We start from the raw sequence: 230110 nt of genomic DNA on the forward strand, positions 1-230110 counted from the left end.
TCCACTGGCGTCTCCAACCTCACCGAAACCAATGCCGCCGTCGACATTTCCACCGCCGGTACCCTGACCATCAGCGACGTCGACAGCGCCGCAACCTTCGTCGCSCAAACCAACACCGCCGGCAGCTACGGCCARTTCTCCATCGGCACCGACGGAGCCTGGAMCTACGTCGCCAACTCCGCGCACAACGAGTTCGCCGCCGGYACCACCTACACCGAYACCTTCGCGGTGAGCAGTGCCGACGGCACCCTCACTTCGGTCACCGTGCACATCCTCGGTACCAACGATGCGGCCGTGCTGTCCACCGGCRTCGCCAACCTCACCGARACCAATGCCGCCGTCGACATTTCCACCGCCGGCACMCTGACCATCAGCGACGTCGACAGCGCCGCAACCTTCGTCGCGCAAACCAACACCGCCGGTAGCTATGGCCAGTTCTCCATCGGCACCGGTGGTGCCTGGACCTACGTCGCCAACTCCGCGCACAACGAGTTCGCCGCCGGTACCACCTACACCGACACCTTCGCGGTGAGCAGTGCCGACGGCACCCTCACTTCGGTCACTGTCCATATCGCCGGCAGCAACGACGCGCCGACGATCACCTCCAACGGTGCTGGTGCGACGGCTTCGGTCAACGTGGCGGAGAACACAACGGCGATCACGACGGTAACGGCGACCGATGTTGATCTGCCGGCACAAACGCTGAGCTACAGCATTGTCGGTGGAGCGGATGCCGCGAAATTCTCGATCGCTTCAGGCACAGGCGTGCTGAGCTTTATCTCTGCACCCAACTTTGAAGCACCGACTGATTCGGGGACGAACAACGTCTATGACGTGATTGTGCGGGCATCGGACGGCACGCTGTTCGACGACCAGGCGATCGCGGTAACCGTAACGGGCGTCAACGACAACTCCCCGGTGATCACCTCCAACGGTGCTGGTGCGACGGCTTCAGTCAACGTGGCTGAGAACACCACAGCGGTCACGACGGTGGCAGCGACCGATGCAGACCTACCGGCACAAACGCTGACCTACAGCATCGTCGGCGGAGTGGATGCTGCGAAGTTCTCGATCGTTTCAGGCACCGGCGTGCTGAGCTTTATCTCTGCACCCAACTTTGAAGCACCGACTGATTCGGGAACGAACAACGTTTATGACGTGATTGTGCGGGCATCGGACGGCACGCTGTTCGACGACCAGGCGATCGCGGTAACCGTAACGGGCGTCAACGACAACTCCCCGGTGATCACCTCCAACGGTGCTGGTGCGACGGCTTCGGTCAACGTGGCTGAGAACACCACGGCGGTCACGACAGTGGTGGCGACCGATGCTGATCTACCAGCGCAGACGCTGAGCTACTCGATCCTGAATACGGCCGGGACGGACTTCAGCAAGTTCTCGATCAGTTCAAGCGGGGTGCTGACGTTCAATTCGGCGCCCGATTACGAGAATCCCCAGGATGTCGGGGGTACCGATGGCGACAACGCCTACGTTGTGGATGTTCAGGTGGCCGACGGCAATGGCGGAATCGACACACAGACCATTACGGTAAACGTGCAGAACGTCGTTGAGACGCCAGTTGATACTGTGCCGCCGACGGTGGCAGTGACGGGGACGGCCCTAGGGAGTTCGGTCGGTTCAACGTCGACAGTCACATTCCAGTTCAGTGAGACGGTGAGCGGTTTCACCCTGTCTGATGTCGCAGTGACGACAACGAGCGGAGTGCCCCGCGGAACCTTCAGTAACTTTACCCAGGTCGACGGCGATACCTTCACCGCGACGCTGACCAGAACGCAGAGCGGTAGCATAAAAGTCGACGTTGCCGCGAACAGCTACACCGACCTGGCGGGTAATCCTGGTGCGGCCGGCAGCAGTGCCAACCTTCCGGCAGGCGTTGCCGGCGACCCCATCAATCTAGCCCTCAACGTTCCGTTGGCCGATATCAGCGGCCCCGTAACGGTGTCCATCAGCGGGGTTCCCTCGGGGTGGGTGTTCAATGCAGGAACCGACAACGGCGACGGCACATGGACCGTGCACACCAACGATCCCGGCGCATTGACTGTGACAGCCCCAAGCGACTTCGTGGGTGCGTTGGTGCTTGACGTCAACATGAACTGGAGCAACAGCGACGGCAGCACCGCCAGCGCCTACGTGTTCAACAACGTCGAAGTCTACGCCCCGGGCGCGCCAATCTTCGCCTTGTCCGCTGACGACAACCTGACCGGCTCGTCTGGCGCCGACACCTTCGTCTTCGCCCAGCCGATCGGCAACAACCAGATCTACAATTTCAACGCCACGGCAGACAAGATCGACTTGATTGGCTTCACGGGCGTCAACGGCTTTGCAGACTTGAGTATCACTAACGACGCCAACGGCAATGCACTGGTCAGCATAAGCACCGGCCAGACGGTCACTCTCAAAGGTGTCGATGCGGCGGACTTGAGCGAAGCGAACTTCCAGTTCGATGTCGACCCGCTCACCAACAACACCGGTACCCTCACCATTGCCGACGGCGCGATCATGCCGTTCGGTGGCAGCATCAATAACAGCGGCACCATCGAGCTCGGCTCCGCCGGCAGCGTGACCAGCCTTGAGGTTCTGTTCCGTGGCGCGACGTTAACCGGTGGCGGCCAGGTGCTGCTATCCGACAACGCGCAAAACGTGATTTTTGGCGGCAGTGCCGACACCGTGCTGACCAACATCGACAACCGCATTTCCGGCGCCGGCCAGTTGGGCGCCGGGCAGATGGTGCTGATTAATGCGGGGCTGATCATGGCCAGCGGGCTGAACAGCCTGGTGCTCGATACCGGCACCCACACTATCACCAACAGCGGGGTGCTGGAGTCCACAGGCCCAGGCGGCATGACGGTGGCCAGTACGGTCGAAAACACCGGCCACCTGTGGGCCAATGGTGGCGACCTGCGCCTGCTGGCCGACGTGACCGGCGATGGCAGCGCGACCATCGACGGTAACGCGACCCTGACCTTCTCCGGTGCTGCACACGGGTCCGTCGCCTTCCACGGCGAAGGCGCGGGCACGCTGGTGATCGCACAGGCCGAAACAGCGGGCTCGCTGGCCGGCATCCTCGGCCTTGAGAGCGATGACATGCTGACGTTCGGCAATCTCGCTTTCGGCGCCAACACCCAGCTCAGCTACAACGCCAACGCCTCTGGCGCCGGCGGCCTGCTGACAGTGGACGACGGCGTGCATCGGGCCGAGGTGAACCTGCTGGGGCATTACTCGGCGGAAGACTTCCAGGTCACCGACGGCGGCGCGGCCGGCACCCAGGTCAGTTACCACGGAGAATCCAGCGGCACGCTGGTGGGCACCATGCTCGCAGACACGATCAGTGGCGGCGACGGCAACGACATCATCGTAGGCCGTGAAGGCGCAGACACGCTCAGCGGTGGCGCGGGCGCCGACGTGTTTGCCTACTTCAACGTGAATGAAGGCGGCGACCATATCCTCGACTACAACTACGCCGAAGGGGACAAAATCGACCTCTCCGCACTGCTCAAGGCGAACTTTGTCAGCGGCACCAGCCAGGTGTCGGACTTTGTCCAAGTGGTGCAGACCGGCAGCGACATCACCGTGAAGGTAGATACCGATGGTGCAAGCAATGGCAAGAACTTCGTCGACGTGGCGGTGCTTGACCACACGGGTACGCCTGGGCCAGATCTGGTGCGCACCTGGTTCGGGGATTCCGAGCATACGCTGACGGCTTGATATTAGGCTGGAGTTGAGCAGTTGATAATGGTGGAGACCAGGGAAGGTCGAACCATTATCTGGCTACTCACTCCTTCGCTCACACCGCCCCTGACCATTTGATTCACCGGAGAATGCAACGCGTTAGATGAACCTCTGGGTTGCGTAGTTTAATGTGCACTACCCTGGAAAAGGATTTCATCGTGTACATCAAAGGACGCTACATCGTATCTGCCTGCGCACTGCTGTTTTTCCAGCACGCACTGGCGACCGGAATGGACTGCACAAAAGCGGCAAACGCTGTCGAAAATACAATTTGCGCGAACAAAGGACTGTATGAGCTGGATACGCAAATGGGGTCGGTCTATCGAACGCTGATGAACGCCGCTTCGCCGGCGCAGGTTGAACTGAAGAGATCCCAGCGCCAGTGGTTGAAAGTGCGCAATGAATGCGTCGAAGACGTCTCCTGCCTGGACCAACACTATCGCGAACGCTTGCAGGCATTGCACATGCAATGGGTCGACGTCGTTGCCTATCAACCCGACGGTGTCGATAAACAGGTGATGGAGGATTTGCAACAACGCATCCAGGACCTGAGCAAGGACAATCCGGAGTTTGCACTGGAGCGAGCACTCGACTCTATGGCGTTCGACAGCAGCACAACTTCATTCCCTGGTGACTCGGGTGAAGATGAGCAATCCCTCTTTCCCAAGACCATTCCCCAAGATGTTACAAAGGACGAATGGAAGGCGCTGAAAGCTTCCGACATCGACGACGCCGCTGAATCCGGGCACACCTCATACACGCTGATGGATATGGATGGCGACGGACAGCGTGACCTCATCGTTGAAACCTATTCCGGCGGCACCGGGATGTTCAGTTACACGCAAACCTACCGTCGAAGTGAAGGTCGGTTCATCAGCAGGACATCGGGGCCTGCCCATGAATCCGGCCCACTTTTCTATACCAATGAACGCGGCGCCAACCAATCCGTGAACTGGATCAAGGCTCGCGGAAAAATCTACTTAGCCTACCGAAACGGTAGCTACGGCGTTGACCAGGTCTTTCTTCTCAATCCCCTGAAGATCAATAACAAAGTGCCTACACTGACCGTTCGCTACGGCTATCAACTGACAGTGCCCCACACTCAATATCTGGAGGACGGCACCACCGCTTTCGAACTGGAGCCAGCCCTGCATAAGGCACTCGCGAAAGCCCTGATCAAAGTGAATACAGATGAAACCCTGGAGACTGGTCAACAAAAACCCCCGATCTGCCCGATCCCCCCTTCAGTAAAAGACAGTGATGACTATTACAGCTTCGGAGCGAGTTACTACGCGGTCGAACCCGTCGCCGATATGCCGGTGGTCATCGGCAATGAGTGCTACATCGCAAGGCTGATCAATTGGTACGGGAGCTACGGCAACAAGAATGGACTGTTTGCACTACTGACGTTGCGCAAACCGGGATCTGAAGATCAGGAACGCAGTTATTCGGTCAACGGACGTCGACATATCACACGAGTGAGCACATCAATTGGCAAGACCGAAGGTGGGGCTGAAAATTTTTAGTCAGCTCATCCACCGATAGATAGCCACAAAAAAAGCCCCACCAGATCACTCTGTGTGGGGCTTTCAAATATATGGTGTCCCAGGGCAGGTTCGAACTGCCAACCTTCCCCTTAGGAGGGGGATGCTCTATCCAATTGAGCTACTGAGACACAAGTTGCGCGCAAGGAATGCGCGGCGATGGACGGCGTGCATGTTAACGGGCAGGCCCGCTTTTGTCATGTCGTCCGTAGGGCTTTTTAAGTGTAGGCAGACGCCCCACGGTAGCGTGGCTTTGTTTACCGTGCAAATTGCATCACCGCAAAATGCCATCATTGCATAATGCAATGCCGGCATTTTGTTAAAATAGCTTAATTCGTTGTTTTTAAAGGATTTAATAGCCGTTAAACTTTTGGCATGCGGGCTGCTTCGACTGTTCTCCAGGAACGAAGGAGATCAGCCCCATGAACAGCGCTCTTTTAGTCGCAAATGCAGTGGCCCTGGCGGTTCTGTTGGGTTTTCAGTTCTTCCCCGAAAACGACGCCGTGATGGTTGCCCAACGCACGCCCCATGACCTGCAGCTGCAAAAAGCGCCTCAATTGGCAGCCATGAGCGATCAACACAGTTTTGTCGGCCAAGAGGTGAGCCAGGAGAGCACTCAGCTGCGCACGCAGTCTTTTGAACGCTTGGTATTTTGAATCACCCCATCAGGAGCACAGCATGTCCAAATCAGCCGCAGGGTTTTTTATCCTCGCTTTACTGAGTGGCATCCTTCATCTGTCATTAGTCCAGGACACGATCGTCACCCTACCCCTGATTGCCTGCGGCGTGTTCAGTGCGCTGTTCGTGCTGGCCCTGATCGCCGGGCGCAAGATCAAGTTCGATCCGGTTCTGCGCTGACGCTCAGCAACTCCAGAAGACTGGCAACGGTGATCGCAAGGTCTCCGGAGTTATCGAGTCGCCGGATCTGCGCATCACCGATTGAATCGTCAGCCGTGAACAGCGCATTGCGGCGCAGTCTCGCTTCAATTTCTGCCGGGCTTTCACGCCCCCGCCGTAGCAGGCGTTCTCGCAGAACTTCATCCTTGACCGTCAACAGCACTGGCAATATCGTGGGATAGTGCTGCTGCGCTTCTGCCAAGTGGCCGCGCGAACCATTGATCAGCACATCGCGACCGTCCTTGAGCCATTGGTCTATGCGCGCAGGAATACCGTAATCCAGCCCATTGGCCTGCCAATACAGCGCGAAATCCCCTTTGCTTCTGCGTCGCTCAAACTCTTCGCGGGACACCTCGATGGCGTCTTCGCCCACGGATTCAGCCGAACGCGTAATAACCCGCCGCACGACTTCACAATTGCGCTCCCGCAACGGCCCGCGAGCGGCTTCGATGAGGCTGTCCTTGCCGGATCCCGAAGGCCCCATTAAATAAATCAGCCTGCCATCCATCCTGAAATCATCCCATACCGTCCGTCCGCCCTAGTAAATCGGCCATTTGCCACTATCCTGTACAAGGTAAGGAACAAGGATCGAATCCGCATAGCATGCACCTTCAGGCGTCTTCGAGCATCACCTGTTGGGCAAGAGGACGCGGTCAGCGATACGGACTCATGGAATGTTTTCAAACCAGTCCGCATTTCTGATAATAGGTGCTGGCATTAAGCCTTTACCCAGATCAATATTTGTCACAGAATTGACGCCAATGATCTGGCTAATTTGAGGCATGATGTGCGCCTCTATCAATTCAGGTTGAACATTTGGTCGGAGTGCTTGTCCTATCTGACATCCTGCGGCCTATCCCGAGAACCGCTCCCCTGAACTAACCGGTTAAATATATGCGCCCATTGAAACAGGCAATTTATTCCAGCCGTACGGCTGACAAGTTCGTCGTACGTCTGCCAGACGGAATGCGTGAACGCATTGCCGAGGTGGCTCGCAATCATCATCGCAGCATGAATTCCGAAATCATCGCGCGCCTTGAGCAGAGTCTTATTCAGGAAGGCGCGTTGGGCGAAGAATTGAGCATGCGCCTGGACAGCCCCGAGCTGTCATTGCACGAACGCGAACTGCTGCAACGCTTCCGCCAACTCTCCCACCGCCAGCAAAACGCTCTGGTTTCGCTGATCGCACATGACGCCGAAATGGCTGCAGACGCTTCCTGATTCATCCCGAAAGCTCAAGCCAGCGTAATTGCTGGCTTTTTTTTGCCTGAAATTCGGCCAAAAAAAACCCGCCGATTGGGCGGGTTCTTTGAGGTAGAACGTCAGAGCAGAAAAATCGTCGCCAGCCCGAGGAAGATGAAAAAGCCACCACTGTCGGTCATCGCAGTGATCATCACGCTCGCGCCCATTGCCGGGTCGCGCCCAAGCCGCGCCAGGGTCATCGGAATCAACACCCCCATCAATGCCGCAAGCAACAGGTTAAGCGTCATGGCGGCGGTCATCACCACGCCCAGGGACCAACTGCCATAAAGCAGGTAGGACACCACACCAATCACCCCACCCCAGACCACGCCATTGATCAAGGCGACCGCCAACTCCTTGCGCATCAACCTCGACGTATTGCCGGTACTGACCTGGTCCAGCGCCATGGCCCGAACGATCATGGTGATCGTCTGGTTACCCGAGTTGCCGCCGATACCCGCCACGATCGGCATCAATGCCGCGAGCGCGACAAGTTTCTCGATAGAGCCCTCGAACAAACCGATCACCCGGGATGCAACAAACGCGGTGATCAGGTTTATCGCCAGCCAGGCCCAACGGTTGCGCAGGGATTTCCAGACTGACGCAAAAATATCTTCTTCTTCGCGCAGACCCGCCATGTTGAGAACTTCGTTTTCGCTCTCTTCACGAATCAGGTCGACCATTTCATCGATGGTCAGACGACCAATAAGCTTGCCGTTCTTGTCGACCACCGGGGCCGAGATCAAGTCGTAACGCTCGAACGCCTGAGCAGCCTCGTAAGCGTCTTCGTCCGGATGAAAACTCACCGGATCGCTGGCCATCACTTCCGAGACCTGTTTATCCGGGTCGTTGACCAAAAGGCGCTTGATCGGCAACACGCCCTTGAGCACGCCGTCGTAATCGACCACGAACAGTTTGTCGGTATGGCTTGGCAACTCTTTGAGACGACGCAGGTAACGCAACACCACTTCAAGACTGACATCCTCACGGATGGTCACCATCTCGAAGTCCATCAGCGCACCGACCTGCTCCTCGTCATAGGACAACGCGGAGCGGACGCGCTCACGCTGTTGCGCATCGAGGGTTTCCATCAGCTCGTGGACGACGTCTCGCGGCAGCTCGGAGGCCAGGTCAGCGAGTTCGTCGGCATCCATGTCCTTGGCCGCCGCCAGGAGCTCGTGATCATCCATGTCGGCGATCAGGGTTTCACGAACCGAATCGGATACTTCGAGCAGAATGTCGCCGTCGCGGTCGGCCTTGACCAATTGCCAGACGGTCAGACGATCGTCCAGTGGCAAGGCTTCAAGGATGTGGGCAACGTCGGCGGAGTGCAGATCATCGAGCTTGCGTTGCAACTCGACGAGGTTTTGCCGGTGAACCAGGTTCTCGACCCGGTCGTGATGCGGACCTTCCTGGCGATGAGTCAGGTCTTCGACCACCCGCTGGCGCTGCAGCAGCTCAACGACTTGAGCGAGGCGGTCCTGCAAGCTTTCCTGCGTTTTCTTTACTTCAACTTCAGACATAGGCGAACTCCACTCCCAGCAGCGGGGCACGCCGGAAGGATCAATCAGTCAATTCATGATTGTAAAAACGGGGTACTGAGTAACTACTGGGTAAGTCCATGGAGGTATTCCACAAGCCCCGGCGGGGCTGACGGGCGCAATGATAACACCGCCTGACGGTTTTAAACGTTAAAAAATCGCGGCTGAAACAAGCGCTTGCGAGACAAACCTGAGCGCTGTCCTGATCCATGGAACTGCGACGACTCATCCTGAAAAGAAAACACACCGCCGTCGAAAAATGTAACGGCTACCCTTGATAAGGACCGTCAAGGAGGACGTCGAATGCCATGGAATGCTGATTATTTTTTGCTTGCCGCCCTGCTCTGCCTGCCGCCCTGGGCGTTTGCTACGACCGTCCACCGGTGCGAAGCCCCTGATGGTCGCATCACCTTCACGACCTTGAGCTGCACGGCCGGAGAAAGCCTTTCGCTTCAGGACGTGCGCACGTTCTTGCCAGGCAGCACGACAGCCCTGATGCCAGAAGCCGAGGTTCGCGAAACATCGGGTATGAAAAAACCAAGGAGAGAGCCGACGGTCGTTGGTCAGTCCGAGGACAAATGTGGAAATCTGCTCAGCGCGAAGGAACGCCGTATCGCGATCATCAATCAGCGAGTGGTTGCCGGCATGAGTCAGCAGGATGTCGAAAGCGCTCTCGGCAAGCCAGACAAGATCAGCACTCGCAATTCAGCCATGAGCTACCGCTACGACAACAAGCGAGGGCGCAGTGCTCACATCGAGTTCGATGAGAAAGGTTGTACCAAAGGAAAAGCCAAATCGCAGACGGCAAAAAGCCCGCGTTAAACGCGGGCTTTTTGTTGTTTGGTGCACTCGACAGGATTCGAACCTGTGACCGCTCGGTTCGTAGCCGAGTACTCTATCCAGCTGAGCTACGAGTGCATTTGTGTTTTTATACCAGATCACAACTGGTTGGAGCCAAGTTATTCACATTGCTGCAAACAACTCTTAAATGGTGCACTCGACAGGATTCGAACCTGTGACCGCTCGGTTCGTAGCCGAGTACTCTATCCAGCTGAGCTACGAGTGCATTTGTTGCCGCGCATTATAGGCCGTTAAATCTTTTTGTAAAGCACTTTTTCTATTAATTTCAACAACTTACCGAAGAAGCCAGATTACAACGTACTAAACAAATAATGGCGGAGAACGGGGGATTCGAACCCCCGACACCCTTTTGAGGTGTACTCCCTTAGCAGGGGAGCGCCTTCGGCCACTCGGCCAGCTCTCCGCAACACGGGGCGTATATTAACCAGCTTTATCCCCGTTTGCAAACATAAAAAACGATAAAAATTAATGGCTTGGTTCTTCGTCCTTCTCTTTCTTGATACGCAGGTAAATTTCCTCACGGTGCACAGCCACCTCTTTCGGGGCGTTGACACCAATACGCACTTGATTTCCTTTAACGCCGAGCACGGTCACGGTGATTTCGCCATCACCAATAATCAGGCTTTCTGCGCACCGACGAGTCAGAATCAGCATACCTTTCTCCTCACGCATTTCATTTCAGGGACAACAGTCTGCAAAAAAAAGGCATCCGACCTACAACCGAAAAGGTCGCAGCCCTACATGCCTGAGTATTGACTAGCGCGAGCAAAAGAACAGTTTTGGTACGCACCATTCAAAAAACGAAGGGCGCGGTCAGACCGCGCCCTTCGGGGGAAACGCGTTACTCGCCCTGTCGGGCCGGCGCGTCCAGTTCGAAAGCTGTGTGCAGGGCGCGCACAGCCAGTTCCAGGTACTTCTCTTCGATCACCACGGACACCTTGATTTCCGAAGTCGAGATCATCTGGATGTTGATGCTTTCTTTCGCCAGGGATTCGAACATGCGGCTGGCCACGCCTGCGTGGGAGCGCATGCCGACGCCAACGATCGAGACCTTGGCAATCTTGGTGTCGCCAACCACTTCACGGGCACCGATCTCGCGAGCGGTGTTTTCCAGCACGGATTGCGCCGCCTGGTAGTCGTTGCGGTGCACGGTGAAGGTGAAGTCGGTGGTGTTATCGTGCGCAACGTTCTGCACGATCATGTCGACTTCGATGTTCGCGGCACTGATCGGGCCGAGAATCTTGAACGCCACGCCCGGGGTGTCTGGCACGCCACGGATGGTCAGCTTGGCTTCATCGCGGTTGAAGGCGATGCCGGAAATGATCGGCTGTTCCATGGTTTCCTCTTCATCAATAGTAATGAGGGTGCCCGGACCCTCCTTGAAGCTGTGCAGTACGCGCAGCGGAACGTTGTACTTGCCGGCGAACTCGACCGCACGGATCTGCAACACCTTGGAACCGAGGCTGGCCATTTCCAGCATCTCTTCGAAGGTGATCTTGTCCAGACGCTGAGCCACGGACACCACACGCGGGTCGGTGGTGTAGACACCGTCGACGTCGGTGTAGATCTGGCATTCGTCAGCCTTCAGGGCTGCCGCCAGTGCCACGCCAGTGGTGTCGGAACCGCCACGACCGAGCGTGGTGATATTGCCGTGCTCGTCGACGCCCTGGAAACCGGCGACAACCACCACACGACCGGCCTTCAGGTCGCCGCGAATCTTCTGGTCATCAATCTGCAAGATACGCGCTTTATTGTGCGCGCTATCCGTCAGAATCCGTACCTGGTTGCCGGTGTACGACACCGCTGGCACGCCACGCTTGATCAGCGCCATGGCCAACAGTGCAATCGTCACCTGCTCACCGGTGGAAACGATCACATCCAGTTCACGCGGAACCGGTTGGCCGTCGCCACTGATTTGCTTGGCCAGATCGATCAGACGGTTGGTTTCGCCGCTCATTGCAGACAGCACAACCACCAGGTCATCGCCCGCATCGCGGAATTTCTTAACCTTGTCGGCGACCTGCTCGATTCTCTCGACAGTGCCGACTGAGGTGCCTCCAAATTTCTGTACGATCAAAGCCATTTCAAAGCCGCCTCTGCCCATGAAGGGCGCCCAATAATCACTCAAACAGCGTTCTGGCCCGCCACTAGACCGCGGGCCAGGCACACTGCCTTATAAACCCTGCTCTACAAATGGAACAGTCAGGGCCAATGCGGCATCCAGTGCGCCAGCGTCAGTACCACCGCCCTGCGCCATGTCTGGACGACCACCGCCCTTCCCGCCCACTGCCGCAGCAGCCTGTTTCATCAAATCACCGGCTTTGAGTTGGCCAGTCAGGTCTTTGGTCACGCCTGCAACCAGAACGACCTTTTCCTCATGGACACTGCCGAGCAGGATCACTGCGCGGCCGAGTTTGTTTTTCAGTTGATCGACCAGTGCCAGCAGCGCCTTGCCGTCCTGGCCGTCCAGACGCACGGCCAGCACTTTCACGCCTTTGACGTCCAGGGCAGAGGCCGACAGATCGTCGCCCGCCGCGCTGGCAGCCTTGGCCTGCAACTGCTCGAGTTGCTTCTCCAGCAGACGGTTGCGCTCCAGCACAGCCGACAGCTTGTCGATCAGGTTATCGCGACTGCCCTTGACCAGGTTGGCCGCTTCCTTGAGTTGTTCTTCTGCAGCATTCAAGTAGGCCAGTGCCGCGGCACCGGTGACTGCCTCGATACGACGCACACCCGAAGCCACACCGCCTTCGCTGATGATTTTCAGCAGACCGATGTCGCCGGTACGGGTGGCGTGAATGCCGCCGCACAGCTCGACGGAGAAATCGCCCATGCTCAGCACGCGTACGCTGTCGCCGTACTTCTCGCCGAACAGCGCCATGGCGCCTTTCTGCTTGGCGGTTTCGATGTCGGTTTCTTCGGTTTCAACTTCGGAGTTCTTGCGAATCTCGGCGTTGACGATGTCTTCCAGCGCCTTCAACTGCTCAGGCTTGATCGCTTCGAAGTGGCTGAAGTCAAAGCGTAGACGCTGACTGTCGACCAACGAGCCTTTCTGCTGAACGTGTTCGCCCAGCACCTGACGCAATGCAGCGTGCAACAAGTGAGTCGCCGAGTGGTTCAGCGACGTCGCGTGGCGCACTTCGGCATCGACATGAGTCTCCACCGGAGCACCTACGATCAGGCTGCCCGAATCCAGCACACCGTGGTGCAGGAACGCACCGCCGGTCTTGGTGGTGTCGCGCACGTCGAAACGCGCAGCGCCAGCCTGGAGGAAGCCGCAATCACCAATCTGACCACCGGATTCGGCATAGAACGGCGTCTGATCGAGCACGACCACGCCCTCTTCGCCTTCGCTCAGTACGTCAACCGATTGCCCTTCTTTATAGAGAGCAACGATTTTGGCGGAACCGCTGTGAGCGGTGTAACCGGTGAATTCGGTGGCCACATCAACCTTGACCAGGCTGTTGTAGTCCATGCCGAAGGAGCTGGCGGAGCGGGCACGCACGCGCTGGGCTTCCATTTCGCGCTCGAAGCCTGCTTCGTCGATGGTCAGGCTGCGCTCACGGGCGATGTCTCCGGTCAGGTCCATCGGGAAACCGTAGGTGTCGTAGAGTTTGAACACTACGTCGCCCGGTACCACGTCGCCTTTGAGTTCGGCCAGATCCTGCTCGAGGATTTTCAGGCCCTGCTCCAGGGTCTTGGCGAATTGCTCTTCTTCGGCCTTCAGCACGCGCTCGATGTGCGCCTGTTGGGATTTCAGCTCAGGGAACGCTTCGCCCATCTCGGCGACCAGGGCCGCAACGATCTGGTAGAAGAAGCTGCCCTTGGCGCCCAATTTGTTGCCGTGACGGCAAGCGCGACGAATGATCCGGCGCAGTACATAACCGCGACCTTCGTTGGACGGCAGCACGCCGTCGGCAATCAGGAAACCGCAGGAACGGATGTGGTCAGCCACGACTTTCAGGGAAGCCTGATTGTCGTTGGTGCAACCGATGGCCTTGGCCGATGCGCTCAGCAGGCTCTGGAACAGGTCGATTTCATAGTTCGAATGAACGTGCTGCAGCACGGCACTGATCCGCTCAAGACCCATGCCGGTATCCACCGACGGGGCTGGCAACGGGTGCAACACGCCATCGGCGGTGCGGTTGAACTGCATGAACACGTTGTTCCAGATTTCGATGTAACGGTCGCCGTCTTCTTCCGGCGAGCCCGGTGGGCCACCCCAGATGTCGGCGCCGTGATCGTAGAAAATCTCGGTGCAAGGACCGCACGGGCCGGTATCGCCCATGGTCCAGAAGTTGTCGGAAGCGTACGGCGCGCCCTTGTTGTCGCCGATGCGAACCATGCGCTCGGCCGGTACACCGACTTCTTTGGTCCAGATGTCGTAGGCCTCGTCATCGCTGGCGTAGACGGTCACCCAGAGTTTTTCTTTCGGCAGGTTCAGCCATTTGTCGGAGGTCAGGAACGTCCAGGCAAAGGTAATGGCGTCACGCTTGAAATAATCGCCGAAGCTGAAGTTACCCAGCATTTCGAAGAAGGTGTGGTGACGGGCGGTATAACCGACGTTTTCCAGGTCGTTGTGCTTGCCGCCGGCGCGCACGCATTTCTGGCTGCTGACGGCGCGGGTGTACGCGCGTTTTTCCTGGCCCAGGAAGCAGTCCTTGAACTGGTTCATCCCCGCGTTAGTGAACAGCAGGGTTGGGTCGTTGCCCGGAATCAAAGAGCTGGAGGCTACACGGGTGTGGCCTTGTTCTTCGAAGAAGCGAAGGAAGGCTTCACGGATTTCTGCGCTTTTCATTAGGTTCTTCCACGGAGGCTGCGGCCAAAGGCCTGTGCGAAACGTCAACAGACGAAGCGACGGCAAAGGGCCGCATTATATCGGCCCTGCGCGCGGGGTACAGCGTGTTTATACGATAGAAATGGTCAATTGGACCGCTAACGCGATCAGATGCGGGAAAACTCGACGAATGTAGCGACGACCTGCTCGATTTGCGCACGGCTGACGTCCATGTGCGTGACCATTCGCAGACGAGCGGCAGCGCTGAGCTTGACCCCGCGTGTCGCGGCGAAGGCCTTGAGCGCTTCGGCCTTGTCGCCCATTTTTACGTAAACCATGTTGGTTTGCACCGGCTCGACCTCATACCCCGCCGCTCGCAGGCCTTCGGCCAGCCATTGTGCGTTGGCATGGTCGTCGGCCAGGCGCTGAACATTATTATCCAGCGCATACAGCCCCGCCGCCGCGAGAATCCCGGCCTGGCGCATGCCGCCGCCGACCATCTTGCGCAGACGTCGCGCCTTGGCGATCAACTCCGCCGAGCCGCACAGCACCGAACCGATCGGCGCGCCCAGGCCTTTGGACAGGCAAACCGAAACCGAATCGAAATGCTGAGTGATCTCCCGGGCATCGACACCCAGCTTGACCGCCGCGTTGTAGAGACGCGCGCCATCCAGATGCAGCGCCAGGCCATGCTCACGAGTGAAGCGGCGAGCCTGGGCCAGATATTCCAGCGGCAGCACCTTGCCCTGCATGGTGTTTTCCAGCGCCAGCAAACGGGTGCGCGCGAAGTGGAAGTCGTCCGGTTTGATCGCGGCGGCGACTTGCGCCAGGTCCAGCGAACCATCGGCTTGCACTTCCAGCGGCTGCGGCTGGATCGAACCGAGCACCGCCGCGCCACCACCTTCGTACTTATAGGTGTGGGCCTGCTGACCGACAATGTACTCGTCACCGCGCTCGCAGTGAGCCATCAAGCCCAGCAGGTTGCTCATGGTGCCCGTCGGGACAAACATTGCCGCGGCAAAACCCAACTGATTTGCAAGCTCGGCTTCCAGTCGATTGACCGTCGGATCTTCGCCATAAACGTCGTCACCGGTGGCCGCATTGGCCATCGCGTCGAGCATCCCTGCGGTCGGTTGAGTGACGGTGTCGCTACGAAGATCGATAACGCTCATGAATCTGGCCTCGGTAAACAGGGGAAGAATCCGTTTCGGAAAGGAATTACTGCCGTCATGCCGACAATTAATCAAGCCTTGAACGAGGAAAAGGCGCTTTATGCCTTCGGAAAACCCGATAGCAATCATCAGAAAGCAGCCATGCACGCCCCGAAAATATGTGTTAAAAACGCTTCGCCGCCAAACAATCTGGCGGCAAAACGTTCTCAGGGCGGGGTGCAACTCCCCACCGGCGGTAATTGCGCGCAATGCGCATAGCCCGCGAGCGCTTGGCGACAGGCACGGCAATGGCTGTGATGGCGGCAAGGTCAGCAGACCCGGTGTGATCCCGGGGCCGACGGTCATAGTCCGGATGAAGAGAGAACGGGATTGATACCAAAGGGCCGTCCGCAGCTCGTGCGAGCGTGCGTACCCTTAAATCCCATTCGATTCATAACGCCCTGTTTTTCACACAAACAGGAGTCAGAACATGCAACCCACCGCAATCGATAGCAAAAGCAAAAACCATCAGGGCGAGCGCGTCGCGTTCATCCAGGCCTGCTGGCACAAGGAAATCGTCGATCAGAGCCGTAAAGGCTTCGTCGCTGAAATGATTGCCCAGGGTTATCAGGAATCGGACATCGATTTCTTCGAAGTCGGTGGCGCCTTTGAAATTCCGCTGCACGCCAAGTTGCTGGCCAAGTCCGGCCGTTATGCCGGCATCGTCGCCGCGGGCCTGGTGGTCGATGGCGGCATCTATCGCCACGAATTCGTCGCCCAGTCGGTAATCAGCGGCCTGATGCAGGTTCAGCTGGAAACCGAAGTGCCAGTGTTCTCGGTGGTTTTGACCCCGCACCACTTCCATGCCGGTGAAGAACATCAGAAGTTCTTCTTCGAGCATTTCGTGCACAAAGGTCAGGAAGCGGCGAAGACGTGCGCGGATACACTGCACAAGACTCGCGCGTTGCGTCGTAGTGAGCCCCGCGCGGTAGCCGTCTAGTTGGATGATCGTTCCCACGCTCTGCGTGGGAACGATCATTGCGCGAAAGTCAGACCAGGTTTTCGTCGGTGGTCGGTACGATCAGGATGCCGGCGCGCAGGCCGTTCTTGACCCTGGGGTTCGGGAAGATGATCCGGGCGCCCTGCTCTTCGATGATCCAGCGGGTATTGGCGATATCCTCGGCCAGCACATAACCCACTTTCAATTCCGAAAAGTTTTCGATGTCCGCCGGCAGGTTCAGGCGGAAGTTATCGCTGTGCTTGATCACTTCCCGGGCCACGCTGAACAACTGCAGCCCTTCCAGCCCTTCATCGGTCATTGGCGGCTCGGTGCCTTCGATGATCTGCTTCAGGCGGGTTTCCAGCAGGCTGACGTTGACCCCTTCGTTCTGCCCGAACGGCCGGGCCTTGCCCAGCTCCAGGGTGAAGGACTCGGCATCGAGCTTATCGTAGGTGTAGGAGCTGAAGACGATGGAGGGTTTGTTCTGCAACAGCACCGCCTCCATGCCGGCGGCGCGCAAGCGAGCCAGCTCCTGGCGTGAATGCTGACGGCCTTCTTTCCAGGGGTACAGGGCGAACTGCTCGATTTTCGAGCCACGGATCGCCGTGTGCAGGTCGTAGTGCAGACGGTTGCGATCCGGCAGGCTGAAGAACGTCGCCGCCAGCCGCTCCAGCTCACAGGCGCGCAAGGCCTCGGAACCGCTGCTTTGTTCGTGACGGCCGTTGAACAGCCGATTGACGTCCTGCTCGATGAAACGTTCACCGCGACGGATGGCCTCGGGATTGCCGAACAGGAACAGAATACGGGCGCGCGGCTTCAAGTCACCGCGGGCGATGTCATGCAACAGGCGATCGAGCAACTCGATCGGCGCTGTTTCGTTGCCATGGATACCGGCCGACAGCAGCAGGTCCAGGCCATTGTCGCGAGCTTCAGGTGGCCGGACTTCCAGCGCACCTTCGCTCAACCAGCGCATCCGTACGCCTTCGACAGTCAGTTGAGTCTTCTCCGCCGGTTCGCGGCCGGCGAGGGTCAGTTCAAGCAGTTTGCCGAGGGCGAGCATAGAGCGGTTTCCTTAGTGGTCGTGATTGCAATCCGGGCCGTGCACGTGGTCCTCATCATCGCCGAGGTCGGCCGGTTCCATCTCCAGTTGCAGACTTACCAGATTAGTCGCCAATGGGCGCAGCAGCAGGTTGGCGTATTCAGCGTCACCCTCTTCGACGTCCACGCCGATCAGCAGCTGGCCACGGCCGTCCTGCTGGATCCACAGCTCTTTGCCTTGCCACATGACCGCGACGCGGGTGCAGGAAGTTTCCAGTTGCGTGCCGTCGGTGTCTTCAAGGATCAGCTGCAGGGTATCGCTCATGTATTTACGCTCTCATCTGGAGATTAAGCGGCGCGCTTGCCATTCATATAAAAAGCCAAAGCGCGCCGGCTATCAATTGATCTGGAATGGATAAACCGCGCCCAGTTTAAGGATTTGCGTCAGTTCATCCAGTGCCGTCCGGCACTCAAGCAACAATTGCGGGTCCGCCAGATCGTTTTCGGTCATGCGGTCGCGGTAGTGCTTTTCGACCCACTCGGTCAATGTGCCGTACAACGGAGCCGTCATGATAACCCCTTGGTTGACGGCCGCCAGCTCGGTTTCGTTGAGGGCGACTCGCAACCGCAGGCAAGCCGGACCACCGCCGTTCTGCATGCTCTGCTTGAGGTCGAAGACTTTCACTTCGCGGATCAGACCGCCAGCGCTGGTCAGGCCTTGCAGATACTGCCAGACGCGTTCGTTGCCATGGCACTCTTCCGGCACGATCAACAACATGGAGCCGTCAGGACGCGACAGCAGCTGGCTATTGAACAGGTAGGAACGAACGGCGTCTTCCACGGTGACCGCGGAACGCGGTACGCAGATCGACTGAAATTTCCCACCGACTTTTGCCAGTTTGCCTTGCAGCTCAGCGAGCATCTGGTCGGTGTCGAGGAAGGCGTCCTCGTGATAGAACAGCACCTCGCCGTTGCCCACGGCGATCACGTCGTTATGGAATACGCCCTGATCGATCACCGAAGGGTTCTGCTGGGCGTAGACCACGCCGTCATCGCTCAAGCCGTGCAGGCGAGCGACGGCCTGGGAGGCTTCGAGGGTCTGGCGCGCCGGGTACTTCTGCGGGGACGGATAACGGGTGTCGAACGCGCTACGACCGAACACGAAAAACTCGACGCCGGCTTCGCCGTAGTCACGGCAGAAACGGGTGTGGTTGGCTGCGCCTTCGTCACCGAACTGCGCCACGGCCGGCAACGCGGCGTGGTGAGCAAAGTGTTTCTGGTCAGCGAACATCGCGCCCAGCACGCGACTGGTGGTCGGGTGCTCGATGCTGCGGTGGTATTTGCAGTTCAGGTTAGCGGCGGTGAAATGCACGCGGCCGTCGGCGGTGTCGGCACTCGGGCTGACCGTGCAGGCGTTGGCCACCCACATGCTCGACGCCGAGCAACTGGCAACCAGCAGCGGCATCGCGTCTTTGGCGGCTTGCTCGATCACTTGCGCGTCGGTGCCACTGAAACCCAAGCGGCGCAGGGCGGCTACGTCAGGGCGTTCCTGTGGTGCGAGCACGCCTTGCTGAAAGCCCATATCCATCAGCGCTTTCATTTTCGCCAGACCTTGCAGCGCGGCTTCCTTCGGGTTCGAGGATTGCTGGCTGTTGCTCTGGGAGGCGACGTTGCCGTAGGACAGGCCACCGTAGTTATGGGTCGGCCCCACTAGACCGTCAAAGTTGACTTCATAGGATTTCATCAGCGAGGCTCCACAAGAATCTGTTGTTATAGGCTGCTACAAGGGTCTGTCTTACGACATGCGTACGCCGGGCGTAAGGGCCGCTGGCAAGATCAGGCTCGGGGTTTCCAGCGAGGCCACCGGGTACGCGCAGTAATCCGCCGCGTAGTAGGCGCTGGCGCGATGGTTGCCCGAGGCGCCGACGCCGCCGAATGGCGCGCTGCTCGCCGCACCGGTCAGCTGCTTGTTCCAGTTGACGATACCGGCGCGGCTTTCCAGCCAGAACTGCTGATAACGCGCTTCGGAATCCGACAGCAGACCGGCCGCCAGGCCATAAGCGGTGTCGTTGGCTTCAGCGATCGCCGCTTCAAAGTCAGCGTAGCGGATCACTTGCAGCAACGGGCCGAACAGCTCTTCGTCCGGGCGATCGGCAACCGCTGTCACGTCCAGAATGCCCGGGGTCAGCAACGCAGCCTGAGCCTGAGGCTGAGTCATTTCCAGCAGCGCCACGGCGCCGTTGGCCAGCAGATGCTCTTGCGCTTCCATCAGGGCTTTCGCAGCACCGAGGGAAATCACCGAGCCCATGAACGGTGCTGGTTGCTGATCGAACGCTCCGACTGAAAGGGTCGAGCTGACCGCCACCAGACGCGCCAGCAGCGTATCGCCCCAGGCGCCTTGCGGCACCAGCAAACGACGGGCGCACGTGCAGCGTTGACCGGCAGAAATGAACGCCGACTGAATGATGGTGTAAACGGCCGCATCGAGATCAGCGACCTGATCCACCACCAGCGGGTTGTTACCGCCCATTTCCAGCGCGAGGATTTTGTCTGGACGACCGGAAAACTGCTTGTGCAGATGATTGCCGGTACGGCTGGAACCGGTGAAGAACAGACCGTCGATGCCCGGGTTCGCCGCCAGGGCGATACCGGTTTCGCGAGCACCTTGCAGCAGGTTCAGCACGCCGGCCGGCAGACCGGCTTCGATCCAGCACTTGACCGTCAGCTCGGCGACTTTCGGTGTCAGTTCGCTGGGCTTGAACAGCACACTGTTACCGGCCAGCAGCGCCGGCACGATGTGACCGTTCGGCAAGTGACCAGGGAAGTTGTAAGGACCGAACACCGCCACCACACCGTGCGGCTTGTGACGCAATACAGCGGTGGCGTCGCCCAACGGGCTGCTCTTCTCGCCGGTGCGTTCGCGGTAGCTCTGTACCGAGATGGCAATCTTGTTGACCATGCTGGTGACTTCAGTCGCCGCTTCCCACAAGGGTTTGCCGGTTTCTTCACCGATGGTGCGAGCCAGTTCGTCGGCGTGATTCTTCAGCGCGACGGCAAAGGCTTCCAGCACACTGATGCGCTCTTCCAGGGTACGACGGGCCCAGTCCGGGAACGCCTGACGCGCGGCTTGCACGGCCGACTCGACCTGAGCGGCAGTGGCGCCTTCGCCGGCCCACAGCACTTGCTGGGTCACCGGGTTGACCGATTGAAAGCTTTCACCCTGGCCGGCCAGCCATTCACCGGCGATGTATAGCGAATTCATTATTTCGACTCCCGAGCTGCAGACAACGGAACGGCGCGTACTTGATCGCCAGCGTTGAGTTGAAGACGTTTGGCGGTCAGCGGATCAACCACCAACGTGCCAGCGGCGAAGCGTGCTGGCGCGGCAGTGATCCGGCAGTCTTCGCGCTTGCGGTTATGGATCAGGAACGGCGTGGCGTCATCACCCGGGGTGCCGATGGCCAGCACCAGCGCCTGGCTGTCGCGCACTGCGCGGATCTTGGCGGTTTCGCACTCCACCGCAGGGCCTGCGTCGAAAATGTCGACGTAGCCTTGGTAACTGAACCCTTCACTCTTGAGCATCGCCAGGGCCGGCTCAGTGTCCGGGTGAACCTGGCCGATCACGTTGCGCGCGTCTGGCGACAGGAAGCAGGTGTACAGCGGGAATTTCGGCATCAGTTCGGCGATGAACGCCTTGTTGCCCACGCCAGTGAGGTAATCGGCCTGGCTGAATTCCATCTTGAAGAAATGCCGGCCCAGGCTTTCCCAGAACGGTGAACGCCCGGCTTCGTCGGACATGCCGCGCATTTCAGCGATGATCTTGTTGCCGAACAGTTGCGGGAACTCGGCGATGAACAGCAGCCGCGCCTTGGCCAGCATGCGGCCGTTGAGGCCACTGCGGTAATCGGCGTGCAGGAACAGCGAGCACAGTTCAGAGTTGCCGGTCAGGTCGTTGGCCAGGAACAGCGTCGGAATTTCGCGGTAGATATTCAGCTCTTGCGAGGCGCTGACCGTCAGGCCCACCCGGAAGTTGTACCAGGGCTCACGCAGGCCGACGGCGCCGGCAATCGCGGAAATACCCACCACGCGGCCATCGTCGTCTTCGAGTACGAACAGGTAGTCCGCATCGCCCCGCCCGGCTTCGCCGCGGAAGGTTTTTTCGGCCCAGCCAACCCGATGGGCCAGACGCTCTTCGTTGGCCGGCAAGGTAGTCAGGCCGGTGCCGGTGCTGCGGGCCAGGTCGATCAGAGCGGGTAAATCGCTGCTGCGTACGGGACGAACGATCATGCTATCTCCTCAAACGGGTCGCTTGCGCCACCCGCGAAATTTCGCTGCTTTCCAGACATTTCTCTCCAGGAAGCAGGCGTCAAACCGCCACCAGGCGCACGCTGGCACCTTCGCCGACGCCCAAGGCTTCGGCCGCTTCAAGATCCAGGGTCACCGGTTTGCCCGGCGCGTAATCAAGCTCGAGCAATACAGCGCGGTAATCCTGCAACTGGGCGTTGGCCACCAGATACTGACGACCGGCGCCTTTGACCGGCTCACCGATTTTCACCGGGACCACACGGCTCTGGGCGATCGAACGGATCCCCGAGACGCGGGCATGCAGAGTCGGGCCACCATCGAAAATATCGATGTAGTGATCGGTCTCGAAGCCTTCGCGCATCAGGATGTCGAAGGTGATTTGCGCCCGCGGGTGCACCTGGCCCATCGCCTCTTGAGCGGAGTCCGGCAGCAACGGCACGTAGATCGGGTAATGCGGCATCAGCTCGGCGAGGAACGTGCGGCTCTTCAAACCACACAGACGCTCGGCTTCGGCGTAGTTGAGGTCGAAGAAGTTGCGACCGATGGCATCCCAGAACGGCGAATCGCCATTTTCGTCGCTGTAACCGACGATCTCGGTCACCACGGAATCGGCAAAGCGCTCCGGATGGCTGGCCACGAACAACAGACGGCCACGGGAGTTGAGCTCCGCCCAAGGCGTGCCCACCAACTCCCTCTGCACGTAGAAACTGGTCAGCAAACTGTTGCCGGTCAGGTCGTGGCACTGGGAGAGCACGTGGATCTTGTTGTGAATCTTCAGCTCGCGGGAGGCGTGCACGAACGTTTCGTTTCGAAAGCTGTAGAACGGCTCGGAATAACCGGCCGAGGCAACAATGGCCGAACAACCGACCAACTTGCCGGTGGCAGTGTCTTCGAGGACGAAGAAATAGCTCTCTTCACCGTTGAAGCTCACTTCAGCGGCGAACGAGGCTTCGCTTGCGGCGATTTTGTCGCTCAGGCGTTCAACGTCATCCGGCAAGGAAGTGACACCAATCGGGCTGTCCGCAGCCAGACGCTGTACCTCGCCCAGATCAGCCATTTGCGCGGGGCGCATCACCAGCATGGTGTCACTCCTTTCTTAACATCAGGTTGGCGAATTGCGCCAACTCAGGGAAAAAAATGCCGGGCAGGCCCGGCACAGGAAATAATCTCAACGCCTATCTATTACGATAGGCGCTGAGGAGCACTGTATGAATCAGGCTTGCGTCAGCTTGGCCACGGCGCGTTCGAAGCGGTCCAGACCGGCATCGATATCGGCGTCTTCAACCACCAGGCTTGGCGCGAAACGAATCACGTCCGGGCCGGCTTGCAGAATCATCAGGCCTTCACGCTCGGCGGCGTTGAAGATGTCCTTGGCCTTGCCTTTCCAGGCATCGGCCAGCACGCAACCGAGCAGCAGGCCCAGGCCACGAACCTGAGTGAAAAGGCCGTATTTCTCGCCGATCTGCTCAAGACGGGTCTTGAACTTGTCGTGCTTGGCTTTGACACCATTCAGCACTTCGGGCGTGTTGATTACGTCGATCACTGCTTCAGCGACCGCGCACGCCAGCGGGTTGCCGCCGTAGGTGGTGCCGTGGGTGCCGACGACCAGGTGTTTGGCCAGGTCTTCGGTGGTCAGCATCGCTGCGATCGGGAAACCGCCGCCCAGGCTCTTGGCGCTGGTCAGGATGTCCGGGGTCACACCGTAATGCATGTAGGCGAACAGCTCACCGCTGCGGCCCATGCCGGTCTGCACTTCGTCGAAGACCAGCAGCGCGTTGTGTGCGTCGCACAGTTCACGGGCGCCTTGCAGGTAAGACAGTTCGGCCGGCAGTACGCCGCCTTCGCCCTGGATTGGCTCCAGCACCACCGCGCAGGTCTTGTCGGAAACAGCGGCTTTCAGCGCGGCCAGATCGTTGTAAGGCACGTGGGTGATGCCAGTGATCTTCGGACCGAAGCCGTCGGAGTACTTCGATTGGCCACCGACGTTCACGGTGAACAGGGTACGGCCGTGGAAGCTGTTGAGCGCGGCAACGATTTCGTACTTCTCGGTACCGAAACGGTCATGGGCTACGCGACGGGCCAGCTTGAAGGCGGCCTCGTTGGCTTCGGCGCCGGAGTTGCAGAAGAACACACGATCGGCAAACGTGGCGTCGACCAGCTTATGGGCCAGGCGCAAGGCCGGCTCATTGGTGAACACGTTGGACACGTGCCACAGCTTGTTCGCCTGCTCGGTCAAGGCAGCGACCAGCGCCGGGTGCGCATGGCCCAATACGTTAACGGCAATCCCGCCGGCGAAGTCGATCAGCTCGCGGCCAGACTGGTCCCAGACACGGGAACCGGCGCCACGCACAGGAATGAAAGCGGCAGGCGCATAGTTGGGAACCATTACCTGGTCAAAATCGGCGCGTTCTACCGCAGCGTGCTCAACGGACATCGGAGTCTCCTGATGAGGAACACTCGCCTGAAACTGGCGAGCGATGAGGGGATTGTAAGGACAGTTTTCAGCCCGGCCTTGCCGCCAAGCGACAACTTCTTATAGCGCAAACACCGGTTTTGCCCGGGTTTACGGCAATGCGACATATAGGGTCGCAAAGGCGCAGTTTAAACCGCCGGCACAGGTTATAGGCAGGCTTGTCGACCGATGCGGTAAATATGTACCGCACGCAGTGCTTCATCGTCTGTTTTGCTGGCGACTCATCCAAACGCTAAGGGAATAGCGCATGAGCCAACTCGAAAACGATCACCCTAGGGCCGCTGGCGACGATCACTTCGTCACGCAGCCGGATGATCATTACCATCACCTGTTCAACAATCTGCCCGCTTGGGCATTAGAGGCATCGCCTGAAACCCGCAGCGCTCTGAAGAACACCACGCTTGCGACTCCCCAATGGCATGGCACCGCGACACCTTCACAGCATGCCTCGCTGAAAAAGCTCAGCCAGGAACACTGGCACCATCGAAATCGCCTGGATTCAAAGCTGTCGACGCTGAAAAACCCACGGGCATTTGCCGAACCCCTTCTCATCGCGGCCCTGAAAACCCGGTTTGGCCTGGAACTGGACGTCAAGACCACCTTCCTGCGCCTGTACATCCCACAAACCGTGACCCTGTTCAAAATCAACACCGGGGCCGCCCGCACCTGGACGGTATCGCTGCTCGATGCCGCGCTGCATAACTTCCAGGAATCGGAAACAGCCGCAGATGCCTTCGAATCCGCTTCGACCTTCATTACCGAGCCGTCGTCCACAGGGCAGTTCGAAACGTTGCCGGCGATCAAGCATAAAATCACGGTCCAGGCCTTCGCCCGGCTATGCCGTGAACTCGATATCGGTGGCCAGTACACCGCGTATCTCAAGGAATTTGTGGGGCTGACCAACCCGGTGGCCGGTGCCGCGTTGAAATCCAGCACGATCAGCTTGAACAAGGCCGCACTCAGGTCGGCGCTGCAAATGGCACACATCCGCAAGGATATTCCAGATGATGCGCACCTCGCGCTCCTGCGCATGGTTGAAGGAGGTTCGAGGTCGCGACTCAATGGCCAGCCGCTCTATGGCCACGACCTGACCCTGATGTCATCCTCGCTGACCGGCATTGTCATTTTCGCGCCGAGCCTTGAGCGGGCACGCAAGAGTACGCGGCTCATTGCCTACATTCCCGATGACCCAGAACACCCGCTCAAGCAATATCCCGACACGCTGGCGTTCATGACCGATCTGACCCGCAAGCTGCGCACACCCGCTTATCAAGCGTTCTTCAGCCGGTTCGTCGAGCACAAGGAACGCGGGCACTTTTTCGCCGATCTCAACCGCCGCCTCCAGACCGTGACCTGGCATCAGCACCAGCCCGGCGATCCATTGCCGAGCTGGCGCGAAACGCCAGTCGAGCGTCCCAATCTGCGTTTCTCCATGCTCCCGATCAAAGCGGACCTGTGGAACCATGGCTATCTGCGGCAGCTGAACAAAATCCTCAACGACGCCAGCACTGTCGCCGTCTCCACCGCCAGCGCCGATCGAGACGCCCGCTGGGCATTGTGGGATGCCTTCAGCAAAGTGGCGTCCAAGATCCTTGAAATTGCGTCGTTCGTGGCGGTGCCCTTCGTGCCGTTCCTTGGTGAATTGATGCTGGGATACATGGCCTACCAGTTACTGGACGAGACCTTCGAAGGCATCGTGGACATGGCTGAAGGGCTGAAAACAGAGGCGTTCGGACACCTGATGACGTTCGTCGAAACCGTCGTTCAAGTCGGGACATTCGCGGTGGGCGGTGCAATCGCCGCCGGCGCCTTCGGCCGGCTACTGTCCCGTGAAGCCGTCGCGCTCATCGACCCGCTCAAACCTGTCGCCACATCCGAAGGAAAAACCCGTTACTGGATGCCCGATCTCACACCTTACGAACAAACACTCAGTTTGCCCGAAGGGGTAAAGCCCAATCATCTGGGCTTGTACCAACACGCGGGCAAAACGATGCTGCGCCTTGAGGGAAAACTGTATTCAGTGAAACCCGAACCCGGGTCGGACAGGTTCCAGATTGAGCATCCGCGCCGCAACGATGCTTATCAGCCATATCTGCAGCATAACCACCACGGTGCCTGGCAAACCGAACTGGAACAACCGCTGTACTGGGAGCGGGAAAAGGTCATGCGTCGCCTTGGCCATAGTGTCGAGTCGTTCACCAGTGTCGAGCGCGAACAGATCCTGCGGATCAGCGGCTACCACGACAACGTATTGCGCCAGGCGCATGTCGAACACTATCGCCCGCCGTCGCTGCTGACTGACACGATCAAGCGTTGGCGGATCAACCGTGACATCGAAACGTTTATCGAACAGATCGGCAGCGATCAACCCGAACACTATCAAAAAGCCGATACCGCCCTGCAGCATGCACTGCTGACACGCCATGACTCATGGCCGGTCGATACACCACTGCCGACACCGGAAACTCAAACGCCAGCCTTCAGACAGCAAACGGCAACACTGGCCCGCCAATATCGCAAGTCGCTGTTCGAGCGTCTCTACAGCATTCAGGAACACACCGATGATGTGCAGGTCCAGCAACTGCTCGCCGATGTGCAGGGCCTGCCGACCGATGTGGCGCAAGAGCTGGTGAGCAATGCCACCGGCACCGAGTTACGCCAGTTGCACGGTGGGCGCGTGCCTCAGCGGCTCAAGGACGCGGCGAACAAAGCCATGGAGGCAGTCCGAGCAACCCGCGCCTATGAAGGCCTTTATGCCGACGCGCTGGAAAACGTCGACACCCACAAAGTGGCCCTGCACAGCCTGAACGCACTGCCCGGCTGGCCGGACGGACTACGCATCGAAGTGCGGGATTACTCCAGCGAGGGCACCGTGCGCGACAGCATTGGCCCGACCGATGCGGCCATCGTGAAAACACTGGTGGCCAACGAGGATGGCTCCTATCACGTTGATCAGGAGCCACCCGGTGATTTCTATCAGGCACTCTTTCAAACGCTGCCCCAGGCCCATCGCGATGCGTTCAGCCCCGCCATCGCTGACGCCCAGGCCCTCAGAAAGCGCATTGCCGAAAACGCGCTGGACCAGCCGACGCTACGCACTCTGTTTGCCAGGCATCCCCATCGAAAACCCTACTACGACCCGACCACCATGCGCCTTCCCGGCGGTGCGGAGGGCTACGATCAGGGCAATCGTATGACACCCACCCTCAACGACAGGGTTCGAGAGGTTTATCCCGATCTGTCCCAGGATCAATTGCAGTCCGTGGTACAGGCGTTGCAAAGCCACCCCGATGGCGCTCGGGTAGAACTCTCACGCGTGCGCAACGAGCTGAACCGATTGCATCTGGATCTGGGTCGATGGATAAACGAAGCCCCGACGGTGCACCCCGACACCGGGGTTGCGTTGAGCGCCCTGGAGCGCCAGGCCGAACAACAGATTCGCAGGTTGCTGGCGCAGGAAATCCAGCGCGCCTGGCGGCGCCAAACCGATCGGGATTTTGACACCGAGGACGACATGGAACGGTACGTGCTCAGGTTCGACGAACCGATGCTGGGTGATCTGCCGTCGTTGACTGCAGATTTCAGTCATGTGTCGCTGCTGTCCCTGGAAGGCAGCCACGCAGCGCAAGGTGTTGCTGGTTTTCTGCAGGGCTTCAGCGGACTGCGCCGACTGGAACTGCGCCGCTTCTCCCTGACCACCCTCCCCGACGCCATCACCCGGATGCCGCAGCTCGAAGCGCTGGTGTTAAGCGATTGCGGTATCAGGGTAGACGCAGCCACCTGGTTGAAGCTGACGTCATTAAACAAACTCACCATGTTGGATCTTTACCGCAGCCCGTTTGAAACGGTGCCCCGCATCGACTCGATGACTGAACTGACCCATCTGGACCTGAGCAGCACCAACCTGACCGAAATCCCGCCCGGCACTCTGCAACACCCGCGCCTGGACACCCTTCTGCTGATGAACAATGGAATCAGCGAACTGCCGGCGGCCTTGTTCGACAGTCCGCTGTATGAAAAGCGTGGCATACACCTCACGCACAATCCGGTTTCCGAGAGCTCGCGACAACTCATCAAACAGCATCACTTCAACAGCGCTTTCGACATGGGCGTTTTCGCGCACGAGGCAGACATTGATCGTGTCAGGGCACTCTACCCTGGCATGGAAGTCGAGCAAGCCAGCGAGTTCGTCTACGAATTGCCCGGCACGCTGGAGGAAGGTCGGGGCGCGTTGACGCGCCTGGAGGAAGAGCTGAGCCAATTGAGGAACGATCTGTCTGCCTGGACCGCCGCTCTTCCGGACCTGCATCCACTGACGGACGAACCTTTCAGCGCAGCTCAACTGCTTGTCGAGCACGCCAACCGCGACGAGTTCAAGCAAACCCTTGAGAACTGTTGGCAACGAGATGCGGAGCTGGATAACTTCAGCGATACGCTTGAACCCACCTACGATCTGACACTTTCCACGGTCATCAACGGAGAACTGCCTGCCCTGAGCGCTGATTTCAGCCATGTGTCGTCACTGGAGTTTCGCAGTGCGGAGGGGGTGACGCGCATCGGACGTTTCCTGGAGTCCTTTCCCAACCTGAAAAGCCTCAGGCTGCGCAGCTGTGACCTTGGCGACATACCGGAGGCGGTGTTCAAAATGGGTCAACTCAGGGCTCTGTCACTTCCCGAGTGTCGCGTCAGCCTGTCATCAGAATCGGTCGCCGCCCTGGCGGGGATGGAACAGCTCGACTATCTCGACCTGGGCTCGAACCCGCTAGGAGAGACGCCTGATGTGAGTCAGATGCCGGCGCTGGCGACCGTGCTGCTGAACGACACCGGCATCAACCGGATACCGGAAGGACTGTTACAGCTGGCCGAGCTGGACTGGGCAGACTTGAGCGGCAACGCCATTACCGAGGTGCCCAGTGACTTGTCGGAACTGCCGGTGGACGTCGCAGATAATATTTCGTTGAGGGGAAATCCATTTTCCGAGGAAAGCCTGTTATGGCTGATCGCTTACTTCGAACGCACGGGCGCGGATTTTGGTGTGGAAGCCGTGATCAATCGGGGTGAAATAGAAATCTCCGACTCTGAAGGTTCCGAGATCGACGAGTAGTACAGCGCTCGATCATGGCGCGGTTGATCGATCAACCGCGCTCCGACGGCACCGACGACAACTCGAACGGACTGCTGCTGCGCCGCTGGTTGCGATCTTCCCGCGGCGTGGCACCGAAGAAGTTGCGGTAGGCGCTGGAGAAATGCGGCCCCGAAGAGAAGCCACACGACAGGCCGATCTGGATGATCGACTTGCTGGTTTGCATCAACATCTGCCGGGCCTTGTTCAGGCGCAGTTCCAGGTAGTACTGGCTCGGCACACGGTTGAGGTATTGCTTGAAGATCCGCTCCAGCTGCCGACGCGATACGCACACGTGCTGGGCGATTTCGTCGGTGGTCAGCGGCTCTTCGATGTTGGCTTCCATCAGCAACACCGCCTGGGTGAGCTTCGGATGGCTTGAACCCAGGCGGTTCTGCAGCGGAATGCGCTGGCGCTCGCCGCCCTCGCGAATGCGCTCGACCACCAACTCTTCCGACACCGCACCGGCCAATTCGGCGCCGTGATCACGGGCCAGCACGGCCAGCAGCAAGTCGAGAACCGACAGGCCACCGCACGCGGTCAGGCGATCACGATCCCAGTCGAACAGGTGACTGGTGGCAATCACCTTCGGGAAACGCTCGGCGAAATCGTCCTGCCAGCGCCAATGCACGGCAGCGCGATAACCGTCGAGCAAACCCAATTGCGCCAATGGGTAAACACCGGCGGACAATCCGCCGATCACGCAACCGGCTCGCACCAGTTGTTTCAACGCACTGCTGAGCGACGGCGCGAGAGAAGTCGGTGGTTCGTCAGCAAGCAGGAACAGTTTCTGAAAGTTTTCGAGCTTGCCGGCCCACGGCTCACCGGGCAGTTGCCAGGCGCTTTCGGTCGACGGTTCGGCCTGCAAAAACGACAATTCGTAAACAACGTCCGGGTGCACACGCTGGGCAACACGCAAGGCCTCCTCAGCCAGCGCAAGCGTCAGAGCTTTAGTGCTGGGCCAAATCAGGAAACCAATTCGATGGGCAGTCATGGCGGGCAATCCGAAACGAAAACAGTGTTAAAGCCAAAGGCGGCTGCAACCAAATTAGACCATCTGGCGCGCGGTGCGCAGCATGACCTAATTTGGTGCGTAACGGGAGCGATTACTTGAGGCTGCCCGAGAGGAATTGTTGCAAGCGTTCCGACTGCGGATTGACCAGCACTTCGCGCGGGTTGCCGCTTTCTTCGACGACGCCTTTGTGCAGGAACACCAGCTGGTTCGACACTTCACGGGCAAAGCCCATTTCGTGCGTCACCACCACCATGGTCCGGCCTTCCTGTGCCAGGGCCTGCATGACTTTCAGCACGTCACCCACCAACTCCGGGTCGAGGGCCGAGGTCGGTTCGTCGAACAGCATCACTTCGGGCTCCATCGCCAGCGCACGGGCAATCGCCACACGTTGCTGTTCGCCACCGGACATGTGACCCGGGTAGGCGTCCTTGCGATGGGCCACGCCAACCTTGTTCAGGTAGTGCTCGGCTTTCTCGCGGGCTTCAGCCTTGGACACGCCGAGCACATGCACCGGCGCTTCCATGATGTTTTCCAGTGCGGTCATGTGCGACCACAGGTTGAAATGCTGGAACACCATCGACAGGCGCGAACGCATGCGTTGCAGCTGTTTCGGGTCGGCGGCTTTCAGCGCGCCGTCCTTGTTGGCGACCAGTTTCAACTCTTCGTTGTTGAGCAGGATCTTGCCCGCGTGCGGCTGCTCGAGCAGGTTGATGCAACGCAGGAAAGTACTTTTGCCGGAGCCACTGGAGCCGATGATGCTGATCACATCGCCAGCCGCCGCTTTCAGGGACACGCCCTTGAGCACTTCGTGACTGCCATAGCGTTTATGCAGGTCTTGGACTTCAAGTTTGTACATGCGGTCGGTTCTCACAAAAACAGTCAGTCAGTCGTTGAGCAAGCGCCCGTGACGCAGCGCTTCGCGCCCCGCCACCTTGGCCAGCCAGAAACCGGGTTGGGCGTAACGCAGCCGTTCAATGGCGAACAGCACCCCGGACGTACCAGCACACACCGTGCTGACCCGATCCGATAACGGATCGATCACTTCAAAAATCTCGTCGCCTGCTTCAACCCATTCACCGGGTTTACGCAGAAAACTCAGCACGCCAGGATGCGGCGCGAACAGCAATTCGGTGCCTTCGAACGGCATGCCTTCGCACGCGTCTTGCGCAGGCTTGGGCCATTCACCGCCGATCAAGCCTTGCTCGGCGAGGAACGCCAGAATGCCTTCGGCGTGAGCTTCTGCCTCAGCGCGACCGGTATCGGCCTGACCACCCAGTTCGATGGTCGTCGCCAGGCAGGCCAGTGGAATCTGCGCATCCGGGAACAGACGCGACAAACGCAGCCACGGCAGCGAGCACGCTTCGTCAAAGGAACTGCCGCCGGAATCTTCCGCCAGCAGACCGACCTTGACGTTCAAGTGCGCAGCCAGTGAGCGCCAGTGCGACCAGTGTTGCGGCAAGGCGTACATGTGCAGCGCCGCTTCGCAATCGCAATGCAGATCCAGCACCACATCGGCGGTGCAGGCATGGCTGAGCAAGATGCGCTGCATGCCTTGCAACTGGCTGCTCGCCTCTGGCAGTGCCGCCAGGTGATCGCTCATGGCCTGACGGATGAGTCGAACATTGGCATGCGGATCATCACCCAGATGCCCATCGAGTTCGGCGGCCACCGGCGCGCTGAGTTCGACAAAATCCCGGTTGAAGTTCTTGCCGCTGCCCGCTTCGAAACGCCCCTGATGATTGCCTTGCAGCAATTGACCCAGGCCCAATGGATTGGCCACCGGCACCAGTTCGATCACACCGTTGAGCAAGCCCTGAGCTTCGAGTTCGGTCAGGCGTTTTTTCAGCTCCCAGGCGGTGCGCATCCCAGGCAGTTCATCGGCGTGCAGGCTGGCCTGGATATAGGCCTTGCGCTCGCCAGCACCGAAGCGGAACACCGAGATCCGGCGTTCACTGCCCAGGTGGCTCCACGGCAAAGCATGATCGATACGTTCCATATCAATGCTTCCGCGGGGCCAGATAGCCCAGCCAGCGGTGCTCGGCCATTTTGAACAGGCGCACCAGAATGAACGTCAGGCACAGGTAGAACGCGCCAGCGGTGATGTAGGCTTCGAACGGCAAGTAGAACTGAGCGTTGACCGTGCGCGCGGCACCGGTGATGTCGATCAGGGTCACGATGGACGCCAGACTGGTGGTCTGCAGCATCATGATCACTTCGTTGCTGTACTGCGGCAGGGCCCGGCGCAGGGCCGATGGCAGCAGGATCCGCTTGTACATCTTGATGCGTGACATGCCCATGGCCTTGGCCGCTTCGATCTCGCCGTTCGGCGTGGCGCGCAGGCTGCCGGCGATGATTTCGGCGGTGTAGGCACTGGTGTTGATCGCGAAGGCCAGGCACGCACAGAACGAGGCACTGGACAGCCATGGCCAGAGGAAGCTTTCACGTACTGTTTCGAATTGCGCCAGACCGTAGTAGATCAAGAACAGTTGCACCAGCATCGGCGTGCCGCGGATCACGTAGGTGAACAGCCAGGCACTCATGTTGACCAGCGGCTGCTTGGAGACACGCATCAACCCCAGCGGCAATGCCGCCAGCAAACCGAAGAACAGCGACAGCGCGAGCAGTTTGAGGGTGGTCACCAGCCCGCCGAAGTACAGCGGCAAGGCATCCCAAATGACGTTGTAGTCGAAGATCATAGCTCAGCCGCCCTTACGCCTACCGAGTAGCGCTTCTCAAGATGACGCAATGCCAGCAACGAGACGCTGGTGATCACCAGGTACATCGCCGCCACCGCGAGGAAGAAGGTGAAAGGCTCGCGGGTAGCGTCTGCCGCCTGCTTGGCCTTGAACATCATGTCTTGCAGACCCACCACCGAAATCAGCGCGGTGGCCTTGGTCAGTACCAGCCAGTTGTTGGTGAAACCCGGAATCGCCAGGCGAATCATCTGCGGCACCAACACCCGGAAGAACACCTGAAAACTGCTCATGCCGTACGCCATGCCGGCTTCTGCCTGCCCCTTGGGGATCGCCATGAACGCACCACGGAAGGTTTCCGACAGGTACGCACCGAAGATGAAGCCCAGGGTGCCGATACCGGCGGCCAACGGGTTCAGGTCGATGTAGTCGTCATAGCCGAGCATCGGCGCAACGCGGTTGAGCAGGTCCTGGCCGCCGTAGAAAATCAGCAGGATCAGCACCAGATCGGGAATACCGCGGATCACCGTGGAATACAGATCGCCCAGCCAGGCCAGCCAGCGCACCGGCGACAGACGCAGCGCCACGCCGATCAGCCCCAGGACAATGGCCAGGGCCATGGACGACAAGGCGAGCTGAAGCGTCAGCCATGCGCCATCGAGGATGACAGCCCCGTAGCCTTTCAACATGATTCAGGTCCTCGAAAGTTGGGATGAAAAAATGGCGCAAACCTCAGAGATCCTGTTGCTTGCGCCATTTCGGACTTGTTGCGGGGACGATTACTTGCCGTAGATATCGAAGGCGAAGTATTTGTCCTGGATTTGCTTGTACTTGCCGTTCTCGCGAATGGCCGCGATCGCGGTGTTGATCTTGTCTTTCAGCGCGTCGCCCTTGCGAACCGCGATCCCTACGCCGTCGCCGAAGTATTTGACGTCGGTGAAGGCCGGACCAACGAAGGCGAAGCCCTTGCCGGCGTCGGTTTTCAGGAAGCCGTCATCCAGCAGGGTAGCGTCCGCCACGGTGCCGTCGAGGCGGCCAGCGGCCACGTCGAGGTAGATTTCGTTCTGCGAACCGTAAGGCTTGATCTCGGCACCCAGTGGGGCCAGGACTTCGCGGGCGAAACGCTCGTGGATCGAACCACGTTGCACGCCGATGTTCTTGCTCTTCAGCTCAGCCAGGTTTTCGCTGACTTGAGTGCCGGCCTTCATGACCAGGCGAGCCGGGGTGTTGTAGTACTTGTTGGTGAAGTCCACGGACTTCTTGCGGTCTTCAGTGATCGACATGGACGACAGGATCGCGTCGATCTTGCGCACCTTGAGAGCCGGGATCAGGCCGTCGAACTCTTGCTCGACCCACTGGCACTTGACCTTCATCTCTTCGCACAGGGCGTTGCCGATGTCGTAGTCGAAACCCACGATGCTGCCGTCCGGTGCTTTGGAGGCGAACGGAGGGTAAGCCGCTTCGATACCGATTTTCAGAGGTTTTTCATCGGCGAATGTCGGCAGGGACAGCACGGACAGTGCCAGGGCGCCAAGCAGCACGAGTTTCTTCATCTTGGGACTCCATCGGTAAAGGGCAAAAAACGGCAGAGTGAGCGACAGCCCAATATGCGAATGGTTAAACCAAAAAGCGGTGCTGCGTCCTAGGAACCGTGCGCTGATCTCAACGCAGGCAACGACGAGCGAGTGATTGGCATTCTAACGACAGGCCGGAAGCCGATATTTCTTCAATGCGACAACAAATTACAGAAGCACCGAGAATGCCGCTTGGGCACGTTGACAGCTCTGCAATTTCATGCAAGAGCAAAAGACAGTGAACCGATCTATGCTGCAAATTGCGGGCCTATTATTGGCAAACCCTTCTAATCCGGCAAGCGCAGCGTTGTGTCTTATTTTTCATGGCCATTGAGAAGCCCTGAAACGGGGCTTTGCGTTTCCCAATGCCTCGTTATCGGGCAGGCGGTTACACATTCAGTTACTCGAAAGGTGATGGGTAACAGTGGGAAATGGCCTACGGGGGAAGCCGATAATTATTGGTTGAAGATCAACATCAAAGGATCGCAGCCTTCGGCAGCTCCTACAGCTGGAATGCGATCTCTGTAGGAGCTGCCGAAGGCTGCGATCTTTTGATCTTCAACAACAAAAAGCCCCACCAGGCTCAACACCTGGCAGGGCTTCGATGACTCCGAATGCTACTTACGCAACATTCATCGTCTTGTGCGTATCAATCAAATGCTGCACCACACCCGGATCGGCCAGGGTCGAAATATCGCCCAACCCGTCGTATTCCGCCGTGGCGATCTTGCGCAGAATCCGGCGCATGATTTTGCCCGAGCGGGTTTTCGGCAGGCCCGGCGCCCATTGAATGACATCCGGCGAGGCAATCGGGCCGATCTCTTTACGCACCCAGTTCTTCAGCTCCAGGCGCAGTTGCTCGCTCGTCTCTTCACCAGCGTTCAATGTGACGTAGACATAAATGCCCTGCCCCTTGATGTCGTGCGGCACACCCACCACCGCCGCTTCGGCGACTTTCGGGTGGGCGACCATCGCGCTTTCGATCTCGGCGGTGCCCATGCGGTGCCCGGAAACGTTGAGCACGTCATCCACACGACCGGTGATCCAGTAGTAACCGTCCGCATCACGACGCGCACCGTCACCGGTGAAGTACATGCCACGGAAGGTCTTGAAGTAGGTGTCGACGAAACGGTCATGGTCGCCATACAGCGTACGCGCCTGGCCTGGCCACGAGTCGAGGATCACCAGGTTGCCCTCGGCAACGCCTTCGATGATGTTGCCCAGGTTGTCCACCAACGCCGGCACCACGCCGAAGAACGGCCGTGCTGCAGAGCCAGGCTTCAGACCGTGAGCGCCCGGCAGCGGGCTCATCATGTTGCCGCCTGTTTCGGTCTGCCACCAGGTATCGACGATCGGGCAACGGGATTGGCCGACATTCTTGTAGTACCAATCCCATGCTTCCGGGTTAATCGGCTCACCGACCGAACCCAACAGACGCAGGCTGCTGCCATCAGCGCCTTCGACAGCGGCGGTGCCCGACGCCATCATCGCGCGGATCGCGGTCGGCGCGGTGTAGAGGATGTTGACCTTGTGCTTGTCGACAACCTTCGCCACCCGGGTGATGTCCGGATAGTTCGGCACGCCTTCGAACAACACCGTGGTCGCGCCATTGGCCAGCGGGCCGTAGACGATATAAGTGTGGCCGGTGACCCAACCAACGTCGGCGGTGCACCAGTAAATTTCGCCCGGGCGGTAGTCGAACACGCGCTCGTGGGTCATCGCCGCATACAGCAGGTAACCGCCGGTGGTGTGCTGCACGCCCTTCGGCTTGCCGGTGGAGCCAGAGGTATAAAGGATGAACAGCGCTTCTTCGGCACCCATCTCTTTCGGCGCGCAGACACTGCCCGCCACTTTCATCAGGTCTTCGTACCAGATGTCGCGATGCTGGTTCCACTTGATGTTGCCACCGGTGCGCTTGCACACAATGACTTTCTGGATGCTGCTGGTTTCCGGGTTGGTCAGCGCGTCGTCGACGTTAGCCTTGAGCGGGATCTTCTTGCCGGCACGAACGCCTTCGTCGGCAGTGATCACCACTTTCGAGCGGCAGTCGATGATGCGACCGGCCAGGGCTTCCGGCGAGAAACCACCGAACACCACCGAGTGAATCGCGCCGATCCGGGTGCAGGCCAACATGGCGACCACGGCTTCGGGGATCATCGGCATATAGATCGTCACCACATCGCCACGGTGCACATCCTGGCCGCGCAAGGCGTTGGCGAACTTGCAGACTTGTTCGTGCAGCTCGCGGTAGGTGATGTTGCGGCTTTCGGCAGGGTCATCCCCTTCCCAAATAATCGCGACTTGATCGCCACGCTCGGCCAGATGACGGTCGAGGCAGTTGTAGGAAACGTTCAGCGTGCCGTCGGCGAACCATTTGATATCAACATGGTGATCGTCGAAGGACGTCTGCTTCACCGTGGTGAAAGGCTTGATCCAGTCAAGGCGCTTGGCTTGTTCGCGCCAGAAGCCGTCCGGGTTGACGACCGATTGCTGGTACATGGCCTTGTAAGTGGCCTCGTCAGTCAGCGTATTGGCTGCTACCTCGGGACGAACGGGATACAAAGAAGCCGCACTCATCTTTCTTACCTCGGTGGAATAGTTGTTTTTGTATGACCCCAGTTGTAGCCGGGGCGGGCCTATAGAACCATTCGACGATGGTAGTAACAAGCCCCTACAAAATGTGGCTATACCGCGACGAAGCGCTCAAACCCGGCTATTGCGGGGCTTCGCAGGAGCTGGCGAAGCCTGCGATCTTTTGATCTTGCGGGGGATTGTTACCAAATCTGCCAAAAGTGTTTATCAAAAGCACAGCTATATGCCCGCCATCCCCAAGCCTAAAATCGGTCTCGCCAACACGGCAATGTGATTAACCCAGTTGCAGCCCCCACGAAGGCAGTTAATCCAAGACTCTTTACTAAAGCTCCACACGCAATCCTAAAAAGATTGCGTGACCCCATTCGACCTCAGAAAGGTAAATTCGAAATGAAAGCTTTATTGGTTCTGGTCCTCAGCAGTCTGTGCGCAACCGCCATGGCAGATGAGGCTCCGACTGATGCCGCAAAACAACAACCCGTCGTCGAGGAATACACCTACTCCACCCATCTGGACATCGCCAAAGTTGTCTCGATGAGCGAAATCCCGAATGTGTGCGAAGTGGTCCCGGCCAAAATGGTCTACGACGACTCCAAAGGCCAGCGGCACATTCTGCGTTACAGCGTCATGGGTAACGGCTGCTCCAACGGCTGATCCGCCCCACTTTTATCTCCCGAGGCTCGACCMATCCTTTTTTAGAGACCAGATGAAGCGCCGAGCCTTGCATCGATAAATACGATTGTTTTAAGCATTTATTTGCACTTTTTAATCAAATTGTCTGGCGTAGTATGAATTCCACACCAAGGCAAAACGCCAACGAACCTGGAGCCACTACCATGAAAACCAAACTGATCCTCGCCCTGACCCTTTCCGTCCTGGCCGCCAACACCTTCGCCGCCGATGGCTACGACCGCACTGGCTCGGCTGCTTTCAACGATGCGGCTGTCGCTTCTGACGGTTACGACCACACCGGTTCTGCCTCTTTCGCGGCTGACGGTTTTGATCGTACGGGCGCTGCCAAAGTCGCTGCCGATGGCGCCGATCACATCGGTGCAGCCAAAGTTGCTGCTGATGGCTCCGACCGCGTGGGTGCCGCTCGTTTCAGCTGAAACCCGGCGCGACATCACAGCCCGACTTCGGTCGGGCTTAGTTGTGTCTGGAGTGGTTGAAAATCGACCAAAACCACAACATGTAGTGAAAAACAGAGGTTTTTGGTTGTTTTTTGAGCAACGTTTTTCAAGACCCTTTGCGGCTCAGAATTGCACACAATCTCGTCCACAAAACCCCGTCTATTGCTCTGTAAGCCCCGTCCCATCTGGCTTGCGCTGCCACAGCTGCCCGTAACGACGCAAACACCCTGGCCTTGCCGTCAAAAACCAGCCGAAACAGGCGAAAAAAAAACTTCCTCCGCCAAAGCCCTGTAAACCCTCGCTCCAACCTGAAAACGCCCCTCGCCGAGCCCTCCAGGTGCCATTTCGCCGCACCACGGGGCCGAAAATTTCCTTATAATGCGGACTTAAACGGGCCTGCAATATTCCCTTACAGGGGTGAAAAGCCAGTCTGAAGCCCACGCAGAGCGGTTCACGTTCTCTGCGCCCATCAGCGGCTTCGGAACACCCGTACAAAATTCTGTTTATTGCCTGCGTTGTACTGCTGCAACAAACGATTTCCTTTAGATCCAACGCGGCCAGAACCGGCCGTGTGAAAAACCAACCTATCAGTTTTCACACGGGCAACTGGCCCTCACGCAGGAGACGACACGTCATGCTGAGCTGGGACGAATTCGACAAAGAAGATGACGGCGAAGTCGCTGTAAAAGGCGCCAATGCCGGCCACGCTTCTGAAGCCAACATGGACCGCCTCGACAGCGCCGGTGGTGCCGCCGCTCAAGAGGCCCGCGCCGTGACCGCGACGGACTCCGCCGCGATCGCCCGCGCCAAGGCTGCCCTGGATTCCCTCGACGTCGCCGAAGGCCTCGCCGAACTGGAAGGCGCCTCTGCCCGTGTAGCTGTCGATGAAAAGCGCATGATCAACTGCCGCGCCGACCTCAACCAGCTCGTGCCATTCAAATACGACTGGGCATGGCAGAAGTACCTGGACGGCTGCGCAAACCACTGGATGCCGCAAGAAGTCAACATGACCGCCGACATCGCCCTCTGGAAAAACCCGGAAGGCCTGACCGACGACGAGCGCCGCATCGTGATGCGCAACCTCGGCTTCTTCTCCACCGCCGACTCCCTGGTTGCCAACAACCTGGTCCTGGCCGTGTACCGCCTGATCACCAACCCGGAATGCCGCCAGTACATCCTGCGCCAGGCTTTCGAAGAGGCGATCCACACCCACGCCTACCAATACTGCATCGAATCGTTGGCCATGGATGAAGGCGAAATCTTCAACATGTACCACGAGATCCCATCGGTCGCGAAAAAAGCCACCTGGGGCCTGAAATACACCCGTTCGATCTCCGATCCGAAGTTCGAAACCGGCACTGTCGAAACCGACAAAGAGCTGCTGCGCAACCTGATCGCCTACTACTGCGTTCTGGAAGGCATCTTCTTCTACTGCGGCTTCACCCAAATCCTCTCCATGGGCCGCCGCAACAAAATGACCGGCGTCGCCGAGCAGTTCCAGTACATCCTGCGCGACGAATCCATGCACCTGAACTTCGGCATCGACGTGATCAACCAGATCAAAATCGAAAACCCGCATTTGTGGGATGCCGAGATGAAGGAAGAAGCTTCGCAGATGATTCTGCAGGGGACTCAGCTGGAGATCGAATACGCGCGKGACACCATGCCACGCGGSGTACTCGGCATGAATGCGGCGATGATGGAGGACTACCTSAAGTTCATCGCTAACCGTCGYTTGWSSCAGATTGGKTTGAAGGAAGAGTACCCAGGGACGACTAACCCGTTCCCTTGGATGAGCGAGATTATGGACTTGAAGAAAGAGAAGAATTTCTTTGAGACTCGGGTTATTGAGTATCAGACTGGTGGGGCGCTTAGCTGGGATTGATAAAACGGAAATTAAAAGGGTCGCCATAGGGTGACCCTTTTTTTGCAAGTAGATTAACCCTCCACAACCTCAGGTCGAACGAAATCCAACCCAACTCGAGACAAATGACTACCAAGCCTATGAAGTAGGTGAAGCGCATATTCATAGCGAACATGCGCTACTACTTTCCCTTCATACTCGGAAAACTCCAGGCTTCCTTTATTATCCGCACTCCTTGCAACCGTAAAGATATTCGAGTGATCGAAGAACTTCCCTTGATTTTTAGCATAAAACTGCTGCCACCTTAACGTTGGCGCAACGGATTGTTCCGAACCGGGATCTGTCGAAAATGTAAATGCTATCGGATCGTTATTATCGATACTGAGAAACAGGTGATTTCCACGAGTGGCATTTTCAAGCGCCTTGTCATAGTTCGGCATTGGAATTAATTGGGCAGCTTTAAAAGGCTTCCAATCCCCCAAATGCCCTTTAGCAGAAGATTCTTCTCGTGGCTCCAAATCGCACGCCGGAGTCAAACAGATCCAGTATTCGCCCCCTACAATAAACACATGCCCGGTAAAAAGGTGATGACCATCGACTGGTTTACTGCAAACAAAATTATTGACATGCAGTGCGATTCTCTCAACATCTGAAGAGATAGCAGGATTACTGTATCTAGAAGGGTTTATATCATTATCTGCAAAATAGCGCCCGAGCTGCTCTGCAAACTTCAGCACTCCTGGCTCGACGTTCCCCCCCAGACTCTCCCAATGTCTTGCAATATTCCGCCTTACACTTGTTCGAAGCTCAAAATGTTTACGGTCAAATATATCTTTCAGCCATGCGGCCTGGAGATAAGGGTTCTTCAAAACCTCCTTCTCAACAATGATACCACGCCGACTTATCTCACCTCTCATACGGGACAAAATCAATCTATGCGGAGAAGGATCCCAGGCCTCAATCGCTGTAATTAAACAATCGGCAAACTCATTCGGCGAAACCTCAGACTTTTTGATAACTGTGACAAACAAGCTGTCTACTCGAATCCAATTGACCTGCCTATTCGTTCCCGCTATCTCTCCAGCTTCAACCAGTCCGTAGTCCGACTCAGACATTTCACCTTTAAGCGACTTTACCTTTTCACCTAGTACATACTTGAGCATATCTATACGATTAAACTTAGCGACGCTTTTATCTAGAAGGCTACAAAAAAGCCCAAAATCCTCATCACCTTCAAAATTTTTTAGATGCTCCTCCCCTAAAGCGAACGCCTTAATCAAAGTCAGACTATCAATACTATCGATCAACAGTCTCATAATTTTTGACTCAGTTGCTTCCCAATCTAAAATAACACTACTTAAATGTTTATTATTCAGAACTGGAAAACGCTGTTCGCACATCGAAAAAGAGGAAAGCGCCAAACCAATCTCTCTTACTGTATCTGCAATATCATTATTGGTATATACAATCACCAAATTAAAATGCTCATTACCTGAAAGTTTACGAAGCAAGCTAATTGCTCGCTCCCCGCCCTCATTATCGCCATTCAAATGGTAGTCCAACACCAACAAATCAGTATGATCAAAATGCGTAGCGCTTCGAACCTCACCATCGATAGTGATATTTTTCCCATCATGCACATCTACCATCCAAGGGTACGGCTTACGACTCCTACAAAAACCAATAATGTCTTTGGCTCTTTCTGCGTGAGGCTTTTTAGAAGCAGCCTCACTATCAGAAAGAAACTCATCAAGAGTCGGAAATTCGTCATCAACAACAACCGCATTTCTAATCGGGACGATAAATGCCTCATTGATTAAATCACGATAACTGAAAGCCGCTGCATTCACGGCATCATCCATTGCTTGTGAAACCATAACAGCGCCCTCAGTCATACTTAGCACCCCGAAACTTAATTACAAAATTTGCACCAGACAGTAACGACTCTGACTTAGAAGCGTAGTTTATTACGTGCCCACTTGCAGCCAAATTTGCGCGACATAAATAGAGCCCAACTCCACGACCGCCCCGAATCTTTCTAGTGAAAAAAATCTGAAACAAGTATTTCACATCATCCAAATCAACGCCCGGCCCATTATCCGAAACAAACACACCACTATCATTAACATCAAGCAGTATTTGCTTATCAAAGTTAGTCGAGCGAGAAACCCAGTAAGCGGAATTATTAATTAAATTTATAAATACAGGATAAATTCGCGCGGGCTGATCAACAATAGAAAACTTTAAAAATTCCGGTGTAGCATTCAGTGAAATATTCTTCGAAGCAAGCCCATCACCAAAAAAATCTTGCACATATTCAAGTATCATCAAACCCGTTATACGCACACGAGTTTTTGGCCCGGACAATTTTAAAGGGGAAAGAAATCTAAGCCGCTCCACCAGCGCTTCATATCCATCCCGCACTCCACAATACAAGGAAGTATTTTTCACTTCATCGGGAAATTTACGAAGATTGCTTGAAACAGCCTGTTCAAGCCCCTCAATCTCGTGACCAATAATTTCAACAGTAATTCCCAACTGTGCAAGTCCGTGCAACCTATCAACCTCCTCCCTAAGCTCTTCTGCTAGCGCCTCACTATTTTGCGCCAATGCCGCGAGATCAATACTTTCTTTCAAACTACTCAATGCCGACACGTACGATTCAAACAACCCTGAATTTTCCAGATCTTGAATGTCACGCTCTTCATCTAATTGGCGAGTAGCCTCACGCAAACTCAACGAACCGGACTCCACCTCTTCGAGTAAAGGAAGCATCTTTAAATGGTAAGCTTTATTTCTTTCTTCCTGAAGTAGTAACAATCGATCTTGCTCGGAACTCAGGAGGCTTTTTCCTTCTTGCGACCACCCTCGAATTCTTCTATGTAGAAAAGCAGCATTTGCACTAAGCTCAGAATACACAATATCTCTTGCTGACCGAGGCTTTATCACTTCAAGCGCAATACCTAACCTATCTTCCATCAAGTCAAGCATCTCCCTAATACGCCTTGACTTTCCCCGATAGGAATTGTAACGATCCTCCAAACTGCCCAAGTTCCTGGGCACATCAGAGATAGCCATTTCTTTTAATTTACGCTTTGCGTCATGCAATTGATTACGAAAGCTAACGACAACTTCCTCTTCATCCAAAACGGTATTATTGACACTTTCAGATAACTCATCGACTTCAGCGAAAAAATCCAGCAGAATCGGTTCAATTTTCTCAAGCTTTGAGTTGAAAGCTCTTCTACTTTTTAGTTTTTGTTTGTTTCTCGCAGCTTCTTCTTTTTGTTTTTTATAGGCTTCGATACGATCAGGGATAATACTGTCTCGCAAATCAGAACCAGTACCAAAATGCTGTCGTGCGGTAGTTTTCAACACATGAACAACTAGATCCCTGAAGACTTTCGCTGCTTTGTTGTCAATTAATCCTTCCCGCCCCGCTTTATCCCTCAGGTTAGGATTTTTTTCTTTTTTTAGAGCGACACGTCCGAAGAGCCTTCTCAACGACCAGAATTCACGACCGGCGTGCGAGGACCTACGTTTCTCTATCTGAAAAAAATCACTACCCTCGCGACCATAAGGCATCACTCGCAAGCCATTACGGTAGACCATGAAACCAGCATAATTTTCAGATTTAGATTCGAAACTTCTGTAGGCTTCCTCACTATGAGAAGTCGAGTCCAACCTCTGCTCATAAGTACCGATTCTAAGGTAGAACTCACCGACCAAAGTATCTCGCCTACTTGGAACATCAACTGCTGGAGGAATTACAACATCCTCTTCTATCCAATTACCAAACGCCTTAACTTTCCCTTTAAACACCCCGTCCTCGTCGAACTTTCCATCCAGGACATGTTCGAGCTCATATAACCAGTCAAGATCGAACGGGGGCGCATCATCTATAATAACTCTTAACTGCTTACCATCCCGCGCTGTTGCTTTGCAAGAAAACCCTTCAACCCCATAACCGCATTCTCGTTCAAAGTCGGTTAGAAACGGATCAGATAAGTTTGATAAGGTCTGAAAAAGCTGAGCTCTAGCTTGTCGTGCAGTAGCGTCTAACTCAGCCTCCGACTCAGGGCGTGGGAGCTGTGCCAATAAATCAAATTGAAGGTCAGATATGGCCAAGATCGTACCTTGATCTTTATCGCCTCTCCATAAAGGCCATTCAGCAAAATGCCGCTCTTCGTAAGTAGTACCAATCACCGTTTCTTGAATAAGAGACTGAGTTGTAACCTGCTTACCCTCAGATAACTCTAGAGAGCTGAAATCGCTCCAGGCCTTAGAAATTCGACGCCCACGCTCTGTATCGTCGGAAACAAACCCAACATTGGACAATAATCTTTGATACAAATCTGGAAGCAGGGCGAACAACTCTGTCTTTTCGAAAAACTCAACAACCGGGATCTCAATATCCATTAAAAAAAGATAAGGATTCTCAAATAAACGCCAATCAATCAAAGATGCTACAAATTGGTGCTTCTCCCTCTTAGAAACTATAAGAAGTAGAGACCCTAGATTCGCAGATGATAAACGGCCTATTCCTTTCTGCCCTTGCTTTACTCTCAACCGCAGTCCACCCCGATCATCAATAGGAGTTATTGATTCTCCCATCTTAGATTCGGTACCCACTACTAGCCAACGACTCGTAAACTCATCTCTACTCATTCCGTGGCCATCATCTACGATTACAGCTATCGCAGGGTCACCATCGTATATATGGAGACCAACATTTCGAGCATAAGCGTCGTATGAGTTTTTCCATAGCTCCGAAATTGCGGTCGGGCAATCTGCGATCTGCTCACGACCTAAATGGTCTATTGTTCTAGCGCGAGTTTGAAATGCAATCGATTCAATCATCTTGTCTTATATTCCTTCACAATGTACAAGAGACTCAGAAATGGCCCTCAACAATGCCTCACCAAGAAGAACTGGTACCGCATTACCTATTTGGACACCTGCAGCGATAAGCCCTCCTTTAAAAACAAAATCTTCCGGAAATGTTTGGAATCTCGCTGCGTGCCTAAGCGTGATGCCATGGTTCTCAGTTGGGTGAACAAATCTGCCTTTAGATGGATTAATACAGGCGGTTGTCATAGTAGGACCCGGTTCGGCAGGATCTATTCGACCGTAGACGTCTGTATGACCATCATGTTTACCATGACAAGGCAATACACGCCCGGAGTCCTTTCGGCTTCCGCCATTTAAAGGAGTTCTGTTAAACACATCAATCAACTCCTGCGAGTGATTCATATGACGATTATTTTCATCTAACAATGATAACGGCTTAGAGAATACTTCCGAAGCCGGGCACCAAGGAAGTAAATTTGAATCTTTTGCTAATGCTTTAGCATCTCCGTGAGTCGGCTTTGGTGGCCAAGCGATATCGAGTTTTACGTCTTTTCTGACACCAAGAACAAACACGCGTTTGCGTCGCTGTGGCACACCATAGTCCCTGGCATCAATAACGATAGGTTTATGGAGTTGGTACCCGGCCTTTTTTCCCTGCTTATAAAGCTCATCAAGAAATGGTTTGTGTCTAGGCCATAACAATCCTGGCACGTTTTCCATAAGGAAAACTTTCGCCTGAAGATGTTTTACGTACTCAAAATAGCGCAATAACAATTTATTTCGAGGATCATCTACACCAGCATCTTTTATTCTATGAACTGAAAACCCTTGGCACGGAGGCCCACCCAACAAAATATCGCACTGCTCACCATTAGAAAAATGATTAGTTCTGAGCGTACTAGGCTCTAGCGAAAGCAAGTTATCTTCGTATAGCGTGGACCTCCCCAACCTAGCAACATTATGAGCATAGGTTTCGCATGCTTTTGAATTCAACTCGACTGCAGCAACAATATCGATACCAACGTTACTCGCCGCTAACGAGAAACCGCCCGCACCTGCAAAAAGATCAACTCCGACTAGCTTTCTATTTCGCAAACTATTTTTCTGAACCGAACTATCCGAACGACTACTAGCTGCAGGAAAATTTTCGAGAGGCCCAGACTTCAACATATTATGACTCATAGTTCCAAACTACTACTTAATAATGCATTTTAAGAAAGCACCAACCAACTTTCTGACCGTCTTTTTAATGATCATTTAGCCTGCCTCGCCAGAACCACATATAGCAAAAATTTTCTAAGTCTCTCATGGTACAAGGGCCGTTTCTACTGGAATACCCGCCAACGGCTTTTTTTTCCACGCATCCCGAGAAAACCTCGCAATGACTCGAATCTGCTGAGCCGTGTAAAAATTTGGCGACAAAGCCATGATCTCGCGGCTTGACCCATTTTCAGCATGGCAATACCCTAGGTCTCCCGGCGCCTAAGAAACGCCTCAAGTAGCGGCCTGACCGCTCCCGAAAGATGCGGCTTTTTTGTGCCTATGGATTTCTCGTGGGTGTGAAAAAACCTTTGCTATGTCGGGAGTGGACTAATAGAAGACCCGTAAGGGGAATATGTCCGGCCTTCTACTTGGGGTTTCTTAACTCCCGGCGCCTTAGCCCTAAGAAAGCTATCAAGTAGAGGTAATGGATATGCCTAAGCGTTTTCCCTTCCCACTGAAGGAAATCACCTACAGCTTTACTGCTGAAATTATGCTTCCGCATTCGGAGGCAAATCATGTCTGAGCCCAACGCCCCCACTGTTTTCAACCGTCACAACCTCTCTCTCCACGCCCTTCTCCTTGAAAACCAGCCATGGTTCTGCGCCCGCGACATTGGCCGCTTGATGGGCGTGCATCTGAGTGAGCGCATGGTCAACAAGCTCGATAAGGATCAGCGCCGCGTTTTGTGGATTAAATATTTCCGGCAGCCAGAAAAACAGCTGATGCTCAGTGAGTCCGGCGTGTATGCGCTGTTGGTGTATCACTACGTCCCCGGGAATCGCTTGCTGCGTGAGTGGTTGACGCACCAGGTGGTGCCGGCCTTACGTGATGCGGGGCAGTCGGACAATTCGGATCGGCCGATGTTGAGTTTGTTGGATTGGCCAGAGATGTCGTTGAGTCTGTTGCATTGGCAGAATGAGGGTTGGATTCGGCTGCGGGACATGCCTTATTTGTTGCACGATCAGCCGCAGCGACGGGCTAAGGTGGCGAAACCTTGGTGGCGGAAGGCGGCAGAGCTGTTTGAGTCATCGAAGGACTCGATGGGACAGGTGAAGCGCCTGTAGGACCATCTTCGAGATACGTCGCTATTTTTTGTAGGAATTTTCGTAGACAGCCGTGATGGCCACTCAGTATCGTCCGAGGGTTTCCAACCCTCGGCGATTTTATGAGCGACAAGAAAAAAGATACCGACTGGAGTGTTCCTGAGATTGAGGCAGCGGTTGACGCCTATTTGAAGATGCTTGAGTTAGAGCGAATCGGCCAAAAATTTAACAAGGCACATGAGAATCGAGAGTTGCGTGCGTCAGCCTTGTCGACCCGCACCAAAGGCTCCGTTGAATTTCGAATGCAGAACATCTCTAGGGTTCTGATGACGATGGATCGGAATCCCATCAAGGGCTACAAACCCGCCAAAAACGTTGGTTCGAATGTTGAGCAGTTAATTCGAGCGGCGCTCACCGAGCGGGGCGTTCAGCCTGGCAACCCTGGCATTCCTACAGCCGATGAAGAAACATTAGAGCGTCGCGCTGCCGCGATTCAGAAACAAAAGATAAAAGAGCAGCCTAAGGGTATTAAGAAGCCGAAGCGAGCGGCAAGCTCTCGCACGGTTTATGTGCGCGACCCCGAGGTCAGAGCCTGGGTTCGTAACGAAGCCGAAGGGCATTGCGAAGGCTGTGGCAAACCGGCACCGTTTCAAAAGTTTGATTTGCCTTATCTGGAAGTCCACCACGTTAGGCCGCTCGCCGAAAAGGGCTCGGATCAAGTCAGCAACGCTGTAGCGTTATGTCCGAATTGTCATCAACGCTGCCACCACTCGAATGATCGGACTGAGTACACAGAATCTCTTTACTCAAAAATAGAACGACTCGTTCGCGAATAAGCGTCTGAACCTATCCAAGCTCCTCCTTGACCTGACGACTGCAACGTTTGCATTCTCTCTCTTCAGATGTGAAGTAGTCGGAGGGCTATCTGAATGTGTGCAGACACGGTCACACCAGAGCAACGCTCCAGAATCATGGCGCAGATAAAAGGCAAGAACACGAAGCCTGAGATGATCGTTAGATCGTTGTGCCATGTGATGGGGCTACGCTTCCGATTACATCGGCGAGACCTGCCCGGTACACCCGATTTAGTGTTTCCCAAACATCGCTTGTRCCTATTTGTTCACGGTTGCTTTTGGCATCGGCACGGATGCAAATACGCATCCACCCCAAAAACTCGTCCCGACTATTGGTCACAGAAACTCGACACGAACGCCAGTCGGGACGAGCGATGCATCAACAGGTTAAAACTGATGGATTGGAGGGTCGATGTGATATGGGAATGCGAGCTAAAAGACCTTGACCGCATAAAACAGCGCATCCGGTTACTCACCGCCTACACCTACTGAATACCGTCACCTAAAGGATCTAGAACCCACCATGAAATTCGACCTCGCCTACTGCCTCAGCCTAGACGACAAGCTGTCGATCTATGACGTGCGCGATTTGAATTTCGACGAAACCATGGAGTTCGATTCCGCCAAGGAGCATTTCCAGTGCCCCAACGATGCCTGCCGTTCGGCGTTTGATACGACCAACGTGCTGGGAACATTCAACGCCAAGAATGTGAATTACGTGCGCACGCCGCACTTCAAGAACATGCCCAGCACGCGGCATGTGGCGGATTGTCCTTATGTCAGTCTGAAGACGCCGGCGTCGGGCCTGGAGGCGGACGGGGCGGAATCGGATGACAGTCGGGAGGAGCATTTTCCGTCGGAGTTGTTGCTGACTCGGCGTGAGTATGTGCGTAAGCCTGCGAGCCCGGCGGTGGCGGCGGATGTTATGCGGGATGACCCGACACCCAGCTCAGCGGCCAATAACGTCGAGCAGCCTAGCCGGGAGTCGGCGCCGGACAAGACCAGTGTCTTCGCCCACCCGGTGGAGTGTTTTGTGTCGAATTTTGCGGACAAGGAGCTGCTCAAGCGCATGCCGCTGAAGATTGGCGAGCACACGGCGCCTTATGGGTCGTTCTTCAAGAAGATCGAGTACCTGCAAGACAACAAGGGGCTGATTTACTGGGGCAAGATCAAGGAGATCAAGGATTACACCCAGAGCTTTCGCATCGATTTCGAACAGAAGGTCTGGTTCAAGCAAGCGGACGAGGCGAAGAAGAAGCCTTATTCTGTGAACGTTTATCTGAGCAAGAAGCTGATCGACAACTACCGCAAGCGCAAAGCGTTTCTGGAAGAGATCAAGCATGCCATCGACAGTGATGCCGAGTTGTATTGCTTCTTTTATGGCGTGACGCCGGAGTTGAAGCAGGTGCCGAGCAAGAAAAACCCCGAACAGACGTTCGGGGTGTTCAGTGCCAACATCGAGAACCTGGATCACTTCATTATTCGTGAAGCGCCGGGGTTGGCAGCAGGCTAAGGATCAGTTGTGAGGCAGCTCGAGTTTGACCGCGCCGGGATGTTGCTTGACCACGGCGTATGGCAGCACTGACCAGCCCGGGTCATCGCAATTACGTTGTACGCGGGCGAAGTACGGTCCCAGGTATAGGCCTTTGGCGGTGAAGTGCCAGTTGGAATAACCCCAAACGCTTTCGTCGGTGTAGTCGCAGCTGTCCTCGTCCGCCGGCTTCTGCATTTCCTCGGGGTACAGCGCGGCGAATTGCTTGATCAGCCATGGTACGAACACTTCGCGCTGATAGGTGAATCGTGCCTTGCTCTCTTCCTCGGTCAAGGATGTATCGCTCGCGCCGTCGCGGTCGGCGTGCAGCAGCGGCTTGCCGTTGCCCACCCACAGCACGTCTTCCAACGACAGGCTATGGCCGGTGTGAACGTCGAGGTTGATCGGCGAATTGCCAAAGTCCGGGTGAGCGCCGCCGCAGCTGTAGCTGGTGGAGATGTTCAGGCTGACCACATCGGGCGATAGGAATTGGGGGGCGACGCCTTGGTCGAACTCGGCAAATTCCCCACCTCCCAGCAAGCAGCCGTGGTAGTTGATGACTTCGCTCCAGAGCCGCTCCAACAATTGCTGATTGATCCGCTGCTGGTCAGCTTTCGGGTAGCCGGACTCGATGCTGAACATGGAGAGACCGGACGCGGGCTCCGTCCACCATTGCAGGTCGTAGCCCATGAAGGACTCTTTCTTGCCCGGTTTGAGTTTCAAGCCTTGCAGGCGCAGATATTCGTAAGGGTCGCTTTTCGGCAGCGCGGCGATGAAGGGCAAGGCGCCTGCTGCCGGTGCCGGGAGCTTGGCCTCGGTCAATTGCATTTGCAGGATTTTGCCCTTGGGGCCTTTCCATTCGCCTTGCCAGCCGTTGGCCGTTTCTTGCAGCTTCAGGGTTGGCTGGGGTTTGTCTTCACCGTAGCGGTTGTTGCCTTCGGTTAGCGTCAGGGTCTCTTCTTGCAGCGAGCCGCTCAGCTCCAGGTCGCGATGGTATTTCTCATAGAAGTAGCGGCCGGTGACTTCGTCCGGCTGGTTGGTGTTGAGTTCCAGCACGATCGGCATCTTGCCCAGGGTGCCGGTGAACACTCGTCTCCCGTCCTCGGCATGAGCAGTGGAACACAGCATGAGTAACAGCGTGGCGACTGGCGCCAGGCGTAACAATCCTTTGAACATTGATCGATCCCTGAATGAGTCGGAAGCCGCGCCGGGCAGATTGCATGCGGCGCAGGTTGAACGGGGGACGGATTATGGCGAGGTTGCAGGGGAGAATCGAGCCTCATTGCACGCCCCACTTCGTCGCCATGCTGAACATCACCACTACCAGCAAACCAATATAAACCCGCGCATGCACCCGATCCGGTATCCGCCCGATCCACGGCGTGGCCAGCCGAATCCCCACCAGCGACCCAACCGTCAGCACCGCAAACGCCAGCACATCCACATAACCGACAAACCACGCCCCCAGATCAAACTCGGTAAACCCGGCCATCGCCATATAGGTCAGCGTCCCAGCCACCGCAACGGGCAGACTCAACGGATTAGCCATGGACGTCGCCTGGGACATGCTCAGCCCACAACGCCGCAACAACGGCACGGTCATGACGCTGCCACCCACCCCAAGAAACGTGGCGATAGCGCCAATTCCCACACCGCCGCCAGACACTTCTGCCCCGCCCAATCGCCGTGGGATTTCGGTGTAGGACTGCGTAAGAAAACCACGCCTGAACAAGCAATCCAGAATGGTCACGCCCAGGTAAACGATGAAGGCCAACCGGATCAACTCACCACTCGCCCACATCGCGGCAATAGCTCCGACAATCGCGCCCAAGCCGATGAACCCGCCCAACGGCCACAAGTAATGGCGGATGAGATTGCCCGCGTGGTGATGTTTTCTGGTGGCGATTAGCACATTGACGATCATCACGCAGGTCGAAGTCGCCACGGCAATGTGCATCGCCGATTGGCCGATGGGGTCGTCGATGCCGTGACTGGCCGTGAGCATGCGGTACAGCAAGGGCACGACGACGAAGCCGCCGCCGAAGCCGAACAGCACGGCGGTAACGCCGGTCATGCAGCCGAAAAGTGCCAGCAAGAGGTAGAAGAACATCGCGCATCGTCCGTGGGTTGAGAGTGGCCGACGATAGAGCGACGGGGCTTGGCCTGCTTCAGCAAGTCAGCCAATAATGTTTGCGTTTACGCCAACCGCTGGGTGCCGCTCGATGCGCAATGTTTCGATTGATCTGCTGGACGACACGCCACGGCCGGTGGTGGCCATCGGCACGGATTACCCCGATGGTCATCGGTTGCCGCGCCATACCCATCGGCGGGCGCAGTTGTTGTATGGCGCCACCGGGGTGATGCAGGTGAGCACGCTCGACGGCAATTGGGTGGTGCCGCCGCAGCGGGCGGTGTGGATTCCGCCGGGGGTGGCGCATGAGGTGTTGATGCTGGGGGTGAGCACTCGCAGTGTGTATATCGAACCGGGGGCGGTGGATCTGGGCAAGCGTTGCCAGGTGATCAGTGTTTCGCCATTGATGCGGCATTTGTTGATGGAAGCGGTGGAGGTTGCGCTGGAGTATGACGAGGCCGGGCGCGATGGGGCGCTGATCGACTTGTTGCTGCATGAACTGGCGCGCAGTGCTCACCTGCCATTGCACATTCCGCTGCCTGTGGATTCGCGGTTGCTGGGGTTGTGTCAGGTGTTTCTTCGGCAACCGAACGCTCACCAATCGCCGCAGCAATGGGCCGATCGGTTGCATATCAGCCTGCGTACGTTCAATCGTCTGTTCCGCCAACAAACCGGGCTGAGTTTCAGCCAATGGCGGCAGCGAGCTTGTGTGGTGCAGGCCTTGGCGCGGCTGGCGGTGGACACGCCGGTGACGCGCATTGCCCTGGATTTTGGCTATGAAAGCCCGGCGGCATTTTCGACCATGTTTCGTCGTGTACTGGGGCAGGCGCCGTCCATTTGGTTGGAGGGGGCGAAATGACCCCGTAGGAGCGAGGCTTGCCCGCGAAGAATGCAACGCGGTATTTCAGGGATTACGCATCATCGTTCTTCGTGGGCAAGTCGGATCGCCGCACCGCTCGCGTCTACAGGTTCTTCACTAGGCGGATGATTGTCTTGACTGGCTTGTTCTGACAGCAACTCAAAGCTCTGCTCCTTCACATCCTGGGAATCCAGGCCGATTTGCACCCGGAACTCACCCGGCTCGGCGACGTATTCCAGTTGGGCGTTGAAGAATTTCAAGTCGTTTTCATCAATGCTGAAGTGGATGGCTTTCTCCTCTCCGGCCTTGAGCATGATTTTTTGAAAGTTCTTCAGTTCCTTGACCGGACGGGCGACGGAGGCAACGACATCACGGATATACAGTTGAACCACCGTTTCGCCGTCACGCTGGCCGGTATTTTTCACCATGATGCTGGCGACGAGGTTCTCGTTCTTGTTCAGTGTGGTCGAAGACAGGGCCATGTCGGTCAGGCTGAAATCGGTATAACTCAGCCCATAGCCGAAGGGGTAAAGCGGCCCATAGGATTGATCGAAATATTGCGACGTGTAGTTGCGAAGCGCACCCGGCAGGTACGGACGTCCGGTGTTCAGGTGGCTGTAATAATTGGGGATCTGCCCCACGGAACGTGGAAAGGTGATGGGTAATTTACCGGACGGGTTGTAGTCACCGAACAATACATCGGCAACGGCGTTGCCTCCCTCGGTGCCGCTGTACCAGGTTTCCAGAATCGCATCGGCCTGTTTCTGCTCCTTGCCGATCGACAACGGCCGACCGTTCATCAATACCAGTACCAGCGGCTTGCCGGTGGCTTTCAGGGCGGTGATCAATTCACTCTGGCGCCCCGGCAGATCGAGGCTGGTTCGACTGGCCGCTTCATGGGACATGCTGCGGGGCTCGCCCACCACGGCGATGACAACATCGGCTTGCTGTGCAACCTTGACTGCTTCGTCAATCATTTCTTCTGCCGGGCGAGGGTCGTTGGCGATTTCAGACACGCCCTGGTATTCCAGGTATTTAACAACCTCCTGATCCTCCTCGAGATTGGCGCCTCGCGCATAGATCAGCGAACCCTGGTTCATCGCGCTTTTCAGCCCGTCGTAGATCGTCACCGATTGCGCGGGCACACCACTTGCAGACCAACTGCCCATGATGTCGACGGTACTTTTTGCCAACGGGCCGATGAGCGCGATCGTGCCCTCTTTTTTCAGCGGCAAGAGCCCGTTTTCATTCTTCAACAGCACCAGTGTCTTGCGTGCCACTTCACGGGCCTGCGCTCTGTGCAGATGGTTTTCGGCGTTGTTATCAGCAGCGCTTTCATTGGCAGCGCCGAGGCGCCGGTAAGGGTCTTCGAATAGCCCCATGTCGTACTTGGCACCCAGTACTTCCCGCACCGCGTTATCAATATCGCTCTGGGAAATGGCGCCAGACTCAAGCAGCCCTGGCAACTCCGGGCCATAGGAGGAGTCGTTCATGCTCATATCAATGCCGGCCCTGATGGCGAGCCTGGCCGCGTCTCGAGGATTCCTCGCAACACCGTGCTGAACCAGATCGGTGACCCCGTTATGGTCGCTGATGACCAGTCCCTTGAAGCCCCACGCTTTGCGAAGCAGGTCCTGCATCAACCATTTATTGGCCGCCGCCGGCACGCCATTTACCGAGTTAAGCGCCGCCATGACGGCTCCCGCGCCACCCTCGATCGCCGAACGATAAGGTGGCAGGTAGTCCTGGTACATTCGGGTCAGGCCCATGTCGACGCTGTTGTAGTCGCGCCCCCCTTCGACAGCCCCATACAACGCAAAGTGCTTGGCGCTGGACATGATGCTGTCGGGCGCGTTCAAGCTCTGGCCCTGGTAGGCCTGGACCATCACTCTGGCAATGCGTGAAACCAGATAGGTGTCTTCACCGAAGCCTTCGGATGTGCGCCCCCAGCGAGGATCACGGGCGACATCGATCATCGGGGCGAAGGTCATATCGATACMGTCCTCACTGGCTTCTTTCGCCGCCGTTCGACCGCTCAACTCGATGGCGTCCATATCCCAACTGGAGGCCAAGGCCAGGCCGATGGGAAAAATGGTTCGATGACCGTGTATCACGTCCCAACCGAAAAACATCGGTATCTTCAGGCGGCTTTGTTGAGCCGCGTCCTGCATGGGGCGGTTTACGTAACGGCTTACAGAGTTATATGTTCCCCCGATGCGCCCGGCAGTGATCTCCTGGCAGATTTTTTCGGGCGTCATCTTTTCATCGATAGCGATCAGCCGCAGTTGGCCGACTTTCTCGTCGAGGGTCATCTGATTGATGAGATTGGTGACAAAGGCATCTTTGTTTGGCGATACCGTATCGGCCAGGACCGGCAGAGTTGTAAAGCTGATCAGGGCACATAGCAGACGTAGTCTTTTCATGATTCCCTTCCCCGCATAACGCTGTGGCGCACCGCCTTTGAAACGCCACCTTTCCGGCATTGAAGATCAGAAAGCTGGCGTTCAATCATTTGGAGCTTTCAGGAAACCGCCTAGAGACAGCGTAGTCGGTCCAACGCCCCTGCCTGAGCGAAAAAAGAGAATCGATCAAAAAATGAGTTTGATCCGGGCGCAAAACAACTGTACAAAAACACAGTACATTTTCGAATCGCCACGCTCGATCCCCGGAGAAAACCATGGCCTCTCTTGCAATGAAAATCACCCTGGAACGTATCGCCCTCTTCCAGTTCACCCCCGCCCACTGCGCCCAGGCCCGAGCGATGCTGGGTTGGAGTGTGGAAGAGTTGTCCGAGGAATCCGGGGTTTCCGTTGACGCCATCCAGCGATTCGAAGCGCAGCGTAATGTGCTGGATGTCACGCGGCTGGCGTTGGCGTATCGGTTTGAATCGCAAGGCCTGGTGTTCTTCCCGGGGTTTGCACCGGGCCGAGGGATGAATGTGAAAGGGTCCACACCGAATCCGGTGGGGCGGGCGGATTATGCGATGGTTGAGTGAGGTTGCAGCAGATGCGGGCCAAAGCCGAACACGTTATGAAAATAGGCATGCTCCTCGAAACCGGTCGGCTGAGTCAGGCTGAGGCTGCCCATAGGCTTGGATTGTCTGAGGAGGAACTGAACGAAATACTCCGTGGAGAATTTTGCGAACTGACCGTGGCAAAAATCTCGGAATATATAAACCTGTTACTGGACGAACGCAGATAAAAAAACCGGGGTGCTTGCACGACAAGCGCCCCGGCAGCACAACATCAAGCGTTCTGTACTGTTGCCTGATCGCTTACACCTTCCACCCCCAACCACCACGCAGCACCACTCTGCGGGTACATCACGTTGAACGCCTCGCCCATTTGCGGCGTGGTGATCGATACGTTCCGTTCCCAGGCCAACGCCAGAATACGGTCGAAAGGTTCGTACCAGGCGTGCATCGACAGGTCGAAGGTGCCGTTGTGGATCGGTAGCAACCAGCGCCCTTTAAGGTCGATGTGCGCTTGCAGGGTTTGCTCGGGCTGCATGTGCACGTGAGGCCACTCGACGTTGTAGGCGCCGGTTTCCATAAGGGTCAGGTCGAATGGGCCGTACTGCTCGCCGATGCGTTTGAAGCCGTCGAAGTAGCCGCTGTCGCCACTGAAGAAAATCCGCGTGTCGCCGTCGATCATCACCCACGATGCCCAAAGGGTGCTGTTACCGTCGAACAGCCCGCGACCGGAAAAGTGCTGCGAAGGTGTGGCTACGAATTGAAGGCCATCGACCTCGGTGCCCTGCCACCAATCCAGTTGGCGCACTTTGCTGGCGTCGATGCCCCACTTGATCAGGGTGTCACCCACGCCCAGGGGCGTGAGGAAGTAGCGGGTCTTGTCCGCCAGTTTGAGCACGGCCTGATAATCGAGGTGGTCGTAGTGATCGTGGGACAGGATCACCGCTTCAATCGGCGGCAGGTCTTCGAGGCTGATCGGCGGCTGGTGGAAACGCTTGGGGCCGGCCCACTGCACGGGCGAGGCGCGTTCGGCGAAGACCGGGTCGGTGATCCAGAACTTGTCCCGCAGCTTGAGCAGAAGCGTGGAATGGCCCAGGCGATAGACGCTGTGGTTGGGCGCGGCAATCAACGCCGCCTGGGTCAGGGTTTGCACCGGAACGGGGGCCGACGGCCGGGTGTCGTGCGGTTTGTTGAAGATGAAGTTCCACAGGATGCGCAAGGTTTTGCGAAAGCCTTCGCGCTGCACCGGCACATGGTTTCGGTACTGCCCTTGAGCCTGTCGGGACGCTTCAGGCGTTGAAGCGTTGTTCGCTGGGGAAGTTGAAGTGTCCATGACTGAATGACTCCAGAAAAACCGCACAATCGACGATTTTCCGCTTGGGACGATAAATGGCCAAGGCACGCACGCATCAGCCGAGGATTCTATTTCTCACGGTGCAGGATTAACACAACATTACACTGCACAGTGTAGTTTCTAGGTTGCATCAAAGCCGATCACAAGTAAACTACTAAGTGTAGTTCTCCACTTCTCCCTGCCGAAGCGTACTTATGACAGCTCCACAGCGCCTCACCGACCGAAAACGCGAAGCCATCATTCAGGCGGCGATTGCCGAATTCCGTGCCAACGGTTTCGACATTACCAGCATGGACAAGATTGCCGCCACCGCCGGTGTGTCGAAGCGCACGGTGTACAACCACTTCCCGAGCAAGGAAGAGTTGTTCGCCGAAATCCTCAATCAGTTATGGACCCGGGTAACGGCCGAACAGGAAACGGCCTACCGCCATGACCTGCCCCTGCGCGATCAGCTGCGCCTGATGTTGCAGGCGAAATTGCAGATGCTGGCCGATGACAATTTTCTCGACCTGGCGCGAGTAGCGATCGCCGCTACCATCCACTCTCCCGAGCGTGCGCAGAACATGGTTGCCCGAATGGGTGAGCGCGAAGAAAGTTTGACCGTGTGGATTCGCGCCGCCCAGGCCGATGGCCGCTTGAAACAGGTCGCGCCCGAGTTCGCCGCGCAACAGATCCATGGGTTGCTCAAGTCCTTTGCGTTCTGGCCGCAGATCTCCATGGGCCAATCGGGCCTGTCGCCCGACATGCAGCACACCGTGGTGGAGTCGGCGCTGGACATGTTCCTGGCGTGTTATGCGTGCTGAATCAAGCTGCAAAAAATGACAATGTCCGCCGTTTTATCGCTGATCGGTCGCTCTGAATAAGAACCCGGTGATGTGTTTCTGAATGAGACTGACGCTGGAGCTATAGTGAGCCTCAGTCCCCGCCCCCTTCAGAGAGCATCATGAGCACTCCGACCCACGAAACCGAAACCGAAATCACCGGCCCCGTCGATCACCTGCGCTTCCATCGCCCTCACGCTCACCTGGCACCTACTTTCGGTACCGACCGTTTTGCCCTGCGCGCCGAGGCCTTTGCGCGGTTCTTCGGCACGCCGACCTTCCTTGGCGCCCAGACCTTGGTGGTGGTGATCTGGATTTGCCTGAACCTGTCCGGCGTAACCCAATTCGATGTGTACCCCTTCATCCTGCTCAACCTGGCGTTCAGCCTGCAAGCGGCCTACGCCGCACCGCTGATTCTGCTGGCCCAGACGCGTCAGGCGGCGCGGGACAAAGCCCAGTCAGATGCCGATGCGCGACATCGTGAAGCCTTGGCCATCGCCAACAGTGAACGTCAGGCCCAGGCCGCGCGGAACACTGCGCAACTGAAGGAGTTGCTGGAGCAAAATACCCGGCTCACCGAAATCACCAAGACCCTGACCGAACGCATCGAAAGCCTGACCTCGCAAATGCATCAACACTTCATCGGCAAGGAGCCACCGAAGGTTTGATCCGGAGCGCCCGCCCCAACTCGTCGAACAATGTGACCACCGAGCGCAACGCGCGGCAGTCCGGGCGGGTCAGCAGCCATAGCGCGGAGTCGTAACCGTGCAAGGGCTCGGTCAACGATTGCAGTCCGTCACCGATCAAAAAGTCCGGCAACGCCGCGACGCCCAGTCCGGCCCGCACCAACTCGGTCACCGACAACATGCTGTTGCAGCGATAACCGGGTGTTACGCCGGGCAACTGCTGACGCCGCCACGCAACGGTGGGGTGATCGGGCAGGAAATCGTCCGGGGCGATCCAGGTCAATGAGGCCAGGTCGTGGGATTCGACCGATTGCAGATAGGCCGCGCTGGCACAGACCCGGTAGGAAATGTCTGCCAGACGCCGGCCAACCAGATGCTCGGGCGGGGTGCGGGTCAGCCGCAAGGCGATGTCGGCGTCGCGGCGGCTGAGGTTGGCGAAGTCGTTGGAGGTGCAGAGTTCAATAGTCAGCGCCGGATAAGACGGCATGAACCGCGCCAGTGCCGGTAACAGCAGACTTTGCAGGACCGAATCGGTGCAGGTCAGGCGCACGGTGCCGCTAATGATTTCACCGCCCTGCTCCACGCCAATACGCGCCGCCTCCAGTGCTTGTTCGGCGCGTTCAGCCTGCTCGGCCAGGGTCTGCGCCAAGGTGGTAGGCAGGTAACCGGCGCGGCTCTTTTCGAACAGTTGCTGGCCCAGTGCGGCTTCGAGTCGACGGACCGCGCGAAACACCGTCGAAACGTCGACTTTCAACAACGCCGAAGCCCGGGCCAGAGAGCCGCCGCGCACTAAAGCGAGGATCAGCGACAGGTCGGGATAGTCCAGCCGATAGTGCATCGATGCATTGATCACTTGGGATAACGCCAATATTGATTGCGTGAACGCCAATCTATAGTCGGTGCCAGAAATCAACAAGCGTCGAGATCACTCATGGAAACCAACGCCATCCGCATCGCCCTGATCGGTGACTACGATCCACAGGTCACCGCCCACCAAGCCATCCCCGTCGCCCTCGGCATGGCCGCCGAACACACTGGCCAGAACGTTCAGTTTCAATGGCTGGCCACCGACCGCATCACCGCCGATACGCCGCTGGATGACTTCGATGGTTTCTGGTGCGTGCCCGCCAGCCCTTATCGCGACATGGAGGGCGCGCTACGGGCGATCCGCTTTGCCCGGGAACAACAACGACCGTTCCTCGGCACGTGCGGCGGTTTTCAGCACGCGGTGCTGGAATTCGCCCGCAACGTATTGGGTTGGGAAGATGCCGAACACGGCGAGACATCGCCCGACGCGAGACGGGCGTTACTCACGCCGCTGACCTGTTCGCTGGTGGAAGCCGTCGACAGCATTCAGTTGGTTGAAGGCTCGTTGATCGCCGAGGCGTACGAAAACGCTGAGATTCGTGAAGGCTATCACTGCCGTTACGGTGTGAATCCCGAGTTTGAACGGCAGCTACTGACACAACAGTTGCAGGCGGTTGGCCACGATTCTGCGGGGGGTCTGCGGGCGGTAGAGCTGAAGGATCATCCATTCTTTGTCGCAACGCTGTTCCAACCGGAACGCGCCGCACTCAAAGGCCTGCTGCCGCCGTTGGTCAAGGCATTGGTCGAGGCCTGTGTGAGGCAAAAATCATGATCGCCCCGACACCTGCAGCACCTTACTACGCAGTGATTTTCACCTCGCTGCGCACCGAAGGCGATCACGGTTACGAACAGGCCGCCGAACGCATGGTGGAACTGGCCCGTGAGCAACCCGGCTTCCTGGGCGTGGAATCGGCCCGGGGCGCGGATGGACTCGGGATTACGGTGTCCTACTGGGCCAGCGAAGCGGCGATCCTGGCCTGGAAGCATCACCCCGAGCACAGCGCGATTCGTGAACGCGGGCGATCAACCTGGTATTCGGCGTGTCATACGCGGGTGTGCAAGGTTGAGCGGGCCTATGCGTTCAATCAGTGAATGACCCGGTGATTCCGGAGGGCGTCTTCGCGGGCTTGCCCGCGAAGACGCCAGAACAGCCACCGCAAAACCCTCACCCCCGCACCAAACTCCTCACCGCCGTAATCTGCGGCACGTCCTGTCGATTCATGTACACCCGCAACGGCTCGGTGATGTTGATCCGGTCGTCGATGTTCTGGTCCAGCAGCAACTGAATCAGTTCGCGCTTGAGCGTCATGGTCTGCTCGGGGCCGGGTGCCCAGACGAATTCGCTGGCGGGGATGATGCCGTCGTCAGCCACGTCCATGCCGAAGGCGTCTTCGCTGAAGCGCACGATGTACTGGCCGGTTTTGCGATTGAGGCCGACGAAGCCTTTGAGCTGGTCGGCGGCCTGGCAAATGAGCTGGGAAGTGATGCGCATGGTAAACCTCACAAAAGATCGCTTAGGACCGGTGATCGATGGTTTACACACAGGGCAAGTGAACGGGTTTCCCTCTGCCGGGGAAACTGCCAGTGTGAAGATTACTGCAAAGAGCCGCACAAAAGCGTCGAAGAAATCTTCTTTAAACACGTTTATGTCGGTCTGGCGATAGCACAAGCGCCGCTCAGTTGTTAAAAGATACGTCTTTGAAAACTCATCGCAAAAGGACTTCGACCATGCCTGCCACCTTCACCAAGAGCGCGCTGCTGCTGAGCCTGATGCTCGGCCTCGGCCAGGCACAGGCCACCAGCGAGCCAAGCCCCAGCGCACTGGCAACCCGCCTGGGCATTCCGCACCCGGCGGTGATCGCCCACCGTGGCGCCTCTTTCGATGCACCGGAATCCACCGCCGCGGCCTATAAACTGGCTCGCGACCTGGGCGCCGATTACCTGGAAATGGACCTGCAACGTAGTAAGGATGGTGTGCTGTTCGCCCTGCACGACAACAACCTGCAACGCACCACCGACGTCGCTACCAAATTCCCTGAGCGCAAGGACAGGCCGGCCAACGAATTCACCATCGCCGAACTGAAAACCCTGGATGCCGGCAGCTGGTTCAACACGGCGTACCCGGATCGCGCGCGTCCGGGCTACGCGGGCCTGAAGATCCTGACCCTGGACGAAATCATCGACATCGCCCAAGGCAATCCGCTGCATAAGCCTGGCCTGTACATCGAAACCAAGGAGCCGAAGCAGTTTCCCGGCATCGAGCGCGATCTCAAGGATAAATTGCAGGACCGTGGCTGGCTGAGTCCGACAGGTTCCAAACTGGCAAAAAGTAATCTGGCGGTCGGCCAGGGGAAAGGCAAAGTCGTGCTGCAAACCTTCGAGAAGAGCAGCCTCGAACTGCTCGAGAAAGAGATGCCGCAAGTGCCGAAAATCCTGCTGTTGTGGGTCGGCGAAGGCAGCATCGAGCCAAAATCCAAAGTGACGTTCGCCGAGTCCGGAGACAAGGACAAAGCGACTTACTACGCCAAACAGGAACCGAAGGACAAAGCCGAATTCCAGCAATGGGTCGAGTACGCCAAGGCCCAGGGCGCTATCGGCACCGGGCCTTCTGCCGCGCTGACCAAGGGTGGCGATCAGAGCTATTCGGACCTGGTGAAACCGTGGATGAACCAGTTCACCCACGATCAGGGCCTGCTGGTGCACGTCTACACCATCGACGATGCCGTGGATTATCAGAAAGTGACGGATGCCGGTGTCGACGGCATCTTCACCAACCGCGCCAGCGAACTGCTGAAGTTCTATAAGCGCCCGGCGGCAGCGAGTGTTGCGCAGTTGTTGCAGAACAACGGCTACTGATTCAAGGCCGTGGCGCCTGTTTCGCGGGCGCCACAGGTAATTAAGGGTGAATTAAGTTGCGCTGTTTAACCTGATCCCACTTAAACAGCTCCTCCAAGGAAAGAACTTGATGAAAACCTTAACTGCCCTGTTCACCGCTGCTGCCCTGACCCTCACCGCCGGCCTGGCCCAAGCTGATGTTCGCGTCGACCAGATCCCCGAGTTGGTCAAAAGCGGCAAGATCAAACCCTTGGAAGAAATGAACCAGGCCGCGCTGAAGTTGCATCCGGGCGCCACGATTACCGATACCGACCTTGATAACCACTTCAACGGTTACGAATATGAAGTTGAACTGCGTCTGGCTGACAATACCGAATGGGACGTGGACTTCGATGCCGCCACTGGCAAGGTCCTGAGCAATAAGCAAGACAAGTGATTCAACTGCAAAAAGCCGCACGATCTTCGGGTCGTGCGGCTTTTTTGCATGTGGCGAAAGGCAAGTCGCTGAAGTGATGAACGAAGTCGCGCCCTTTTGCGCAAGCCCGCTAGAATCCTCAGAGCCATTCGGCATGTTGAAGCAGAGAACCAGGGATATGGGGCAAACAGCGACAGCAGATATCGCCACGATCAGCCGGATCAGTGCGGTGCCGGCGATTCTTCAGGTGATCAGTGAGTTGACTGGCCTGCGGTTCGCGGCTGTGGCCCGCGTTACCGGAAACACCTGGACCGCCTGCGCGGTACTCGATCGACTGGATTACGGTTTGCAGGTGGGCGATGAACTGCAGTTGGTCTCCACGCTGAGCGACGAAATTCGTCAGGGCCAGCAGTCGGTGGTGATCGACAAGGCCAGTGAAGACCCGCTCTGCCGCGATCACCAAACACCTCGCACCTGTCCATTCGAAAGCTACATTGCCGTGCCGATATTTCGCACCGACGGACGTTTTTTCGGCACCCTCTGCGCCCTCGATCCTGATCCTGCGCCGCTCAGGTCCAGCACGATCCAGAGCACCATGGAATCGTTCGCCCGGATGCTGGCGCTGCAGATCGGCGCCGAAGAAAACCTGCAACGGACCGAAGCGGCGCAGGTCCAGGAACGTAAAACCACCGAACTGCGCGAACAGTTCATCGCCGTGCTCGGCCATGACCTGCGCAACCCCTTGTTTGCCATCAGCGCCGGTGCCGAAATGCTCCTGCGCAAACTCAAAGACCCGCCAAATGAGCAACGGGTGCGGCATATCCTCGCCAGCGCCCGGCGTGCGACCAAACTGGTCGACGATGTGCTGGACTTCGCGCGCGGGTCATTGTGTCGCGGCATCCCGGTGAATATCGAGCCGTGCCCTGATTTGGGGGATGTGCTACGGCATGTGATCGCCGAGATCCAGAGCATTCACCCCAAGCGCATTATTCAGTCGTCGATTGGCGACCTGAGCGACATTCACTGCGATCGCGAACGGGTCGCGCAGTTGCTGTCCAACCTGCTGGCGAATGCCGTTGTCCACGGAGATCCCGACGGCCCGGTCGAGGTCAGTACGCAGGTCAAGGACGGGCACTTCTTATTGAGCGTGAAAAACCACGGGCTGATTGCCGAGGATGCGCTGCCGCATCTGTTCCAGCCCTACTCGCGACCGACCGGCGGAACACCACAGGCCGGCCTCGGGTTGGGGTTGTACATTGCCAACCAGATTGCGCAGGCCCATGGCGGCAAACTGGAGGTGGAATCGACCGAGCCGCAGGGCACGACGTTTACCTTCAGCTTGCCCCCCAGGACTTAAGCGGTGGTGCTGACCACCGAACCCGACGTACTGCCACCCTCATCCTGCAACGCCTGCAACAACGCCGCCGTCACCGTTTGCACGGAAGCCGACGTGGCCGCAATTTGCGACTGAGCCGCCGCGACCTCCGCCGCCTTGGCTTCGGTACTTTCCTGCCTGGCCTGGGCCGCTTGCAGTTGCTGCTGTTGTTCCTGCAATTGCTTTTGCAGTTCGGCGAGCTGTTTGCGCAGTTCCTTCACCGTATCGGACTCACTGCTGCTGGAGCTGCTTTCGCTCGACGCGGCTGCGCCGCCAGCGGCAACCTTGGTGGTGTCGCTGGATGTTTCGGTAGTGGCCGCGACAGTGCTGTCTTCGGTGCTGTCGCTGATCGAGACCTTGCTTGAAGAGGTCGACAGGGTCTGGTTGATTGAAACGGAGCTGATGCTGACCATGGGCGTTATCCAATATGCAGTTTGGGTAACTTGCGTCATCGTCAGGCGCGACACGAACTTGAGAGCGACTGTGTACCGACTCGGTAAGCGAATCGGTACACAGCCCTTTTCACTAGGCGCTCAATCGCGCCGTCACTTCGTTCAATTGCCCCGACAACCCATGCAGGTTGTGGCTGGCCGCTTCGGTGCGCTGCACGTTGTCCAGGTTGGTACTGGCGATGCTGGTGATTTCGGTGAGGTTGCGCGAGATGTCTTCGGCCACCGAAGTCTGTTCTTCAGCGGCGGTGGCGATCTGGCGGTTCATGTCGCGAATGGCTTCCACGGCATGGGTGATCCGCTCGAGCATGGCGCCGGCCTGGGTGACTTGCTCGACGCTTTGCTCACTGCGCGACTGGCCGCTTTCGATGGCTTGGGCCGCATCCACCGCACCGGTTTGCACGGTTTGAATGATCTGGTTGATCTCGATGATCGACGCCGCCGTGCGCTGGGCCAGGCTGCGCACTTCATCGGCAACCACCGCAAAACCACGCCCGGCTTCACCGGCACGGGCCGCTTCGATCGCTGCGTTGAGCGCCAGCAGGTTGGTTTGTTCGGCGATGCCGCGAATCACTTCCAGCACTTTGCCGATGCGCCCGCTGTCTTCTTCCAGACGACGGATGACCGTAGCGGTGTTGGCGATTTCGCCACGCATTTGGGTGATGGTATGAATGGTGCCCTGCATGACCTTCTCGCCCTGCTGGGCGGACTGATCGGCCTCGTCGGCCGCACGTGCGGCATCGGCGGCGTGACGCGCGACTTCTTGCGCGGTGGCGGACATTTCGTTCATCGCCGTGGCCACCTGATCGGTGCGATTGAACTGCTCGTTGGTGCCGCTGGCCATAAGGCCGGCAATCGAGTTCAGCTCACCGCTGGCACTGTCCAGGTCCGACGCGCTGCGCTGCAAACGACTGAAGGTTTCGGCGAGGAAATCGCGCAAGGTGTTGGCGGCCCTGGCCAGATTGCCCAACTCGTCCTGACGGGTGCTGGCCACGCGTTCGGCGAACCGGCCCTGGCTGAGTTGCGCCACGTAGTCGATCAGTTTGCGGATCGGCTCCACCAGGTTGCGATTGACCAGCCACAGACTCAACAGGCCAATCAGTAGACCCGACAGCAGCATCACCACGATCCCCAGCAACACGGTGCGATCGGCGCTGGCGCTGATCAGCTTCGATTGCTCGCTGCCCTGCTTGCGCAGTTCGCTGACCAGCTCATTCATCTGTTCGCTGGCGGCACGGTCCATGCCCTTGACCGCGTTGTCGCCGGCCGCGGGGTCGGCACCCGCCGCCACGTAGGCATCACGACCCTTCAGATAGGCCGCCCCCAGGAGACGATGCTCTTCACGCAAACGTTCGATGCGAGTCTTGAGTTGCGGCTCGATGCCCTTCTGCCCGGCCAGCTCGCCCAGGATGCCCTGCACGTTGCGCTGGCCGTCCTCGAATTGCTTCCAGTATTTGTCCAGGTCCGCTGGCTGCTTGCCGCGCAGCAGGACGTTTTTCCACTCCTGAACCTGCACCTTGAATTGCAGGTTGGCTTCATCGATCAATTGCGAGGTGCGCAACGGGCCTTCAATCAGATTCGCGTAGCTCTGAACACCGTTGGACAGAAAGTGAAAGCTGGCCAAGGCGATCAACAACATCGCCAACAGGCTGCCGCTCAACAGGGCGAGAATTTGTGCTCGAAGGGACTTTTGTAGAGACATCGGGAAGTACTCAAAACAGGAATGAGGCACGCGGATGAAGGCGTGAAAAGTATCCGGACATCCCTGTCAGCCACGTTGGCCCTTGGCCGAAGGCGCGCAAACTTAACCCAAGCGTGATCGGCCTGCCAGAGCGGTTCTTGAGGAGAATCCGACCATCGGTATCGCAATCGTTTGCGTACACCTCGCCGTCACAAAACCGTCATGAGCGCTTGCAATGATGGGGCTCAAGTGAACCTGTGAAACCCGCGACAGGCGCCTCCTCGCAGCGAGACTTCATGAACCACAGCATTGACCAACGCCATCGCGATTCCGACCTGTTCGGCCTGCTTTACGGTTTCAGTTTTCGCCCTGGCGAGCGCGGTCGAGAGATCGATTCGGCCAAGGCACTGCACTGCCTGCAACAACCGGACGACAGTGATGAGTTTCTCTGGCTGCACCTGAACCTGGCCCATGCGGCGTGCGAACGCTGGATGAAAAGCCATCTGGAATTGCCCGACGAGTTTTTCGAAGCCTTGCATGAAGGCTCCCGCTCGACGCGTATCGAGCACGTCGATTCAGCGTTGCTGGCGGTGGTCAACGACGTGGTGTTCAACCTCAGCAGCATGGTTTCTTCGGATGTCTCGACGCTGTGGGTCTGCGCCCGCAGTCGGCTGATCATCAGCGCGCGCCTGCAACCGCTGCACTCGGTGGACAAGCTGCGCTCTTCGGTGAAGGCCGGTGAATGCTTTCGCTCGCCGCTGGAACTGCTGGTGCATTTGCTGCGCGATCAGGGCGAAGTGCTGACGCAGATCGTGCGCAAGACCAGCCTCAGTGTCGATCAGATCGAAGATGAATTGCTGTCGTCGCGCCTGTCCACCAACCGCGCCGAACTGGGCGCCAACCGCCGGGTGCTGGTGCGCCTGCAACGGCTGCTGGCGCTGGAGCCGGGTTCGTTACTGCGCCTGCTCAATCGCCCGCCGCAATGGTTGCAGAAGGAGGACGTCAAGGAGCTGCGCAAGTCCACCGAGGAGTTTGCGCTGATCATCAACGACCTCACCGCGCTCGGTGAACGGATCAAGCTGTTGCAGGAAGAAATCGCCGCCAACCTCAACGAACAGAGCAACCGCACGCTGTTCACCCTGACCGTGGTCACGGTGCTGGCGCTGCCGATCAACATCATTGCCGGTTTCTTCGGCATGAACGTCGGCGGGGTGCCGCTTGCCGGTGACCCGGAGGGGTTCTGGATTCTGGTGGCACTGGTGGCGACGTTTACCCTGATTGCCGGGCGCTGGGCGTTTCGCAAGCGGCGCGATTATTAAGATCAAAAGATCGCAGCCTTCGGCAGCTCCTACATTGACTGTATTCGCCGCAATTTTTGCGGATGAACATGCACCTGTTGGAGCTGCCGAAGGCTGCGATCTTTTGCTTCTGCGCTTTCAACACACCGCAAAAAAACCAAACACTGACCCAGCGCAGTCTCACTGTAATATTTAGCAACGATCATGACCGATACTCCTTCTCTGCTCAGGATTATCCGGCATGGCTACGCCTTCCTTCACCGCCGCTGCACAGGCTCCCGCCAGCGGCGCCAGGCCGCAGTTCGATAAAAAAACCGGCCTGCTCACCTTCGTGATGTTCTTTGCCGTGCTGGGCTGCGGGCTGCTGTTTACCGCCTACAGCCTGATGCACGACATGAGCGAACTCGGCACGGTGGTCACCACCTGGACGCCGTTTCTGCTGTTGGGCGTCGCCCTGTTGATTGCCTTGGGCTTTGAGTTCGTCAACGGTTTTCACGACACCGCCAACGCCGTGGCGACGGTGATCTACACCCATTCCTTGCCGCCGAATTTCGCAGTGGCCTGGTCGGGGTTCTTCAACTTTCTGGGGGTGTTGCTGTCAAGCGGCGCGGTGGCGTTCGGCATCATCGCCCTGCTGCCGGTGGAGCTGATTCTGCAAGTCGGCTCCTCTGCCGGTTTCGCGATGATCTTCGCCCTGTTGATCGCCGCCATCCTGTGGAACCTCGGCACCTGGTGGCTGGGCTTGCCAGCCTCTTCGTCGCACACCCTGATCGGTTCGATCATCGGTGTCGGCGTGGCCAATGCCTTGATGCACGGCCGCGACGGCACCAGTGGCGTGGACTGGGCCCAGGCGACCAAGGTCGGTTACGCGTTGCTGCTATCGCCGCTGATCGGCTTCGCGTTTGCCGCGCTGTTGCTGCTGGCGTTGCGCGTCTTCGTCAAAAATCGCGCACTGTACAAGGCGCCCAAGGGTGATACCCCGCCACCGTGGTGGATTCGCGGCATGTTGATTCTGACCTGCACCGGCGTGTCGTTCGCCCACGGCTCCAACGACGGCCAGAAAGGCATGGGCCTGATCATGCTGATTCTGGTGGGCACGCTGCCGATGGCGTATGCATTGAACCGCACCATGCCGGCGGATCAGGCCTTGCAATTCGCCGCGGTGGCCGAAGTCACCCAGCAAGCCCTGATGAGAAACACACCACTGCCGATGCCCACCGATCCACGCCCGGTGCTGACCGACTACATGCGCAACAAGGAAGCCACCCCGCAACTGATCCCCGCCCTCGCCGCGCTGGCGGGCCAAATCGGTAACGAAGTGAAGGGTTACGGCTCGCTGTCGAAAGTCCCGGCCGAAGCGATGGGCAACGTGCGCAACGACATGTACCTGACCAGCGAAACCATTCGCCTGATGGACAAGAACAAGGTCGGAAACTTCGACGCCGACACCACCGGCAAGCTGCAGCTGTTCAAGCAACAGATCGACAACGCCACGCGGTTCATTCCGCTATGGGTGAAGATCGCGGTGGCCATCGCCCTGGGGCTGGGCACCATGGTCGGCTGGAAACGCATCGTGGTGACGGTCGGCGAGAAAATCGGCAAGACGCACCTGACCTACGCCCAAGGCGCCTCGGCGGAAACCGTGGCGATGCTGACCATCGGCGCCGCCGACATGTTCGGCCTRCCGGTATCGACCACCCACGTGTTGTCTTCAGGCGTGGCCGGGACCATGGTCGCCAACGGTGGCGGCTTGCAGATGAAGACCATCCGCAACCTGCTGATGGCCTGGGTGCTGACCTTGCCGGCGGCGATTGTGCTGTCGGGCAGCTTGTACTGGTTGTTCACCAAGCTGTTCTGAAGTATCGCGTCCACAGGTCATGCGTTGGACTGGATGATTTGCCCCAGCCAGTCCATGAACGCCCTGACCCGCAACGGTAAATGCCGTTGCCGGGCATAGAGCAGCGAGACTTCCATGGACGGTGCATTGAACTGCGGTAGTACCGCGACCAACTCGCCGCTGCGCAGGTACGACTGCAGCCCCGTCACTGGCGCCTGGATCAAGCCGAAGCCACCCAGGCATGCCGACTCATAAGCGTCGGTGCTGTTCACCGTGATGCTGCCCGCCATTGGCACTCGATGCAGCGTGCCCCCCTCCTCGTACAGAAAACCGTCCGACCGCGCGCCCAATACACCGACGTAATGGACCAGCCGATGCTGTGCCAGATCTTCAATTTGTTCAGGCACGCCATAGCGCTGCAAATACGTGGGGCTGGCGCAGTTGACCATGGCGAAATCGCATAAATGACGCGCGACCACCGATTGATCCGGTTGCGCGCCAATCCGCACCACGCAGTCAAACCCTTCGCTGAGCAAATCGACCCGGCGGTCGGTGCTGCTGATTTCGAGTTCCAGATGAGGGTGCCGCGCCATGAATTCCGGCAAGCGCGGCATCACCACGCGCCGGGCCAGAATGTTCGGCATGTCGATGCGAATCCTCCCGACGAGTGAAGCCTCGTCCTGGCGAAACAACCCCTCGATTTCATCCATGTGCGACAGCAAGTCCTTGCTGCGTTCGTACAACACCAGACCGTCCTGCGTCGCCTGAACCTTGCGCGTGGTGCGTTGCAGCAGACGCGTGCCCAGCAGTGTTTCCAGGGCCTGGATGTGCTCGGACACCGTAGACCTGGGCAAGCCCAGGCTTTCACCCGCCAGGGTAAAACTCGACATTTCGCTGACGCGGACGAAGGTGCGCAGCAGTTCCAGTTTGTTCATGGGCCGACCTTCTATTGTTCGGATTAACCGACCAGTGATTCCGATTCCAACCTGTTTATCACCCTGAGGCGGATAAATAAACTTTCTCCACATCATCACTCACTGCTCTGAGGACATCCCATGAACCGTAAAATCGCATTGATCACCGGCGCCAGTCGCGGTCTTGGCAAAAGCACCGCCCTGCATCTGGCAGCGCAAGGCATCGACATCATCGGCACCTACAACAGCCAGGCTGGCGATGCGCAGGCACTGGTCGCGGAGATTGAAAAACTCGGTGGCCGCGCCGCCATGCTGCAACTCGACGTCGGCCAGAGTGAACACTTCGCCGATTTCAGCACCCGGGTTGGAGAGGTGTTGCGCGAACACTTCGACCGCCAGCATTTCCACTTCCTGATCAACAATGCTGGCGTCGGCATTCACGCGAACTTCGTCGACACCACGCTGGCGCAGTTCGACTTGCTGATGAACGTCCATTTGAAGGGGCCGTTTTTCCTCACTCAGAGCCTGCTGCCGTTGATGGCTGACGGCGGGCGCATCATCAATATCTCCAGCGGCCTGACCCGTTTCAGCCTGCCGGGTTATGGCGCCTATGCGGCGATGAAGGGCGCGATGGAAGTGCTGACGCGCTACCAGGCCAAGGAACTCGGTGCGCGCAATATTGCGGTGAATACGCTGGCACCGGGCGCCATCGAAACCGATTTCGGCGGTGGGACAGTGCGCGATAACAACGACGTGAACAGCTACGTCGCCGGCAATACAGCGTTGGGTCGTGTAGGTAAACCTGACGATATCGGGGGCGCGATAGCGTTGCTGCTGGCGCCGGGTGGCCAGTGGATCAACGGGCAGCGCGTCGAGGCTTCGGGGGGGATGTTTCTGTAAGCAAAGAGCAAAAGATCGCAGCCCAGGCTGCGATCTTTGCTTTACCCTTCCAACGCCCTGCGCACCATCAACCGCTCTCGCACCACGTCGTAACCCCAGTGGTACACGTAGGTGTACGGCAGGAAAAACAGCAGCACGCCGATGTCCAGCAGGAACGCCTGCCACAGGCTGATCTTCAGCCACCAGGCAATCAACGGCACGCCGAACGCCACCAGACCGCCTTCGAAAAGCAATGCATGGACCACGCGGACCCAGGCGTTACGCACAATGGCGAAGCGCTTGAGCAAGCGGTCGAACAGGCCGTTGAAGACCACGTTCCAGGCCAGCGCAAGGGCGGCAATCGCCAGGGTGGCCACGCCCATTTCCAGCATGGGCTTGTCCATAACCCAGGCCAATAGCGGAGTACAGATCAATATCGCCAGCAGTTCGAAACCGATGGCCTGGAGAATTCGTTCAGTGATGGATTTGTTGGCGTTCATGGCCAGGCTCCCTGAGTGACTGTGGTTGCCATGATCCGCCCTCACACCGATACTTCATAACCAATAACCATCGATCAAGGCGATAGTTCATGGCTTCCCACGAAGTGTTGCTGGCGTTTGTAGAGGCCGCGACCCAAGGCTCGTTTTCCGCCGCGGCGCGCAAGCTCGGGCGCAGTCAGTCGACCATCAGCGCCGCCGTGGCGAGCCTGGAAATCGACCTGAACCTTGTCCTCTTCGACCGCAGCAGCCGCAAGCCGAGCCTGACCCCGGCCGGGCACGTCATGCTGCAACGAGCCGAGGAGATTCTGGCCGCCACCAGCCGTCTGGAAATGACCGCCAGCCAACTGTCCCAAGGCATCGAGCCAAAGTTGACCGTGGCGATTTCCGACACTTATCAGTCCGACCGTTTCGAAGCGGCGCTCAGTGCTTTCGAGCAGCGTTACCCGGACCTGGAACTTGAATGCCTGATCGCCGAATGCGATGACCTGGTAGCACTGGTACAACGCGGCCGCGCACACGTTGCCTTCGCCGAAATGCAGGACAGCTACCCGCCGGACCTGGTCAGTTCGACGGTGGACGAGCGCACGGAAATCGCCCTGTTCGTGTCCCACACGCACCCGTTGGCGACGCTGAACGACATCGATCAGGACGTGCTGCAACAGCACCGCGAACTGCGTCTGGCGACGATCGTCAATCCGTATGAAAGCCGCGCGAAGGGACGTGTCTGGTCGGCGCCGAGTTACCTGATGCTGCTGGAAATGGCCCAGGGCGGGTTCGGCTGGGCACCGTTGCCACGGTGGTTGGTGGGACGGTTCGGGGCGGGTTCGTTGGTGGAATTGAAAGTGCGTGGCTGGCCAAAACCGGTGTACGTCGATGCGCTGTGGTCGCGTTTGCACCCGCCGGGGCCGGCGGGGAGTTGGTTATTGGGCAAGATGCTGGAATGAAGGTCCGCAAGACCACATCATCCCAACTCCCGCAATCGCCCCTCGATAAACCGCCGCTCCGGCACCTGCTGCGTCAATTCCAGCGCCCGCTGATACGCCGCTCGCGCTTCCTCCACCCTTCCCAACTGCCGGCAAAACTCTGCCCGTGCCGAATGTGCCAGGTGGTAATCCAGCAACTCGCCCCGGGCCAGAATCCCTTCGATCAACGTCAGCCCGGCCTGCGGGCCATCGCGCCTGGACAGCGCCGCCGCGCGGTTCAGTTCGATCACCGGCGACGGCACCGCCCGCAGCAGCACGTCGTACAGACCGACAATCTGCGCCCAGTCCGTCTCTGCCGCCGAGGGCGCTTCGGCATGCACCGCGGCAATCGCCGCTTGCAGGCAATAAGGCCCGAAGCGCCGCGTGGTCAGCGCACGCTCAATCAAGGCGCAGCCTTCGGCAATCAGCTCGGCATTCCACAACGAGCGATCCTGTTCATCCAGCACAATCAGCTCACCGCTCGCGGAGGTCCTGGCCGGGCGCCGGGACTCATGCAACAGCATCAGCGCCAGCAGCCCCATTACCTCCGGTTCAGGCAACAACTCCATCAACAACCGACCGAGACGAATCGCTTCGCGCGTCAGGTCTTCACGGGTCAGCTCGCTGCCGACAGACGCCGAGTACCCTTCGTTGAACACCAGGTAAATCACCCGCAACACGCTGTCGAGTCGCTCGGGCAATTCCGTCAGGGTGGGTACTTGATAAGGGATTTTCGCGTCACGGATCTTGGCCTTGGCGCGCACGATGCGCTGGGCGATGGTGGCCGGCGCCGAGAGGAAAGCCCGGGCGATTTCTTCCGTGGTCAGGTCGCAGACTTCGCGCAGGGTCAGCGGCACTTGAGCGTCCGCCGCCAGTGCCGGGTGACAACAGGTGAAGATCAGGCGCAGGCGATCGTCTTCCACGTCTTCGTCACTCCAGTCGGCCTGCTCCAGCGCCTCCAGTTGAGCGATCAACACCGGCCGGGATGCGTTAAAACGTGCGCGCCGGCGCAACACATCAATGGCCTTGAAACGGCCAGTAGACACCAGCCAGGTGCGCGGATTGTCCGGCACGCCGTCGCGCTGCCAGCGCTCGACCGCGACGAAGAACGCCTCGTGCAGCGCTTCTTCGGCGAGGTCGAAATCGCCGAGCAGGCGGATCAGGGTCGCCAGGATTCGCCGCGACTCGTCACGGTAAACCTGCTCGACTTGCGCCCGTACCGATTCGCCCGGCATCAGTCCGGCATGCCTGGGGGCATTTTTCGCTGGACGGGTTGCACACTCATAAAAGAACTCCTGTTGTGATAGCTATTCAGACATTCAACTGGCGAACGGGCCGCACCTCGACACAGCCAACCCGGGCCGCCGGAATGTTACCGGCGACCTGGAGGGCTTCATTGAGGTCCTTGGCATCGATCAGGTAGAAGCCGGCCAACTGCTCCTTGGTTTCAGCGAACGGGCCATCGGTGATCGACATTTTGCCGTTGCGCATGCGCACGGTGGTCGCGGTCTGCACCGACTCCAGCGCTTCGGCGGCGATCATCCGGCCGCTGCCCTGGATCGACTCGGCATAGGCCATGCACTCGGCGTCGTTGGGGCTTTCGGGCAGCGAGTGCAATTCGTGCTCGTTGCTGTAGACCAGGCATAAGTACTTCATGAGGCTCTCCATTTCAGACGGCTTTGCCGTGACCGAACTGATCAACTATGGCTGTCGATTGGCGCTTTGGCGCTGCTTTCCGATAAACAGCCCGACCATCAGGGTTCCAGGTTGAACAGCGCCGCGCCGCTGGTCATGTCGAACGGAGCCGACCAGTGTTCGTGGACGATCTGCCAGAGCCCCGCTTCCTGCCGATAGCACGCGGTGACGCGCATCCAGCAAGCCTGGGTTTTACCCTTTTCATTGGTGCCGCCGCAATGCGCCAGCCAGTGAGCGAAAGCGATCTCCTGCGACGGCACGACGTTGATTTCATGGAACTCGAAAATGTGCGGGCCGGGGCACATCTCCAGGCATTCCTGCCAATGCGCACGGTAGGCCGCCTTGCCCTTGAATTGCAGGGCTTTGACGGCATCGAAGGAGACGATGTCGTCGGCGTACAGGGCCATGACCTTTTCCACATCCTTGGCGATGACCGCCTGGCGGTAGTTCTCGATCAAGTTATGGATGTGTGTCTGAGCGTTCATGAGGGTTCTCCACGTTTTTTGTTGAAGACACCTTTAGTCGTCTGGCGAAAAGCCAAATCGACAACCGAAATAAAAATAATCCATGGAGGCAAACTCGCTAGAATCCGAGGCTCATTTCCGTTGGAAAAAGGACACTCCAGTGACAGCCCGACTCGTGCCTTACGAAAGCCTGAACGCCTTGCAGCGCCAACAGGTCGAGGCCATCGAAATCCACGCCGAACAAATCAGATTCTCCGGCGACATCCACGGTGCATTGCACACCTTGCTGTCCAAACCGGGCCCTGGCGTCAAAGGCTTTGCCCTGCTGGCCGAAGAGGTTCCGGTGGCCTTCCTGCTGCTCAAGCGCCCGCCGGTGCTGCCGGCCTGGGCCGACGAACACAGCGCCACCCTGCACGCCCTGCAAGTCGATCACCGCGCCCAGGGCAAAGGTTATGGCAAAGCCTGCCTGCAAGCCCTGCCCGAGGTTGCACGCCAGGCCTGGCCAGAGATCAAAGGGCTGGAGTTGTCGGTGGATGCCGACAATGAATCGGCCATCGCGCTGTATGCCAAATACGGTTTTGTCGACAGCGGCGAAGCGTACAAGGGCCGGATCGGTTATGAACGGCGGATGGGGCTGGTTTTCTGATTCGTGGAGGGATAAACGGATGTTGAACTCAATCGAAGCGCTGGAAGCGATCTACGGCCTGCCCCATGACCGCGCGGTACGCAAACAGATCCCCTTTCTGAACGAGGACTATCAGGCGATGGTCCGCGCCTCGTCGCTGGTGATCATCAGCTCGGTCGGCCCCGACGGCATGGACGGCTCACCGCGCGGCGATACGCCGGGTTTTGTGCGGATCATCGATGAGCGCACGCTGGCGATCCCGGATCGCCCCGGCAACAACCGCATCGACACGCTGCGCAATGTCGTGCTCGATTCGCGGGTATCGCTGCTGTTCATCATTCCGGGAATTGGCGAGACGTTGCGGGTCAACGGCACAGCGCAGATCAGCGCCGAGCCGGCATTGCTGGAGAGTTTTGCCGTCAATGGCAAACCGGCGCGCACGGTAATGCTGGTGACGGTGGAAGCGGCGTATTTCCATTGTTCGAAAGCGATTGTGCGTTCGGATTTGTGGAACCCCGAGCGCTACCTCGACCGCTCTGCCCTGCGGACCGCCGGCGCGTTTCACAAACGGCTGAACGATGGGCAGTTCGATGCCGAGAGGTATGACCGGGAAGCGCCGGYGAGAGTGCGTGACACCCTCTACTGACAAACACCGCCCCCTGTAGGAGCTGCCGCAGGCTGCGATCTTTTGACTTTGCTTTTTAAAAACAAGATCAAAAGATCGCAGCCTGCGGCAGCTACAGGGATCGTGTTTACAGGTCCAGAATCATCTCATGCCACGCCATCCCGCCATGGTCGGACGCTGAAGGCTGGATGTAGGCAAAACCAAATCCGGCATAGAGCGCAATGTGCTGCTCTTTGCCGACTGCTGGCGCATTTCACAAACGGCTAAACGATGGACAGTTCGATGCCGAAACGTATGACCGGGAAACACCGGCGAGAGTGCGCGATAGTCTCTACTGACACAACGCCCCAACTTTACTCCTACAGGCCCTCAGCCGATGACCTGTAGGAATAATCTCTCAAAGAAAAAAGAAGTTTCTCTCATAGATTGAATACCTGGACTTCAATGCATGTAAGGCACTTCTGATTTTTTGTATAAATATTGACGACCTGCCCATGTAGACACTAGGGTTTTAGCACATGAGTGCTATTACCTCTGAGCTGTGAGGTGGACCCAAGTAAAACACTTGCCCCTTATTTCTTTGGAGTGCGGCCTCTCAGATTTATAAAAATGTCCCGAGTTATATTCTCGCCATTGCGCAGGGAGTAACAGGTAATGACCACACTCGTAAAAATCTCGCAGTCAAAAATCTCCGATAATGAGATTTCCATACTAGATGGAAGAATTTCAATTCCGAAAGACTATCTACGCGAAAGAGCTTTTTTAGAAAGCACAAGCGTCCTAGTTGTTTCAGGTTCTTTAATCGAGGGAATTGGAACCATTCACTCCGATATCGATTGCATTATTCTGTGCGATCAACGACCCAAAGCAAACAACATTAAAAATAGCGAACACGCATTAGTTACGGATATAAATTATCACTACATTACCCAAGACGAGGAAGTTCATAACACAACAGATTTTTACGGTGACACCAGCATCCACATTGATGCTGACTACATAACATTCTCCGAACTGGAAGACATTATTACCAAGATTGAGAAAGCATTTGAGGAAATTACTTATGACCAGCGTTTCCTCTATGGCCCAGTGCTATCAAACACAGAGAACAATGTCATCCATAGATCATTAATTGGGCACGCATTGGAGAACGAGGAAAAATTCAATCGACTGAAATCCGAGATACCTCTGGAGAAGCATATTTATGTAGCTCACCGTGAAAAGCTTCCCGTATTTTACGCGTTTCAGGATGTTCAAGGTTGCTGGCAGTCGGGAAACCTTTGGATGGGTTGTGAGATTGCTCGGGATATGATGTTAAAGACGACGATGAGCTTTACCTACTTAACTGGCACAACAAACAAGCACTACAAGTGGGTTTATTCAAACATGTTCAGAGTTAATGGATTTGATGAAATAAAAAATAGATTCTTTGCCTTGGCCAGACAGGGTGCGGTCACAGAGGCTGAATGTCGTTCATACATTCAAGAAACGCTGAAATATATGGACCTGGTATTTTTGTCAATTGAAGGACTGCTAAAAAAATCAAAAATTTACCCATCTACGCAAAAGTCTCTTGCAGCACTGGATAAAGAGTTTAACAAACGCAAACAAACCAAACACAAAATATCGATGTGTGAATACTACTTCAGGAAAAAATATTTTGCTGCGGAAGGAACTCCATCTTTAATCAGCCTACTCAAAGAATGGGATTGAGAAGAGCGGCTTACAAGCACGGCCAATACTTCAATATCTCTCAGGCCTTCTTTTTAGAAAAGCACGGGTGACCAAATATGGAAATTACCCGAATAGCCATTCCGTTGATATTTTCCAGACTAGGGGAGATGACTGCATCACTACTTTATTTTTCATTTATTGGACACTTTATAGTTGATTCACTTAGTCATGCCTCACTCGCATGGGCATTAATTTCTTTTCTAACAGTAGTAGGTATTGGCTTTTTTTCAACATCACTGGTGAAAGTAGCTGGATCTACCAATCTAAATTCAAACGGTATTGAACTCGATTTAATTATTTCATTTAGGCTTGCATTTTCCCTTGGGGCAATTATTGTTTTCGCAATAATTATACTTAGTGCTAGCCTATCAAGATCGCTTACAAACGACGGTGATCTAGAAGGACTTAAAGCACTACTAGCCCTCTCACTCTCTATTCCCGCCTTGTACTTACAGATAGTTATCTTCAATTTTTTCAACGCCATTAAAAAAGCTAGATACGAGCTGATATATACATAGCTATTCAATACTGCCCTTGTTTTAGTCTGTACATTTTTTGCTTCAACGAAATCGAACGCAAATATAACCTATTTCATACTCGCATATTCTGGCTTAAGGTATTTTTTTGCTGGCCTTGCATTCGCCTTTTTTAACTTACAAATTCATCAATACATCTCCCAATTCCGGCACTCACGAAACATCCCGACCATAGCATATGTTAATTACTTTATTGGCGGTCTCCCAATGGCACTATGTTTTGGCGGTGAAAGCCTGCTATTTTTTATGCTCTCTCTTATCTCAAAAAGCTTAGACGATACAAGCTTATCGGCATATCAGGCATCGCTCCATTTTTTAAGCATCGTATACATGGTTTCAATCGGAGCGGGAAATGCTACAGGGATAGTAGTCGCACGACACTACGGCCTAAAGGATTTCCACTCATTGAGTACAACCTACAACCAAGGGATAAAGCTCGGACTATTTATATTAACCCCATTTTTATTAATTTGTCTTTTCTTAAATAAAGATATATCAGCACTCTATACATCCGATGCACTGACAAGAAGATTGATTGAGGACAATATTCTGATCTCAATCCCATTTTTAATATTTGAATACATTTATGTTGTGACTCGAATGACATTAAGAAGCATGGGAGATTTCTGGGTCCCCACGTTATTTACCATATCGTTACTCAACATTCTCGGCTTAACTCTCTCTATCGGATTGATATCATTTTATAACTATAGCGTTAACTCCATATTTGTAGCCCTGGTGGCTTGTTCGCTTCTTCTAATGTTGCTTCTACTTTGGCGCCTAAGAAGCATCTTAAAAAAACACAATCCACAAACAACTAGCAGAGCATTAAATTAGACAAAACATAGTATAAAACCAAATGCTTTAGTGCACTATCGTGAGGACTCAACTATGAATCACGCAAACCCCTTATCGTATTCGCAAAATCAGCGCACCAAATCTATAACTATTATTAGCGAATATCATGGCTGGCGAACATTGAGTGGAGTACAAACAAGCGACTATTACACCTATCGCAATGCCATACTCAATGGCTGCCATCTTCAAAGAGCTTCTTTCGATCTTCGACACCCTGAAGAAATGATTTGTGATCTGAGCAACCTCGATCCAATTTATAACGGCATGTCCGGTGAGGACATTGTGCACATATAGAATTACTTAAACTTAAGCACAAGTAAAATCAAGTTCGACGAGATACGCAGAATTAAAGGAGATGGGCTATCGCCAGAAATAGCTATTTCTGGCCCGTCAAAATCACACCTTGGCAACTTGAAAAGCTCACTTATTAGCCAGGCATTTGCTCACCTACGTCGTGACGCATTTCCAATTCCTATGAAAGGAGCAATTCGAGGCATTACTAATAGCAGATTACTTATAAGCACAAGTAACGAAACCATGGAATTCCATAATAGGTTCTGCGCTTTCTATAGCAAATATATATCCCATGAACATTGGGATAGCAGCTCCACTCTCAACACGAGATATGTTTACGAGGACCATGCAATTTGGCCCCAAATAGAGAAAATAGCAAAAAACAAACTATTTTTATTGTCGGCTGGTTTACCGCTTGCCCTTGGCTATTTGGCGGCAACCGGAGATCATAATATTTTCTTTTCAGAAGTTCATCGGCAAAACGATTCTAGCCTGCTGAGTAGAGATAACGCTTTTCAAGATATTTTCCCTACCCCCACTGCATCGAACGAACCATGGTTGGTTATAGATAAAGCCTATACCGGAGGTAGTCTCAGGCAGGCGGCAAACATGATTAGAAAAAAGTTTGGTTATAATGTCGAAGTCAAAACTGTAGCGCTATTCCCAAAATCACTCAGTGCCTTTATGAGCGCGGATTACGCTGTTTATGCTGGAAAGCTATTTGAAGTCAAGTCTTACGCCTCCCGATTAGACAGGGATCGCTGGCATATACAATTAATAATGGAATAATAAATATGAGACCATTATTTAGGCGCGAACACGTTCCCGAGTTAGAAAAGTGCCTCTACGAGGCTAGAAAACAATTACGGCGTTATTGGGCGGGAACTCTGGTTTGTTTACCAGACTCCAACACAGAAAACAAATGCTGGAACAACTCGCAAACCCAGCATGACTTAGACTGCCAGAGAATATTATATGACTGCCTTTCTAATATCACCATGCGAATCACGATATATTCTGAAGAAAACACTTCAACAGTCACATATGGTGATATTGGAGATTTCTACCTGCTTATAGACCCTCTAGATGGAACACACAACGCAGTTTTAGGTTTTCCTACTTACACATCTAGCGTGGCACTTTACCATGAAGGCGTCTATGTATTTGGCTGGATTTATGATATCTCAAGAGATTTAGTATATACCGCCGCACTAGGTGAGGGAGCCTACCTTCAGTCGTCGATCATTGTAAAAAGACTTCAGCCTCGTAAAGTTAACCGCATAGAAGACATGCATATTTCTTTCCTTCGCCCCAAAGAGCACAGAGAAAAAACTATAATTGAGAGGCTCATATGGACAGCAAGTAAAGTCCGCGTCTACTCATGTTCCTCATTGGAAATTTGCCTTATTGCTGCCGGAGTTCTTGATGCCTTTATTGATATAGATATACCAGGACACGAACGTAGTTGCGACATTGCCGCTGCAGAGTTGATTTTAAGAGAAGCAGGAGGTGCACTATTTGATAGGACAGGCCACCCTAGACTCTCCCTATCTCCGTCGTCGGCTTCTCTTTCAGACAACGGCACTTTGATTGCTTTGTCCTCCGCGGAGTTGATACGACTTATCTTGTAGTGCTGGGTTAACTTAACTGGAGATAAAGCATGCTAGTCGAAACTGTAAGCTTGAAACTTGAATTACTGTGCAACGGGGTTAGCTTTACTAGAGAGTTTCTAGAATATTATCAGGCTCGAACAGATCATATTGAAAAAAGGCGAGCTTATGGAACAGGTGACAGCATTGTTCTTAACTCTAGCACTCGCACTCCGCAAGAAATTATTCTTGATGGGCAGATTATTGCTGCCGCAAATTACAATCCAGACTCAGACTACCGCATAGCCTTAGAGCAAGAAATTCCTGTGATCAAACATGGAAATAGAACTGTGAGAATTACATTTCCAAGCAGGCCTAGATCTTATGGAAAGTATCTGAGCAATGGCTCGCTACTTGAGCAGCACATAACCGCATATGGAAATTCGACACTCGGAATATTTTCCCCAGGCCATTGTTACTACTTCAATGATGGTAATGAATGCAAATTCTGCTCTTTGGGATCAGCAAGAGAAACCCTATCTGATCATAAAATGCGAATAAAGGGCGATGTGGCGGGCGAAGCAGTAGCTATAGCCATCAAGGAAGAAGACGGTCGGTACAAGAGGGTGCTATTGAACGGCGGTACGATTCCAAACTATGACAAAGGATACTCAATACATATGGACCTACTGGAACGGGTAAAAAAACACAAACTTGAAAAGTAGTTTGGAGTATCACTTAATTTCTATGCCCCCTAAGGATTTTCGTCTTTTTGATCGATTCAAGAAAATTGGCAACAATATGTCAATGAGCCTTGAGGTATTCAACCCAGATCTATTTTCAGAAGTTTGCCCAGGGAAAGCTCGTGATTATACCCGCGAACGTTTTCTTGCAGCTTTCGAAGCCGCCGTGGATGTTTTAGGTCGTGGCAATGTATATGCAGGATTTGTCGCCGGAATGGAACCATTAGAGTCAATTATTGAAGGCATCGAGTATTTTGGAGATATGGGGGTGGTACCTGCTGTTGCTGCATTTCACCCTGACGCTGGCTCTCAATACTCTAACAGGCAGCGCCCCTCAGTAGACTTCCTGATGAAACTTGGAATAAAAATGTCGGAAATATATCGCAGAGAAGGGTTTCAGCCATTAATTGAGGGAAGCGGTAGAAACTCGTTAGATACCGAAGCCTATTTGGAGGGATTCGCATGAGCAATCCATCTAAGCAAGCTATATTTATCGCATTTGAAGGCACTGACGGTGCAGGAAAATCTACAATTGCAAGGGCAACATATGACAAGGTTTATGAGTCCTATTCCGAATTAAATTATATAGATAAAAATCGGCCGCCTGTATCATCAGGGTATACGGAGTTTCATATGTCGCGCATACGTGAAATCCTTTGGGATTACCCGGACAATGCCCCTCTTGACCAATTAGGCGACAGTCATTGGATAAGTTTAATCGCCGCTTGGTTTCAAGCCACAGATTATGCCGCCATCAGGCCATTAATAAACTCTGGAGTTAGCTGCATCGCAGATGGTTGGTATTACAAATACCTAGCACGTTTTTTACTCAAAGATAAAAATTTGGCTGAAGAAGCATTAGGAATATTTTCAACAATTAGAAAACCTGATGCCGTCATTTTTTTAGATATCGACCCAGTTCTTGCAGCCAAAAGAAAAGGATCTTTTCGCCTTAGCGAGAGCGGGGCCTATGATGGTGGCAATGAAGATCGACTTAAAAGTTTTATCGCGTATCAAAATCGAGTTCGATCCAGCTACGAGCTATGTGGTTTGGCAAATTGGGTGAGGATCGATACGACTGACCTTAGTGAAGAAGCTGTACTTGATAGGGCGGTGAGCGCGGTACAAAACATACTCAGCAAAATATAGAGCACAGCAGACTTTGTGATGATGGAAGCAGCGTATTTCCATTGTTCGAAAGCGATTGTGCGTTCGGATTTGTGGAATCCTGAGAACTTCCTCGACCGCTCTGCCCTGCCGACGGCGGGGGCGTTTCACAAACGGCTGAACGATGGGCAGTTCGATGCCGAGGCGTATGACCGGGAAGCACCGACGAGAGTGCGCGATAGCCTCTATTAGAAGATCGATCGTTCCCACGCTCTGCGTGGGAATGCAGCCAGGGACGCTCTGCGTCCCAAGAGCGGACGCGGAGCGTCCATTGAGGCGTTCCCACGCAGAGCGTGGGAACGATCAATCAAGGCTTACAGGTCCAAGATCATCTCATGCCACGCCATCCCGCCATGGTCGGACGCCGAAGGCTTGATGTAGACAAACCCAAACCCGGCATACAGCGCAATGTGCCGCTCTTTGCACATCAAGTGGATGCTGGCCTTGTTCAATGCGCGCATGCGCTGGATGAATTCACCCATCAAGCGTTTCGCCAGGCCTTGCCCCTGATAATCCGGATGCACCACCACCGACATAATCACCACGTGCGGGCCGGCGGGGTCGTGGCCGATCAGTTCCTTGAACGCCTCATCCGACATTTCCACCTCGAACGCCGCACCGGAATTGACGAAACCGGCTACAACGCCATCCACTTCGGCAACGATGAAGCCCTCGGGCCAGGTGGCGATGCGGGTGGCGATTTTCTCGCGGGTGGCGGCTTCGTCGCCTTCGTAGGCAACGGTTTCGATGGCGTAGCAGCGGTCCAGGTCAGCGGGAATGACGTGGCGGATGACGGTGTTCATGGCAGCTCGGAATCGGCGGGGGAAAGGCTGGGATCATAAATTAATAAGGCGTTGATATCGATCAGAGAGGCGGATCGCCGATCCGCCGCTCGACCCGTTCATTACGCTTTGATCGGCAGCCAGATTTCCAGCACGCCGGTGTTGAGCTTCGGGTTGAAGTCTTCGCTGTAGCGTTCGAACTCCGGAGCGTCCGCAGCTTCATGACCGGATTTTGGCAACCAGGTTTTCCAGATGTACTGAAAGGTCTGGGGCAAGGTATCCAACGAGCCCTTGTGTTCGAAGACTGCATACTTCTGAGGCTGAACTTCGATCCAGCGGTACTTCTCGGGCAGGTCGTCGAGCTTGCTGATCTCGACGCCGGCGATGTATTCGAAACCGCCCTTACCATCCGGATTGCAGCAGATGCCGTAGGTTATTTCGCTTTTCTGACCGGGAATTTTGCCGATCTCGGGAATGAATTTCTCCCATAGGTCGGGGATCGCTTTGGTCGTGTCCGCAGTAAATCGTCCGCCAAGCCCCGCTATGAGCATGAAGTGCCCGTTTTCAAAGCGTGGTTCAGCCATTTCGACTTGTTTTTGTCCATCCATGACTCGACTCCTGAAGTAGGTTCGGCTGGGAGTATAGAAGCCAAACCCGATTCGCCCAGTCAGAGCCCCGGAAGCTGCCCGGCGGTGGGCGCCCCAACAAACTCGTTGTAACCCGATAGAATCACGTAGACCGCGAAATAGCAGAAGATCGCGGCCGATGCCATGTAGGAATAACGCAACAGTTTGTCACCGAGCAACTTGCCGCCATGGCTCGCCGCGAAGCACAGCGTGACGCACCAGAGAATTCCCGCGCAGAGAAATCCACCGAGAAACAACGCCGAACTGAGGGTGCCGCCGCCACCGGAACGGGCAATCAGGGTGCCCCCCACCGCGGCGAACCAGAGAATCGCACTGGGCGACGACATGGCGAGGAAAATCCCCCGCAAGAACTCTTTGCGATGGGAGTTGTGGCCAACGTCGGCGGTCTCGGCCAATACGGCACTGTGGTAGATCGCCGAATGAATCATCTTCGCCGCGAAGTACAGCAGCAACGCCGACCCACCGATCCACAACACCCAACGTACGGTTTCGTATTGCAGCAATACGGTCATGCCGGCCAGGGCCAGCACCGCGTAAATCAGGTCGCCGACACAGGTCCCCAGCCCCAGGGCAAAGCCCTGGAAATAGCCGCGCTGCATCGCCAGGGTGATCATCGCGATATTGGCCACGCCGATGTCCAGACACAGTGAAAGGCTGAGCAGGAAGCCACTGGTAAATTCCATCAACCCGTTTCCTTCGGCAAAAATTGTTTACGTAGAGGCTGGACAGTTTGCCATACCTGCCCTTACATTCCGCCACAGGCCACCGCAGTGGCCAGCGTCGCTCGGACGGTTCCGGGCGCTTACGTTATTCGAGGCAACAATGGCCGAACAAGGTTCGCCGCGCCGCTTTGCGCGCATAGATCGACTCCCCCCTTACGTTTTCAACATCACTGCCGAACTGAAGATGGCCGCCCGTCGTCGTGGCGAAGACATCATCGACTTGAGCATGGGCAACCCCGACGGCGCCACGCCGCCGCACATCGTCGAAAAACTGGTCACCGTCGCCCAGCGCGAAGACACCCACGGCTACTCCACGTCCAAAGGGATTCCGCGCCTGCGTCGGGCGATTTCCAATTGGTACAAGGATCGCTACCAGGTTGATATCGACCCGGAAAACGAAGCCATCGTCACCATCGGTTCCAAGGAAGGCCTGGCGCATTTGATGCTGGCCACCCTCGACCAGGGCGACACCGTGCTGGTGCCAAACCCGAGCTACCCGATTCACATCTACGGTGCGGTGATTGCCGGTGCCCAGGTGCGGTCGGTGCCGCTGATCCCTGGCGTGGATTTCTTCGCCGAGCTGGAACGGGCGATTCGCGGTTCGATCCCGAAACCGAAGATGATGATCCTGGGCTTTCCGTCCAACCCCACCGCCCAGTGCGTGGAGCTGGATTTCTTCGAACGGGTGATCGCCCTCGCCAAACAGTACGACGTTCTGGTGGTGCACGACCTGGCCTACGCCGACATCGTCTACGACGGCTGGAAAGCCCCGTCGATCATGCAAGTGCCCGGCGCCAAGGACATCGCGGTGGAGTTTTTCACCCTGTCCAAGAGTTACAACATGGCGGGCTGGCGCATCGGCTTCATGGTCGGCAACCCGGAACTGGTCAACGCTCTGGCGCGGATCAAGAGCTACCACGACTACGGCACCTTCACCCCGCTGCAGGTCGCGGCCATTGCGGCGCTGGAAGGCGATCAGCAATGCGTCAAAGACATCGCCGAGCAGTATCGGCAACGTCGTAACGTATTGGTCAAAGGCCTGCATGAATTGGGCTGGATGGTCGAGAACCCGAAGGCGTCGATGTACGTCTGGGCCAAGATTCCCGAGGCGTATGCACACCTGGGCTCGCTGGAATTCGCCAAGAAACTGCTGGCCGAGGCCAAGGTCTGCGTCTCGCCGGGTGTCGGGTTTGGTGAGTACGGGGACGATCATGTGCGCTTCGCGCTGATCGAAAACCAGGACCGGATTCGTCAGGCCGTACGCGGAATTCGCGGGATGTTCCGGGCGGATGGGTTAGTCACCAAATAATCCCTCTGTTGATCGTTCCCACGCAGAGCGGGGAGCGATCATCACAGTAGCCCCACAAAAAAACCGCATCGCTGCGGTTTTTTTGTGCCTGCCAAATGTGTTTAGACGAACAACGACAACAGCAGAATAAAGCCCAGGCCCACTACGGACAGGATGGTTTCCATCGCGGTCCAGGTCTTGAAGGTTTCCGCCACGGTCATGTTGAAGTACTGCTTAACCAGCCAGAAACCGGCGTCGTTGACGTGGGACAGGATCAACGAACCGGCACCGGTGGCCAGCACCAGCAGCTCACGGTTCACACCCGGAATCATCCCCACTACCGGCACCACGATGCCAGCGCCAGTGATGGTCGCCACGGTTGCCGAACCGGTCGCGATACGAATCACCGCGGCCACCAGCCAGGCCAGCAGGATCGGCGAGATCTGTGCAGCCACCGCCATGTGACCGATCACGTCACCCACACCGCTGGTCACCAGCATCTGCTTGAAGCCACCACCGGCACCGATGATCAGGATGATCGCGGCGGTCGGCGCAAGGCTCGAGTCCAGCCATTTGAGCATCTGTTGCGAACCGATGCCCTGCTTGTAGCCGAAGGTGTACAGCGACAGCAGCAATGCCAGCAGCAGCGCCGAGATCGGGTGACCGATCAGGTCCATGAAGGTGCGGAAAAAGTTGCCATCCGGCAGCACCACATCGGCAAAGGTCTTGAGCAGCATCAGGAACACGGGCGACAGCACGGTGATCAAGGTAATGCCGAAGCTTGGCAGATCGCCTGCATCCTCATCGCGCACCAGTTGATCCACCAGTTCCTGATTCGGATGACCGGGAATGTACTTGGCAATGAACGTACCGTAGATCGGACCGGCGATGATGGCCGTTGGCAGCGCAACGATCAGGCCGTAGAGAATGGTTTTACCGATGTCGGCACCGAACACGCCGATCGCCAGCAACGGCCCCGGGTGCGGAGGAACCAGACCGTGCACGGCGGACAGACCGGCCAGCAGCGGGATACCGATCTTGATGATCGACACGCCGGTACGACGGGCGACGATGAACACCAGCGGGATCAGCAGCACGAAGCCGATTTCGAAGAACAGCGGGATGCCGACCAGGAAGGCCGCGAACATCATGGCCCACTGCACCTTGTCCTTGCCGAAGGCCCGAATCAGCGTCTGGGCGATCTGATCCGCCCCGCCGGACTCGGCCATCATTTTGCCGAGCATGGTGCCCAGCGCCAGAATGATCCCGACGAAACCGAGAACGCCACCGAAACCGTCCTGGAACGCCTTGATGATGGTGCCGATCGGCATGCCGGAGGTCAGCCCGAGGAACGCGGCGGCGATGATCAATGCAATGAACGGGTGAAACTTGAATTTGGTGATCAGGAAAATCAAGCCGATCACCGTGACCACTGCATCGAGCAGCAGAAACGTCTCGTGGGACATGCCAAACATGGGGGGTGTCTCCTGTTTGTTGTTGTTATTAAAGCGATTAATCAGAAGCCGTCAGGACAGCGCTATCTCTTGGAGCAAAACTCAACTGGCGAGTTTCAGGCCGTGATCGAGCCACCAGCGGTGGGCCTGAGCGGCCAATTCGTCGACGCTGTGGCTCGAAGCGTCCAGAGCCAGGGTCAGGGGCTCACCGACGGGCGATTCAAGGGTGGCGAACTGGCTGTCGATCAAGGTCGACGGCATAAAGTGGCCCGGCCGATGGGAGACACGATCGGCGGCGACTTCAGGGGTCAGCTCAAGGAACACAAAGCCCAGGCCCGGCAAGGCACTGCGCAAGCGTTCACGGTAACTGTGTTTGAGGGCCGAACAGGTCAGCACCGGGCGCTCGCCACGGGCGTCGACGCGGCGCAGTTCATCGCACAGGCTGTCGAGCCAGCCGGCACGGTCTTCGTCGTTCAGGGGGATACCCGCGCTCATCTTTTCGATATTGGCGGCAGGGTGGAAAGTGTCGCCTTCAATGGCGGTTGCGCCGCTGAGCTGGCACAGGGCCTGGCTGACGCACGTCTTGCCGCAACCGGCAACGCCCATGATGACCAGGGCGGTGATGGGATGATTCATGTAACACCTCAGCGCGCAGACAGCGCTACCTTTGCCAGGTAAAACTCTAGTGCAAAAGCAGATGTTGCCGACGCCTTCTTGTCATTTTTGTGGGTTGCAGCATGTTCGTTCTCGATGCCGAAAAGCGAGGATCAGGCAAACCCCGCTCACGCATTTGCAGCTGCATCGAGACAGCGCTACCTTAGTGCCTTGAATTTTGTTTGGCAAGCCGTCCGATGAATACCCCTAAAAACGATAAAAATACACGCACCACTGGCCGTCCTACCCTCAACGAAGTCGCACGCCTGGCCGGTGTCAGCCCGATTACCGCCTCCCGCGCCCTGCGTGGCGTCAGCACGGTGGCCACCGAACTGGTGGAAAAAGTCCAGAAGGCCGCCCTTGAACTGAACTACGTGGTCAACCCCGCCGCACGCGCCCTGGCCTCGGCCCAGAGCCATTCCGTCGTGGTGTTGGTGCCGTCGCTGTCCAACTTGCTGTTCATCGACACGCTGGAAGCCATTCATCAGGTTTTGCGACCAAAGGGCTTCGAAGTGCTGATCGGTAACTTCCATTACTCGCGCGAAGAAGAAGAAAACCTGCTGCGCAACTACATGGCTTATCAGCCTCGCGGCTTGCTGCTGACCGGCTTCGACCGCACCGAAAGTTCGCGGCGGATGATCGAGGCCAGCAACATTCCCTGCGTCTACATGATGGAACTGGACAGCGCGGCCGGGCTCAATTGCGTCGGTTTTTCGCAACTGGCCGCCGGCGAAACGGCGGCCGAGCATTTGCTTTCCCGTGGTCGTAAACGCCTGGCCTACATCGGTGCGCAACTGGACCAGCGCACGCTGCTGCGCGGCGAAGGTTTCCGCCGGGCGCTGCAAAAAGCCGGGCGCTATGACCCGGATCTGGAAGTGTTGACGCCACGGGCCTCATCGGTCGGCCTCGGTGGCGAACTGTTCCTGCAACTGCTGGCCGCGCATCCGGACCTCGATGCGATCTTCTTCGGTAACGACGACCTGGCCCAGGGCGCATTGCTCGAAGCCCTGCGCTGCGGCATCAAGATCCCCGAACAAGTGGCGATTCTCGGCTTCAACGACTTGCCCATGTCCGAACACATGGTCCCGCGCCTGAGCAGCATCAACACGCCGCGCGAAGCCATTGGCCGTCGTTCGGCGGAGTTGATGCTGACCTTGATGGCCGGCAACTCGGTAGCCAAACCGGTGCAGGACATGGGGTTTGAATTGAAGGTGCGCGAGAGTACTTGATACGCAATCGTCCCTTTGCTCGTGCTAGATTCCCGGCACCTGCAACAGCAAACGGAGAAGCTCAATGGGACATGCGCTGAAGATTTTGGGTCGGGCCTCGTCAATCAACGTCAGAAAGGTCCTGTGGACCTGCGACGAACTGGGCGTTTCCTACGAACGGGAAGACTGGGGCAGCGGTTTTGCCCCGACCCAGAGTCCGGAGTTTCTCCAGCTCAACCCTAACGCACAGGTGCCGGTGCTCATCGACGAAGCCGGCGTGCTGTGGGAGTCCAACACCATCTGCCGCTATCTGGCCGGCAAATACCAAAACACCGATCTGTTGCCCATCGAGCCGGCGGCGCGGGCTCGCGTGGAACAGTGGATGGACTGGCAAGCCACCGAACTCAATCCGTCCTGGGGCTACGCCTTTTTTGCGCTGGTGCGGCAATTGCCGAACTTCCAGGATCCGCAGCGGATCGCCGATGGCGTTCGCGGCTGGAACGCGAAAATGGGCATCCTCGAACAGCAACTCGCGTCGACCGGAGCGTATGTCGCCGGACCTCGGTTCACCCTGGCCGATATCCTTATCGGCTTATCGGTCAACCGCTGGCGGATGACCCCGATGGAACGCCCGGACTATCCCGCCGTCGACGCCTATTGCCAACGACTGGCGCTGCGACCGGGGTTCATGGCACACGCCTGTAATGGCGTGCCTTGATTTCAGGGCGCCCCCCGGCTATCCGTAGCAGCTGGCGAAGCCTGCGTTCGGCAGCTGCTACAAAGAGGGCATCGTGGCTTGACTCGCCGAATCGTCAGGCGATAACGGACGGTCGGCAAGCATTCCCAACAGCGCCTGCACTGCTGCCGAAGGTTCTTTATCAGGCGCAACCACCAAGGCAAACTCCCGATCGATGCGCGGCGTCACCGGCACTATCCGCAAGCCTTGGCGATTAGTCGGCAGGGTCATTTCCGGTACCAGGGTCACACCGATGTTCTCCCGCACCAGGGTGAACGCACTGCTCCACTCACGCACCTCGGCCCGCACATCCAGCAGTTGCAACCCGGCATCGGCCGCCAGGCTGCGGGCATTGGTCGAACACCCGCCCGTGGCCAGCACAAAGGGTTGCTCCGCCAGTTCCGCCAGTGAGACGCCCTCTTCATTCGAGCGGCGCGCCAAAGGATGGCCACCGGGCAGCACCGCCACCCAGGCATCACGTCCCAAACGCCCGGCATTGCGCGCGGGCGCCGGGTTCAACGCCACGCCGACATCCACCAGCCCGGCACTGAGCAACGTTTCCACTTCATCGTCGCTGACCTCCAGCGCCACCACTTGAATGCCGGGATACAGCCGATTGAACTGGCGCAGCAGTGGCGGCAGAAAGGTCGCCAGCACCAAAGGAAAACTGGCCAGACGAATCGTCCCGCGCTGGATGCCTTTAGCGGCGTCGACGGTGCTGCGAATATTTTCCAGGGCACCGAGCATGGTTCGCGCCTGTTCGATCACCGACAAGCCAATGGCGGTTGGCAATGTCTGGCGGTTTTCCCGGCTGAACAGCTGAACGTCCAGGGTTTCTTCGATCAAGGCCAGTGCCTGGCTGGCACCCGATTGAGTCATACCGACCCGCTCAGCGGCGCGGGTAATGTTGCCGGTATCGGCCACCGCCACCACCATTCGCCAATGCATCAGGTTCATCATGACAGTAGCTTTCCTAATGGCAGTTTTCTGAAAGATTAATTTTACCGAGGGTGTCGCGCACTATGACACTGGCGCAAATCCGCAACCAGAGCCCTGTCCATGAAGTTGTATTACGCCCCGCAAGCCTGCTCATTGGCGCCGCACATTGTGCTGCGCGAACTGGAGCTGCCGTTCGAGTTGGTCCGCGTCGACAACAGCAGCAAGAAAACCCTCACCAGCGATGACTTCCTCGCCATCAACCCCAAAGGCTACGTCGCGGCATTGCAGCTGGATAACGGTGATGTGCTGACCGAAGGCCCGGCGATCCTGCAGTACCTGGCGGATCTGCACCCGCAGGCAAACCTGGCACCGGCGAGCGGAACGTTCGAGCGGGTGCGGTTACAGGAATGGCTGAACTTCGTTTCGACCGAGATTCATGGCGGGCTGGGTTGGCTGTTCAATCCGCAGTTTCCGGACGAGGTGAAGGCGCTCATCAAAGAGAAGCTGTTCAAGCGCTTTGCCGTGTTGAGCCGGACGCTGGAGCGGCAGGATTACTTGATGGCCGGCGAGTTCAACATTGCCGATGCGTATCTGTTTACGGTCTTGCGTTGGGCTCGGCTGTTTGCGATTGATCTGGATGATTGGCCGGCGTTGGCCCGGTTTCAGGCGCGGGTTGATCAGCGGCCAAGCGTGAAAGCGGCGTTAGCTGCGGAGTTGGTGTAAGGCTATGGATTGCTTCGCGGGCAAGCCCGCGATAGCTATTTATCAAACACCGCTGAACTACAAACTCGCACTCACTTTGCTCGCCACCTCACCCGGCACCCAGCCCTTCCACACTTGCGGCTGATCGCGCAAAAACGCTTCGGCGACCTGACGCGGTGGCTGGCGTTTTTCGCTCATCTGCCCCAGGGTCTGGTTCAGCAGATCGATTGGCAAATCGACCTTTTCGAAGAACGCCACCAAGTCCGGGTACTGCGCCTTGAACGGTGCCGACACACCGATGGCCAGGCTGGCCGGCATCGAACGCGTGCCCTTGGGGTTCGGATTGTTGGCATCGGCCAGGGTTTTCCAGGCTTGCGCGTCGAACGGTGGCTCTTCGAGTTTCACCAGTTTGAAGCGCCCCAACAGTGGCGTCGGCGACCAGTAGTAGAACAGCACCGGTTTACCCCGGCGGATCGATGAAGCGACCTCAGCATCCAGCGCCGCGCCGGAACCGGTACGGAAGTTGACGTAGCTGGCGGTCAGGTCATAGGCCTTGAGTTTCTGGCTGTTGACGATCTCCGACGTCCAGCCGGTCGGGCTGTTGAGGAAGCGTCCGCGGCTTGGGTCTTCCGGATCGCGGAACACGTCCTTGTAGCGCGCCAGGTCGGCGACGGATTTCAGTTCCGGCGCCAAGGGCTTAATGCCGCGCTCCGGGTCGCCCTTGATCACGTATTCCGGCACCCACCAGCCTTCGGTGGCGCCTTTGACGGTATCGCCCAAACCAAACACTTTGCCCTCCGATGCCGCCTTGACCCAGGCCGGACTGCGCCCGGCCCACTCTTCGCCGATCACCTGGATGTCGTTCTTGGCCAAAGCGGCTTCGAGGCTGACGGTGCTGCCGGGCAAGGTGTCGGTTGGATAGCCATAACCTTTCTCGACGATCAGCCGCAGGATCTCGGTGATCAGGCTGCCGCTTTCCCAGGTGATGTCGCCGAAATGGATGGGTGTGGTTTTTTCTGCGGCGGGAACGTGGCCAGCCACAAGGCTCAGGGCCAGCAGCGAACTGCCGAGCAGGTTTTTGATCGATCTCATGCGGACCTCCGGGTCTGGGGTGTTCGGTTCAAGGGTTCGTTGGCGCTGTGCAGCGCGCACAGTGCCTGGGAACGGGTTATGTAAACGCTGACCGAACGCTGGGAGATGCCCAGTTCGGCGGCGATTTGTGGGTAGGTCAGGCCGTCGATTCGTGACAACAGAAACGTTGCCCTGACCTTGCCCGGCAGGCGATCGAGGGTTCGATCCAGGTGCTTCAGGGTCTGGGAGAACTGCGCCAGGTCTTCAGGCGATGACCCGCCGACCGAGTCGACCGGCTGTAATTGATCGAGGTGTTGGCGTTCCAGATCCCGGCGACGCCACAGCTGATAAATCAACCGGTGGGCGATGGTGGTGAGCAAGGCGCGGGGTTCGCGAATCGGCGTCAGGCCTGGCGACTCGAGCAATTGCACGAAGGTTTCGGCGGCAATGTCTTCGACACTGGGACTGGTTCCCAGATATCGGCGCAGACGTGCGCACAGCCAGGTGTAGTGGGCGCGGAACAATCCGCCCACGTCGTTGCGATGGGAAACGTCGGCGCCGGACATAGGGGCTCCTTGGGTTAGGGGTCGCTGAATGTCCGGTGATCCGGTGGCGCGATCCTAGCAAGGAGCCTTATTCATTAAAAATACTTAAAATGAATTTTTATATTCCATAAATGAATTATCTATTTCGACCTTTCGGCGCTCATCAGATCGCCAGGATCGCAGCCTTCGACAGCTCCTACAGGGTGTACGCCATCCAAATGTAGGAGCTGCCGAAGGCTGCGATCTTTGTCCCGAAGCTAACGCAACCTCCCATAGCCCAACGCCTCGGCCTCTTGCTGGTAGTCGAGCACGATCTGATAGTCGCTCTCGCTGGCGGGCAACACGTCTTGCAGGCCCAACGTCTCGGCGACGTCGGGCAGTTCCTTCAACGTCTGATTCATCACCTGTCGAAGCTGTTCAGCCTGCTCATCAGTGGTGCCAGCGGCCGCAATGTACGGCAACGTCGGACTGAACGCGGTGCGCGCCAATACTCTCAAGCCAGCGACTTCTGCCTGGGCGTGCTGCGCCAGGTAGGCGAAGGTCACGCTGTCAATGGCGGCCAGGTCCGCCAGGTCGTCACGCAGCCAACGCAGGCTTTCGCGGTGGCTGCCGCTGATGGCGACACTGGCAAAAAACTGTCCGTCGCGGTGCAACGGCGCCAGTCGGTGACGCAACAGGTTCATGCCACTGTTGGAGTCTTCTCCGTTGATCACACCGCGACAGCCGCGCAAGGCCGACAAGGTCCTGCGAGGATCGTCGGCGCGAGTCAGCAACAGGCTGCAATGGCTGCCACCGTTGCTGTCCGGGAGTTCATAACGAGGACGACCGATGACCCGGACGCGACCCCGCAGGGCTGTCATCAAGGGGTAGCCGCAGGTTTGGGTCAGCAGTAAATGCGGGGACAGCCAAAGGTCTATCAGCGTCAACCCTTCGGCATCGAGGCGGGAGCTGCCGAGCTGCTCGACGATCTGCGACAGCCAACGCTCGTTGGCCTGGTGGATCGGCTCGGGAGCGACGTACATCAGTAATTCAGCGAGGTGTTGTGTCATCGAAATCTTCCCATACAACGCAAACCCTCTGTGGGCCTTATTGGCAATCAGTGAAACGGATGCCGCGGGCTGTCAATCGCCCTCACCCCGTGCCGACGCACCCACTGGCCATAACCGTGCACCAGATACCCGCCACTGCGCGTCAGCCATTGCTCGCGACGCGCGCGGTACACCCGTGGCAAGTCGTACCAGGGCAGCCCCGGCAAGTCGTGGTGCACCAGGTGCAGATTGAGATTCAGGAACAGCCAGCGCCACGGCCACCCCGCTTCATTGATGACGGTGCGTTGCTCCGGTTGCGCTTGCGGACGGTGTTCATAGTAGGAGCGAATCATTGCAATCGACAGCGCCGGCACGCTGATCAGCAACAGGTAATGCCAGACCGGCAGCACGCTGTAGCGCGCGATGAACGCCAGCATCAGCAGCGTCAGCGCACCGTGGCTCAGCCACATCAACCAGGCTTGGCGCTCACCCGTTTTCAACCGTTGCAGCTCCTCCCGCACCAGCGCCAGCAAGGCCAGTGGCGCACCGAGGACCAAGCGCCCCAGCACGGTTTTGTTCAGCCAGTGCAGGCCCTGTTCGAACAGCGAACTGCGCTGCCACTGTTCAGCGCTCAGGTAACGGCTTTCCGGGTCGCTACCTGGGATGGTCAGGTCTTCGTCGCGGTGATGCAGCAAATGGCTGTCGCGGTACAAGGTGTAGGGATACCAGACCGCAAACGGTGCATAACCGAGGACTTTATTCAGCATTGGCCAACGGGTGGGATGGCCATGCAGCAATTCGTGCTGCACCGACAACCACAACACCAGCAGTGGAATCAGCAACAACGTGCTCCACCAGAGCCCCAACCGGGCACTGCCCAGCACAATACTGAACCAGCCGACGTAAACGCCGATCAGCAACAGCCAGGTCGGCCACTCGGTGCGAGCGGTGAAACGTTGGCGCAGGGTTTCGATTTCTTCACGATGGGCAGCGTCAAAGTAATGGGGCATGGCTTTGCTCAGAACGGGAACCAATCCCCCTCTGTGCAACGGCGCCGGAATTTCTTGCAGATTGTTTGGTTATTTCGATAGACGCAAAAAACAGGAGCCCGAGGACTCGGGCTCCATGGACGCGGGATCAGTGGCCGAACACATTCACCTTCTTGGCTTTCTTGTCCGCGCGTTTTTCAATTGCGGTTTTCGCCGGTTTTTTCTTCGCGGCTTTCTTTGATTCCATACCTTTGGACATGATGCGTACTCCACTAACAGGGGATGTGAGATCAGGTATACACCTATCCCGGCGCGCGTGTTCTTTTATAATCTGTGCCCTGCCCACCGACTGTCCGAGCCCATGCCCAACACCCAGTACACCTTGCTCGACGAGCCATTATGGCCGTTGATGAACAAGTTTTACCGCGCCCACCAATCGTCGATGAAAGCGGTGCGAGACGCTCAATTGTGGGTCGCAAGACGTGAAGAGATCATCGCGGCGCTGTGTTTGCGGCCGGTAGCCGGCGGGCATTGGCTGACCGGGCTGTTTGTCGACCCAAGCTGTCGCGAACAAGGGATCGCCGCGACGTTGATCGCCCACGCCGTCAAGCACCTTGAAGAGCCGGTCTGGCTGTTCTGCCATCCGGATTTACGTGGCTTTTATGAGCGTCGCGGCTTTACCTTCGACCCGCCCCTGCCCTACGCCTTGGCCGAACGGTTGAGCCGTTATGCGCGCAGCAAACCGATGATTGCCATGGGTTTGCAACCAGGTTCGGCATAAACAGCGATCCTTTAGCGATTCAATCGTCCGCCGCAGGATCAAGGTCCGGGAACATCACTTCGGTAAACCCGAACTTGCTGAAGTCTGTGATGCGCGAGGGGTATAACCGGCCGATCAGGTGATCGCATTCATGCTGCACAACCCGCGCATGGAAGCCCTCGGCAACGCGCACGATCGGATTGCCCTTGGGATCGAAACCTTCGTACCGAATCTGCTGATAGCGATCCACCGCCCCGCGCAGGCCCGGCACCGACAGGCAGCCTTCGAAACCCTCTTCGAGGGTCGGGCTCAAGGGCGTTATCAGCGGATTGATCAGAATTGTCTGCGGCACCGCTTCGGCGTCCGGATAGCGCTCGCTGTGCTCGAAACCGAAGATCACCAGTTGCAGGTCGACACCGATCTGCGGCGCGGCCAGGCCGACCCCACCGACGCTTTCCATGGTCTGGAACATGTCGTCGATCAGTTGCCACAATTCGGGGCTGTCGAACATTTCTGCCGGCACCGGCGGGGCGATGCGCAGCAGGCGTTCGTCGCCCATTTTCAGGATTTCACGGATCATTTGATGACTTCGTCAGTGGTCGGCTTGATTGAGTGATCTCGTCCCAGCCCGGAAACATGCTGTTTGGGTTCTTCGTGCACCTTTTCGCCAGGTTTCTTGCCTTCGGACGACATATGCTCGATCACCGCGTTCATTTCCGCACCGAGCAGCAGCACCGCGGCGGAAATATAGAAGTACAGCAACAACACGATGATCGCGCCGATACTGCCATACATGGCGTTGTAGTTGGCGAAGGTTTTGACGTACAGACCGAAGCCCAGCGAAGCGATGATCCAGACCACCACAGACAACACCGCCCCCGGGGTGATGAAGCGAAACTCCTGTTTGACGTCGGGCATGACGTAGTAAATAAGCGCCACCGCCATCATCAACAGAATCACGATCACCGGCCAGCGGACGATGGTCCAGACGGTCACGATGAAATCTTCAAGGCCCACTTGCGAAGCAATCCAGGCCATCACCTGCGGCCCGAGCACCATCAGCGCAGCGGCGGCCAGCAGCATGCCGGCAATGCCGATGGTGTAGAAAATCGACAGCGGAAAACGCTTCCAGACCGGACGCCCTTCAACTACGTCGTACGCGGCGTTCATCGCGCTCATCATCAGCCGTACACCGGCGGATGCGGTCCACAGGGCGATCACAATACCCACCGAGAGCAAACCACCCTTGGATTGCTGCAGCTGATCAATCACCGGGTTCACTTGCTCCAGCGCCTGGGGCGGCAGCACCAGTTCAGATTGCAGGCGCAGCCAGGAGAAGAAGTCCGGCAAGTGCAGAAAGCCGATCAGGGCAATCAGGAACAGGATGAAAGGGAACAGCGAGAACAGCATCTGATAGGCCAGCGCCGAGGCATAAGTCGACATCTCGTCGTCGACGAACTCGGTGACCGTGCGCATCATCACGCGATGCAGGGGCAGACCTTTCATGGTCGGGAAAAACATTAGCGTCTCGCCGCAAAAAAGTTGAAGTCATGGCGACTCAGGGGCCGTTTTCTACAACAAAGTAGCCTACTTGGCGACTTTGAAACAATTTCCTTGCTCAAGTTCAAGCTGACACAAAAACGGCCATCCGCGGATGGCCGTTTCTATTACTCGTCAAAGCCCGGGTTACGCCTTGTCGATGCCTTTTTTGAGAGCATCCTTGGCTTTGCCGACCGCTTGCTGGGCTTCGCCTTTCTTTTCCTGCACCACGCCTTCGGCGCGCATTTTGTCGTTACCGGTGGCCTTGCCGACGCCTTGCTTGACGTTGCCGGCCGCTTCGTTTGCCATGCCTTTAACTTTATCGCCAGTGCTGCTCATGATATGTCTCCTGTGAACATTTCAACGGGAAAAGTCGTTACATAAGGATGGACCGGGGGCCTGTGCGCGGAGTTTCATTTATTTCCCAACAGAACATTTCATCGCGCAAGGCAGGTTAGGCTTTATGTTTGCAGGCTTTGCCCCGAGAATGCGCAACGTATTCAGGCCATGGCGCTGAAGATCCAATCCCGTAGGAACGTTATGAAACTCGATAAAAAGCAGGCCATTGCCCGCAGAAACCAGGAACTTGGCGGTGCCGTGCTTGGCGTCAACAACTGCCACTTCACCGAATTGAACCGCAACCGCAACATTTTCTGGTTCGATATCCCGGTCGCGCGCCTGGCCATTGGTCAGTACGAATGGATTCACTTGCTGATGCACACCCCGGATACCGACGAACTGCTGCACCTGAAAGTGCCGACGGTGTTCCTGCGCGAGAAGCTGGAAGGCCTGGTGGTGCGTAACCAGGGCAAACGCAAGGCCGCCCTGAGCCTGGAGCTGAGCGCCGACAAGGACTCGTACCTGCAAGACATGCGCCCGGCGGGCACCAACGTCAATTTCGCGCAGTTCCGCCAGTAGGAGCTGCCGAAGGCTGCGATCTTTTGATCTTGCTTTCAAACCAAAAGCCCCGCATCTGCGGGGCTTTTGTGTACTAGGCGCTGACTTTCTTCACGCCCAGCTTTTTCAGCTCTTCGTCGCGCAACTCGCGGCGCAGGATCTTGCCGACGTTGGTGGTCGGCAGCGCGTCGCGGAACTCCACGGCTTTGGGCACCTTGTAGCCGGTGACGTTGGCGCGCATGTGCTCCATCACCTGTTCCTTGGTCAGGGTCACGCCCGGTTTGGCGACGATGAAGATCTTGATCGCCTCCCCCGACTTCTCGTCCGGCACGCCGATGGCCGCGCATTGCAGCACGCCCGGCAGGGTCGCCAGCACGTCTTCCAGTTCGTTGGGGTACACGTTGAAACCGGAGACCAGGATCATGTCTTTCTTGCGATCGACAATGCGCATGTAGCCATCGGTCTGGATCAGCGCGATGTCACCGGTCTTCAACCAGCCTTCGCTGTCGAGCATTTCATCGGTGGCTTCCTGACGCTGCCAGTAGCCCTTCATGACTTGCGGACCTTTCACACACAGTTCACCGATGCCGCCCAACGGCTGTTCAACGCCGGTATCGTCGATGACTTTGCACAAGGTCGACGGCACGGGAATGCCGATGGTGCCGATCTGGATGTTCTGGATCGGGTTCACCGTGGCCACAGGGCTGGTTTCGGTCATGCCGTAACCTTCGCAGATCGGGCAGCCGGTGACCGCTTTCCAACGTTCAGCCGCGGCCAGTTGCAAGGCCATGCCGCCGGACAAGGTGATTTTCAGGTTCGAGAAATCCAGTTTGCGGAACGCTTCGTTGTTGCACAGCGCAACAAACAGCGTGTTCAAGCCGACGAAACCGCTGAACTTCCACTTCGACAGTTCCTTGACCATCGCCGGCAGGTCGCGCGGGTTGCTGATCAGGATGTTGTGGTTGCCGATCAGCATCATCGCCATGCAATGAAAGGTGAAGGCATAGATGTGGTACAGCGGCAGCGGCGTGATCAGGATCTCGCAGCCTTCGTTGAGGTTGGAGCCCATCAGCGCCTTGCACTGCAGCATGTTCGCCACCAGATTGCGGTGGGTCAGCATCGCGCCCTTGGCCACGCCGGTGGTGCCGCCGGTGTATTGCAGCACCGCCACGTCGCTGCTGGCCGGGTTGGCTTCAGCCACTGGCTGGCCATGGCCTTTGCTCAACACGTCGTTGAATTTGATGGCCTTGGGCAAGTGATAAGCCGGGACCATCTTCTTCACGTATTTGATGACGCTGTTGATCAGCAATCGCTTGAGCGGCGGCAGCAGGTCGGCCACTTCAGTGACGATCACGTGCTTGACGCCGGTTTTCGGCACGACGGTCTGGGCCAGGTGCGCCATGTTGGCCAGGCAGACCAGGGCTTTGGCACCGGAGTCGTTGAATTGGTGTTCCATTTCCCGCGCGGTGTACAGCGGGTTGGTGTTGACCACGATCAGCCCGGCGCGGATGGCACCGAAGACGGCGACCGGGTACTGCAACACGTTGGGCAATTGCACGGCGATTCGATCGCCCGGCTGCAAATCGGTATGCTGTTGCAGGTAAGCGGCAAAGGCACCGGACAATTCGTACAGCTCACCGTAGGTGATTGTCTTGCCCAGGTTGCTGAATGCCGGTTTGTCAGCGAAGCGTTGGCAGGATTGCTTCAACACTGCCTGAATATTCGGGTACTCGTCTGGATTGATCTCGGCAGCAATTCCAGCTGGGTACTTATCCTTCCAAAAGTCTTCGATCATGGAAGCCCACTCCTCAGCAACGCGAATTCAACACCGCATTTGATGCGATTATTATTGGTGTTTGTCTATTGGTGAATCTGGCTTTACATAGGCCGAGAAGTCACAAAGCGCGCCGAGAGTAGCAGCTTTGCCAAGGGCCGACTAGAGCCTGAATAGGCCTCTACAGTCACTTTGGTGACTCAAGACCATCAAGCAGTCATTTTAGAGCAAAAATCCTATACCGCCCTGAAGGCCGCTGAATTCGCGGCTTTCAAAGCAAAAGATCGCAGCCTTCGGCAGCGCCTACAGAGGAATGCGATCCCCGTAGGAGCTGCCGAAGGCTGCGATCTTTTGGCATCACCTCGGTCTACGACCGTTTATGCGATATCACGCAACTCCCGCCGCAAAATCTTGCCCACCGGCGTCATCGGCAACGACTCACGCAACACGATGTGCTTGGGTACTTTGTACGCCGTGAAGTTTTCCTTGCAGTAAGCCTTCAGCTCTTCAAGGCTGACCCCCGACTCACGGGCCACCACAAACAGTTTCACTGCCTCCCCCGAACGCTCGTCCGGCACGCCGATCACCGCACAGTTGGCGACTTTCGGGTGGGCCATCACCACGTCTTCGATTTCGTTCGGGTACACGTTGAAGCCCGAGACGATGATCATGTCTTTCTTGCGATCGACAATGCGCACGAAACCGTCCGGGTCGATCACCCCGATGTCGCCTGACTTGAACCAGCCGTCGGCATCCAGCACTTCGGCGGTGGCTTCGGGTTTGAGCCAGTAGCCCTTCATGATCTGCGGGCCCTTGATGCACAGTTCGCCGCGCTCGCCCAACGGCTGCTCGACGCCTTCATCGTTGATCACTTTCAGGGTCGTGCCCGGCACCGGCAGGCCGACCGTGCCGATGCGCGACTTGTCGCCGTAAGGGTTGGTGCAGGCCACCGGCGAGGTTTCGGTCAGGCCGTAACCTTCGGTGATCCGGCAACCGGTGAGCTGTTCCCAGCGCTCGGCGGTGGCCTTGACCAGCGCCGTGCCACCGGAGTTGGTGAGTTTGAGGCTGGAGAAATCCAGGGTCTTGAAATCGGGATGGTCCATCAGTGCGACGAACAGCGTGTTGAGCCCCAGAAGCAACGAGAACCGCCAGTTCTTCAGCTCCTTGATGAAGCCCTTGATGTCCCGTGGATTGGTGATCAGCACGTTGTGGTTGCCGGTCACCATCATGCACATGCAGTTCGCCGTGAAGGCATAGATGTGGTACAGCGGCAGCGGCGCGATCATCACTTCCTGGCCTTCGCGCAGTAGCGGTTGACCATCGGCACCCAGCTGACTGAGGCATGCCCGCGCCTGCTGCATGTTCGCCACCAGGTTGCCGTGGGTCAGCATCGCGCCCTTGGCCAGCCCGGTGGTGCCGCCGGTGTATTGCAACACGGCGATGTCGCCGAGACCGACGTTCAGCGGTTTGATGCCCAGGCCCCGGCCCAGACGTAGCGCACTCTTGAAGGAGAGGGCCTGGGGCAGTGAATAATCCGGGACCATTTTCTTGACCTTGGCGACCACGGTATTGATCAGCCAGCCCTTGGCGCTGGGCATCAGGTCGCCCATCTTCGCTTCGATCAGGTATTGGATGTCGGTGTCAGGCAGCACTTCCTGGACCTTCTGTCCGAACACGTTCAGGTACACCAGCGCCCGGGCACCGGAGTCCTTGAACTGATGACGCATCTCCCGCGCGGTGTACAGCGGGTTGGTGTTGACCACGATCAGCCCGGCGCGCAAGGCGCCAAACACGGCAATCGGGTAATGCAGAACGTTGGGCATCTGCACCGCGATGCGATCCCCCGGCACCAGGTCGGTGTGGGCTTGCAGGTAACCGGCGAACGCAGCGCTGTAACGTTCCAGTTCAGCGTAGGTCAGGGTCACGCCCATGTTGCTGAATGCCGGGCGGTCAGCAAATTTCTTGCAGGAACGCTCGAACACCTCGATCACCGACTTATAGGCCCCAAGGTCGATATCCAGGGGCACGCCGGCCGGGCGTTTGTCATTCCAGAAATCAGGTTGCATTGTTCTTGTCCTCATTACCTGAATCTATCCGGGGCCGCTTTTTCTATCACTTCTGAAAAGCGGTGCTTCCCGGACACTAGCAGCTATGGTGAATCAGGCAAATATGCGCACGGTCCTCATTGATCCCGTGAATCTTGCTGCCCCGGCGCGGCCTGATCAGACGGCGCGCGCGGGATGCGCTATACAATGCAACGACGCCCATGCCGCATGCAGTCCCATGCAAAGGAATCGCCATGATCCATGACACTTTCTGGCTGACCGCGAGCGACCGCAGCCGCCTCTTCGTCAACCAGTGGCTGCCGGCTGCGCCCCTCAAAGCCGTGATCCTGCTGGCCCACGGCATGGCGGAACACAGCGGTCGCTACGCTCGCCTGGCAGAAAAGCTCTGTGAACAGGGCTACGGTGTTTACGCACCGGACCTGCGTGGACATGGCAAAACCGCTGAAAACGGCACCCTGGGCCACTTCGCCGACAACGATGGCTGGGGCAAAGTGGTCGGTGACCTCGCCAGCCTCAACCAACATATCGGCCAACAGCATCCCGGCACGCCGATCGTGCTGTTGGGCCACAGCATGGGCAGCTACATCGCCCAGGCTTACTTGCTGCACCACAGCGCCAGCCTGCACGGGGCGATTCTCAGCGGCTCGAACTTCCAGCCCGTGGCGCTCTATCGCGTAGCGCGGCAGATTGCTCGTCTCGAACGCCTGCGCCAGGGCCCCAAGGGCCGCAGTGCATTGATCGAATGGCTGTCGTTCGGCTCGTTCAACAAGAAGTTCAAGCCAGCTCGCACCTCGTTTGACTGGCTGAGCCGCGACCCGGCCGAGGTCGACAAATACGCCAACGACCCGCTCTGCGGCTTTCGCTGCACCAATCAGCTATGGATCGATTTGCTCGGTGGCTTGCAGCAAATCAGCAAAGCGTCCAATCTCGCCCAGATCGATCCGGGCCTGCCGCTGCTGGTGATTGGCGGCGAATGTGATCCGGTGAGCGAAGGCAAGCGTCTGAAAGATCTGGCCCACGCCCTGCGCGACGCTGGCTGCCAGAGCCTGCACTTGAATATTTACCCGCAGGCCCGGCACGAACTGTTCAATGAGAGCAATCGCGATGAAGTGACTGCCGACGTGCTGAACTGGATCGCCCAGGCCTTGAGCAACCGTCGGCCACCCAGAGCCGAATAGTTTTTTTGTGGATTCATTTAATTCGTCACAGGAATCGAGACAGATGACCCAGGTTACCAACACCCCTTACGAAGCCCTCGAAATCGGCCAGACCGCCAGCTACAGCAAAACCGTCGAAGAGCGTGACATTCAGTTGTTCGCCGCGATGTCCGGCGACCACAACCCGGTGCACCTGGACGCCGAATTCGCCGCTGCCTCCATGTTCAAGGAACGCATCGCCCACGGCATGTTCAGCGGCGCGTTGATCAGCGCGGCGGTGGCTTGCGAGCTGCCTGGGCCGGGGACTATTTATATCGGTCAGACAATGAGCTTTCAGAAGCCGGTGAAGATTGGCGACACGCTGACTGTGCGCCTGGAAATTCTCGAGAAAATGCCGAAGTTTCGTGTGCGGATCGCCACTCGAGTGTTCAACCAGCGTGATGAACTGGTCGTGGATGGCGAGGCGGAGATTCTGGCGCCGCGTAAACAGCAGACCGTGACATTGCCGACGTTGCCTGCGATCAGCATCGGTTAATCGCAGGCGCCCACAGGTGCGTAGGAGCTGCCGACCACAAAAAAACGCCAGACTCGCTGGCGTTTTTGATGGGTAACGAACGCTTACGAGCGTGCGCGAGCCTGGTTGCGCAGGGCTTTCACCTGATCGTGGTTGCGTTGCACGCCGTGGTACTGGCGTTCAACGATGTCACGAATGCCCACCAGGTTGTACTTGTTGATTTTATCCAATGCGTCCCTGTAAGCCTTCTTCGCATGGTCTTCACCGCGTTCGGCTTCGTTCAGCACCGCCTCTTCATCCTTGCCGGTGAACATCGCCTTCACATCCACCCAACGACGGTGCAGATCGCCGCTGACACTGGTGGAGGTTTCCGGATCACCGCCTAGAGAACGCACAGTGGCCTGCAGTTCGGCAGCGGCAGTGGCGCAATCGGCGGAGCGTTGAACGAACAGGTTTTTCAGTTCTGGATTCTTGATGTCTTCAGCGCAAGTCTTGAACCCTTCCTGACCGTCTTTACTGGTTTCAATCAGGTCGTTGAGTACAGAGATCGCTTCTTTGTTGATGTCGGTCATTTTTCAATTCCTTGCGGTTGATGAAAGATGCAATCAATCGTTGCACCCTGCATGCCAGCTTTGAATTGAATTTTTTTACTTATATTTCAACAAGTTAATCTTTAGGCGAAATCTGTATCCGCTTCTTTTGCATGATCTGTCAATTGGCCTGCATGCAGAATGCCTGTATTTTCCAGACTGCTTTGAATCAAGACGACTGATGATGAATCCCGAAAAGCTCGAACTGCTGATTACCCGCGAAATGCCCTTCGGCAAGTACAAAGGCCGGATCATCGCCGACCTGCCCGGCCAGTACCTGAACTGGTTCGCTCGCGAAGGTTTCCCTCACGGTGAGTTGGGCGGTTTGCTGGCGTTGATGCAGGAAATCGACCACAACGGTCTGTCGGAACTGCTCGAACCGCTGCGCGCCAAGCACGGCAAACCTGCCCCTCGTCACTGACCTGCCCTTCTGACCGAGTATCCCCATGCCCGATAACGCCCGCCGTGCCCGTGATGAAGCCTTTTGGCAGACCTTTGCCGACCGCTACGCTGTCGAACCCGGCCCCCTGAACCTGGAGAACGGTTACTTCGGGCGCATGTCACGCACCGTGGTCGAGGAGTATCAGCGCAACATCGAGCTCATCAACGGCGGCAACTCGGTGCATGTGCGCCAGCGCTTCGAACAGGGCGAAAGCGTCAAGATTCGCGCGCAGCTGGCCAAACTGATCAACGCCCCGGCCCAAGCCGTTGCCTTCACCCGCAATGCCTCGGACGGCCTGCAATCGCTGATCCGCAACTACAATCGCCTGGAACCGGGCGACCAGGTCCTGCTGTGCGATCTGGAGTACGACACGGTCAAGAGCGCGATTCGTTGGCTGGCCCGCTATCGAGGCGTGGAAGTGATCGAGATCGAGCACAGTCACCCCGCCAGTTTCGACAGCTTACTGGCCACGTACCGCGAAGCGTTCGTGCATTATCCACGACTGAAACTGATGGCCCTGACCCACGTCACCCATCGCACCGGCCTGGTGATGCCGGTGCAGGCGATTGCCGCTGCCGCCAGGGAGCATGGCATCGATGTGATCCTTGACGGCGCCCATGCCCTGGGCCAGATCGAGTTCAATCTTGATGAACTGGGCATAGCCTTTGCCGGCTACAACCTGCACAAATGGATCGGTGCGCCGCTGACTCTCGGCTTCATTTACATCGCGCCCGAGCGCTTGGCCGACATCGACCCGGATATGGGCGAAATGCATTTCCCGGTCACCGACATTCGTGCCCGCACGCCGTACAGCACCCCGAACATTCCAGCCCTGCTGACCCTGCCGCTGGTGTTCGAAGAACATTGCGCCATGGGCGGTTCTGTCGCCAAGGGCGCACGACTCAACTACCTGCGCAACCGCTGGGTCGATGCCGTTTGGGCGTTACCGGGGATCGAAGTCATGACCCCGGATGACCCACGCCTGTATTGCGGCATCACCTCGATGCGCTTTACCCGGCATGCCGACCAACAAGTGATGGTCGAGCGCCTGCTCAACGACTACAACCTGTTTACCGTGGTGCGCAGCGGCGCGGCATGTGGCCCATGCATCCGCATTACGCCGGGGCTCACCACCACCGCAGCCGACATGGATGGGCTGGCCCGGGCGCTGAGTGAATTACGCTGACGTCACACGGTGTACTTGTCGAAGTCCTCGGGCTTGATTTGCGATGACACCGCAAACGTATCGACGCCGATGGTCATGTGCCCGAAAAAGCCGTCTTCATTCGAGTCTCGACCGATGGTATGAATGTTCAGGGTCGAGGCCTCGCCTCCCATGCGCTGATGAAACATATCCTGCGCATTGGTCAGCGGTGAGACGGCTCGACCGCTGTACTCACGGGCGTTGAGCACTGACCTTGATGCGACCTCGGGAAAGTAAAGCTGGCCGACCCAGGCGACGTGCCGCTCTTCCAGATAGTTATTACCGGCCGTGATGCGTACCGCGACGTGAATGTGCAAAGCGCGGCCGGCATAGAACCCCGGATAAATCGTGGTAAACCGCACGATGCCCATTTTGTCGGTGAATTGCCCACCACGCAGGTAGGTATCGTCGTCGGTGCGCGGGATCGACCCGATATCATCCACATCGACTTCCTTATCCGGGTTGACCTTGCTCCAGCCCGAATACGCCCCGCGCGCATTGCAATGCCAGATATCGACCAATGCCCCGGTAACCGGTTGACCGGTCATGGCATCGATGATCGTGAGCCGCAGCACCAAGGGGACGCCGTCCATGCCTTCGCTGATGTTTCGTCTGATCAGTTTCGGGTTTCGAAAATACGGACCGGCGACCTGCTCAGGTGACAGTTGATGAACCGGTAGTGGGGATGCAGCCGAGGTGTTGTCGTCCATGACGCTCTCTCTTCCATAAGATGAACGCAGATTAACGCTGGACGTGCGGCGAGATGCGGTAACTATGTATCGCGTGATGTCGGTCCCACAAAGAGCATTTCGACAGTCACAGGGATTTTCACCAGGCAAAAAAAAAACGGTGCACCGACCAAGCGCACCGTAAAGCCGTAGAACACACAACGAAGTGTTTGGTAAATCCGGTAAATCAGATCAGTCCAGCAGCGCCAATGCCTCGGCGGTGCACTCCTGGATGCGGGCCCAGTCGCCGTTCTTGATCCACTCGGGGTCAAGCATCCAGCTACCGCCCACGCACATCACGTTTTTCAACGCCATGTAGCTCTTGATGTTGGCCGGGCTGACACCGCCGGTCGGGCAGAATTTAACTTCGCCGAAGGGGCCGCCCAGGGCCTTGATGGCCGCCACGCCGCCGCTGACTTCCGCCGGGAACAGCTTGAAGCGGCGATAACCCAGGCAATAGCCTTCCATGATGCCGGAGGCGTTGCTGATGCCCGGCAACAGCGGAATCGGGCTGGCGACACTGGCTTCGAGCAGGTCACGGGTGATGCCTGGCGTCACGATGAATTGCGAACCGGCGGCTTCGGCAGCGGCCAGCATGCTGCGATCGAGCACCGTACCGGCACCGGTCACCAGCTCCGGACGTTTCTCGCGCAGGATCTGGATCGCCTTGAGGCCGAACTGCGAACGCAGGGTCACTTCCAGCGCCGTGAGGCCACCGGCGGCCAGGGCGTCGGCCAACGGCAGCACGTCCTGTTCGCGAGCGATGGTGATCACCGGCAGGATCCGCGCCTTGGCGCAGAGGCTGTCGATCAGGGCAACTTTGTCCGCCATGGAAACGGTCGGGGATGTGTTTGTCATAGCGGCTGATCCTTGGTTCATGGGCACCAGTAAATCTCTAACGTAGGTTGCAGAAACGCCCGAATCGGCATGGCGGCGACATCGTCACCGGCCAGTGCGGCGCTCAGGGTGGTCAGCTTGGACTGACCGGAAATCGATAGAACGGTGTGCCTGGCCGAAGCCAGCAGCGCGCGACTCATGGTCAGGCGCTGATGCGGCACGGTCGGCGCCAGCATCGGCCAGCAGCGACGGCTGCCGTCGATTTTCAAGGCGTCGGCCAGGTTCGGGCTGTTGGGAAACAGCGATGCGGTGTGACCGTCGTCGCCCATGCCCAGCACCAGCACATCGATCGCCGGCAATTCGGCGAGCAAGCGATCAGCCTGCTCGGCGGCCTGTTCCAGGTTGGCGGTGGCACTGTAGAGGCTCAGGAACTGGGCCTTGGCCGCCGGCCCTTGCAACAGGTAACGCTTGAGCAGACCGGCATTGCTGTCGGCATGCTCCACCGGCACCCAGCGCTCGTCAGCCAGGCTGACCACCACCTTCGACCAGTCCAGCGCCTGCTTGGCCAGGTGCTGGAAAAATGCCACCGGGCTGCGCCCACCGGACACCACCAGCGTCGCGGCGCCTTGTGCGGCAATTGCTTCGCTCAGTTGTCTGGCTACCGTCAACGCCAGGCCTTCGGCCAGCAGCACCGGGCTTTTGAACTCATGGGCGCTGACGCCCTGAGGCAGTTTCAATTTAGATATCGCCATACCAAGACCTCCCGTCCCGCGTGATCAGTGCAATAGAGCTCATCGGCCCCCAGGACCCGGCCGCGTACGGCTTGGGCGCATCACCGGACTTTTTCCACCCGGCGATCAACTGGTCACACCACTTCCACGCAGCTTCGATTTCATCTTTACGGACAAACAGGTTCTGATTGCCACGCATCACTTCCAGCAACAACCGCTCGTAGGCATCGGGAATCCGTGCGCTGCGCCAGGTGTCGGAAAAATTCAGCTGCAACGGACCGCTGCGCAGCTGCATGCCCTTGTCCAGGCCTTGTTCTTTGGTCATCACACGCAAGGAAATGCCTTCGTCCGGTTGCAGGCGGATGATCAGTTTGTTGCTGATCTGCAAGCGCTGCTCGGGAGCGAAGATGTAGTGCGACGGTTCCTTGAAGTGGATGACGATCTGCGACAGCTTCTGCGGCATGCGCTTGCCGGTGCGCAGGTAAAACGGCACCCCGGCCCAACGCCAGTTGCGAATGTCGGCACGCAGGGCAACGAAGGTTTCGGTGTCGCTCTGGGTGTTGGAGTTAGGCTCCTCCAGATACCCCGGCACCGACTTGCCTTCGCTGTGACCGGCGATGTACTGGCCGCGCACCACTTGAGTGGTCAGGCCTTCCGGGCTGATCGGCGCCAGTGCCTTGAGGACTTTGACTTTCTCGTCGCGGATGCTGTCGGCGGACAAGTCGGCCGGCGGGTCCATGGCAATCAGGCACAGCAACTGCAGCAGGTGATTCTGGATCATGTCCCGCAGCTGGCCGGCCTTGTCGAAGTAACCCCAACGGCCTTCGATCCCGACCTGCTCGGCCACGGTGATTTCCACGTGGGAGATGTAATTCTGGTTCCACTGGGTTTCGAACAGGCTGTTGGCGAAACGCAGGGCGATCAGGTTTTGTACGGTCTCTTTGCCCAGGTAGTGGTCGATGCGGTAGGTGCGGTTCTCCGGGAAGAACTGCGCCACGGCATCGTTGACCTTACGCGAGGACTCCAGGTCCGAACCGATGGGTTTTTCCAGCACCACGCGGGTGTTTTCGGTCAGGCCGACCTTCGACAGGTTCTCGCAAATAGCACCGTAAACCGCCGCCGGCGTGGCGAAGTAGGCAATCACCCGCTGGGCGCTGCCGGCCTGCTCGGCCAGGGCGACGTAATCGTCAGCCTTGAGGAAGTCGACATGCAGGTAACTCAAACGGGCCAGGAAGCGCTCGAGCACGGCTTCATCCAGCTCTTTGGCGCCCACGTAGCGACGCAACTCGGTGGCGATGAACGCCAGGTGCTGTTGCTCGGTGCCAGGTTCACGGGCCAGCGCGATAATGCGCGTATCCTCATGAAGCAGGCCGGCGCCATCGAGTTGATAAAGGGCAGGAAACAGCTTGCGCAAGGCTAGATCGCCGAGAGCGCCGAACAAGGCAAAGGTGCACGGTTCAACCGTAATCGAAGGCATGATGTTTGTTCTTTTATCAAGTTAAGCTACAAATACCTTTTTTCAAGGCATCACTCAAGGGAAAATGTAGTAATAACCACAACATTTTCGCAAAATATAGATTCCGAGTGGTGGTCGGTCGGAGCCATCAGTAGGATAGGCCACCGTTATGGGCCGTATCAAAGGCCCAATTTGCATAGCCGAGCGCTTGTTTGCGCAGGTGAATTTAGGAACCCCATATGGACCGCGTGCGAAATTTACTGGAACAGATCCAGAGTCGCCTCGAAGACCTGAACAAGGCAGAACGCAAAGTCGCCGAAGTGATCCTGCTCAACCCACAGCAGGCGACCCGGTTCAGCATCGCCGCCCTCGCCCAGGCCGCGTCGGTCAGTGAGCCGACGGTCAACCGTTTCTGCCGCTCATTCGGTGTCAGCGGCTACCCTGAACTGAAACTGCAGCTGGCCCAGAGCCTGGCCAGCGGCGCGGCGTATGTCAGCCGTGCGGTGGAAGCCGACGACAACCCCGAGGCTTACACCCAGAAGATCTTCGGCAGCGCCATCGCGTCCCTGGACAGCGCCTGCCAGGCACTGGACCCGAACCTGATCAGCCGTGCCGTCGACCTGTTGATCCAGGCCCGGCAGATCCACTTCTTCGGCCTTGGCGCCTCGGCCCCGGTGGCGCTGGATGCGCAGCACAAGTTCTTCCGCTTCAACCTGGCAGTGACCGCCCATGCCGATGTGCTGATGCAGCGCATGATTGCCTCGGTGGCCCACACCGGTGAGTTGTTCGTGATCATCTCCTACACCGGCCGTACCCGCGAACTGGTGGAAGTGGCACGCATCGCCCGGGAAAACGGCGCTTCGGTGCTGGGATTGACCGCCGAGGGCTCGCCGCTGGCCAAGGCCAGTACCTTGAGCCTGAACATTCCGTTGCCCGAAGACACCGACATTTACATGCCGATGACCTCGCGGATCATTCAGCTGACCGTGCTCGATGTGCTCGCCACCGGCATGACCTTGCGTCGTGGCGTGGATTTCCAGCCGCATTTGCGCAAGATCAAGGAAAGCCTCAATGCCAGTCGGTATCCGATTGGCGATGAGTTTAATTAACCCACCATGATCGTTCCCACGCTCCCGCGTGGGAACGCAGCCCGTGGCGCTCCGCGTCACTGGACGCGGAGCGTCTCTTGAGGCATTCCCACGCAGAGCGTGGGAACGATCACCCGCGCCTGCAAACTCAAATGCGCCCGCTCCCCCGGTGCCAGGCACAGGCTGTCGGTACCGCCGCTGGCCGCTTCCACACAGACAAACTCGGAAATCTCATTCCAGCTCACGCCCAGCAATGGCCGCGAGCCGGGATGCCAGACCACCGTGTCCGCATGATCACCAGTGTCGATGCACAGTTCGCGCTGCCAGGCGTGGTCCTTGAGCTGCAATTCGCCGTCATGCTGGAACACGCGCTGACAACCACCCTCGACCCGCAACTCACCTTTCTGCTGGCAAACCTGACGATTCAACTGGTCATAACCTTGCGCCCCGTCGAGCCCAGACAGCGCTATCTCACCGACGTCGCCAATACGCCAATAGGCGTGCAACGCCTGGCTCAGCTGGCACGGCATGTCGTCCTGATGCTCGGTGCTCAGGTGCAAATCCATGCGTTCGCCCAGGTGCGCATGCAAGTCCACCTGCCAGTCGCACAGCTGTAACTGCCAGTGCAGGCGCACGCCATCGTCGTCACTGCTGCTGTCCAGCAGTTTCCAGTCGAGCAGGCGCGCCCAACCATGGGAAGGCCAGGCGTTTTCGCTTGGGTGGCGGCCATACCACGGCCAGCACACCGGCACGCCGCCGCGAATCGCACCGACATGCGGCCATTTCGCCGCGCACCACAACCAGGGTTTCTGACCCTTTGGCTGGAAGTGCAACAACTGCGCGCCCTGACGACTGAACACCGCCTGACACAACGGATGGTCGATTACCAGCACGTCGCGCATCTGATAGCGCTCCCACGCAAACACCGGACGTTCGCGCAAGGATTTGAAGAAGCGTTGTAGCGGATGCTCAAGCATGTACCACGGTCCTGAAAATCATCTGTCACCCGAGGGTGCGCCGTCCCCCCAAAAAAAAGCGGACAGCCTTGGCCGTCCGCAAATATGCGCACATAGAGAGGAGCTTATCGCAACAGCGTTAGAACACCGACTGAATTTTCAGGCCGGCGACCAGCGCGTTATCAACTTCATCCACACCACCCGGGTGAGTGATGTATTGCAGGTTAGGACGCACCGTCAGCCAGTTGGTAACGTGGAAACCGTAATTGATCTCGTAGTTGTATTCGGTGCTGCGCAGCGGCGCGAACAGTGGATCGTTGTAGTCGGTGACACCATTGGCGGCGTTGACCAACTCGGAGTTTTTCTTCACGTCATCGTTGACATGGATACGGGAGAAACCGATCCCGACGTCGTCTTTTGGACGCGCATCGAACGGCCCCTTGTAAACAAACATCAGCGACTGGTAGTTGTCGACGAAGTTGGTGTCCTTGTCGTGGAAGGTGGCGTTGGCCGCGATGTTCAGACCGCGCGAAGCATCACCGTTATGGGTGGTCAGTTGTTGCTGCGCCACGAACCAGTAGCCGTGCTTGCTGTCATGGCTGCGATAGGCATTGCCGGTGGTCGCTGCATCATTGCCGTTGTCGTCTTTACGGACGTCATTGGCGTCGGCCGTGCTCTTGTAGTAACCGACACGGTATTCGCCCGGCAGGTTGTTGACCTTCGGCGACCAGACCAATTCAACCGGCAAGACGGTGCCCTTGGTGCCACTGCCGCTGAGCTTGAAACCGTTACCGTGCTCAAGTTGCGATGGGTTCTGGTTGTACGCACCGATCTGCGCATAGAACTCAGGCGTGATGTTGTACTTCACGCGAATCGCCGCCTGCATGACCGGCCAGTTGTACCAGATCCCGGTCGCCCAGTTACCCGCCTGGGAACCGCAGAATGCCAGGTTCTGGAACTCGCAGGGGAAGGTGTTGAAGTCTTCGCCTTCGCCGAAGTAACCAGCCTTGACGTCCAGTTTCCCGTCGAGGAACTGGTGCTTGATCCACAGCTGGGTCAGACGGACCATGTGGCCACGGCCGTAGACTTCCTGGGAGGAGCTCAAGGTGCCGGCACGCGGGTCGCCGACACGGTCATTGGAGATGTTCTGACCGTTACGGTTGGTGAGCTGGATCTTGGCCTGGGTGTTATCCCAGCCCCACAGTTTTTGCAGGTCCAGCGCCACGCCCAGACCAAACTGGTCGGCGTAACGCGCCGTTTTGTCGTCGTTGTAGCCGCCGTGCAGGTTGGCGCCCACTTCACCGACATAGTCGGCCTTGATGTCGATACCTTGCTCGATCAGCCTGGTCCGCTCGCCACCCCAGTCCCCCGTCATCCACTGGGAATCGGCACTGAACGCGTCAGCCGCGTGCGCACTACCGGCCAGCATCATCGCCGCAACCGCTGACAATTGGCAGATCAGCTGAGCGTTGTTCTTCTTCTTCATCCCTACATCCTCGTTTTATTGTTATTAACTGTTTTTATCTAACGCGGTTTACATCGATTGCGACGGATGTCTCCATCCGCCACTAATCCCCCCTGTGGGAGCGGGCTTGCTCGCTCCCACATTTGATCTTCAGCGGCCTTTGAACTGGGCCACGTTGGCGCTGTGAGCTTCGGCTTTTGGCAGGCCGGCAACGCCTAGACGCTCACCGGTCTTGGCATCGAACAGCAGCACTTTCGATGGATCGAATTGCAGCGTCAGGGTCTCGCCCGGAGCCGGTGCGACGTCCGGTGCCAGACGGCAGCAGACCTTGGTGTCGTTGAGATTGACGAATACCAGGGTGTCGGGACCGGTCGGTTCGGTGACCTGCACTTCAGCGCGGATGGTCGGCAGGCCATTGGCTTCGCCGTTCGCCAGCACGATCTGCTCCGGGCGCATGCCAAGAATCACTTCGCGGTCTTCGAGCCCGGCATCCTGCATGCCCAGTGGCAATTCGCAGCGCGCCTGACCACTGTCGAGCAACGCCAACAGACGGCCGTCCTTGCGCTGCAAACGCAGGGGAATGAAGTTCATCGGCGGCGAACCGATGAAGCTCGCCACGAACAGGTTGGCCGGATTGTTGTAGATGTCTTTCGGCGTACCGAACTGCTGGATGATCCCGTCCTTCATCACCGCCACTTTGTCGCCCAGGGTCATCGCTTCGATCTGGTCGTGGGTCACGTAGACCGTGGTGGTTTTCAGGCGCTGGTGCATCAGTTTCATTTCGGTGCGCATCTCGACCCGCAGCTTGGCGTCGAGGTTGGACAGCGGTTCGTCGAACAGGTAGATCTTCGGTCGACGCGCCAGGGCACGGCCCATAGCCACGCGCTGTTGCTGACCACCGGAGAGTTGACCCGGCTTGCGGTTGAGCAAGTGTTCGATTTGCAGCAGCTTGGCCACGCGAGCGACTTCCGCGTCGATATCGGCGGCGGGCATTTTGCGGATCTTCAAACCGAACGCGATGTTTTCGCGCACGCTCATGGTCGGGTACAGCGCGTAGGACTGAAACACCATGGCGATGTCGCGGTCTTTGGGGCTCATGCCGCTGACGTCCTGGTCACCGATCATGATCGCGCCGCCGGTGATGGTCTCAAGGCCGGCGATGCAATTCATCAGGGTCGATTTGCCGCAACCCGAAGGGCCCACAAGAATCAGGAATTCACCGTCCTTGATCGACAGCTCGATGTTCTTGAGGGTGTCCGGCAGACCGGGGCCATAGGTTTTGTTTACATTGCGAAGTTCGAGCGTAGCCATGATTACCCCTTGACTGCGCCGGCCGTCAGCCCGCGCACGAAATACTTACCTGCGACCACATAGACCAGCAGGGTCGGCAGCCCGGCGATCATTGCCGCCGCCATATCAACGTTGTATTCCTTGGCCCCGGTACTGGTGTTGACCAAGTTGTTCAACGCCACCGTAATGGGTTGCGAGTCACCGCTTGAGAACACCACGCCGAACAGGAAGTCGTTCCAGATCTGGGTGAACTGCCAGATCAGGCAGACCATGATGATCGGGGTGGACATCGGCAAAATGATCAAGCGGAAGATGGTGAAGAACCCCGCGCCATCGAGCCGCGCCGCCTTCACCAGTGCATCGGGAACGCTGACGTAGTAGTTACGGAAAAACAGCGTGGTGAACGCCAGGCCGTAGACCACGTGCACGAACACCAGGCCTGTCGTTGTGCTGGCCAGGCCCATCTTGCCGAGGGTGAACGAGGCCGGCAGCAAGACCGTCTGGAATGGCAGGAAGCAACCGAACAGCAGCAGGCCGAAGAACAACTGCGACCCGCGGAAGCGCCACATCGACAGCACATAGCCGTTCAACGCACCGATGGCCGTGGAGATCATTACCGCCGGAACGGTGATCTTGATCGAGTTCCAGAAGTACCCGTCAACCGTGCCCCAGGCCTTGATCCAGCCAATACCGCTGACCACGGTCGGCCAGCTCAGCAGGTTGCCGGAGTTGATGTCTTCCGGCGTCTTGAAACTGGTCAACAGCATGACCACCAGCGGTATCAGGTACAGCAATACCGCAAGGAGCAGCACGCCATAGATCGCGATGCGACTCAGGCTGATGGCAGGTTTGGCAGCGAAACTAGTCATGACGTTTGGCCCTCAGCTCGGAGTACAGGTAAGGCACGATGATCGCGAGAATCGCACCGAGCATCAGAATCGCACTGGCCGAGCCCATGCCCATCTGGCCGCGACTGAAGGTGAAGGAATACATGAACATCGCAGGCAGATCGGAGGAATAACCCGGGCCACCGGCGGTCATTGCCGCCACCAGGTCGAAACTCTTGATAGCGATGTGGGCCAGGATCATCACTGCGCTGAAGAACACCGGGCGCAGGCTCGGCAACACCACTTTCAGGTAAATGCGCGGCATGCTCGCGCCATCGATCTGGGCGGCACGGATGATCGATTGATCAACGCCACGCAGACCGGCGAGGAACATCGCCATGATAAAACCCGAGGCTTGCCATACCGCCGCGATCACCAGGCAGTACACAACGCGATCCGGATCGATCAACCAGTCCAGGCGAAAGCCTTCCCATCCCCAGTCACGCAGCAATTTGTCCAGGCCCATGCCCGGATTGAGCAGCCACTTCCAGGCGGTACCGGTGACGATCATCGAAAGCGCCATCGGGTACAGATAAATGGTGCGAATAAAACCTTCGCGACGAATGCGCTGGTCAAGAAACACCGCCAGCAACACACCGATCACCAGGGTGATGCCGATGAACATGCCGCCGAAAAGCGCCAGGTTCTTGCTCGCTACCCACCAGCGATCGTTGTCGAACAGCCGCTGGTACTGCGCCAGACCCGCCCATTTGTAAGTCGGCAGGAAGGTCGAAGTGGTGAACGACAGGACGAAGGTCCACAGGATATAGCCATAGAACCCCACCAGAACAATGAACATGCTCGGCGCCAGCACCAGCTTGGGGAGCCAGCGCTGCAGTGCATCGAACGGCGAGGCCTTGCTGAACACAGCAACAGAACTCATGGGAAGATCCAGTACGAAGAGAAAGGATTACAAGCGCTTTCCCTTGTGGGAGCGGGCTTCTGTGGGAGCTGGCTTGCCTGCGATGGCATCACCTCGGTGCAACTGATAAACCGAGGTGTCTGCGTCGCGGGCAAGCCCGGCTCCCACAAAATCCCTCCCACAGGGAGGATGCGCGGCTAACGGTTACTTGGCCGCTTTAATGGCAGTGCCGAGTTGCTTGGCGGCAGTGGCAGGATCGGCTTTCGGATCGTTGATGAAGTTGGTCACGACATCAAAGAAAGCACCCTGTACCGCCAGCGTGGTCGCCATGTTGTGCGCCATGCTCGGCTGCAGGCCACCGGTCTTGGCGTCCGCCAGGAAGTCTTTGGCAGCCGTCTGGGCGCAGGAGTCGAAACCGTACTTGCCCATATCGCTCAGCATGTCGTTTCGAACCGGGATCGAGCCCTTGTTGATGCTGAAGACTTTCTGGAAGCTCTCACCCAGCACGACCTTGGCAATGTCCTGCTGAGCTGCAGCAGTGCCCTTGTCTTTCTGCTTGAACACGGCCAGCGAGTCGATGTTGTAGGTGAAGGCCTTGTCGGTGCCCGGGAAGGCTACGCACTCGTAATCCTTGCCGGCGACTTTCTTGGCCGCTGTCCACTCGCTCTTGGCCCAGTCACCCATGATCTGCATGCCGGCCTTGCCGTTGATGACCTTGGCCGCCTCCAGGTTCCAGTCCTGGCCTTTGCCGTCGGCGTCCATGTAGGTCGCGACTTTCTTCAGCTCGGTCAGCGCCTTGACCATGTCAGGACCGGTCAGCGCCGCGTTATCCAGATCGACCAGGGCTTTCTTGTAGCCATCGACGCCCATGACCGACAGGACCACCGCTTCGAACACGGTGCTGTCCTGCCAAGGTTGGCCACCGTGGGCAAGCGCAATGAAGCCCGCAGCCTTGAGCTTGTCACCGGCCGCGTAGAATTCCTGAAGGGTGGTTGGCGCTTTTTCGATGCCGGCTTTCTTGAAGACTTCCGGATTGATCCACAACCAGTTGACGCGGTGAATGTTCACCGGCACGGCCACATAGTTACCGTCGTACTTCACGGTATCGGAGACTTTCTTGTCGAGCAGGCTGTCCCACTTCTCAGCTTTGGCAGCGTCTTTCAAGACGTCGGTATCGAGCAGACCGGTAGACGCCCATTCCTGAATGTCCGGACCTTTGATCTGCGCTACGCCCGGTGGGTTACCGGCCACGGCGCGGCTTTTGAGTACGGTCATGGCAGTGGCACCGCCACCGCCGGCGACTGCGCCGTCTTTCCAGGTGAAGCCGTCTTTTTCGACTTGAGCCTTGAGCACATCGACAGCTGCTTTTTCACCACCAGACGTCCACCAGTGAACGACTTCCACCGAACCTTTGGAATCGGCGGCAAGGGCACTGAGCGGGAATGCAGCAACGGGAAGCAGTGAAGCGAGAGAAATGACAGTAGCGAGGCGAGAAATCGCATTCATCTAGTAGTACCTTTCTTGTTGTTATGCATGCAAGTCTGGTGCTTGCGCTGCATAGGATTTTAAACAGGGGATCGCCCTTCGCAGGTAACGAAGGGACGCGCGAATGTCACCACATGGTTACACATGAGCGCTCTGGGACAATTGCCCCAGCGCACTGGCCATGCTCGGCGCCAACGGCAGGCGCGGGATCAATACGGCTTGCCAGGCGTGATACAGGTCAGGTTTACCGGCCCAGATATCGGCGCTCGGGCGGTTCAGCGGATCGAGCTCGTGATGCCAGCTGCCATCGCAGCGGTCGATGAAATGACTGTCACAGAATTCCCAGAACAGTCGGTACCAACGCTCGTATTGCTCATCACCGGTGCGTTTTAGCAGCGCACTGGCGGCGGCGCTGGCTTCGCAATGAGTCCAGTGCAAACGATGACGAACCACCGCGCGATTGTCCCAGTCGAGGGTGTAGACGATGCCCGGCGCACCGTCGACGTCCCAGCCGTGACGGCAATTGTGTTCGAAGAGTTTTTGCGCATCGGTGGCCAGCCAGCCCGGTGTGAGCATCCCGGCTTGCACCCGCGCAGCTTCAAGGTGCAGTAACAACCGCGCCCATTCGAAACCATGACCCGGTGTGGTGCCATAAGGACGGAAACCGTCGGCCGGGTTGTCGTGGTTGTAGTCGCGCAGCGGCTGCCAGTCGCGGTCGAAATGCTCGATCACCAGGTAATCGTTGGCGGCGGCGTGTTCGTGAATGACTCGCTCGACAATACGCTGGGCGCGAATCAGCCAGCGGTGGTCCTCAGTGACATCGGCCAGGGCGAGGAAGGCTTCGGTGGCGTGCATGTTGCTGTTGGCGCCGCGATAGGCTTCCTCGCCACTGAAGTCGCGGTTGAAGGACTCGCGCATGGCGCCCTCCTCCTCGCTCCAGAAATGGCTGTCGATGATGTGGATCGCATCATCGAGCAAGGCTTGCGCACCGGGACGCTGGGCAACCACCGCAGAACTCGCGGCCAACGCCACGAAGGCATGCAGGTAAGCGGCTTTGCCGGTATTGCCGTCGCGGTGTTCGGGCATGGCGAACCAGCCACCGTGTTCGGCGTCACGCAGCGGCCCGCTGAGGGCTTTGATGCCGTGATCCACCAGTTCGGCGAACCCCGGCAAGCCCTGGATGTGGGCCATGGCGAAACTGTGGGTCATGCGCGCGGTGTTCATGGTTTCAGCTTGGGCGCTGGCTGGGAGGCGCCCCTTTTCATCAAGGTTGCCGAAACCTTCGGCAAGCTTTGAAGCCCTGGCAAACGCCAGCAGGCGCAGGCCTTCGGCGGCGAGCCATTGCTGATGGGCAGGCGCGTTCAGCCAACTGCTGAAGGCGGGTTGGAAGGTGTCCATGCGGTACCTTTTTTGTTGTTATGACTGGGACCAGTCTAAACAACGGTCGGTGGCGGGCAGGTAACGAAGGGGGCGGCTTTTGTCACTGACTTGTGACAAAAGGAAAGCAAGATCAAAAGATCGCAGCCTCCGGCAGCTCCTACAGAATTTGTGTCCGCCCGATATTCACGTGTTTACGCGATTCCTCAGTAGGAGCTGCCGAAGGCTGCGATCTTTTGATCTTCTCAATCGACAGATCGCGGCAACTGCAACGTCACGCGCAACCCGCCTTCACGCAGGTTTTGCAGGCTGACTTCGCCGCCATGGCTATGGGCGATGTTGCGCGCAATCCCCAGCCCCAGGCCATAACCCTGCTGCTGCCCGGCCAGGCGGAAGTGCGGCTCGAACACTTGCTCCAGCCGCTGCTCCGGCACGCCTGGGCCTTCGTCGTCGACATGCAGGACGAACGCGCTCTCGTCATCATCGATGTGCAGATGCGCGTTCTGCCCGTACTTCAAGGCGTTGTCGATCAGGTTGCCGATGCAGCGCTTGAGTGCCAGTGGCTTGCCGGGATACGGCAGCAGCGCCCGCCCTTGTTGAGTCACACGGCCATTGCCGTTAGGCGCCAGATACGGCTCCACCAGGCAGTCGAGCACATGATTGAGGTCCACCGGCTCGATGTTTTCGTGGATGTCGGTGTCTTTCACGCATTGCAGCGCACCTTTGACCAGCAACTCCAGCTCATCCAGATCACGTCCGAACTTGGCTTGCAGCTTTTCGTCTTCAAGCAATTCGACCCGCAGTCGCAACCGAGTGATCGGTGTGCGCAAGTCATGGGAAATCGCGCTGAACAACTGGCTGCGCTCGGTCAGGTAACGGCTGATGCGTTCACGCATCGCATTGAACGCGCGACCGACTTCCACCACTTCACTGCCACCACCCTGAGCGACCGGTTCGACGTCGGCCCCCAGGGACATGTCCCGCGCCGCCCGCGCCAATCGCTTGAGCGGCCGGCTCTGCCAGTGCACCAGCAGGCCGATGAACAGGAGCAAGAAGCCGCTGGTGAGTACGATGAACCAGACTTGCTGTGCCGGCAGGCCTTGCTCTTCGAGACTGGTGTAGGGCTCGGGCAACAACGAAGCGATGTACAACCATTCCCCCGGCGCCATCTGGATTTGCGTGACCAGCACCGGCGGGTTCACTGGCTCCAGGGTCAACGCGTAGTGCGCCCAGGAGCGTGGCAATTCATCGAGTTTCAGCCCGCTATTGAAGATCCGCAGGTCTTCGGGGCTGACGAACGTCACCGAAATATCGGCGTCCTGGCCCAGCGACTGGCGCAGCACCTCGTCCACCGCTTTGAGCACCGCTTCTTTGCGCGGGGTAATCGGCAGCACCTCCATCCCCAAGGGTTTGTCGTTGAGGGTCACCACGAACCGGGTGCCGCCCATGCTGCGCAACTGGTCGAGCACCAGCGGCCTGAACGCCACCGGCAACGAGCGGAAATAACTGACGCTGGCCGTCATCGAATGGGCCAGGCTGCGGGCGCTGGTGACCAGGCCTTCGAGCTGGGTAGCACGCAGTTGCGAAACCCAGATCACGCTCGACAGCGTCTGGGCAAACAGCACCGCCAACAGGGTCAGCAGCAACATGCGCCCGAGCAGCGAGCGCGGCACCGGCACGCGCCCGGCGAGCTTGCGCAGGAACTCAGTGGCCATTGCTGGCAACCACGTTGGCTGCCAGTTGGTAGCCGCTGCCACGCACGGTACGGATCAGTCGCGGCGGTTTTTCGGTGTCGCGCAGGCGCTGGCGCAAACGGCTGACCGCCATGTCGACGATGCGATCGAGCGGCATCAGGTCACGGCCACGGGTGGCGTTGCCGATGGTGTCGCGGTCGAGGATTTCCTGGGGGTGATCGAGGAACAGTTTCAGCAGCGCGAAATCGGCGCCGGAGAGAATCACTTCCTCGCCGTCGGTGTGAAACAACCGATGGCTGACCATGTCCAGCCGCCAGTCGTCGAAGGCCAGCACTTCACCGCCGGAACGCTCCTGACCGAACTGCGCGCGGCGCAACAGAGCTTTGATGCGCGCCTGCAATTCACGCGGGCTGAAGGGTTTGCCGAGGTAGTCGTCGGCGCCCAGCTCCAGGCCGATTACACGGTCGGCCTCGTCGGAGCTGGCGGTGAGCATGATGATCGGCACGTGGGCCTGGCGCGGGTGCTGGCGGATCCAGCGGCAGAGGCTGAAACCATCTTCGTCGGGCAGCATCACGTCGAGGATCACCAGATCGCTCGGCGCCTCGTTCAGCGCCTGACGAAAGCCTGCGCCATCGGGCGTGGTGCGGACCTGGAAACCGGCACGGGTCAGGTAGGTGTCCAGCAACTCGCGTATCTCTTGATCGTCATCGACCAACAAAATCGACTTGTTGACTGAGCTCACGGGGCGGCGTCCTTGTTGTTTGAATTAGGTGGATTATGCCTGATGAACCTTGGAAATTTGTTGCCTGTCGATCGTTCCCACGCTCTGCGTGGGAACGATCATTACTGCGCCTGATCGAGCGCTACGCCCGCACCAACCAGGCCGGAATACGGCGCTGTCACCAGCCACACCGGAATGCCTTTGAAGTAATCGCTCATGCAACCCTTGTCGGCAAAACACCGGGCGAAACCGCTTTTAACGAAAAAGTCGGCGAACCGTGGAATCACCCCGCCAACGATGTACACACCACCCCGAGCACCGGTGGTCAGCACATTGTTGCCGGCCACGCGACCGAGCCAGCAGCAGAACTGCTCAAGCACTTCCAAGGCAATCGGATCACCCGCCAACCCGGCCGCGGTGATCGCCTCAGGCGTGTCGAGCGCAGGCGTATGGCCGTCCACCGCGCAGATCGCCCGGTAGACTCGCGGTAAACCACTGCCGCTCAACGCCGTTTCAGCGCTGACATGGCCGATCTCGTTGTAGATGTGCTGCCACAGTTGGGTTTCCCGCGGGCTGCTCAGCGGCAGATCGACGTGACCGCCCTCCCCTGGCAACGCGGCAAAACGGCCCTCGCCCAGATCGAGCAACGTACCTACGCCCAAGCCTGTACCCGGACCGATCACCACCGCCGGCCGCAACGGTTCCGGCGTGCCTTCGCAGACCACCCGGAACTCGCCCGGCTGCAAACGGGTCATGCCCAGGGCCATGGCCGAGAAATCGTTGACCAGCAGCAGTTGATCCACCTGCAAGGTCTTGCAGAAATCCCTGCGACTGAGCCGCCAGTGATTGTTGGTGAACTTGAATTCATCACCGCTCACAGGGCCCGCCACCGACAGGCACACCGAACCGATCGAACCCGGCGCCAGGTCGAGCCCGCTCAGGTAAAGCGCAATCGCTTCCTCCGGGCTGGCGTGGTCTGCCGTCGCCAGCACCTGGACTGATTCCAGTTGCTGGTTTTTCCACAACGCGAAACGTGCGTTGGTCCCACCGATGTCACCGACCAAAGCCAGTTTCAATTAAGCGTCTCCAGGGCAGAAGTAAAGGCGCTGGCGCCTTGCTCTGCGGAGCTGAAGGCCATGCGCATGAAACCAAACAGTTCGCGACCGGTGCCGATGTTGTTGCCCAACAGGCCTTTGGCCGGCTCGCGCGCTGCGAATTCTTCGGCGTCCACCTTAAGCTCCAGGGTGCCTTTGACGCCATCGACGCGGATGATATCGCCCTCACGCACCCGCGCCAAAGCGCCGCCCACATAAGCTTCGGGGCTGACGTGGATTGCTGCCGGGATTTTCCCCGAAGCGCCGGACATGCGCCCGTCAGTCACCAACGCGACTTTGAAGCCACGGTCCTGCAACACGCCGAGAAACGGCGTCATCTTGTGCAGTTCCGGCATGCCGTTGGAACGCGGGCCCTGGAAGCGCATCACCGCGACAAAATCCTTCTCCAGCAGCCCGGCCTTGAACGCATCGGCCAGGTCCTGTTGGTCCTGGAACACCATGGCCGGGGCTTCGACGACCTGGTTTTCCAGGGCGACCGCCGAGACTTTCATCACGCCACGGCCGAGGTTGCCTTCCATCACCCGCAAACCGCCCTCTGCCGAGAATGCGCGAGCCACCGGGCGCAGGATGTTTTCGTCGAGGCTTTCGATCGGGCCTTCGCGCCAAACCAGCTCGCCGTTATCGAGGAACGGTTCCTGGGTGTAGCGGCTCAGGCCGTGGCCGAGCACGGTGTTGACGTTTTCATGCAGCAGGCCGGCTTCCAGCAGTTCGCGGATCAGGAACGACATGCCGCCCGCCGCCTGGAAGTGATTGATGTCGGCTTTGCCGTTCGGGTACACGTGGCTCAGGGTCGGCACCACCTCGGAGAGGTCGGCCATGTCCTGCCAGGTCAACTGGATGCCTGCGGCCATGGCGATGGCCGGCATGTGCAAGGTGTGGTTGGTCGAGCCGCCGGTGGCGTGCAGGGCCACGATCGAGTTGACCAGCGAACGCTCGTCGACGATTTCGCCGATCGGCAAGAAGTTGCCATTCTGCTTGGTCAAGCGCGTGACCTGATGCGCCGCTTCGCGGGTCAGGGCATCGCGCAACGGCGTGTTCGGGTTGACGAACGAGGCGCCCGGCAAGTGCAGGCCCATGACTTCCATCAGCAACTGGTTGGTGTTGGCGGTGCCGTAGAAAGTGCAGGTGCCAGGGCTGTGGTAGGACTTCATCTCCGATTCCAGCAGCTCTTCGCGGGTCGCCTTGCCTTCGGCGTAACGCTGGCGCACATCGGCTTTCTGCTTGTTGGAGATGCCCGACACCATCGGCCCGCCCGGCACGAAAATCATCGGCAGATGACCGAAGCGCAACGCGCCCATCATCAAGCCCGGCACGATCTTGTCGCAGATGCCGAGCATCAGCGCGCCGTCGAACATGTTGTGGGACAGCGCCACGGCGGTGGACAGCGCGATCACTTCGCGGCTCGGCAGGCTCAGTTCCATGCCCGGTTCGCCCTGGGTCACACCATCGCACATGGCCGGGGTGCCACCGGCGAACTGGCCGACGGAGCCGATTTCGCGCAGGGCTTTTTTGATCTGTTCAGGAAAGACTTCGTACGGCTGGTGCGCCGAGAGCATGTCGTTATATGACGAAACAATTGCGATGTTGGCGGAGTTCATCATCCGCAAGCTGTGCTTGTCGTCGCTGCCACATCCGGCCACGCCGTGGGCGAAGTTGGCGCATTGCAGCTTGCCACGCATCGGGCCGTCACTGGCGGCGCCACGGATCAATGCAAGGTAAGCCTCACGCGTGGCGCGGCTGCGGGCGATAAGCCGTTCGGTGACCTCAAGGACGCGGGGATGCATGTGTAGAACTCCAGGCTAACGGATGTGGCGACCTGATTGTCTATGCTGATCAAACGCCGTTGTGATCGGGATGACAGACGGCTTTCTTGATCATTCGGACCAGTTGATTCAGGCCACTCGTTGTAGATAAAACAAAATATTGCCACTAAAAAGGCTTGTTTTCTATTTTTTTGCGAATAATCTTGTAATTCCAACAACAAAACTACGGCGGCGCTGTAAATGACTCTTCGAATCGCAATCAATGGTTTTGGCCGTATCGGCCGTAATGTCCTGCGCGCACTGTATACCCAAGGCTATCGTCAGGATCTGCAGATCGTGGCAATCAATGACTTGGGCGACAGCTCGATGAATGCTCACCTGCTCAAGTACGACACCGTTCACGGCACATTCGATGCCGATGTCCAGCACGATCAGGAAAGCCTGACCGTCAACGGCGACCGTATTTCGGTCAGCGCCATTCGCAACCCGGCCGAACTGCCCTGGGCCGCGGAGAAGGTCGACGTCGTGTTCGAATGCACCGGTCTGTTCACCGACCGTGCCAAAGCCGCCGCCCATATTACGGCCGGCGCGCGCAAAGTGATCATCTCGGCCCCGGCCAAAGGCGCCGACGCCACTGTGGTTTATGGGGTTAACCACGACATTCTGCGCCAGTCGCACCAGATCATCTCCAACGCCTCGTGCACCACCAACTGCCTGGCCCCGGTGGCCCAGGTGCTGCACCGCGAGCTGGGCATCGAAAGCGGTCTGATGACCACTATTCACGCCTACACCAACGACCAGAACCTGACCGACGTCTACCACACCGACCCGTACCGCGCCCGTTCCGCCACCCAGAACATGATCCCGAGCAAGACCGGCGCCGCTGAAGCGGTAGGCCTGGTGCTGCCGGAACTGGCGGGCAAACTGACCGGCATGGCAGTGCGTGTTCCGGTGATCAACGTGTCGCTGGTGGACCTGACCGTGCAGCTCAAGCGCGAAGCGTCGGCCGATGAAGTGAATGCGCTGCTCAAACAAGCCAGCCAGCACTCGAAGATTCTCGGCTACAACGCCCTGCCGCTGGTATCCAGCGACTTCAACCACAACCCGCTGTCGTCGATCTTCGACGCCAACCACACCAAGTCCAGCGGCAAGCTGCTCAAAGTGCTGGCCTGGTACGACAACGAGTGGGGCTTCTCCAACCGCATGCTCGATAACTGCCTGGCGCTCTGCAACGCAGAGTAAACCGTGGAGCAGCAACCGATGATCGGTATCAGCTTTACGCATAAGACCATGGCGGCGCGCAAGCGTATCGCCCTGGTCGCCCATGACCACTGCAAAGTGTTTTTGCTGGACTGGGCCGAGCGACAGAAAGACAAACTCGCGCAGCATGAACTGGTCGCCACCGGCACCACGGGGTTGTTGTTGCAACAACGCCTCGGCCTGCCGGTAGAAAGTATGATCAGCGGTCCACTGGGCGGCGACCAGCAGCTCGGCGCGCAAATCGCCGAGCAGCGGGTCGACATGCTGGTGTTCTTCTGGGACCCGTTCGAACCGCAACCCCACGACCCGGACATCAAGGCATTACTGCGGGTCGCGGCGGTGTGGAACATCCCCGTGGCCTGCAACGAATGCAGCGCCGACTACCTGCTCAGCAGCCCGTTGATGGATCAGGCTCACGAACACCGCATCCCGGATTACGCGACCTATCTGCAGGGGCGCGGGTAAAGCGCTGGCATAAATCCTCTGTGACAACAGGCTCGCTCCCACAGGGCAATACACATCCCTGTGGGAGCGGGCTTGCCCGCGAAGGCGTCAAGTCAGCCAACTCAAATTCTGAACTCAGCCAACAGCCCCCCCCCGGCCACTGGGAATTACTCAGTCGGCACCACCTTATCCAGCACCTGATTCACAGCCAGTTCAGCCAACATCACCACCTGCGCGATACCCAGCAGGGTTTTGCGGTGGGTGCCTTCAAGCAAAGCCGCGAAGTCGTTGAGCATGACGGTGGCCGAGCCCAGGGTTTCGCTGGCGTTGACCAGCATCGGCTCGGTGGCGGCCGCCGGGTTGGCCAGGTACAGCTTGTTGGGTTGGTAGGGTGTGGCCATGACCGTGGCCGCCGGGTTGAGGTAATGGTCGAGGGCGCGCTCGGCGGCTTCGTTGAGTTTTCTGGAATCGGGGGATTCGTAGGGGGAGACCGGGTCTGTGACCGGTGGATTAGGCGTTACTTTGAACATGGGGTATCTCCAGTAAGGCCGCAACCATCTCGCTGCTAAACGAAAGGGTGGCAGCTGTGCGCAAGTTAGCAGACCGGTAACCCCAAACCCGGCGCACCCGAAGGTGCCATGCGCACAGCCACCATCGAGCGCAGGCGAATGCCTGACTGGATAAGACTTGTACAACCGGGATGAAGAGCCGGGCTGCTAAACCCGATCACTGGGAATCAGTGATGCGAATCAAGTTACCGACCGGCCCCAAGGCGCACAAGCCGGCGGATTCTGGCGCAGGCGTAGGCAACGGCGCAAGGTTTCGTGGGCTTTAGGACGTAACACAGGGTGTCGTTAAACATTCATTCTGGATCGTGTGTATTGGCGCTCGGAAATCGATGAATACCCTGACAGATTGGTCTTGCTCCCACAGGATTTCATCTGGCCGAGCCGTCTTTTTGAACTATGCTCGGGCTCTCGTTCCGGAGGGCCTTCGATGACTGATTTACTCACGTCCATTCAAGCCGCACTCGGCTTGCCTCACACCCCAATCCCGTTCACCTCGAGCGGCGCCCTGCCCTCGGCATTTGCCGTGACCGATCTGGCCTGCGCCAGCATTGCCGCCGCCGGCCAGGCCGCCAGCGAACTGCTGCATCAACAAACCGGTCGCTTGCCCAGCCTTGAAGTCGACCGCCGCCTGGCGTCGTTCTGGTTCGCCACCTCGATCCGCCCCGTGGGCTGGAGCGTCCCGCCGCTGTGGGACCCGGTTGCCGGCGACTACGCGACCAAGGATGGCTGGATCCGCCTGCACACCAACGCGCCCCATCACCGCGAAGCTGCGGAATCAGTGCTCGGCGCCTGCACCGACCGCACAGCGATGGCGAGCAAAGTGGCTCAGTGGGCGAAAAGCGATCTGGAACAGGCGGTGGTCGAGGCCGGTGGTTGCGCCGCCGAGATGCGCAGCTGGAAGCAATGGCAAGCTCACCCCCAAGGTCGGGCCGTGAACGCCGAGCCGTTGATTCAGTTCAGCGTCGGTGGCAACCAAACCGCCAAACCGTGGCAAGGCTCGGTGGCGCAACCGTTGGCCGGGATCAAGGTGCTGGACCTCACGCGAGTGCTCGCCGGCCCGATCGCCAGCCGCTTTCTCGCAGGCCTCGGCGCCGACGTACTGCGCATCGATCCACCGACCTGGAACGAACCGGGGGTGGTGCCGGAAGTGACCTTGGGCAAGCGCTGTGCGCGCCTGGATCTGCACGACAAGGCTGATCGCGCGGTGTTCGAAAGCCTGCTCAAAGACGCCGACATCCTGCTCCACGGCTACCGCGCCGATGCCTTGGAACGCCTGGGTTACGGCACCGCCCAACGCCAGGCACTGGCCCCCGGCCTGATCGATGTTTGCCTCAACGCTTATGGCTGGAGCGGCCCTTGGCAGAACCGTCGCGGCTTCGACAGCCTGGTGCAGATGAGCAGCGGGATTGCCGACGCGGGCATGCACTGGAAGAAGGCGGATAAACCGACACCGCTGCCGGTCCAGGCCCTTGATCACGCCACCGGGTATTTGATGGCGGCCAGTGCGATCAAGCTATTGGGGCACGGTGGCTCTGCGCGCTTGTCGCTGGCACGAACGGCGAAGTTGGTGATCGAGCATGGCGCCGGGACCCATGAGCCGTTGCCGGCGGAGGATGCCAACGATCAAGGGGTGTTACTCGAGCAAACACCGTGGGGGCCGGCCCATCGGTTGCAGGTGCCGTTGAAGATCACCGGGACGCCACTGCAGTGGGCGCTGCCAGCCGGGGAATTGGGCGCCCATCGCGCGCAGTGGTGGTGATCATCAGATAACTATCGCGGGCAAGCCCGCTCCCACAGGTACAGCGTGATCCTATCCTGTGGGAGCGTGGCTTGCCCGCGATGAGGCCAGAACAGTCACTGCAAATACCTCAACGCTGCAAAGCAGTGACTTTTAACTAAATAGATAAAGCGAAATAACCTTAATCAATTAGTCTCGATCAGCGTCTTTTATTTATCGCTGAATAATCTATAGCTTCGGCGCCTGCTTTTTCACATCAACATCTGTATGCCCGACAAAGATACATAAGTCTTTCAATAACAATGGAATGTGCCCATGCACTGATCTATGTCRGTTGATTGAACAGCCAACAGAACTACGCTGTTGCCTCTCTTCTCCTGCACTGGAGTCATGCTATGTCTGAATCCCCCGGAAAACTGAAACTCGGTGCGCTCGTTGCTTTAGTGGTCGGTTCAATGATTGGTGGCGGAATCTTCTCTTTGCCCCAGAACATGGCCGCCAGTGCTGATGTCGGTGCTGTTCTTATTGGTTGGGCAATTACCGCAGTGGGCATGTTGACCCTCGCTTTCGTCTTCCAGACCCTGGCCAATCGCAAGCCTGAGCTGGATGGCGGTGTTTATGCCTACGCCAAGGCCGGTTTCGGCGACTACATGGGTTTCTCGTCCGCCTGGGGATACTGGATCAGTGCCTGGCTGGGCAATGTGGGTTACTTCGTTCTGTTGTTCAGCACCCTCGGTTACTTCTTCCCGCTATTTGGAGAGGGGAATACTCCTGCCGCCGTCATCGGCGCCTCGCTGCTGCTCTGGGCGGTGCACTTTCTGGTTTTACGGGGAATCAAGGAAGCGGCGTTCATCAACCTGGTGACCACCGTCGCCAAGGTCGTACCGCTGCTGCTGTTTGTGTTGATCGCCTTGTTCGCCTTCAAACTGGAGATCTTCACCGCCGACATCTGGGGCATCAAGAACCCTGACCTGGGCAATGTGATGAACCAGGTGCGCAACATGATGCTGGTCACTGTGTGGGTGTTCATCGGCATCGAAGGCGCGAGCATTTTCTCGGCCCGTGCCGAAGTACGCAGCGATGTGGGTAAAGCCACCGTCATCGGGTTCATCACCGTGCTGCTGTTCCTGATGCTGGTGAACGTGTTGTCCCTGGGGATCATGACCCAACCCGCGCTGGCGAAACTGCAGAACCCGTCGATGGCCGCGGTGCTGGAACATGTGGTCGGTCATTGGGGCGCGGTGCTGATCAGTGTCGGCCTGATCATTTCCTTGCTCGGCGCGCTGCTGTCATGGGTGCTGCTGTGCGCGGAGATCATGTTCGCCGCCGCCAAGGACCACACCATGCCAGCGTTTTTGCGCCGGGAAAACGCCAACCAGGTACCGGCCAACGCGCTGTGGCTGACCAACGCGATGGTGCAGCTGTTCCTGATCATCACACTGTTTTCGGCCAGCACTTACCTGTCGCTGATCTACCTCGCCACCTCAATGATTCTGGTGCCGTACCTGTGGTCGGCGGCTTATGCCGTGCTGCTGGCGGTACGCGGCGAGAGCTATGAAAACGCCCTGGCCGAACGCAGAAAAGATTTGATCGTCGGTGGCATCGCGTTGATCTACGCGATCTGGCTGCTGTACGCCGGCGGCGTCAAATACCTGCTGCTCTCCGCCCTGCTGTATGCCCCCGGCGCGATCCTGTTCGCCAAGGCCAAGCTTGAAGTCGACAAACCGGTTTTCACCAACGTCGAGAAGCTGATTTTCGCTGCTGTCGTCGCGGGCGCCCTGGTGGCGGCCTATGGGCTGTATGACGGCTTTCTGACCCTTTAGCACTGTTGTGAAAAGCAGCACCTGATTGTTTTCATCTGGAGGAACACGGTAATGACGGGAAAAAGTTAAGTACGGCGTCCACTCCGAAGCCGGCAAACTGCGCAAAGTCATGGTTTGCTCCCCCGGCCTGGCCCACCAGCGGCTGACCCCGAACAACTGTGATGAACTGCTTTTCGATGATGTGCTGTGGGTCGCCCAGGCCAAGCGCGACCACTTCGACTTCGTCACCAAAATGCGCGAGCGCAATGTCGACGTGCTGGAAATGCACAACCTGCTGACCGACATCGTCGCGATGCCTGAAGCGCTGGACTGGATTCTGGAACGCAAGGTCACCGCCAATTCGGTCGGCCTCGGCCTGATCCATGAAGTGGGTTCCTGGCTGCGCAGCCTGGAGCCACGCAAAATCGCCGAATTCCTCATCGGCGGGGTTTCCGCCGATGACCTGCCGGACAGTTTCGGCGGCAAGACCATCCAGATGTTCCGCGACTTCCTCGGTCATTCCAGCTTCATTCTGCCGCCGCTGCCCAACACCCAGTTCACCCGCGACACCACCTGCTGGATCTATGGCGGCGTGACCCTGAACCCGATGTACTGGCCGGCGCGCCGTCAGGAAACCCTGCTGGCCACCGCCATCTATAAATTCCACCCGCAGTTCACCAACGCCGACTTCCAGATCTGGTACGGCGACCCGGACCAGGACCACGGCAGCGCCACTCTGGAGGGCGGCGACGTGATGCCGATCGGCAACGGTGTGGTGTTGATCGGCATGGGGGAGCGCTCGTCCCGCCAGGCCATCGGCCAATTGGCGGTCAACCTGTTCAAGAACAAAGCGGTGGAACGGATCATCGTCGCCGGCCTGCCGAAATCCCGCGCGGCGATGCACCTGGACACCGTGTTCAGTTTCTGCGACCGCGACCTGGTGACGATTTTCCCGGAAGTGGTGAAGCAGATCGTCGCCTTCAGCCTGCGTCCTGACGACAGCAAACCGGGCGGCATCGACGTGCGCCGTGAAGAAACCAGCTTCCTCGACACCGTGGCCAAGGCCCTCAACCTCAAGGCGCTGCGTGTCGTCGAAACCGGCGGTAACGCTTTTGCCGCCGAACGCGAGCAATGGGACGACGGCAACAACGTGGTGGCGCTGGAGCCAGGCGTGGTCATCGGCTACGACCGCAATACCTACACCAACACCTTGCTGCGCAAGGCCGGCGTCGAGGTCATCACCATCAGCGCCAGTGAACTCGGGCGCGGGCGCGGCGGTGGCCACTGCATGACCTGCCCGATCATTCGCGACCCTATCGATTATTAACTTTCGAGCCTTGGCCGATGCTTATCCAGCACGGCCGAGGGGATAACCGACACCCAAGGAGATCCAATCATGGCTTTCAACATGCGCAACCGCAGCCTGCTCTCGCTGATGCACCACACCACTCGCGAGCTGCACTACCTGCTGGACCTGTCCCGCGACCTCAAGCGCGCCAAATACACCGGCACCGAGCGTCCGCACCTGCAAGGCAAGAACATCGCGCTGATCTTCGAAAAAACCTCGACCCGCACCCGGTGCGCCTTCGAAGTCGCGGCCCATGACCAGGGCGCCCACGTCACCTACATCGACCCGGTGTCGTCGCAGATCGGCCACAAGGAAAGCATGAAGGACACCGCCCGCGTGCTGGGGCGGATGTTCGACGCCATCGAGTACCGTGGCTTCGAACAGGAAATCGTCGAAGAGCTGGCGAAGTTCGCCGGCGTACCGGTGTTCAACGGCCTGACCGCTGAATTCCACCCGACGCAAATGATCGCCGACACCCTGACCATGCGCGAGCACAGCGACAAACCGCTGCACGACATCAGCTACGCCTACCTCGGCGATGCGCGCTACAACATGGGTAATTCGTTGCTGATGATCGGCGCCAAACTCGGCATGGACGTACGCATCGCTGCACCGAAAGCGCTGTGGCCACATCAGGACTTCATCGATCAGTGCAAAGCCTTCGCCGAAGAGAGCGGCGCGCGCATCACCATCACCGAAGACCCGAAAGCGGCGGTCAAGGGCGTGGACTTCATCCATACCGACATCTGGGTATCGATGGGCGAGCCGGTGGAAGCGTGGGACGAGCGCATCGAGCAACTGCTGCCGTACCAGGTCAACGCCGACATGATGAAGGCCTCGGGCAACCCGCGCGTGAAGTTCATGCACTGCCTGCCGGCGTTCCACAACAGCGAAACCAAGGTCGGCAAGGACATCGCCGCGCGTTATCCGAACCTGGCCAACGGGGTTGAAGTGACTGAAGAAGTCTTCGAATCGCCGGCCAACATCGCCTTCGAGCAAGCGGAAAACCGTATGCACACCATCAAGGCTATTCTGGTGTCGGCGCTGGCGGATATCTGACGGCTGAACACTTGTTCATGAACTGACCCCGTAGGAGCTGCCGCAGGCTGCGATCTTTTGATCTTGATGTTGATCTTCAATGGCCAGGCAAAGATCAAGATCAAAAGACCAGGATCAAAAGATCGCAGCCTTCGGCAGCTCCTACGAGGATCATCGATCTCTGAAAGGACTGCACTATGCGTATCGTCATTGCTCTGGGCGGTAACGCCCTGCTCCGCCGGGGTGAGCCCATGACCGCGGACAACCAGCGCGCGAACATCCGGATCGCCACCGAACAGATCGCCAAGATTCATCCCGGCAACCAACTGGTGATCGCCCACGGCAATGGTCCGCAGATCGGCCTGTTGTCGCTGCAAGCGGCGGCCTACAGCCAGGTTTCGCCTTACCCGCTGGACGTACTCGGCGCCGAAACCGACGGCATGATCGGCTACATCATCGAACAGGAACTGGGCAACCTGCTGGACTTCGAAGTGCCGTTCGCCACCCTGCTGACCCAGGTCGAAGTCGACCCCAACGACCCGGCGTTCCAGGCCCCCAGCAAACCGATCGGCCCGGTCTATTCCAAGGCCGACGCCGAGAAACTCGCCGCCGAGAAAGGCTGGGCCATCGCCCCGGACGGCGACAAGTTCCGGCGCGTGGTCGCCAGCCCGAAACCCAAACGCATCTTCGAAATCCGCCCGATCAAGTGGCTGCTGGAAAAAGGCAGCATCGTGATCTGCGCCGGCGGTGGGGGCATCCCGACAATCTACGATGCCAACGGCAAGCTGCAGGGCGTGGAAGCGGTGATCGACAAAGACCTGTGCTCGGCGTTGCTGGCCGAACAGTTGGAAAGCGATCTATTGGTGATCGCCACCGACGTCAGCGCGGCGTTCATCGATTTCGGCAAGCCCACCCAGAAAGCCATCGCCCAGGCTCACCCCGATGAAATGGACAAACTCGGCTTCGCCGCCGGCTCCATGGGACCAAAGGTCCAGGCGGCTTGCGAGTTCGCCCGCCATACTGGGAAAGTCGCGGTAATCGGTTCACTCTCGGACATCGAAGCGATCATCCAGGGCAAGGCCGGCACCCGTATCAGCACAGCGACGCCTGGCATCAGTTATCAATAGAAAGAAACGCAGGGGGGCAGGCGTGAGGTCTGCCCTGATTCAATGCCTTTGAAGGAGAGACGCCAATGGCTACGTTCGAACCCGGACACCTGCACATCGAGCGCCATGCGCTGAACAAGGACGATTACAGCTACAACCTGCACATTGAATACAAAATTGCTCAGGATCCCAAGGAAGGCCAAGGCATGCTCTTCAAGCTGCGTGGTTCGGTCGAGGGCAAGGAGCTGAATGAAGAGTTTTATCTGCCCAAGGACCAGGCCTTCGACTTTGCCCGCCACGCCACGCGCATTGCGCAAAAGTACGGCATGCCCAAGACCGCCAATATCGGCGCCATGCACAAGTACTACGACGAAATGTTTGAAGACGTGCGGGCCCAACTCGACGTCAAATCCGGCGACCCGGTCAAACCTGAACACCTGGGATAAGTGGGGCGAGCTTGCTCGCGATAGCGAACTTCATTCGCTACGCCACACAACCTTGCCACACGACCTGTAGAAGCGAGGCTTGCCCGCGAAGCTTTTAGCGTTTCAGATGGCCCCTTCGCGGACAAGCCTCGCTCCTGCAATTAGAACGCGCATTTCACCTGAGCCCCGCCCCAAGGCATACTTGCCACCCTCCGCACTCCAGAACCAAACCGCCCCATGCGCATCCACGTCAGTTTCATCGACCGCGTCGGTATCACCCAGGAAGTCCTGGCCCTGCTCGGTGGGCGCAATCTCAATCTGGATGCGGTGGAAATGGTGCCGCCCAACGTCTACATCGACGCCCCGACCTTGAGCCCGGCGGTGCTCGAAGAACTGCGCGATGCGCTGTTCAACGTGCGTGGCGTGCAAGCAGTGACGGTGGTCGACATCCTTCCCGGTCAACGCCGTCACTTGCAGCTCGATGCGCTGCTCGCCGCCATGACCGACCCGGTGCTGGCCCTGGACAGCGCCGGCAAGGTGCTGCTGGCCAACCCGGCACTGATTGCCCTGTACGGTCGCGAACCGGCGGGTGAAAGCATCAGCGAGCTGTTTGCCGACCCGGCGCTGCTCGACACCTTGCTGGAAAATGGCTTCCGTCTGCCGCTGCGCGAGATCACCGTCAACGGTCAAACCCTGCTGCTGGACGCCACACCGATCACCGACGCCGGCGCCCTGCTGACCCTGTATCAACCGAACCGCATCGGTGAACGCCTCTCGGCGCTGCACCACGATCACGCTGAAGGTTTCGATGCCCTGCTCGGCGAATCCCCTGCCATTCGTACGCTCAAGGCCCGCGCCCAGCGAGTCGCAGCCCTTGATGCACCGTTGCTGATCCAGGGTGAAACCGGCACCGGCAAAGAATTGGTAGCCCGTGCCTGTCACGCCATCAGCGCCCGCCACAGTTCGCCGTTCCTGGCCTTGAACTGCGCGGCACTGCCGGAAAACCTCGCCGAAAGCGAACTGTTCGGCTACGCCCCCGGCGCCTTCACCGGGGCGCAACGGGGCGGCAAGCCGGGGCTGATGGAGCTGGCCAACCAGGGCACGGTATTTCTCGACGAGATCGGTGAAATGTCACCGTATTTGCAGGCGAAACTGCTGCGTTTTCTCAACGACGGCAGCTTCCGTCGGGTTGGCGGCGATCGCGAAGTGAAGGTCAACGTGCGGATCCTCAGCGCGACCCATCGCGACCTGGAAAAAATGGTCAGCGAAGGCACTTTCCGCGAAGACCTGTTCTATCGCCTCAACGTGCTGAATGTCGAAGTCCCGCCCCTGCGCGAGCGCGGCCAGGACATTCTGCTGCTGGCGCGCTACTTCATGCAGCAGGCCTGCGCGCAGATCCAGCGTCCGGTCTGTCGCCTGGCCCCCGGCACTTACCCGGCGCTGCTGGGCAATCGCTGGCCAGGCAACGTACGGCAATTGCAGAACGTGATCTTCCGCGCCGCGGCGATTTGCGAAAGCAGCCTGGTGGACATCGGCGACCTCGACATCGCCGGCACCTCTGTGGCGCGCCAGAGCGACATCGAGGTCGACAGCCTCGAACAGGCCATGGAAGCGTTCGAGAAGGACCTGCTGGAAAAGCTCTACGTCAGCTACCCCTCGACCCGCCAACTGGCCAGCCGCCTGCAAACCTCCCACACCGCGATTGCCCATCGGTTGCGCAAGTACGGGATTCCCAATAAGCCGTGAGGCTTACTCGGTGATCGTTCCCACGCTCTGCGTGGGAATGCAGCCCGGGACGCTCCGCGTTCCAAGAGCGGACGCAGAGCGTCCATTGAGGCATTCCTTTGCTGCGCGTGGGAACGATCATGTCGCCTTCAAAACCATGCCAAAAAGCGACCTCCATCTGTACTGAAAGCGCTACAGTGGAACGATATCGATACACCCTCTCCCGATCAGCGCTGTGCAAGGCTTTGATCCACCTAGGCTTTTTTCTTTGCTTCAGGCTGTAGCGAATTCGCTACAGCCGCAGAAACACAACGGTTTACGAAAACATATAAGTTATTGTTTTTAAACATAAAAATAACATTGGCCGCCTTTTTGCTTAGTAACCTCCTATAAAGCAGGGTTTTTGCTCCTGCATTCCATCGCGTCCACCAGACGAGTCTGGCCCCCTTAGGAGTTTCCATGAGCGAGTTGCGTTTTACTGAAGATCACGAATGGCTGCGCACCGAAGCTGACGGCACCGTCACGGTCGGCATCACCGCTTTCGCACAGAACGCACTGGGCGACGTGGTTTTCGTACAACTGCCTGAGCTGCAGTCCTACGACAAAGGCGCAGAAGCCGCCACCGTGGAATCGGTAAAAGCGGCCAGCGGCGTGTACATGCCCCTGGACGGAGAAGTGGTCGAGACCAATCCGGCCCTCGATAGCAGCCCTGAACTGGTCAACGAAGATCCGCTGGGCGAAGGCTGGTTCTTCCGCTTCAAGCCCACCGACGCCTCGGCTGTCGGCCAACTGCTGGATCAAGACGCTTACGACCGCCTGATCAAAGCCGAAGCCTGAGGAGCGCCGACATGACTCAAGTCAATCTGACGACCGCCAACGAATTCATCACCCGCCACATCGGCCCGCGTGCAGGCGACGAGCAAGCCATGCTCAACAGCCTCGGTTTCGACTCCCTGGAAGCCCTGAGCGCCAGTGTCATTCCCGACAGCATCAAAGGCACCAGCATCCTCGGCCTTGAAGACGGCCTGAGCGAAGCCGATGCCCTGGCGTTGATCAAATCCATCGCCGGCAAAAACCAGCTGTTCAAGACCTACATCGGTCAGGGCTACTACGGCACTCACACGCCGTCACCGATCCTGCGCAACCTGCTGGAAAATCCGGCCTGGTACACCGCCTACACCCCATACCAGCCAGAAATTTCCCAGGGCCGTCTCGAAGCGCTGTTGAACTTCCAGACCCTGATCAGCGACCTGACCGGCCTGCCGATCGCCAACGCCTCGCTGCTGGACGAAGCCACCGCTGCTGCCGAAGCCATGACCTTCTGCAAACGCCTGAGCAAGAACAAAGGCAGCCACGCCTTCTTCGCCTCCGTTCATTGCCACCCACAAACCCTCGACGTTTTGCGCACCCGTGCCGAGCCTTTGGGCATCGACGTTGTGGTGGGCGACGAGCGTGAACTGACCGACGTGACGCCGTTCTTCGGCGCCTTGTTGCAATACCCAGCCAGCAACGGTGACGTGTTCGACTACCGTGAACTGACCGAGCGCTTCCACGCGGCGAATGCGCTGGTCGCGGTCGCAGCTGACCTGCTGGCCCTGACCGTGTTGACCCCGCCGGGCGAATTCGGCGCCGACGTAGCCATCGGCAGCGCGCAACGCTTCGGTGTGCCGCTGGGCTTCGGTGGCCCGCACGCGGCGTACTTCTCCACCAAGGATGCGTTCAAGCGCGACATGCCGGGCCGTCTGGTCGGCGTTTCCGTGGACCGTTTCGGCAAGCCGGCCCTGCGCCTGGCCATGCAGACCCGCGAGCAACATATCCGTCGCGAGAAAGCCACCAGCAACATCTGCACCGCCCAGGTGCTGTTGGCCAACATCGCCAGCATGTACGCCGTGTACCACGGCCCGAAAGGCCTGACGCAGATCGCCAATCGCATTCATCACCTGACCGCGATCCTCGCCAAAGGCTTGAGTGCACTGGGCCTGAGCGTCGAGCAAGCCAGCTTCTTCGACACCTTGACGATCAAAACCGGCGCACAAACGGCGGCCCTGCACGACAAGGCTCATGCGCAGAAGATCAACCTGCGCGTGGTCGATGCTGAGCGTCTGGGTCTGTCCCTCGACGAAACCAGCAGCCAGGCTGACGTCGAAACCCTGTGGAGCCTGCTGGCCGACGGCAAGGCCCTGCCGGACTTCGCTGCATTGGCCGCCTCGGTCCAAAGCACCCTCCCGGCCGCACTGGTTCGCCAATCGCCAATCCTCAGCCACCCGGTGTTCAACCGTTATCACTCCGAAACCGAGCTGATGCGCTACCTGCGCAAACTGGCGGACAAGGACCTGGCCCTGGATCGCACCATGATCCCGCTGGGTTCCTGCACCATGAAACTCAACGCCGCCAGCGAAATGATCCCGGTGACCTGGGCTGAATTCGGTGCCCTGCACCCGTTCGCTCCGGCCGAGCAAAGCGCCGGCTATCAGCAACTGACCGATGAACTGGAAGCGATGCTCTGCGCCGCCACCGGTTACGACTCGATCTCCCTGCAACCGAACGCCGGTTCCCAAGGTGAATACGCCGGTCTGTTGGCGATCCGTGCCTACCACCAGAGCCGTGGCGAAGACCGTCGCGACATCTGCCTGATCCCGTCGTCCGCCCACGGCACCAACCCGGCCACCGCGAACATGGCCGGCATGCGTGTGGTTGTGACCGCGTGCGATGCCCGCGGCAACGTCGACATCGAAGACCTGCGCGCCAAGGCCATCGAGCACCGCGAACACCTCGCCGCGCTGATGATCACCTACCCGTCGACCCACGGTGTGTTCGAAGAAGGCATCCGCGAAATCTGCGGCATCATTCACGACAACGGCGGCCAGGTGTATATCGATGGCGCGAACATGAACGCCATGGTCGGCCTCTGCGCACCGGGCAAGTTCGGCGGCGACGTATCGCACCTGAACCTGCACAAAACCTTCTGCATCCCACACGGCGGTGGCGGCCCGGGCGTCGGCCCGATTGGCGTCAAGTCGCACCTGACGCCGTTCCTGCCGGGCCACGCCCAGATGGAACGCAAGGAAGGCGCGGTCTGCGCGGCACCGTTCGGCAGCGCGAGCATTCTGCCGATCACCTGGATGTACATTCGTATGATGGGTGGCGCCGGCCTCAAGCGCGCTTCGCAATTGGCGATCCTGAATGCCAACTACATTTCCCGTCGCCTCGAAGAGCACTATCCAGTGCTGTACACCGGCAGCAACGGTCTGGTGGCGCACGAATGCATCCTCGACCTGCGTCCGCTGAAAGACAGCAGCGGCATCAGCGTCGATGACGTGGCCAAGCGCCTGATCGATTTCGGCTTCCACGCCCCGACCATGTCGTTCCCGGTGGCCGGCACGTTGATGATCGAGCCGACCGAAAGCGAATCCAAGGAAGAACTGGACCGCTTCTGCGACGCCATGATCCGCATCCGCGAAGAAATCCGCGCGGTGGAAAACGGCACGCTGGACAAGGATGACAACCCGCTGAAAAACGCCCCGCACACCGCTGCGGAAATCGTCGGCGAGTGGACTCACCCGTACAGCCGCGAGCAAGCCGTTTACCCGGTAGCGTCGCTGATCGAAGCCAAGTACTGGCCACCGGTCGGTCGCGTCGACAACGTGTTTGGCGATCGCAACCTGGTCTGCGCCTGCCCGTCGATCGAAAGCTACGCTTAAACCTGTACAACAATGATCGTTCCCACGCTCTGCGTGGGAACGCCTCTCGGGACGCTCCGCGTCCGCTTTGTGACGCAGAGCTTCACGGGCTGCATTCCCACGCGGGAGCATGGGAACGATCGATCTGTGTCGATCCTCATAACAAGAAACCGGAGAACAACCATGTCGTTAAGCGTGTTCGACCTGTTCAAAATTGGTATCGGCCCCTCCAGCTCCCACACCGTCGGCCCGATGCGTGCCGCTGCGCGCTTCGCCGAAGGTCTGCGCCGTGAAGGGCTGCTATCGGCAACTACCTGCGTCAAAGTCGAGCTCTACGGCTCGCTCGGCGCCACCGGCAAAGGCCACGGCAGCGACAAGGCCGTATTGCTGGGCCTGGAAGGCGAACACCCGGACACCGTGGACACCGAAACCGTCACCGCCCGCCTGCAAGAGATTCGCAGCAGCGGTCGCTTGAACCTGCTCGGTGAACACAGCATCGCGTTCAACGAGAAAGAACACCTGGCAATGATTCGCAAACCGTTGGCCTATCACCCCAACGGCATGATCTTTCGCGCGTTCGACGCGGCCGGCCTGCAAGTGCGCAGCCGCGAGTATTACTCGGTCGGTGGCGGGTTCGTGGTCGATGAAGACGCAGCGGGCGCCGACCGCATCGTCGAAGACGCCACGCCGCTGACCTTTCCGTTCAAAAGCGCCAAGGACCTGCTCGGTCACTGCAGCACCTACGGTTTATCGATCAGTCAGGTAATGCTGACCAACGAAAGCGCCTGGCGCCCGGAAGCGGAAACCCGCGCGGGGCTGCTGAAGATCTGGCAAGTGATGCAGGACTGCGTCGCCGCCGGTTGCCGCAACGAAGGCATCCTGCCCGGTGGGCTGAAGGTCAAACGGCGGGCGGCAGCGCTGCATCGGCAACTGTGCAAAAACCCGGAATCGTCGCTGCGCGATCCACTGTCGGTGCTGGACTGGGTCAACCTGTACGCCCTGGCGGTCAATGAAGAAAACGCCAACGGCGGACGCGTGGTCACTGCGCCCACCAATGGTGCAGCCGGCATTGTCCCGGCGGTGCTGCATTACTACATGCGCTTCATCCCCGGTGCCAACGAAGACGGCGTGGTGCGTTTTCTACTGACGGCCGCTGCAATCGGCATTCTGTACAAGGAAAACGCCTCGATCTCCGGCGCCGAAGTCGGCTGTCAGGGTGAAGTCGGCGTTGCCTGTTCCATGGCGGCCGGCGCTTTGTGCGAAGTGCTCGGCGGTACGGTGCAGCAGGTGGAAAACGCAGCCGAAATCGGCATGGAACACAACCTCGGCCTGACCTGCGACCCGATTGGCGGACTGGTGCAAGTGCCTTGCATCGAGCGCAACGCCATGGGTTCGGTCAAGGCCATCAATGCGGTGCGCATGGCCCTGCGCGGCGACGGTCAGCACTTCGTCTCCCTCGACAAGGTCATCCGCACCATGCGCCAGACCGGCGCCGACATGAAAAGCAAATACAAGGAAACCGCCCGTGGCGGTTTGGCGGTCAACATTATCGAGTGCTGATGCGCGCATCTGCACTATTTTCAGGAGCTGGATATGTCCACCGAACAACTATTGAAGACCCCGTTACACGCACTGCACCTCGAACTCGGCGCCCGCATGGTGCCTTTCGCCGGCTATGACATGCCGGTGCAATACCCGTTGGGCGTGATGAAAGAACACCAGCACACCCGTGATCAGGCCGGGCTGTTCGATGTGTCGCACATGGGCCAGATCCGCCTGACCGGCGCCAACGCCGCCAAAGCCCTGGAAACCCTGGTGCCGGTGGACATCATCGACCTGCCGGTGGGCATGCAGCGCTACGCGATGTTCACCGACGAGACCGGCGGCATCCTTGACGATCTGATGGTTGCCAACCTCGGTAACGACGAATTGTTCCTGGTGGTCAACGCCGCCTGCAAGGACCAGGACCTGGCGCATCTGCGCAAGCACATCGGCGATCAGTGCACCATCGAGCCGCTGTTCGAAGAGCGTGCCCTGCTCGCTCTGCAAGGCCCGGCTGCCGTCACTGTGCTCGCACGCCTGGCACCGGAAGTTGCGAAGATGACCTTCATGCAGTTCACCCGCGTGAAACTGTTGGGCGTGGACTGCTTTGTCAGCCGTTCGGGCTACACCGGTGAAGACGGTTACGAAATCTCCGTGCCGGCGGCCAACGCTGAAGCCCTGGCTCGCGCCCTGCTGGCCGAACCGGAAGTCGCGGCCATCGGCCTCGGCGCCCGCGATTCCCTGCGCCTGGAAGCCGGTCTGTGCCTGTACGGCCACGACATGAACACCGAAACCACGCCGATCGAAGCAAGCCTGCTGTGGGCCATCTCCAAGCCTCGACGTGCCGATGGCGCGCGGGCCGGCGGCTTCCCAGGCGCCGAAACAGTATTCGCCCAACAGCAAACCGGTGTCAGCCGCAAGCGCGTTGGCCTGCTGCCGCAGGAACGTACTCCGGTGCGTGAAGGTGCAGAGATCGTCAACGAAGCCGGCGAAATCATCGGCAGCGTTTGCAGCGGCGGCTTCGGTCCGACCCTGGGCGGTCCTTTGGCCATGGGTTACCTCGACAGCGCTTATACCGTTTTGGAAACGCCAGTTTGGGCCATTGTGCGTGGGAAAAAGGTGCCTTTGCTTGTAAGCAAAATGCCATTTGTTCCACAACGCTACTATCGTGGCTGATTGACTGTTTCTATAAGTAACGCGGTTGCGTTAACAGTGCACTAATCTGTAACGCAACCGCCATAAAATAGTGCATACCTTTCGTTTATGAACGTTACTTATAACAATCGAAAAGCAATGAACAACTCGATCGAATAAGCCCGCACTAGTGACCACTCTAATTGCCATCAACCTGAGGAAATCCGGGCCTTCGCGGGGCTTGTTTTTTCTCCCGTAGTTGGCGTAGAGTTTGATCACTGTGTTTGCATGGGTCGCTTGGAAATCGTGACCTGGGCAGTAGCCTACAAGTTAGCTACATCCCGTTCGACGTCTTCTTACTCTCCTGCAACCAGCCCCAGTACTCTTTCACGAGAAGGAGACTGTCATTCATTTTTGCGTCAAAGGAAATAAGAAATGTCCCAACGTCAGAGCGGTACCGTCAAGTGGTTTAACGACGAGAAAGGTTTTGGTTTTATCACTCCAGAAAGCGGTCCGGATCTGTTCGTGCATTTCCGCGCTATTCAGGGCAACGGCTTCAAGAGCCTGAAAGAAGGCCAGAAAGTGACGTTCGTTGCTGTGCAAGGCCAGAAAGGCATGCAGGCTGACGAAGTACAAGCAGAAGGCTAATCTTCTGTTACGAAAAAGCCCCTGATGCTGACATCAGGGGCTTTTTTGTGCGCGCAAATCCGTAAAATGGCTTCTTTTTTCCGTTCAGAGGCAGCCATGTCGAAACACCTGCTCAACCCCCAAGGCGACTTTCCCGCCGCAGGCCTGGGTCGTCGCCTGGCAGCGATGTTCTACGACTTCCTGCTGTGCACCGCGCTGCTGATCGTCACCAGCGGCATTTACAAGATGATCCAGATGGCGATCATCGGCGAAGACCGGATGCGCACCCTGACCGAGGCCGGCGCTCTGGACGGTGACCCACTGCTGTCGACGGTTCTGCTGTTTGTGCTGTTCGGCTTCTTCGCCAAGTTCTGGACCTGGTCGGGCCAGACCCTGGGCATGCAGGTGTGGTGCATCCGCGTACAAAACGCCGACGGCTCATCCATCAGCCTGTGGCAGGCGCTGCTGCGCTTTGTGGTGTCGATCGCGTCCTGGTTATGCCTCGGGCTGGGGTTCTTCTGGTCGCTGTTCGACAAACAGAAGCGCAGCTGGCACGACATCTATTCCAACACCCAGCTGGTGCGGATTCCGAAGAAGACCAAATAATCCTCAGATGCAAAAACGCCCCGATCAAACCGGGGCGCTTTTTTGGCTCACTGCCAACGAATCAGGCGTTACCCGCCAGCTTCATCCGCGCCGCCTGCGTGAAATCGAGCATGCGCTTCAACGGCCGAATCGCCTGCGGAATCAACGCCGGGTCGACGAAGATCTCGTTGGTCCCCTCCTTCAAGCTCTTCAGCGTGCGTTCAAGGGTGTTCATCGCCATCCACGGGCAATGCGCGCAACTGCGGCAAGCAGCGCCGTTACCGGCCGTTGGCGCTTCGATAAAGACCTTGTCCGGGCACAGCTGCTGCATCTTGTAGAAGATGCCGCGGTCGGTGGCAACGATCAGGGTCTTGTTCGGCAGGCTTTGCGCGGCAGCGATCAGCTGACTGGTGGAACCCACCGCATCGGCCAATTCGATCACCGCAGTCGGCGACTCCGGATGCACCAGAATGGCCGCGTCCGGGTACAGCGCTTTCATGTCTTCGAGCTGCTTGGCCTTGAACTCTTCGTGAACGATGCAGGCACCGTCCCACAGCAGCATGTCGGCGCCGGTCTTGCGCTGGATGTAGGTACCCAGGTGCTTGTCCGGGCCCCAGATGATGGTTTCGCCGTTATCCATCAGGCTTTCGACGATTTCCAGCGCGCAACTGGAAGTCACCACCCAATCCGCCCGGGCTTTGACTGCCGCCGAGGTGTTGGCATACACCACCACCGTGCGTTCCGGGTGCTGATCGCAGAACGCCGAGAACTCGTCCACCGGGCAACCCAGGTCCAGCGAGCAGGTCGCTTCCAGGGTCGGCATCAGCACACGTTTTTCAGGGTTGAGGATTTTCGCGGTTTCACCCATGAATTTCACACCGGCGACCACTACGGTCTTGGCCGGGTGAGCATTGCCGAAGCGGGCCATCTCCAGAGAGTCGGAGACGCAGCCACCGGTTTCTTCGGCCAGGGCCTGAATGACTGGATCGCAATAGAAGTGTGCAACCAGCACCGCGTCCTGAGCTTTGAGCTCGGCTGCGATGGCTGTGCGGTAATAAGCCTCTTCCTCGGCCGTCAGCGGCTTGGGCTGCTTGGCGTCGAGGTGGGCTTGAACCAGAAGGCGTTCGGAAATCTGCGTCATGTTCGCAAGACCTGCAGGCGCTTTCGCGCGAAAGTCGAGTATACACCCGGCTCCGGACCCTTCGGGGTACCGCCGGGAGAGTGAGTATTCATCAGGCACGGACAGCGTTGAAGCTGCGCAAGGCTACAGAATATCCGGCGGATGCAAAAGATGATTCTGACCTGCGTCACTCGGTGCGATCCCGGACCAGGACAACCTCAAATCGCGGGCAAAAAAAAACCCGGAAATCCTCACTTACGTGGGCCTTCCAGATTTTTTAAAATGGTGGGTCGTGTGGGATTCGAACCTACGACCAATTGGTTAAAAGCCAACTGCTCTACCAACTGAGCTAACGACCCGCTGTGTGGTGGCGCGTATAATACTGATTTTTAAGGACTATTCAACACCTAATTTGAAATAAATCAAAAATAAGGTGTCGGGTCGCTGATTCCGGCCGCCGCAAAGCCTTCTGCACGCAGACGGCAGCTGTCGCATTTACCGCAAGCACGGCCGTTATCGTCCGCCTGATAGCAGGAAACGGTCAGCCCGTAATCGACGCCAAGCTTCACGCCCGCCTGAACGATCTGCGCCTTGCTCAGGTTCTGCAGGGGCGCCTGGATACGGAAGCCATTCCCTTCTACACCGGCCTTGGTCGCCAGATTAGCCATGCGCTCGAAGGCCTCGATGAACTCGGGACGGCAATCCGGGTAACCGGAATAATCCACCGCGTTTACACCGATAAAGATGTCACGCGCACCCAGCACTTCGGCCCAACCCAACGCCAGGGACAGAAACACCGTGTTGCGCGCCGGCACATAGGTCACCGGAATGCCTTCGCTCGGCGCCTCCGGTACGTCGATGGAACTGTCGGTCAGGGCCGAGCCGCCGATACCGTTCAGGTTCAGGCCGATCACCTTGTGCTCGACCACACCCAAGTCGCGGGCAACACGCTCGGCGGCATGCAGTTCGGCACGGTGGCGCTGACCGTAATCGAAGCTCATGGTGTAGCAGCTATAGCCTTCGGCACGGGCCATGGCCACGACCGTCGCCGAGTCCAGGCCACCGGACAGCAGGATGACCGCACGTTTTTCAGCAGTGTTCAGTTGTTCAGTCATTTCAGCGCCCCGGCTCGTCATTCCAAAGATATTTATGCAGCTGCAATTGCAGACGCACAGGCAGATTGTCCGCCACCACCCAGTCCGCCAGATCACGTGCATTCAGGTCATGGTGGCTCGGCGAGAACAGGACTTCGCCGGCACGCTCGTTCAAACCGTATTGAATCAGCTTGGACACGGCCCAGTCATAGTCTTCCCGCGAGCAGATGACAAACTTCACCTGATCGTTGGGCGTGAGCAGTTCTATGTTCTCGTAGCGGTTGCGGTGGGCTTCTTTCGAACCCGGGGTTTTCAGGTCGACGACGCGACTGACCCGTGGATCGACCGCCGAGATGTCCAGCGCGCCACTGGTTTCCAGCGACACTTCGTAACCGGCGTCACACAACTGCTTGAGCAAGGGAATGGCATTGGGTTGCGCCAAGGGCTCACCGCCCGTGACACAGACGTAACGCGGGCGAAAACCGGCCACTTGCTCGAGGATGTCGTCAAGCGTGCGGAGGGTGCCGCCAGTGAACGCGTAGGCGCTGTCGCAGTATTGGCAACGCAATGGGCAACCGGTCAGGCGCACAAAAACAGTGGGCAGCCCGGCAGTCCGCGTTTCACCCTGCAACGAGTAGAAAACTTCGGTGATTCTCAATGTGTCTTGCATAGTCGCCACGGGCGTAACAGCTAAACAGGCTGTCCGCCTCCGTCAGGCACTTCAAGGAACCCCGCCAACGCGCAGATCCCAAAAAGCGTGTTTCATAAAAAGGGCATGAATTCTAACGAAAAAACCCGCGACAAGCGCGGGTTTCTTCAAAACGGGCTAAACAGGCTTACATGCGCTGCAAGTCCCGTTGCGCCAGCTGAGCGGCGGAAGTGCCCGGATATTGGGACACGACCTGTTGCAGAATGCCTTTGACCCGGTCGGTATGACCGAGACGACGCTCTACATCAGCGAGCTTGTATAGCGAATCAGGCACTTTGGGGTGCTTGGGGTACAACTGCGAAACCTTGGCAAATGCCTGACCTGCACCTTGCAGATCGCCTTTGGCCAGGTTCACTTCACCCAACCAGTACTGGGCATTGCCCGCGTATTGGCTGTTCGGGTATTTGCGCAGGAATGCGGCGAAAGCCTGGCTGGCCTTGTCGAAATCCTTGGCTTTGATCAGGTCGAAGGCTGCATCGTAATACAGTTTTTCCTTCGCCGGGTCAGCCGGTTCGCCACCCGCGGCCGGGGCTTGAGCGGCAGCCGCTCCCGCACCTGCGCCGGCTGCTGCACCGGAGGCATTCAAATTGCCACCAGTGGAAGAATTATCAGGAGTCGCGGCTGGTGCAACGCCGGTTCCTATGCGCCGATCAAGATCCTGATATCGCTCCAGGTTCTCTTGCTTCATGCGCGCTACATCATTTTGCAGAACTTCGATGATGCCTTGTTGGCGGGAGATCTGCTCCTGCATCGATTGCAGTTGGTTGAACAGCTCGCCCTGTGCCGAGACAGGGGCCGAAACCCCTCCCCCGGCATAGGCGCCGTTCGTACCGTAACCCGCAGGCGGATAACTGCTCCCGCTATTGTTATAGCCGGAGTTGTCCTCGACCACAGGAACCGCAGCCCACACCGCAAGCGGTGCGAGACTGAGAGCCAAAACAGTTACAGCACGACGGCACGTTCGCATGACGAATTACTTACGCAGTTCGACGCGACGGTTTTGAGCCCAGGACTGCTCGTCGTTGCCGGTAGCAACTGGACGCTCTTCGCCGTAGGAAACCAGTTCCAGCTGAGCTGGGGAAACACCTTGCAGTACCAGGTAGCGCTGAACGGCTTTCGCACGACGCTCGCCCAGTGCCATGTTGTACTCACGAGTACCACGTTCGTCGGTGTTGCCTTCCAGAACAACGCGAGCGCCGTTTGCTTTCAGGTCTTTGGCGTGAACGTCCAGAGCGCGCATGGCTTCTGGCTTCAGGTCCGAGCTGTCGTATTCGAAGTAGAAGGTGGTGATTGCGCGCAGAGCAGCTTCTTCGCTCAGGGAGCCGTCAACTGCACCAGTGTTAGCGCCGTAACCAGCGTTTGGATCTACAGCGCCTTCACCGGCGTTGTCGCCGCCTTTGGACGAGCAACCTACAGCTACAGCCATGGCCAGAGCCAGCGCAGCAAATTTACCAAACTTCAGCATTTCCATCGTGAAACTCCTAATGAACCCCAGTGTGTTAAGTAAAACGTATAGCGCCGCGTCAGTTCAGGTAAGGGGACCAGGACGGTTCTCTGACTTCGCCTTGTGCGGTAGGAAGCGGGAGCCTCACGCGTCCATTAATGGACACGAGCATCAAGACTCCCCGGCCCTGCTGGCGGGTGGCGTAGATTACCATGGTGCCGTTGGGCGCAACAGTAGGAGACTCGTCCAGAGTGCTATCAGTGAGGATCTTTACACTACCGCGCTGCAAATCCTGAGCCGCCACCTTGAAGTTGGTGAAACCGTCCTGGCGGTGAATCATCACCAGGGTCTTTTCATCGGCCGACAGTTTAGGGTTGGCGTTGTAGTTACCGATGAAGGTCACACGCTCCGCACCACCACCGCCTGCGCTGGTTTTATAGATCTGAGGCTTGCCACCACGGTCAGAGGTGAAGTAGATGGTCGAACCATCCTTACCCCAGAACGGTTCGGTGTTGATGCCAGGACCATTGGTGACACGGGTGATCTGACGCGAACCCAGGTTCATCACGTAGATGTCCGGGTTACCGTCTTTCGACAACACGAATGCCAGGCGATTGCCATCCGGCGACCAGGCTGGCGCGCCATTCAGGCCTTCGAAGTTGGTGATCTGCTCACGGCGACCAGTGTCGATGTTCTGCATGAAAATGCGCGGACGCTTCTGCTCGAACGACACGTAGGCAATGCGCTTGCCATCCGGTGCGAAACGCGGCGACAGGATTGGCTCGCGCGATTGCAGCAGCGTCACGGCACGGGCACCGTCGTAGTCCGAACGTTGCAGTGTGTAGCGAGTGTTCTTCTCGGAGAAACGCTCGGCCGTCACGTACAGCAGACGCGTCGAGAACGCACCTTTGATACCGGTGAGTTTTTCGAACGACTGGTCGGAGATGTAGTGCGCCATGTCGCGCAGTTGATCGACGCCGCCCGACACGCTGCCGGTCAGCACTTGCTGCTCGGTGGCGACGTTGAACAGTGCGTACTGCACCTGCAGGCGACCGCCCGCCGGAACAATGCTGCCAACCATGACGTACTGGGCACCCACCGCCTTGAAGTCACGGTAGATGATTTCGCTGGCCTGGCTTGGCTGGCTGATCATGTTCTGCTTTGGAATCGGCGCGTAGTAACCCGAATTGCGCAGGTCGTTACCGATAATCTCAGCCATGTCGTCCGGCAGCACGCTACCGCCCTGGAAGCCGAAAGGCACAACGGCAATTGGAGTTGCCTGGGAGCTGCCACTGCTGACCAGGATATTTTTTTCATCTGCCGTGGCCAGTCCTGCAAAGCAGAACATGACTACAAGCAGTCCTCGAAGAAGGTTTCTCACAAGGCTAGATCCTCAGGTGTGAATGTCATCTTGAATGAACGATAGGGTGCGAAATCAGCTGGCTTCAGACCCTGCATTTCGGTCAATCGACCAATATTTTTTACAGCCGCGACTGCAGAACTGTCGAACGGCGCGTCACCGCTGGAATGAGCAACCGAAACACCGGAGATCGTTCCGTCAGGGAGCATGTTGATTTGCAGAATCACCTTCATGCCCTTGCGGGCCGACGGTGGCTGCGCCCAACCTTCAGATGCTCGCGAACGAATCAGATCATCAAAGTTGCCCGCGGTTTCATCGCCTTGCTCATCCGCCAAAGCCTGCTGACGCTCGGTCTTATCGGACAGCAAGTCAGCCAGAGCCTGAGCCTTCTTGTCCTCTACCGATTTGCGAGCCGCATCCTGCGCTTTCTTCTTCGCGGCATCGGCAGTCGCTTTCTTCTTCGCGTCTTCGGCGATTTTCTTCTTCGCCTCTTCCGCTTCAGCTTTCTTCTTGGCGTCTTCCGCGGCTTTCTTCTTCGCGTCTTCGACGATCTTTTTCTTCGCTTCTTCAGCGGCCGCTTTCTTGGCCTCTTCTTCAGCCGCTTTTTTGGCTTCTTCTTCGGCTTTCTTCTTGGCTATATCAGCCAATTGTTTCTCTTCGGCCTTTTTGGCTTCGGCGGTCTTCTTCGCTTCGTCGGCTTTCTTGGCTTCATCAGCCTTTTTCGCCTCTTCCGCTTTCTTCGACTCGTCGGCCTTCTTGGCTTCCTCGGCCTTTTGAGCCGCTTCTTCTTTCTTTTGTTCCGCAGCCTTCACCGCTTCCTGCTCGACCTTCTTCTGTTCCATCTGCTCGACTTCGGTCTGACGCGCAGCAGATTTCTGCGCCTCACCCGCGATCTTCTGATTGGTCTGGGTGGTCGCCCGACTTTTCGATTTCAGCTGGTACAGGGTTGCCTGGACAATCGGCTTGGCCGGCGGCAGCTCCGGTGTGAAGGCGAAACTGACGAACAGCATGCCGAACACCAGCACGTGCAAGACAATCGCCCAGACACTAGGCCAGAAGTAGCTTTCCGAGGCGGACGGCTCTCGCAGTTGCTGCATCAGGGCGCCTCGGTAATCAAGCCAACATTACCGACCCCGGCCTTCTGCAACCCGCCCATGGCGCCCATGACGGCGCCATAATCGACGGTTTTGTCGCCACGAATGAACACCTGCGTGCGCTTACCGTTACCGTTGCCAACGCGAATGATCTTGGTCACGGCGTCGGTCATTTGCGGCAAGGTCATGGCCTTGTCCTGCTGCTTTTCGGTGTCGACTTCGCTGCCAAGGTTCCAGTAGTAGGTCTTGTCAGCCTTGATCGAAATGGTCAGGACCTGAGTGTTGTTGTCCTGCGGCAAGGCTTCGCTGGAAACCTTGGGCAGATCAACTTTCACGCCCTGATTGAGCATCGGCGCGGTCACCATGAAGATGACCAGCAGTACCAGCATCACGTCGATGTAAGGCACCACGTTCATCTCGGCAACCGGCTTGCGCTTTTTGCGAGCTCGAGCGATTAAAGCCATTGGAAATTACCTGCTTATTCTTCGCTGGTGTGCACTTTGCGGTGCAGGATCGCCTGGAATTCGTCGGCGAAGGTGTAATAGCGGCCCAGCAGGGTTTCGCTGCGGGCAGCAAAACGGTTGTAGGCGATAACGGCCGGGATGGCGGCGAACAGACCGATCGCAGTAGCAACCAGTGCTTCGGCGATACCTGGAGCCACAGTGGCCAGGGTCGCTTGCTGGGCGGTCGCCAGACCACGGAAGGAGTTCATGATGCCCCAGACTGTACCGAACAGACCGATGTACGGGCTGACGGAACCGACGGTGGCGAGGAACGGCAGGCTCTGCTCGAGCTTCTCTTCCTCACGGGAGATGGCTACGCGCATGGCACGCGCCACGCCTTCCATGACCGCTTCCGGATCAACGCCCGACTGCTGGCGCAGACGGGAGAATTCCTTGAAGCCGGCACGGAAGATCTGCTCGACGCCGGAATCCGGATCAGGGTTGCTGCCGGCCTGACGGTAGAGTTTGGACAGGTCGATACCGGACCAGAAGCGCTCTTCAAAGCTCTCCAGGGCACGTCGACCGGCGCGCAGCAAGTTGCTGCGCTGAAAGATCATGATCCACGAGGTCACCGATGCGGCTACCAGGATCAGCATTACCAGTTGCACCACGACACTGGCATTGCTGACCAGGCTCCACATGGAGGAATGGTCGACGACGTTAGCTTCCACGCTTTATCTCCTGCTTTAAGTGTGTACCCGCGCCGCTCACGTCGGCAAAGGCCGCACGTAGAGCTTCGGGAATGGCCCGGGGTTTCAAACTGTTAGTGCGCACACAGGCCACCAGAAACTGCCCTTCGCAGAGCAGCACGTTATCCGTAGCCCGCCTGACCTGCTGTTTGAAGCGCAGGCTGACCCGGTTCAATTCAATTACTTCGGCGCTTACCAGCAGCTCGTCGTCCAGTCGCGCCGGCGCGTGGTAACGCGCTTCGCTGGAATGCACGACGAACAACAGGTCCTCCCCTGCCAGCGCCGACTGGGCAAAGCCCAGCTCCCGGAGCCGCTCGGTTCGAGCCCGTTCCATAAACTTGAGGTAATTGACGTAATACACGATGCCGCCCGCATCGGTGTCCTCGTAATAAACGCGACAACGATGTGCGAACGGCTCAAGCCCGTTTTGCGCGCGCATACTCTAGTGCTTACTCCTCAGGTTGCCAATCCGGCCAGGCAACTGTTTTTCATTGATTCGCGGCTTTCTGGCGAAAGTACCGTCCTGGGACAGCACAAACCCCGAATAAATCAGCGCGCAAAGGTGATTAATCGTCCACGGCATCGAGGAACTCGTCTACCACGGGCATCTCGCCCAATCGTGACGGAATGTTTAAGCCGAAGTGCAAATACGCATGCCGGGTCACTACCCGCCCCCGCGGCGTGCGCATGATATAGCCCTGCTGGATCAGGTACGGCTCCAGCACGTCTTCAATAGTGTGGCGTTCTTCGCTGATCGCAGCGGCCAGACTGTCCACCCCCACCGGCCCACCGTCGAACTTCTCGATCATGGTCAACAGCAGGCGTCGGTCCTGATGGTCGAAGCCACGCTCATCGACATCCAGCAGGTTCAAGGCCAGGTCGGCGATCGGTTTGGTGATGTGGCCCTTGGCACGAACCTCGGCGAAATCCCGGACCCGGCGCAACAAGCGGTTGGCGATTCGCGGTGTGCCACGGGCACGCCGGGCGATTTCAAAGGCGCCTTCCGGATCCAGCGGCAAACCGAGAATGTTCGCCGAACGGCTGACAATCGTTGCCAGGTCGGCGGTGCTGTAGAACTCCAGGCGCTGGACGATCCCGAAACGGTCGCGCAACGGGTTGGTCAACATACCGGCACGGGTGGTGGCGCCAACCAGGGTAAACGGTGGCAGATCGAGCTTGATCGAACGCGCGGCCGGCCCTTCGCCGATCATGATGTCGAGCTGGAAATCTTCCATCGCCGGGTACAGCACTTCTTCGACGATCGGCGACAACCGATGGATCTCGTCGATGAACAGCACGTCATGGGGCTCAAGGTTGGTCAGCAATGCAGCCAGATCACCAGGACGCTCGAGGACCGGCCCCGAGGTACTTTTGATCGACACGCCCATTTCCTGGGCAATGATGTTGGCCAGGGTGGTTTTACCCAGGCCCGGCGGGCCGAAAATCAGGGTGTGATCCAGCGATTCATTGCGCCCGCGCGCGGCCTGGATGAACAACTCCATTTGCTCGCGAACGGTCGGCTGGCCAATGTATTCGGCCAGGCTGACGGGACGAATCGCGCGGTCCTGGACTTCTTCGCGCTCACGGGGGCCACCCGTAGCGGCGATCAGACGATCAGCTTCAATCACTTAGATCATTCCCTTCAGGGCACGACGAATCATGTCTTCACTGCTCAAACCCTTCTCCTTGATCGCGGAAATCGCCTTGCTGGCTTCCTGCGGCTTGTAGCCCAGGGAAATCAGCGCGCTGACCGCGTCATTTTCGGCGGCAGCGACTTGTTGCGCTGGCGCATCCGGCTGGTTCGGCACCAACGCAAACATGCTCGGTACGGTTTCCCAGGCCTTGAAGCGATCCTTGAGTTCCACCAGCAAACGCTCGGCAGTCTTCTTGCCCACCCCCGGCACCTTGGTCAGCGCCGAGGTGTCCTGGGACTGCACGCAACGGATCAACTCGTCGACTTCCAGGCTCGACATCAGGGCCAGCGCCAGTTTCGGCCCTACCCCATTGAGACGGATCAGTTCGCGAAAAAAGTCTCGCTCACGCTTGCCGAAGAAGCCATAGAGTAACTGCGCGTCTTCGCGTACGACCAAATGGGTGTGCAAGGTCAGCGGTTCACCGACCGACGGCAAGCGATAAAGCGTGGTCATGGGCACTTCCAGCTCATACCCCAGACCGTTTACATCCAGAATCAGGTGCGGCGGCTGTTTCTCAGCCAAAGTGCCGCGCAAGCGTCCAATCACGTTTCAGATCCTTGAGCGTTGGCCAGATCAGTGCTGGCGACTGACAGAACAAGGGTTTTGCACCGACAACACAGGCGCAAAACCCTCATCCCACAAAAAATGATTGCTGATGCTATCAGAGACGCAGGCGCCCGCCACGACTGCGTGCCGCGCCCAGGCCATGAGGCAACAGGCTGGAACGGGTGTGAGCGTGGCAAATCGCGATGGCCAGGGCATCCGAGGCATCGATTTGCGGCTTGCTGGTCAGTTTCAGCATGTGCATGACCATCATTTGCACTTGTTCTTTATTGGCGGCGCCGGTGCCGACCACGGCCTGCTTGACCTGGGTTGCGGTGTACTCGGCAATTTCCAGGCTCTCTTCGGCGCCGGCGACAATCGCCGCGCCACGGGCCTGCCCCAGTTTCAGCGCGGAGTCGGCATTGCGCGCCATGAACACCTTCTCGATGCCCATGGTGACCGGGCCATAAGTCTGAATGATTTCACGCACGCCGCGATAGACGATCTGCAGACGCTCATGCAACTCGCCAGCACCGGTGCGGATACAGCCCGATGCCACGTAAACACAACCACGGCCAGTATCGCGAACAATGCCGTAACCGGTGATACGCGAGCCGGGGTCGATACCAAGAATTAAAGTCATAACGCCTGCGAAGCTAGTGCGAATATCTGAGAGTAACCGTAGGAGCTGCCGAAGGCTCGGGCCGCGTTCGGACGATCTTTAAAATAAATAGCTGAAAATCAAAAGATCGCAGGCTTCGCCAGCGCCTGCAGGGCTGATGAAGGCTGCGATCTTTATAAAGGCATCAACCGAGCTGTGCGGCCACCGCCTCTGGAATGTCCGCGTTGGAATACACGTTCTGCACGTCATCCAGGTCTTCGAGCATGTCGATCAGCTTGAGAACCTTCTCGGCGCCTTCCAGATCCAGTTCGGCACTGGTGGTCGGCAACATGACGATTTCCGCATCGCTGCCCTTGAAGCCTGCGGCCTCCAAGGCGTTGCGCACGGAATAGAAACCAGCGAACGAGGTGAACACGTCGATGGAGCCGTCCTCGTTGGTCACCACGTCATCGGCGTCGGCTTCCATGGCTGCTTCCATCAGCGCGTCTTCATCAACCCCCGGCGCGAAGGAAATCTGCCCTTTGCGTTCGAACAGATAAGCCACCGAGCCGTCGGTACCGAGGTTACCGCCGCACTTGCTGAACGCATGGCGAACAGCGGCTGCGGTACGGTTGCGGTTGTCGGTCATGCATTCGACCATCACCGCCACGCCACCCGGGCCATAGCCTTCGTAGGTCAGCTCGACCATGTCATCGGTATCGGCAGCGCCGGCACCACGGGCCACCGCGCGGTCGATGATGTCACGGCTCATGTTCGCACCCAGCGCTTTATCCAGCGCCAGACGCAGACGCGGGTTGGAGCCCGGATCAGCGCCGCCCTGACGGGCAGCGACCGTCAGCTCACGAATCCACTTGGTGAAAATCTTGCCCTTCTTGGCATCCTGACGTTCTTTGCGGTGCTTGATGTTCGCCCACTTGGAATGACCCGCCATAACTCGCTCCGAATTTCTCTTTGAAACATCGCCCGCCACACAGGGAGTGTCGGCCAGCAACAAAAAAATCTCGACCTAAAGAAAAGGCGCATCCCACAGGATGCGCCTTTGCGGTCAGCCTTACTCTGCCTTTGGCGTTTCGCGCAGACGAATGTGCAGTTCACGCAACGCCTTGGCATCTACCACGCCCGGAGCCTGCGTCATCACGTCGGCAGCACTCTGGGTTTTCGGGAAGGCAATCACTTCACGGATCGACTGGGCGCCGGTCATCAGCATCACCAGACGGTCCAGACCGAAGGCCAGACCACCGTGCGGCGGCGCGCCGTATTTCAGGGCGTCGAGCAGGAAGCCGAATTTCTCTTCCTGTTCCGCTTCGTTGATACCCAACAGACGGAACACCGACTGTTGCATTTCCTTGCGGTGGATACGGATCGAACCGCCACCCAGCTCGGTGCCGTTCAGGACCATGTCGTAGGCACGGGACAAAGCGCCAGCCGGGTTGGCTTCCAGCTCTTCAGGAGTGCACTTCGGCGCGGTGAACGGGTGGTGCAAGGCGCTGAAGCTGCCGTCGTCGTTCTCTTCGAACATCGGGAAGTCGACGACCCACATTGGCGCCCACTTGCAGGTCAGCAGCTCGAGGTCATGACCCAGCTTGATCCGCAGCGCGCCCAGGGCTTCGCTGACGATCTTGGCTTTGTCGGCGCCAAAGAACACGATGTCACCATCGACCGCACCCACGCGATCGAGGATCACGTTCAGGTTGGCTTCCGGGATGTTTTTCACGATCGGCGACTGCAGACCTTCAACACCGGCAGCACGCTCGTTAACCTTGATGTACGCCAGGCCCTTGGCACCGTAGATGCCGACGAACTTGGTGTAATCGTCGATCTGCTTGCGCGGCATGCTCGCCCCGCCTGGAACGCGCAAGGCGGCGATACGGCATTTCGGGTCATTGGCCGGGCCACTGAATACCTTGAAATCGACTTCCTTGAGCTGATCGGCAACATCCACCAGTTCCAGCGGGTTACGCAGGTCTGGCTTGTCGGAACCGTAGCGGCGCATGGCCTCTTCGAAGGTCATGTGCGGGAATTCGCCGAATTCCAGACCCAGCACTTCCTTGAACAGGTTGCGGATCATGCCTTCGGTCAGGCCCATGATGTCTTTTTCATCGAGGAAGCTGGTCTCGATGTCGATCTGAGTGAATTCCGGCTGGCGATCAGCCCGCAGGTCTTCGTCGCGGAAGCACTTGGCGATCTGGTAGTAACGGTCGAAGCCGGCCACCATCAACAGCTGCTTGAACAGCTGAGGCGATTGCGGCAAGGCGAAGAACGAACCGGCGTGAGTACGGCTCGGCACCAGATAGTCACGCGCGCCTTCCGGCGTTGCACGGGTCAGGATCGGCGTCTCGACGTCGAGGAAACCGTTCTCGTCCAGATAGCGGCGGATGCTGGTAGTCATGCGCGAACGCAGACGCAGCTTCTCGGCCATTTCAGGGCGACGCAGATCAAGGAAGCGATAACGCAGGCGGGTTTCTTCGCCAACGTCGGAGAACTCGTTCAACGGGAACGGCGGGGTTTCCGATTCGTTCAGCACTTCCAGCTCGTAGCCCAGGACCTCGATCATGCCCGACGCCATGTTGGCGTTGGTTGCACCGGCCGGACGCAGGCGAACCTTGCCGGTGATCTTCACGACGTACTCGCTGCGCACGCGATCGGCGGCGGCGAAGCTCTCTGCACGGTCCGGATCGAACACCACCTGGGCCAGACCGTCACGATCACGGATATCGAGGAAAATCACCCCGCCATGGTCACGGCGACGGTGAACCCATCCGCAAAGGGTAATTTCCTGGCCTTCCAGGCTTTCGTTCAGTTGGCCGCAATAATGGCTGCGCATCATGGTAGTGGTTTCACTTCTCGTAATTCGAAATTCGGGTGGAGGTCTTGCCGCACCACCGCACTTGAATAAGGTGCCAGATGATGCAAGAGCTCGCGCGTGTCGTTCAACCCGGGCGCTAGACCCTAGTCAGCTTTGTCGCCACCGGCCAGATTTTTCTTGGAACCGGTCTTGAAGTCGGTTTCGTACCAGCCGGTGCCACTGAGGCGGAAACCGGGCATGGACAGCATCTTTTTAAGCTCTGGCGCCTGGCAGGCAGGGCAGTCGACCAGCGGTGCTGCGCTGATCTTTTGAATGGCTTCCAACTGATGACCACAGGAAGCACATTGGTAATCGTACATCGGCATGGGGGTTGTCTCGGCGATCAGATTGCTACCGCGCATGCAGGGCTTTGCGGCAAAGAGCGGGATTATATCCATTAAATGCAGCCTGTGCAGCCGTAAGACTGCACAGACCGACACTCGACTCATTCAGCTGCTCTCGCTAAGCCATGACGGGGCAACCGCCCTCCTTCAGGCTGTGCACGACGCAGACAACCCGCACCAGTCCCGTGAAGTTCTTCACCCCGCCATGGCGCAAGTGCACCTCGCGATCCACATGGGACAACAGCGCACTGACCGAGCAGCAATTGACCTTGGCCATGTCGCCCAAAATATCCCAATAGACCTGTTCAAGCCGCAAACAGGTCGCAAAACCATTCAAACGCACCGACCGGGATAAGGGCTGGGCCAGCCCCATATCGAATTCGCCGACAAGTGAATCAATCCTTATATCCTTGAGTGGACCGATCCTCCCCTCGCCTTGTCTATCTTCATGAACCATACCGTTGACACTCCTTTGTCATCCTTGCTGCTTGTAAAGGCCATATTCCGTTTCCTTATAAAAGCGCAGGCGCTACGGTATATCCAGATGACTTTATGACCATCAATGTAGGATAAGCCAACAACGAAGGGGCGATCATGGAGCTCGTCCTAGGCCGGACGATTTCCTACGAAAACTGACGCAACATCACTCAACGAAAAGGCGAAAGATCCGAGAAACACAGCGCACGAATAACACTCGGCAGCGTCATCCGCGCGCCATGCCAATGGAAGCGCCGTCGGACCGCCTGATTTGAGTAGCCGCAGGCTTTGCTGTTAAATAGGCAGTGTGTCGCTACCACCTATTTTCCGGGGGCTGCGCATAGGCTGATATCAGGTACGTGCCCAACGCCTCTTATTGTTCTGAAGCGAACCGTGCTCTATCAGCTCTTCCTTGTGATCCGTCTTAACGTGAGTTAATCAAAATGTTGAAAATCGTCCACCTGCTAATGGGCGCAGCAGCCCTGCTGCTGTCCTTCATCCCTAGCCTGCGATCCGAAGCGGTACCTTACCTGCAACAACCCGATGCGCTTTACCTGGCCTTTTTCGGCCTGCTCAACCTCACCCTTGCGCCTGTTATCCCTTACTGGAACAAAGGCCCGCGTCATCAATTGCAAAACCTGGTCAGCGCCTTGCTGGTTCTGGCTGTCGTACTGCAAACCCTGACGCTGATCGCCCCGATGCCTGTCATCGCCGGTCAACCTGCCGTTCTGTTCAGCCTGGTCGCTGCCCTGATCGCCGTATTCCTGCACCTGGCCATCAGCTTCTACAAATCTTCACCGGCCGCCGCCGCGCCAAGCTATGACATGAGCAACCGCGATACTGGCACCGTCAAATGGTTCAACACCTCCAAAGGCTTCGGCTTTATTTCCCGCGACTCCGGCGATGATATTTTCGTGCATTTCCGGGCGATTCGCGGTGAAGGCCACCGCGTTCTGGTGGAAGGCCAGCGCGTGGAGTTCTCTGTCATGAATCGTGACAAAGGCCTGCAAGCTGAAGACGTGATCGCCGCACTGCCGCGCCGCTGATTCAAGGCTAAAAAAAACCGCGAACAGTTCAGACTGTTCGCGGTTTTTTTATGCCCAGCATTTCAGTAATGCGGCGGTGGCGCCTCTTCTTCGAAGGATTCGAACTGGCCGACCATTTCCTCCTGCCGCTTGAGCATCGCTGTCATTTGCAGCTGCAGACGCTCGACCACCCGCTGCTGCGCCACCAGCACATCATTCAATGCCTGGATGGTGTCATCCTGAAACGCCAGCCGGCTTTCCAGATCGGTAACGCGGTCGTCCAGGCTCATGATTCAGCCCTCCAGAAACTTGAAATCGTCGGTCAATACCAGACGCAGTCGCTCGCGAATCATCGCGATCTGCTCTGAACTGTATGGCTTGGCCTCCTGTTTGCCCCAGATCGGGGCTGGCCAGGCGGCGTCCTCACGCTTGCGCACAATCACATGCATGTGCAACTGATTGACGACGTTACCCAAGGCCGCGACGTTCAACTTGTCCGCGTCGAAAGAGTCCTTGAGGATTTCCGCCAGCTCAGTCGTTTCTCGCCACAGCTGCTGTTGATCTGCGCCATCCAGCTGAAATATTTCACTGATATCCTCGCGGCGTGGCACGAGGATGAACCAGGGGTAATTCGAATCATTGGACAGCAGTAACCGGCAGAGCGGGAAATCGCCGATTGGCAACGTGTCTTGTTGAAGTCGTGGATCTAAAGCAAACACAGCGCACACTCCCCTCTGGTCATCTTTTTTCAGCTTAGCGCCCCCACCGAAAGACGGCGTACCAAGCGACAGGACGGCAGCATACCTGCGAACGCCACACGCTTCACGACGAACTGCCGCCAGCACCGTCCTGCGGGCGCTCCGTGATGCGCCATTTTGATTCGGGACGCACCATGACAGAACCGGCCGCCAGGGAAAAAACACCGAAATACCCCATAAACAACGCACTGTTCGCCCCCACGGCAAAGCCACCATGTGTGAATTCAGTACAGGAATAAAATTTTTTGCACCAAAACCGCACAACACGTCTACGCTCAGTGCGTCAGCATCCGCCAATTACTCACTGGCGGGGTGAACCGGTAACGTTTTTGGTTGTCACCCCCGCAGCTTCGATGTGGTAACCACGATGCAAAGCATGGCGTCAAGCCTAAGAAAACGAGCTTGAACCCCCGGTTTTATGAGGTTTTTACAGCAACAGGCAGGCTTTCTGAAAAAAACAGCAACAGAATTCTGGTTTGTGCACGCTTGTTGCATTAACACCCGTATCGTCTATAAGCGCTCCGCTGGAAGTGGAAGCCTGAAGACCAATAAAAACAGTGGCAGGGTTGCCCGATGGAGATTCAAGTGCAGGACCAGGGACTCTTTTTTACCGATGCTCAAGCCCTGGAAAACAGCGCTGAAGTTGTCAGTCCGATTGTGTCGGGATTGTGAATTTGCGACATTGATCAAGCCATTTGCGACAGGGTCGTAAAGAAGCTGAAAGGTTAGATGCGCAAGTATCGCCAATAGGGTCGGCGTGATATAAGTTTGCGCCGACACAAAAAGAAAGAGCCGCCCAGATAATAAATCAGGTGGGACGGCAGTACTCTTCTAAAAACCAAAGGAGCAAATCACGATGCGCGTGATGAAGTGGAGCATGATCGCACTGGCAGTTGCAGCAGCAGCCAGTACACAGTTGGCAGTAGCCGCACCTTTCGTAAGCGACCAGGCAGAAGCCAAAGGTTTTGTTGAAGACAGCAAGCTCGACTTGCTGGTTCGCAACTACTACTACAACCGTAACAAGAAAGACGGCGCAACCGACGACAAAGACTGGACCCAGGGCATCCAGGGCATGTACAGCTCGGGCTACACCCAAGGTCTGATCGGTGTTGGCGTTGAAGCTTGGGGTCAACTGGCCATTAAGCTGGACGGTTCCGACAAATATGGTGGTACCGGCAACATGCCCGTGGGCAATGATGGCGAGGTCGAAAACAACCAGGGCAAAGCCGGCGCTGCCGCCAAGTTCCGCATCTCCAAGACTGAGCTGAAAATCGGCGACATGCAGCCAAGCACCTCTCCGGTGTTCGCTGTTGGCGGCTCCCGTATCCTTCACCAAACTGCCAGCGGTATCCAACTGCAGAGCAGCGAAGTCAAAGACCTTGACCTCGAAGCCGGTCACTTCTACTCGGCAACCAGCCAGGACAGCAACGCCCGTAACGGCGACCTGTGGGCTACTTACGCTGGCGTGAAAGCCAACTCCATCGACTACTTCGGCGGCAAGTACGGCATTACCCCAGATCTGAGCGTTTCGCTCTACGGTGCCAAGCTCGAAGACGTCTGGAACCAGTACTACGCCAACGCGAACTACACCCTCGCACTGGGTGGCGACAACTCGATCAACTTCGACGGTAACATCTACAACACCAAGGACACCGGTAACGCTAAAGCAGGCGACATCAGCAACACCGCCTACTCGCTGGCCGCTGCTTACTCGTTCCTGAAAGCGCACACCGTCACCCTGGGCTTCCAGAAAGTGAACGGCGATACCCCGTTCGACTACATCGGTGTGGGTAAAAACAACCGTGGTGGCGACTCGATCTTCCTCGCCAACTCCATCCAGTACTCTGACTTCAACGCCCCTGGCGAGAAATCGGTACAAGTCCGTTATGACCTGAAAATGGCCGAATACGGCGTACCTGGCCTGAGCTTCATGACCCGTTACGTGAAAGGTTGGGACATCGATGGTACCGGTCTTGCTGCTAACAGCACATACCGCGACAGTAACGGCAACCCGCTTTACGGTGCAGACGGTAAACACCACGAAACCAACGTGGAAGTTAAATACGTAATTCAGTCCGGCCCAGCTAAAGATCTGTCGTTCCGCATCCGTCAAGCATGGCACACCGCCAACGCAGACGAAGGCGAAGGCGATATCTCTGAGTTCCGCCTGATCACCGACTACCCGCTCAACATTCTGTAATTGCAGAAAGTTAGTTCGCGGTAATCAAAAAAAGGCCCATCTTCGGATGGGCCTTTTTTATTGGCTACAGCATTGTGTTTAAAGGATCGGGGCTTGCAAAATGCTTGACCAAACGGTCAGACATTAGTTGAAAGACAGATCATTAAACCGTTGCCGATTCCTGCACCACGCGAATAACCCGCTGCGGAAATGGAATATCGATGCCGGCAGTCTTCAAGCGATCACGCGATTGTTCGTTAAACATGAACATCACATTCCAATAGTCAGCGGTTTTCACCCACACGCGCAGGGAAACAGTAATCGAACTGTCGCCCAGTGTGGAAATCACCGCTTCCGGTGCTGGCTCAGTCAACACTCGCGGATCCTTGGCCAGTTCCAGCAATACTTCACGGGCCTTCTGCAAGTCGGCCTCGTAATCCACACCCACATCAAAAACCACTTTGCGGGTCGGCTGACGGTTGGTATTGGTGATGATGCCGTTCGACAGATTACCGTTAGGCACGATGATGGTTTTGTTATCGCCAGTGCGCAGTACGGTGTGGAAAATCTGGATGCTGTCGACAGTACCGGCAACACCTTGGGCTTCGATCCAGTCACCGATACGGAACGGGCGGAACAACAGAATCAGCACGCCGCCGGCGAAATTCGCCAGGCTGCCCTGCAGGGCCAGACCAATGGCCAGGCCGGCCGCACCGATAGCCGCGACGAAGGAGGTGGTTTCCACACCGATCATCGACGCCACGCTGACGATCAGCAGAACCTTGAGGATGATGTTCGCCAGGCTGCTGATGAAGCCTTGCAGCGCCAGGTCGGCGTTGCGCAACGCCAGCAGGCCGCCCAGTTTTTGCGTGACTTTGTTGATCAGCCACCAGCCAACGGCCAGGGTGATCACCGCCAGCAACACGCGGCTGCCGTATTCCATGATCATCGGAATCCAGGCTTGAGACGCCTTGACGAGGTTGTCCACTTCAGCATTCAAATCCATCTTCTTTCTCCTGATTTCCGGCTACCCGGCACGCAAAAAATGAGCGGCAGAAAGACCGACCCCATAAGGCTCGGTCGTTTCTGCCGTTGCTTGGGCCTCGGACGTCGAAATCGCCGAGAGGTTCCCGCTTGAAAGGTCAGTCGCGGAAGTTATTGAACTGCAGCGGCATGTCGAAAGTTTTGGCGCGCAGGGCGGCGATGGCTTCCTGCAGATCGTCACGCTTTTTACCGGTGATACGTACCTGCTCACCCTGAATGGCAGCCTGGACCTTGAGCTTGGCATCTTTGACGTGGGCGACGATTTTCTTCGCCAGCTCTTTGTCGATGCCTTCCTTGAGGACCGCTTCCTGCTTCATCAGCTTGCCCGACGCGTAGGCATCCTTGACTTCAAGGCATTGCACGTCGATCTTGCGCTTGACCAGGGCCAGCTTGAGGATCTCGATCATCGCTTCGAGCTGGAAATCGGCTTCAGCGGTCAGGTTGACGGTCAGGTCTTTTTCCTTGAACTCGAAGCTGCCCTTGCCTTTCAGGTCATAACGACGATCGAGTTCCTTGACGGCGTTCTCGACCGCGTTGGTGACTTCGTGTTTGTCCAGTTCGGATACCACGTCGAACGACGGCATGTAATTTCTCCAATAAAAAGGCGCGCTCGATAACGATGGAGCGCGCTTGGCTTGCGGTTAAAATCGGGCTCATTATAACGGGTCTTTTCCAACCGATACTGCGAGCCTCACATGCCAGCGACAAACCGAGTAAAAAGCTGATGTCTACCCCTTGGCATGTTCTGGGCGCCGGCAGCCTCGGCACGTTGTGGGCCAGCCGTCTGGCTCGGGCTTCAGTGCCGGTCAGGCTGATCGTACGGGACGCGGCGCGCCTGCAGGCCTATCAGGCGGCGGGCGGGCTGACGCTGGTCGAACACGGCGAAGCGCAGCTGTACCCGGTGCCCGGCGAAACAGCCGACAGCGACGGGCCGATCAGCCGTCTGCTGGTGGCCTGTAAAGCCTATGACGCCGTAACCGCCGTGGCCCGGCTCGCCCACCGCCTGACATCCGACGCCGAACTGATCCTGTTGCAAAATGGCCTTGGCAGCCAGGACGCCGTCGCCGCGCAAGTCCCGCATGCCCGCTGCATCTTCGCCTCCAGTACCGAAGGCGCGTTTCGCGATGGCGACTGGCGTGTGGTGTTTGCCGGTCATGGTTACACCTGGTTGGGAGATGCCGGCCATCCGGTGGCACCGTTCTGGCTGGAGGACTTGAGCGACGCCGGCATTCCCCATGAGTGGAGCACCGACATTCTCACAAGGCTGTGGCGCAAGCTGGCGCTCAATTGTGCGATCAACCCGTTGACCGTCCTGCACGAATGCCGCAACGGCGGTTTGCAGCAACATCAGTGCGAAGTGGCCACCCTGTGCGCCGAACTCACCGAACTGCTGGAGCGCTGCGGCCAGCCGGCGGCAGCCGAAAACCTGCGGGAGGAAGTCGAAAGGGTGATCAAGGCAACCGCGACCAATTTCTCCTCGATGTACCAGGATGTCGCCAATCAGCGCCGCACCGAAATCAGCTACCTGTTGGGCCATGCCTGCAAAGTTGCGTCGCGGCATCAGTTGAACCTGCCCCACCTCAATCAATTGCAGCAGCGCTTGATCGCTCATCTGCACAGCCTTGGATTGCCCAGCGACTGAGCAGCGGCTACGCTGGCCACTTGTTCCTTTTCAGCGATGAACCTGATGCCATTGCGCCAGCGCCTTGAAAACCTTCCGGTCGGCCAGAAACTGCTGGCCGCCCTGCTGGTGCTGTTGACCACCGTTTTGCTGGTCGCCAACCTGACCTTTATCAGTGCCGCGTATTACATCTCCCAGGAAAGCATGGCCCCTCAGGCCCTGCAGACCATCGGCCGACTGGTGTCCAACCCGAGCCTGGTGTCCGACGCACTGAAGTCGCCGCAAAACGCCGAACGCCTGCTCAACGAACTCAACAGTTATTCACCACTGCGTGCGGCAGCCCTTTACGACGGCACGGGTACGCGTCTGGCGCAGCTGCAACACGGCGACATGCTGAGCCTGCCAGAGCACTACCGGCACCTCGAAGCCTGGCAAGCCACGGAGTTTCGCAGCAATCAAGTGATCACCCTGCCCCGCCCCGGCACCGCTCCCGGGCATTTGCTGCTGGTGGCCAGCAGCGAATTGCCGATGGCGTTCTACACCGGGACCCTGACCGCCAGCCTCGGGATTCTGATCTTCAGCGTGCTGTTGTGGCTGGTGATCGCCCGGCAGATCAAACGCCTGATTACCCGCCCCATCCATCAGCTCGAAGAGCTGTCCCGGCAAGTCACCCGGGAAGAGAACTACGCCCTGCGCGCCTCTCGCGGCAACCACGATGAAATCGGCAGCCTCGCCGAAGCGTTCAACACCATGCTCTCGCGCATCGAGGCCCGGGAGCAGCAGCTCAAGCGTGCCCGCGACGATTCCCAGGCGGCTTACGACCAGGCCCAGGGGCTGGCCGAAGAAACCCGTCACACCAACCGCAAGCTGGAACTGGAAGTTCAGGTGCGGAGCAAGATCGAGAAAAAACTTACTGGTTTCCAGAACTACCTCAACAGCATCATCGACTCCATGCCATCGGCACTGATCGCCCTCGACGAGCAGCTTTACGTGACCCAGTGGAATCAGGAGGCCAGCGCACTGTCCGGCACGCGCCTGGACGAAGCCTTGAACCAGCCGATCTTTCTCGCCTTCAAACCCCTCAAGCCATTCCTGCCGCAGCTCAAGCAAACCGTCGAGCAGCATACGGTGGCCAAGATCGAACGCGTTACCTGGCCCAAGGACGACGAACCCCGGCATTACGCCCTGACGTTCTACCCGTTGATGGGCGGTGCCGGACGTGGCGTGGTCATCCGGATCGACGATATCACCCAGCGTCTGTCCCTGGAAGAAATGATGGTGCAGTCGGAAAAAATGCTCTCGGTCGGCGGCCTCGCCGCCGGTATGGCCCATGAGATCAACAACCCGCTGGGCGCGATCCTGCACAACGTGCAGAACATTCGTCGACGTCTTTCCCCCGACCTGCCGAAGAACCTCGAACAGGCCGAGCAAATGGGCATCGAACTGGAAACGGTCAATAAGTACCTGAAAGCGCGTGAAGTACCGCAGCTACTCGACGGCATTCAGCAGGCTGGTGCCCGGGCGGCGAAGATCGTGACCCACATGCTCAGCTTCAGCCGCCGCAGCACTCGGCAAATGGCGCCATGCGACCTGCCGGCACTGATCGATCAAGCGGTGGAAATCGCCGGCAACGACTTCGACCTGGCTATTGGCTTCGACTTCAAGGGCCAGGCGATCATTCGCCAGTTCGATCCGGCGCTGGGTCCGGTACCCGGCACCGCCAACGAACTGGAGCAGGTGCTGCTCAACCTGCTGAAAAACGCCGCGCAAGCCATTCACCAGCGGACAGACGACCGCGAACCGGGGCGGATCATTCTGCGCACAAAACTGAATCCGCCGTGGGCGGAAATCCAGGTCGAGGACAACGGCATCGGCATGAGCGAAAGCGTGCGCAAACGCACGTTCGAGCCGTTCTTCACCACCAAGGAAATCGGTCAGGGCACCGGCCTTGGGCTCTCGGTTTCGTATTTCATCATCACCAACAACCACAAGGGCCAGATGGAAGTGCAATCGACGCCGGGCCAAGGCACTTGCTTCACCTTGCGCCTGCCTTTGTCGGGCACTGCGGTGAACTCTCAAGAACTCAATCAGCTGTCGAGGTAACCATGGGCTTTCGTTTGTCGAAGATTTACACCCGCACCGGCGACAAAGGCGAAACCGGACTTGGCGACGGTCGCCGGGTGCCTAAGGACCATCCACGAATCGAGGCCATTGGCGAAGTCGATACACTGAACAGCCAGGTGGGCGTACTGTTGGCCGGGTTGGCGGCGCAAAGTGGCGAGTTTCCCGGGCTTGGCGAAGTGATCGAGGTATTGGCGCCCTGCCAGCATCGGTTGTTCGACCTCGGTGGCGAACTGGCGATGCCGGTGTATCAGGCACTGAACACGGCAGAAATCGAACGGCTGGAAGCGGCCATTGATGTGTGGAATGAAGAGCTGGGGCCGCTGGAGAATTTCATTCTGCCCGGCGGTTCGGCGCTGATTGCCCAGGCCCACGTGTGCCGCTGCCTTGCGCGCAGTGCCGAACGCCGCTGTCAGCAGTTGAATGCGATCGAACCGTTGGCCGGGGTGGGCCTGGCGTATATCAATCGCTTGTCGGATTTGTTGTTTGTCGCGGCACGGTTGATTGCCAAACGCCAGGGGATTGCCGAGATCTTGTGGCAGCCTGCGGCGAAACCTTCAAACTGATCGTTCCCACGCGAGCGTGGGAACGATCAGGTGCTAGGCCTCAGGCCAGAATGCCCGAATCCCCGCCACACCCTGCGCGCCCGCTTCCCAGGCTTTCTGCCGCTCTACCGGGCCAACCCCACCCAACAAGAACACCGGTTTGCTGAAGCCTTCGATCAAAGTCGACGCCAGCTCCCAACCCAGCGGCTGAGCATCCGGGTGCGTCTGGGTCGGCTGCACCGGCGACAGGGTCACAAAGTCCACGCCCATCTGCTCGGCCAACGCCAGTTCTTCAGCGTTGTGGCAGGACGCCGCCAACCAGCGCGACGCCGGTAGCGGTCGGCCGGCCGCCGCGTATTTGCGCAACTGCGCTGCCGTGATGTGCCAACCGGCGGACGGGAAGTCCCCCAGCCATTCAAACGGCCCCTTGATCATCAACTGCGCCTTGCCGGCACACAGCCCTGCTGCGTCCACCGCCAGATCGCGGTATTGCGGGTCATAGCCGTTGGGCGCACGCAACTGAATCAGCTTGATGCCGCCAGCGATGGCTTTCTGGATACCGCGCAGCAAGGCCGGGGTTTCCAGACCGTCCGGGGTGATCAGGTATTCGCCGGGCAAGCGTGCTGCCGCGACGATCGGCTGGTTGGCGGCCGGAAACTCGTAGTCCAGCAGTTCCCGCGCAGTCACCCAAGCCAAAGGCTGACCTTCGGCACCATGGGGTTCGCCGGTAAACGCCGAGACTTCCCAGACATCCAGCAACACCTGCTTGTCCGGGTAGTCGTGGCGAACCTTGATCAACGGTCGCGCGGTATTGACCACGATGCCCAACTCTTCGTGAAGCTCGCGGGCCAGGGCGGTTTCGACGGATTCGTCATCCTCGACCTTGCCACCGGGGAACTCCCACAAGCCGCCCTGATGCTGGGTGTCGGCACGCCGGGCGATGAGGATCTTGCCGTTGCTATCGCGGATAACCGCCGCGGCCACGTGTACTCGTTTCACTGCCCCACCTCCTCCAGACCCGCCTTCTGCCAGGCCTTGAAAGCTGGCCATTGGTAGAGGGTTTCGACATAGGCTGCGTCGACCTCGGGCAGCTTCACTTGATAGGTGCGCAGGCGGACGGCGATCGGTGCGAAAAACGCATCGGCCAGGGTCGCGCCACCGAACAGGAACGGGCCGGCTTCAGTCGCGGCCGCACGACATTCAGCCCACAACGCCAGCATGCGCTCAATCTCGGCCTGAACGTCAGGCGGAGTCGGCAACAACGGCGCATTGTGGCTCAGGTCGAACGGCATGTTGCCGCGCATGGCGAAGAAACCGCTGTGCATCTGCGCGCAGGCCGAACGCGCCTGGGCACGGGCGGCGGTGTCTTTGGGCCAGAGGCCGGCATCGGGGAATTGCTCGGCCAGGTACTCGGCAATCGCCAGCGAATCGGCGATGGTGCCATGTTCGCTTTTCAGCAGCGGGACTTTCCCGGTCGGCGAATGCTTGAGCACGCGCGCGCGGGTGTCCGGCTGGTTCAGCTTGATCAGTTCTTCTGTGTAGGACGCGCCGGTCAGGTCGAGGGCCAGCGCGGCGCGCAGGGACCAGGAAGAATACAGTTTGTCGCCGATGATCAGGTGGAGGCTCATGTTCGGGCGCCTTTTGGTAAGAGTACAAGCCAGAATCTTTAGCGTCTGGTGGTCCGTCTTCGCGGGCAAGTCGCAGCGGTGCGGCGATCCGACTTGCCCGCGAAAGCGATCTGTCTTACGTACGGTACTCGGCGTTGATCTTCACGTATTCGTGGGACAGGTCGGTGGTCCAGATGGTTTCGCTGCAATCGCCGCGACCCAGCTCGATGCGGATGGTGATTTCTTCCTGCTGCATCACCGCCGCGCCCTGGGCTTCGGTGTAGGTGGCAGAACGCGCGCCACGGCTGGCGATGCACACCTCGCCAAGGAATACGTCGATCTTGCTCACATCCAGGTTCGGTACACCGGCACGGCCCACGGCGGCCAGGATGCGGCCCCAGTTCGGATCGGAGGCGAACAGCGCAGTCTTGATCAGCGGCGAGTGGGCCACGGTGTAACCGACATCCAGGCATTCCTGGTGATTGCCGCCGCCGTTGACTTCAACGGTGACGAACTTGGTCGCGCCTTCGCCGTCGCGCACGATGGCCTGGGCCACGTCCATGCACACTTCGAATACCGCTTGTTTCAACTTGGCGAACAGCTCGCCTTCGGCACGGGTGATTTCCGGCAGTGCGGCCTTGCCGGTGGCAATCAGCATGCAGCAGTCGTTGGTCGAGGTGTCGCCGTCGATGGTGATGCGGTTGAACGACTTGTTGGCACCGTCCAGCAGCAGGTTTTGCAGCACTTCGCGGGAGACTTTGGCGTCGGTAGCGATATAGCCGAGCATAGTCGCCATGTTCGGGCGAATCATGCCCGCGCCTTTGCTGATGCCGGTGACGGTGATGGTCACGCCGTCATGCTGGAACTGACGGCTGGCGCCCTTGGGCAGGGTGTCGGTGGTCATGATGCCGGTGGCGGCAGCTTCCCAGTTATTTTCCGACAAGTCATCGAGGGCGGCTTGCAACGCGCCTTCGATTTTCTCGACCGGCAGCGGTTCGCCGATCACGCCGGTGGAATACGGCAGCACCAGGCTCGCATCAACGCCGGTCAGCTCGGCCAGCTTGGCGCAGGTGCGCTCGGCGGCGGCCAGGCCTGGTTCGCCAGTGCCGGCGTTGGCATTGCCGGTGTTGGTCAGCAGGTAACGTACCGGGCCTTGCACGCGTTGCTTGGCCAGGATCACCGGAGCGGCGCAAAAGGCGTTCAGGGTGAACACGCCCGCCACTGTGGAACCTTCGGCACAGCGCATGACCACGACATCCTTGCGCCCCGGGCGCTTGATACCGGCCGAGGCGATACCGAGTTCAAAACCGGCAACCGGGTGCAACGTTGGCAAAGGACCAAGACCAACAGCCATGAATGCGCTCCTTAAAAAATGTTGTCTGCACCGTCATTGCGATAGACGGTGGTTTGAATGGCAAAACGCCGCGACGGCATAAGCCGGTCGCGGCGCGGGTATTTCAGCGTTTGAAACGGGGTTTACTGGATCTGCCCGTGGCAATGCTTGAACTTCTTGCCCGAACCGCAGTAGCACAGCTCGTTGCGGCCCAGTTTCTGCTCGTTGCGTACCGGTGCGGTGGCGAGAGCTACATCGATCTCTTCACCCAACACTTCCGGTTGCTCCAGGCCAGGCGCTTCGTCGTGCTGGAACTGCATGCGTGCAGCCAGTGCTTCGGCTTCCTGACGCAGGCGTTGCTCTTCTTCGGCCGGATCTTCGCGGCGAACCTGAACGTGCGACAGCACACGGATCGAGTCGCGCTTGATCGAATCCAGCAACTCGGAGAACAAGGTGAAGGACTCGCGCTTGTACTCTTGCTTCGGGTTCTTCTGTGCATAACCACGCAAGTGGATGCCGTGACGCAGGTGATCCATGGTCGACAGGTGGTCTTTCCACAGGTCGTCGAGCACGCGCAGTACGATTTGCTTCTCGAAGGAGCGCAGTGCTTCGGCACCGGCCTGGTCTTCTTTCTCGTTGTACGCGGCGATCAGTTCGTTCAGCAGCTTCTCGCGCAGGGTTTCTTCATACAGGTGGTCGTCTTCGTCGAGCCATTGCTGGATCGGCAGCGCCACACCGAAGTCGCTCTGCAACGCCGCTTCCAGACCGGACACGTCCCACTGCTCAGGCAGCGATTGTGGCGGAATGTGTGCGCTGACGGTTGCGTTGAGCACGTCCTGACGAAAATCGGCAATGGTTTCGCCGATGTTGTCGGCGGCCAACAAACTGTTACGCATGTGATAGATCACTTTACGTTGTTCGTTGTTGACGTCGTCGAACTCGAGCAGTTGCTTACGGATGTCGAAGTTGCGACCTTCAACCTTGCGCTGAGCCTTCTCGATGGCGTTGGTCACCATGCGGTGCTCGATCGCTTCACCGGACTGCATGCCCAGCGCCTTCATGAAGTTCTTCACCCGGTCAGAGGCGAAGATGCGCATCAGGCTGTCTTCCAGCGACAGGTAGAAACGGCTGGAACCGGCGTCGCCCTGACGACCGGCACGACCACGCAACTGGTTGTCGATACGGCGCGATTCGTGACGCTCGGAAGCGATCACCTGCAAGCCGCCCGACTCCAGCACTTGCTGGTGACGTTTCTGCCAGTCGGCCTTGATCTGGGCAATCTGCTCAGGGGTCGGGTCTTCCAGCGAAGCCACTTCCACTTCCCAGTTGCCGCCCAACAGGATGTCGGTACCACGACCGGCCATGTTGGTTGCGATGGTCAGTGCGCCCGGACGACCGGCCTGAGCGATGATTTCGGCTTCTTTTTCATGGAACTTGGCGTTCAGAACCTTGTGTTCGATGCCTTCCTTCTGAAGCAGGCCGGACATGTGCTCGGACGTTTCGATGGTGGCGGTACCCACCAGCACCGGACGGCCCTGAGCCATGCACTCCTTGATGTCGCCGATGATCGCCGCGTATTTCTCTTCGGCGGTCAGGAACACCAGGTCGTTGTAGTCTTTACGCGCCAACGGCTTGTTCGGCGGGATGACCATGACCTGCAGGCCATAGATCTGATGGAATTCGAACGCTTCGGTGTCCGCGGTACCGGTCATGCCGGACAGCTTGCTGTACAGACGGAAGTAGTTCTGGAACGTGGTCGACGCCAGGGTCTGGCTCTCGGCCTGGATGTTCAGGTTTTCCTTGGCCTCGATGGCCTGGTGCAGACCTTCGGACAAACGGCGACCCGGCATGGTACGGCCGGTGTGTTCGTCGACCAGCACCACTTGACCGTCCTGCACGATGTACTCGACGTTGCGATGGAACAGCTTGTGCGCACGCAGGCCGGCATAAACGTGAGTCAGCAGGCCCAGGTTATGCGCCGAATACAGGCTCTCGCCTTCAGCCAGCAGGCCGACGCGGGTGAGCATTTCTTCGATGAACTGGTGACCGGCTTCGTTGAGTTCGACCTGACGGGTCTTCTCGTCGATGGTGTAATGGCCGGCCTTGGTGACTTCGCCTTCGACTTCCTCGATGTGCAATTCAAGCTGCGGGATCAGTTTGTTGATCTCGATGTACAGCTTGGAGCTGTCCTCGGCCTGACCGGAGATGATCAGCGGGGTACGGGCTTCGTCGATGAGGATGGAGTCGACTTCGTCGATCACGGCAAAATTGAGTTCGCGCTGGAATTTTTCTTCCATGCTGAACGCCATGTTGTCGCGCAGGTAATCGAAACCGAATTCGTTGTTGGTGCCGTAGGTGATGTCGGCGGCGTAAGCGGCGCGCTTCTCTTCCGGCGGCTGGAATGGCGTGACCACACCGACCGTCATGCCGAGGAATTCGTAGAGCGGACGCATCCAGTTGGCGTCACGACGGGCCAGGTAGTCGTTCACCGTCACAACGTGCACGCCCTTGCCGGACAGCGCGTTGAGGTAAACGCCCAGTGTTGCCACCAGGGTCTTGCCTTCACCGGTACGCATTTCCGCGATCATGCCTTCATGCAAGGTCATGCCGCCGATCAGCTGGACATCGAAGTGGCGCATACCCATGACGCGCTTACCGGCTTCGCGGGCGACCGCAAAGGCTTCTGGCAGCAGCTTGTCGAGGGTTTCCCCTTTGGCGAGGCGGGCCTTGAACTCGTTGGTCTTGGCACGCAATTGATCGTCCGAAAGGGCCACCATTTGCTCTTCGAAGGCATTGACGAGCTGCACCGTCTTGAGCATGCGTTTGACTTCACGCTCGTTCTTGCTTCCAAAAAGTTTCTTTAACAAAGGCGCAAACATATCGGCAGGATCTTCCACACTAAAGGGATGGAGGGCGGCCCCGTGAGTCGCCCGTGCAGCCCTCATGGCCGCATGCGAACGAGCATTCTACCCGGAAACGATGGTGAGGAAAGTGGCGTTATTCCACGATGCATGCACTGCGCTGTGACGGGGCTCACTTAAAATAAGGGCTTTTTGCTGAACTTCAACCCATTGAGGGTACAAGTTACTCGTTGATTTAATGGGTAAAGCGCTCGTAAAGCAATGGGTCAGGACCAGCGGGTGCTTTCTGTTACCATGGCCATTCTGTTACTTCAGGTGTTCGATCATGGCATTTCGCCCTCTCACGGCCAGAGCACCCGCCGTTCTGCTTCGCGAAGCCAAACCGCTGAAAGCCATCTTTGGCCACGCTCAACGCCTGGGTCATTTGCAACGTCTGGTGGAAAGCCAGCTGCAACCGGCCGCCCGCGAGCATTGCCATGTGGCGTCGTGGCGCGAAGGCAGTTTATTGCTGATTGTCACCGACGGTCACTGGGCCACCCGCCTGCGTTATCAACAAAAGCGTCTGCAACGCCAGTTACAGCTGTTCGACGAGTTCGCCAGCCTGACGCGGATCCTGTTCAAGGTGCAGCCACCGACCGTTCAGCAAGGAGCGGCTGGGCATACCATGGATTTGTCGACGGATGCGGCGGCGACCATTCAGGCGACGGCTGACGGGATTACCGACCCGAATCTAAGGGCGGCGCTGGAGCGCCTTGCGGCGCACGCTAAACCCAAGGTTTAAAAGCAAAGATTAAAGGATCGCAGCCTTCGGCAGCTCCTACGCGCCTGTGGGGCGCTGCCGAAGGCTGCGATCTTTTGATTTTCAGCGGCGTTTGCTACCACCGAGCAATGACCCCATCAACCCGCGTACCAGTTGTCGGCCCAATTGATTGGCCGCCTGTCGCATCGCCGATTTGAGCGCCTGGCCTGCCGCCGTACCGAGGAATTCCCCGGCCTGTTCGGTGAAACTCGGCTCTTCGGGTGCAGGTTTGCCCGGCGCGGTTTCAGGCTCCGGCGCCAACCCCTTGCGCCCCATCAGCACTTCATAGGCCGATTCGCGATCGACCGGTTTGTCATATCGCCCTTTAAACGGCGAACCGGCAATCAGCACCGTGCGTTCAGTCTCGGTCAGCGGCCCGATCCGCGATTGCGGCGGTGCGACCAGTACACGCTGGACCATCTCCGGCGTGCCCTTGTCCTGCAAGGTGCCGACCAACGCCTCGCCGATGCCCAGCTCAGTCAACACCGACAAGGCGTCGAACGCCGGGTTCGGCCGGAAACCCTCGGCCACTGCACGCAGGGATTTCTGCTCTTTGGCGGTGAACGCGCGCAAGCCATGCTGGACACGCAGGCCCAACTGAGCCAGCACATCATCCGGCAAGTCCCCCGGCGATTGGGTGACGAAATACACGCCCACGCCTTTCGAACGGATCAGCCGCACCACTTGTTCCAGACGATCCTGCAACGCCTTGGGCGTACCGGCGAACAACAAGTGCGCCTCGTCGAAAAACAGCGCCAGCAGCGGTTTATCGGCATCGCCGCGTTCCGGCAGTTGCTCGAACAATTCAGCCAGCAACCACAACAGGAACGTCGCGTAGACCTTCGGCGCTTCGTGCACCAGACGGCTGGCGTCGAGCAAATGGATGCGCCCGCGACCGTCCATCGCCGGCTGCAAAATATCTTCCAGTTGCAGTGCCGGTTCACCGAACAACGCCTCGGCGCCCTGCTGCTCCAGCGTTGCCAAACGGCGCAACAGTGCCTGACTGGAACCGGTGGTCATCAGTGCCGCGTCATCGCCCAGTAATACGGGGTTATCACGCAGGTGATTGAGCAGCGCCTTCAAATCTTTCAAATCCAGCAGCAACAGCCCTTCGCGGTCGGCCACCTTGAAGGCGGCATAAAGTGCCGATTGCTGACTGTCGGTCAGCTCCAGCAGGCTGCCGAGCAGCAACGGCCCCATTTCGCTCAAGGTGGTGCGCAATGGATGACCGGACTGACCGTGAATATCCCATAGGGTTACCGGATACGCCTGAGGCTTATGGTTCAGCCAGGGCATGCCGGCGATCCGCTCCGCGACCTTGCCTTGAGGGTTACCCGCGGCGCCCAACCCGCACAAGTCGCCTTTGATGTCCGCCGCGAACACCGCCACGCCGGCATCGCTGAACGCTTCGGCCAGGCGCTGCAACGTAACGGTTTTACCGGTCCCGGTAGCGCCCGCTACCAAACCGTGACGGTTCGCCAGGCGCATGGCCTGGGCGATTGGCTGGCCCGCGAGGTCAGCGCCGATAACGAGTTGCGATGAGTCAGGCATTTTGTCACCCATGGTTAATCTTTGATCCTTCATGGCCGATAACAACCGAGAGACCAGACTGAAAATAGCGTCGGTAATTCCCTAAGGAGAGACGGAAATATCAGCTTACTTTCAACACTGCCCATTTTGCGCGCCTTTATAAAAGCACGCCCTGGACATTAAGACTTTAGCGGACCCCCAAGCCATGAATAAAAATCTGCGCTTCAGCCATAAGATACTGCTTGCCGCCGCCCTGATCGTTATCGCCGCCTTCGCCTCCTTCACGCTGTACAACGACTATTTGCAGCGCAATGCGATTCGTGAAGATCTGGATAACTATCTCACCGAGATGGGAGACGTCACCGCCAACAACATCCAGAGTTGGCTGGCCGGTCGTATCCTGCTGGTAGAGAACCTCGCTCAAAACATTGCCATCAACCCCGAACAATCCAACGTCGTCAGTCTGCTTGAACAAAATGCTTTGGCATCGACCTTCATGGCCAGGTACCTGGGTGATGCCAGCGGCAACTTCATCAACCGCCCGGACTCCAAGATGCCGGACGGCTACGATCCCAGAGTTCGCCCTTGGTACAAAGGCGCGGAAAACAGCAACGGCTCGACGCTGACCGAACCTTATATAGATGCGGCGACCGGTCAAACCATCATCTCCATTGCCACCGCTTCGAAAAAATCGGGGAAAAGCGTGGGGGTGGTAGGCGGTGACTTGAGCCTGCAAACCCTGATCGACACCTTGATCGCGCGTGATTTCGGCGGCATGGGCTATGCCTTTCTGGTCAGCGCCGACGGCAAGATCCTGGTTCATCCGGACAAAGCCATGGTGATGAAGTCCCTGAGCGAGGCGTACCCGAAAAATACCCCACGCATTAGCAGCAACTTCACTGAAGTGGACGTCGACGGCAAAACCCGCATCGTCTCTTTCACCCCGATCAAAGGCTTGCCGTCGGTCAATTGGTACATCGGCCTGTCGGTGGACAAGGACAAAGCCTTCTCCATGCTCAGCGAATTCCGCACCTCGGCGATCATCGCGACCCTGATTGCCGTGGCCATCATCATCGGCTTGCTGGGCATGCTGATCCGCCTGCTGATCCAGCCGCTGCACGTGATGACCCGCGCCATGGAAGACATCGCCGACGGCGAAGGCGACCTGACCAAACGCCTGACCATCCAGAGTCAGGACGAATTCGGCATCCTCGGCACGGCATTCAACCGTTTCGTTGAACGGATCCATACATCGATCCGCGAAGTGTCCTCGGCCACCGGCCAAGTCAACGAAGTGGCCTTGCGGGTAGTGGCAGCCTCGAACTCGTCGATGTTCAACTCCGACCAACAAGCCTCGCGCACCAGCAGCGTGGCCGCGGCCATCAACCAGCTCGGCGCCGCTGCTCAGGAAATCGCCCGTAACGCCGCCCAGGCATCGAATCAGGCCAGCGATGCCCGCAGCCTGGCCGAAGACGGCCAGCAAGTGGTGGATCGCAGCATTGCCGCGATGAATCAGCTGTCGAGCATGCTCAGCGCTTCGAGCACCAACATCGAATCGCTGAACAGCAAAACCGTGAACATCGGGCAGATTCTCGAAGTGATCACCAGCATTTCCCAGCAAACCAACCTGCTGGCGCTCAACGCCGCCATCGAAGCGGCGCGGGCCGGTGAAGCCGGGCGCGGTTTTGCCGTGGTGGCCGACGAGGTGCGCAACCTGGCGCACCGCACGCAGGAATCGGCGCAACAGGTGCAGACCATGATCGAGGAGCTGCAAGTCGGCGCCCGCGAATCCGTCAGCACCATGAGCGACAGCCAGCGCCACAGCCAGGACAGCGTGGAAATCGCCAACCTGGCGGGCGAGCGCCTGAACAGCGTGACGTTGCGCATCGGCGAAATCGACGGCATGAACCAGTCGGTGGCCACGGCGACCGAGGAACAGACGGCGGTGGTGGAGTCGATCAACGTGGACATCACCGAGATCAACACGCTGAATCAGGAAGGCGTGGAAAACCTGCAATCGACCCTGCGGGCGTGCTCGGACCTTGAGCAACAGGCCTCGCGCTTGAAGCAATTGGTAGGCAGTTTCCGTATCTAGCGTCTGAACTGGCCTCTTCACGGGCAAGCCTCGCTCCTACACAGGTACATGTGAACCTGTAGAAGCGAGGCTTGTCCGCAAAGGCGTCCATCCAGCCCCCACAAATCCCGCTGCATCCCCCCACCGCAAAACCCAACCGAACATCTATCCTTCATATAGGTCAACCAAAGGGAGCACATCGAACCCGGAGGGATGTTCATCGTGCATATCGCTGACATAACCATGTTCTACGCCCCTGCCAGCGGTGGCGTGCGCACTTATCTGGATGCCAAACACCGTCGTTTGGGCATCAGACCCGGCATTTGCCACAGCCTGCTGATCCCAGGGGCGCATTTGAGTGAACAGGATGGTGTCTATACGGTTCCGGCCCCCGCCCTGCCCTTCGGCAAGGGTTATCGATTCCCCCTCCGTCTCGGGCCGTGGCGCAATGTTCTGCGAGATTTACAGCCCGATCTGATTGAAGTCGGCGACCCTTACCTGACTGCCTGGGCCGCTTTGGACGCCAAGCGGCAACTCGATGTGCCGGTGATCGGCTTTTATCACTCCGACCTGCCGATGCTGGTCAGTAATCGCATGGGCAACTGGGTTACACCCAATGTCGAAGCTTATGTCAGCAAACTCTATGGCAACTTCGACCGGGTTCTGGCACCGAGCCAGGTCATGGCCGACAAACTGATCGGGTTGGGGGTGAAGAACGTTTTCGTACAGCCCTTGGGCGTCGACCTGCAAACGTTCAACCCCAGCGTTCGGGACCCAGGCCTGCGGGCCGAATTGGGCATCGATGAAAACACTCACCTGCTGATCTTCGCCGGCCGTGGCTCCAAGGAAAAAAACCTGCCGGTGCTGCTCAGTTGCATGAAACGCCTGGGTCGTCGCTACCACTTGCTGCTGGTGGGCTCGTCGATGCCGACCCTGGTGCCACGTAATGTCACCGTCCTCAATGAATTCTGCCCGGCAGCGCAAGTCGCGCGCCTGATGGCCAGCGCCGACGCGCTGGTGCATGCCGGCGATCAGGAAACCTTTGGCCTGGTGGTTCTCGAAGCCATGGCCAGTGGCATTCCCGTGGTGGCCGTGGCGGCCGGGGCTTTCCAGGAGATTGTCACCGATCAATGTGGCTTGCTCTGCGCACCGAACAATCCAGTGGCGATGGCCAACACCGTTCGCGAGCTGTTCAGCCAAGGCAGCGCCGCGTTGGGCAAACAAGCCCGCCGACATGTCGAGCAACATTACGCCTGGGACACCGTGGTCCACAGCCTGCTGGGGCATTATCACGCCGTACTCGGCACGCAATGGCCGCAGATCGTCAATGGCTGAGCCCATGAACGCGCCCAGTGTGTTGTTGGTGCTGCACGACGTTGCGCCGCAGACCTGGCCCGATTACCAGGCCTTCGTCGAAGCCGTCGACGCACTGGGCACAGTGCCGATGACCTGGCTGGTGGTGCCGAATTTCCACAAACATAACGAACTTGACGCACATCCGGAGTTTCGACGTTTGCTGAGCCGTCGCGTCGCTCGCGGCGACGAACTGGTACTGCACGGTTACTACCATTGCGATGAAGGGTCGATTCCCACCACTCCCCGAGACTGGTTCATGCGCCGGATCTATACCCATGAAGGCGAGTTCTATGACCTGCCGCCGGACGCCGCCCTCGCCCGCCTGCGCGCGGGAATCGAGGTATTCCATCGCTACAACTGGCCGCTCGAAGGCTTCGTCGCCCCTGCCTGGCTGATGAGCGAAGGCACCCGCCAGGCATTGCGTCAGTTGCCGCTGCGTTACACCAGCGATTCGCAGCACCTGTATCGTTTGCCGGATTTCACCGCGATTGATGCCCCCGGCCTGGTCTGGAGCGCGCGCAGCGCATGGCGCCGCGGCCTGTCGAAAATCGTCAGCGATCAGCGCGAACAGCACTGGCGCCAGGCGCCGGTGATTCGTCTCGGCCTGCACCCGGTGGACATGCGCCATGAGTTCTCGCGTCAGTATTGGCTGCAAGCTCTCAAGCGCTTGCTCGACGAGGGCCGTGTGCCGATGACCAAGGCCGGTTGGTTGAAACTGCAACGCGACCCCGTCGGTCGCGCAGCATGAGCCGGGGAATTCTGCTGGTCATCGCGCTGCTCGCTGCAGTGCTCATCCCGTCGTTGCTGGGCGGCGGCGAGACATGGTCGCGCCTGCAAAGTTTTCCGTTGGAATGGCTGCTGATCATGTTCGGCATGATCCTGCTGTGCTGGGTGATCAACACCTTGCGCTTGCGCCTGTTGCTGGGCGATCAGAGTGACAAGGTGAGCCGCCTGAAAAGCCTCGGGGTGGTGATGTCCGCCGAGTTCGCCTATTGCGCCACTCCCGGTGGCAGCGGCGGCCCGCTGACCATCATGGCCCTGTTGGCGCGTCACGGCGTGCGGCCGGCCAGGGGCAGCGCCGTGTTCGCCATGGACCAATTGAGCGATCTGCTGTTTTTCCTCTGCGCGCTCAGCGCAATTCTGATTTATGCACTGTTCCAGCACCTCAGTCAGCGCCTGGAATGGATGCTGACGGTCAGCGCCATCTCGTTGTTCGGCGGGCTGTTCAGCTGTGTATTGATGGCTCGCTGCCACCGTTCGCTGATTCGCCTGAGTGGTCGGTTGCTCGCCCGTTTCAATGTCAAGGAAGCGACCCGGCTTCGTTGGGCGCGAAAGCTCCTGCACTTCCTGGCGGCGTTCACCGACACACTGAAGTTACCCTTTCAGACGTTGATCACGGTGTTTGCCCTGACCTGCCTGCATTGGGTCTTGCGGTATAGCGTGCTGTATCTGGCGTTGCGCGGGCTGGGCGTGGACTTGCAATGGGCCTGGTGCTTTCTGATCCAGATGCTGTCATTGAGTGCGGGGCAGTTCAGTCTGTTGCCGGGCGGTGCCGGGGCGGCGGAACTGACATCGGCGGCGCTGCTGGCGCCCATGGTGGGGAAATCCACCGCGGCGGCGGCGATTCTGATCTGGCGGACAGTGACTTATTACTTCTATCTGGTGGTCGGTGGCCCGGTGTTTCTGCTGATGCTCGGGCGGCCATTGCTGAAGAAGTTGATGAAGTTCAAGCAAGCCTAAAAAATCGCAGCCTTCGGCAGCTCCTACATTTGGATGGTGTACACCCTGTAGGAGCTGCCGAAGGCTGCGATCTTTTCAGGCGTCCCCGGCTGTATCTTCAGAATCGTCCTGCAACTGCTCCCACAACTCGGCGGCGCCGGGAAACTCCGTGCCGTCTTCGGGGCTCAGGTCGTCCGGATCGTAGCGGCTCAAACAGCCCTCGCCCAATGTGGCGGGCGCCTTGGAAACAGCTTTATCCAGCGGATCGGCCATGGTCATGTCCTCGGAGCAGAAACGGCGAAGGGCCTGAAGCGATTGAACGCCCAGGCCCTTCGGATTTCAACCGTATGGTTGTCAGAACACCACGGTTTTGTTGCCGTGCACCAACACCCGGTCTTCCAGGTGATAACGCAGACCACGGGCCAGCACCATTTTCTCGACGTCACGACCGAAGCGCACCATGTCTTCAATACTGTCGCTGTGGCTGACACGCACCACGTCTTGTTCGATGATCGGACCGGCGTCCAGCTCTTCGGTGACATAGTGGCAAGTGGCACCGATCAACTTCACACCGCGCATCGAAGCCTGATGATACGGCTTGGCGCCAACGAACGACGGCAGGAAGCTGTGGTGAATGTTGATGACTTTGTGGGCATATTCGCTGCATAAGTCGGGTGGCAGAATCTGCATGTAACGGGCAAGTACCACCACTTCGGCGTCGTGCTGTTTGACCAGGCGCGAGACTTCGGCGAAGGCGGGTTCCTTGTCCTGCGGGTTGACCGGTACATGGTAGTAAGGAATACCGTGCCACTCGACCATGCTGCGCAAATCGTCATGGTTGGAAATCACACAGGCGATTTCGCAGTCCAGTTCGTCGCTGTGCCAGCGGTGCAACAAGTCAGCCAGGCAATGGGACTCACGGCTGGCCATCAACACCACGCGCTTCTTCTGCTCGGTGTCGGTGATGCGCCAGTCCATCGAGAACTCTTGGGCAATCGGTGCAAACGCTTCGCGAAAGGCTTCGATACCGAAAGGCAGCGAATCGGCACGAATTTCGTGACGCATGAAGAACCAGCCACTGAGATTGTCCGAGTGATGGCTCGCTTCAGTGATCCAGCCGTTATGTGACGCCAGAAAGTTACTGACTTTAGCAACGATGCCGACGCGGTCCGGGCAAGCAATCACCAGCCGAAAAGTGCGCATGAGGGGGAAACTCCAGAACTTCGCAAAGGCCGCCATTCTAGCGATTGCGCAGCAAAACTGCAGTATTGATGACGCGCGGCCGCCGATTGCGGTCATCGGCACAGGTTCCGGCGGTGCCATACGCCAGTGCAGGGTGCTCTAGTGGCCAGTCTTCAAGAGGTTAACTGTGAATATTTGTGACGCTATTTAACTGCCTCTCCAATGAGTGTCCTATTCACCGCAACTAATTTAAGTAAAACTTCGGTTAAATGTTTACTTGATGAAACACCCTGACTATTATTGTCGCACTGTCACCCTGTCATCCAGCGCCAACATAAGGTAGTCCTCATGTCCTTGATCAACGAATATCGCGCCACCGAAGAAGCTATCAAAGAGCTGCAAGCCCGTTTGAAGAACCTGTCCCAAGACGACAAACTGCAAACCGAGCTGGAATTCGAAGGCAAATTGCGCACCCTGATGGGCGAATACTCCAAATCCCTGCGTGACATCATTGCCCTATTGGATCCAGAGTCCAAAACCAAGGCTCCACGTGGCGGCGCGGTAAAAACTACTGGCACCAAGCGTGCTCGTAAAGTTAAACAATACAAAAACCCGCACAACGGCGAAGTCATCGAAACCAAAGGCGGCAACCACAAGACTCTGAAAGAGTGGAAAGCCAAGTGGGGCGGTGACGTGGTTGAAAGCTGGGCTACCCTGCTGGGCTAAGCCGCAAGCGCGTCGCAGACTGATTTGCGACCAAAAGAACGCCAGCAAATGCTGGCGTTTTTTTATGCCCGGAATTCAATCGCAAGTCATTTTCGTTTTCAAATATTCAAACGTTTGCGTAATGCCTGGACATGATTCTGCCATTCATCCAGAACCTCTTGCTGAAACGATGTAGGACTAATCGTCAATTGGGCGGCAGCTGTCAGAAAACTTTCCAGCGTATTGGGAGCGCCCCACTCCGGTGCGGACAAACGTTGCTGACAGAATATTCGCCAGCGTTCTTGCTCTTCCAGGCTCAACGTATCGGGAAAGTTGCGTGCGCGATAACGAAACAATAATTCTGGCAAACGTTCATCATCGAAAGGCCACTGCTCTTGTGCTAATTGCGCAGGGTCGGCGGCTCTGACTTGCTCACATAGACGCCGATCCCGATCGCCGATAAAACCGTCGTATAACTGTTGCTCGGGGTCCAGGCTCGCGGCGAAATCCTCGCGGGCATAAATTCCCGATACTTTATCTTGCCAAAGTTGTTGTGCGGCACTTAGCCGCAGCGCCCGTTCCTGATAGAGCGCCATGTCCAGCCCCAAACGTTGCTGATCTTCGGGACGAAGTACCGATAACGGCGCCACGACCGGGCACTTGTTGATGTGGATGAGCTTGAGCGGCACCGGCAGTTCGCCTTCGGCCAGATCGTCACGACGGGTATAAAGCCGCTGACGCAAGGTTTCGGTATCCAGATCGAGCAGCCCCTGAGGGTCCAGGTGCAGGTCACAGACAATCAACGCGTTGCGATTGCGTGGATGCCAGGCCAGTGGCAGTACCACGCCGACATAATGGCGGGCCGCCGAAAAGCGCCCGGAAATGTGCACCATCGGCTGCAACAGCCGAATCTGGTCCATCACCTTTTGTTTGCTGCGCAACTGAAACAGCCAGTCATACAACTTCGGCTGTTTTTCACGAATCAGACGCGCCAGGGCGATGGTCGCGCGAACATCCGACAGTGCCTCGTGGGCATTCCCGTGATCGATGCCGTTGGCGGCGGTCAGGCGTTCGAGCTTGAGCGTCACCCGCCCTTCGTCATCCGTGGGCCAGACGAAGCCATCGGGACGCAACGCATAAGCCGCGCGCACGATGTCGATCAGGTCCCAGCGGCTGTTGCCGCCCTGCCACTCCCGTGCGTAGGGGTCGAAAAAGTTTCGATACAGGCTGTAACGGGTCATCTCGTCGTCGAAACGCAGCGTGTTGTACCCCGCCCCACAAGTGCCGGGCATAGCCAGCTGGGCATGAACCCGTGTCATGAAATCGGCTTCGCTCAAACCTTGCTCGGCCAGAAGGCCAGGCGTGATACCGGTGATCGCGCAGGCTGCCGGATGCGGCAGGATGTCGTCACTGGGCTGGCAGTAGAGATTGACCGGCTCGTCTATTTCATTGAGATCGAAGTCGGTGCGAATCCCCGCCACTTGCAACGGACGGTCGCAACGGGGGTTGATGCCAGTGGTTTCGTAGTCGTACCAGAAGATCGAGGTCACGGGTTGTTCCTGAACAGAAGACCGGCGAAGTCTAGGCGCACACAGGCTGCCTCGACCAGAAATGTTGTCATTCAATCACCTCCGGCCGCATACCGTGCAATACATAGTTATGTCGTTTGCCCCCAAGAGGCTGCTAGCATCGGACGGACATCGAATCGCAAACCGGCCACATCAAGGTTGCCCATGCTCGAGACCACGGCACTGCCACGGAAAGCAACGCTGGCCCCGCCACTGGACACGCGGTATCAGGTCGAAACGCCCGAAGGCATCGACTTGCCACTGCGCCCGGCCGGGTTGATGGTCCGTGCGCTGGCGTTCACCATCGACCTGGGCCTGCGCGGGTTGATCCTGGGCCTGCTGTTCATGGTGCTGGCGTTCCTCGGCAAACTTGGCGCGGGGCTTGGCTCGATTTTGCTGTTCGTGGTGAGCTGGTGGTACATGGTGCTGTTCGAGGTGCTCAATCAGGGGCGCTCGCCGGGCAAGCAATGGATGGGACTGCGCGTGGTGCACGACGATGGCACGCCGATCGGCTGGTCCGCGTCCTTGCTGCGTAACCTGCTGCGATTTGTCGACATGTTGCCGTTCGGCTATTTCCTCGGGGCGATCAGTTGCCTGCAACATCCCACCTTCAAACGCCTCGGCGACCTGGCCGCCGGCACGCTGGTGATCTACCGCGAACAACCGCTCACCCGACCGCGGTTGCCCGATGCCCCGCCGCGCCGTGCCGCTTTCGCGCTGACGCTGACCGAGCAACGCGCCATCCTCGGGTTTGCCGAGCGCCAGGGTGAACTCTCCGAGGCGCGGGCAGGCGAACTCGCCTCGATACTCGCGCAACCGCTGCACGTTTCAGCGCCGCAGGCCGTGGCCGAACTCAACGGCATCGCCCGCGGCCTGTTGGGCCCGACATGAAGCAAAGCCTGTTCGAAAGCCGCCACAAGACCGAATGGGAGCAGTTTGCCCTCATGCTCGAACGGCTGGAACGCGGCAAGGAAACCTCGCGAGTCGCCAGCTTCCCCAGCGATTATCGACGGCTCTGCCAACACCTGGCCCTGGCTCAGGAGCGTGGTTACAGCAGCTTTTTGGTCGACTCGTTACAGCAACAAGTGCTGCGCGGGCATCAACAGCTTTATCGGCATCGCAGTTGGCTGAGGGCCAACGTACTGAGCTTCATCCTTGCCGATTTCCCGCGACTGGTGCGCGAGCAATGGCGTTTCGTGCTGGCCGCCAGCCTGATATTTTTTGGCAGCCTGATTGGCATCGGGCTGCTGGTGTATCTGTTCCCGGACCTGGTCTACAACCTGATCCCGGCCGAGCAGGTCAGTGAGATGCAAAGCATGTACGACCCCGTCGCCGGTCATCTGGGGCGCTTGGCAGAACGGGCGGCCAGTGAAGACTGGGAGATGTTCGGTTACTACATCATGCACAACATCGGTATCGCGTTTCAGACCTTCGCCAGCGGTTTGCTGTTTGGCCTGGGCAGCGCGTTTTTCCTGTTCTTCAACGGCTTGATGATCGGTGCGGTGGCCGGGCATCTGACGCACATCGGCTACGGGCAAACCTTCTGGTCATTCGTGATCGGCCATGGAGCCTTCGAACTGAGTGCCATTGCCCTGGCCGGTGCCGCCGGCCTGCAACTGGGCTGGGCGTTGATCGCACCGGGTCGTTTACCCCGTGCCGAAGCCCTGCGAGTGGCGGCGAGCAAGAGCGTGCTGCTGATTTGCGGGGTCATGCTGTTTTTGTTGATTGCAGCCTTTATAGAAGCCTACTGGTCGTCGCGGACCGGAGTCACGCCGCTGACCAAATACCTGGTCGGCGCAGCGCTTTGGGTGTTGGTCGCGACTTATCTGCTGTTTGCCGGACGGACCCGCCATGCGCCTGAGTGACGCCAGTGCGGTGATTCGCCCGCGCACAAACTGGGAAGCCATGGACCTGGGGGTGCTGCTGAGTCAGCGCCATCGACGCCTGTTGATGACCAGTTGGGCGATCGTGACCCTACCGATTTTTACCTTGCTCAGCCTGATGCTGTGGGATTCGCCCTCCCTCGCCCTGTTCCTGTTCTGGTGGCTCAAACCGGCGTTCGATCGACTGCCGCTGTACATCCTGTCCAAAGCCATGTTCGGCGAAACACCCTCGCTGAAACAGGCCCTGCGCCAATGGCCGAGCCTGCTCCCGCCGCAACTGCTGGCCAGCCTGACCTGGCGCCGCCTGAGCCTGAGCCGCAGCTTTCTGATGCCGGTGGTGCAACTCGAAGGCCTGGAAGGCGAAGCACGACAACAGCGTTTGCGCGTGCTGTTGCAGCGCAATGCCGGTGCCGCACAATGGCTGACGATCATCGGTGTGCATCTGGAAACCGCGTTGTGGATCGGCCTGATGGTGCTGTTCTACATGCTCCTGCCACTGCAGGTCGAACTCGACTGGGGCTGGCAGACCTTGATTGCCGCCGCCACACAAGACTGGCGCTGGCTGGAACACCTGACCAATGCTTTTTACGCTTTGGTGCTGGTGGTCTGGGAACCGATTTATGTCGCCTGCGGTTTCAGCCTTTACCTGAACCGGCGCACACGGCTGGAAGCCTGGGACATCGAACTGGTGTTCCGCCGCTTGCGCCAACGCCTGAGCAGCACAGTCATCACGCTGCTGCTGGCCGCGTGTGTACTGGTGCCGACGGGGCAAAGCGTCTGGGCCGCCGAACCGGGCATGTCACCGGACAGCCCGCGTCTGCTGGAGCAACCGCTGACCAGTCAGGCATCCCGAGACAGCATCAAGGCCATCCTCGATCAGCCACCGTTCAAGAACAAGGAAACGGTGACCCGCTATCGGTTTGGCCAAGACAAGCCCAACGACGACACTGCGCACGGTGGTCAAACACCCGCCTGGCTGAAAGCGCTGTTCAGTTTGCTCGACAGCCAGCGTTTCGGCGTGTTGGCCAGCCTGATCGAAGTGGTGCTATGGGGCACGGTGATCGCCGCCATCGGCTTGTTGATCTGGCGTTATCGCGACTGGTTGCAGGCGTTCGTCAGCCGCCGGCCGGCGTTGAACCATAAAGTGACGCGACCATTGCCGCAGCAGGCATTCGGCCTGGACCTCAACCGCGAAACCCTGCCCGCCGATATCGCGGCCAGCGCCGAAGGCCTCTGGCAAACCCACCCGCGTGAAGCCCTTGGCTTGCTCTATCGCGCCTTGCTCAGCCACTTGTTGAACGACTTCAACATGACGCTCAAACCCGCCGACACCGAAGGCGAAGTGCTTCAGCGCGTTGAACAATTGAAGCAACCGGCGTTGCTGGCCTTCAGTAAAAACCTGACCGCACACTGGCAGAACATGGCCTACGGGCATCGCCTGCCACCGGCGCATTTGCAACAGGAACTGTGTGACGGCTGGCGCGCATTGTTCGGCCCCGGAGCGGCCCGTTGAACCGCAGGGCATGGCTGGCGGTCGGCGTGTTCATCGCCGTGCTTCTGGGTGCGTTGGGGGTTTACCTGTATTTCAAGGCCACGCCCTATCAGGTACAAATCGAACACGGCCCGTCCCCTGAAGCCCAGGCCAATCCCTACCTGGCCGCCGAGCATTTTCTGCGCAAACAAGGCCTGACCGTCAGCCACGCCAACAGCCTCGACATCCTGCCGACCCTCGAACCGCGTCAGCACAGTCTGTTGTTGCTCGGCGACCGCTCCAACATGTCGCCGCGCCAGGTGGATCAAGTGTTGAACTGGACCCGGGCCGGTGGGCGCCTGTTATTCGTCGCCGAAGCCCTGTGGGATGAAAAGACCGGCCAGAGCAATGACCTGCTGCTCGACCGGGTGCAGTTGCACCAGTTCCTGAGCAAAGACCTCAAGGACTCGCCTCCCGATCTGCGCGATGATCCCTACCCCAAACTGACCAAGCTCTATCTGGAAAATGAAGAGGCGCCGGCCTACTTCAGCTTCGATACCGCGTTCCACCTCGACGACCCGAAAAACCTCGCCCAGGCCTGGGCCAACAGTGGCAAGGCCACGCACATGATGCAGCTGAACCACGGGCTGGGTTCGATCACCGTGGTCACCGACGCCGACCTCTGGAAAACCCCGGCCATCAACCAGTACGACAACGCCTGGCTGCTGTGGTACCTGACGGCCGACACCGATGTGACCCTGCTGTTCAATACCGAGCACGACAGTCTGCTGACCTTGTTGTGGCGTTACTTTCCCCAAGCCCTGGTGGCCCTGATCGCCTTGATCGCTTTGGGTTTCTGGCACGTTGGCGTGCGCAGCGGCCCGTTGCTGGAGCCGGCCCCAAGGGCGCGTCGGCAACTTCAGGAACACCTGCGCGCCAGCGCCGATTTCATGCTGCGCCGCAGCGGTCAGCACAGCCTGTTGCACGCCTTGCAGCAAGACATCCTGCGTCGTGTCCGCCACCGTCACCCCGGTTTTGAACAACTCGGCGTCGCCGAACAATGGCTGGTGCTCGCACGCCTGACCGGCCACCCCACACGCGCCATCAGCCAGGCCATGAGCCCGCGACCGAAACAGCGGCTGTCCAGCGCTGAATTCAGCCGTCAGGTCGCCCACCTGCAAACCTTGAGGAACGCCTTATGAGTGAACAGATCGAGCCCGGCACCCAGACCCACGCCGCCCAGCAGCGCCAGCGCGCCAGTCAGTTGGCCCAGGCGATAAGAACGGAATTGCAAAAAGCGGTGATCGGCCAGAACACCGTGATCGACGATGTGCTCACCGCCCTGATCGCCGGCGGCCATGTGCTGCTCGAAGGCGTGCCGGGGTTGGGCAAGACGTTGCTGGTGCGCGCCCTCGCCCGTTGCTTCGGTGGCGAATACGCCCGCATTCAGTTCACCCCGGACCTGATGCCCAGCGACGTCACCGGGCACGCGGTGTACGACCTGCAAACCGAGCAATTCAAACTGCGCAAAGGCCCGTTGTTCACCAACCTGCTGCTGGCCRATGAAATCAACCGCGCCCCGGCGAAAACCCAGGCCGCGTTGCTCGAAGCCATGCAGGAACGCCAGGTCACCCTCGAAGGCCGCGCTTTGCCCATCGCGCAACCGTTCATGGTGCTGGCCACGCAGAACCCGATCGAACAGGAAGGCACTTACCCGTTACCCGAAGCCGAGCTCGACCGCTTCATGCTCAAGGTGCGCATGGACTACCCCGAGGCCGAACAGGAATTGGACATGGTGCGCCAGGTCAGCCGCTCGACCCGGGCCGACATGCTCGACGTGCAACCGCTGCGCACCGTGTTGCAAGCCAAGGACGTGCTGGCCTTGCAGCGCATTGCCAGCGATCTGCCGCTGGACGATCAGGTGCTCGATTACGCCGTGCGCCTGGCCCGCACCACCCGCACCTGGCCAGGCCTGACCCTCGGCGCCGGGCCTCGCGCCTCCATCGCCCTGGCACGTTGCGCCCGCGCCCGCGCCTTGTTGCGCGGGGGCGAGTTCGTGATTCCCGACGACATCAAAGGCTGCGCCCTGGCGGTACTGCGCCATCGCGTGCGGATTGCCCCGGAGCTGGACATCGAAGGGCTGGACGTCGATCAGGTTCTCCGGCAACTGCTCGATCAAGTGCCGGCGCCGCGCCTGTGAACCCCTTGATCGAGATCCGCGTGGCCCCGAGAAAAGATCGCAGCCTTCGGCAGCTCCTACGCCGAACGCGGTCCCTTGTAGGAGCTGCCGAAGGCTGCGATCTTTTCAACGGATCACACGGTGTCACGCCATGAAACCCTCGCGCCTGCAGCTGATCTGGCTTGCCATCCTGCTCGCCATCGGCATCGTACTGGGCGCCTTACGGGCGCTGGACATCGACGTCCCATCAAGCCTTTTATCGATCAACTGGGGATTACTGCTAGCCCTGCTGGCCCTGGCGATACTCGACGCCATTCGCCTCAAGCGTTTGCCCTCACCGCGCCTCCAGCGGCAAATGCCCGGCAGCCTGGCACTCGGTCGATGGAGCGAAGTGCGACTGGAGGTCGAGCATAATCTTACCCAGCCACTGAACATTCAGATCTTCGACCACGTACCCGACGGCCTGAGCTTCGAAAACCTGCCCCTGTCGGTCGAACTGCAACCCGGCCAACAGAGCCAGATCGGCTACCGCCTGCGCCCGCTCATGCGCGGCCATTTCAGCTTCGAACACTGCGAAATCAACCTGCCGAGTCCCATGGGTTTGTGGTCAGACAAACGCCTGCTCAACATACCCGACAACACCCGCGTCTACCCCGACTTCGCCCGCCTCTACGGCGGCCAACTGCTGGCGGTGGACAACTGGCTCAGCCAACTCGGCGTACGCCAGCGCCAACGTCGCGGCCTGGGCCTGGAATTCCATCAGCTACGAGAATTCCGTGAAGGCGACAGCCTGCGCCAGATCGACTGGAAAGCCACCGCCCGCCAACGCACACCCATCGCCCGTGAGTACCAGGACGAGCGCGACCAGCAAATCATCTTCATGCTCGACTGTAGCCGCCGCATGCGCAGCCAGGACGGCGAACTCGCGCATTTCGATCACGCCCTCAATGCCTGCCTGCTGCTCAGTTACATCGCGTTGCGCCAGGGCGACGCGGTGGGCTTGAGCACCTTCGCCACTGACCACGCGCATTACCTCGCTCCGGTCAAAGGCAGCGGCCAGCTCAACGTGTTGCTCAACACGGTATATGACCTGAAAAGCACCCAACGCAGCGCCGACTACCAGGCCGCGACCACCCAGTTACTCGCCCGACAAAAACGCCGGGCGCTGGTGGTGCTGGTCACCAACCTGCGGGACGAAGACGATGAAGAATTGCTCACTGCGGTCAAACGCCTGAGCAAACTGCATCGTGTGCTGGTAGCTAGCCTGCGCGAAGACTTGCTCGACAGCCTGCGGCAAACGCCGGTGCAAACGTTGCCGGAGGCGCTGGCCTATTGTGGGACGGTGGATTATTTGAATGACCGGGCGCAGCTCCATGAGCGCTTGAGTGCTCATGGAGTGCCGGTGGTGGATGCTCGGCCTGGGGAGTTGGGGGCCGAGTTGGTGACGGCGTATTTGGGGTGGAAAAAAGCTGGGACGATGTAACGTCGAATCGTATATAAAATCGTCATATCACGATGTCTACATGAATATGACGTGCGAGCACGTACGACAGGCCTTCAATCCGGGTACTTACGAAAACCAATCCCCTGAAAGCTCTATCACAAGGAATCAATCATGGACGAGACAAACCTATTTGCTTCAGTGCTAACGCAGATCAATGAGAACCAACTGGCTTTGGGCGCCGCTATAGAAGAACTATCGAATTGGGTGGCGCAACGAGGGGGTACCGAAGTAGCGGATAACATCCGATGTGCAATGCAAACGATAGATCGAAACCAAGAATTCATCTCTTTGGCACTTATTTCTATCTCCACCGATTTTAAAGAATCACAGGTTCCAAAAAAGAATGCCCCTAATGACTAGCTAACCATCAAGAGTCGCAATTCTCCTCAGTTGTTACCCGATGCCTCTCATCGGGTAACAACTGACGCTCATGGTCAGTAATCTGCTTGTTGTCCTCCTCCCGACTTCTCGAATAGCAGCGCTAACGGCTACAGAATGAAGCGCATCTGCCTACAAGTGTCAGCGACCTGGGCTGATTGTGGGTGCTGTCCGTCCCGACATAAGGTTCTCCTTCCCTCGCTGCCGTCCATTCGTCTACCTCCGAATCGGCGGTAGCTCCAACAAGGAGTTAACCGTGTTAATGCCTCGACCCAATCCACGCAATACCATCCCGCGTTCCCCCTACGGAACCCTCGACTCAAGAAAACTCCAAGAAGCTGCCAACAGGGCTCTAGATCACTATCTAAAACAGGAAAACACTGAGCCGTGTTTTGCCAACGAGCGCCCCACCGAGGAACGATCCATGAAAATGTTCACCGTTGTCCCCGATGCCAATCCCGAAGCCTTGACCATCGAGACCTACGAAACCTTTTCGACGGTCAGCATTCTGCTGCTCGACCTGGCTGAAAGCCTGGACGACAAGCCGCGACATCTGGCCATGGCGATTTATCGGATGAGTGAGTTGGGGTTGATGCTGGTGGAGCGATCGCTAGATAACGAGAAGGCGATTAAAACGACGTAGCGACGAATCCCAGTAGCAGCAGGCTGTGCCAGCTGCTACTGGTTGCGGATTTGTCAGGCTGAAGCAGGCAATGGCTGAAAGCTGAAGTACTGCGTCAACGCCTCCATCAGCTGCCCATACTCCGGCGGTGCCGGTTGCAGGCTGAACCCGGCGTCATAATGGTGGGGCGTGGCGTCTTCATGGCACCACAGACAACACGCCTTCAGGTCAATGACCTGCTGGCAGCCGTCGCTGGCGGGGATTTTCAATCGCAGGTCAAAGTCGACGCCCACCATCATCGGCAACTGGCTGATGAGCATCAGCCCGTCGTTGGACAAGTTGCCCAGAAAGCCGATGGGTTTGTCGGTGACGCTGTTGAACACTTTCAGAAAATACGGCAGTTGATGCCGCTCGATCCGGCGGTCGGTAAACATGCGCAAATGGCCCAGCAAGGCCCTTAAGCAGGGCCGCACTAATGCTTCGGAACGTGCCGGCTCCTTGATAAGCCTGGGCGCGCTCTCCCCGATCCTGGTGCGTCAGCCCTTACAACGCTGACGTTTACTGCAGCCGATCACAGGTATCACCTCGGTTTAGAAGCAGGGTTCTAAAACCGATCCATTCGACTATAGCTCACCACCGCCGGGCGGCCAGCCGTTGCATGACAGCGGCCATCAGAACTGCGTCGGGCGCACGGCCGCCGCGCTGCGCGTCGGGTAATGGCCCAGGCTCTGCAAGGTTTCCAGACGGGCACGGGCGCGGTAGGCGTATTCGCTTTGCGGGTACGAGGCGATAATGAATTGATAAGTCTGCGCCGCATCGATGAACAGCTTCTGCCGCTCCAGGCACTGGCCGCGCATCATCGACACTTCCGGCTGTATGTAGCGACGGGAGCGACTGTCACGATCGACCTTGGACAGTTCGAGCATCACCTGCTCGCAGTTGCCGCGTTCGTAGGCGCTGTAGGCATTGTTCAAATGATGGTCCATCGACCAACGGGTGCAGCCCGTGACGCTGAGGACGCTGAGGGCAAGGGCGGCAATGGGCACGAATCGCATGGGGAATCTCCTGTCTTGCGCTCTGTATCGACCCGTTGGCGGAAATCTTCAGAACCGTTTACGCCGATTGTCGCGTTCAATAAAGAAAGCAATAAGTAGTGCAAACGAACAATGACTACACCCAAAGACCATAGTAGCCTCTGCTAGCGCTTGAACTCAGGAGTCTTTGCATGTCCGTCCGTCGTACCAAAATCGTCGCTACCCTTGGCCCGGCCAGTAACTCGCCGGAAGTTCTCGAACAGCTGATTCTGGCTGGCCTGGACGTCGCCCGCCTGAACTTCTCCCACGGCACCCCCGACGAGCACAAGGCTCGCGCGAAGCTGGTGCGTGACCTCGCTGCCAAGCACGGCCGCTTCGTCGCCCTGCTGGGTGACCTGCAAGGCCCGAAAATCCGTATCGCCAAATTCGCCAACAAGCGGATCGAGCTGAAGATCGGTGATCAATTCACCTTCTCCACCAGCCATCCACTGACCGAAGGCAACCAGCAAGTGGTCGGCATCGACTACCCGGACCTGGTGAAAGACTGCGGCGTGGGCGACGAGCTGCTGCTCGACGACGGCCGCGTGGTGATGCGCGTCGATACCGCCACCGCCACCGAACTGAATTGCACCGTGACCATCGGCGGCCCGCTGTCGGACCATAAAGGCATCAACCGTCGCGGTGGTGGCCTGACGGCGCCGGCCCTGACCGAGAAAGACAAGGCCGACATCAAGCTCGCCGCCGAAATGGAAGTCGACTACCTCGCCGTGTCCTTCCCGCGTGACGCCGCCGACATGGAATACGCCCGTCAACTGCGCGACGAAGCCGGCGGCACTGCCTGGCTGGTGGCGAAGATCGAACGCGCCGAAGCCGTGGCCGACGACGAAACCCTCGACGGCCTGATCAAGGCCTCCGACGCGGTGATGGTGGCCCGTGGTGACCTGGGCGTGGAAATCGGCGACGCCGAGCTTGTGGGCATTCAGAAGAAAATCATTCTGCACGCACGCCGCCACAACAAGGCCGTGATCGTCGCGACCCAGATGATGGAGTCGATGATCCAGAACCCGATGCCGACCCGCGCCGAAGTATCCGACGTAGCCAACGCCGTGCTCGACTACACCGACGCCGTGATGTTGTCGGCCGAAAGTGCTGCTGGCCTGTACCCGCTGGAAGCGGTGCAAGCCATGGCGCGCATCTGCATCGGCGCTGAAAAGCACCCGACCAGCAAGACCTCCAGCCACCGCATCGGCAAGGAATTCGAGCGCTGCGACGAGAGCATCGCGCTGGCAACCATGTACACCGCCAACCACTTCCCAGGCGTGAAAGCGATCATCGCGCTGACCGAAAGCGGCTACACCCCGCTGATCATGTCGCGTATCCGCTCGTCGGTGCCGATTTACGCGTTCACCCCGCACCGCGAAGCCCAGGCCCGCGCAGCGATGTTCCGTGGCGTGTACACCGTTCCGTTCGACCCGGCCTCGCTGGCACCAAACGAAGTCAGCCAGAAAGCCATCGACGAGCTGGTCAAGCGCGGCGTCGTACAGAAAGGTGACTGGGTGATCCTGACCAAGGGCGACAGCTACCACACCACCGGCGGTACCAACGGCATGAAGATCCTGCACGTGGGCGACCCGCAGGTCTGAGTGACCGATTGCTGAAAAACAAAAGCCCCGCCATGTGAATGGCGGGGCTTTTTTTCGTCTGTGGTGATCGTTCCCACGCGCAGCAAAGGAATGCAGCCCGGGACGCTCTGCGTCCCAAAAGCCGAACGCGGAGCGTCCGTTGAGGCATTCCCACGCAGAGCGTGGGAACGATCGGTTAGTGTTTGCTGATAAACGCTGACAACGCCGCCATCGCTTCCGGCGAGCGCAACCGCTGGGTGAACAACGCGCCCTCTTCTATGACCTGGCGCAGCTGTTCCCGGTCCGGCGCTTCCTCAGGATCGCTGTCGGCAAGTCGTAACCCCTCCGCCAGTTGGCTGTACATGGCGCGGGTCAGGGCGTTTTTCTTTTCCGGGCGGTTGAGGCGCAGGGTCAGTAAACCGCGCTCACGCTCAAACTGGATGACGTCGGGCATGGCGTGTCCTGATCTGAGAGGATCAACTGTGGCGAGGGAGCATGCTCCCGCTTGACCGGGCTGGCGCTCCAGTGCGCAGCGCTCACAAACTTTTGGGGCCGCTACGCAGCCCAGCGGGAGCAAGCTCCCTCGCCACAAAAATCAGCGCTCAACCATGGGGGACAAAGACATCCGCCAGCAGTTGATTGCGCGGCAAACCCGCCAGGTACAGGCGCCGGGCAAAGGCGTCGACGCTGTCGGGTGCTCCGCAGACTAAGGCCAGGGTTTGCCGGGAAACAAGGCGCAGTTGCGCCAAAGCCGCGGGCAACTCGGCCGCCGTCCACAGCTCGATGCTGAGGTTTTCACGGCCCTCGGCCATGGCTTGCAGGGGTTTGGCCAGATAATGCTCACCGGCATCATGGGCCAGGTGAATAACGCGGATGGCACCTTGGTGATCCTGACGCAACGCTTCGCGCAGAATACCGAACAACGGCCCCAGACCGGTGCCGGCCGCCAGCAACCACAGCGGTCGGGTGTGCCAGCCCGAGTCGTAATGCAGCGCCCCGCCGCGCAACTCGCCGAGGCGGATCGGGTCGCCGATTTTCAAGCGCCGCGCCGCATCACTGAATTCCCCCGGTTGGCGGCAATCGAGGTGGAACTCCAGAAAACGGTCTTCCTCCGGCAGGCTGGCCAGGGAATATGGCCGCGCCACCTGCCCCGCCCACAACACCAGATGCTGCCCCGCCTGATAGCGCAACGGGCGCTCGCTGGTCAGGCGCAAGCGCAACACGCTGGCGCTCAGCCAATCGCTGGCGACCACTTGCGCGGCAAGACCATCGCGCAGCGGGTCAAAAGTTTCGACTTGCAGATCGTCAACCACCTGGCACTGACAGGCCAACCGCCAGCCCTGTTGGCGCTGTTCATTGCTCAAGGCATCGGGACGGCTGTCGCTGGGCAGGCCCTCGACACATTTGACCAGGCACGCGTGGCAACTACCGGCGCGGCAGCTGTAGGGCACCGGCACGCCGTTTTGATTGAGGGCATCGAGCAGGTTACTGCCCGCCTCCACTGCCCATTGGCGTTCGCCGACCCGTAACTCAGGCATCGACATTCTCCCAGGCGGCCGCGCAACGGTTACGGCCGTCACGCTTGGCGCGGTACAGCGCCTGATCGGCGCAGTGCAAGGCACGATCCAGATCGTCACCCAATTCCAATAAGGTCATGCCCGCCGACAGGCTGAGATGGGCGATCTCCAGGCCGACCAATTCGACATCCATGAAGGCTATGCGCAAGCGCTCGCAACAGGCCGTCAGGCGCTCGGCATCGCAATCGGGCAACAGCACCACGAATTCTTCACCGCCATAACGGGCCAGAATATCGCCATCGCGCAGGCAGGCCGTGGCCACTCCGGCGAACGCTTGCAGCACCTGATCGCCGGCGGCGTGGCCGTGAACATCGTTGATGCGTTTGAAGTGGTCGAGGTCGATCAGCGCCAGGCCATGCACCACACCGACTTCCATGGCGTTCAGCTCGCGGGAGGCCAGGCGCAGGAAATGCCGGCGGTTGAACAGCCCGGTGAGTTCGTCGGTCGCCACCAGGCCTTCGAGCTGGCGCATCATCCCGCGCAGGGTGTCCTGATGCGCCTGCAAGGCGAACCGCCGCTGCCGCATACGCTGGCGCGACACCTGGACGTAACGGGCATAGAGCACCAGCCAGCCGAGTACCACAAACAGCACGCACACCTGCAACAGGGCTTGCGTGGGGTCGTGCAGCTTGAAGTGGTAAAGCCCCCATAACGTGATGGCGCTGAAACTGAAGAACACCAGCAACGCGCAACGCACAAAAGCAATACGCGACAGATGAAACAGCCCGAACAACAGGATCAGCAGGTAAAACACCAGAAACGCACCGCGGGCCTCGTCCAGATGGGCGATCAGCCAGGATTGCCAACCCAGCCCCAGCAGTATTTGCACTTCGGTCAGGCTGGGGTCGGAACAGCGCAGGTTCGTGCCGCTGTAAAACACCGCGAACAACACGGCCTGGCTGAACACCGTCAACACGCTGCCGATCACCATGCCGGCAAGGGAGTCGTCGTAATGGCCGGTGAAAAACGCCAGCCACACCAGCAGCAAGGCCAGGGCATAAGTGCCGGCCGCAAGGGCAAAGCGTTTGAGCAAAAGCCGCTGGATGGCGTTATGGGTCAATCGTTGATTCACCGTGCGAAAGGAGGCTGATCGAGTGTCCTACTCTACAGGCCGGATGCCACTTTAGTGGCGAGTCTGATAAATGACCATTCAATTTTTGGGGCGAAATTCTGGCGTCAGAACGATGACTGACTTCCCCCGGTAGGAGCAGCCTTCGGCAGCTCCTACAAATGTATGCGCCATGACCAACTACCGGGCGCGCCAGCCAATACCGACCTATGCGACCAACGTTTGACTGTCAACGGATGTACCCGCCTTTGATGCGCGGTATACTGCCGCGCCTTTTTAGCGTCGCGCCAGCATGCCCGGCGTGCCTTGAAAGGTGTCTGCGACCGACCGATGCACCCAAGCCGCAGGCACCTTATTGAATGTTCCCGTCTTTTAGAGGAGCGCGACTCGATGACCGTGATCAAGCAAGACGACCTGATTCAGAGCGTTGCTGACGCCCTGCAATTCATTTCTTACTACCACCCCGTGGATTTCATCCAGGCGATGCACGAGGCCTACCTGCGTGAAGAATCGCCGGCAGCCCGCGATTCCATCGCGCAAATCCTGATCAACTCGCGCATGTGCGCCACCGGCCACCGCCCGATCTGCCAGGACACCGGCATCGTCACCGTGTTCGTGCGCGTAGGCATGGACGTACGTTGGGATGGCGCCACCATGGGCCTGGACGACATGATCAACGAAGGTGTGCGCCGGGCTTACAACCTGCCGGAAAACGTCCTGCGTGCCTCGATCCTCGCCGACCCGGCGGGCGCTCGTAAAAACACCAAGGACAACACCCCGGCCGTTATCCACTACTCCATCGTTCCGGGTAACACCGTGGAAGTGGACGTGGCGGCCAAGGGCGGCGGTTCCGAGAACAAGTCGAAGATGGCCATGCTCAACCCGTCCGACTCGATCGTCGACTGGGTTTTGAAAACCGTTCCGGAAATGGGCGCCGGCTGGTGCCCACCGGGCATGCTCGGCATTGGCATCGGCGGYACCGCCGAGAAAGCCGCCGTGATGGCCAAGGAAGTGTTGATGGAATCCATCGACATTCACGAACTGAAAGCGCGCGGCCCGCAGAACCGTATCGAAGAGATGCGTCTGGAGTTGTTCGAGAAGGTCAACCAACTGGGCATCGGCGCCCAGGGCCTCGGTGGCCTGACCACCGTGCTCGACGTGAAGATCATGGATTACCCGACCCACGCCGCCTCCCTGCCGGTGTGCATGATCCCGAACTGCGCCGCCACCCGTCACGCGCACTTCGTGCTCGACGGTTCCGGCCCGGCCTCGCTGGAAGCGCCACCTTTGGACGCCTACCCGGAAATCGTCTGGGAAGCCGGCCCGTCGGCCCGTCGCGTCAACCTCGACACCCTGACCCCGGAAGAAGTGCAGAGCTGGAAGCCGGGCGAAACCGTCCTGCTCAACGGCAAGATGCTTACCGGTCGCGACGCGGCGCACAAGCGTATGGTCGAGATGCTGAACAAGGGCGAAACCCTGCCGGTGGACCTGAAAGGTCGCTTCATCTACTACGTCGGGCCGGTTGATCCGGTGCGCGAAGAAGTGGTGGGCCCTGCCGGTCCGACCACCGCGACGCGGATGGACAAGTTCACCCGTCAGATCCTCGAGCAAACCGGCCTGTTGGGCATGATCGGCAAATCCGAGCGCGGCCCTACCGCGATCGAAGCGATCAAGGACCACAAGGCCGTTTACCTGATGGCAGTGGGCGGCGCGGCTTACCTGGTGGCGCAAGCGATCAAGAAATCCCGCGTGGTGGCGTTCGCCGAACTGGGGATGGAAGCGATCTACGAGTTCGACGTGAAAGACATGCCGGTCACTGTGGCGGTTGATAGCAAGGGTGAGTCGGTACACATCACCGGGCCTGCGATCTGGCAGCAGAAGATCAGCGAAAGCCTGGCGGTAGAAGTGCAGTAAGTACTACGTCCTGCCCGTACGGCCGGTTCATCGATACTGATGACCCGGCCGTTTTTTATMCAGCGCTTCAACTATTTTCGTTATAGAAAAACTTTCAGTTCAATCAATTTGATCTTGGAAAACCCTCCTCCCCTGTCAGATCTGACAGGTTACGTCTCGCCTCAGCCTTGATAGCGTTAATCCACCCACGCCCACCGCGTGTGCACCGGATGAAATCATGGCCGATCAAGACCTCAGCATCACCACGCCCTCCATCGCTAAAAGCTCATCGATCGCCATGATCGGCCAGGGCTTGCGCGGCGTGGGCCCGACCGGCGAAGCGTCATTCCAGCTGCCGCTGCCGATTTCTCCCGGACGCGGCGCCGACCCGCAGCTTGCGCTTACTTACAGCAGTCAGTCCGGCAATGGCCCGTTCGGCCTCGGCTGGAATCTGAACAACGGTCAAATCCGTCGTCGAACCAACAAGGGCGTGCCGCTGTATGGCGACGATGACGAAATCATCGGTCACGATTCGCAGATCTGCACGAAAGAACGCAATGTGGACGGCACGATCAAGTCCCGCACCGAAAGCAGCTTCAATGGCAAGGACATCGGTCCTCACACGGTGGTGCGCTTCACGCCGGAGGTCGAAAGCGATTTCAGCATCAGGGAACGCTGGGAGCCTGTCATCGCCCCGCCGGGCGAGCCGAAGGCGATTTTCTGGCTGGTGTCCGGCCCGGACGGTTCGTTGCATATGTACGGAAAAACAGCGGACTCGCGCGTGGCGGATCCGGGCGATCCGCTACGCGTGGGGATCTGGCTGCTCTGTGAAAGCATGACCGCCCACGGCGAACATATCTGTTACGTCTACAAGGCCGACGACCAGGACCCCGACCCTGTTCATGACTACAGTGCCCAGCGCTATCTGCATCAGGTCTTGTATGGCAACTTCACCGCCAGCCAGGATCTGTACAGCTGGACGGTCGATCATCTGACCGATCTGTACTGGCATTTTCATTTGCTGTTCGACTATGGGGAACGCCCCGTTTCCCTGACCGAAAAACCTGAATATGACGTCACCACCCTGCAACCCTGGCTGACCCGCCAGGATGCTTTCTCGGCCTTCGGGCACGGCTTTGAAGTCGGCACGCGCCGGCGCTGCGAGCAGGTGTTGATGTTTCATCAATTTCCCGTCGAACTACGCGCCAAAAAGGTACTGGTCCGGCGGCTGCTGCTCAAGTACAACGAGCACATGGAGAGTTGGAGCTACAGCCAGATCACCTCGGCCCACTATCAGGCCTGGGATGCCAGCGGCTTTGTGGAAAACACCCCACCGGTGCAGTTCGAGCATTCACCTTTGAGCATCAACAAAACACCCGTACGGTTGCTCGAACCCGACAACATGCCGGGCATCGAGGATGGCGGGTTCTACCAGTGCGTCGACCTTTACGGCGAAGGCTTGCCGGGTTTTCTCTGCCGCTATGACCAGTGCTGGTACTACCGGGAACCGTTGCGTACCGCGTCGGGGCCGGATGACATCGGTTACAGCCCATGGAAAGCGCTGGAAAACATTCCGGTGGCGAACCGCAATAAACCGGTGCTTCAGATACTGACCGATCTGACCGGCGATGGCCGTCTCGACTGGATCACGGCCCAACCGGGCTTGAGTGGTTTCCGCACGTTGAATGCAGATCGCACATGGGCCGAATTCAAGACCTTTGCCCAGTTCCCGGTAGAGTTTTTCAGTGCGTACTCACAGCTGGGCGACCTGGCTGGTGAGGGGCTTCTTTCGCTGGCAGTGATCGGGCCGCGCTCCGTGCGCGTTTACCGCAATAATCTTGAAGACGGTTTCCAGCAGGCTGAAGAGGTTCCCCATGAGCCCGGGGATGACCGGCTTCCCTTGTTCAGCAATGCCCCCAGCGAACTGGTGTTTCTGGGCAACCTGCTGGGCAGCGACACGACTGAGTTGTGCCGCATCCGCCACGACGAAATCAAATGCTGGCCAAATCTGGGCCATGGCAAATTCGGCAAGGGGCGGGTGCTCCCCGGTCCCGTGTTCGAGTACCACGAGTTCGATTCCGCACGGGTGCGGATCGCCGACCTCGACGGATCCGGGGCACCGGCATTGATCTATCTGAAGTCCGATGCGTTCGAGATTTATCTGAACCGTGGCGGCAAGGGCCTGGAGAGGGACCCGATCAGCGTGCCATGGCCTGAGGGTGTCCGATACGACCGACTGTGCGAGGTCACGTTCGCCGACCTGCAAGGCCTGGGCTGTGCCAGTCTGATCCTGACGGTGCCGCACATGAAGTCGCGCCACTGGCGCTACGACTTTGTGTCGGCCAAACCCTATCTGATCACCTCCAGCAACAACAACATGGGATGCAGTGCCCGCGTCGTCTACCGCAGTTCGGCGCAGGAATGGCTGGATGAAAAGCAGGAACGGCTTTCTGATAAGCCGCTGGAAGTCCCTGTGTGCTTTTTGCCGCTCACTGTGCAGGTTGTCAGTCGGCAATTGCAGCTGGACGAAATCACCGGCAACTGCCTGAGCCAGGGGTTCAAATACCGCGAAGGTTATTACGACCCGATTGCTCGTGAGTACCGGGGGTTCGGCCATGTGGAACAGACCGACAGCGAAAGCGCCACGGGTGCGGAGGATGCCGGTTTTACTGCGCCAGTGCGGACCTGTAGCTGGTTCGTCATCGGCCAGTTCATGGATCCGTCACGTGATGAGTATTTCGACAGGGATCCTGATGCCGTGCCGCTGGGCAAAACGTTGATCAGCGACTATGACCCTGTCAATGAATTCGACGTACCGTTCACACCGCCCGACGACAGCACCCTCCCGTATGAAATCGCCCGGGGGATGTCCGGGACGCTCATGCGGGTCGAAACCTACAACGGCGAAGACGACCCGCTCACGGCACGGCCTTACGCGGTCGAAGAGTATCGCTACCTGGTTCGCCAGGTGCGGCCTAAAGGTGAACACTATCCCGATGCGATCATCCTGCCTCTACCGGTCGAGAAGATCAGCTACCAGTACGAACAATTTATCGACGACCCCTTGTGCCGGCATGAAATCAATCTGCGCTGGAGCAAGTATGGTCTGCCCACGCACTCAGTGGCCATCAGCTATGCACGCCGCCGAACTGCAGGGGACACCCCGCCCTTTACCGACCCCGATGAACAACAGTGGTGGCGCGACGCCCATGACGACGCCCAGCAGTCTTACTACCTGAGCGAAACCCGCGCCCGGTTCATTGATCTGGATGAAAATCCGCAGCGTCGGCGGCTGGGCCTGCCCTGGCAGCAACGCAGCAATGCGTTGAAATTGCCCAAAGGCAAGCTACCGTCGGGTCTCAACCCGCAAGAAGTGTCCTACAAGGCACTGACAGAGCATCACGACTCGCCCGCCTGGAATACGCTGAGGGAGTTGACCGGGCAATCCGTGCAACGCTACCTGAAGACCGAAGACGGCACTGTATTGCCTGATGATCCTCCTCAAGAGGCGGCCGAATTCGAGGCCCTGGCCGGTCCACTGGAGGTGGCGCAACTGGACAAGACCGCGCTGGACGCCTACGGCATTCTGCCGCCGCCCTTCAACATCCGGGATGAACTGAAAGAAATCGGTTACACGCCGATGGATCCTCTGTTCGAGGAGCCGCCCGAGGAAGGCACCGAAAAAAATTTGTGGTCGTCGCACCACGGATTGGCCAAGTACGACAATCTGGCCGGGTTCTTCAAAGTGCTCGAGTACCACGAGACGCCCAGTCATGGCGTGACGAAAGCCGAGTACGACGACTATCGACTGGCGATCAAAAGCGTCGAACTGCCCGATGGTTGCACGACCCGGATCGAATACGACTATCACGCGCTGCAACCCGTGCGCATCATCGATGCCAACGAAAATACTCAGGAAGCCATTTACGAACCATCCGGACAGCCCCTGGCCATCAGTTTTTACGGCACCGAAAACGGCAGCGCCGCTGGCTTCAAGCCTTTGAGCGACTTCGAGCGCCCGATGGATCATCGCCCGGGTCCGGCTATCGAGAACCCGGTGGATGCCATCCAACAAGCCGCCAGTACGTTGCGCAAGGATCTGTTCAGCTGGATGGGGCAGCTACCGCCAGCTGTCAGCCCCGAACTGCTTGCTGAATGGATCGCCAACGGTGATGTCCTGCCCAGCGGACATATTTGCGCCAGCGCCCGCCAACGGTTGCAGCAAGGTGCAGCGATGAATGCGTCGGAACAAGCGTTGAGCGAACTCATCGCCACGGTTCGCCGCGAGCCGGTGCACAGCGTCGTCCTCAGCGCCGACCGTTACCCCGACGATCCTGTCCCGGCACAGATCCAGATCGTCAAAGCCTGCGTGGACGGCTTCGGCCGGGCGCTGCAAACCCAGCAATTGGTCGAGCCCGGCATGGCCTATGCGGTGGATGCCGACGGCAAGCTGATCATCGAGAACGGCCAGTTTCTTGAGGTATTCGCGGATCCGCGCTGGCGCATCAGCGAACGGGTCGAATACAACAATAAAGGCCTGCCGGTCCGGCAGTTCCGGCCGTTTTTCGCCAACACCCATGGCTACGTCGACGACCAGTCCCTGCACCAGCTCGGCTATTTCGATCAGCTGTTCTATGACGTGCTGGGCCGCGCGATCAAACTGATAAACGCCAAAGGGTATTTTTCCCGCGAGACGTATCATCCCTGGTATCACATCAGCGAAGACTTCAATGATACGGCCGAGCCGCCACCGGCGAAGCAAGCACGGAGATTGCACTGATGTCTGTCGCCATCCATCGACGCACGCCGTCGCTTCAGGTGAATGACAGCCGTGGTCTTGCGGTTCGCCGGATCGCCTACCTGCGTACCGTGGTCGGTGAAACGCCTGTCGCGCTGGTGACCCGGCAACAATATGATGTTGCCGGGCGATTGGTGACGCAATGGGATCCGCGATTGACGGTCGCGGCTCAGACCGATATGCACAATCTGTCGGGGGAGCCCTTGTTCAGCCATCATGTGGATGGGGGGCGCACCGTTCGTTTGATCGGCCTTGCGGGCGAGACACTCCAAGTGTGGGACGGGCGCGGTACGCGGCTACGTTACGAATACAACTCGCAACAGCGGCTGATCGCCGTGCATGAACGGGCCGCAGGTGAACCCGAACAGACCACCGAACGGATCTTCTTCGGTGGCAGCTCGCCCGAGGCGACCACCCGTAATGCGTGTGGCCGGGTCATCGAACACCTCGACCCCGCCGGCCAGCTCACCATTAGCAGCTACGATCTCAACGGGCAACCGCTGACCGAAACCCGACGTTTTCTCAACACGTCGAGTACACCGCACTGGACCCCAGACCCAGAGGATAACGAGCCTCAACTCGAACCCGAACGGTTTGCCACGAGCCACACCTACGACGCAACCGGCGCCTCGCTCAGCCGGCTCGACGCACGCAGTCACCTTCAATCCATGACCTACAACGTCGCCGGCCAATTAAGCAACATCGCCCTGCAACCTGCGAGGCAGCCACAGACCGTGGTGTATCACAGCCCGAGTTACAACGCCCACGGCCAACTTGAAAGCCAAACGTACGGCAACGGCACCGTCGATACGGCTACCTATAACCCGGCCGATGGGCGCGTGGTCGAACTCAAAACTCAATCGGCCATTGGCCAAACGCTGCAGCATTCGCGCTACACCTATGATCAGATGGGCAATGTCCTGGAGATCGTCGACCTGACCTTCACCCCCCGGCACTTCGCCAACCGGCGCATCACGAACAGCCAGGACTTTCGCTACGACAGCCTGGGTCGGCTGATCTATGCCACCGGCTGCGAAGCACAGGTGGACCCTGGCCATCCCGGCCTGCCGGACCTGAGCCCGATAGACGACAGCCTTTTGCGTAACTATTCGCAAAATTTTTCCTACAACGCCAACGGCGGCATGACCCTCCTGAGCCACCACAGTGACCATCCCGGGCAGTCCAAAACCCTGGAAATGGTGATCGCCCCCCAGAGCAACCGGGCACTGTCCAAGGACGGGGCCGAACCCGACTTTGCCAACAGCTTCGATCGATGCGGCAACCAGATTTTGTTGCAGCGCGGTGGTCAGCCCCTGCTCTACAACCTGCGCAACCAGCTCCTACGCTGCACGACGGTAGCCCGTGCCCTTCCCGCCGAGAGCGATCATGAACAGTTTGTCTATGGGGCCGACGGCAAACGACTGAGAGTCCTGCGAACCACTCTGGCGAAAAATACCGCGCTGATCGCCCAGATCCGTCATCTGCCGGGACTGGAGTTGCACGATGAAACGGACCAAGCCTTGGAAGTCATTGTGATCGACGCAGCCCCTCGCACGATCCGCTGCCTGCATTGGGCCAGCGGCAACCCGGGGATAGAGGATTATCAGCTGCGCTATAGCCATGGCGATCATCTGGGCTCATGCACCCTCGAGACGGACAAGAGCGGCCTGTTGATCAACCGTGAGCGATTCCATGCGTTTGGCACCACCGCCTCGTGGGCGAGCCGTTCGGTCGTGGAAGCGGACTACAAAACCGTGCGTTATAGCGGCAAAAAAATGGATGCCAGCGGTTTGTACAATTACGGGCTGCGCTATTACGCACCGTGGCTAAGGCACTGGATCGGCCCGGATCCATTGGGGAATGTGGACGGGTTGAATCGGTATTCGATGGTGAGGGGTAACCCGATGAACTTTGTTGATGAGCAAGGGGCCATGATGACGCCTCCTCCTTTATCGCCTGGACAAGTAGCGATTAATGTCCCCTCCACATCGTCGTCACGCAGAAGTTCCACTGCAAGCAATACGTCGCAAGTCTCTAGCACGCCTGCACTGGTGGACAATCCTGGAGAAAATCCTCCAGGCAAGTTGCCGCCCAAGCCTGAGCAATCGTGGGGTGAATGGGGCAAGGGAATGGCTTTAGCGGCCGTCAACTCTAGAGTCGGGTTGGCGTTGCTTCCGGTCGGAACATCATCACCTGCCAACGCAGCAATCGTCGCAACGCTGCTGACCGCAGCGGTACAGCTCACAGTGCACGCCACTATTTTCAACCCGGGCTGGTCTCCACCGGGCACGTGGAGTCCTGAGGGTGACGGTTCAATCCCGCCCAAAGACGTCACGCAAGACGCCAACCGTATCTTCAATATGACCAACGCCGGTGTAACCGCTGCCGGAACTTTGGCCGGGGTCGTGCTGGGTCCGGTAGTGGGGGGGTACGTCGACGAGTTCAGAGGCACCAAGGTCAAAGCGGACAACAAAGCCCAGGCAGGCAAGTGGATAGACACAATAGACAGGCTGATTGCGGAGCAGCGCCTTTTGGATGAAGTGTCTGTAAAGGCACAGACATCGCTGCGTGAACAGGTGCTGGAAGTCGAAGCGTTGACAGGCATTACCTGGCAAACAATGGGGATGCTCGAGAAAATTACCCGTTTGAGACCAGAAAACACCAGCGAAAGCAATGCATCGTCGCGTCGAGGATCCATATCCTCTCCCGGTGACACTGTTTTTCGCAGAGCAGGGTCAAGCCGAACTCCGATGCGCAGGACCAACATCCTTCGCTGACGGCTCAAGGGCGCCAGAACTTCTGACGCCTTTGTCTCTTCCGACGGGCACCATGCTATGGTGCCCGCCCGACCTACTCTCTGTTTGCGCCAGCATGCTGCCGACTTCCCGTACCCTGCGTCTGTCGTTGTATACCCTGCTAATCGTCGCCGGTGCCGTCCTCGCCGCCACCCTGGCCATCCGCCACGCCGAACGTCAGGCGCTGGAAGAAGACGCCGCCCGCGCCAACCAGCAACTGGCGCTGTACGCCAATTCCCTGCACACCCTGATCGACCGCTACCGCGCCCTGCCCGCCGTGCTGGCACTGGACCCGGAACTGCGTTCGGCATTAAACGGTCCGGTCAGCGCCGAACAGCAGGCCGCCCTGAATCGCAAACTGGAAAAAATCAACGGTGCCGCGCAGTCCTCGACCCTGGAACTGCTCGACCGCACCGGCCTGGCCGTGGCCGCCAGCAATTGGCGTTTGCCCAGCAGTTACGTCGGCCACAACTACGGTTTTCGCCCCTACTTCAGCCAGACCCGCACCCAGGGCGCCGGGCGCTTTTATGCGGTAGGCGTAACCAGTGGCATTCCCGGGTACTTCCTGTCCAGCGCGGTGACCGACGACAGTGGCGAGTTCCTCGGCGCCATGGTGGTGAAACTGGAATTCCCGGAGCTTGAGCGCGAATGGCGTCAGGGCAGCGACACACTGCTGGTCAGCGATGCGCGCGGGATCATCTTCATCGCCAACCAGCCGGGTTGGCGCTATCGCCAATTGAAACCGCTGAGCGACAGCGACCGCGCCGAACTCAAAGCCACCCGGCAATACGACAAACAACCGCTGACCCCGCTTGAGTATCAATCGGTGCGACGCTTCGACGACAACAGTGCCCTGACCCGGGTCGATGGCCCCGACGGCGGGGCGGATTACCTTTGGGAATCGCTGCCGCTGGCCGCCGAAGGCTGGACGCTGCACCTGTTGCGTCGCCCGCAAATCGCCTTCGAAGACCGCCGCAACGCCGGACTCGCCGCCGCCGGTGCCTGGTTGACGCTGGTGTTTCTGTTGTTGTTCCTCAATCAGCGTTGGCGGCTGGCGAAATTGCGTCAGCGCAGCCGTGAAGAACTCGAGCAACTGGTGGAAGAACGCACCCGGGATTTGCGCACCGCCCAGGACGGTCTGGTGCAATCGGCCAAACTCGCGGCCCTCGGCCAGATGTCGGCCGCCCTCGCCCATGAAATCAATCAGCCCCTGACCGCTCAGCGCATGCAGCTTGCTACGCTGAGGCTGCTGCTCGATCACGGCCGGGTCGACGAGGCCTACAAGGCATTGAAACCGGTGGACGACATGCTCACGCGCATGGCCGCCCTGACCGGTCACCTGAAAACCTTCGCCCGCAAAAGCCCCAGCGGTTTGCGCGAACGGCTGGATCTGGCGGCGGTGGTGGATCAGGCCCTGCAATTGCTCGACGCGCGCCTGCGCGATGAGCAGGTCAGCCTGGTGCTGCACCTGACTCGCCCGGCCTGGGTGCGTGGCGATGCGATTCGTCTGGAACAGGTGCTGATCAACCTGCTGCGCAACGCCCTGGACGCCATGCAGGGCAAACCCTGCAAGCGTCTGGAGATTCGCCTCGAAGCCGATGAACAACTGTGGCGCCTGAGTGTCATCGACAATGGCGGCGGCATTGCCGAAGAACATTTGAGCCAGGTGTTCGATCCGTTCTTCACCACCAAACCGGTGGGTGATGGCCTGGGCTTGGGGCTGGCCGTGTCCTTTGCCATCGTCCACGAAGCGGGCGGACGCCTGAGCGCCGATAATGGCGAAAAAGGCGCGGTGTTCACCCTGACGTTGCCCATCGATTTGGAGGTAGCTGCCTGATGCTCAATTCGGTGATGGTGGTCGATGACGAAAGCAGCATCCGCAGCGCCGTCGAACAGTGGCTGAGCCTGTCGGGGTTCGAGGTGCAACTGTTCAGCCGCGCCGATGAGTGCCTGGCGCAACTGCCGAAACATTTCCCCGGGGTGATTCTCAGCGATGTGCGCATGCCCGGCATGAGCGGGCTGGAGCTGCTGGCCGAAGTGCAGCGGCGCGACGCCGATTTACCGGTGATTTTGCTGACCGGTCACGGCGATGTACCGATGGCCGTCGAAGCGATGCGCGATGGCGCTTACGATTTCCTTGAAAAGCCCTTCAGTCCGGAAACCCTGCTGAGCAGCCTGCGCCGGGCGCTGGACAAGCGCCGTCTGGTGCTGGAAAACCGTGCCCTGCACGAGCAGGCGGACAATCGCGCCAAACTCGATGCCACCCTGCTGGGAGTGTCCCGTGGTTTGCAGACGCTGCGCCGGCAGGTGCTGGATCTGGCAACGCTGCCGGTCAATGTGCTGATCCGTGGCGAAACCGGCAGCGGCAAGGAACTGGTTGCCCGTTGCCTGCACGACTTCGGCCCCCGCGCCGACAAACCCTTCGTCGCCTTGAACTGCGCGGCGATTCCCGAGCAGTTGTTCGAGGCCGAACTGTTCGGCCATGAGAGCGGCGCGTTCACCGGCGCCCAAGGCAAGCGCATCGGCAAGCTTGAATACGCCGACGGCGGCACGCTGTTTCTCGATGAAATCGAAAGCATGCCGCTGGCCCAGCAAGTGAAACTGCTGCGGGTGTTGCAGGAGCAGAAGCTTGAGCGATTGGGCTCCAATCAGAGTATCCGCGTGGATTTGCGCATCATCGCTGCGACCAAGCCCGACTTGCTGGATGAAGCCCGGGCCGGGCGTTTTCGCGAGGACCTGGCGTATCGCTTGAACGTCGCCGAGCTGCGACTGCCGCCGTTGCGCGAGCGGCGTGAAGACATTCCACTGCTGTTCGAGTTCTTCGCGCAGAGTGCCGCCGAACGTCTTGGCCGTACCTTTCCACCGTTGAGCGGGCCGCAATTGAGCCATCTGCTGAGCCACGACTGGCCGGGCAATGTGCGCGAGCTGGCGAACGTCGCCGAACGGCAGGTGCTGGGGCTCGGTGAGCCGGAACCGGCGGGGATCGATCCCGGCCAGTCGCTGGCGGCGCAGGCGGAAGCTTTCGAAGCGCATTGCCTGCGCGCGGCGTTGACCCGGCACAAGGGCGATGTGAAAGCGGTGCTTGAAGAGCTGCAACTGCCGCGCCGTACCTTCAATGAAAAGATGCAGCGGCATGGGTTGAGCCGGGAGATGTTCCTCAGCGAATGACTATTAGGATCAAAAGATCGCAGGCTTCGCCAGCTCCTACGGGTGTACGCCAATCCCATGTAGGAGCTGCCGAAGGCCGCGATCTTTTCGGCGGTTTCCCGCTCACCACCCTCCGAAAGATAAGCGGATTTCCGCTCACCAAAACCTCAAACCCCCACTAAACCGGCCCTCCTCTCCTTGGCACAGCTCCTGCTATAGCCCTCGCAGGCTGCGTTTCAACGCGCTCCACAAAAACAATTAAATGAAGGATCCTTCAATGGATAACTCCAACGCCCTGCCCCTTGGGTCGGCTGCCGTGCCGGCTAAAGAAAGAAGCACCGCCAGCCGGATCAAATCGATCTTCAGCGGTTCTGTCGGCAACATGGTCGAGTGGTACGACTGGTACGTCTACGCCGCCTTCTCCCTGTACTTCGCCAAAGTCTTCTTCCCCAAAGGCGACACCACCGCCCAACTGCTCAACACCGCCGCAATCTTCGCCGTGGGCTTCCTGATGCGCCCGATCGGCGGTTGGCTGATGGGCCTCTACGCTGACAAGGCCGGCCGTAAAGCCGCGCTCATGGCGTCGGTCTACCTGATGTGCTTCGGCTCGCTGCTGATCGCCCTGAGCCCGGGCTATGAAACCATCGGTATCGGCGCGCCGATCCTGCTGGTGTTCGCCCGCCTGCTGCAAGGTTTGTCGGTGGGGGGTGAGTACGGCACCTCGGCGACGTACCTCAGTGAGATGGCGACCAAGGAACGTCGCGGCTTCTACTCCAGCTTCCAGTACGTGACGCTGATCTCCGGCCAGCTCATCGCTCTGGGTGTGCTGATCGTGCTGCAAAATTTCCTGACCACCGAAGAGCTGTACGCCTGGGGCTGGCGCATTCCGTTCGCCATCGGCGCGCTGTGTGCCGTGGTCGCGCTGTATCTGCGTCGTGGCATGGAAGAAACCGAGTCGTTCACCAAGAAAGAGAAAGCCCGAGAAAGCGCGATGCGCACCTTGCTGCGCCATCCCAAGGAACTGATGACCGTGGTCGGCCTGACCATGGGCGGCACGCTGGCGTTCTACACCTACACCACGTACATGCAGAAATACCTGGTGAACACCGTCGGCATGAGCATTTCCGACTCCACCACGATTTCCGCGGCCACGCTGTTCCTGTTCATGTGCCTGCAACCGATCATCGGCGGGCTGTCGGATAAAGTCGGTCGTCGGCCGATCCTGATTGCCTTCGGCATTCTCGGGACGCTGTTCACCGTACCGATCCTGACCACCCTGCACACCATCCAGAGCTGGTGGGGCGCGTTCTTCCTGATCATGGCGGCGCTGATCATCGTCAGCGGCTACACCTCGATCAACGCGGTGGTCAAAGCCGAACTGTTCCCCACCGAAATCCGCGCCCTGGGCGTCGGCCTGCCATACGCACTGACCGTGTCGATCTTCGGCGGCACCGCTGAATACATCGCGCTGTGGTTCAAGAGCATCGGCATGGAAACCGGTTACTACTGGTATGTCACGGCGTGCATCGCGGTGTCGTTGCTGGTGTACGTGACCATGAAAGACACCCGCAAGCATTCGCGGATCGAGACCGACTGACAGCAATATTGATAGTGGCTGTACCGTCCTCTTCGCAGGCAAGCCCGCGAAGAGGACGACTCAGTCTCAAGTCAACTCGGCCGCCGTCTGCTTCGCGTACTTGCCCTGCACGTAAGACGCCCCCGCAATCATCACCACCAGAATCCCCGCCAACACCAGCGACGAACCGATGGTGCCGAAATCCAGGCCACCCTTGGCATGGGGTTTGGTCAGGAAGTCGCCCAAGGTCGCGCCGAATGGTCGCGTCAGCACGAACGCCACCCAGAACAGCAGCACCGACGAAATCTTCGTGAAGTATTTCAACAGCACCACCAGCGCAATGGTCGAACCAATCAGCAGCGCACCACCGGCAAAACCCAGGCCCGAGTCGTCGGCCAGGTAATCGCCAAGCGCCGTGCCCAGGGTGTTGGAAAACAGAATCGCCATCCAATAGAACATCTCGCCCCGGAAGGTCTGGACCTTGGTGACGTTCAGCGAATCGCCGCTCAAGCGCCAGGCCGCGAAAATCCCCAGTAGAATCGCAATCAGGATCATCGAACCCGTGGCGTAGCCCAATTCAAGGGTGCGGTCCATGAAGTCGGACATGGTGGTGCCGGCGGTGCTGGTCGACAGGATCACGATCCAGTACAGCACCGGCTTGTAGGTTTTGGACATCAACTGCGTGACCAGCGTCAGCACAAAGACGCTGATCAGGATCAGCGAGCTGATGGCGTAACCGACATTAAGGGTCATCGACAACAAATCCCCCGCGGTTTCACCCAGGGTCGTTGCGCAGATTTTCATGACCCAGAACGCCAGGGTGATCTGAGGAAGTTTATTCATTCAAGGCAAGCTCCAGTTCGTGGCGGTCGTTTCTTCGGGTTATTGACCGGTGCGCAGACTGGCGGTGGAGCGGTGAAAAATAGGTAAGTGCAGGATGAAAATTCTGTCACTCGGGCAAAAGAGCGCGATTTTTGCAGTAACAAAATCCCGAGCTGGAATTTACGCGATACGGCCTGCACTATTTGCCATCCCGAACGCCCCAGGAATTCACTCCATGCCCGACGATATCCATTTCTACGAACCCGCCAACGGCCATGGCCTGCCCCATGACCCGTTCAACGCCATCGTCGGCCCGCGTCCCATTGGCTGGATTTCCTCCCAGGACGCCAACGGTCGCCTGAACCTGGCGCCCTACAGTTTCTTCAACGCCTTCAACTACATCCCGCCGATCATCGGGTTCTCCAGTGTCGGGCGCAAAGACAGCCTGAACAACATCGAACAGACCGGCGAGTTCGCCTGGAACCTGGCGACGCGTCCGCTGGCCGAGCAGATGAACCAGAGCTGCGCCATGGTCGGGCCGGAAGTCAACGAGTTCGAACTGTCCGGGCTGACCACCGCCGCGTCGAAAATCATTCAGGTGCCACGGGTCGCCGAAAGCCCGGTGTCCTTCGAGTGCAAGGTCACGCAGATCATTCAGTTGCAGCGCGCCAACAAGGAAGTGGTGCCGAGCTGGCTGATTCTCGGCGAAGTGGTCGCCGTGCATATCGCCAAATGGCTGTTGAAGGATGGGGTGTACGACACCGCCGCGGCAGAACCGATTCTGCGCGGCGGCGGACCAGCGGATTATTTTCAGCTGGGGCCAGAGGCACTGTTCAAGATGTTCCGCCCGGGGGCGGTCAAGTGATTACCAGAGCAGGTCGGCGTCTTGTTTGACGTCTTTGAGGTGGGTCAGCTCTTTGGCCGCGGCCTCGTCGGCTTCATGAGCGGTCTTGAACGTCTGGCCTTCCAGCACTTTGTGAAAAACCGGGGCACCGGAACCACCGAGGGCTTTGACGGCAATCGCGGCGTGGTAACCGCCCTCGCCCGGTACTACTGCTGAAACGGCTTCGAAGTGTTCAAAGGCTTTACGTGCCATGTCGCGGATCCTGGCTAATGGAGAGTTGCGCCATTAAACCCTCAACCGGCCAGTTTGTGTACCGCTGCCTGGGACTGGCCGAGGGCCTGGGTCGCCGAGACATCCTTGAAGGTATGGAAATCCAGGCTGTTGACCACCATATCCTGCACCAGCTCGGCAAAAATCTGCATCGCCGGACTGCCGAAGTAAGCGGTCATCGCCTGTTGGCTGGCCCAGAAACCGGACACCAGCCACAGCTCGGGATCACATTGCGAGTGCTGCAGGGCGAAGCTCAGGCAACCCGGCGCGTTGCGCGACGGTTCGATCAGGGCGCTCAGGCGCGCACCGAGTTCTGCCGAACGCCCGGCGCGGGCGCGAACGAAGGCCATATGACTGACGGGGATCTGCGTAGACATGTTCAACCCTCCCAGGGAGTCGAGTGGCAGCCGTGGGACGGGCTGCGACAGGATCCAAGATTAGGCGGCGCATCACAGTCAGTGTTAGTCGATTTCTGCCGGCTTATTGCACAATCCTGCGAGTCTTGGCTCAACACCCGTAACAACCGGTAAAACCCGTCATACCACTGTCACACGAGTTTTGTGTAGGAACTGCCGAAGGCTGCGATCTTTTGACTTCTGCCTTTAATATCCAGAGATCGCAGCCTTCGGCAGCTCCTACAGGGGGAGGCTTGCGTTAGCCGTTGCCCATTTGCGTCACGTCATGACGGGGCGACACACGAAACCCATGCAGAATCAGGCAAGCTTTTGGCAGGATGTGTCTACCGCTGTCCCTTGCACAAATTTAAGCTCGGCCCATGACCAACACTTCACGGAGGATTCCCTGCATGTCGTCGCTCGATCACTTCCAGGCTCCGCTTCCCGCCGACATGGAAAAACAGCGCGCGGAACTGGCCGACCTCATCCGTCGCAACACGCTGGACGATGGTTCCTATGCCACCGCCGTCAGTTCGCTGTTCATGTCGCGTCACAGCCAATCCCATGATTTCGCCCCGGGGCTGGCCCAACCGGCCCTGTGCATCATGGCCCAGGGGCGCAAGGAAGTTCGGTTGGCGGACGAACACTTCAATTACGACCCGCTGAATTACCTGGTGGTGTCGGTCTCGATGCCCTTGAGCGGACGGGTGGTGAACGCCTCGCCCGAAGAACCGATCCTCGCGATACGGCTGGACATCGACCCTGCGGAAATCACCGCACTGATTGCCGACGCCGGCCCCATCGGCGTGCCCACACGGCCCACGGGCCGAGGCCTGTATGTCGAGCGGATCGACGCGGCCATGCTTGACGCCGTGCTGCGTCTGGCGCGTTTGCTGGACACACCGAAAGACATCGCCATGCTGGCGCCGCTGATTCGTCGGGAGATTCTGTATCGGCTGTTGCGCAGCCAGCAGGGCCATCGGCTGTATGAGATTGCCATCGCCAACAGCCAGAGCCATCGCATCAGCCAGGCGATCAAATGGCTCAACGGCAATTATGAGCAACCGCTGCGCATCGATGATCTGGCGCGGGAAGTGAACCTGAGCGTGTCGACGCTGCATCACCGCTTCAAGGCGATGACGGCGATGAGTCCGCTGCAGTATCAGAAACAGCTGCGCCTGCAAGAAGCGCGACGGTTGATGCTGGCCGAAGGGCTGGAAGCGTCGGCGGCGGGGTATCGGGTGGGGTATGAAAGCCCTTCGCAGTTCAGCCGGGAGTACAGCCGATTGTTCGGGGCGCCACCGCTGCGGGATTTGGCGCGGTTGCGATTGACTGTGTAAGCAGATTCACACACCCCGTAGGAGCTGCCGAACGCGGCCCGAGCCTTCGGCAGCTCCTACGGGTGGATGGTGTTGTTTAGGCGCTCAGTACTCGGCACGCCTCAGCCGGCAAGGTCACCGACACCGGATTGCCAATGCTCAACCCAACGTCCTGGCACGGCGTGCTCAACGCGGTAAACGACACCCCGGAACACTCGACGGTGGTTTCGATGGTCGCGCCGATATCCCGCACAAACGTCACCTTCCCCAGCAAGCGATTCCCCGCCGTGGCCTGGGGTTGCGACAGTTGCAGGTCTTCGGGGCGAATCAGCATTTTCACCTTCTCCCCCACCACAATGCTGCTGCAGATCGGCACTTGCAGCGCATCGCCACCCGGCAGGCTGACCTTGCCGTTGCCCAACGCCGTGGCCGGGAAAATATTCCCCGAACCGATGAAGTCTGCGACGAATTCGTTGGCCGGGTGTCGATAAATCTCAATCGGCGTGCCCACCTGCTGCACCCGATGTTCACCCAGCACCACCACGATATCGGCCATGGTCATGGCTTCACGCTGATCGTGGGTGACCATGATGGTGGTGATGTTCAAGCGTTGTTGCAGCTGACGGATTTCCACCTGCATCGATTCGCGCAACTTGGCGTCCAGTGCCGACAGCGGCTCATCGAGCAGCAGGATTTTCGGCCGCGAGGCAATCGCCCGGGCAATCGCCACCCGCTGACGCTGACCGCCGGAGAGTTTTGCCACCGGGCGATCAATCATTTCCTGCAGTTGAATCAGCTCAAGCAACTCCACCACCCGCGCCTGCTGGTCAGCCTTGCTGACCCCGCGCAGCTTCAGCGGATAAGCAATATTCTCCCCCACCGTCATGTGCGGGAACAGCGCCAGCGATTGAAACACCATGCCGAAATTGCGCTGATGCGCCGGCGTATGGCCGATGTCTTCACCGTCCAGGCGAATCTCGCCGCCGGTCAGGGTTTCGAGCCCGGCGATCATTCGCAGCAAGGTGGTTTTACCGCAGCCCGACGGGCCGAGGAAACACACCAGTTTGCCCTCGGGCAAATGCAGGTTTACATCCTTTACCGCGCAGGCCGAGCCGTAATGTTTCTCGACGTTTTCCAGAATCAGACCAGTCATTTGAATCACCTCAAGAAATCAGAACGAAACGCCGCCTTCGCCAACCAACTTTTCCAGCGCCCAAATGAGCACGAAGTCGATCAGCACGATCAGCACGGCAAACGAGAAAACGGTAGGGTCGAGTGATGACACGGTGCGGCTGTACATCCAGATCGGCACGGTCATGACGTCGATGGTGTAGAGGAAATAGGTCACGGTGAATTCGTTGAACGAGACGATAAACGCCAGCAGCATGCCCGCCAGAATCCCCGACTTCATCAACGGGACCACCACATCGACAATCGCCCGAGTCGGTGAAGCGCCGAGCATTTGCGCGGCCTCTTCGACTTCGCTGCCGATGGAAAGCATCGCTGCCGTGCAGTTCTTCACCACGAACGGCAGCGCCAGGATCACATGGGCAATCACCAGCCGCGACGTGGTGATCTGGAATGGCAGGCTGTCGAACACCAGCAGCAAGGCCAGGCCCAACACCACCATCGGAAACACCAGCGGCAGCGACATCAATTGCAGCGCCACGGCCTTGCCACGGAACTCGCAACGGGTCAGCGCGTAAGCCGCCGGCACTGCAATGATCGTGGCGAAGATCATGGTCAGGCAGGCCACCATCAGGCTGGTGCTCATGGCTTTGCCCAGGCTCAGCACATCGCTGGCGTCCGGCGAGACGAAGGTGTGCCAGGCGGCCTTGTACCATTGCAGGCTGTAGCTGCTGGGCGGAAAATCGAGGTTCGACGCGCCGCTGAACGACATGACGATCATGGTCAGAATCGGCAACACCGCCAGCAGCAGAATGAAGCCCGAGAGGATGCCGGCGAACTTGCCGGTATCGCCCGGCAACAGCGACTGACGCTTCTTGATCAAGGTGCTCATTGGGACGCCTCCAGCATGCGCCGACGACGGCCAGTGATGTATTCGGACAAGGTCATGATTGCCAGGGTGGTGACGATCAGCACCACACCGGCAGCGGACGCGGCGGGCCAGTTCATCAGCGGGGCGATCTGGTCATGGACCATCACTGCCAGCATCGGCACGCGCCGACCGCCGAGCAGCAAAGGCACCACGAAGCTGCTGGCGTTGTAGGCGAACACCAGCGTTGCGCCGGTGATGATCCCCGGAAAACTCATCGGCAACACCACTTGGCGAAACACCTGCAAGCGACTGGCGCCCAGGGTGGCAGCGGCTTCTTCGTAAGAGCGGGCGACGCCGCGCATGGCGCTGGCAATCGGCAGCACGGCCAGCGGGAACGCGGTTTGCACCAGGCCCATCAATACGCCGTTCTGGTTGTACAGCAGCATGATCGGGCGCTTGATCAGGCCCAGGCCCATCAGCGCCTGGTTGAGCATCCCGCCCGGGCCGAGAATCACCAGCCAGCCGTAGCTTTGCAGCAGCAGGTTGACCAGCAATGGCAGCAGCACCGCCGCAAGGAAAATTCGCCGCACGAACGGTGAGGTCAGTCGCGACATGGTGTAGGCCACCGGGATCGCCAGCAGCACTGCGATCACCGCGCTGATCAGCGCCAGGCGCAGAGTCAGCAGCAAGGATTTGAGGTAGTACGGTTCCAGCAATTGCGCGTAACTGGCCAGGCTGAAGCCGGACCACTCCGCGCCTTTGGTGCCCACGCTCATGCGCAGCACCAGGAGGCTGGCGGCAATCAGCACGCCGAGAAACAGCATCGACGGCGAGAGGAAAAACCACGCACGCACTGTCGGTGAGACACCCCGATTAGCGCGCGTGGGTGCGACGCTTACCGGATGGGTCAGAGGTTGGTGTTCCATAGCAAGGGTCTCGTCAATGGAAGATCAGGAATATCTCGCGTCCGGCCCCCTGTAGGGCGATCCGGTCAACCTTCATACCTGTGCCGCGAAGAGGTTCGAAGAACCTCCCCGCCATTCGGATCAGGAAGAAAAGATTTCCGTGTAACGACGAATCCATTGGTCATGCACGGTGGCCAGGAAGGCGTTGTCGTGCATGATCGCCTTCTCGGCAATCTGCTCCGGCGTGAGGATGTACGGGCTCTTGCGCGCTTCGGCGGAGATGATCGCCTTGGCGTTGACCGGGCCGTTGTAGATGTCTTCGGCCATCTTGCCCTGCACCAGCGGGTCCAGAGAGTGGTTGATGAAGGCATAGGCCAGGTCGGTATCACCCGGACGATTCTTCGGCATCACCGAGAGCATCAGGTCGGTGTAGAAGCCTTCCTTCATCCCGAAGGTGGCGCCCAGACCGTAGGCCGGGTCGCGGATCTGTTTCGGGAAAAACGCCGGCGCGTACAAGCCGCCCATGTCCAGGGAGCCGGTGCGGAACAGCTCGGCGATCTGGTTCGGGTTTTCACCCAGGGTCACCACGCGGCTCTTGAGCTCGGCGAGTTTCTTGAAGCCTGGCTCGATGTTGTGTTCGTCACCACCGGCCAGTTTGGCGGCGATGATGATCAGGTCCATGGCCTCGGTCCAGTTCGGCGGCGGCAGGAAAATGTTCGGCGCCAGGTCGGCGTCCCACATCGCGGCGTAGCTGTCCGGGGCTTCTTTCTGGGTACGGGTGCTATAGACCAGGCTGTTGCACCACAGCAGGTAACCGATACCGTGGCCATTGGCGCCGGTGCGGTATTTCTCCGGCACGTCCACCAGGTTGGGGATGCGGTTGAGGTCGGGTTTTTCCAGCAGGTTGGCGGCGGCCAGGCCTTCGGCGCCGACGCCAGCCAGGGTGATGATGTCGTACTGCGGGCGATCACCGCCGGCCTTGAGCTTGGCGACCATTTCCGAGGTGCTGCCGGTGCGGTCAGCGATGACCTTGCAGCCGTACTTGTCTTCGAAGGTCGCCGCGATGTTGCGCAGTGCTGCAAGGCCGGTGTCATCGGACCAGGTCAGCAGGCGCAGGGTCTTGCCCTGAAAGCGCGTATCGCTGGCATTGGCCCGGATGAACGGCATGCTCATGGCTGCCGCGGCTACCGACGCCACACCCACGGTTTTGATGAATTGACGTCTGTTCAGATCATGCTTGCCCATGAAGGACTCCCTTTGTTTTTTTAAGTATGAGGTTGGTCGCAACCGTTGCATCCGCGCGGCCAGATCGGCTTGAAGTCCCCGGTTTCAAAGGACTTGAGCTTGACCTGCGGGTTCATCCTGAGGTCGTGCAAAACACCTGACTATCGATAAAAACTCATTGAAGCCATGACGCTGGCGCATGCCTCATCAAGAGGCATGCGCTCACTGTTTTCGTGCTGTCAGACGGCCCGAATCACATGCTTGATTTCCTGGAACGCCTGCAAACCCCACGGCCCTAATTCGCGGCCGATGCTGCTCTGTTTGTAGCCACCCCAAGCGGTCTGCGGGAAGATCACTTGCGGCGCGTTGATCCACACAAGCCCCGCCTGCAAAGCGTTGGCGACCCGATCGGCGGCCTCGCTGTCGCGCGTGACCACACTGGCGACCAGACCGAACGGGCTGTCGTTGGCCAGCGCAATCGCTTCAGCCTCGGAGGTGAAACTGCGCACGCAGATCACCGGGCCGAAAATCTCTTCGCACCACAACGCACTGTCGAGGGGCGCGTCGATGAAAATGGTCGGCTGCAAAAAATAGCCGCGCGACAGGTCCGCCGGACGATTGCCGCCGCAGATCAGCTTCGCGCCAGCGCTCAAACCACGATCGATGTGGCCCAGCACCCGTTGGTATTGCGCCTGATTGACCAGCGCGCCCATTTCCACGTTCGGGTCGAACGGGTCGGCCACGCGAATGGCTTCGGCACGGGCCTTCAATCGCGCGACAAACTCATCCGCCAACTCATCGGCGACCAGCACGCGACTGGTCGCGGAACACATCTGCCCGGCGTTGAAGAAGCCGCCGCCACAGGCCACTTCCACAGCCAGTTCGATATCGGCATCGGCGAGCACCAGCAGCGAGGATTTTCCGCCCAGTTCCAGGCTCACGCCTTTCACGGTTTCCGCCGCCCGCTGCATCACCTGCACGCCCACCGCGTTGCTGCCGGTGAAAGAAATCTTGGCGATGCGCGGGTCAGCCGACAGCGGTGCGCCGACCGCAAGGCCGGTGCCGCAGACCAGGTTGAACACACCGTCTGGCACACCGGCCTCGGCAATGATCGTCGCCAGTTCCAGCTCCGGCAGCGGCGTCACTTCAGACGGTTTGAGCACCACGCAGCAACCGGCGGCCAGGGCCGGGGCGAGTTTCCAGGCGGTGGTGACCATGGGGAAATTCCACGGCACGATCAGCCCCACCACACCGCACGGTTCGCGGCGCAAACGGGCGCTGAAATCGTCGCTCGGCAATGCCACGGCGCTGTCTTGTTTCGCGTCCAGGCCTTCAGCCAGACCGGCGTAATACTCGAAGGTGGCGATCACATCGTCGACGTCGATGGCCGCTTCGAACAGCGGTTTGCCGTTGTTGCTCGACTGCAATTTCATCAACTGTTCACGACCGGCCTGCACGCCCGCGGCGATTCTGCGCAGGATCGCCCCGCGCTCAGTGCCAGAGGTTTTCGACCATTGCTTGAAAGCATTGGCCGCAGCGGTGACGGCCTGATCGACAGCGTGTGCATCGCCGCCGTTAACGGTGGTCAGCAGGGCTTCGGTCGCCGGGTTGATCACGCGCAGATGTTCGCCTCCGGCGGACCATTTACCATTGATGTACAAGCCGTCCAAAGTAGTTGGAAAACTCATTTCGACACCGCCTTCATCCACTGGGCCTGGTCGATTTCAATCAGTGTCGGGCCCTGACGATCGGTGGCCAGGCGCAGCGCCTCACGCAACCCGTCAACACTGTTGACCGCTTCGGCCGCACAGCCCAGGGCCTTGGCCACACCGATGAAATCGGGGGTATAAATGTCCACGCCCACCGGCTCGATGGCGCGGTTGACCATGTATTTCTTGATCTCTTCGTAGCCCTGGTTATTCCACAGCAACACGATCACCGGCGTGCGGGCTTCCACCGCGCTGGCCAGTTCCGGCAGGGTGAATTGCAGACCGCCGTCGCCAATCAGGCACACCACCGGCGGCCGCGCGCCACCTTCGACGCTGCCGCCAAGCCAGGCGCCAATCGCCGCCGGCAAGGCGTAACCGAGGGTGCCGTAACCGGTGGACGAGTTGAACCAGCGGCGCGGGCGTTCCGGGTTGAATGTGAGGTTGCCGGTGTACACCGGTTGGGTCGAATCGCCGACGAATACCGCGTTCGGCAATTCGTGCAACACGGTTTCCAGGAAGCGAGTCTGGGCCAGGGTCGGGGCGTCCCAGGTCGYGGCCAGTTCATCGCGCAAACGCGCGGCACGCACCTGGCCCCAATCGTTGCGACGCTCGGCCAGCGACTTGTGGGACAGCGCACTCAGCAGGGCCTGGGCGGCATTGCGCGAGTCGGCCACCAACGCGACCTTCGGCGGGTAATTACGCACGGTCTGGTCAGGGTCGATGTCCACGCGCAGTAGCACGCCCGGGATTTCGAAGCCGCCGGCGAAGGTGATGTCGTAATCGGTTTCGGCCAGTTCGGTGCCGATGGCCAGCACCACGTCGGCCTCGGCCACCAGCGCACGGGTGGCCACCAGGCTTTGGGTCGACCCGATCAGCAGCGGATGGCTGGATTCGAGCATGCCTTTGGCATTGATGGTCAAGGCCACTGGCGCATCCAGCAGCTCGGCCAGTTCAGTCAGCTCGGCCGCCGCATCGATGGCGCCGCCACCGGCAAGAATCAACGGGCGCTTGGCACCGGTCAGCAAGTCGGTCATGCGGCTGATCGCGCTGGGCGAAGCACCGGCACGATCGATGTTCACCGGCACGCTGGCGAGCAGGTCATCGGCCTCTTCGACCAGTACGTCCAACGGGATTTCGATGTGCACCGGACGCGGACGCCCGGCCTGGAACAGCGCGAAGGCCCGCGCCAACACGCCCGGCAATTCCGCCGCCGACATCAAGGTATGGGAGAACGCCGCCACGCCGCCGACCAGCGCGCTCTGGTTCGGCAGCTCATGCAGCTTGCCGCGCCCGCCGCCCAATTGGCTGCGCGATTGCACGCTGGAGATCACCAGCATCGGGATCGAGTCGGCGTAAGCCTGGCCCATGGCGGTGGTGATGTTGGTCATGCCGGGGCCGGTGATGATGAAGCACACGCCCGGTTTGCCGCTGGTGCGGGCATAACCGTCGGCCATGAAACCGGCGCCCTGTTCGTGACGTGGAGTGACGTGGTTGATGCTCGAACGGGCCAGCCCGCGATACAGCTCCACGGTATGCACCCCGGGAATGCCGAACACCTGCTCGACCCCGTAATCTTCGAGTAACTTGACCAATACTTCGCCGCACGTCGCCATGTTTTTGCCCTTTTTGTTCGTTTGAGACGCCGGGCCTGCGCAGTGTTTATGATGGATTGGCAGGCCCAGGAATGGCCTCATTGGAACGGGCGACACGTAGCCGCAACAATGGATAAAAAGTCATACTAGCCATGTCCTCACGTCATACCTTGGATCCCCATGAAACGACTGCCTCCCCTGCCGGCGCTGCACACTTTTCTGATCACCGCGCAGTGCTGCAACTTCACCCGGGCCGCCGAACAGCTGCACATCACCCAAGGCGCGGTGAGCCGGCAGATCGCCGGGCTGGAAGATCATCTGGGTTACGAGCTGTTCATTCGCCAGGCGCGGGGCTTGAGCCTGACCGCCGAAGGGCGGGAGTGGTTGCCACGGGTGCAGCAGATTTTCGGCCTGATCGACGAGGCGGTGGAGCAGATCGGCGAGAAGCGCGAAACCTTGCAACTCAAGGCACCGACCTGCGTGATGCGCTGGCTGTTGCCGCGCCTGTTGCAGTGGCAAAAGGAACGCCCGGATGTACCGGTGGAATTGACCACCACGGTGAAACACGGCGTGGATTTTCATCGCGAGCAATTCGACGCGGCGGTGATGTATGGCCCGCCGCCGGAGAGCTCACTGGCCTCCCATCATTTGTTCGATGAGCAACTGACGCCCGTGTGTTCCCGGCCGATGCTTGAAGGGCCACAGGCCTTGCAGACACCGGCAGACCTGCAACAGCACTTGTTGCTGCATCCGACCCGGGACGAACGGGACTGGAAAGCCTGGTTGAAAGCGGCGGATATTCATCTGAGCAATGTCGGCAAGGGCCAGCATTTCGAAACCCTGGACCTGGCGATGTCGATGGCGTCCCAGGGGACAGGCGTGGCGATTGGCGATTGGTCGTTGATTGGCGATGACCTGAGCGCCGGGCGGCTGGTCATGCCCTTTGATTTGAAGGTGAAAACCGGGTTGGCGTATTACCTGGTGTTCCCCGAGAAACCTGCGCCTTCGCCGAAGTTGCGCGAATTGATGGGGTGGTTGGTGGAGCAGGCATCTGCACGATGATCGTTCCCACGCGCAGCAAAGGAATGCAGCCCGTGACGCTCCGCGTCACTGGACGCGGAGCGTCCCTTGAGGCATTCCCACGCGGAGCATGGGAACGATCAAGTGATCAGTGAAGTTAATACCCGACCGTAAACCGCTGGCGGGAATGCTTCGGTGTTTCCACTTCATCCAGCAACGCGATCGCGTAATCGGCAAAGGTAATCCAGCTGCGGCCCTGCGCACTCACCAGCAAGTCATCCTTGCCGACTCGAAACGTGCCGGTACGCTCACCTTCGACAAACTCCGCCGACGGCGACAGGAAGGTCCAGTCCAGGTCCTGTTCCTGACGCAAGGTATTGAGGAACTCGGCACCGGCGCTGGCCTCGGCCTTGTACTCCGGGGGAAAGCCTTCGCTGTCGATCACCCGGCTGCCGCCCGGCAACAACAACGAACCGGCACCGCCCACCACCAGCAGACGCTCGACCCCGGCCTGCTTCACCGGCTCGATGATGGCCCTGGCGGGGATGGTGGAGAAGTGCGCAGCGCTGATCACCGCGTCATGGCCGGCTACTGCCGCTTGCAAAGCAGCGGCATCGAGCACGTCGACGTTTTTGCTGACGACACCGGCACGCTGGCCGATTTTCGAGGTATCGCGGGCGATGGCGGTGACGCTGTGACCGCGACGCAGGGCTTCTTCCAACAGTTGGCTACCGGCACGACCGGTGGCACCGATAATTGCGATTTTGCTCATGACGTTCTCCAGTTGGTTTGGGTGTACAGGTACTTTGATCGTTCCTACGCTCTGCGTGGGGATGCCTCAACGGACGCTCCGCGTTCGGCTTTTGATGGGACGCGGAGCGTCCCGGGCTGCGTTCCCACGCCGAGCGTGGGAACAATCACTCATTCACCCCACTTCATCTCGCCTTTGGCGACTTTGGCACTCAGCTCGAGCGAGCTTTCTTCACCCAGGGTCGGGTAGCGTTTTTTCATCGCGCCGATCAGCTCAGCAGCGTCTTTCGCCTTGGCGGTTTCTTCATCGAAAGCCTTGATGTAATCAGCGGTGAACTGCACAGCCGCCAGAGAGCGAGCGCTCTCACCGAGGTAGTGACCCGGCACGATGGTCTTCGGCTTCAAGGCTTCGATCGTGTGCAACGTCGTCAGCCAATCGGCATGAGACTGCGGGGTCTGGGTGTCAGCCATCCACACATGAATGTTTTCTGCGACAACCACGCCACCGACCACGGCCTTGATCGACGGGATCCACACAAAGCTGCGATCCGGTTGCTTGCCATCCAGGCCGAGCACCTGCAGTTTCTGCCCTTCCAGCATCAGGCTGTCGCCCTTGAGCACGTGCGGCACGATGGTTTTGTTCGGCACGTCGGCGCCCATTTTCGGACCCCAGAACGCCAGTTTGCCGTCGACGGTTTTGTTGATGTGATCAACGGTCGGTTGCGAGGCCAGCACTTTGGCGTTCGGGAACGCCTGGGTGAGGGTGTCGAGGCCGAAGTAGTAATCCGGGTCACCGTGGCTGATGTAGATGGTGGTCAGTTGCTTGCCGCTGGCGCGGATTTTTTCCACCACTTGTTCGGCCTGGGATTTGCCGAATTGTGCGTCCACCAGAATCGCTTCCTTCTCGCCGCTGACCAGTACCGAGGTCACCGGGAAGATTGCGTTGGTGCCCGGGTTGTAGACATCCAGGGTCAGGGTCGACGCCGCAGCGGCGTGGGCCGCGAAGCCCAGTGCCGCGGTTGCCAGAAGAATGCGTTTGATTGAAGTGAAGCCGATCATCTGTTGCTCCGTTGTCCGAATGCCGTGCTTGGCGATGGGACAGAGCTTAGTTGCCTGGTTCGATACAAAAAATGCGATGCTTGAACATAGTTTGTTTCTGAAAGCGGGCAAATCATGGATCGTCTACAAGCAATGCGGGTGTTCGTTACGGTGGTGGATCTGGGCAGCCAATCGGCCGCCGCCGATCACCTGGACCTGTCGCGGCCGGTGGTTTCACGGTATCTGGCGGAGCTGGAAGATTGGGTCGGCGCACGCCTGATGCACCGCACCACGCGCAAATTGAGCCTGACCGCCGCCGGCAGTGAAATCCTGCCCCGGTGCCGGCAGATGCTCGATTTATCCAGCGACATGCAAGCCGCCGTCAGCGAACCGGACGACGCACCGCGCGGCCTGCTGCGGATCAGCGTCAGCACCTCGTTCGGCCAGGCGCAACTGGCGGATGCCATGGCCACCTACGTCAAACGTTACCCCGGCGTGAGCATCGATCTGCAAATGCTCGACCGCACGGTGAACCTGGTGGATGAGCGCATCGACCTGGCCATCCGCACCAGCAACGACCTGGACCCGAACCTGATCGCCCGGCGGCTGACGGTGTGCCGCTCGGTGATCTGCGCCTCCCCCGCTTACCTGCGCGAGCACCCGGCGCCGCAGCGGGTCGAAGACCTGAGCCTGCACAATTGCCTGACCCACTCCTACTTCGGCAAAAGCCTCTGGCATTTCGAGCAGGATGGCGAACCGGTCTCGGTGCCGGTGCAGGGCAACATCAGCGCCAACGAGGCCAGCACGTTGTTGCGCGCCACGATGGCCGGGGCCGGTGTGGCGATGCTGCCCAGTTACCTGGCCGGCATGCATATCCACAGCGGCGAACTGATCCGCCTGCTGCCCCAGGCCGAGCCCCGTCAGATGAACATCTATGCGGTGTATGCCTCACGCAAGCACATGCCGGTGGCGTTGCGCAGCATGCTGGATTTTCTGGTGCTCAGATTTCCCGAAGAACCGGCATGGGATGTGGGGCTTTAACCGGAGCGAATGTGGGGTGGTTTTGATGGCAACTCACCGGCGCTGACCTATGCTCAAAGCAGTACCCAAGGGTATTCGTTCAGAGGTCAACGCCATGAACATCAAAACAAGAAGATACCTCGCCATTTTCATCACCTGCGCGGCGACGCTGGCGCTGTATGGCACAGCCGCCTGGCGTGTCGAACAGTTGCGCAAAGTGCCCCATGACTTCGCGAGCTGCAACTTCGAGCGCTGCATCCCCCACAGCGCAAGCCTCAACGCCCTCCGCTGACGAACACCTAGTGCCGAGGGGGTCAGGTCTCGCTCTTCTGATCGGCAGCGTCCTGATCGGCCTTCAAGCGGTCGCGAAAAGCCTTGGGCGAGATCCCCACCCGACGTCGGAACAAGCGTGTGAAGTTGGTCGGATCGGAAAACCCCAGCACATCGGACATTTCATAAATGGTCATGCTGGTGTAGGTCAGCAAGCGCTTGGCCTCCAGCAACTGACGCTCGTGCATGATCTGCAACGCCGGTTGCCCCGCCAGCTCACGGCACGTGCCGTTGAGGTGGGACACGGAAATCCCCAGCCGATGGGCCAGGTCCTCGACCTTGACGTGCTGGCGATAGGTCTCCTCCACCAGCTGGATAAAACCGTTGAGGTATTCCCGGGCACGTTGCGGACGCTGATTGGCAGCGCGGCGCTGGATCACCTGACGGCTGACCCACACCATGATCACGCTGACCAGCGAATGCATGAGCATTTCCCGCGCCGGTTGATGGCCGGTGTATTCGCTTTGCAGCGCTGAAAACAGGCTGTTGAGGTATTCGCCGTCCTTGCCCGCCGGGTAGCTTTCGGCCTGGGCCAGGGCATTCACCGAATTGCCCAACTGCGCCTGAAGATGGGCGACCAGCGGCGCGGCCAGGGTGACGACGAACCCTTCGACGTCCTCGGAAAACCGATAACCATGCACCGATAACGGCGGCAGAATGATGATTGCCGGCTCAGCCAATTGTGAGCGTTTGCCTTCGATTTCAAGCTCTGCCTGACCTTTGAAGACGAAGAGCAACTGACACAAATCAGCGTGGCGATGGGGCTTTATTTCCCATTGATGTTCGCGGCTGCGCTTGGAAATGGTTTCACAGTGGAGCAAATCGGGGGTCGGCCAATCCAGGCTTTCACCGTAGAGTTTGAACACCGGAATCGATGGCAGGGCGGGCTTGTTCATCACTTCAATCCAGGCCTCGAGGGTAACGGGGCGATAATCGCACCGATTGGCAGAATGTACAGCTATCGGCTCAGTTTTCACCTTCAATTGACAGACCCGCAAGTGAAAAATGCAAGCACTCGATCCATAAAAATCATCCACCGGCCTTGGTCGCGTGGAGCTTGCGAGTCATAAAAACAATGAAAACACTAAGAACCCAAGTCGCCATCATCGGCGCCGGCCCCTCCGGTTTACTACTCGGCCAATTGCTGCATAACGCCGGCATCGACACCCTGATTCTCGAACGCCAAACCCCGGATTATGTGCTGGGACGCATCCGTGCCGGTGTCCTCGAACAAGGCATGGTAGAGCTGTTGCGTCAGGCTGGGGTGGGCCAGCGCATGGACGCCGAAGGGCTGGTCCACACAGGCTTCGAACTGGCCCTCGACGGGCGCCGGGTGCACATCGATCTGCAAGCATTGACCGGCGGCAAAACCGTGATGGTGTATGGCCAGACCGAGGTCACCCGCGACCTGATGGCCGCTCGTCGGGACGCTGGCGCGCAGACAATTTATGCAGCCGGCAACGTCGTCCCTCACGGCATGAAAAGCGCTGAACCCTATGTGACCTTCGACAAGGACGGCGAAACGTATCGACTCGATTGTGACTACATCGCCGGTTGCGACGGTTTCCATGGCGTGGCGCGGCAGTCGATCCCTGCCGACTGCCTGAAGGTGTTCGAGCGGGTGTATCCGTTCGGCTGGCTGGGGATTCTCGCTGACACTCCGCCAGTTCACGAGGAGTTGGTCTATGCGCGGCATGAACGGGGGTTTGCGTTGTGCAGCATGCGTTCGCCGACCCGCACCCGTTATTACCTTCAGGTACCGGCCCAGGATCAGGTCGATGACTGGTCCGACCAACGCTTCTGGGACGAACTCAAATCCCGTCTGCCGGCCGCCCTCGCCGATGCGCTGGTGACCGGCCCGTCGATCGAGAAAAGCATCGCGCCGCTGCGCAGTTTCGTGGTCGAGCCGATGCAGTACGGGCGGATGTTCCTGGTCGGCGACGCCGCGCACATCGTCCCGCCCACCGGTGCCAAAGGCCTGAACCTGGCGGCCAGCGACGTCAGCACGTTGTTCCATATTCTGCTGAAGGTTTACCGTGAAGGCCGGGTTGATTTGCTGGAGAAGTATTCAGAAATCTGCCTGCGGCGGGTATGGAAAGCCGAACGGTTTTCCTGGTGGATGACCTCGATGTTGCATCGCTTCGACGAGCACGATGCATTCAGCCAGCGCATCAGCGAGTCGGAGCTGGCCTATTTCGTTGACTCCGAGGCGGGCCGAAAAACCATCGCGGAAAATTACGTCGGCCTTCCTTATGAGGCTATCGAATAGCCTGCTACCGACTTACACTGGCGAGCATCCCCG

The 230110-nt window shown here is 58.5% G+C and carries 209 protein-coding genes, 5 tRNA genes, 6 pseudogenes and 1 riboswitch; of the genes and pseudogenes, 100 read left to right on the top strand and 120 right to left on the bottom strand.

The features are described 5' to 3' along the window. On the top strand, positions 1-3726 hold a 3726-nt coding region (locus tag AC1D2Q_RS12170; RefSeq protein ID WP_477813334.1), incomplete at its 5' end, for a beta strand repeat-containing protein. A 182-nt stretch (positions 3727-3908) separates the two neighbouring features. Beyond that, a complete protein-coding gene (locus AC1D2Q_RS12175) occupies positions 3909-5276 on the top strand; it encodes a lysozyme inhibitor LprI family protein (RefSeq protein WP_477813335.1) in 1368 nt (455 codons plus the stop codon). A 72-nt stretch (positions 5277-5348) separates the two neighbouring features. Here the strand turns inward: AC1D2Q_RS12175 and AC1D2Q_RS12180 are convergent. Next, positions 5349-5425, bottom strand: a tRNA-Arg gene (locus AC1D2Q_RS12180). 291 nt (positions 5426-5716) lie between these two features. On the opposite strand from AC1D2Q_RS12180, the gene AC1D2Q_RS12185 reads away from it, so the two are divergent. Further along, on the top strand, positions 5717-5950 hold the full coding sequence (locus AC1D2Q_RS12185) for a hypothetical protein (protein ID WP_477813336.1): 234 nt from the start codon (positions 5717-5719) through the stop codon (positions 5948-5950). Positions 5951-5972: 22 nt separating this feature from the next. Next, entirely contained in the window at positions 5973-6152 is a 180-nt protein-coding gene (locus AC1D2Q_RS12190; protein WP_477813337.1) for a PA3371 family protein, read from the top strand. Here the strand turns inward: AC1D2Q_RS12190 and phnN are convergent. Further along, positions 6127-6699, bottom strand: coding sequence for a phosphonate metabolism protein/1,5-bisphosphokinase (PRPP-forming) PhnN (gene phnN, locus AC1D2Q_RS12195; protein WP_477813338.1), 573 nt, complete (start codon positions 6697-6699; stop codon positions 6127-6129). The genes AC1D2Q_RS12190 and phnN overlap by 26 nt on opposite strands. A 386-nt stretch (positions 6700-7085) precedes the next feature. On the opposite strand from phnN, the gene AC1D2Q_RS12200 reads away from it, so the two are divergent. Next, positions 7086-7412 carry an Arc family DNA-binding protein gene (locus tag AC1D2Q_RS12200; RefSeq protein WP_003178899.1) on the top strand — a complete coding sequence of 109 codons (327 nt, stop codon included), beginning with the start codon at positions 7086-7088 and terminating at the stop codon, positions 7410-7412. A 101-nt stretch (positions 7413-7513) separates the two neighbouring features. Here the strand turns inward: AC1D2Q_RS12200 and mgtE are convergent, their stop codons facing one another. Further along, entirely contained in the window at positions 7514-8956 is a 1443-nt protein-coding gene (gene mgtE, locus AC1D2Q_RS12205; protein WP_477813339.1) for a magnesium transporter, read from the bottom strand. Between the two features lie 321 nt (positions 8957-9277). On the opposite strand from mgtE, the gene AC1D2Q_RS12210 reads away from it, so the two are divergent. Next, complete coding sequence (locus AC1D2Q_RS12210) at positions 9278-9796, top strand: cell envelope protein SmpA (RefSeq protein WP_477813340.1); 519 nt, start codon at positions 9278-9280, stop codon at positions 9794-9796. Between the two features lie 19 nt (positions 9797-9815). Here AC1D2Q_RS12210 and AC1D2Q_RS12215 read toward each other — a convergent pair. The 7 genes from AC1D2Q_RS12215 to ltaE form a co-directional block, all read right to left on the bottom strand. After that, positions 9816-9892, bottom strand: a tRNA-Arg gene (locus tag AC1D2Q_RS12215). A gap of 71 nt (positions 9893-9963) precedes the next feature. Beyond that, positions 9964-10040, bottom strand: a tRNA-Arg gene (locus AC1D2Q_RS12220). Positions 10041-10147: 107 nt separating this feature from the next. Further along, positions 10148-10238 (bottom strand) — tRNA-Ser (locus AC1D2Q_RS12225). A gap of 62 nt (positions 10239-10300) precedes the next feature. Continuing rightward, positions 10301-10489: a carbon storage regulator CsrA gene (gene csrA / locus AC1D2Q_RS12230; protein WP_002554426.1), complete on the bottom strand. Its 189-nt coding sequence runs from the start codon at positions 10487-10489 to the stop codon at positions 10301-10303. Between the two features lie 187 nt (positions 10490-10676). Then, on the bottom strand, positions 10677-11918 hold the full coding sequence (locus tag AC1D2Q_RS12235) for an aspartate kinase (protein ID WP_007934911.1): 1242 nt from the start codon (positions 11916-11918) through the stop codon (positions 10677-10679). Positions 11919-12008: 90 nt separating this feature from the next. After that, complete coding sequence (alaS, locus tag AC1D2Q_RS12240; protein WP_018926383.1) at positions 12009-14630, bottom strand: alanine--tRNA ligase; 2622 nt, start codon at positions 14628-14630, stop codon at positions 12009-12011. Between the two features lie 146 nt (positions 14631-14776). Continuing rightward, complete coding sequence (gene ltaE / locus AC1D2Q_RS12245; protein ID WP_477813341.1) at positions 14777-15781, bottom strand: low-specificity L-threonine aldolase; 1005 nt, start codon at positions 15779-15781, stop codon at positions 14777-14779. A 198-nt stretch (positions 15782-15979) separates the two neighbouring features. Continuing rightward, positions 15980-16150, top strand: a riboswitch (FMN riboswitch). A 100-nt stretch (positions 16151-16250) separates the two neighbouring features. Between ltaE and AC1D2Q_RS12250 the strand changes: the two genes are divergently transcribed. Then, positions 16251-16760: a 6,7-dimethyl-8-ribityllumazine synthase gene (locus AC1D2Q_RS12250; protein WP_019582888.1), complete on the top strand. Its 510-nt coding sequence runs from the start codon at positions 16251-16253 to the stop codon at positions 16758-16760. 49 nt (positions 16761-16809) lie between these two features. Here the strand turns inward: AC1D2Q_RS12250 and astE are convergent, their stop codons facing one another. From astE to AC1D2Q_RS12285, 7 genes are all read right to left on the bottom strand, one after another. Further along, positions 16810-17820 carry a succinylglutamate desuccinylase gene (astE, locus tag AC1D2Q_RS12255; protein ID WP_064616460.1) on the bottom strand — a complete coding sequence of 337 codons (1011 nt, stop codon included), beginning with the start codon at positions 17818-17820 and terminating at the stop codon, positions 16810-16812. A gap of 12 nt (positions 17821-17832) precedes the next feature. Continuing rightward, a complete protein-coding gene (locus AC1D2Q_RS12260) occupies positions 17833-18123 on the bottom strand; it encodes a hypothetical protein (RefSeq protein WP_018926388.1) in 291 nt (96 codons plus the stop codon). 72 nt (positions 18124-18195) lie between these two features. Beyond that, positions 18196-19542, bottom strand: a complete 1347-nt coding sequence (gene astB / locus AC1D2Q_RS12265; protein WP_477813342.1) for an N-succinylarginine dihydrolase — start codon at positions 19540-19542, stop codon at positions 18196-18198. 51 nt (positions 19543-19593) lie between these two features. Then, positions 19594-21063 (bottom strand): succinylglutamate-semialdehyde dehydrogenase, encoded by a 1470-nt coding sequence (gene astD, locus AC1D2Q_RS12270; RefSeq protein ID WP_477813486.1) that lies wholly within the window; start codon positions 21061-21063, stop codon positions 19594-19596. Beyond that, positions 21060-22085 carry an arginine N-succinyltransferase gene (gene astA, locus AC1D2Q_RS12275; RefSeq protein ID WP_477813343.1) on the bottom strand — a complete coding sequence of 342 codons (1026 nt, stop codon included), beginning with the start codon at positions 22083-22085 and terminating at the stop codon, positions 21060-21062. The genes astD and astA overlap by 4 nt, the downstream gene beginning before the upstream one ends. A gap of 79 nt (positions 22086-22164) precedes the next feature. Then, positions 22165-23184 carry an arginine/ornithine succinyltransferase subunit alpha gene (gene aruF / locus AC1D2Q_RS12280; RefSeq protein WP_007934901.1) on the bottom strand — a complete coding sequence of 340 codons (1020 nt, stop codon included), beginning with the start codon at positions 23182-23184 and terminating at the stop codon, positions 22165-22167. Between the two features lie 132 nt (positions 23185-23316). Further along, a complete protein-coding gene (locus tag AC1D2Q_RS12285) occupies positions 23317-24537 on the bottom strand; it encodes an aspartate aminotransferase family protein (protein WP_477813344.1) in 1221 nt (406 codons plus the stop codon). 286 nt (positions 24538-24823) lie between these two features. Here AC1D2Q_RS12285 and AC1D2Q_RS12290 point away from each other — a divergent pair, with 286 nt between their 5' ends. Further along, positions 24824-29680, top strand: coding sequence for a dermonecrotic toxin domain-containing protein (locus tag AC1D2Q_RS12290; protein ID WP_477813345.1), 4857 nt, complete (start codon positions 24824-24826; stop codon positions 29678-29680). 31 nt (positions 29681-29711) lie between these two features. On the opposite strand, the gene AC1D2Q_RS12295 is transcribed toward AC1D2Q_RS12290, so the two are convergent. The 7 genes from AC1D2Q_RS12295 to acs form a co-directional block, all read right to left on the bottom strand. Continuing rightward, positions 29712-30692 (bottom strand): GlxA family transcriptional regulator, encoded by a 981-nt coding sequence (locus AC1D2Q_RS12295; protein WP_477813346.1) that lies wholly within the window; start codon positions 30690-30692, stop codon positions 29712-29714. A 112-nt stretch (positions 30693-30804) separates the two neighbouring features. Next, complete coding sequence (locus AC1D2Q_RS12300; RefSeq protein WP_007971015.1) at positions 30805-31569, bottom strand: ABC transporter ATP-binding protein; 765 nt, start codon at positions 31567-31569, stop codon at positions 30805-30807. Positions 31570-31596: 27 nt separating this feature from the next. Then, positions 31597-32709, bottom strand: a complete 1113-nt coding sequence (locus AC1D2Q_RS12305; protein ID WP_477813347.1) for a succinylglutamate desuccinylase/aspartoacylase family protein — start codon at positions 32707-32709, stop codon at positions 31597-31599. Between the two features lies 1 nt (position 32710). After that, on the bottom strand, positions 32711-33409 hold the full coding sequence (locus AC1D2Q_RS12310) for an ABC transporter permease (protein ID WP_018926395.1): 699 nt from the start codon (positions 33407-33409) through the stop codon (positions 32711-32713). Further along, complete coding sequence (locus AC1D2Q_RS12315) at positions 33406-34095, bottom strand: ABC transporter permease (RefSeq protein WP_007934894.1); 690 nt, start codon at positions 34093-34095, stop codon at positions 33406-33408. The genes AC1D2Q_RS12310 and AC1D2Q_RS12315 overlap by 4 nt, the downstream gene beginning before the upstream one ends. Before the next feature lie 90 nt (positions 34096-34185). Then, positions 34186-34959, bottom strand: coding sequence for an ABC transporter substrate-binding protein (locus AC1D2Q_RS12320; protein ID WP_477813348.1), 774 nt, complete (start codon positions 34957-34959; stop codon positions 34186-34188). 642 nt (positions 34960-35601) lie between these two features. Further along, complete coding sequence (gene acs, locus AC1D2Q_RS12325; protein WP_477813349.1) at positions 35602-37557, bottom strand: acetate--CoA ligase; 1956 nt, start codon at positions 37555-37557, stop codon at positions 35602-35604. A 405-nt stretch (positions 37558-37962) separates the two neighbouring features. Here acs and AC1D2Q_RS12330 point away from each other — a divergent pair, with 405 nt between their 5' ends. From AC1D2Q_RS12330 to AC1D2Q_RS12340, 3 genes are all read left to right on the top strand, one after another. After that, complete coding sequence (locus tag AC1D2Q_RS12330; protein ID WP_111454805.1) at positions 37963-38226, top strand: DUF2790 domain-containing protein; 264 nt, start codon at positions 37963-37965, stop codon at positions 38224-38226. Positions 38227-38408: 182 nt separating this feature from the next. Beyond that, positions 38409-38681 carry a hypothetical protein gene (locus AC1D2Q_RS12335; protein WP_028939372.1) on the top strand — a complete coding sequence of 91 codons (273 nt, stop codon included), beginning with the start codon at positions 38409-38411 and terminating at the stop codon, positions 38679-38681. Positions 38682-39336: 655 nt separating this feature from the next. Further along, positions 39337-40587, top strand: a complete 1251-nt coding sequence (locus AC1D2Q_RS12340; protein ID WP_477813350.1) for a ribonucleotide-diphosphate reductase subunit beta — start codon at positions 39337-39339, stop codon at positions 40585-40587. Positions 40588-40640: 53 nt separating this feature from the next. Here AC1D2Q_RS12340 and AC1D2Q_RS12345 read toward each other — a convergent pair whose 3' ends face one another. The 3 genes from AC1D2Q_RS12345 to AC1D2Q_RS12355 are packed head-to-tail and all read right to left on the bottom strand — an operon-like array spanning position 40641 to position 46587. Next, complete coding sequence (locus AC1D2Q_RS12345) at positions 40641-42461, bottom strand: response regulator receiver domain (RefSeq protein WP_477813351.1); 1821 nt, start codon at positions 42459-42461, stop codon at positions 40641-40643. Then, positions 42454-45426 (bottom strand): sensor histidine kinase, encoded by a 2973-nt coding sequence (locus tag AC1D2Q_RS12350; RefSeq protein ID WP_477813352.1) that lies wholly within the window; start codon positions 45424-45426, stop codon positions 42454-42456. The genes AC1D2Q_RS12345 and AC1D2Q_RS12350 overlap by 8 nt, the downstream gene beginning before the upstream one ends. A gap of 6 nt (positions 45427-45432) precedes the next feature. Then, positions 45433-46587: a DNA cytosine methyltransferase gene (locus AC1D2Q_RS12355; RefSeq protein WP_477813353.1), complete on the bottom strand. Its 1155-nt coding sequence runs from the start codon at positions 46585-46587 to the stop codon at positions 45433-45435. A gap of 608 nt (positions 46588-47195) precedes the next feature. Between AC1D2Q_RS12355 and AC1D2Q_RS12360 the strand changes: the two genes are divergently transcribed. From AC1D2Q_RS12360 to AC1D2Q_RS12375, 4 genes are all read left to right on the top strand, one after another. Then, positions 47196-47744, top strand: a complete 549-nt coding sequence (locus AC1D2Q_RS12360) for a BRO-N domain-containing protein (RefSeq protein WP_477813354.1) — start codon at positions 47196-47198, stop codon at positions 47742-47744. A gap of 101 nt (positions 47745-47845) precedes the next feature. After that, positions 47846-48559: an HNH endonuclease gene (locus tag AC1D2Q_RS12365; RefSeq protein WP_477813355.1), complete on the top strand. Its 714-nt coding sequence runs from the start codon at positions 47846-47848 to the stop codon at positions 48557-48559. 93 nt (positions 48560-48652) lie between these two features. Further along, a complete protein-coding gene (locus tag AC1D2Q_RS12370; protein WP_477813356.1) occupies positions 48653-49069 on the top strand; it encodes a very short patch repair endonuclease in 417 nt (138 codons plus the stop codon). Between the two features lie 31 nt (positions 49070-49100). Continuing rightward, positions 49101-50090 carry a hypothetical protein gene (locus AC1D2Q_RS12375; protein WP_477813357.1) on the top strand — a complete coding sequence of 330 codons (990 nt, stop codon included), beginning with the start codon at positions 49101-49103 and terminating at the stop codon, positions 50088-50090. Between the two features lie 3 nt (positions 50091-50093). On the opposite strand, the gene AC1D2Q_RS12380 is transcribed toward AC1D2Q_RS12375, so the two are convergent. After that, the gene (locus AC1D2Q_RS12380) at positions 50094-51284 is read right to left on the bottom strand and encodes a hypothetical protein (RefSeq protein ID WP_477813358.1); all 1191 of its coding nucleotides are present in this window, start codon (positions 51282-51284) and stop codon (positions 50094-50096) included. Between the two features lie 103 nt (positions 51285-51387). Continuing rightward, complete coding sequence (locus AC1D2Q_RS12385) at positions 51388-52218, bottom strand: sulfite exporter TauE/SafE family protein (RefSeq protein WP_477813359.1); 831 nt, start codon at positions 52216-52218, stop codon at positions 51388-51390. 112 nt (positions 52219-52330) lie between these two features. Here AC1D2Q_RS12385 and AC1D2Q_RS12390 point away from each other — a divergent pair, with 112 nt between their 5' ends. Then, positions 52331-53098 (top strand): AraC family transcriptional regulator, encoded by a 768-nt coding sequence (locus tag AC1D2Q_RS12390; RefSeq protein ID WP_477813360.1) that lies wholly within the window; start codon positions 52331-52333, stop codon positions 53096-53098. Between the two features lie 59 nt (positions 53099-53157). Here AC1D2Q_RS12390 and bglX read toward each other — a convergent pair whose 3' ends face one another. Then, positions 53158-55521, bottom strand: a complete 2364-nt coding sequence (gene bglX, locus AC1D2Q_RS12395; protein WP_477813361.1) for a beta-glucosidase BglX — start codon at positions 55519-55521, stop codon at positions 53158-53160. 254 nt (positions 55522-55775) lie between these two features. Between bglX and AC1D2Q_RS12400 the strand changes: the two genes are divergently transcribed. Both AC1D2Q_RS12400 and AC1D2Q_RS12405 read left to right on the top strand, forming a co-directional pair. Then, entirely contained in the window at positions 55776-56093 is a 318-nt protein-coding gene (locus AC1D2Q_RS12400; protein WP_018926408.1) for a helix-turn-helix domain-containing protein, read from the top strand. Between the two features lie 11 nt (positions 56094-56104). Continuing rightward, positions 56105-56299, top strand: a complete 195-nt coding sequence (locus AC1D2Q_RS12405; RefSeq protein ID WP_477813362.1) for an XRE family transcriptional regulator — start codon at positions 56105-56107, stop codon at positions 56297-56299. A gap of 44 nt (positions 56300-56343) precedes the next feature. On the opposite strand, the gene AC1D2Q_RS12410 is transcribed toward AC1D2Q_RS12405, so the two are convergent. Next, positions 56344-57402: an MBL fold metallo-hydrolase gene (locus AC1D2Q_RS12410; protein ID WP_477813363.1), complete on the bottom strand. Its 1059-nt coding sequence runs from the start codon at positions 57400-57402 to the stop codon at positions 56344-56346. 215 nt (positions 57403-57617) lie between these two features. Here AC1D2Q_RS12410 and AC1D2Q_RS12415 point away from each other — a divergent pair, with 215 nt between their 5' ends. Together AC1D2Q_RS12415 and AC1D2Q_RS12420 are read left to right on the top strand one after the other, a co-directional pair. Beyond that, positions 57618-58226, top strand: coding sequence for a TetR/AcrR family transcriptional regulator (locus AC1D2Q_RS12415; RefSeq protein ID WP_305478833.1), 609 nt, complete (start codon positions 57618-57620; stop codon positions 58224-58226). Between the two features lie 140 nt (positions 58227-58366). After that, on the top strand, positions 58367-58912 hold the full coding sequence (locus AC1D2Q_RS12420) for a DUF1003 domain-containing protein (protein WP_477813364.1): 546 nt from the start codon (positions 58367-58369) through the stop codon (positions 58910-58912). Here AC1D2Q_RS12420 and AC1D2Q_RS12425 read toward each other — a convergent pair. Then, a complete protein-coding gene (locus AC1D2Q_RS12425) occupies positions 58884-59846 on the bottom strand; it encodes a LysR family transcriptional regulator (protein WP_477813365.1) in 963 nt (320 codons plus the stop codon). The two genes, AC1D2Q_RS12420 and AC1D2Q_RS12425, sit on opposite strands and share 29 nt — an antisense overlap. Positions 59847-59861: 15 nt before the next feature. On the opposite strand from AC1D2Q_RS12425, the gene AC1D2Q_RS12430 reads away from it, so the two are divergent. Together AC1D2Q_RS12430 and AC1D2Q_RS12435 are read left to right on the top strand one after the other, a co-directional pair. Further along, a complete protein-coding gene (locus tag AC1D2Q_RS12430; protein WP_477813366.1) occupies positions 59862-60569 on the top strand; it encodes a CTP synthase C-terminal region-related (seleno)protein in 708 nt (235 codons plus the stop codon). Further along, the gene (locus AC1D2Q_RS12435) at positions 60566-60889 is read left to right on the top strand and encodes an antibiotic biosynthesis monooxygenase family protein (RefSeq protein ID WP_305409937.1); all 324 of its coding nucleotides are present in this window, start codon (positions 60566-60568) and stop codon (positions 60887-60889) included. Before AC1D2Q_RS12430 ends, AC1D2Q_RS12435 begins: the two co-directional genes overlap by 4 nt. A 73-nt stretch (positions 60890-60962) precedes the next feature. Here AC1D2Q_RS12435 and AC1D2Q_RS12440 read toward each other — a convergent pair whose 3' ends face one another. Next, the gene (locus tag AC1D2Q_RS12440) at positions 60963-61289 is read right to left on the bottom strand and encodes a DUF2025 family protein (protein ID WP_064616425.1); all 327 of its coding nucleotides are present in this window, start codon (positions 61287-61289) and stop codon (positions 60963-60965) included. A gap of 236 nt (positions 61290-61525) precedes the next feature. On the opposite strand from AC1D2Q_RS12440, the gene AC1D2Q_RS12445 reads away from it, so the two are divergent. From AC1D2Q_RS12445 to AC1D2Q_RS12455, 3 genes are all read left to right on the top strand, one after another. Beyond that, positions 61526-62653 (top strand): glycerophosphodiester phosphodiesterase, encoded by a 1128-nt coding sequence (locus AC1D2Q_RS12445; RefSeq protein ID WP_477813367.1) that lies wholly within the window; start codon positions 61526-61528, stop codon positions 62651-62653. A 109-nt stretch (positions 62654-62762) separates the two neighbouring features. Continuing rightward, on the top strand, positions 62763-63068 hold the full coding sequence (locus AC1D2Q_RS12450) for a PepSY domain-containing protein (protein WP_007934833.1): 306 nt from the start codon (positions 62763-62765) through the stop codon (positions 63066-63068). Between the two features lie 157 nt (positions 63069-63225). Beyond that, a complete protein-coding gene (locus tag AC1D2Q_RS12455) occupies positions 63226-64404 on the top strand; it encodes a GAF domain-containing sensor histidine kinase (protein ID WP_477813368.1) in 1179 nt (392 codons plus the stop codon). Here AC1D2Q_RS12455 and AC1D2Q_RS12460 read toward each other — a convergent pair. Then, positions 64401-64835 (bottom strand): hypothetical protein, encoded by a 435-nt coding sequence (locus AC1D2Q_RS12460; RefSeq protein ID WP_477813369.1) that lies wholly within the window; start codon positions 64833-64835, stop codon positions 64401-64403. The genes AC1D2Q_RS12455 and AC1D2Q_RS12460 overlap by 4 nt on opposite strands. Positions 64836-64947: 112 nt before the next feature. After that, positions 64948-66573 (bottom strand): methyl-accepting chemotaxis protein, encoded by a 1626-nt coding sequence (locus tag AC1D2Q_RS12465; RefSeq protein ID WP_477813370.1) that lies wholly within the window; start codon positions 66571-66573, stop codon positions 64948-64950. A gap of 275 nt (positions 66574-66848) precedes the next feature. On the opposite strand from AC1D2Q_RS12465, the gene AC1D2Q_RS12470 reads away from it, so the two are divergent. Next, the gene (locus AC1D2Q_RS12470) at positions 66849-67871 is read left to right on the top strand and encodes a transporter (protein ID WP_019581436.1); all 1023 of its coding nucleotides are present in this window, start codon (positions 66849-66851) and stop codon (positions 67869-67871) included. 220 nt (positions 67872-68091) lie between these two features. Next, the gene (locus tag AC1D2Q_RS12475; RefSeq protein WP_477813371.1) at positions 68092-69708 is read left to right on the top strand and encodes an inorganic phosphate transporter; all 1617 of its coding nucleotides are present in this window, start codon (positions 68092-68094) and stop codon (positions 69706-69708) included. A 17-nt stretch (positions 69709-69725) separates the two neighbouring features. On the opposite strand, the gene AC1D2Q_RS12480 is transcribed toward AC1D2Q_RS12475, so the two are convergent. Next, complete coding sequence (locus AC1D2Q_RS12480) at positions 69726-70622, bottom strand: LysR family transcriptional regulator (RefSeq protein WP_477813372.1); 897 nt, start codon at positions 70620-70622, stop codon at positions 69726-69728. A gap of 120 nt (positions 70623-70742) precedes the next feature. On the opposite strand from AC1D2Q_RS12480, the gene AC1D2Q_RS12485 reads away from it, so the two are divergent. Continuing rightward, complete coding sequence (locus AC1D2Q_RS12485; protein ID WP_477813373.1) at positions 70743-71501, top strand: SDR family NAD(P)-dependent oxidoreductase; 759 nt, start codon at positions 70743-70745, stop codon at positions 71499-71501. A 41-nt stretch (positions 71502-71542) separates the two neighbouring features. Here AC1D2Q_RS12485 and AC1D2Q_RS12490 read toward each other — a convergent pair whose 3' ends face one another. Next, entirely contained in the window at positions 71543-71980 is a 438-nt protein-coding gene (locus AC1D2Q_RS12490; RefSeq protein ID WP_477813374.1) for a multidrug/biocide efflux PACE transporter, read from the bottom strand. 89 nt (positions 71981-72069) lie between these two features. On the opposite strand from AC1D2Q_RS12490, the gene AC1D2Q_RS12495 reads away from it, so the two are divergent. Then, entirely contained in the window at positions 72070-72924 is an 855-nt protein-coding gene (locus tag AC1D2Q_RS12495; RefSeq protein WP_028939393.1) for a LysR family transcriptional regulator, read from the top strand. 17 nt (positions 72925-72941) lie between these two features. Here AC1D2Q_RS12495 and AC1D2Q_RS12500 read toward each other — a convergent pair whose 3' ends face one another. The 3 genes from AC1D2Q_RS12500 to AC1D2Q_RS12510 form a co-directional block, all read right to left on the bottom strand. Then, entirely contained in the window at positions 72942-74177 is a 1236-nt protein-coding gene (locus AC1D2Q_RS12500) for an RNA polymerase sigma factor (RefSeq protein ID WP_477813375.1), read from the bottom strand. 76 nt (positions 74178-74253) lie between these two features. Beyond that, entirely contained in the window at positions 74254-74598 is a 345-nt protein-coding gene (locus tag AC1D2Q_RS12505) for a YciI family protein (protein ID WP_019651728.1), read from the bottom strand. A 98-nt stretch (positions 74599-74696) separates the two neighbouring features. Further along, positions 74697-75122, bottom strand: a complete 426-nt coding sequence (locus AC1D2Q_RS12510; protein WP_477813376.1) for a YybH family protein — start codon at positions 75120-75122, stop codon at positions 74697-74699. Positions 75123-75261: 139 nt separating this feature from the next. Between AC1D2Q_RS12510 and AC1D2Q_RS12515 the strand changes: the two genes are divergently transcribed. After that, the gene (locus AC1D2Q_RS12515) at positions 75262-75747 is read left to right on the top strand and encodes a GNAT family N-acetyltransferase (protein ID WP_028939395.1); all 486 of its coding nucleotides are present in this window, start codon (positions 75262-75264) and stop codon (positions 75745-75747) included. Positions 75748-75766: 19 nt separating this feature from the next. Further along, positions 75767-76372 (top strand): pyridoxamine 5'-phosphate oxidase family protein, encoded by a 606-nt coding sequence (locus AC1D2Q_RS12520; RefSeq protein WP_477813377.1) that lies wholly within the window; start codon positions 75767-75769, stop codon positions 76370-76372. 106 nt (positions 76373-76478) lie between these two features. Here the strand turns inward: AC1D2Q_RS12520 and AC1D2Q_RS12525 are convergent. After that, positions 76479-76586 (bottom strand): annotated as a pseudogene (locus AC1D2Q_RS12525) (GNAT family N-acetyltransferase); the annotation flags it as partial. Here AC1D2Q_RS12525 and AC1D2Q_RS12530 point away from each other — a divergent pair. From AC1D2Q_RS12530 to AC1D2Q_RS12575, 10 genes and pseudogenes are all read left to right on the top strand, one after another. Then, positions 76582-76689, top strand: a pseudogene (locus AC1D2Q_RS12530) (pyridoxamine 5'-phosphate oxidase family protein); the annotation flags it as partial. The pseudogenes AC1D2Q_RS12525 and AC1D2Q_RS12530 overlap by 5 nt on opposite strands. A 316-nt stretch (positions 76690-77005) precedes the next feature. Beyond that, positions 77006-78064: a hypothetical protein gene (locus AC1D2Q_RS12535; RefSeq protein WP_477813378.1), complete on the top strand. Its 1059-nt coding sequence runs from the start codon at positions 77006-77008 to the stop codon at positions 78062-78064. Between the two features lie 77 nt (positions 78065-78141). Beyond that, entirely contained in the window at positions 78142-78603 is a 462-nt protein-coding gene (locus AC1D2Q_RS12540; RefSeq protein WP_477813379.1) for an MATE family efflux transporter, read from the top strand. 225 nt (positions 78604-78828) lie between these two features. After that, a complete protein-coding gene (locus tag AC1D2Q_RS12545) occupies positions 78829-79458 on the top strand; it encodes an MATE family efflux transporter (RefSeq protein ID WP_477813380.1) in 630 nt (209 codons plus the stop codon). 558 nt (positions 79459-80016) lie between these two features. Beyond that, positions 80017-80562 carry a hypothetical protein gene (locus tag AC1D2Q_RS12550; protein ID WP_477813381.1) on the top strand — a complete coding sequence of 182 codons (546 nt, stop codon included), beginning with the start codon at positions 80017-80019 and terminating at the stop codon, positions 80560-80562. 5 nt (positions 80563-80567) lie between these two features. Next, positions 80568-81404: an inositol monophosphatase family protein gene (locus tag AC1D2Q_RS12555; RefSeq protein WP_477813382.1), complete on the top strand. Its 837-nt coding sequence runs from the start codon at positions 80568-80570 to the stop codon at positions 81402-81404. Positions 81405-81433: 29 nt separating this feature from the next. Then, positions 81434-82087: a radical SAM protein gene (locus AC1D2Q_RS12560; RefSeq protein WP_477813383.1), complete on the top strand. Its 654-nt coding sequence runs from the start codon at positions 81434-81436 to the stop codon at positions 82085-82087. Then, on the top strand, positions 82077-82571 hold the full coding sequence (locus AC1D2Q_RS12565; RefSeq protein WP_477813384.1) for a radical SAM protein: 495 nt from the start codon (positions 82077-82079) through the stop codon (positions 82569-82571). The genes AC1D2Q_RS12560 and AC1D2Q_RS12565 overlap by 11 nt, the downstream gene beginning before the upstream one ends. Further along, positions 82568-83254 (top strand): dTMP kinase, encoded by a 687-nt coding sequence (locus AC1D2Q_RS12570; protein ID WP_477813385.1) that lies wholly within the window; start codon positions 82568-82570, stop codon positions 83252-83254. Before AC1D2Q_RS12565 ends, AC1D2Q_RS12570 begins: the two co-directional genes overlap by 4 nt. Before the next feature lie 15 nt (positions 83255-83269). Next, positions 83270-83464, top strand: a pseudogene (locus AC1D2Q_RS12575) (pyridoxamine 5'-phosphate oxidase family protein); the annotation flags it as partial. A 122-nt stretch (positions 83465-83586) separates the two neighbouring features. Here the strand turns inward: AC1D2Q_RS12575 and AC1D2Q_RS12580 are convergent. From AC1D2Q_RS12580 to AC1D2Q_RS12590, 3 genes are all read right to left on the bottom strand, one after another. Next, a complete protein-coding gene (locus AC1D2Q_RS12580) occupies positions 83587-84075 on the bottom strand; it encodes a GNAT family N-acetyltransferase (RefSeq protein WP_019581440.1) in 489 nt (162 codons plus the stop codon). A 101-nt stretch (positions 84076-84176) separates the two neighbouring features. Then, complete coding sequence (locus AC1D2Q_RS12585; RefSeq protein ID WP_477813386.1) at positions 84177-84662, bottom strand: GyrI-like domain-containing protein; 486 nt, start codon at positions 84660-84662, stop codon at positions 84177-84179. Between the two features lie 59 nt (positions 84663-84721). After that, positions 84722-85384 carry a LysE family translocator gene (locus AC1D2Q_RS12590; protein WP_018926436.1) on the bottom strand — a complete coding sequence of 221 codons (663 nt, stop codon included), beginning with the start codon at positions 85382-85384 and terminating at the stop codon, positions 84722-84724. Between the two features lie 139 nt (positions 85385-85523). On the opposite strand from AC1D2Q_RS12590, the gene alaC reads away from it, so the two are divergent. Further along, positions 85524-86732, top strand: a complete 1209-nt coding sequence (gene alaC / locus AC1D2Q_RS12595; RefSeq protein WP_019581443.1) for an alanine transaminase — start codon at positions 85524-85526, stop codon at positions 86730-86732. Between the two features lie 101 nt (positions 86733-86833). Here the strand turns inward: alaC and AC1D2Q_RS12600 are convergent, their stop codons facing one another. Both AC1D2Q_RS12600 and AC1D2Q_RS12605 read right to left on the bottom strand, forming a co-directional pair. Continuing rightward, positions 86834-88186 (bottom strand): GntP family permease, encoded by a 1353-nt coding sequence (locus AC1D2Q_RS12600; protein ID WP_477813387.1) that lies wholly within the window; start codon positions 88184-88186, stop codon positions 86834-86836. A gap of 81 nt (positions 88187-88267) precedes the next feature. Beyond that, positions 88268-88801: a gluconokinase gene (locus AC1D2Q_RS12605; protein ID WP_428635294.1), complete on the bottom strand. Its 534-nt coding sequence runs from the start codon at positions 88799-88801 to the stop codon at positions 88268-88270. Between the two features lie 215 nt (positions 88802-89016). Between AC1D2Q_RS12605 and gntR the strand changes: the two genes are divergently transcribed. Both gntR and AC1D2Q_RS12615 read left to right on the top strand, forming a co-directional pair. Further along, positions 89017-90048: an HTH-type transcriptional regulator GntR gene (gene gntR / locus AC1D2Q_RS12610; protein WP_477813388.1), complete on the top strand. Its 1032-nt coding sequence runs from the start codon at positions 89017-89019 to the stop codon at positions 90046-90048. 64 nt (positions 90049-90112) lie between these two features. Further along, complete coding sequence (locus tag AC1D2Q_RS12615) at positions 90113-90745, top strand: glutathione S-transferase family protein (protein ID WP_477813389.1); 633 nt, start codon at positions 90113-90115, stop codon at positions 90743-90745. A gap of 57 nt (positions 90746-90802) precedes the next feature. Here the strand turns inward: AC1D2Q_RS12615 and AC1D2Q_RS12620 are convergent, their stop codons facing one another. Continuing rightward, positions 90803-91723: a LysR family transcriptional regulator gene (locus AC1D2Q_RS12620; RefSeq protein WP_477813390.1), complete on the bottom strand. Its 921-nt coding sequence runs from the start codon at positions 91721-91723 to the stop codon at positions 90803-90805. A gap of 99 nt (positions 91724-91822) precedes the next feature. Here AC1D2Q_RS12620 and gstA point away from each other — a divergent pair, with 99 nt between their 5' ends. Beyond that, entirely contained in the window at positions 91823-92425 is a 603-nt protein-coding gene (gene gstA, locus AC1D2Q_RS12625; RefSeq protein ID WP_477813391.1) for a glutathione transferase GstA, read from the top strand. A 57-nt stretch (positions 92426-92482) separates the two neighbouring features. Here gstA and AC1D2Q_RS12630 read toward each other — a convergent pair whose 3' ends face one another. The 4 genes from AC1D2Q_RS12630 to AC1D2Q_RS12645 form a co-directional block, all read right to left on the bottom strand. Continuing rightward, positions 92483-93496, bottom strand: a complete 1014-nt coding sequence (locus AC1D2Q_RS12630; RefSeq protein ID WP_477813392.1) for an ABC transporter substrate-binding protein — start codon at positions 93494-93496, stop codon at positions 92483-92485. Then, positions 93493-94041, bottom strand: a complete 549-nt coding sequence (locus AC1D2Q_RS12635) for a sigma-70 family RNA polymerase sigma factor (RefSeq protein ID WP_477813393.1) — start codon at positions 94039-94041, stop codon at positions 93493-93495. The genes AC1D2Q_RS12630 and AC1D2Q_RS12635 overlap by 4 nt, the downstream gene beginning before the upstream one ends. A 236-nt stretch (positions 94042-94277) precedes the next feature. Then, positions 94278-95069 (bottom strand): phosphate/phosphite/phosphonate ABC transporter substrate-binding protein, encoded by a 792-nt coding sequence (locus AC1D2Q_RS12640; RefSeq protein ID WP_477813394.1) that lies wholly within the window; start codon positions 95067-95069, stop codon positions 94278-94280. 47 nt (positions 95070-95116) lie between these two features. Next, entirely contained in the window at positions 95117-96058 is a 942-nt protein-coding gene (locus tag AC1D2Q_RS12645; RefSeq protein ID WP_477813395.1) for a fatty acid desaturase, read from the bottom strand. Positions 96059-96398: 340 nt separating this feature from the next. On the opposite strand from AC1D2Q_RS12645, the gene AC1D2Q_RS12650 reads away from it, so the two are divergent. Next, a complete protein-coding gene (locus tag AC1D2Q_RS12650; RefSeq protein ID WP_018926450.1) occupies positions 96399-96818 on the top strand; it encodes a GNAT family N-acetyltransferase in 420 nt (139 codons plus the stop codon). A 19-nt stretch (positions 96819-96837) separates the two neighbouring features. Here AC1D2Q_RS12650 and def read toward each other — a convergent pair whose 3' ends face one another. The 3 genes from def to AC1D2Q_RS12665 form a co-directional block, all read right to left on the bottom strand. Continuing rightward, on the bottom strand, positions 96838-97377 hold the full coding sequence (gene def / locus AC1D2Q_RS12655; RefSeq protein ID WP_477813396.1) for a peptide deformylase: 540 nt from the start codon (positions 97375-97377) through the stop codon (positions 96838-96840). Further along, positions 97374-98318 (bottom strand): YihY/virulence factor BrkB family protein, encoded by a 945-nt coding sequence (locus AC1D2Q_RS12660; protein WP_477813397.1) that lies wholly within the window; start codon positions 98316-98318, stop codon positions 97374-97376. Before AC1D2Q_RS12660 ends, def begins: the two co-directional genes overlap by 4 nt. Before the next feature lie 165 nt (positions 98319-98483). Further along, a complete protein-coding gene (locus tag AC1D2Q_RS12665; RefSeq protein WP_046056167.1) occupies positions 98484-98675 on the bottom strand; it encodes a CsbD family protein in 192 nt (63 codons plus the stop codon). A gap of 201 nt (positions 98676-98876) precedes the next feature. Between AC1D2Q_RS12665 and AC1D2Q_RS12670 the strand changes: the two genes are divergently transcribed. Beyond that, positions 98877-99254, top strand: coding sequence for a hypothetical protein (locus AC1D2Q_RS12670; RefSeq protein WP_018926454.1), 378 nt, complete (start codon positions 98877-98879; stop codon positions 99252-99254). Positions 99255-99327: 73 nt separating this feature from the next. Here AC1D2Q_RS12670 and fadD1 read toward each other — a convergent pair whose 3' ends face one another. Both fadD1 and fadD2 read right to left on the bottom strand, forming a co-directional pair. After that, positions 99328-101028: a long-chain-fatty-acid--CoA ligase FadD1 gene (gene fadD1, locus AC1D2Q_RS12675; RefSeq protein WP_477813398.1), complete on the bottom strand. Its 1701-nt coding sequence runs from the start codon at positions 101026-101028 to the stop codon at positions 99328-99330. Between the two features lie 356 nt (positions 101029-101384). Next, positions 101385-103073 (bottom strand): long-chain-fatty-acid--CoA ligase FadD2, encoded by a 1689-nt coding sequence (gene fadD2, locus AC1D2Q_RS12680; protein WP_477813399.1) that lies wholly within the window; start codon positions 103071-103073, stop codon positions 101385-101387. A gap of 233 nt (positions 103074-103306) precedes the next feature. Between fadD2 and AC1D2Q_RS12685 the strand changes: the two genes are divergently transcribed. After that, a complete protein-coding gene (locus AC1D2Q_RS12685; RefSeq protein WP_305409964.1) occupies positions 103307-104251 on the top strand; it encodes an alpha/beta hydrolase in 945 nt (314 codons plus the stop codon). Between the two features lie 43 nt (positions 104252-104294). Further along, positions 104295-104765: a MaoC family dehydratase gene (locus AC1D2Q_RS12690; protein WP_019581456.1), complete on the top strand. Its 471-nt coding sequence runs from the start codon at positions 104295-104297 to the stop codon at positions 104763-104765. 83 nt (positions 104766-104848) lie between these two features. Here AC1D2Q_RS12690 and AC1D2Q_RS12695 read toward each other — a convergent pair whose 3' ends face one another. Beyond that, a complete protein-coding gene (locus AC1D2Q_RS12695; protein ID WP_477813400.1) occupies positions 104849-105316 on the bottom strand; it encodes a ferritin-like domain-containing protein in 468 nt (155 codons plus the stop codon). 202 nt (positions 105317-105518) lie between these two features. On the opposite strand from AC1D2Q_RS12695, the gene AC1D2Q_RS12700 reads away from it, so the two are divergent. Both AC1D2Q_RS12700 and AC1D2Q_RS12705 read left to right on the top strand, forming a co-directional pair. Further along, positions 105519-105755 (top strand): DUF3820 family protein, encoded by a 237-nt coding sequence (locus tag AC1D2Q_RS12700; protein ID WP_007949456.1) that lies wholly within the window; start codon positions 105519-105521, stop codon positions 105753-105755. A 25-nt stretch (positions 105756-105780) separates the two neighbouring features. Continuing rightward, entirely contained in the window at positions 105781-106962 is a 1182-nt protein-coding gene (locus AC1D2Q_RS12705; protein WP_477813401.1) for an aminotransferase class V-fold PLP-dependent enzyme, read from the top strand. A 2-nt stretch (positions 106963-106964) separates the two neighbouring features. On the opposite strand, the gene AC1D2Q_RS12710 is transcribed toward AC1D2Q_RS12705, so the two are convergent. The 4 genes from AC1D2Q_RS12710 to zwf form a co-directional block, all read right to left on the bottom strand. Beyond that, positions 106965-107690 carry an intradiol ring-cleavage dioxygenase gene (locus AC1D2Q_RS12710; RefSeq protein WP_428632050.1) on the bottom strand — a complete coding sequence of 242 codons (726 nt, stop codon included), beginning with the start codon at positions 107688-107690 and terminating at the stop codon, positions 106965-106967. Positions 107691-107900: 210 nt separating this feature from the next. Further along, the gene (locus tag AC1D2Q_RS12715) at positions 107901-108566 is read right to left on the bottom strand and encodes a bifunctional 4-hydroxy-2-oxoglutarate aldolase/2-dehydro-3-deoxy-phosphogluconate aldolase (protein WP_018926462.1); all 666 of its coding nucleotides are present in this window, start codon (positions 108564-108566) and stop codon (positions 107901-107903) included. A gap of 17 nt (positions 108567-108583) precedes the next feature. After that, positions 108584-109297: a 6-phosphogluconolactonase gene (gene pgl, locus AC1D2Q_RS12720; protein ID WP_477813402.1), complete on the bottom strand. Its 714-nt coding sequence runs from the start codon at positions 109295-109297 to the stop codon at positions 108584-108586. Then, positions 109284-110753 carry a glucose-6-phosphate dehydrogenase gene (zwf, locus tag AC1D2Q_RS12725; protein WP_477813403.1) on the bottom strand — a complete coding sequence of 490 codons (1470 nt, stop codon included), beginning with the start codon at positions 110751-110753 and terminating at the stop codon, positions 109284-109286. The genes pgl and zwf overlap by 14 nt, the downstream gene beginning before the upstream one ends. A gap of 227 nt (positions 110754-110980) precedes the next feature. Here zwf and AC1D2Q_RS12730 point away from each other — a divergent pair, with 227 nt between their 5' ends. After that, complete coding sequence (locus tag AC1D2Q_RS12730; RefSeq protein ID WP_172901244.1) at positions 110981-111841, top strand: MurR/RpiR family transcriptional regulator; 861 nt, start codon at positions 110981-110983, stop codon at positions 111839-111841. A gap of 56 nt (positions 111842-111897) precedes the next feature. On the opposite strand, the gene AC1D2Q_RS12735 is transcribed toward AC1D2Q_RS12730, so the two are convergent. The 11 genes from AC1D2Q_RS12735 to edd form a co-directional block, all read right to left on the bottom strand. Further along, positions 111898-112797 carry a D-hexose-6-phosphate mutarotase gene (locus AC1D2Q_RS12735; RefSeq protein ID WP_477813404.1) on the bottom strand — a complete coding sequence of 300 codons (900 nt, stop codon included), beginning with the start codon at positions 112795-112797 and terminating at the stop codon, positions 111898-111900. Between the two features lie 118 nt (positions 112798-112915). Next, positions 112916-114262 (bottom strand): carbohydrate porin, encoded by a 1347-nt coding sequence (locus AC1D2Q_RS12740; RefSeq protein WP_477813405.1) that lies wholly within the window; start codon positions 114260-114262, stop codon positions 112916-112918. Between the two features lie 129 nt (positions 114263-114391). Beyond that, positions 114392-115552, bottom strand: coding sequence for an ABC transporter ATP-binding protein (locus AC1D2Q_RS12745; RefSeq protein ID WP_477813406.1), 1161 nt, complete (start codon positions 115550-115552; stop codon positions 114392-114394). 2 nt (positions 115553-115554) lie between these two features. Next, positions 115555-116400 (bottom strand): carbohydrate ABC transporter permease, encoded by an 846-nt coding sequence (locus tag AC1D2Q_RS12750; protein WP_019581464.1) that lies wholly within the window; start codon positions 116398-116400, stop codon positions 115555-115557. Further along, positions 116393-117301: a carbohydrate ABC transporter permease gene (locus AC1D2Q_RS12755; protein WP_018926470.1), complete on the bottom strand. Its 909-nt coding sequence runs from the start codon at positions 117299-117301 to the stop codon at positions 116393-116395. Before AC1D2Q_RS12755 ends, AC1D2Q_RS12750 begins: the two co-directional genes overlap by 8 nt. A gap of 183 nt (positions 117302-117484) precedes the next feature. Continuing rightward, positions 117485-118786: an ABC transporter substrate-binding protein gene (locus AC1D2Q_RS12760; RefSeq protein WP_428632057.1), complete on the bottom strand. Its 1302-nt coding sequence runs from the start codon at positions 118784-118786 to the stop codon at positions 117485-117487. 117 nt (positions 118787-118903) lie between these two features. Then, positions 118904-120163: a D-mannose isomerase gene (locus tag AC1D2Q_RS12765; protein WP_477813407.1), complete on the bottom strand. Its 1260-nt coding sequence runs from the start codon at positions 120161-120163 to the stop codon at positions 118904-118906. A gap of 224 nt (positions 120164-120387) precedes the next feature. Beyond that, entirely contained in the window at positions 120388-121857 is a 1470-nt protein-coding gene (locus tag AC1D2Q_RS12770) for an ATP-binding protein (protein ID WP_477813408.1), read from the bottom strand. After that, on the bottom strand, positions 121847-122578 hold the full coding sequence (locus tag AC1D2Q_RS12775) for a response regulator (RefSeq protein WP_477813409.1): 732 nt from the start codon (positions 122576-122578) through the stop codon (positions 121847-121849). Before AC1D2Q_RS12775 ends, AC1D2Q_RS12770 begins: the two co-directional genes overlap by 11 nt. 101 nt (positions 122579-122679) lie before the next feature. Next, positions 122680-123633 (bottom strand): glucokinase, encoded by a 954-nt coding sequence (locus AC1D2Q_RS12780; RefSeq protein ID WP_477813410.1) that lies wholly within the window; start codon positions 123631-123633, stop codon positions 122680-122682. Further along, entirely contained in the window at positions 123630-125456 is a 1827-nt protein-coding gene (edd, locus tag AC1D2Q_RS12785) for a phosphogluconate dehydratase (RefSeq protein WP_305409972.1), read from the bottom strand. Before edd ends, AC1D2Q_RS12780 begins: the two co-directional genes overlap by 4 nt. A gap of 219 nt (positions 125457-125675) precedes the next feature. Between edd and gap the strand changes: the two genes are divergently transcribed. Continuing rightward, positions 125676-126677: a type I glyceraldehyde-3-phosphate dehydrogenase gene (gene gap, locus AC1D2Q_RS12790; RefSeq protein ID WP_007934706.1), complete on the top strand. Its 1002-nt coding sequence runs from the start codon at positions 125676-125678 to the stop codon at positions 126675-126677. An 18-nt stretch (positions 126678-126695) separates the two neighbouring features. After that, on the top strand, positions 126696-127160 hold the full coding sequence (locus tag AC1D2Q_RS12795; RefSeq protein WP_064616377.1) for a methylglyoxal synthase: 465 nt from the start codon (positions 126696-126698) through the stop codon (positions 127158-127160). Positions 127161-127306: 146 nt separating this feature from the next. On the opposite strand, the gene AC1D2Q_RS12800 is transcribed toward AC1D2Q_RS12795, so the two are convergent. After that, positions 127307-127669, bottom strand: a complete 363-nt coding sequence (locus AC1D2Q_RS12800) for a DUF6124 family protein (protein ID WP_477813411.1) — start codon at positions 127667-127669, stop codon at positions 127307-127309. 466 nt (positions 127670-128135) lie between these two features. Here AC1D2Q_RS12800 and AC1D2Q_RS12805 point away from each other — a divergent pair, with 466 nt between their 5' ends. The 13 genes and pseudogenes from AC1D2Q_RS12805 (at position 128136) to AC1D2Q_RS12865 (ending at position 144479) form a co-directional block, all read left to right on the top strand. Beyond that, complete coding sequence (locus tag AC1D2Q_RS12805; RefSeq protein WP_477813412.1) at positions 128136-129467, top strand: CoA transferase; 1332 nt, start codon at positions 128136-128138, stop codon at positions 129465-129467. A gap of 374 nt (positions 129468-129841) precedes the next feature. Next, complete coding sequence (gene arcD, locus AC1D2Q_RS12810; protein WP_477813413.1) at positions 129842-131269, top strand: arginine-ornithine antiporter; 1428 nt, start codon at positions 129842-129844, stop codon at positions 131267-131269. Positions 131270-131327: 58 nt separating this feature from the next. After that, positions 131328-132575: pseudogene (arcA, locus tag AC1D2Q_RS12815) on the top strand (arginine deiminase); the annotation flags it as partial. Positions 132576-132644: 69 nt separating this feature from the next. Then, on the top strand, positions 132645-133655 hold the full coding sequence (locus tag AC1D2Q_RS12820) for an ornithine carbamoyltransferase (RefSeq protein ID WP_019581472.1): 1011 nt from the start codon (positions 132645-132647) through the stop codon (positions 133653-133655). Between the two features lie 176 nt (positions 133656-133831). Next, positions 133832-134761: a carbamate kinase gene (gene arcC / locus AC1D2Q_RS12825; RefSeq protein ID WP_477813414.1), complete on the top strand. Its 930-nt coding sequence runs from the start codon at positions 133832-133834 to the stop codon at positions 134759-134761. Between the two features lie 65 nt (positions 134762-134826). After that, positions 134827-135186 (top strand): DUF5064 family protein, encoded by a 360-nt coding sequence (locus AC1D2Q_RS12830; RefSeq protein WP_477813415.1) that lies wholly within the window; start codon positions 134827-134829, stop codon positions 135184-135186. Between the two features lie 216 nt (positions 135187-135402). Further along, entirely contained in the window at positions 135403-136911 is a 1509-nt protein-coding gene (locus tag AC1D2Q_RS12835; RefSeq protein ID WP_428632072.1) for a sigma-54-dependent transcriptional regulator, read from the top strand. A 438-nt stretch (positions 136912-137349) separates the two neighbouring features. Continuing rightward, positions 137350-137727, top strand: coding sequence for a glycine cleavage system protein GcvH (gene gcvH, locus AC1D2Q_RS12840; RefSeq protein ID WP_477813416.1), 378 nt, complete (start codon positions 137350-137352; stop codon positions 137725-137727). An 11-nt stretch (positions 137728-137738) separates the two neighbouring features. Then, positions 137739-140591, top strand: coding sequence for an aminomethyl-transferring glycine dehydrogenase (gcvP, locus tag AC1D2Q_RS12845; RefSeq protein WP_230175470.1), 2853 nt, complete (start codon positions 137739-137741; stop codon positions 140589-140591). Positions 140592-140753: 162 nt separating this feature from the next. After that, the gene (locus AC1D2Q_RS12850) at positions 140754-142130 is read left to right on the top strand and encodes an L-serine ammonia-lyase (RefSeq protein ID WP_253416463.1); all 1377 of its coding nucleotides are present in this window, start codon (positions 140754-140756) and stop codon (positions 142128-142130) included. Between the two features lie 33 nt (positions 142131-142163). Then, complete coding sequence (gene gcvT / locus AC1D2Q_RS12855; RefSeq protein WP_477813417.1) at positions 142164-143288, top strand: glycine cleavage system aminomethyltransferase GcvT; 1125 nt, start codon at positions 142164-142166, stop codon at positions 143286-143288. A 393-nt stretch (positions 143289-143681) separates the two neighbouring features. Then, the gene (locus AC1D2Q_RS12860) at positions 143682-143894 is read left to right on the top strand and encodes a cold-shock protein (RefSeq protein WP_007934683.1); all 213 of its coding nucleotides are present in this window, start codon (positions 143682-143684) and stop codon (positions 143892-143894) included. A gap of 96 nt (positions 143895-143990) precedes the next feature. Continuing rightward, positions 143991-144479 carry an RDD family protein gene (locus AC1D2Q_RS12865; protein ID WP_019581477.1) on the top strand — a complete coding sequence of 163 codons (489 nt, stop codon included), beginning with the start codon at positions 143991-143993 and terminating at the stop codon, positions 144477-144479. Between the two features lie 61 nt (positions 144480-144540). On the opposite strand, the gene nadA is transcribed toward AC1D2Q_RS12865, so the two are convergent. The 18 genes from nadA to AC1D2Q_RS12955 form a co-directional block, all read right to left on the bottom strand. Next, the gene (nadA, locus tag AC1D2Q_RS12870; protein WP_413695053.1) at positions 144541-145599 is read right to left on the bottom strand and encodes a quinolinate synthase NadA; all 1059 of its coding nucleotides are present in this window, start codon (positions 145597-145599) and stop codon (positions 144541-144543) included. A 262-nt stretch (positions 145600-145861) separates the two neighbouring features. Next, positions 145862-145937, bottom strand: a tRNA-Lys gene (locus AC1D2Q_RS12875). Between the two features lie 63 nt (positions 145938-146000). Then, the gene (gene queC, locus AC1D2Q_RS12880) at positions 146001-146693 is read right to left on the bottom strand and encodes a 7-cyano-7-deazaguanine synthase QueC (protein ID WP_428632086.1); all 693 of its coding nucleotides are present in this window, start codon (positions 146691-146693) and stop codon (positions 146001-146003) included. Between the two features lies 1 nt (position 146694). Next, positions 146695-147342, bottom strand: coding sequence for a 7-carboxy-7-deazaguanine synthase QueE (gene queE, locus AC1D2Q_RS12885; protein ID WP_018926493.1), 648 nt, complete (start codon positions 147340-147342; stop codon positions 146695-146697). Positions 147343-147508: 166 nt separating this feature from the next. Beyond that, on the bottom strand, positions 147509-148348 hold the full coding sequence (gene ybgF / locus AC1D2Q_RS12890; protein WP_477813418.1) for a tol-pal system protein YbgF: 840 nt from the start codon (positions 148346-148348) through the stop codon (positions 147509-147511). 6 nt (positions 148349-148354) lie between these two features. After that, complete coding sequence (gene pal / locus AC1D2Q_RS12895) at positions 148355-148852, bottom strand: peptidoglycan-associated lipoprotein Pal (RefSeq protein WP_003178634.1); 498 nt, start codon at positions 148850-148852, stop codon at positions 148355-148357. Between the two features lie 52 nt (positions 148853-148904). Further along, on the bottom strand, positions 148905-150173 hold the full coding sequence (gene tolB / locus AC1D2Q_RS12900; RefSeq protein WP_018926495.1) for a Tol-Pal system beta propeller repeat protein TolB: 1269 nt from the start codon (positions 150171-150173) through the stop codon (positions 148905-148907). 29 nt (positions 150174-150202) lie between these two features. Continuing rightward, positions 150203-151282 carry a cell envelope integrity protein TolA gene (gene tolA / locus AC1D2Q_RS12905; RefSeq protein WP_018926496.1) on the bottom strand — a complete coding sequence of 360 codons (1080 nt, stop codon included), beginning with the start codon at positions 151280-151282 and terminating at the stop codon, positions 150203-150205. Next, positions 151282-151734 carry a protein TolR gene (tolR, locus tag AC1D2Q_RS12910; RefSeq protein ID WP_169342487.1) on the bottom strand — a complete coding sequence of 151 codons (453 nt, stop codon included), beginning with the start codon at positions 151732-151734 and terminating at the stop codon, positions 151282-151284. Before tolR ends, tolA begins: the two co-directional genes overlap by 1 nt. 23 nt (positions 151735-151757) lie before the next feature. Then, positions 151758-152453, bottom strand: a complete 696-nt coding sequence (gene tolQ, locus AC1D2Q_RS12915; protein WP_018926498.1) for a protein TolQ — start codon at positions 152451-152453, stop codon at positions 151758-151760. After that, on the bottom strand, positions 152443-152910 hold the full coding sequence (ybgC, locus tag AC1D2Q_RS12920) for a tol-pal system-associated acyl-CoA thioesterase (protein ID WP_477813419.1): 468 nt from the start codon (positions 152908-152910) through the stop codon (positions 152443-152445). Before ybgC ends, tolQ begins: the two co-directional genes overlap by 11 nt. A gap of 127 nt (positions 152911-153037) precedes the next feature. Beyond that, a complete protein-coding gene (gene ruvB / locus AC1D2Q_RS12925) occupies positions 153038-154099 on the bottom strand; it encodes a Holliday junction branch migration DNA helicase RuvB (protein WP_018926499.1) in 1062 nt (353 codons plus the stop codon). Next, positions 154100-154711, bottom strand: coding sequence for a Holliday junction branch migration protein RuvA (gene ruvA / locus AC1D2Q_RS12930; RefSeq protein WP_007933256.1), 612 nt, complete (start codon positions 154709-154711; stop codon positions 154100-154102). Between the two features lie 115 nt (positions 154712-154826). Next, positions 154827-155351: a crossover junction endodeoxyribonuclease RuvC gene (gene ruvC / locus AC1D2Q_RS12935; protein ID WP_018926500.1), complete on the bottom strand. Its 525-nt coding sequence runs from the start codon at positions 155349-155351 to the stop codon at positions 154827-154829. A gap of 163 nt (positions 155352-155514) precedes the next feature. After that, positions 155515-156261 (bottom strand): YebC/PmpR family DNA-binding transcriptional regulator, encoded by a 747-nt coding sequence (locus AC1D2Q_RS12940; protein WP_018926501.1) that lies wholly within the window; start codon positions 156259-156261, stop codon positions 155515-155517. 120 nt (positions 156262-156381) lie between these two features. After that, positions 156382-158157: an aspartate--tRNA ligase gene (gene aspS, locus AC1D2Q_RS12945; protein WP_018926502.1), complete on the bottom strand. Its 1776-nt coding sequence runs from the start codon at positions 158155-158157 to the stop codon at positions 156382-156384. Between the two features lie 122 nt (positions 158158-158279). Beyond that, positions 158280-158501: an FmdB family zinc ribbon protein gene (locus AC1D2Q_RS12950; protein WP_010457489.1), complete on the bottom strand. Its 222-nt coding sequence runs from the start codon at positions 158499-158501 to the stop codon at positions 158280-158282. A gap of 136 nt (positions 158502-158637) precedes the next feature. Then, positions 158638-158976 (bottom strand): ribbon-helix-helix domain-containing protein, encoded by a 339-nt coding sequence (locus tag AC1D2Q_RS12955; protein WP_477813420.1) that lies wholly within the window; start codon positions 158974-158976, stop codon positions 158638-158640. 463 nt (positions 158977-159439) lie between these two features. On the opposite strand from AC1D2Q_RS12955, the gene AC1D2Q_RS12960 reads away from it, so the two are divergent. Then, complete coding sequence (locus AC1D2Q_RS12960) at positions 159440-160042, top strand: cold-shock protein (protein WP_019651434.1); 603 nt, start codon at positions 159440-159442, stop codon at positions 160040-160042. Positions 160043-160104: 62 nt separating this feature from the next. On the opposite strand, the gene AC1D2Q_RS12965 is transcribed toward AC1D2Q_RS12960, so the two are convergent. Both AC1D2Q_RS12965 and AC1D2Q_RS12970 read right to left on the bottom strand, forming a co-directional pair. Beyond that, a complete protein-coding gene (locus tag AC1D2Q_RS12965) occupies positions 160105-160311 on the bottom strand; it encodes a SlyX family protein (RefSeq protein ID WP_477813421.1) in 207 nt (68 codons plus the stop codon). Between the two features lie 3 nt (positions 160312-160314). Then, on the bottom strand, positions 160315-160740 hold the full coding sequence (locus AC1D2Q_RS12970) for an HIT family protein (protein ID WP_477813487.1): 426 nt from the start codon (positions 160738-160740) through the stop codon (positions 160315-160317). Between the two features lie 895 nt (positions 160741-161635). Between AC1D2Q_RS12970 and AC1D2Q_RS12975 the strand changes: the two genes are divergently transcribed. Continuing rightward, the gene (locus AC1D2Q_RS12975) at positions 161636-162979 is read left to right on the top strand and encodes an OprD family porin (protein WP_477813422.1); all 1344 of its coding nucleotides are present in this window, start codon (positions 161636-161638) and stop codon (positions 162977-162979) included. A gap of 142 nt (positions 162980-163121) precedes the next feature. On the opposite strand, the gene AC1D2Q_RS12980 is transcribed toward AC1D2Q_RS12975, so the two are convergent. Further along, on the bottom strand, positions 163122-163964 hold the full coding sequence (locus AC1D2Q_RS12980) for a mechanosensitive ion channel family protein (RefSeq protein ID WP_477813423.1): 843 nt from the start codon (positions 163962-163964) through the stop codon (positions 163122-163124). Positions 163965-164100: 136 nt separating this feature from the next. After that, the gene (locus AC1D2Q_RS12985) at positions 164101-164586 is read right to left on the bottom strand and encodes a YajQ family cyclic di-GMP-binding protein (RefSeq protein ID WP_018926510.1); all 486 of its coding nucleotides are present in this window, start codon (positions 164584-164586) and stop codon (positions 164101-164103) included. Between the two features lie 140 nt (positions 164587-164726). Between AC1D2Q_RS12985 and AC1D2Q_RS12990 the strand changes: the two genes are divergently transcribed. The 3 genes from AC1D2Q_RS12990 to AC1D2Q_RS13000 are packed head-to-tail and all read left to right on the top strand — an operon-like array spanning position 164727 to position 168310. Further along, a complete protein-coding gene (locus AC1D2Q_RS12990) occupies positions 164727-165644 on the top strand; it encodes a putative 2-dehydropantoate 2-reductase (RefSeq protein WP_477813424.1) in 918 nt (305 codons plus the stop codon). A gap of 45 nt (positions 165645-165689) precedes the next feature. Next, the gene (locus AC1D2Q_RS12995) at positions 165690-167726 is read left to right on the top strand and encodes a sensor histidine kinase (RefSeq protein ID WP_477813425.1); all 2037 of its coding nucleotides are present in this window, start codon (positions 165690-165692) and stop codon (positions 167724-167726) included. Between the two features lie 2 nt (positions 167727-167728). After that, a complete protein-coding gene (locus AC1D2Q_RS13000) occupies positions 167729-168310 on the top strand; it encodes a cob(I)yrinic acid a,c-diamide adenosyltransferase (RefSeq protein ID WP_477813426.1) in 582 nt (193 codons plus the stop codon). 33 nt (positions 168311-168343) lie between these two features. Here AC1D2Q_RS13000 and AC1D2Q_RS13005 read toward each other — a convergent pair whose 3' ends face one another. From AC1D2Q_RS13005 to secA, 4 genes are all read right to left on the bottom strand, one after another. After that, positions 168344-169288, bottom strand: a complete 945-nt coding sequence (locus AC1D2Q_RS13005; protein WP_477813427.1) for a Nudix family hydrolase — start codon at positions 169286-169288, stop codon at positions 168344-168346. Then, positions 169285-169917: a glutathione S-transferase family protein gene (locus AC1D2Q_RS13010; RefSeq protein ID WP_477813428.1), complete on the bottom strand. Its 633-nt coding sequence runs from the start codon at positions 169915-169917 to the stop codon at positions 169285-169287. The genes AC1D2Q_RS13005 and AC1D2Q_RS13010 overlap by 4 nt, the downstream gene beginning before the upstream one ends. Positions 169918-170032: 115 nt before the next feature. Next, positions 170033-171250 carry a bifunctional glutamate N-acetyltransferase/amino-acid acetyltransferase ArgJ gene (gene argJ / locus AC1D2Q_RS13015; protein WP_019581492.1) on the bottom strand — a complete coding sequence of 406 codons (1218 nt, stop codon included), beginning with the start codon at positions 171248-171250 and terminating at the stop codon, positions 170033-170035. A gap of 122 nt (positions 171251-171372) precedes the next feature. Beyond that, positions 171373-174108, bottom strand: coding sequence for a preprotein translocase subunit SecA (gene secA, locus AC1D2Q_RS13020; protein WP_477813429.1), 2736 nt, complete (start codon positions 174106-174108; stop codon positions 171373-171375). Positions 174109-174415: 307 nt separating this feature from the next. Between secA and AC1D2Q_RS13025 the strand changes: the two genes are divergently transcribed. Next, positions 174416-174871, top strand: coding sequence for a DUF721 domain-containing protein (locus tag AC1D2Q_RS13025; RefSeq protein WP_258672576.1), 456 nt, complete (start codon positions 174416-174418; stop codon positions 174869-174871). A gap of 81 nt (positions 174872-174952) precedes the next feature. On the opposite strand, the gene AC1D2Q_RS13030 is transcribed toward AC1D2Q_RS13025, so the two are convergent. After that, positions 174953-176440 (bottom strand): helicase HerA-like domain-containing protein, encoded by a 1488-nt coding sequence (locus AC1D2Q_RS13030; protein WP_026286451.1) that lies wholly within the window; start codon positions 176438-176440, stop codon positions 174953-174955. A gap of 184 nt (positions 176441-176624) precedes the next feature. On the opposite strand from AC1D2Q_RS13030, the pseudogene AC1D2Q_RS13035 reads away from it, so the two are divergent. The 5 genes and pseudogenes from AC1D2Q_RS13035 to AC1D2Q_RS13055 all read left to right on the top strand — a co-directional run. Next, a pseudogene (locus AC1D2Q_RS13035) lies at positions 176625-177656 on the top strand (HAMP domain-containing protein); the annotation flags it as partial. 93 nt (positions 177657-177749) lie between these two features. After that, on the top strand, positions 177750-178514 hold the full coding sequence (locus AC1D2Q_RS13040) for a methyl-accepting chemotaxis protein (protein ID WP_425439644.1): 765 nt from the start codon (positions 177750-177752) through the stop codon (positions 178512-178514). A gap of 192 nt (positions 178515-178706) precedes the next feature. After that, the gene (locus tag AC1D2Q_RS13045) at positions 178707-179828 is read left to right on the top strand and encodes a glycosyltransferase family 4 protein (RefSeq protein ID WP_477813430.1); all 1122 of its coding nucleotides are present in this window, start codon (positions 178707-178709) and stop codon (positions 179826-179828) included. Then, positions 179821-180597: a DUF2334 domain-containing protein gene (locus tag AC1D2Q_RS13050; protein WP_477813431.1), complete on the top strand. Its 777-nt coding sequence runs from the start codon at positions 179821-179823 to the stop codon at positions 180595-180597. Before AC1D2Q_RS13045 ends, AC1D2Q_RS13050 begins: the two co-directional genes overlap by 8 nt. After that, the gene (locus tag AC1D2Q_RS13055) at positions 180594-181589 is read left to right on the top strand and encodes a lysylphosphatidylglycerol synthase transmembrane domain-containing protein (protein ID WP_305409995.1); all 996 of its coding nucleotides are present in this window, start codon (positions 180594-180596) and stop codon (positions 181587-181589) included. The genes AC1D2Q_RS13050 and AC1D2Q_RS13055 overlap by 4 nt, the downstream gene beginning before the upstream one ends. A gap of 75 nt (positions 181590-181664) precedes the next feature. Here the strand turns inward: AC1D2Q_RS13055 and AC1D2Q_RS13060 are convergent, their stop codons facing one another. Next, a complete protein-coding gene (locus tag AC1D2Q_RS13060) occupies positions 181665-181841 on the bottom strand; it encodes a hypothetical protein (protein ID WP_477813432.1) in 177 nt (58 codons plus the stop codon). An 81-nt stretch (positions 181842-181922) separates the two neighbouring features. Next, positions 181923-182771, bottom strand: coding sequence for a formyltetrahydrofolate deformylase (gene purU / locus AC1D2Q_RS13065; RefSeq protein ID WP_305409997.1), 849 nt, complete (start codon positions 182769-182771; stop codon positions 181923-181925). A 327-nt stretch (positions 182772-183098) separates the two neighbouring features. On the opposite strand from purU, the gene mvaT reads away from it, so the two are divergent. Continuing rightward, on the top strand, positions 183099-183476 hold the full coding sequence (gene mvaT / locus AC1D2Q_RS13070; protein WP_007903853.1) for a histone-like nucleoid-structuring protein MvaT: 378 nt from the start codon (positions 183099-183101) through the stop codon (positions 183474-183476). A gap of 98 nt (positions 183477-183574) precedes the next feature. Here the strand turns inward: mvaT and sbcB are convergent, their stop codons facing one another. Beyond that, a complete protein-coding gene (gene sbcB / locus AC1D2Q_RS13075) occupies positions 183575-185005 on the bottom strand; it encodes an exodeoxyribonuclease I (protein WP_477813433.1) in 1431 nt (476 codons plus the stop codon). Positions 185006-185188: 183 nt separating this feature from the next. On the opposite strand from sbcB, the gene AC1D2Q_RS13080 reads away from it, so the two are divergent. From AC1D2Q_RS13080 to AC1D2Q_RS13115, 8 genes are all read left to right on the top strand, one after another. Beyond that, the gene (locus AC1D2Q_RS13080) at positions 185189-185914 is read left to right on the top strand and encodes an RDD family protein (protein WP_477813434.1); all 726 of its coding nucleotides are present in this window, start codon (positions 185189-185191) and stop codon (positions 185912-185914) included. Next, positions 185911-186888 (top strand): stage II sporulation protein M, encoded by a 978-nt coding sequence (locus tag AC1D2Q_RS13085; protein ID WP_477813435.1) that lies wholly within the window; start codon positions 185911-185913, stop codon positions 186886-186888. The genes AC1D2Q_RS13080 and AC1D2Q_RS13085 overlap by 4 nt, the downstream gene beginning before the upstream one ends. After that, positions 186875-188419, top strand: coding sequence for a DUF4129 domain-containing protein (locus tag AC1D2Q_RS13090; protein WP_477813436.1), 1545 nt, complete (start codon positions 186875-186877; stop codon positions 188417-188419). The genes AC1D2Q_RS13085 and AC1D2Q_RS13090 overlap by 14 nt, the downstream gene beginning before the upstream one ends. Continuing rightward, entirely contained in the window at positions 188416-189579 is a 1164-nt protein-coding gene (locus AC1D2Q_RS13095) for a DUF4350 domain-containing protein (protein WP_477813437.1), read from the top strand. The genes AC1D2Q_RS13090 and AC1D2Q_RS13095 overlap by 4 nt, the downstream gene beginning before the upstream one ends. After that, complete coding sequence (locus AC1D2Q_RS13100) at positions 189576-190577, top strand: AAA family ATPase (protein ID WP_477813438.1); 1002 nt, start codon at positions 189576-189578, stop codon at positions 190575-190577. Before AC1D2Q_RS13095 ends, AC1D2Q_RS13100 begins: the two co-directional genes overlap by 4 nt. A 130-nt stretch (positions 190578-190707) precedes the next feature. After that, on the top strand, positions 190708-192039 hold the full coding sequence (locus AC1D2Q_RS13105) for a DUF58 domain-containing protein (protein WP_477813439.1): 1332 nt from the start codon (positions 190708-190710) through the stop codon (positions 192037-192039). Between the two features lie 132 nt (positions 192040-192171). After that, entirely contained in the window at positions 192172-192420 is a 249-nt protein-coding gene (locus AC1D2Q_RS13110; RefSeq protein WP_019581504.1) for a hypothetical protein, read from the top strand. A gap of 280 nt (positions 192421-192700) precedes the next feature. Next, on the top strand, positions 192701-193081 hold the full coding sequence (locus AC1D2Q_RS13115) for a DUF6124 family protein (protein WP_081625771.1): 381 nt from the start codon (positions 192701-192703) through the stop codon (positions 193079-193081). Positions 193082-193134: 53 nt separating this feature from the next. Here the strand turns inward: AC1D2Q_RS13115 and AC1D2Q_RS13120 are convergent, their stop codons facing one another. Together AC1D2Q_RS13120 and AC1D2Q_RS13125 are read right to left on the bottom strand one after the other, a co-directional pair. After that, entirely contained in the window at positions 193135-193494 is a 360-nt protein-coding gene (locus AC1D2Q_RS13120; protein WP_028939423.1) for a PilZ domain-containing protein, read from the bottom strand. A gap of 237 nt (positions 193495-193731) precedes the next feature. Beyond that, positions 193732-194115, bottom strand: a complete 384-nt coding sequence (locus AC1D2Q_RS13125) for a tetratricopeptide repeat protein (protein ID WP_477813440.1) — start codon at positions 194113-194115, stop codon at positions 193732-193734. A gap of 170 nt (positions 194116-194285) precedes the next feature. Here AC1D2Q_RS13125 and pyk point away from each other — a divergent pair, with 170 nt between their 5' ends. Then, positions 194286-195737, top strand: coding sequence for a pyruvate kinase (gene pyk, locus AC1D2Q_RS13130; RefSeq protein ID WP_018926537.1), 1452 nt, complete (start codon positions 194286-194288; stop codon positions 195735-195737). Positions 195738-196029: 292 nt separating this feature from the next. Here pyk and AC1D2Q_RS13135 read toward each other — a convergent pair. The 3 genes and pseudogenes from AC1D2Q_RS13135 to AC1D2Q_RS13145 form a co-directional block, all read right to left on the bottom strand. Next, positions 196030-196170 (bottom strand): annotated as a pseudogene (locus tag AC1D2Q_RS13135) (enoyl-CoA hydratase); the annotation flags it as partial. A 148-nt stretch (positions 196171-196318) separates the two neighbouring features. Further along, positions 196319-197254 carry an iron-sulfur-binding ferredoxin reductase gene (locus AC1D2Q_RS13140; protein ID WP_477813441.1) on the bottom strand — a complete coding sequence of 312 codons (936 nt, stop codon included), beginning with the start codon at positions 197252-197254 and terminating at the stop codon, positions 196319-196321. Beyond that, positions 197247-198353: a GGDEF domain-containing protein gene (locus AC1D2Q_RS13145; protein WP_477813442.1), complete on the bottom strand. Its 1107-nt coding sequence runs from the start codon at positions 198351-198353 to the stop codon at positions 197247-197249. The genes AC1D2Q_RS13140 and AC1D2Q_RS13145 overlap by 8 nt, the downstream gene beginning before the upstream one ends. Before the next feature lie 399 nt (positions 198354-198752). Here AC1D2Q_RS13145 and AC1D2Q_RS13150 point away from each other — a divergent pair, with 399 nt between their 5' ends. The 6 genes from AC1D2Q_RS13150 to AC1D2Q_RS13175 all read left to right on the top strand — a co-directional run bounded on the left by AC1D2Q_RS13150 (position 198753) and on the right by AC1D2Q_RS13175 (position 212592). Continuing rightward, positions 198753-200276, top strand: coding sequence for a fumarate hydratase (locus tag AC1D2Q_RS13150; protein ID WP_205889510.1), 1524 nt, complete (start codon positions 198753-198755; stop codon positions 200274-200276). 217 nt (positions 200277-200493) lie between these two features. Continuing rightward, positions 200494-205035, top strand: coding sequence for a SpvB/TcaC N-terminal domain-containing protein (locus AC1D2Q_RS13155; protein WP_477813443.1), 4542 nt, complete (start codon positions 200494-200496; stop codon positions 205033-205035). Continuing rightward, the gene (locus tag AC1D2Q_RS13160; RefSeq protein ID WP_477813444.1) at positions 205035-207830 is read left to right on the top strand and encodes an RHS repeat domain-containing protein; all 2796 of its coding nucleotides are present in this window, start codon (positions 205035-205037) and stop codon (positions 207828-207830) included. Before AC1D2Q_RS13155 ends, AC1D2Q_RS13160 begins: the two co-directional genes overlap by 1 nt. Positions 207831-207924: 94 nt before the next feature. Next, complete coding sequence (locus AC1D2Q_RS13165; protein ID WP_477813445.1) at positions 207925-209685, top strand: sensor histidine kinase; 1761 nt, start codon at positions 207925-207927, stop codon at positions 209683-209685. After that, entirely contained in the window at positions 209685-211016 is a 1332-nt protein-coding gene (locus AC1D2Q_RS13170; RefSeq protein WP_477813446.1) for a sigma-54-dependent transcriptional regulator, read from the top strand. Before AC1D2Q_RS13165 ends, AC1D2Q_RS13170 begins: the two co-directional genes overlap by 1 nt. 256 nt (positions 211017-211272) lie before the next feature. Further along, positions 211273-212592: an MFS transporter gene (locus AC1D2Q_RS13175; RefSeq protein WP_018926549.1), complete on the top strand. Its 1320-nt coding sequence runs from the start codon at positions 211273-211275 to the stop codon at positions 212590-212592. 66 nt (positions 212593-212658) lie between these two features. Here the strand turns inward: AC1D2Q_RS13175 and AC1D2Q_RS13180 are convergent, their stop codons facing one another. Beyond that, positions 212659-213414, bottom strand: a complete 756-nt coding sequence (locus tag AC1D2Q_RS13180; protein WP_019581516.1) for a COG4705 family protein — start codon at positions 213412-213414, stop codon at positions 212659-212661. Positions 213415-213628: 214 nt separating this feature from the next. Between AC1D2Q_RS13180 and AC1D2Q_RS13185 the strand changes: the two genes are divergently transcribed. Continuing rightward, positions 213629-214258: a flavin reductase family protein gene (locus AC1D2Q_RS13185; protein WP_018926552.1), complete on the top strand. Its 630-nt coding sequence runs from the start codon at positions 213629-213631 to the stop codon at positions 214256-214258. Here the strand turns inward: AC1D2Q_RS13185 and AC1D2Q_RS13190 are convergent, their stop codons facing one another. Continuing rightward, positions 214259-214489, bottom strand: coding sequence for a hypothetical protein (locus tag AC1D2Q_RS13190; RefSeq protein WP_019581518.1), 231 nt, complete (start codon positions 214487-214489; stop codon positions 214259-214261). 41 nt (positions 214490-214530) lie between these two features. Continuing rightward, entirely contained in the window at positions 214531-214884 is a 354-nt protein-coding gene (locus AC1D2Q_RS13195; RefSeq protein WP_230174931.1) for a putative quinol monooxygenase, read from the bottom strand. 428 nt (positions 214885-215312) lie between these two features. Here AC1D2Q_RS13195 and AC1D2Q_RS13200 point away from each other — a divergent pair, with 428 nt between their 5' ends. Next, positions 215313-216242 (top strand): AraC family transcriptional regulator, encoded by a 930-nt coding sequence (locus AC1D2Q_RS13200; RefSeq protein ID WP_477813447.1) that lies wholly within the window; start codon positions 215313-215315, stop codon positions 216240-216242. A gap of 76 nt (positions 216243-216318) precedes the next feature. Here AC1D2Q_RS13200 and AC1D2Q_RS13205 read toward each other — a convergent pair whose 3' ends face one another. The 6 genes from AC1D2Q_RS13205 to AC1D2Q_RS13230 all read right to left on the bottom strand — a co-directional run bounded on the left by AC1D2Q_RS13205 (position 216319) and on the right by AC1D2Q_RS13230 (position 223671). Next, positions 216319-217374, bottom strand: coding sequence for an ABC transporter ATP-binding protein (locus AC1D2Q_RS13205; protein WP_018926556.1), 1056 nt, complete (start codon positions 217372-217374; stop codon positions 216319-216321). 18 nt (positions 217375-217392) lie between these two features. Beyond that, the gene (locus AC1D2Q_RS13210; RefSeq protein WP_258613202.1) at positions 217393-218241 is read right to left on the bottom strand and encodes an ABC transporter permease; all 849 of its coding nucleotides are present in this window, start codon (positions 218239-218241) and stop codon (positions 217393-217395) included. Beyond that, positions 218238-219146, bottom strand: a complete 909-nt coding sequence (locus AC1D2Q_RS13215) for an ABC transporter permease (protein ID WP_477813448.1) — start codon at positions 219144-219146, stop codon at positions 218238-218240. The genes AC1D2Q_RS13210 and AC1D2Q_RS13215 overlap by 4 nt, the downstream gene beginning before the upstream one ends. A 120-nt stretch (positions 219147-219266) precedes the next feature. Then, positions 219267-220370: an extracellular solute-binding protein gene (locus AC1D2Q_RS13220; protein WP_105345173.1), complete on the bottom strand. Its 1104-nt coding sequence runs from the start codon at positions 220368-220370 to the stop codon at positions 219267-219269. Positions 220371-220588: 218 nt separating this feature from the next. Continuing rightward, complete coding sequence (locus tag AC1D2Q_RS13225; protein ID WP_477813449.1) at positions 220589-222037, bottom strand: aldehyde dehydrogenase family protein; 1449 nt, start codon at positions 222035-222037, stop codon at positions 220589-220591. Then, positions 222034-223671, bottom strand: a complete 1638-nt coding sequence (locus AC1D2Q_RS13230) for a 5-guanidino-2-oxopentanoate decarboxylase (protein WP_477813450.1) — start codon at positions 223669-223671, stop codon at positions 222034-222036. Before AC1D2Q_RS13230 ends, AC1D2Q_RS13225 begins: the two co-directional genes overlap by 4 nt. A gap of 159 nt (positions 223672-223830) precedes the next feature. Here AC1D2Q_RS13230 and AC1D2Q_RS13235 point away from each other — a divergent pair, with 159 nt between their 5' ends. Beyond that, positions 223831-224712 carry a LysR substrate-binding domain-containing protein gene (locus AC1D2Q_RS13235; RefSeq protein WP_477813451.1) on the top strand — a complete coding sequence of 294 codons (882 nt, stop codon included), beginning with the start codon at positions 223831-223833 and terminating at the stop codon, positions 224710-224712. Positions 224713-224827: 115 nt separating this feature from the next. Here AC1D2Q_RS13235 and AC1D2Q_RS13240 read toward each other — a convergent pair whose 3' ends face one another. Both AC1D2Q_RS13240 and AC1D2Q_RS13245 read right to left on the bottom strand, forming a co-directional pair. Further along, entirely contained in the window at positions 224828-225442 is a 615-nt protein-coding gene (locus AC1D2Q_RS13240) for an NAD(P)-dependent oxidoreductase (protein ID WP_477813452.1), read from the bottom strand. Between the two features lie 149 nt (positions 225443-225591). Then, positions 225592-226479, bottom strand: a complete 888-nt coding sequence (locus AC1D2Q_RS13245; protein WP_477813453.1) for an MBL fold metallo-hydrolase — start codon at positions 226477-226479, stop codon at positions 225592-225594. 114 nt (positions 226480-226593) lie between these two features. Here AC1D2Q_RS13245 and AC1D2Q_RS13250 point away from each other — a divergent pair, with 114 nt between their 5' ends. Next, positions 226594-227499 carry a LysR family transcriptional regulator gene (locus AC1D2Q_RS13250; protein WP_477813454.1) on the top strand — a complete coding sequence of 302 codons (906 nt, stop codon included), beginning with the start codon at positions 226594-226596 and terminating at the stop codon, positions 227497-227499. A gap of 49 nt (positions 227500-227548) precedes the next feature. After that, positions 227549-227770, top strand: coding sequence for a hypothetical protein (locus tag AC1D2Q_RS13255; RefSeq protein ID WP_018926566.1), 222 nt, complete (start codon positions 227549-227551; stop codon positions 227768-227770). Positions 227771-227792: 22 nt separating this feature from the next. Here the strand turns inward: AC1D2Q_RS13255 and AC1D2Q_RS13260 are convergent, their stop codons facing one another. Then, positions 227793-228704, bottom strand: a complete 912-nt coding sequence (locus tag AC1D2Q_RS13260; RefSeq protein ID WP_477813455.1) for a helix-turn-helix domain-containing protein — start codon at positions 228702-228704, stop codon at positions 227793-227795. 179 nt (positions 228705-228883) lie between these two features. Here AC1D2Q_RS13260 and pobA point away from each other — a divergent pair, with 179 nt between their 5' ends. Next, positions 228884-230077 carry a 4-hydroxybenzoate 3-monooxygenase gene (gene pobA, locus AC1D2Q_RS13265; RefSeq protein ID WP_477813456.1) on the top strand — a complete coding sequence of 398 codons (1194 nt, stop codon included), beginning with the start codon at positions 228884-228886 and terminating at the stop codon, positions 230075-230077. Positions 230078-230110 lie beyond the last annotated feature (33 nt).

The sequence above is a fragment of the Pseudomonas sp. P1_A1 genome, from assembly GCF_056406935.1.

Coding starts and splice junctions, on each gene's coding strand:
- AC1D2Q_RS12185 (WP_477813336.1), top strand. CDS start 5,717: ATGAACAGCGCTCTTTTAGTCGCAAATGCAGTGGCCCTGGCGGTTCTG.
- AC1D2Q_RS12190 (WP_477813337.1), top strand. CDS start 5,973: ATGTCCAAATCAGCCGCAGGGTTTTTTATCCTCGCTTTACTGAGTGGC.
- phnN (WP_477813338.1), bottom strand. CDS start 6,699: ATGGATGGCAGGCTGATTTATTTAATGGGGCCTTCGGGATCCGGCAAG.
- AC1D2Q_RS12200 (WP_003178899.1), top strand. CDS start 7,086: ATGCGCCCATTGAAACAGGCAATTTATTCCAGCCGTACGGCTGACAAG.
- mgtE (WP_477813339.1), bottom strand. CDS start 8,956: ATGTCTGAAGTTGAAGTAAAGAAAACGCAGGAAAGCTTGCAGGACCGC.
- AC1D2Q_RS12210 (WP_477813340.1), top strand. CDS start 9,278: ATGCCATGGAATGCTGATTATTTTTTGCTTGCCGCCCTGCTCTGCCTG.
- csrA (WP_002554426.1), bottom strand. CDS start 10,489: ATGCTGATTCTGACTCGTCGGTGCGCAGAAAGCCTGATTATTGGTGAT.
- AC1D2Q_RS12235 (WP_007934911.1), bottom strand. CDS start 11,918: ATGGCTTTGATCGTACAGAAATTTGGAGGCACCTCAGTCGGCACTGTC.
- alaS (WP_018926383.1), bottom strand. CDS start 14,630: ATGAAAAGCGCAGAAATCCGTGAAGCCTTCCTTCGCTTCTTCGAAGAA.
- ltaE (WP_477813341.1), bottom strand. CDS start 15,781: ATGAGCGTTATCGATCTTCGTAGCGACACCGTCACTCAACCGACCGCA.
- AC1D2Q_RS12250 (WP_019582888.1), top strand. CDS start 16,251: ATGCAACCCACCGCAATCGATAGCAAAAGCAAAAACCATCAGGGCGAG.
- astE (WP_064616460.1), bottom strand. CDS start 17,820: ATGCTCGCCCTCGGCAAACTGCTTGAACTGACCCTCGCCGGCCGCGAA.
- AC1D2Q_RS12260 (WP_018926388.1), bottom strand. CDS start 18,123: ATGAGCGATACCCTGCAGCTGATCCTTGAAGACACCGACGGCACGCAA.
- astB (WP_477813342.1), bottom strand. CDS start 19,542: ATGAAATCCTATGAAGTCAACTTTGACGGTCTAGTGGGGCCGACCCAT.
- astA (WP_477813343.1), bottom strand. CDS start 22,085: ATGATCGTTCGTCCCGTACGCAGCAGCGATTTACCCGCTCTGATCGAC.
- aruF (WP_007934901.1), bottom strand. CDS start 23,184: ATGCTGGTGATGCGCCCCGCGCAAATGGCTGATCTGGGCGAGGTACAG.
- AC1D2Q_RS12285 (WP_477813344.1), bottom strand. CDS start 24,537: ATGTCCGTTGAGCACGCTGCGGTAGAACGCGCCGATTTTGACCAGGTA.
- AC1D2Q_RS12290 (WP_477813345.1), top strand. CDS start 24,824: ATGAGCCAACTCGAAAACGATCACCCTAGGGCCGCTGGCGACGATCAC.
- AC1D2Q_RS12295 (WP_477813346.1), bottom strand. CDS start 30,692: ATGACTGCCCATCGAATTGGTTTCCTGATTTGGCCCAGCACTAAAGCT.
- AC1D2Q_RS12300 (WP_007971015.1), bottom strand. CDS start 31,569: ATGTACAAACTTGAAGTCCAAGACCTGCATAAACGCTATGGCAGTCAC.
- AC1D2Q_RS12305 (WP_477813347.1), bottom strand. CDS start 32,709: ATGGAACGTATCGATCATGCTTTGCCGTGGAGCCACCTGGGCAGTGAA.
- AC1D2Q_RS12310 (WP_018926395.1), bottom strand. CDS start 33,409: ATGATCTTCGACTACAACGTCATTTGGGATGCCTTGCCGCTGTACTTC.
- AC1D2Q_RS12315 (WP_007934894.1), bottom strand. CDS start 34,095: ATGTTGAAAGGCTACGGGGCTGTCATCCTCGATGGCGCATGGCTGACG.
- AC1D2Q_RS12320 (WP_477813348.1), bottom strand. CDS start 34,959: ATGAAGAAACTCGTGCTGCTTGGCGCCCTGGCACTGTCCGTGCTGTCC.
- acs (WP_477813349.1), bottom strand. CDS start 37,557: ATGAGTGCGGCTTCTTTGTATCCCGTTCGTCCCGAGGTAGCAGCCAAT.
- AC1D2Q_RS12330 (WP_111454805.1), top strand. CDS start 37,963: ATGAAAGCTTTATTGGTTCTGGTCCTCAGCAGTCTGTGCGCAACCGCC.
- AC1D2Q_RS12335 (WP_028939372.1), top strand. CDS start 38,409: ATGAAAACCAAACTGATCCTCGCCCTGACCCTTTCCGTCCTGGCCGCC.
- AC1D2Q_RS12345 (WP_477813351.1), bottom strand. CDS start 42,461: ATGACTGAGGGCGCTGTTATGGTTTCACAAGCAATGGATGATGCCGTG.
- AC1D2Q_RS12350 (WP_477813352.1), bottom strand. CDS start 45,426: ATGATTGAATCGATTGCATTTCAAACTCGCGCTAGAACAATAGACCAT.
- AC1D2Q_RS12355 (WP_477813353.1), bottom strand. CDS start 46,587: ATGTTGAAGTCTGGGCCTCTCGAAAATTTTCCTGCAGCTAGTAGTCGT.
- AC1D2Q_RS12360 (WP_477813354.1), top strand. CDS start 47,196: ATGTCTGAGCCCAACGCCCCCACTGTTTTCAACCGTCACAACCTCTCT.
- AC1D2Q_RS12365 (WP_477813355.1), top strand. CDS start 47,846: ATGAGCGACAAGAAAAAAGATACCGACTGGAGTGTTCCTGAGATTGAG.
- AC1D2Q_RS12375 (WP_477813357.1), top strand. CDS start 49,101: ATGAAATTCGACCTCGCCTACTGCCTCAGCCTAGACGACAAGCTGTCG.
- AC1D2Q_RS12380 (WP_477813358.1), bottom strand. CDS start 51,284: ATGTTCAAAGGATTGTTACGCCTGGCGCCAGTCGCCACGCTGTTACTC.
- AC1D2Q_RS12385 (WP_477813359.1), bottom strand. CDS start 52,218: ATGTTCTTCTACCTCTTGCTGGCACTTTTCGGCTGCATGACCGGCGTT.
- AC1D2Q_RS12390 (WP_477813360.1), top strand. CDS start 52,331: ATGCGCAATGTTTCGATTGATCTGCTGGACGACACGCCACGGCCGGTG.
- AC1D2Q_RS12400 (WP_018926408.1), top strand. CDS start 55,776: ATGGCCTCTCTTGCAATGAAAATCACCCTGGAACGTATCGCCCTCTTC.
- AC1D2Q_RS12405 (WP_477813362.1), top strand. CDS start 56,105: ATGCGGGCCAAAGCCGAACACGTTATGAAAATAGGCATGCTCCTCGAA.
- AC1D2Q_RS12410 (WP_477813363.1), bottom strand. CDS start 57,402: ATGGACACTTCAACTTCCCCAGCGAACAACGCTTCAACGCCTGAAGCG.
- AC1D2Q_RS12415 (WP_305478833.1), top strand. CDS start 57,618: ATGACAGCTCCACAGCGCCTCACCGACCGAAAACGCGAAGCCATCATT.
- AC1D2Q_RS12420 (WP_477813364.1), top strand. CDS start 58,367: ATGAGCACTCCGACCCACGAAACCGAAACCGAAATCACCGGCCCCGTC.
- AC1D2Q_RS12430 (WP_477813366.1), top strand. CDS start 59,862: ATGGAAACCAACGCCATCCGCATCGCCCTGATCGGTGACTACGATCCA.
- AC1D2Q_RS12435 (WP_305409937.1), top strand. CDS start 60,566: ATGATCGCCCCGACACCTGCAGCACCTTACTACGCAGTGATTTTCACC.
- AC1D2Q_RS12440 (WP_064616425.1), bottom strand. CDS start 61,289: ATGCGCATCACTTCCCAGCTCATTTGCCAGGCCGCCGACCAGCTCAAA.
- AC1D2Q_RS12445 (WP_477813367.1), top strand. CDS start 61,526: ATGCCTGCCACCTTCACCAAGAGCGCGCTGCTGCTGAGCCTGATGCTC.
- AC1D2Q_RS12450 (WP_007934833.1), top strand. CDS start 62,763: ATGAAAACCTTAACTGCCCTGTTCACCGCTGCTGCCCTGACCCTCACC.
- AC1D2Q_RS12455 (WP_477813368.1), top strand. CDS start 63,226: ATGGGGCAAACAGCGACAGCAGATATCGCCACGATCAGCCGGATCAGT.
- AC1D2Q_RS12460 (WP_477813369.1), bottom strand. CDS start 64,835: ATGGTCAGCATCAGCTCCGTTTCAATCAACCAGACCCTGTCGACCTCT.
- AC1D2Q_RS12465 (WP_477813370.1), bottom strand. CDS start 66,573: ATGTCTCTACAAAAGTCCCTTCGAGCACAAATTCTCGCCCTGTTGAGC.
- AC1D2Q_RS12470 (WP_019581436.1), top strand. CDS start 66,849: ATGAACCACAGCATTGACCAACGCCATCGCGATTCCGACCTGTTCGGC.
- AC1D2Q_RS12480 (WP_477813372.1), bottom strand. CDS start 70,622: ATGAACAAACTGGAACTGCTGCGCACCTTCGTCCGCGTCAGCGAAATG.
- AC1D2Q_RS12485 (WP_477813373.1), top strand. CDS start 70,743: ATGAACCGTAAAATCGCATTGATCACCGGCGCCAGTCGCGGTCTTGGC.
- AC1D2Q_RS12490 (WP_477813374.1), bottom strand. CDS start 71,980: ATGAACGCCAACAAATCCATCACTGAACGAATTCTCCAGGCCATCGGT.
- AC1D2Q_RS12495 (WP_028939393.1), top strand. CDS start 72,070: ATGGCTTCCCACGAAGTGTTGCTGGCGTTTGTAGAGGCCGCGACCCAA.
- AC1D2Q_RS12500 (WP_477813375.1), bottom strand. CDS start 74,177: ATGCCGGGCGAATCGGTACGGGCGCAAGTCGAGCAGGTTTACCGTGAC.
- AC1D2Q_RS12505 (WP_019651728.1), bottom strand. CDS start 74,598: ATGAAGTACTTATGCCTGGTCTACAGCAACGAGCACGAATTGCACTCG.
- AC1D2Q_RS12510 (WP_477813376.1), bottom strand. CDS start 75,122: ATGAACGCTCAGACACACATCCATAACTTGATCGAGAACTACCGCCAG.
- AC1D2Q_RS12535 (WP_477813378.1), top strand. CDS start 77,006: ATGACCACACTCGTAAAAATCTCGCAGTCAAAAATCTCCGATAATGAG.
- AC1D2Q_RS12540 (WP_477813379.1), top strand. CDS start 78,142: ATGGAAATTACCCGAATAGCCATTCCGTTGATATTTTCCAGACTAGGG.
- AC1D2Q_RS12545 (WP_477813380.1), top strand. CDS start 78,829: ATGGCACTATGTTTTGGCGGTGAAAGCCTGCTATTTTTTATGCTCTCT.
- AC1D2Q_RS12550 (WP_477813381.1), top strand. CDS start 80,017: ATGGAATTCCATAATAGGTTCTGCGCTTTCTATAGCAAATATATATCC.
- AC1D2Q_RS12555 (WP_477813382.1), top strand. CDS start 80,568: ATGAGACCATTATTTAGGCGCGAACACGTTCCCGAGTTAGAAAAGTGC.
- AC1D2Q_RS12560 (WP_477813383.1), top strand. CDS start 81,434: ATGCTAGTCGAAACTGTAAGCTTGAAACTTGAATTACTGTGCAACGGG.
- AC1D2Q_RS12570 (WP_477813385.1), top strand. CDS start 82,568: ATGAGCAATCCATCTAAGCAAGCTATATTTATCGCATTTGAAGGCACT.
- AC1D2Q_RS12580 (WP_019581440.1), bottom strand. CDS start 84,075: ATGAACACCGTCATCCGCCACGTCATTCCCGCTGACCTGGACCGCTGC.
- AC1D2Q_RS12585 (WP_477813386.1), bottom strand. CDS start 84,662: ATGGATGGACAAAAACAAGTCGAAATGGCTGAACCACGCTTTGAAAAC.
- AC1D2Q_RS12590 (WP_018926436.1), bottom strand. CDS start 85,384: ATGGAATTTACCAGTGGCTTCCTGCTCAGCCTTTCACTGTGTCTGGAC.
- alaC (WP_019581443.1), top strand. CDS start 85,524: ATGGCCGAACAAGGTTCGCCGCGCCGCTTTGCGCGCATAGATCGACTC.
- AC1D2Q_RS12600 (WP_477813387.1), bottom strand. CDS start 88,186: ATGTTTGGCATGTCCCACGAGACGTTTCTGCTGCTCGATGCAGTGGTC.
- AC1D2Q_RS12605 (WP_428635294.1), bottom strand. CDS start 88,801: ATGAATCATCCCATCACCGCCCTGGTCATCATGGGCGTTGCCGGTTGC.
- gntR (WP_477813388.1), top strand. CDS start 89,017: ATGAATACCCCTAAAAACGATAAAAATACACGCACCACTGGCCGTCCT.
- AC1D2Q_RS12615 (WP_477813389.1), top strand. CDS start 90,113: ATGGGACATGCGCTGAAGATTTTGGGTCGGGCCTCGTCAATCAACGTC.
- AC1D2Q_RS12620 (WP_477813390.1), bottom strand. CDS start 91,723: ATGATGAACCTGATGCATTGGCGAATGGTGGTGGCGGTGGCCGATACC.
- gstA (WP_477813391.1), top strand. CDS start 91,823: ATGAAGTTGTATTACGCCCCGCAAGCCTGCTCATTGGCGCCGCACATT.
- AC1D2Q_RS12630 (WP_477813392.1), bottom strand. CDS start 93,496: ATGAGATCGATCAAAAACCTGCTCGGCAGTTCGCTGCTGGCCCTGAGC.
- AC1D2Q_RS12635 (WP_477813393.1), bottom strand. CDS start 94,041: ATGTCCGGCGCCGACGTTTCCCATCGCAACGACGTGGGCGGATTGTTC.
- AC1D2Q_RS12640 (WP_477813394.1), bottom strand. CDS start 95,069: ATGACACAACACCTCGCTGAATTACTGATGTACGTCGCTCCCGAGCCG.
- AC1D2Q_RS12645 (WP_477813395.1), bottom strand. CDS start 96,058: ATGCCCCATTACTTTGACGCTGCCCATCGTGAAGAAATCGAAACCCTG.
- AC1D2Q_RS12650 (WP_018926450.1), top strand. CDS start 96,399: ATGCCCAACACCCAGTACACCTTGCTCGACGAGCCATTATGGCCGTTG.
- def (WP_477813396.1), bottom strand. CDS start 97,377: ATGATCCGTGAAATCCTGAAAATGGGCGACGAACGCCTGCTGCGCATC.
- AC1D2Q_RS12660 (WP_477813397.1), bottom strand. CDS start 98,318: ATGTTTTTCCCGACCATGAAAGGTCTGCCCCTGCATCGCGTGATGATG.
- AC1D2Q_RS12665 (WP_046056167.1), bottom strand. CDS start 98,675: ATGAGCAGCACTGGCGATAAAGTTAAAGGCATGGCAAACGAAGCGGCC.
- AC1D2Q_RS12670 (WP_018926454.1), top strand. CDS start 98,877: ATGAAACTCGATAAAAAGCAGGCCATTGCCCGCAGAAACCAGGAACTT.
- fadD1 (WP_477813398.1), bottom strand. CDS start 101,028: ATGATCGAAGACTTTTGGAAGGATAAGTACCCAGCTGGAATTGCTGCC.
- fadD2 (WP_477813399.1), bottom strand. CDS start 103,073: ATGCAACCTGATTTCTGGAATGACAAACGCCCGGCCGGCGTGCCCCTG.
- AC1D2Q_RS12685 (WP_305409964.1), top strand. CDS start 103,307: ATGATCCATGACACTTTCTGGCTGACCGCGAGCGACCGCAGCCGCCTC.
- AC1D2Q_RS12690 (WP_019581456.1), top strand. CDS start 104,295: ATGACCCAGGTTACCAACACCCCTTACGAAGCCCTCGAAATCGGCCAG.
- AC1D2Q_RS12695 (WP_477813400.1), bottom strand. CDS start 105,316: ATGACCGACATCAACAAAGAAGCGATCTCTGTACTCAACGACCTGATT.
- AC1D2Q_RS12700 (WP_007949456.1), top strand. CDS start 105,519: ATGAATCCCGAAAAGCTCGAACTGCTGATTACCCGCGAAATGCCCTTC.
- AC1D2Q_RS12705 (WP_477813401.1), top strand. CDS start 105,781: ATGCCCGATAACGCCCGCCGTGCCCGTGATGAAGCCTTTTGGCAGACC.
- AC1D2Q_RS12710 (WP_428632050.1), bottom strand. CDS start 107,690: ATGGACGACAACACCTCGGCTGCATCCCCACTACCGGTTCATCAACTG.
- AC1D2Q_RS12715 (WP_018926462.1), bottom strand. CDS start 108,566: ATGACAAACACATCCCCGACCGTTTCCATGGCGGACAAAGTTGCCCTG.
- pgl (WP_477813402.1), bottom strand. CDS start 109,297: ATGGCGATATCTAAATTGAAACTGCCTCAGGGCGTCAGCGCCCATGAG.
- zwf (WP_477813403.1), bottom strand. CDS start 110,753: ATGCCTTCGATTACGGTTGAACCGTGCACCTTTGCCTTGTTCGGCGCT.
- AC1D2Q_RS12735 (WP_477813404.1), bottom strand. CDS start 112,797: ATGCTTGAGCATCCGCTACAACGCTTCTTCAAATCCTTGCGCGAACGT.
- AC1D2Q_RS12740 (WP_477813405.1), bottom strand. CDS start 114,262: ATGAAGAAGAAGAACAACGCTCAGCTGATCTGCCAATTGTCAGCGGTT.
- AC1D2Q_RS12745 (WP_477813406.1), bottom strand. CDS start 115,552: ATGGCTACGCTCGAACTTCGCAATGTAAACAAAACCTATGGCCCCGGT.
- AC1D2Q_RS12750 (WP_019581464.1), bottom strand. CDS start 116,400: ATGACTAGTTTCGCTGCCAAACCTGCCATCAGCCTGAGTCGCATCGCG.
- AC1D2Q_RS12755 (WP_018926470.1), bottom strand. CDS start 117,301: ATGAGTTCTGTTGCTGTGTTCAGCAAGGCCTCGCCGTTCGATGCACTG.
- AC1D2Q_RS12760 (WP_428632057.1), bottom strand. CDS start 118,786: ATGAATGCGATTTCTCGCCTCGCTACTGTCATTTCTCTCGCTTCACTG.
- AC1D2Q_RS12765 (WP_477813407.1), bottom strand. CDS start 120,163: ATGGACACCTTCCAACCCGCCTTCAGCAGTTGGCTGAACGCGCCTGCC.
- AC1D2Q_RS12770 (WP_477813408.1), bottom strand. CDS start 121,857: ATGGCCACTGAGTTCCTGCGCAAGCTCGCCGGGCGCGTGCCGGTGCCG.
- edd (WP_305409972.1), bottom strand. CDS start 125,456: ATGCATCCCCGCGTCCTTGAGGTCACCGAACGGCTTATCGCCCGCAGC.
- gap (WP_007934706.1), top strand. CDS start 125,676: ATGACTCTTCGAATCGCAATCAATGGTTTTGGCCGTATCGGCCGTAAT.
- AC1D2Q_RS12795 (WP_064616377.1), top strand. CDS start 126,696: ATGATCGGTATCAGCTTTACGCATAAGACCATGGCGGCGCGCAAGCGT.
- AC1D2Q_RS12800 (WP_477813411.1), bottom strand. CDS start 127,669: ATGTTCAAAGTAACGCCTAATCCACCGGTCACAGACCCGGTCTCCCCC.
- AC1D2Q_RS12805 (WP_477813412.1), top strand. CDS start 128,136: ATGACTGATTTACTCACGTCCATTCAAGCCGCACTCGGCTTGCCTCAC.
- arcD (WP_477813413.1), top strand. CDS start 129,842: ATGTCTGAATCCCCCGGAAAACTGAAACTCGGTGCGCTCGTTGCTTTA.
- AC1D2Q_RS12820 (WP_019581472.1), top strand. CDS start 132,645: ATGGCTTTCAACATGCGCAACCGCAGCCTGCTCTCGCTGATGCACCAC.
- arcC (WP_477813414.1), top strand. CDS start 133,832: ATGCGTATCGTCATTGCTCTGGGCGGTAACGCCCTGCTCCGCCGGGGT.
- AC1D2Q_RS12830 (WP_477813415.1), top strand. CDS start 134,827: ATGGCTACGTTCGAACCCGGACACCTGCACATCGAGCGCCATGCGCTG.
- AC1D2Q_RS12835 (WP_428632072.1), top strand. CDS start 135,403: ATGCGCATCCACGTCAGTTTCATCGACCGCGTCGGTATCACCCAGGAA.
- gcvH (WP_477813416.1), top strand. CDS start 137,350: ATGAGCGAGTTGCGTTTTACTGAAGATCACGAATGGCTGCGCACCGAA.
- gcvP (WP_230175470.1), top strand. CDS start 137,739: ATGACTCAAGTCAATCTGACGACCGCCAACGAATTCATCACCCGCCAC.
- AC1D2Q_RS12850 (WP_253416463.1), top strand. CDS start 140,754: ATGTCGTTAAGCGTGTTCGACCTGTTCAAAATTGGTATCGGCCCCTCC.
- gcvT (WP_477813417.1), top strand. CDS start 142,164: ATGTCCACCGAACAACTATTGAAGACCCCGTTACACGCACTGCACCTC.
- AC1D2Q_RS12860 (WP_007934683.1), top strand. CDS start 143,682: ATGTCCCAACGTCAGAGCGGTACCGTCAAGTGGTTTAACGACGAGAAA.
- AC1D2Q_RS12865 (WP_019581477.1), top strand. CDS start 143,991: ATGTCGAAACACCTGCTCAACCCCCAAGGCGACTTTCCCGCCGCAGGC.
- nadA (WP_413695053.1), bottom strand. CDS start 145,599: ATGACGCAGATTTCCGAACGCCTTCTGGTTCAAGCCCACCTCGACGCC.
- queC (WP_428632086.1), bottom strand. CDS start 146,693: ATGACTGAACAACTGAACACTGCTGAAAAACGTGCGGTCATCCTGCTG.
- queE (WP_018926493.1), bottom strand. CDS start 147,342: ATGCAAGACACATTGAGAATCACCGAAGTTTTCTACTCGTTGCAGGGT.
- ybgF (WP_477813418.1), bottom strand. CDS start 148,348: ATGCGAACGTGCCGTCGTGCTGTAACTGTTTTGGCTCTCAGTCTCGCA.
- pal (WP_003178634.1), bottom strand. CDS start 148,852: ATGGAAATGCTGAAGTTTGGTAAATTTGCTGCGCTGGCTCTGGCCATG.
- tolB (WP_018926495.1), bottom strand. CDS start 150,173: ATGTTCTGCTTTGCAGGACTGGCCACGGCAGATGAAAAAAATATCCTG.
- tolA (WP_018926496.1), bottom strand. CDS start 151,282: ATGCAGCAACTGCGAGAGCCGTCCGCCTCGGAAAGCTACTTCTGGCCT.
- ybgC (WP_477813419.1), bottom strand. CDS start 152,910: ATGCGCGCGCAAAACGGGCTTGAGCCGTTCGCACATCGTTGTCGCGTT.
- ruvC (WP_018926500.1), bottom strand. CDS start 155,351: ATGACTTTAATTCTTGGTATCGACCCCGGCTCGCGTATCACCGGTTAC.
- AC1D2Q_RS12940 (WP_018926501.1), bottom strand. CDS start 156,261: ATGGCGGGTCATTCCAAGTGGGCGAACATCAAGCACCGCAAAGAACGT.
- aspS (WP_018926502.1), bottom strand. CDS start 158,157: ATGATGCGCAGCCATTATTGCGGCCAACTGAACGAAAGCCTGGAAGGC.
- AC1D2Q_RS12950 (WP_010457489.1), bottom strand. CDS start 158,501: ATGCCGATGTACGATTACCAATGTGCTTCCTGTGGTCATCAGTTGGAA.
- AC1D2Q_RS12955 (WP_477813420.1), bottom strand. CDS start 158,976: ATGGTTCATGAAGATAGACAAGGCGAGGGGAGGATCGGTCCACTCAAG.
- AC1D2Q_RS12960 (WP_019651434.1), top strand. CDS start 159,440: ATGTTGAAAATCGTCCACCTGCTAATGGGCGCAGCAGCCCTGCTGCTG.
- AC1D2Q_RS12965 (WP_477813421.1), bottom strand. CDS start 160,311: ATGAGCCTGGACGACCGCGTTACCGATCTGGAAAGCCGGCTGGCGTTT.
- AC1D2Q_RS12975 (WP_477813422.1), top strand. CDS start 161,636: ATGCGCGTGATGAAGTGGAGCATGATCGCACTGGCAGTTGCAGCAGCA.
- AC1D2Q_RS12980 (WP_477813423.1), bottom strand. CDS start 163,964: ATGGATTTGAATGCTGAAGTGGACAACCTCGTCAAGGCGTCTCAAGCC.
- AC1D2Q_RS12985 (WP_018926510.1), bottom strand. CDS start 164,586: ATGCCGTCGTTCGACGTGGTATCCGAACTGGACAAACACGAAGTCACC.
- AC1D2Q_RS12990 (WP_477813424.1), top strand. CDS start 164,727: ATGTCTACCCCTTGGCATGTTCTGGGCGCCGGCAGCCTCGGCACGTTG.
- AC1D2Q_RS12995 (WP_477813425.1), top strand. CDS start 165,690: ATGCCATTGCGCCAGCGCCTTGAAAACCTTCCGGTCGGCCAGAAACTG.
- AC1D2Q_RS13000 (WP_477813426.1), top strand. CDS start 167,729: ATGGGCTTTCGTTTGTCGAAGATTTACACCCGCACCGGCGACAAAGGC.
- AC1D2Q_RS13010 (WP_477813428.1), bottom strand. CDS start 169,917: ATGAGCCTCCACCTGATCATCGGCGACAAACTGTATTCTTCCTGGTCC.
- argJ (WP_019581492.1), bottom strand. CDS start 171,250: ATGGCTGTTGGTCTTGGTCCTTTGCCAACGTTGCACCCGGTTGCCGGT.
- secA (WP_477813429.1), bottom strand. CDS start 174,108: ATGTTTGCGCCTTTGTTAAAGAAACTTTTTGGAAGCAAGAACGAGCGT.
- AC1D2Q_RS13025 (WP_258672576.1), top strand. CDS start 174,416: ATGGCATTTCGCCCTCTCACGGCCAGAGCACCCGCCGTTCTGCTTCGC.
- AC1D2Q_RS13030 (WP_026286451.1), bottom strand. CDS start 176,440: ATGCCTGACTCATCGCAACTCGTTATCGGCGCTGACCTCGCGGGCCAG.
- AC1D2Q_RS13040 (WP_425439644.1), top strand. CDS start 177,750: ATGTTCAACTCCGACCAACAAGCCTCGCGCACCAGCAGCGTGGCCGCG.
- AC1D2Q_RS13045 (WP_477813430.1), top strand. CDS start 178,707: ATGTTCATCGTGCATATCGCTGACATAACCATGTTCTACGCCCCTGCC.
- AC1D2Q_RS13050 (WP_477813431.1), top strand. CDS start 179,821: ATGGCTGAGCCCATGAACGCGCCCAGTGTGTTGTTGGTGCTGCACGAC.
- AC1D2Q_RS13055 (WP_305409995.1), top strand. CDS start 180,594: ATGAGCCGGGGAATTCTGCTGGTCATCGCGCTGCTCGCTGCAGTGCTC.
- AC1D2Q_RS13060 (WP_477813432.1), bottom strand. CDS start 181,841: ATGGCCGATCCGCTGGATAAAGCTGTTTCCAAGGCGCCCGCCACATTG.
- purU (WP_305409997.1), bottom strand. CDS start 182,771: ATGCGCACTTTTCGGCTGGTGATTGCTTGCCCGGACCGCGTCGGCATC.
- mvaT (WP_007903853.1), top strand. CDS start 183,099: ATGTCCTTGATCAACGAATATCGCGCCACCGAAGAAGCTATCAAAGAG.
- AC1D2Q_RS13080 (WP_477813434.1), top strand. CDS start 185,189: ATGCTCGAGACCACGGCACTGCCACGGAAAGCAACGCTGGCCCCGCCA.
- AC1D2Q_RS13085 (WP_477813435.1), top strand. CDS start 185,911: ATGAAGCAAAGCCTGTTCGAAAGCCGCCACAAGACCGAATGGGAGCAG.
- AC1D2Q_RS13090 (WP_477813436.1), top strand. CDS start 186,875: ATGCGCCTGAGTGACGCCAGTGCGGTGATTCGCCCGCGCACAAACTGG.
- AC1D2Q_RS13105 (WP_477813439.1), top strand. CDS start 190,708: ATGAAACCCTCGCGCCTGCAGCTGATCTGGCTTGCCATCCTGCTCGCC.
- AC1D2Q_RS13110 (WP_019581504.1), top strand. CDS start 192,172: ATGGACGAGACAAACCTATTTGCTTCAGTGCTAACGCAGATCAATGAG.
- AC1D2Q_RS13115 (WP_081625771.1), top strand. CDS start 192,701: ATGCCTCGACCCAATCCACGCAATACCATCCCGCGTTCCCCCTACGGA.
- AC1D2Q_RS13120 (WP_028939423.1), bottom strand. CDS start 193,494: ATGTTTACCGACCGCCGGATCGAGCGGCATCAACTGCCGTATTTTCTG.
- AC1D2Q_RS13125 (WP_477813440.1), bottom strand. CDS start 194,115: ATGCGATTCGTGCCCATTGCCGCCCTTGCCCTCAGCGTCCTCAGCGTC.
- pyk (WP_018926537.1), top strand. CDS start 194,286: ATGTCCGTCCGTCGTACCAAAATCGTCGCTACCCTTGGCCCGGCCAGT.
- AC1D2Q_RS13140 (WP_477813441.1), bottom strand. CDS start 197,254: ATGCCTGAGTTACGGGTCGGCGAACGCCAATGGGCAGTGGAGGCGGGC.
- AC1D2Q_RS13155 (WP_477813443.1), top strand. CDS start 200,494: ATGGCCGATCAAGACCTCAGCATCACCACGCCCTCCATCGCTAAAAGC.
- AC1D2Q_RS13160 (WP_477813444.1), top strand. CDS start 205,035: ATGTCTGTCGCCATCCATCGACGCACGCCGTCGCTTCAGGTGAATGAC.
- AC1D2Q_RS13165 (WP_477813445.1), top strand. CDS start 207,925: ATGCTGCCGACTTCCCGTACCCTGCGTCTGTCGTTGTATACCCTGCTA.
- AC1D2Q_RS13170 (WP_477813446.1), top strand. CDS start 209,685: ATGCTCAATTCGGTGATGGTGGTCGATGACGAAAGCAGCATCCGCAGC.
- AC1D2Q_RS13175 (WP_018926549.1), top strand. CDS start 211,273: ATGGATAACTCCAACGCCCTGCCCCTTGGGTCGGCTGCCGTGCCGGCT.
- AC1D2Q_RS13180 (WP_019581516.1), bottom strand. CDS start 213,414: ATGAATAAACTTCCTCAGATCACCCTGGCGTTCTGGGTCATGAAAATC.
- AC1D2Q_RS13185 (WP_018926552.1), top strand. CDS start 213,629: ATGCCCGACGATATCCATTTCTACGAACCCGCCAACGGCCATGGCCTG.
- AC1D2Q_RS13190 (WP_019581518.1), bottom strand. CDS start 214,489: ATGGCACGTAAAGCCTTTGAACACTTCGAAGCCGTTTCAGCAGTAGTA.
- AC1D2Q_RS13195 (WP_230174931.1), bottom strand. CDS start 214,884: ATGTCTACGCAGATCCCCGTCAGTCATATGGCCTTCGTTCGCGCCCGC.
- AC1D2Q_RS13200 (WP_477813447.1), top strand. CDS start 215,313: ATGTCGTCGCTCGATCACTTCCAGGCTCCGCTTCCCGCCGACATGGAA.
- AC1D2Q_RS13205 (WP_018926556.1), bottom strand. CDS start 217,374: ATGACTGGTCTGATTCTGGAAAACGTCGAGAAACATTACGGCTCGGCC.
- AC1D2Q_RS13210 (WP_258613202.1), bottom strand. CDS start 218,241: ATGAGCACCTTGATCAAGAAGCGTCAGTCGCTGTTGCCGGGCGATACC.
- AC1D2Q_RS13215 (WP_477813448.1), bottom strand. CDS start 219,146: ATGGAACACCAACCTCTGACCCATCCGGTAAGCGTCGCACCCACGCGC.
- AC1D2Q_RS13220 (WP_105345173.1), bottom strand. CDS start 220,370: ATGGGCAAGCATGATCTGAACAGACGTCAATTCATCAAAACCGTGGGT.
- AC1D2Q_RS13225 (WP_477813449.1), bottom strand. CDS start 222,037: ATGAGTTTTCCAACTACTTTGGACGGCTTGTACATCAATGGTAAATGG.
- AC1D2Q_RS13235 (WP_477813451.1), top strand. CDS start 223,831: ATGAAACGACTGCCTCCCCTGCCGGCGCTGCACACTTTTCTGATCACC.
- AC1D2Q_RS13240 (WP_477813452.1), bottom strand. CDS start 225,442: ATGAGCAAAATCGCAATTATCGGTGCCACCGGTCGTGCCGGTAGCCAA.
- AC1D2Q_RS13245 (WP_477813453.1), bottom strand. CDS start 226,479: ATGATCGGCTTCACTTCAATCAAACGCATTCTTCTGGCAACCGCGGCA.
- AC1D2Q_RS13250 (WP_477813454.1), top strand. CDS start 226,594: ATGGATCGTCTACAAGCAATGCGGGTGTTCGTTACGGTGGTGGATCTG.
- AC1D2Q_RS13255 (WP_018926566.1), top strand. CDS start 227,549: ATGCTCAAAGCAGTACCCAAGGGTATTCGTTCAGAGGTCAACGCCATG.
- AC1D2Q_RS13260 (WP_477813455.1), bottom strand. CDS start 228,704: ATGAACAAGCCCGCCCTGCCATCGATTCCGGTGTTCAAACTCTACGGT.
- pobA (WP_477813456.1), top strand. CDS start 228,884: ATGAAAACACTAAGAACCCAAGTCGCCATCATCGGCGCCGGCCCCTCC.